The organism is Salipaludibacillus aurantiacus, assembly GCF_900111295.1.
In the GTDB taxonomy this organism is placed as follows: domain Bacteria; phylum Bacillota; class Bacilli; order Bacillales; family Salisediminibacteriaceae; genus Salipaludibacillus; species Salipaludibacillus aurantiacus.
Genome location: NZ_FOGT01000001.1, coordinates 171,907 through 387,526 on the forward strand (window position 1 = coordinate 171,907; position 215,620 = coordinate 387,526).

Annotated in this window: 228 protein-coding genes, 1 tRNA gene and 4 riboswitches (1 of these 233 cut by a window edge); of the genes, 39 read left to right on the forward strand and 190 right to left on the reverse strand. The window is 41.0% G+C overall.

Annotated features, from left to right (window positions below; all coding sequences use genetic code 11):
- From BMW59_RS00835 to der, 31 genes are all read right to left on the reverse strand, one after another.
- Window positions 1-841, reverse strand: the 5' portion of a protein-coding gene (locus BMW59_RS00835; protein ID WP_177174138.1) for a hypothetical protein. The gene continues 32 nt to the left of window position 1, outside the view; only the first 841 of its 873 coding nucleotides appear in the window; the start codon lies at window positions 839-841; its stop codon lies off the left edge, out of view.
- A 137-nt stretch (window positions 842-978) separates the two neighbouring features.
- Entirely contained in the window at window positions 979-2,271 is a 1,293-nt protein-coding gene (aroA, locus tag BMW59_RS00840) for a 3-phosphoshikimate 1-carboxyvinyltransferase (protein ID WP_093047118.1), read from the reverse strand.
- Window positions 2,272-2,283: 12 nt separating this feature from the next.
- On the reverse strand, window positions 2,284-3,387 hold the full coding sequence (locus BMW59_RS00845) for a prephenate dehydrogenase (RefSeq protein ID WP_093047119.1): 1,104 nt from the start codon (window positions 3,385-3,387) through the stop codon (window positions 2,284-2,286).
- A 10-nt stretch (window positions 3,388-3,397) separates the two neighbouring features.
- Entirely contained in the window at window positions 3,398-4,480 is a 1,083-nt protein-coding gene (gene hisC, locus BMW59_RS00850; RefSeq protein ID WP_093047120.1) for a histidinol-phosphate transaminase, read from the reverse strand.
- A 42-nt stretch (window positions 4,481-4,522) separates the two neighbouring features.
- The gene (trpA, locus tag BMW59_RS00855) at window positions 4,523-5,320 is read right to left on the reverse strand and encodes a tryptophan synthase subunit alpha (protein WP_093047121.1); all 798 of its coding nucleotides are present in this window, start codon (window positions 5,318-5,320) and stop codon (window positions 4,523-4,525) included.
- Window positions 5,317-7,146, reverse strand: a complete 1,830-nt coding sequence (gene trpB / locus BMW59_RS00860) for a tryptophan synthase subunit beta (protein ID WP_093047122.1) — start codon at window positions 7,144-7,146, stop codon at window positions 5,317-5,319. Before trpB ends, trpA begins: the two co-directional genes overlap by 4 nt.
- Before the next feature lie 3 nt (window positions 7,147-7,149).
- Complete coding sequence (gene trpC / locus BMW59_RS00865; RefSeq protein WP_093047123.1) at window positions 7,150-7,920, reverse strand: indole-3-glycerol phosphate synthase TrpC; 771 nt, start codon at window positions 7,918-7,920, stop codon at window positions 7,150-7,152.
- Complete coding sequence (trpD, locus tag BMW59_RS00870; protein WP_093047124.1) at window positions 7,917-8,933, reverse strand: anthranilate phosphoribosyltransferase; 1,017 nt, start codon at window positions 8,931-8,933, stop codon at window positions 7,917-7,919. The genes trpC and trpD overlap by 4 nt, the downstream gene beginning before the upstream one ends.
- On the reverse strand, window positions 8,930-10,441 hold the full coding sequence (trpE, locus tag BMW59_RS00875; protein WP_093047125.1) for an anthranilate synthase component I: 1,512 nt from the start codon (window positions 10,439-10,441) through the stop codon (window positions 8,930-8,932). Before trpE ends, trpD begins: the two co-directional genes overlap by 4 nt.
- Before the next feature lie 269 nt (window positions 10,442-10,710).
- Complete coding sequence (aroH, locus tag BMW59_RS00880) at window positions 10,711-11,094, reverse strand: chorismate mutase (RefSeq protein WP_093047126.1); 384 nt, start codon at window positions 11,092-11,094, stop codon at window positions 10,711-10,713.
- Window positions 11,091-12,185, reverse strand: a complete 1,095-nt coding sequence (gene aroB, locus BMW59_RS00885) for a 3-dehydroquinate synthase (RefSeq protein WP_093047127.1) — start codon at window positions 12,183-12,185, stop codon at window positions 11,091-11,093. Before aroB ends, aroH begins: the two co-directional genes overlap by 4 nt.
- Window positions 12,185-13,357, reverse strand: coding sequence for a chorismate synthase (gene aroC / locus BMW59_RS00890; protein WP_093047128.1), 1,173 nt, complete (start codon window positions 13,355-13,357; stop codon window positions 12,185-12,187). Before aroC ends, aroB begins: the two co-directional genes overlap by 1 nt.
- A gap of 128 nt (window positions 13,358-13,485) precedes the next feature.
- Window positions 13,486-14,265, reverse strand: a complete 780-nt coding sequence (locus BMW59_RS00895; RefSeq protein ID WP_093047129.1) for a CheR family methyltransferase — start codon at window positions 14,263-14,265, stop codon at window positions 13,486-13,488.
- A gap of 417 nt (window positions 14,266-14,682) precedes the next feature.
- Window positions 14,683-15,126: a nucleoside-diphosphate kinase gene (gene ndk / locus BMW59_RS00900; RefSeq protein WP_093047130.1), complete on the reverse strand. Its 444-nt coding sequence runs from the start codon at window positions 15,124-15,126 to the stop codon at window positions 14,683-14,685.
- Between the two features lie 218 nt (window positions 15,127-15,344).
- Window positions 15,345-16,316 (reverse strand): heptaprenyl diphosphate synthase component II, encoded by a 972-nt coding sequence (hepT, locus tag BMW59_RS00905; RefSeq protein ID WP_093047131.1) that lies wholly within the window; start codon window positions 16,314-16,316, stop codon window positions 15,345-15,347.
- A gap of 14 nt (window positions 16,317-16,330) precedes the next feature.
- Window positions 16,331-17,188, reverse strand: coding sequence for a menaquinone biosynthetic enzyme MqnA/MqnD family protein (locus BMW59_RS00910; protein ID WP_093047132.1), 858 nt, complete (start codon window positions 17,186-17,188; stop codon window positions 16,331-16,333).
- Window positions 17,185-17,796 carry a UbiX family flavin prenyltransferase gene (locus BMW59_RS00915; RefSeq protein WP_093047133.1) on the reverse strand — a complete coding sequence of 204 codons (612 nt, stop codon included), beginning with the start codon at window positions 17,794-17,796 and terminating at the stop codon, window positions 17,185-17,187. Before BMW59_RS00915 ends, BMW59_RS00910 begins: the two co-directional genes overlap by 4 nt.
- Window positions 17,793-18,653 (reverse strand): UbiA-like polyprenyltransferase, encoded by an 861-nt coding sequence (locus tag BMW59_RS00920; protein WP_093047134.1) that lies wholly within the window; start codon window positions 18,651-18,653, stop codon window positions 17,793-17,795. Before BMW59_RS00920 ends, BMW59_RS00915 begins: the two co-directional genes overlap by 4 nt.
- 68 nt (window positions 18,654-18,721) lie before the next feature.
- Window positions 18,722-19,423 (reverse strand): demethylmenaquinone methyltransferase, encoded by a 702-nt coding sequence (locus tag BMW59_RS00925; protein WP_093047135.1) that lies wholly within the window; start codon window positions 19,421-19,423, stop codon window positions 18,722-18,724.
- Window positions 19,424-19,427: 4 nt separating this feature from the next.
- The gene (locus tag BMW59_RS00930; RefSeq protein WP_177174139.1) at window positions 19,428-20,243 is read right to left on the reverse strand and encodes a heptaprenyl diphosphate synthase component 1; all 816 of its coding nucleotides are present in this window, start codon (window positions 20,241-20,243) and stop codon (window positions 19,428-19,430) included.
- 215 nt (window positions 20,244-20,458) lie between these two features.
- Window positions 20,459-20,677 (reverse strand): trp RNA-binding attenuation protein MtrB, encoded by a 219-nt coding sequence (gene mtrB / locus BMW59_RS00935; protein ID WP_093047137.1) that lies wholly within the window; start codon window positions 20,675-20,677, stop codon window positions 20,459-20,461.
- Window positions 20,678-20,840: 163 nt separating this feature from the next.
- Entirely contained in the window at window positions 20,841-21,407 is a 567-nt protein-coding gene (gene folE / locus BMW59_RS00940; protein ID WP_093047138.1) for a GTP cyclohydrolase I FolE, read from the reverse strand.
- Window positions 21,408-21,587: 180 nt separating this feature from the next.
- A complete protein-coding gene (locus tag BMW59_RS00945; RefSeq protein WP_093047139.1) occupies window positions 21,588-21,860 on the reverse strand; it encodes an HU family DNA-binding protein in 273 nt (90 codons plus the stop codon).
- Window positions 21,861-22,211: 351 nt separating this feature from the next.
- The gene (spoIVA, locus tag BMW59_RS00950; protein WP_093047140.1) at window positions 22,212-23,690 is read right to left on the reverse strand and encodes a stage IV sporulation protein A; all 1,479 of its coding nucleotides are present in this window, start codon (window positions 23,688-23,690) and stop codon (window positions 22,212-22,214) included.
- Window positions 23,691-24,081: 391 nt separating this feature from the next.
- Window positions 24,082-24,213: a hypothetical protein gene (locus tag BMW59_RS22145; RefSeq protein WP_281244187.1), complete on the reverse strand. Its 132-nt coding sequence runs from the start codon at window positions 24,211-24,213 to the stop codon at window positions 24,082-24,084.
- Window positions 24,210-24,938 carry a hypothetical protein gene (locus tag BMW59_RS00955; RefSeq protein WP_093047141.1) on the reverse strand — a complete coding sequence of 243 codons (729 nt, stop codon included), beginning with the start codon at window positions 24,936-24,938 and terminating at the stop codon, window positions 24,210-24,212. Before BMW59_RS00955 ends, BMW59_RS22145 begins: the two co-directional genes overlap by 4 nt.
- Before the next feature lie 29 nt (window positions 24,939-24,967).
- Window positions 24,968-25,171: a DUF2768 domain-containing protein gene (locus BMW59_RS00960; protein WP_093047142.1), complete on the reverse strand. Its 204-nt coding sequence runs from the start codon at window positions 25,169-25,171 to the stop codon at window positions 24,968-24,970.
- 239 nt (window positions 25,172-25,410) lie between these two features.
- A complete protein-coding gene (locus BMW59_RS00965) occupies window positions 25,411-25,677 on the reverse strand; it encodes a stage VI sporulation protein F (RefSeq protein ID WP_093047143.1) in 267 nt (88 codons plus the stop codon).
- Window positions 25,678-25,755: 78 nt separating this feature from the next.
- Window positions 25,756-26,805, reverse strand: a complete 1,050-nt coding sequence (locus BMW59_RS00970; RefSeq protein WP_093047144.1) for an NAD(P)H-dependent glycerol-3-phosphate dehydrogenase — start codon at window positions 26,803-26,805, stop codon at window positions 25,756-25,758.
- A 14-nt stretch (window positions 26,806-26,819) separates the two neighbouring features.
- Window positions 26,820-27,431: a glycerol-3-phosphate 1-O-acyltransferase PlsY gene (gene plsY, locus BMW59_RS00975; protein ID WP_093047145.1), complete on the reverse strand. Its 612-nt coding sequence runs from the start codon at window positions 27,429-27,431 to the stop codon at window positions 26,820-26,822.
- A 32-nt stretch (window positions 27,432-27,463) separates the two neighbouring features.
- Window positions 27,464-28,780, reverse strand: a complete 1,317-nt coding sequence (der, locus tag BMW59_RS00980) for a ribosome biogenesis GTPase Der (RefSeq protein ID WP_093047335.1) — start codon at window positions 28,778-28,780, stop codon at window positions 27,464-27,466.
- 99 nt (window positions 28,781-28,879) lie between these two features.
- Here der and BMW59_RS22150 point away from each other — a divergent pair, with 99 nt between their 5' ends.
- Window positions 28,880-29,002: a hypothetical protein gene (locus BMW59_RS22150; protein ID WP_281244188.1), complete on the forward strand. Its 123-nt coding sequence runs from the start codon at window positions 28,880-28,882 to the stop codon at window positions 29,000-29,002.
- Window positions 29,003-29,111: 109 nt separating this feature from the next.
- Here BMW59_RS22150 and BMW59_RS00985 read toward each other — a convergent pair whose 3' ends face one another.
- The 10 genes from BMW59_RS00985 to prsW form a co-directional block, all read right to left on the reverse strand.
- A complete protein-coding gene (locus BMW59_RS00985; RefSeq protein WP_093047146.1) occupies window positions 29,112-29,741 on the reverse strand; it encodes a YphA family membrane protein in 630 nt (209 codons plus the stop codon).
- Between the two features lie 328 nt (window positions 29,742-30,069).
- A complete protein-coding gene (gene fni / locus BMW59_RS00990) occupies window positions 30,070-31,125 on the reverse strand; it encodes a type 2 isopentenyl-diphosphate Delta-isomerase (protein WP_093047147.1) in 1,056 nt (351 codons plus the stop codon).
- A gap of 30 nt (window positions 31,126-31,155) precedes the next feature.
- Window positions 31,156-32,313: a 30S ribosomal protein S1 gene (gene rpsA / locus BMW59_RS00995; RefSeq protein WP_093047148.1), complete on the reverse strand. Its 1,158-nt coding sequence runs from the start codon at window positions 32,311-32,313 to the stop codon at window positions 31,156-31,158.
- An 87-nt stretch (window positions 32,314-32,400) separates the two neighbouring features.
- Window positions 32,401-32,973 (reverse strand): lysophospholipid acyltransferase family protein, encoded by a 573-nt coding sequence (locus BMW59_RS01000; protein WP_425441247.1) that lies wholly within the window; start codon window positions 32,971-32,973, stop codon window positions 32,401-32,403.
- Between the two features lie 22 nt (window positions 32,974-32,995).
- Window positions 32,996-33,679, reverse strand: coding sequence for a (d)CMP kinase (gene cmk, locus BMW59_RS01005; protein WP_093047150.1), 684 nt, complete (start codon window positions 33,677-33,679; stop codon window positions 32,996-32,998).
- A gap of 94 nt (window positions 33,680-33,773) precedes the next feature.
- A complete protein-coding gene (locus BMW59_RS01010; protein ID WP_093047151.1) occupies window positions 33,774-34,466 on the reverse strand; it encodes a flagellar brake protein in 693 nt (230 codons plus the stop codon).
- Between the two features lie 138 nt (window positions 34,467-34,604).
- Window positions 34,605-35,951 (reverse strand): germination protein YpeB, encoded by a 1,347-nt coding sequence (gene ypeB / locus BMW59_RS01015; protein ID WP_093047152.1) that lies wholly within the window; start codon window positions 35,949-35,951, stop codon window positions 34,605-34,607.
- A gap of 18 nt (window positions 35,952-35,969) precedes the next feature.
- Complete coding sequence (gene sleB / locus BMW59_RS01020) at window positions 35,970-36,959, reverse strand: spore cortex-lytic enzyme (protein ID WP_425441243.1); 990 nt, start codon at window positions 36,957-36,959, stop codon at window positions 35,970-35,972.
- A 157-nt stretch (window positions 36,960-37,116) separates the two neighbouring features.
- Window positions 37,117-37,284: a hypothetical protein gene (locus tag BMW59_RS21465; RefSeq protein ID WP_177174141.1), complete on the reverse strand. Its 168-nt coding sequence runs from the start codon at window positions 37,282-37,284 to the stop codon at window positions 37,117-37,119.
- Window positions 37,285-37,381: 97 nt separating this feature from the next.
- Window positions 37,382-38,053 (reverse strand): glutamic-type intramembrane protease PrsW, encoded by a 672-nt coding sequence (prsW, locus tag BMW59_RS01025; protein ID WP_093047153.1) that lies wholly within the window; start codon window positions 38,051-38,053, stop codon window positions 37,382-37,384.
- 96 nt (window positions 38,054-38,149) lie between these two features.
- Between prsW and BMW59_RS01030 the strand changes: the two genes are divergently transcribed.
- Window positions 38,150-39,118 (forward strand): asparaginase, encoded by a 969-nt coding sequence (locus BMW59_RS01030; protein ID WP_093047154.1) that lies wholly within the window; start codon window positions 38,150-38,152, stop codon window positions 39,116-39,118.
- Window positions 39,119-39,256: 138 nt separating this feature from the next.
- Here BMW59_RS01030 and BMW59_RS01035 read toward each other — a convergent pair whose 3' ends face one another.
- The 13 genes from BMW59_RS01035 to BMW59_RS22155 form a co-directional block, all read right to left on the reverse strand.
- A complete protein-coding gene (locus BMW59_RS01035) occupies window positions 39,257-40,234 on the reverse strand; it encodes a YpdA family putative bacillithiol disulfide reductase (RefSeq protein ID WP_093047155.1) in 978 nt (325 codons plus the stop codon).
- A gap of 90 nt (window positions 40,235-40,324) precedes the next feature.
- Window positions 40,325-41,608: a Glu/Leu/Phe/Val family dehydrogenase gene (locus BMW59_RS01040; protein ID WP_093047156.1), complete on the reverse strand. Its 1,284-nt coding sequence runs from the start codon at window positions 41,606-41,608 to the stop codon at window positions 40,325-40,327.
- 185 nt (window positions 41,609-41,793) lie between these two features.
- Window positions 41,794-42,378: an adaptor protein MecA gene (locus tag BMW59_RS01045; protein ID WP_177174142.1), complete on the reverse strand. Its 585-nt coding sequence runs from the start codon at window positions 42,376-42,378 to the stop codon at window positions 41,794-41,796.
- Between the two features lie 126 nt (window positions 42,379-42,504).
- Window positions 42,505-43,407, reverse strand: coding sequence for a MerR family transcriptional regulator (locus tag BMW59_RS01050; RefSeq protein ID WP_093047158.1), 903 nt, complete (start codon window positions 43,405-43,407; stop codon window positions 42,505-42,507).
- A gap of 246 nt (window positions 43,408-43,653) precedes the next feature.
- Complete coding sequence (locus tag BMW59_RS01055; RefSeq protein ID WP_093047159.1) at window positions 43,654-44,412, reverse strand: metallophosphoesterase; 759 nt, start codon at window positions 44,410-44,412, stop codon at window positions 43,654-43,656.
- A 616-nt stretch (window positions 44,413-45,028) separates the two neighbouring features.
- The gene (locus BMW59_RS01060; protein WP_093047160.1) at window positions 45,029-46,711 is read right to left on the reverse strand and encodes a formate--tetrahydrofolate ligase; all 1,683 of its coding nucleotides are present in this window, start codon (window positions 46,709-46,711) and stop codon (window positions 45,029-45,031) included.
- 64 nt (window positions 46,712-46,775) lie between these two features.
- Window positions 46,776-47,333, reverse strand: a complete 558-nt coding sequence (locus tag BMW59_RS01065; RefSeq protein ID WP_093047161.1) for a 2-oxoacid:ferredoxin oxidoreductase subunit gamma family protein — start codon at window positions 47,331-47,333, stop codon at window positions 46,776-46,778.
- On the reverse strand, window positions 47,333-48,091 hold the full coding sequence (locus tag BMW59_RS01070) for a thiamine pyrophosphate-dependent enzyme (RefSeq protein ID WP_093047162.1): 759 nt from the start codon (window positions 48,089-48,091) through the stop codon (window positions 47,333-47,335). Before BMW59_RS01070 ends, BMW59_RS01065 begins: the two co-directional genes overlap by 1 nt.
- Window positions 48,091-49,155, reverse strand: coding sequence for a 3-methyl-2-oxobutanoate dehydrogenase subunit VorB (locus BMW59_RS01075; RefSeq protein ID WP_093047163.1), 1,065 nt, complete (start codon window positions 49,153-49,155; stop codon window positions 48,091-48,093). The genes BMW59_RS01070 and BMW59_RS01075 overlap by 1 nt, the downstream gene beginning before the upstream one ends.
- Before the next feature lie 18 nt (window positions 49,156-49,173).
- Window positions 49,174-49,401, reverse strand: coding sequence for a 4Fe-4S dicluster domain-containing protein (locus BMW59_RS01080; RefSeq protein ID WP_093047164.1), 228 nt, complete (start codon window positions 49,399-49,401; stop codon window positions 49,174-49,176).
- Window positions 49,385-50,107 carry a hypothetical protein gene (locus tag BMW59_RS01085; RefSeq protein WP_093047165.1) on the reverse strand — a complete coding sequence of 241 codons (723 nt, stop codon included), beginning with the start codon at window positions 50,105-50,107 and terminating at the stop codon, window positions 49,385-49,387. The genes BMW59_RS01080 and BMW59_RS01085 overlap by 17 nt, the downstream gene beginning before the upstream one ends.
- A 169-nt stretch (window positions 50,108-50,276) precedes the next feature.
- On the reverse strand, window positions 50,277-50,561 hold the full coding sequence (locus BMW59_RS01090; RefSeq protein WP_245732891.1) for a hypothetical protein: 285 nt from the start codon (window positions 50,559-50,561) through the stop codon (window positions 50,277-50,279).
- 32 nt (window positions 50,562-50,593) lie between these two features.
- A complete protein-coding gene (locus BMW59_RS22155; protein WP_281244189.1) occupies window positions 50,594-50,728 on the reverse strand; it encodes a hypothetical protein in 135 nt (44 codons plus the stop codon).
- A gap of 53 nt (window positions 50,729-50,781) precedes the next feature.
- Here BMW59_RS22155 and BMW59_RS01095 point away from each other — a divergent pair, with 53 nt between their 5' ends.
- Window positions 50,782-51,090 (forward strand): hypothetical protein, encoded by a 309-nt coding sequence (locus BMW59_RS01095; protein ID WP_093047166.1) that lies wholly within the window; start codon window positions 50,782-50,784, stop codon window positions 51,088-51,090.
- Window positions 51,091-51,119: 29 nt separating this feature from the next.
- Here the strand turns inward: BMW59_RS01095 and BMW59_RS01100 are convergent, their stop codons facing one another.
- The 4 genes from BMW59_RS01100 to BMW59_RS01120 form a co-directional block, all read right to left on the reverse strand.
- Complete coding sequence (locus BMW59_RS01100) at window positions 51,120-51,560, reverse strand: DUF2663 family protein (RefSeq protein ID WP_177174143.1); 441 nt, start codon at window positions 51,558-51,560, stop codon at window positions 51,120-51,122.
- A 619-nt stretch (window positions 51,561-52,179) separates the two neighbouring features.
- Window positions 52,180-52,758 carry a CPBP family intramembrane glutamic endopeptidase gene (locus tag BMW59_RS01110; protein WP_093047169.1) on the reverse strand — a complete coding sequence of 193 codons (579 nt, stop codon included), beginning with the start codon at window positions 52,756-52,758 and terminating at the stop codon, window positions 52,180-52,182.
- Window positions 52,751-54,274: a RecQ family ATP-dependent DNA helicase gene (locus tag BMW59_RS01115; RefSeq protein ID WP_093047170.1), complete on the reverse strand. Its 1,524-nt coding sequence runs from the start codon at window positions 54,272-54,274 to the stop codon at window positions 52,751-52,753. The genes BMW59_RS01110 and BMW59_RS01115 overlap by 8 nt, the downstream gene beginning before the upstream one ends.
- Window positions 54,258-55,331: a YpbB family protein gene (locus tag BMW59_RS01120; RefSeq protein WP_093047171.1), complete on the reverse strand. Its 1,074-nt coding sequence runs from the start codon at window positions 55,329-55,331 to the stop codon at window positions 54,258-54,260. The genes BMW59_RS01115 and BMW59_RS01120 overlap by 17 nt, the downstream gene beginning before the upstream one ends.
- 249 nt (window positions 55,332-55,580) lie before the next feature.
- On the opposite strand from BMW59_RS01120, the gene BMW59_RS01125 reads away from it, so the two are divergent.
- Window positions 55,581-55,829: a ferredoxin gene (locus BMW59_RS01125; RefSeq protein ID WP_078576904.1), complete on the forward strand. Its 249-nt coding sequence runs from the start codon at window positions 55,581-55,583 to the stop codon at window positions 55,827-55,829.
- Window positions 55,830-55,876: 47 nt separating this feature from the next.
- On the opposite strand, the gene BMW59_RS01130 is transcribed toward BMW59_RS01125, so the two are convergent.
- Both BMW59_RS01130 and BMW59_RS01135 read right to left on the reverse strand, forming a co-directional pair.
- Complete coding sequence (locus BMW59_RS01130; protein WP_245732892.1) at window positions 55,877-56,443, reverse strand: Crp/Fnr family transcriptional regulator; 567 nt, start codon at window positions 56,441-56,443, stop codon at window positions 55,877-55,879.
- A gap of 116 nt (window positions 56,444-56,559) precedes the next feature.
- The gene (locus BMW59_RS01135) at window positions 56,560-57,261 is read right to left on the reverse strand and encodes a FadR/GntR family transcriptional regulator (RefSeq protein ID WP_281244191.1); all 702 of its coding nucleotides are present in this window, start codon (window positions 57,259-57,261) and stop codon (window positions 56,560-56,562) included.
- 262 nt (window positions 57,262-57,523) lie between these two features.
- On the opposite strand from BMW59_RS01135, the gene serA reads away from it, so the two are divergent.
- Window positions 57,524-59,137 (forward strand): phosphoglycerate dehydrogenase, encoded by a 1,614-nt coding sequence (gene serA, locus BMW59_RS01140; protein ID WP_425441244.1) that lies wholly within the window; start codon window positions 57,524-57,526, stop codon window positions 59,135-59,137.
- Between the two features lie 208 nt (window positions 59,138-59,345).
- Window positions 59,346-60,137, forward strand: a complete 792-nt coding sequence (locus BMW59_RS01145) for a SurA N-terminal domain-containing protein (protein ID WP_093047173.1) — start codon at window positions 59,346-59,348, stop codon at window positions 60,135-60,137.
- Between the two features lie 60 nt (window positions 60,138-60,197).
- Here the strand turns inward: BMW59_RS01145 and BMW59_RS01150 are convergent, their stop codons facing one another.
- Window positions 60,198-60,758 carry a cob(I)yrinic acid a,c-diamide adenosyltransferase gene (locus tag BMW59_RS01150; RefSeq protein ID WP_093047174.1) on the reverse strand — a complete coding sequence of 187 codons (561 nt, stop codon included), beginning with the start codon at window positions 60,756-60,758 and terminating at the stop codon, window positions 60,198-60,200.
- Between the two features lie 302 nt (window positions 60,759-61,060).
- Here BMW59_RS01150 and BMW59_RS01155 point away from each other — a divergent pair, with 302 nt between their 5' ends.
- Window positions 61,061-61,576, forward strand: a complete 516-nt coding sequence (locus tag BMW59_RS01155) for a MogA/MoaB family molybdenum cofactor biosynthesis protein (protein WP_093047175.1) — start codon at window positions 61,061-61,063, stop codon at window positions 61,574-61,576.
- Between the two features lie 179 nt (window positions 61,577-61,755).
- Here the strand turns inward: BMW59_RS01155 and BMW59_RS01160 are convergent, their stop codons facing one another.
- The 8 genes from BMW59_RS01160 to BMW59_RS01195 all read right to left on the reverse strand — a co-directional run bounded on the left by BMW59_RS01160 (window position 61,756) and on the right by BMW59_RS01195 (window position 70,934).
- The gene (locus BMW59_RS01160; protein WP_093047176.1) at window positions 61,756-63,546 is read right to left on the reverse strand and encodes an ATP-binding protein; all 1,791 of its coding nucleotides are present in this window, start codon (window positions 63,544-63,546) and stop codon (window positions 61,756-61,758) included.
- The gene (locus BMW59_RS01165) at window positions 63,546-64,262 is read right to left on the reverse strand and encodes a response regulator transcription factor (RefSeq protein ID WP_093047177.1); all 717 of its coding nucleotides are present in this window, start codon (window positions 64,260-64,262) and stop codon (window positions 63,546-63,548) included. Before BMW59_RS01165 ends, BMW59_RS01160 begins: the two co-directional genes overlap by 1 nt.
- A 192-nt stretch (window positions 64,263-64,454) precedes the next feature.
- Entirely contained in the window at window positions 64,455-65,639 is a 1,185-nt protein-coding gene (gene ccsB, locus BMW59_RS01170; protein WP_093047178.1) for a c-type cytochrome biogenesis protein CcsB, read from the reverse strand.
- A complete protein-coding gene (gene resB, locus BMW59_RS01175; RefSeq protein ID WP_093047179.1) occupies window positions 65,620-67,299 on the reverse strand; it encodes a cytochrome c biogenesis protein ResB in 1,680 nt (559 codons plus the stop codon). Before resB ends, ccsB begins: the two co-directional genes overlap by 20 nt.
- 401 nt (window positions 67,300-67,700) lie before the next feature.
- A complete protein-coding gene (locus BMW59_RS01180) occupies window positions 67,701-68,420 on the reverse strand; it encodes a pseudouridine synthase (RefSeq protein ID WP_093047180.1) in 720 nt (239 codons plus the stop codon).
- Window positions 68,421-68,666: 246 nt separating this feature from the next.
- Window positions 68,667-69,197 (reverse strand): spore maturation protein, encoded by a 531-nt coding sequence (locus BMW59_RS01185; RefSeq protein ID WP_093047181.1) that lies wholly within the window; start codon window positions 69,195-69,197, stop codon window positions 68,667-68,669.
- A complete protein-coding gene (locus tag BMW59_RS01190; RefSeq protein ID WP_093047182.1) occupies window positions 69,194-69,793 on the reverse strand; it encodes a nucleoside recognition domain-containing protein in 600 nt (199 codons plus the stop codon). The genes BMW59_RS01185 and BMW59_RS01190 overlap by 4 nt, the downstream gene beginning before the upstream one ends.
- Window positions 69,786-70,934, reverse strand: a complete 1,149-nt coding sequence (locus BMW59_RS01195; protein ID WP_093047183.1) for a D-alanyl-D-alanine carboxypeptidase family protein — start codon at window positions 70,932-70,934, stop codon at window positions 69,786-69,788. Before BMW59_RS01195 ends, BMW59_RS01190 begins: the two co-directional genes overlap by 8 nt.
- A 186-nt stretch (window positions 70,935-71,120) precedes the next feature.
- Between BMW59_RS01195 and BMW59_RS01200 the strand changes: the two genes are divergently transcribed.
- On the forward strand, window positions 71,121-71,834 hold the full coding sequence (locus BMW59_RS01200) for a DUF421 domain-containing protein (protein WP_342739409.1): 714 nt from the start codon (window positions 71,121-71,123) through the stop codon (window positions 71,832-71,834).
- On the opposite strand, the gene spoVAE is transcribed toward BMW59_RS01200, so the two are convergent.
- The 5 genes from spoVAE to BMW59_RS01225 all read right to left on the reverse strand — a co-directional run bounded on the left by spoVAE (window position 71,831) and on the right by BMW59_RS01225 (window position 74,981).
- Entirely contained in the window at window positions 71,831-72,181 is a 351-nt protein-coding gene (gene spoVAE, locus BMW59_RS01205; RefSeq protein WP_093047341.1) for a stage V sporulation protein AE, read from the reverse strand. The two genes, BMW59_RS01200 and spoVAE, sit on opposite strands and share 4 nt — an antisense overlap.
- A gap of 52 nt (window positions 72,182-72,233) precedes the next feature.
- Entirely contained in the window at window positions 72,234-72,698 is a 465-nt protein-coding gene (gene spoVAC, locus BMW59_RS01210; protein ID WP_093047184.1) for a stage V sporulation protein AC, read from the reverse strand.
- A 10-nt stretch (window positions 72,699-72,708) separates the two neighbouring features.
- Window positions 72,709-73,158 (reverse strand): YhcN/YlaJ family sporulation lipoprotein, encoded by a 450-nt coding sequence (locus tag BMW59_RS01215; RefSeq protein ID WP_177174144.1) that lies wholly within the window; start codon window positions 73,156-73,158, stop codon window positions 72,709-72,711.
- A 133-nt stretch (window positions 73,159-73,291) separates the two neighbouring features.
- Window positions 73,292-73,978 (reverse strand): formate dehydrogenase subunit gamma, encoded by a 687-nt coding sequence (locus tag BMW59_RS01220; RefSeq protein WP_093047186.1) that lies wholly within the window; start codon window positions 73,976-73,978, stop codon window positions 73,292-73,294.
- Window positions 73,971-74,981 (reverse strand): 4Fe-4S dicluster domain-containing protein, encoded by a 1,011-nt coding sequence (locus tag BMW59_RS01225; RefSeq protein WP_093047187.1) that lies wholly within the window; start codon window positions 74,979-74,981, stop codon window positions 73,971-73,973. Before BMW59_RS01225 ends, BMW59_RS01220 begins: the two co-directional genes overlap by 8 nt.
- A 128-nt stretch (window positions 74,982-75,109) precedes the next feature.
- On the opposite strand from BMW59_RS01225, the gene BMW59_RS01230 reads away from it, so the two are divergent.
- Together BMW59_RS01230 and BMW59_RS01235 are read left to right on the forward strand one after the other, a co-directional pair.
- Entirely contained in the window at window positions 75,110-75,613 is a 504-nt protein-coding gene (locus BMW59_RS01230) for a hypothetical protein (protein ID WP_093047188.1), read from the forward strand.
- 59 nt (window positions 75,614-75,672) lie between these two features.
- Window positions 75,673-76,383, forward strand: coding sequence for a DUF421 domain-containing protein (locus tag BMW59_RS01235; RefSeq protein WP_093047189.1), 711 nt, complete (start codon window positions 75,673-75,675; stop codon window positions 76,381-76,383).
- Window positions 76,384-76,452: 69 nt separating this feature from the next.
- On the opposite strand, the gene BMW59_RS01240 is transcribed toward BMW59_RS01235, so the two are convergent.
- The 3 genes from BMW59_RS01240 to BMW59_RS01250 are packed head-to-tail and all read right to left on the reverse strand — an operon-like array spanning window position 76,453 to window position 78,332.
- A complete protein-coding gene (locus BMW59_RS01240; protein WP_245732893.1) occupies window positions 76,453-77,010 on the reverse strand; it encodes a DUF3907 family protein in 558 nt (185 codons plus the stop codon).
- Window positions 76,985-77,575, reverse strand: coding sequence for an SMC-Scp complex subunit ScpB (scpB, locus tag BMW59_RS01245; protein ID WP_093047191.1), 591 nt, complete (start codon window positions 77,573-77,575; stop codon window positions 76,985-76,987). Before scpB ends, BMW59_RS01240 begins: the two co-directional genes overlap by 26 nt.
- The gene (locus BMW59_RS01250; protein WP_093047192.1) at window positions 77,568-78,332 is read right to left on the reverse strand and encodes a segregation/condensation protein A; all 765 of its coding nucleotides are present in this window, start codon (window positions 78,330-78,332) and stop codon (window positions 77,568-77,570) included. The genes scpB and BMW59_RS01250 overlap by 8 nt, the downstream gene beginning before the upstream one ends.
- A 128-nt stretch (window positions 78,333-78,460) precedes the next feature.
- On the opposite strand from BMW59_RS01250, the gene BMW59_RS01255 reads away from it, so the two are divergent.
- Window positions 78,461-78,988, forward strand: coding sequence for a DUF309 domain-containing protein (locus tag BMW59_RS01255; RefSeq protein ID WP_093047193.1), 528 nt, complete (start codon window positions 78,461-78,463; stop codon window positions 78,986-78,988).
- Here the strand turns inward: BMW59_RS01255 and BMW59_RS01260 are convergent.
- From BMW59_RS01260 to BMW59_RS01365, 22 genes are all read right to left on the reverse strand, one after another.
- Complete coding sequence (locus BMW59_RS01260; RefSeq protein ID WP_093047194.1) at window positions 78,985-79,359, reverse strand: GNAT family N-acetyltransferase; 375 nt, start codon at window positions 79,357-79,359, stop codon at window positions 78,985-78,987. The two genes, BMW59_RS01255 and BMW59_RS01260, sit on opposite strands and share 4 nt — an antisense overlap.
- 10 nt (window positions 79,360-79,369) lie before the next feature.
- A complete protein-coding gene (gene ribH / locus BMW59_RS01265; protein WP_093047195.1) occupies window positions 79,370-79,840 on the reverse strand; it encodes a 6,7-dimethyl-8-ribityllumazine synthase in 471 nt (156 codons plus the stop codon).
- A gap of 17 nt (window positions 79,841-79,857) precedes the next feature.
- A complete protein-coding gene (locus BMW59_RS01270; protein WP_093047196.1) occupies window positions 79,858-81,057 on the reverse strand; it encodes a bifunctional 3,4-dihydroxy-2-butanone-4-phosphate synthase/GTP cyclohydrolase II in 1,200 nt (399 codons plus the stop codon).
- A 16-nt stretch (window positions 81,058-81,073) separates the two neighbouring features.
- Window positions 81,074-81,730: a riboflavin synthase gene (gene ribE, locus BMW59_RS01275; RefSeq protein ID WP_093047197.1), complete on the reverse strand. Its 657-nt coding sequence runs from the start codon at window positions 81,728-81,730 to the stop codon at window positions 81,074-81,076.
- Entirely contained in the window at window positions 81,730-82,818 is a 1,089-nt protein-coding gene (ribD, locus tag BMW59_RS01280; protein WP_093047198.1) for a bifunctional diaminohydroxyphosphoribosylaminopyrimidine deaminase/5-amino-6-(5-phosphoribosylamino)uracil reductase RibD, read from the reverse strand. The genes ribE and ribD overlap by 1 nt, the downstream gene beginning before the upstream one ends.
- Before the next feature lie 233 nt (window positions 82,819-83,051).
- A riboswitch (FMN riboswitch) is annotated at window positions 83,052-83,196 on the reverse strand.
- Window positions 83,197-83,294: 98 nt separating this feature from the next.
- Window positions 83,295-83,729 (reverse strand): peptidylprolyl isomerase, encoded by a 435-nt coding sequence (locus tag BMW59_RS01285; protein ID WP_093047199.1) that lies wholly within the window; start codon window positions 83,727-83,729, stop codon window positions 83,295-83,297.
- 94 nt (window positions 83,730-83,823) lie between these two features.
- Entirely contained in the window at window positions 83,824-85,173 is a 1,350-nt protein-coding gene (lysA, locus tag BMW59_RS01290) for a diaminopimelate decarboxylase (RefSeq protein WP_093047200.1), read from the reverse strand.
- A gap of 143 nt (window positions 85,174-85,316) precedes the next feature.
- A riboswitch (Lysine riboswitch) is annotated at window positions 85,317-85,497 on the reverse strand.
- 68 nt (window positions 85,498-85,565) lie between these two features.
- Complete coding sequence (locus BMW59_RS01295; RefSeq protein ID WP_093047342.1) at window positions 85,566-86,984, reverse strand: spore germination protein; 1,419 nt, start codon at window positions 86,982-86,984, stop codon at window positions 85,566-85,568.
- Window positions 86,985-87,139: 155 nt separating this feature from the next.
- Window positions 87,140-87,895, reverse strand: a complete 756-nt coding sequence (sigF, locus tag BMW59_RS01300) for an RNA polymerase sporulation sigma factor SigF (RefSeq protein WP_093047201.1) — start codon at window positions 87,893-87,895, stop codon at window positions 87,140-87,142.
- A gap of 13 nt (window positions 87,896-87,908) precedes the next feature.
- Complete coding sequence (spoIIAB, locus tag BMW59_RS01305) at window positions 87,909-88,349, reverse strand: anti-sigma F factor (protein WP_093047202.1); 441 nt, start codon at window positions 88,347-88,349, stop codon at window positions 87,909-87,911.
- Window positions 88,346-88,699, reverse strand: coding sequence for an anti-sigma F factor antagonist (spoIIAA, locus tag BMW59_RS01310; protein WP_093047203.1), 354 nt, complete (start codon window positions 88,697-88,699; stop codon window positions 88,346-88,348). The genes spoIIAB and spoIIAA overlap by 4 nt, the downstream gene beginning before the upstream one ends.
- 158 nt (window positions 88,700-88,857) lie before the next feature.
- Window positions 88,858-90,021, reverse strand: a complete 1,164-nt coding sequence (locus BMW59_RS01315) for a D-alanyl-D-alanine carboxypeptidase family protein (RefSeq protein ID WP_425441245.1) — start codon at window positions 90,019-90,021, stop codon at window positions 88,858-88,860.
- 388 nt (window positions 90,022-90,409) lie between these two features.
- The gene (locus tag BMW59_RS01320) at window positions 90,410-91,711 is read right to left on the reverse strand and encodes a pyrimidine-nucleoside phosphorylase (RefSeq protein ID WP_093047204.1); all 1,302 of its coding nucleotides are present in this window, start codon (window positions 91,709-91,711) and stop codon (window positions 90,410-90,412) included.
- Between the two features lie 3 nt (window positions 91,712-91,714).
- Window positions 91,715-92,572 carry a purine-nucleoside phosphorylase gene (locus BMW59_RS01325; RefSeq protein ID WP_093047205.1) on the reverse strand — a complete coding sequence of 286 codons (858 nt, stop codon included), beginning with the start codon at window positions 92,570-92,572 and terminating at the stop codon, window positions 91,715-91,717.
- 12 nt (window positions 92,573-92,584) lie between these two features.
- Entirely contained in the window at window positions 92,585-93,391 is an 807-nt protein-coding gene (locus tag BMW59_RS01330) for a purine-nucleoside phosphorylase (protein ID WP_093047344.1), read from the reverse strand.
- Window positions 93,392-93,418: 27 nt separating this feature from the next.
- Window positions 93,419-94,606, reverse strand: coding sequence for a phosphopentomutase (deoB, locus tag BMW59_RS01335; RefSeq protein WP_093047206.1), 1,188 nt, complete (start codon window positions 94,604-94,606; stop codon window positions 93,419-93,421).
- Window positions 94,607-94,717: 111 nt separating this feature from the next.
- Window positions 94,718-95,608, reverse strand: a complete 891-nt coding sequence (xerD, locus tag BMW59_RS01340; RefSeq protein WP_093047207.1) for a site-specific tyrosine recombinase XerD — start codon at window positions 95,606-95,608, stop codon at window positions 94,718-94,720.
- A 24-nt stretch (window positions 95,609-95,632) separates the two neighbouring features.
- A complete protein-coding gene (locus BMW59_RS01345; protein ID WP_093047208.1) occupies window positions 95,633-95,869 on the reverse strand; it encodes a YqzK family protein in 237 nt (78 codons plus the stop codon).
- A 243-nt stretch (window positions 95,870-96,112) separates the two neighbouring features.
- Window positions 96,113-96,547 (reverse strand): ferric iron uptake transcriptional regulator, encoded by a 435-nt coding sequence (gene fur, locus BMW59_RS01350; RefSeq protein ID WP_093047209.1) that lies wholly within the window; start codon window positions 96,545-96,547, stop codon window positions 96,113-96,115.
- A 184-nt stretch (window positions 96,548-96,731) separates the two neighbouring features.
- Window positions 96,732-97,376, reverse strand: a complete 645-nt coding sequence (spoIIM, locus tag BMW59_RS01355) for a stage II sporulation protein M (RefSeq protein WP_093047210.1) — start codon at window positions 97,374-97,376, stop codon at window positions 96,732-96,734.
- An 85-nt stretch (window positions 97,377-97,461) separates the two neighbouring features.
- Window positions 97,462-98,643 carry an endonuclease Q family protein gene (locus BMW59_RS01360; protein WP_093047211.1) on the reverse strand — a complete coding sequence of 394 codons (1,182 nt, stop codon included), beginning with the start codon at window positions 98,641-98,643 and terminating at the stop codon, window positions 97,462-97,464.
- Window positions 98,644-98,647: 4 nt separating this feature from the next.
- Entirely contained in the window at window positions 98,648-99,208 is a 561-nt protein-coding gene (locus BMW59_RS01365) for an NUDIX domain-containing protein (protein WP_093047212.1), read from the reverse strand.
- Between the two features lie 202 nt (window positions 99,209-99,410).
- Here BMW59_RS01365 and BMW59_RS01370 point away from each other — a divergent pair, with 202 nt between their 5' ends.
- Window positions 99,411-100,322: an aldo/keto reductase gene (locus BMW59_RS01370; RefSeq protein WP_093047213.1), complete on the forward strand. Its 912-nt coding sequence runs from the start codon at window positions 99,411-99,413 to the stop codon at window positions 100,320-100,322.
- Window positions 100,323-100,401: 79 nt separating this feature from the next.
- Here the strand turns inward: BMW59_RS01370 and BMW59_RS01375 are convergent, their stop codons facing one another.
- Window positions 100,402-101,037 carry a TlpA disulfide reductase family protein gene (locus BMW59_RS01375; protein ID WP_177174145.1) on the reverse strand — a complete coding sequence of 212 codons (636 nt, stop codon included), beginning with the start codon at window positions 101,035-101,037 and terminating at the stop codon, window positions 100,402-100,404.
- A 411-nt stretch (window positions 101,038-101,448) separates the two neighbouring features.
- Between BMW59_RS01375 and uppP the strand changes: the two genes are divergently transcribed.
- From uppP to BMW59_RS01390, 3 genes are all read left to right on the forward strand, one after another.
- On the forward strand, window positions 101,449-102,285 hold the full coding sequence (gene uppP, locus BMW59_RS01380; RefSeq protein ID WP_093047215.1) for an undecaprenyl-diphosphatase UppP: 837 nt from the start codon (window positions 101,449-101,451) through the stop codon (window positions 102,283-102,285).
- Between the two features lie 183 nt (window positions 102,286-102,468).
- Window positions 102,469-103,521, forward strand: a complete 1,053-nt coding sequence (locus tag BMW59_RS01385) for a permease (protein WP_093047216.1) — start codon at window positions 102,469-102,471, stop codon at window positions 103,519-103,521.
- Window positions 103,522-103,539: 18 nt separating this feature from the next.
- On the forward strand, window positions 103,540-104,499 hold the full coding sequence (locus BMW59_RS01390) for a TIGR03943 family putative permease subunit (RefSeq protein ID WP_093047217.1): 960 nt from the start codon (window positions 103,540-103,542) through the stop codon (window positions 104,497-104,499).
- A gap of 101 nt (window positions 104,500-104,600) precedes the next feature.
- On the opposite strand, the gene BMW59_RS01395 is transcribed toward BMW59_RS01390, so the two are convergent.
- Window positions 104,601-105,131 (reverse strand): PTS sugar transporter subunit IIA, encoded by a 531-nt coding sequence (locus tag BMW59_RS01395; RefSeq protein ID WP_093047218.1) that lies wholly within the window; start codon window positions 105,129-105,131, stop codon window positions 104,601-104,603.
- A 219-nt stretch (window positions 105,132-105,350) separates the two neighbouring features.
- Window positions 105,351-105,452: riboswitch (purine riboswitch) on the forward strand.
- Between the two features lie 163 nt (window positions 105,453-105,615).
- Between BMW59_RS01395 and BMW59_RS01400 the strand changes: the two genes are divergently transcribed.
- Together BMW59_RS01400 and BMW59_RS01405 are read left to right on the forward strand one after the other, a co-directional pair.
- Window positions 105,616-106,209: a xanthine phosphoribosyltransferase gene (locus BMW59_RS01400; RefSeq protein ID WP_093047219.1), complete on the forward strand. Its 594-nt coding sequence runs from the start codon at window positions 105,616-105,618 to the stop codon at window positions 106,207-106,209.
- Window positions 106,210-106,238: 29 nt separating this feature from the next.
- Window positions 106,239-107,756, forward strand: a complete 1,518-nt coding sequence (locus BMW59_RS01405; protein WP_093047220.1) for a uracil permease — start codon at window positions 106,239-106,241, stop codon at window positions 107,754-107,756.
- A 252-nt stretch (window positions 107,757-108,008) separates the two neighbouring features.
- Here the strand turns inward: BMW59_RS01405 and BMW59_RS01410 are convergent, their stop codons facing one another.
- On the reverse strand, window positions 108,009-108,884 hold the full coding sequence (locus tag BMW59_RS01410) for a Cof-type HAD-IIB family hydrolase (RefSeq protein WP_245732896.1): 876 nt from the start codon (window positions 108,882-108,884) through the stop codon (window positions 108,009-108,011).
- A 61-nt stretch (window positions 108,885-108,945) separates the two neighbouring features.
- Complete coding sequence (locus BMW59_RS01415; RefSeq protein WP_093047221.1) at window positions 108,946-109,683, reverse strand: SDR family oxidoreductase; 738 nt, start codon at window positions 109,681-109,683, stop codon at window positions 108,946-108,948.
- Window positions 109,684-109,821: 138 nt separating this feature from the next.
- Here BMW59_RS01415 and BMW59_RS01420 point away from each other — a divergent pair, with 138 nt between their 5' ends.
- Genes BMW59_RS01420 through BMW59_RS01435 form a run of 4 tightly spaced genes read left to right on the forward strand, consistent with a single transcriptional unit; the run spans window position 109,822 to window position 113,910 of the window.
- Window positions 109,822-110,616: a carotenoid biosynthesis protein gene (locus tag BMW59_RS01420; RefSeq protein WP_093047222.1), complete on the forward strand. Its 795-nt coding sequence runs from the start codon at window positions 109,822-109,824 to the stop codon at window positions 110,614-110,616.
- A complete protein-coding gene (locus BMW59_RS01425; protein WP_093047223.1) occupies window positions 110,603-111,328 on the forward strand; it encodes a lysophospholipid acyltransferase family protein in 726 nt (241 codons plus the stop codon). Before BMW59_RS01420 ends, BMW59_RS01425 begins: the two co-directional genes overlap by 14 nt.
- The gene (locus tag BMW59_RS01430) at window positions 111,329-112,438 is read left to right on the forward strand and encodes a glycosyltransferase family 2 protein (RefSeq protein WP_093047224.1); all 1,110 of its coding nucleotides are present in this window, start codon (window positions 111,329-111,331) and stop codon (window positions 112,436-112,438) included.
- Window positions 112,435-113,910 (forward strand): phytoene desaturase family protein, encoded by a 1,476-nt coding sequence (locus BMW59_RS01435; RefSeq protein ID WP_093047225.1) that lies wholly within the window; start codon window positions 112,435-112,437, stop codon window positions 113,908-113,910. The genes BMW59_RS01430 and BMW59_RS01435 overlap by 4 nt, the downstream gene beginning before the upstream one ends.
- Before the next feature lie 258 nt (window positions 113,911-114,168).
- Here the strand turns inward: BMW59_RS01435 and BMW59_RS01440 are convergent, their stop codons facing one another.
- Genes BMW59_RS01440 through BMW59_RS01450 form a run of 3 tightly spaced genes read right to left on the reverse strand, consistent with a single transcriptional unit; the run spans window position 114,169 to window position 118,024 of the window.
- Window positions 114,169-115,005, reverse strand: coding sequence for a phytoene/squalene synthase family protein (locus BMW59_RS01440; RefSeq protein WP_093047226.1), 837 nt, complete (start codon window positions 115,003-115,005; stop codon window positions 114,169-114,171).
- Window positions 115,006-115,061: 56 nt separating this feature from the next.
- Window positions 115,062-116,525, reverse strand: a complete 1,464-nt coding sequence (locus tag BMW59_RS01445) for a phytoene desaturase family protein (RefSeq protein ID WP_093047227.1) — start codon at window positions 116,523-116,525, stop codon at window positions 115,062-115,064.
- Entirely contained in the window at window positions 116,522-118,024 is a 1,503-nt protein-coding gene (locus BMW59_RS01450) for a phytoene desaturase family protein (RefSeq protein ID WP_093047228.1), read from the reverse strand. Before BMW59_RS01450 ends, BMW59_RS01445 begins: the two co-directional genes overlap by 4 nt.
- A 177-nt stretch (window positions 118,025-118,201) precedes the next feature.
- Here BMW59_RS01450 and BMW59_RS01455 point away from each other — a divergent pair, with 177 nt between their 5' ends.
- Window positions 118,202-118,477 carry a ubiquitin-like small modifier protein 1 gene (locus tag BMW59_RS01455; protein WP_093047229.1) on the forward strand — a complete coding sequence of 92 codons (276 nt, stop codon included), beginning with the start codon at window positions 118,202-118,204 and terminating at the stop codon, window positions 118,475-118,477.
- A gap of 2 nt (window positions 118,478-118,479) precedes the next feature.
- On the forward strand, window positions 118,480-118,755 hold the full coding sequence (locus BMW59_RS01460) for a MoaD-like domain-containing protein (RefSeq protein ID WP_093047230.1): 276 nt from the start codon (window positions 118,480-118,482) through the stop codon (window positions 118,753-118,755).
- Window positions 118,756-118,966: 211 nt separating this feature from the next.
- On the opposite strand, the gene BMW59_RS01465 is transcribed toward BMW59_RS01460, so the two are convergent.
- The 6 genes from BMW59_RS01465 to BMW59_RS01490 all read right to left on the reverse strand — a co-directional run bounded on the left by BMW59_RS01465 (window position 118,967) and on the right by BMW59_RS01490 (window position 125,979).
- Entirely contained in the window at window positions 118,967-120,790 is a 1,824-nt protein-coding gene (locus BMW59_RS01465; RefSeq protein ID WP_093047231.1) for an aldehyde ferredoxin oxidoreductase family protein, read from the reverse strand.
- A 131-nt stretch (window positions 120,791-120,921) separates the two neighbouring features.
- Window positions 120,922-122,766: an asparagine synthase (glutamine-hydrolyzing) gene (gene asnB, locus BMW59_RS01470; protein WP_093047232.1), complete on the reverse strand. Its 1,845-nt coding sequence runs from the start codon at window positions 122,764-122,766 to the stop codon at window positions 120,922-120,924.
- Window positions 122,767-122,870: 104 nt separating this feature from the next.
- Window positions 122,871-123,860 (reverse strand): class I SAM-dependent methyltransferase, encoded by a 990-nt coding sequence (locus BMW59_RS01475; RefSeq protein ID WP_093047233.1) that lies wholly within the window; start codon window positions 123,858-123,860, stop codon window positions 122,871-122,873.
- A gap of 224 nt (window positions 123,861-124,084) precedes the next feature.
- Entirely contained in the window at window positions 124,085-124,555 is a 471-nt protein-coding gene (locus tag BMW59_RS01480; RefSeq protein WP_093047234.1) for a low molecular weight protein-tyrosine-phosphatase, read from the reverse strand.
- A gap of 71 nt (window positions 124,556-124,626) precedes the next feature.
- Window positions 124,627-124,941, reverse strand: coding sequence for a hypothetical protein (locus BMW59_RS01485; protein WP_093047235.1), 315 nt, complete (start codon window positions 124,939-124,941; stop codon window positions 124,627-124,629).
- A gap of 243 nt (window positions 124,942-125,184) precedes the next feature.
- Window positions 125,185-125,979: an SDR family NAD(P)-dependent oxidoreductase gene (locus tag BMW59_RS01490; RefSeq protein ID WP_093047236.1), complete on the reverse strand. Its 795-nt coding sequence runs from the start codon at window positions 125,977-125,979 to the stop codon at window positions 125,185-125,187.
- Window positions 125,980-126,144: 165 nt separating this feature from the next.
- On the opposite strand from BMW59_RS01490, the gene proC reads away from it, so the two are divergent.
- From proC to BMW59_RS01515, 5 genes are all read left to right on the forward strand, one after another.
- The gene (gene proC, locus BMW59_RS01495) at window positions 126,145-126,993 is read left to right on the forward strand and encodes a pyrroline-5-carboxylate reductase (RefSeq protein WP_093047237.1); all 849 of its coding nucleotides are present in this window, start codon (window positions 126,145-126,147) and stop codon (window positions 126,991-126,993) included.
- A 154-nt stretch (window positions 126,994-127,147) separates the two neighbouring features.
- The gene (locus BMW59_RS01500) at window positions 127,148-128,461 is read left to right on the forward strand and encodes a phytoene desaturase family protein (protein WP_093047238.1); all 1,314 of its coding nucleotides are present in this window, start codon (window positions 127,148-127,150) and stop codon (window positions 128,459-128,461) included.
- Window positions 128,462-128,601: 140 nt separating this feature from the next.
- Window positions 128,602-129,417 carry an ion transporter gene (locus BMW59_RS01505; RefSeq protein ID WP_093047239.1) on the forward strand — a complete coding sequence of 272 codons (816 nt, stop codon included), beginning with the start codon at window positions 128,602-128,604 and terminating at the stop codon, window positions 129,415-129,417.
- Window positions 129,418-129,515: 98 nt separating this feature from the next.
- A complete protein-coding gene (locus BMW59_RS01510) occupies window positions 129,516-129,821 on the forward strand; it encodes a MerR family transcriptional regulator (RefSeq protein WP_093047240.1) in 306 nt (101 codons plus the stop codon).
- A gap of 91 nt (window positions 129,822-129,912) precedes the next feature.
- Complete coding sequence (locus BMW59_RS01515) at window positions 129,913-130,719, forward strand: divergent polysaccharide deacetylase family protein (RefSeq protein WP_093047241.1); 807 nt, start codon at window positions 129,913-129,915, stop codon at window positions 130,717-130,719.
- A 277-nt stretch (window positions 130,720-130,996) separates the two neighbouring features.
- Here BMW59_RS01515 and BMW59_RS01520 read toward each other — a convergent pair whose 3' ends face one another.
- From BMW59_RS01520 to BMW59_RS01535, 4 genes are all read right to left on the reverse strand, one after another.
- Complete coding sequence (locus tag BMW59_RS01520) at window positions 130,997-131,428, reverse strand: OsmC family protein (RefSeq protein WP_093047242.1); 432 nt, start codon at window positions 131,426-131,428, stop codon at window positions 130,997-130,999.
- 63 nt (window positions 131,429-131,491) lie between these two features.
- The gene (locus BMW59_RS01525; protein WP_093047243.1) at window positions 131,492-132,493 is read right to left on the reverse strand and encodes an arsenic resistance protein; all 1,002 of its coding nucleotides are present in this window, start codon (window positions 132,491-132,493) and stop codon (window positions 131,492-131,494) included.
- 210 nt (window positions 132,494-132,703) lie between these two features.
- The gene (locus BMW59_RS01530) at window positions 132,704-134,323 is read right to left on the reverse strand and encodes a M20/M25/M40 family metallo-hydrolase (RefSeq protein WP_177174146.1); all 1,620 of its coding nucleotides are present in this window, start codon (window positions 134,321-134,323) and stop codon (window positions 132,704-132,706) included.
- Window positions 134,324-134,409: 86 nt separating this feature from the next.
- Window positions 134,410-134,655, reverse strand: coding sequence for a hypothetical protein (locus BMW59_RS01535; protein WP_093047245.1), 246 nt, complete (start codon window positions 134,653-134,655; stop codon window positions 134,410-134,412).
- Window positions 134,656-134,964: 309 nt separating this feature from the next.
- Between BMW59_RS01535 and cbpB the strand changes: the two genes are divergently transcribed.
- Complete coding sequence (cbpB, locus tag BMW59_RS01540) at window positions 134,965-135,420, forward strand: cyclic-di-AMP-binding protein CbpB (RefSeq protein WP_093047246.1); 456 nt, start codon at window positions 134,965-134,967, stop codon at window positions 135,418-135,420.
- 43 nt (window positions 135,421-135,463) lie between these two features.
- On the opposite strand, the gene BMW59_RS01545 is transcribed toward cbpB, so the two are convergent.
- Complete coding sequence (locus tag BMW59_RS01545) at window positions 135,464-135,841, reverse strand: DUF2512 family protein (RefSeq protein ID WP_177174147.1); 378 nt, start codon at window positions 135,839-135,841, stop codon at window positions 135,464-135,466.
- A 158-nt stretch (window positions 135,842-135,999) separates the two neighbouring features.
- On the opposite strand from BMW59_RS01545, the gene namA reads away from it, so the two are divergent.
- On the forward strand, window positions 136,000-137,013 hold the full coding sequence (gene namA / locus BMW59_RS01550; RefSeq protein WP_093047248.1) for an NADPH dehydrogenase NamA: 1,014 nt from the start codon (window positions 136,000-136,002) through the stop codon (window positions 137,011-137,013).
- A 36-nt stretch (window positions 137,014-137,049) separates the two neighbouring features.
- Here namA and BMW59_RS01555 read toward each other — a convergent pair whose 3' ends face one another.
- The gene (locus tag BMW59_RS01555) at window positions 137,050-137,487 is read right to left on the reverse strand and encodes an SRPBCC family protein (protein WP_093047249.1); all 438 of its coding nucleotides are present in this window, start codon (window positions 137,485-137,487) and stop codon (window positions 137,050-137,052) included.
- Window positions 137,488-137,574: 87 nt separating this feature from the next.
- Here BMW59_RS01555 and BMW59_RS01560 point away from each other — a divergent pair, with 87 nt between their 5' ends.
- The gene (locus tag BMW59_RS01560; RefSeq protein ID WP_093047250.1) at window positions 137,575-138,804 is read left to right on the forward strand and encodes a DUF4236 domain-containing protein; all 1,230 of its coding nucleotides are present in this window, start codon (window positions 137,575-137,577) and stop codon (window positions 138,802-138,804) included.
- A 64-nt stretch (window positions 138,805-138,868) separates the two neighbouring features.
- On the opposite strand, the gene BMW59_RS01565 is transcribed toward BMW59_RS01560, so the two are convergent.
- The 8 genes from BMW59_RS01565 to BMW59_RS01600 all read right to left on the reverse strand — a co-directional run bounded on the left by BMW59_RS01565 (window position 138,869) and on the right by BMW59_RS01600 (window position 147,894).
- Entirely contained in the window at window positions 138,869-139,846 is a 978-nt protein-coding gene (locus tag BMW59_RS01565; protein WP_093047251.1) for a LacI family DNA-binding transcriptional regulator, read from the reverse strand.
- An 83-nt stretch (window positions 139,847-139,929) separates the two neighbouring features.
- On the reverse strand, window positions 139,930-141,387 hold the full coding sequence (gene gtfA, locus BMW59_RS01570; RefSeq protein ID WP_093047252.1) for a sucrose phosphorylase: 1,458 nt from the start codon (window positions 141,385-141,387) through the stop codon (window positions 139,930-139,932).
- A 312-nt stretch (window positions 141,388-141,699) separates the two neighbouring features.
- Entirely contained in the window at window positions 141,700-142,140 is a 441-nt protein-coding gene (locus tag BMW59_RS01575; RefSeq protein ID WP_093047253.1) for a YaaR family protein, read from the reverse strand.
- A 219-nt stretch (window positions 142,141-142,359) separates the two neighbouring features.
- The gene (locus tag BMW59_RS01580; protein ID WP_093047254.1) at window positions 142,360-143,226 is read right to left on the reverse strand and encodes a flagellin N-terminal helical domain-containing protein; all 867 of its coding nucleotides are present in this window, start codon (window positions 143,224-143,226) and stop codon (window positions 142,360-142,362) included.
- A gap of 18 nt (window positions 143,227-143,244) precedes the next feature.
- Window positions 143,245-143,673, reverse strand: a complete 429-nt coding sequence (gene fliS, locus BMW59_RS01585; protein WP_093047255.1) for a flagellar export chaperone FliS — start codon at window positions 143,671-143,673, stop codon at window positions 143,245-143,247.
- 78 nt (window positions 143,674-143,751) lie between these two features.
- Window positions 143,752-144,051, reverse strand: coding sequence for an EscU/YscU/HrcU family type III secretion system export apparatus switch protein (locus BMW59_RS01590; RefSeq protein ID WP_093047256.1), 300 nt, complete (start codon window positions 144,049-144,051; stop codon window positions 143,752-143,754).
- The gene (locus BMW59_RS01595) at window positions 144,048-146,459 is read right to left on the reverse strand and encodes a hypothetical protein (protein ID WP_093047257.1); all 2,412 of its coding nucleotides are present in this window, start codon (window positions 146,457-146,459) and stop codon (window positions 144,048-144,050) included. Before BMW59_RS01595 ends, BMW59_RS01590 begins: the two co-directional genes overlap by 4 nt.
- A gap of 160 nt (window positions 146,460-146,619) precedes the next feature.
- On the reverse strand, window positions 146,620-147,894 hold the full coding sequence (locus tag BMW59_RS01600) for a DNA polymerase IV (RefSeq protein WP_093047258.1): 1,275 nt from the start codon (window positions 147,892-147,894) through the stop codon (window positions 146,620-146,622).
- Window positions 147,895-148,169: 275 nt separating this feature from the next.
- On the opposite strand from BMW59_RS01600, the gene BMW59_RS01605 reads away from it, so the two are divergent.
- Window positions 148,170-148,370, forward strand: coding sequence for a hypothetical protein (locus tag BMW59_RS01605; protein WP_093047259.1), 201 nt, complete (start codon window positions 148,170-148,172; stop codon window positions 148,368-148,370).
- On the opposite strand, the gene BMW59_RS01610 is transcribed toward BMW59_RS01605, so the two are convergent.
- The 6 genes from BMW59_RS01610 to BMW59_RS01635 all read right to left on the reverse strand — a co-directional run bounded on the left by BMW59_RS01610 (window position 148,364) and on the right by BMW59_RS01635 (window position 155,900).
- Window positions 148,364-149,842 carry an NAD(P)/FAD-dependent oxidoreductase gene (locus BMW59_RS01610; protein WP_177174148.1) on the reverse strand — a complete coding sequence of 493 codons (1,479 nt, stop codon included), beginning with the start codon at window positions 149,840-149,842 and terminating at the stop codon, window positions 148,364-148,366. The two genes, BMW59_RS01605 and BMW59_RS01610, sit on opposite strands and share 7 nt — an antisense overlap.
- Window positions 149,843-149,969: 127 nt before the next feature.
- The gene (locus BMW59_RS01615) at window positions 149,970-150,479 is read right to left on the reverse strand and encodes a MarR family winged helix-turn-helix transcriptional regulator (RefSeq protein WP_093047261.1); all 510 of its coding nucleotides are present in this window, start codon (window positions 150,477-150,479) and stop codon (window positions 149,970-149,972) included.
- Window positions 150,480-150,642: 163 nt separating this feature from the next.
- Window positions 150,643-151,758, reverse strand: coding sequence for a M20/M25/M40 family metallo-hydrolase (locus tag BMW59_RS01620; protein ID WP_093047346.1), 1,116 nt, complete (start codon window positions 151,756-151,758; stop codon window positions 150,643-150,645).
- A gap of 88 nt (window positions 151,759-151,846) precedes the next feature.
- Window positions 151,847-153,397 (reverse strand): acyl-CoA carboxylase subunit beta, encoded by a 1,551-nt coding sequence (locus BMW59_RS01625; protein WP_093047262.1) that lies wholly within the window; start codon window positions 153,395-153,397, stop codon window positions 151,847-151,849.
- Window positions 153,398-153,415: 18 nt separating this feature from the next.
- Window positions 153,416-154,243: a methylmalonyl-CoA epimerase gene (gene mce / locus BMW59_RS01630; protein ID WP_093047263.1), complete on the reverse strand. Its 828-nt coding sequence runs from the start codon at window positions 154,241-154,243 to the stop codon at window positions 153,416-153,418.
- Window positions 154,244-154,262: 19 nt separating this feature from the next.
- The gene (locus BMW59_RS01635; RefSeq protein ID WP_093047264.1) at window positions 154,263-155,900 is read right to left on the reverse strand and encodes an acyl-CoA mutase large subunit family protein; all 1,638 of its coding nucleotides are present in this window, start codon (window positions 155,898-155,900) and stop codon (window positions 154,263-154,265) included.
- Window positions 155,901-156,323: 423 nt separating this feature from the next.
- Between BMW59_RS01635 and prli42 the strand changes: the two genes are divergently transcribed.
- Window positions 156,324-156,413, forward strand: a complete 90-nt coding sequence (prli42, locus tag BMW59_RS21470) for a stressosome-associated protein Prli42 (RefSeq protein WP_177174149.1) — start codon at window positions 156,324-156,326, stop codon at window positions 156,411-156,413.
- 89 nt (window positions 156,414-156,502) lie between these two features.
- Here the strand turns inward: prli42 and BMW59_RS01640 are convergent, their stop codons facing one another.
- The 15 genes from BMW59_RS01640 to BMW59_RS01710 all read right to left on the reverse strand — a co-directional run bounded on the left by BMW59_RS01640 (window position 156,503) and on the right by BMW59_RS01710 (window position 171,653).
- Complete coding sequence (locus tag BMW59_RS01640; protein WP_093047265.1) at window positions 156,503-157,021, reverse strand: L,D-transpeptidase; 519 nt, start codon at window positions 157,019-157,021, stop codon at window positions 156,503-156,505.
- 53 nt (window positions 157,022-157,074) lie between these two features.
- Window positions 157,075-158,043: an aromatic acid exporter family protein gene (locus BMW59_RS01645; protein WP_093047266.1), complete on the reverse strand. Its 969-nt coding sequence runs from the start codon at window positions 158,041-158,043 to the stop codon at window positions 157,075-157,077.
- Window positions 158,044-158,231: 188 nt separating this feature from the next.
- Window positions 158,232-158,306 (reverse strand) — tRNA-Arg (locus BMW59_RS01650).
- 85 nt (window positions 158,307-158,391) lie between these two features.
- The gene (locus BMW59_RS01655; RefSeq protein WP_093047267.1) at window positions 158,392-158,742 is read right to left on the reverse strand and encodes a hypothetical protein; all 351 of its coding nucleotides are present in this window, start codon (window positions 158,740-158,742) and stop codon (window positions 158,392-158,394) included.
- Window positions 158,743-158,861: 119 nt separating this feature from the next.
- On the reverse strand, window positions 158,862-159,275 hold the full coding sequence (locus BMW59_RS01660; RefSeq protein WP_093047347.1) for a BrxA/BrxB family bacilliredoxin: 414 nt from the start codon (window positions 159,273-159,275) through the stop codon (window positions 158,862-158,864).
- A 215-nt stretch (window positions 159,276-159,490) separates the two neighbouring features.
- Window positions 159,491-160,654: a metal ABC transporter solute-binding protein, Zn/Mn family gene (locus tag BMW59_RS01665; RefSeq protein WP_093047268.1), complete on the reverse strand. Its 1,164-nt coding sequence runs from the start codon at window positions 160,652-160,654 to the stop codon at window positions 159,491-159,493.
- 104 nt (window positions 160,655-160,758) lie between these two features.
- Window positions 160,759-161,208 (reverse strand): hypothetical protein, encoded by a 450-nt coding sequence (locus tag BMW59_RS01670; RefSeq protein ID WP_093047269.1) that lies wholly within the window; start codon window positions 161,206-161,208, stop codon window positions 160,759-160,761.
- A 151-nt stretch (window positions 161,209-161,359) separates the two neighbouring features.
- Window positions 161,360-162,679, reverse strand: coding sequence for a dihydrolipoamide acetyltransferase family protein (locus BMW59_RS01675; RefSeq protein ID WP_093047270.1), 1,320 nt, complete (start codon window positions 162,677-162,679; stop codon window positions 161,360-161,362).
- Window positions 162,680-162,737: 58 nt separating this feature from the next.
- The gene (locus BMW59_RS01680) at window positions 162,738-163,721 is read right to left on the reverse strand and encodes an alpha-ketoacid dehydrogenase subunit beta (RefSeq protein ID WP_093047271.1); all 984 of its coding nucleotides are present in this window, start codon (window positions 163,719-163,721) and stop codon (window positions 162,738-162,740) included.
- A 4-nt stretch (window positions 163,722-163,725) separates the two neighbouring features.
- A complete protein-coding gene (locus tag BMW59_RS01685; RefSeq protein WP_093047272.1) occupies window positions 163,726-164,721 on the reverse strand; it encodes a thiamine pyrophosphate-dependent dehydrogenase E1 component subunit alpha in 996 nt (331 codons plus the stop codon).
- A gap of 51 nt (window positions 164,722-164,772) precedes the next feature.
- Complete coding sequence (lpdA, locus tag BMW59_RS01690; RefSeq protein ID WP_093047273.1) at window positions 164,773-166,200, reverse strand: dihydrolipoyl dehydrogenase; 1,428 nt, start codon at window positions 166,198-166,200, stop codon at window positions 164,773-164,775.
- A 37-nt stretch (window positions 166,201-166,237) separates the two neighbouring features.
- Window positions 166,238-167,323: a butyrate kinase gene (buk, locus tag BMW59_RS01695; protein WP_093047274.1), complete on the reverse strand. Its 1,086-nt coding sequence runs from the start codon at window positions 167,321-167,323 to the stop codon at window positions 166,238-166,240.
- A gap of 72 nt (window positions 167,324-167,395) precedes the next feature.
- On the reverse strand, window positions 167,396-168,493 hold the full coding sequence (bcd, locus tag BMW59_RS01700) for a branched-chain amino acid dehydrogenase (protein ID WP_093047275.1): 1,098 nt from the start codon (window positions 168,491-168,493) through the stop codon (window positions 167,396-167,398).
- A gap of 26 nt (window positions 168,494-168,519) precedes the next feature.
- Window positions 168,520-169,422 (reverse strand): bifunctional enoyl-CoA hydratase/phosphate acetyltransferase, encoded by a 903-nt coding sequence (locus BMW59_RS01705; RefSeq protein WP_093047276.1) that lies wholly within the window; start codon window positions 169,420-169,422, stop codon window positions 168,520-168,522.
- Window positions 169,423-169,592: 170 nt separating this feature from the next.
- The gene (locus BMW59_RS01710) at window positions 169,593-171,653 is read right to left on the reverse strand and encodes a sigma 54-interacting transcriptional regulator (protein ID WP_093047348.1); all 2,061 of its coding nucleotides are present in this window, start codon (window positions 171,651-171,653) and stop codon (window positions 169,593-169,595) included.
- 204 nt (window positions 171,654-171,857) lie between these two features.
- Here BMW59_RS01710 and BMW59_RS01715 point away from each other — a divergent pair, with 204 nt between their 5' ends.
- On the forward strand, window positions 171,858-172,106 hold the full coding sequence (locus tag BMW59_RS01715; protein ID WP_093047277.1) for a DUF2627 domain-containing protein: 249 nt from the start codon (window positions 171,858-171,860) through the stop codon (window positions 172,104-172,106).
- 51 nt (window positions 172,107-172,157) lie between these two features.
- Here the strand turns inward: BMW59_RS01715 and spo0A are convergent, their stop codons facing one another.
- From spo0A to BMW59_RS01860, 29 genes are all read right to left on the reverse strand, one after another.
- The gene (gene spo0A / locus BMW59_RS01720; protein ID WP_093047278.1) at window positions 172,158-172,952 is read right to left on the reverse strand and encodes a sporulation transcription factor Spo0A; all 795 of its coding nucleotides are present in this window, start codon (window positions 172,950-172,952) and stop codon (window positions 172,158-172,160) included.
- A 286-nt stretch (window positions 172,953-173,238) separates the two neighbouring features.
- A complete protein-coding gene (spoIVB, locus tag BMW59_RS01725) occupies window positions 173,239-174,519 on the reverse strand; it encodes a SpoIVB peptidase (RefSeq protein WP_093047279.1) in 1,281 nt (426 codons plus the stop codon).
- A gap of 139 nt (window positions 174,520-174,658) precedes the next feature.
- Window positions 174,659-176,389, reverse strand: a complete 1,731-nt coding sequence (gene recN, locus BMW59_RS01730; protein ID WP_093047280.1) for a DNA repair protein RecN — start codon at window positions 176,387-176,389, stop codon at window positions 174,659-174,661.
- A 41-nt stretch (window positions 176,390-176,430) separates the two neighbouring features.
- Window positions 176,431-176,880 carry a transcriptional regulator AhrC/ArgR gene (gene ahrC, locus BMW59_RS01735; protein WP_093047281.1) on the reverse strand — a complete coding sequence of 150 codons (450 nt, stop codon included), beginning with the start codon at window positions 176,878-176,880 and terminating at the stop codon, window positions 176,431-176,433.
- A gap of 214 nt (window positions 176,881-177,094) precedes the next feature.
- Complete coding sequence (locus tag BMW59_RS01740; RefSeq protein WP_093047282.1) at window positions 177,095-177,895, reverse strand: TlyA family RNA methyltransferase; 801 nt, start codon at window positions 177,893-177,895, stop codon at window positions 177,095-177,097.
- 4 nt (window positions 177,896-177,899) lie between these two features.
- Window positions 177,900-179,789 (reverse strand): 1-deoxy-D-xylulose-5-phosphate synthase, encoded by a 1,890-nt coding sequence (dxs, locus tag BMW59_RS01745; protein WP_093047283.1) that lies wholly within the window; start codon window positions 179,787-179,789, stop codon window positions 177,900-177,902.
- Window positions 179,790-179,808: 19 nt separating this feature from the next.
- A complete protein-coding gene (locus BMW59_RS01750; RefSeq protein WP_093047284.1) occupies window positions 179,809-180,414 on the reverse strand; it encodes a CNNM metal transporter family protein in 606 nt (201 codons plus the stop codon).
- Between the two features lie 766 nt (window positions 180,415-181,180).
- Window positions 181,181-182,053, reverse strand: a complete 873-nt coding sequence (locus BMW59_RS01755; RefSeq protein WP_093047349.1) for a polyprenyl synthetase family protein — start codon at window positions 182,051-182,053, stop codon at window positions 181,181-181,183.
- Between the two features lie 22 nt (window positions 182,054-182,075).
- Window positions 182,076-182,309, reverse strand: coding sequence for an exodeoxyribonuclease VII small subunit (gene xseB, locus BMW59_RS01760; protein WP_093047285.1), 234 nt, complete (start codon window positions 182,307-182,309; stop codon window positions 182,076-182,078).
- The gene (gene xseA, locus BMW59_RS01765) at window positions 182,302-183,675 is read right to left on the reverse strand and encodes an exodeoxyribonuclease VII large subunit (protein ID WP_093047286.1); all 1,374 of its coding nucleotides are present in this window, start codon (window positions 183,673-183,675) and stop codon (window positions 182,302-182,304) included. The genes xseB and xseA overlap by 8 nt, the downstream gene beginning before the upstream one ends.
- Before the next feature lie 12 nt (window positions 183,676-183,687).
- The gene (gene folD, locus BMW59_RS01770; RefSeq protein ID WP_093047287.1) at window positions 183,688-184,539 is read right to left on the reverse strand and encodes a bifunctional methylenetetrahydrofolate dehydrogenase/methenyltetrahydrofolate cyclohydrolase FolD; all 852 of its coding nucleotides are present in this window, start codon (window positions 184,537-184,539) and stop codon (window positions 183,688-183,690) included.
- An 84-nt stretch (window positions 184,540-184,623) separates the two neighbouring features.
- Window positions 184,624-185,031, reverse strand: a complete 408-nt coding sequence (gene nusB, locus BMW59_RS01775; RefSeq protein WP_093047288.1) for a transcription antitermination factor NusB — start codon at window positions 185,029-185,031, stop codon at window positions 184,624-184,626.
- 181 nt (window positions 185,032-185,212) lie between these two features.
- On the reverse strand, window positions 185,213-185,629 hold the full coding sequence (locus tag BMW59_RS01780; protein ID WP_093047289.1) for an Asp23/Gls24 family envelope stress response protein: 417 nt from the start codon (window positions 185,627-185,629) through the stop codon (window positions 185,213-185,215).
- Between the two features lie 20 nt (window positions 185,630-185,649).
- On the reverse strand, window positions 185,650-187,008 hold the full coding sequence (gene accC, locus BMW59_RS01785; RefSeq protein ID WP_093047290.1) for an acetyl-CoA carboxylase biotin carboxylase subunit: 1,359 nt from the start codon (window positions 187,006-187,008) through the stop codon (window positions 185,650-185,652).
- Between the two features lie 12 nt (window positions 187,009-187,020).
- Window positions 187,021-187,536, reverse strand: coding sequence for an acetyl-CoA carboxylase biotin carboxyl carrier protein (gene accB / locus BMW59_RS01790; RefSeq protein ID WP_093047291.1), 516 nt, complete (start codon window positions 187,534-187,536; stop codon window positions 187,021-187,023).
- A gap of 408 nt (window positions 187,537-187,944) precedes the next feature.
- Window positions 187,945-188,268, reverse strand: coding sequence for a hypothetical protein (locus BMW59_RS01795; RefSeq protein ID WP_093047292.1), 324 nt, complete (start codon window positions 188,266-188,268; stop codon window positions 187,945-187,947).
- A 344-nt stretch (window positions 188,269-188,612) separates the two neighbouring features.
- Window positions 188,613-189,224 (reverse strand): SpoIIIAH-like family protein, encoded by a 612-nt coding sequence (locus BMW59_RS01800; RefSeq protein ID WP_093047293.1) that lies wholly within the window; start codon window positions 189,222-189,224, stop codon window positions 188,613-188,615.
- Window positions 189,221-189,892, reverse strand: a complete 672-nt coding sequence (gene spoIIIAG, locus BMW59_RS01805; RefSeq protein ID WP_245732898.1) for a stage III sporulation protein AG — start codon at window positions 189,890-189,892, stop codon at window positions 189,221-189,223. Before spoIIIAG ends, BMW59_RS01800 begins: the two co-directional genes overlap by 4 nt.
- Window positions 189,889-190,536: a stage III sporulation protein AF gene (gene spoIIIAF, locus BMW59_RS01810; RefSeq protein ID WP_093047294.1), complete on the reverse strand. Its 648-nt coding sequence runs from the start codon at window positions 190,534-190,536 to the stop codon at window positions 189,889-189,891. Before spoIIIAF ends, spoIIIAG begins: the two co-directional genes overlap by 4 nt.
- Window positions 190,537-190,560: 24 nt before the next feature.
- A complete protein-coding gene (spoIIIAE, locus tag BMW59_RS01815; protein WP_093047295.1) occupies window positions 190,561-191,736 on the reverse strand; it encodes a stage III sporulation protein AE in 1,176 nt (391 codons plus the stop codon).
- Window positions 191,733-192,140: a stage III sporulation protein AD gene (gene spoIIIAD, locus BMW59_RS01820; RefSeq protein ID WP_093047296.1), complete on the reverse strand. Its 408-nt coding sequence runs from the start codon at window positions 192,138-192,140 to the stop codon at window positions 191,733-191,735. The genes spoIIIAE and spoIIIAD overlap by 4 nt, the downstream gene beginning before the upstream one ends.
- Window positions 192,141-192,154: 14 nt before the next feature.
- Entirely contained in the window at window positions 192,155-192,361 is a 207-nt protein-coding gene (gene spoIIIAC, locus BMW59_RS01825) for a stage III sporulation protein AC (protein WP_078577011.1), read from the reverse strand.
- 22 nt (window positions 192,362-192,383) lie between these two features.
- Window positions 192,384-192,896, reverse strand: coding sequence for a stage III sporulation protein SpoIIIAB (gene spoIIIAB, locus BMW59_RS01830; protein WP_093047297.1), 513 nt, complete (start codon window positions 192,894-192,896; stop codon window positions 192,384-192,386).
- Window positions 192,893-193,822 (reverse strand): stage III sporulation protein AA, encoded by a 930-nt coding sequence (spoIIIAA, locus tag BMW59_RS01835; protein ID WP_093047298.1) that lies wholly within the window; start codon window positions 193,820-193,822, stop codon window positions 192,893-192,895. Before spoIIIAA ends, spoIIIAB begins: the two co-directional genes overlap by 4 nt.
- A gap of 297 nt (window positions 193,823-194,119) precedes the next feature.
- The gene (locus tag BMW59_RS01840) at window positions 194,120-194,527 is read right to left on the reverse strand and encodes a hypothetical protein (RefSeq protein ID WP_093047299.1); all 408 of its coding nucleotides are present in this window, start codon (window positions 194,525-194,527) and stop codon (window positions 194,120-194,122) included.
- A gap of 422 nt (window positions 194,528-194,949) precedes the next feature.
- A complete protein-coding gene (gene efp, locus BMW59_RS01845) occupies window positions 194,950-195,507 on the reverse strand; it encodes an elongation factor P (protein ID WP_093047300.1) in 558 nt (185 codons plus the stop codon).
- A gap of 35 nt (window positions 195,508-195,542) precedes the next feature.
- Complete coding sequence (locus BMW59_RS01850; protein WP_093047301.1) at window positions 195,543-196,610, reverse strand: M24 family metallopeptidase; 1,068 nt, start codon at window positions 196,608-196,610, stop codon at window positions 195,543-195,545.
- Complete coding sequence (gene aroQ / locus BMW59_RS01855) at window positions 196,607-197,041, reverse strand: type II 3-dehydroquinate dehydratase (RefSeq protein ID WP_093047302.1); 435 nt, start codon at window positions 197,039-197,041, stop codon at window positions 196,607-196,609. The genes BMW59_RS01850 and aroQ overlap by 4 nt, the downstream gene beginning before the upstream one ends.
- Window positions 197,042-197,203: 162 nt before the next feature.
- On the reverse strand, window positions 197,204-197,701 hold the full coding sequence (locus BMW59_RS01860) for a YqhR family membrane protein (protein ID WP_093047303.1): 498 nt from the start codon (window positions 197,699-197,701) through the stop codon (window positions 197,204-197,206).
- Between the two features lie 263 nt (window positions 197,702-197,964).
- Between BMW59_RS01860 and BMW59_RS01865 the strand changes: the two genes are divergently transcribed.
- Both BMW59_RS01865 and BMW59_RS01870 read left to right on the forward strand, forming a co-directional pair.
- Entirely contained in the window at window positions 197,965-198,351 is a 387-nt protein-coding gene (locus tag BMW59_RS01865) for an SA1362 family protein (protein ID WP_093047304.1), read from the forward strand.
- A 68-nt stretch (window positions 198,352-198,419) separates the two neighbouring features.
- Window positions 198,420-199,229, forward strand: coding sequence for a hypothetical protein (locus BMW59_RS01870; RefSeq protein ID WP_093047305.1), 810 nt, complete (start codon window positions 198,420-198,422; stop codon window positions 199,227-199,229).
- 8 nt (window positions 199,230-199,237) lie between these two features.
- Here BMW59_RS01870 and BMW59_RS01875 read toward each other — a convergent pair whose 3' ends face one another.
- From BMW59_RS01875 to BMW59_RS01890, 4 genes are all read right to left on the reverse strand, one after another.
- Entirely contained in the window at window positions 199,238-200,128 is an 891-nt protein-coding gene (locus BMW59_RS01875; RefSeq protein WP_093047306.1) for a patatin-like phospholipase family protein, read from the reverse strand.
- 89 nt (window positions 200,129-200,217) lie between these two features.
- Complete coding sequence (gene mntR / locus BMW59_RS01880) at window positions 200,218-200,646, reverse strand: transcriptional regulator MntR (protein WP_093047307.1); 429 nt, start codon at window positions 200,644-200,646, stop codon at window positions 200,218-200,220.
- Window positions 200,647-201,015: 369 nt separating this feature from the next.
- Window positions 201,016-203,571 carry a vitamin B12-dependent ribonucleotide reductase gene (locus tag BMW59_RS01885; protein ID WP_425441248.1) on the reverse strand — a complete coding sequence of 852 codons (2,556 nt, stop codon included), beginning with the start codon at window positions 203,569-203,571 and terminating at the stop codon, window positions 201,016-201,018.
- 460 nt (window positions 203,572-204,031) lie between these two features.
- On the reverse strand, window positions 204,032-204,862 hold the full coding sequence (locus BMW59_RS01890) for a lipoate--protein ligase family protein (RefSeq protein ID WP_093047309.1): 831 nt from the start codon (window positions 204,860-204,862) through the stop codon (window positions 204,032-204,034).
- A 184-nt stretch (window positions 204,863-205,046) separates the two neighbouring features.
- Between BMW59_RS01890 and BMW59_RS01895 the strand changes: the two genes are divergently transcribed.
- On the forward strand, window positions 205,047-205,421 hold the full coding sequence (locus tag BMW59_RS01895) for a rhodanese-like domain-containing protein (RefSeq protein ID WP_093047310.1): 375 nt from the start codon (window positions 205,047-205,049) through the stop codon (window positions 205,419-205,421).
- A gap of 116 nt (window positions 205,422-205,537) precedes the next feature.
- Here BMW59_RS01895 and gcvPB read toward each other — a convergent pair whose 3' ends face one another.
- The 3 genes from gcvPB to gcvT are packed head-to-tail and all read right to left on the reverse strand — an operon-like array spanning window position 205,538 to window position 209,452.
- Window positions 205,538-207,001 (reverse strand): aminomethyl-transferring glycine dehydrogenase subunit GcvPB, encoded by a 1,464-nt coding sequence (gcvPB, locus tag BMW59_RS01900; protein WP_093047311.1) that lies wholly within the window; start codon window positions 206,999-207,001, stop codon window positions 205,538-205,540.
- Window positions 206,998-208,344 (reverse strand): aminomethyl-transferring glycine dehydrogenase subunit GcvPA, encoded by a 1,347-nt coding sequence (gene gcvPA, locus BMW59_RS01905; protein ID WP_093047312.1) that lies wholly within the window; start codon window positions 208,342-208,344, stop codon window positions 206,998-207,000. The genes gcvPB and gcvPA overlap by 4 nt, the downstream gene beginning before the upstream one ends.
- 13 nt (window positions 208,345-208,357) lie before the next feature.
- Window positions 208,358-209,452, reverse strand: coding sequence for a glycine cleavage system aminomethyltransferase GcvT (gene gcvT, locus BMW59_RS01910; RefSeq protein WP_093047313.1), 1,095 nt, complete (start codon window positions 209,450-209,452; stop codon window positions 208,358-208,360).
- Between the two features lie 240 nt (window positions 209,453-209,692).
- A riboswitch (glycine riboswitch) is annotated at window positions 209,693-209,802 on the reverse strand.
- Between the two features lie 279 nt (window positions 209,803-210,081).
- Between gcvT and BMW59_RS01915 the strand changes: the two genes are divergently transcribed.
- The gene (locus tag BMW59_RS01915; RefSeq protein ID WP_425441246.1) at window positions 210,082-211,758 is read left to right on the forward strand and encodes a DEAD/DEAH box helicase; all 1,677 of its coding nucleotides are present in this window, start codon (window positions 210,082-210,084) and stop codon (window positions 211,756-211,758) included.
- Entirely contained in the window at window positions 211,745-212,536 is a 792-nt protein-coding gene (locus BMW59_RS01920) for a YqhG family protein (RefSeq protein WP_093047314.1), read from the forward strand. The genes BMW59_RS01915 and BMW59_RS01920 overlap by 14 nt, the downstream gene beginning before the upstream one ends.
- Window positions 212,537-212,846: 310 nt before the next feature.
- On the opposite strand, the gene BMW59_RS01925 is transcribed toward BMW59_RS01920, so the two are convergent.
- From BMW59_RS01925 to comGC, 7 genes are read right to left on the reverse strand one after another with little or no spacing between them, the layout of a single operon-like run.
- A complete protein-coding gene (locus tag BMW59_RS01925) occupies window positions 212,847-213,029 on the reverse strand; it encodes a YqzE family protein (RefSeq protein WP_093047352.1) in 183 nt (60 codons plus the stop codon).
- 57 nt (window positions 213,030-213,086) lie between these two features.
- Entirely contained in the window at window positions 213,087-213,587 is a 501-nt protein-coding gene (locus BMW59_RS01930) for a shikimate kinase (protein WP_177174150.1), read from the reverse strand.
- A gap of 1 nt (window position 213,588) precedes the next feature.
- Window positions 213,589-213,972 carry a competence type IV pilus minor pilin ComGG gene (gene comGG, locus BMW59_RS01935; protein WP_093047316.1) on the reverse strand — a complete coding sequence of 128 codons (384 nt, stop codon included), beginning with the start codon at window positions 213,970-213,972 and terminating at the stop codon, window positions 213,589-213,591.
- Window positions 213,969-214,460 (reverse strand): competence type IV pilus minor pilin ComGF, encoded by a 492-nt coding sequence (locus BMW59_RS01940; protein ID WP_177174151.1) that lies wholly within the window; start codon window positions 214,458-214,460, stop codon window positions 213,969-213,971. Before BMW59_RS01940 ends, comGG begins: the two co-directional genes overlap by 4 nt.
- The gene (locus tag BMW59_RS21475) at window positions 214,423-214,761 is read right to left on the reverse strand and encodes a type II secretion system protein (protein ID WP_093047318.1); all 339 of its coding nucleotides are present in this window, start codon (window positions 214,759-214,761) and stop codon (window positions 214,423-214,425) included. The genes BMW59_RS01940 and BMW59_RS21475 overlap by 38 nt, the downstream gene beginning before the upstream one ends.
- Window positions 214,754-215,203 carry a competence type IV pilus minor pilin ComGD gene (comGD, locus tag BMW59_RS01950; protein ID WP_093047319.1) on the reverse strand — a complete coding sequence of 150 codons (450 nt, stop codon included), beginning with the start codon at window positions 215,201-215,203 and terminating at the stop codon, window positions 214,754-214,756. The genes BMW59_RS21475 and comGD overlap by 8 nt, the downstream gene beginning before the upstream one ends.
- A complete protein-coding gene (gene comGC, locus BMW59_RS01955; RefSeq protein ID WP_093047320.1) occupies window positions 215,200-215,517 on the reverse strand; it encodes a competence type IV pilus major pilin ComGC in 318 nt (105 codons plus the stop codon). The genes comGD and comGC overlap by 4 nt, the downstream gene beginning before the upstream one ends.
- Window positions 215,518-215,620 lie beyond the last annotated feature (103 nt).

Here is a 215,620-nt window from a genome sequence, read left to right on the forward strand (position 1 = left end):
GAAACTGTTCCGGAATAATTGAATTCAGTTCTCCACCTTCAGCTGCTTCTAAGAACCACCTGGTGCCGGCTTTAACGACTTTTCCTTTTAAAATAATGATTTCTGGAAGGAGTATGTGTTCTGCTTCTTTTTTTTCGTTAAAATATAAAAAATAATCTGCGTCACTCCCTGAATCAAAGCTTCCTTTCTTAGGATATAAACCAATTCTTTGCAATAAAAGCCTTGAAACCTCCTCTCCTGGTTCTGGCAGATAAAAAAAGCTGTTAATTCTTAAATTTTTGACTGTTTTTTCCCATTTACTCCGGGCATATTTTTCATCAGAATTTGATAGAGCAGAATGCTTACAGTCAAAAATGAACATCAGTCTTAAAGGAAAAGCAGCTTCCAGAAGCCTTTGCCATCTTGTTTTCTCTATTTCTTCCTTTGTTTCAACGTAAAAAAGTATAACCGGTACAGCCATCTTTTTCAGTTTTCTTACCCAGGAAGGAGTAAGCCGGCGGAGAGAAACCCGGGGCGCATAAATATAATTAACCGGGCAATCCTTCAGCTGAAATCTCGCTTTTTTAAAAACATCTTCAGTATCCGTTTCATATGTGATAGGAAGTATTCTTATAAATGTCGAAAAACCTGATAACAGCATTCTTTTAATATAGGAGGGGCCATAATTGTCATCAAACCACTCTGCTGCCTCCTTTTCAAAAGTGACATGGCCAGGCTTCACTTTAAAAGGCTTCGTAATCACCTGCATATCAGAAGATGAATGAGGTGCACAGTACTTAATTACTCCGTTCTCCACTTTAACCTGCCTGTTGGATTTCGCGTCGGGGTCCCATACCTCCATTACATATTTCATATGAAACCAACTCCGTTTCTTTATAGACAAGCTATGTGGAAAAAGAGACGGATATGCATCAGAACACAAAAAAGAACTGCCCCTTAGTTTAACTTTGGAGGTCAGCCCTTTTAAAAGTGAGTGATTTATTCACCTGATAAATAAGCCAGGTTATTAAAAAAAGATGGGTATGACACGGCGATCGCTTCAGTGTCCTTAACTGTAACAGGTGTACTGGAAATAAGACCGCATAAAGCCATAGCCATTCCAATACGATGGTCACCGTAACTCTCTACAGTTTCTCCGTGCAGCCCGGTTTTCCCGTGTATAATCATCCCGTCTTCAGTCGGTTCAATAGAAGCACCTAATTTTTTTAACTGGTAAACCACTGTGTCAATCCTGTTCGTTTCTTTTACTTTCAGCTCTTCAGCATTTTTAATAACTGTGGTTCCTTCTGCCTGTGTAGCTAAAACGGCTATAGCAGGAATTTCGTCAATAAGTCTCGGAATAAGGTCTCCGTCTATGGTGACCGAAGACAGGCTGCTGTAGCAGATAGTTAAGTCTGCTACTGGCTCGCCCCCTAAATGCCGTCTGTTGTTTACAGTGAGGTCAGCACCCATTTGTTCAAGGACATCAATTATACCGGTACGCGTAGGATTCATGCCAACGTTTTCCAGTATAATTTCACTCCCCGGCACTATCGCCCCCGCTACCAGCATAAACGCTGCAGAGGAAATGTCCCCGGGCACATGAATCTCCGTTCCTTTTAAGCTTTGGCCGCCAGTTACGGAAGCAGAGCGATCAGTTATACCGAGAGAAACCCCGAAAGTTTCAAGCATTCGTTCAGTATGGTCGCGCGATTTAAAGGGTTCTGTCACCTTGGTTTCCCCTCTGGCGTAAAGTCCTGCCAGCAGGATAGAGGATTTTACCTGGGCACTTGCCACCGGAGAAAGGTAGTCAATCGCCTTTAATGAGCCGCCTCGAATATGAAGCGGCGTATATGAACCGTATGCGCGCCCGTCTACTTTTGCATTCATCATTTTAAGGGGACCGGTTACTCTTCCCATTGGCCTTTTAGCGATTGAAGCGTCCCCCACCAGTACGGAAGAAAAATCCTGCCCTGCCAGAATGCCTGAGAGAAGCCGAATTGTCGTGCCAGAGTTGCCTGCATCCAAAACGTTTTCAGGTTCTCTTAGTCCATGTAGGCCTTTTCCCTCAACGTAGATGTAATCATGCTTTTCCTGTATATCAATACCTAAATCTTTCATGCAGGAAATCGTACTTAGACAATCTTCACCGTGTAAGAAACCGTATATCCTGGACTCTCCTTCTGCCAGAGAGGCAAACAATACAGCGCGGTGGCTGATTGATTTATCGCCGGGGATGCGCAAGCTCCCTTTAAGTGTGTGTTTAATAGGTTGTACAGTATTAATCACCAGGTATCTCCTCCTCTAAGGGGCTTCATATGTCTCATACATGTGCTCTGAAAGCTTTGCTTTTGCCAGGGTTAGATCTTCTTCAGACCTGAAACTTAACCTTAGTACCCCCATGATATCTTCACGGGCCTCTATAATTCTGATGTTAGTAATGCTTATCCCGGATTGGGCCAGAATGGCTGTGACATCAGAGATAACCCCCGGATGGTCCGGTACATCAACGAACAAATCATAAAAAGGAAGGAGAGCCCCTTTCTTTTTAGCCGGCAGGTCATCACGGACTGCTTTCGCTTCAGCGAAAAAAGAGTAAATCTGATCCTCGTCTCTTTCAACGAGCATTTTTTCCACTTCACTCATCATTTGCTTCCAGTCTGCAAGCATCGTCAGCAGTGTTTCTCTATTATGCAGTAAAATATCCCGCCACATGCCTGGAGAAGCAGAGGCAATTCGTGTCACATCTCTGAACCCTCCTGCTGCCAGCTGGGAAACAAGCGGTTCTTTTTCCCCGGTTTTTGCAACTTGATGAACAAGGCCCGAAGCGATAATATGGGGCAAATGACTGATAAGCCCTGCAAACCTGTCATGTGTCTCAGGATCTAATTCAATAAATTTAGCCCGGGTAGCCTTCAGGACGTTTTGAAGCTGGATCATTTTAGCAACAGGTATGTCTTCTGTAGGAGTCAGTATGTAAAAGGCATTTTCAAACAGCCTTTCCCTTGATGCTTCAACACCTGATTTATGGGAACCCGCCATTGGATGCCCACCGATAAAGAACACACCTTTCTCGTTTAAAAGGCTTCCTTTTTCTACGACAGTTTGTTTTGTGCTCCCTACATCAGTAATCAGGCTCCCTTTTTTTAAAGGCAGGTTTAATAACTCATTTATAACCTGTATAGTGCTTTCAACAGGGGTGGAAATAATGATGATATCGGCTTCCGGAGCTTCATCCTCGAGGGAAACCGCTGCATCATCAATTACCTGGAGGCTTTTAGCAAGTTTTCTTGCCTGCGGGTCTATATCGTACCCGGTGATGGTGGTGCCGGGATAACCCTTTTTTACTGCCAGGGCAAGAGAGCCTCCAATCAGCCCCAGCCCGATAATTAATATCCTTTTACTCACAATGAACCTCCTAAGCGAGCCAGTCTGTCAGTTCTGCAATTATTTTATCATTTTGTGCCGGTTTACCTAATGTAATTCTTACTGAGGAAGAATATCCTAACGCCTCGCCGTTTCTTGTAATAAACCCTTTATGGAGTAAGTATTCGAAAATTTCTCCTCCCGGTTTTTCCAGGTCCATTAGTATAAAGTTGGCTTGAGAGGGAAAGTATTTAAAATCATTTTCCTTGCAAAAGGTTTCGTATTTTTTCATTTCCCGTGCATTTTTCTCTTGGCAGTCCCGTATGAACTGCTGGTCATCCAGCGCCGCAGCGGCAGCCGCCTGAGCCATGGAATTAGTATTGAACGGTTCGCGTCCCGGGTCTACAGCCTTAATAAGATCAGAATGGGCCACCCCGTAGCCAACACGCAGAGAAGCTAAACCGTATGCTTTGGAAAACGTGCGTAAAATGACTAAATTAGGATAGTCTTGAAGTAACGGCAGTGTGTCAGGATAATCAGAAGCTGTGACGTATTCAATATAAGCTTCATCACTAACCACAATCACATCTTCCGGCACGTTTCTGATAAACCGTTTAAATTCCTCGTCATTTACATATGTGCCTGTCGGGTTATTTGGGTTACAGACAAAAACCATTTTAGTATTTTCGTCTATCGCACTGAGCATTGCCTCTAAATCGTGGACGCCGTTCTTAAGAGGGACTTCCTTCACCTCGGTCCCTTCTATTACCGCGTTATGCCGGTACTGGGGAAAAGTAGGAGCAGCCGTGACGATATTGTCCTCAGGCGTGAGAACAGATCTGCATAAAATTAAAATAACTTCATCTGATCCATTCCCAAAGATCAGCTGATCTTCCTCCACCTGGAGCATAGCCGCTGTTTTCTCTCTTAATACTCTCGCATACCCGTCTGGATAGACAGCTACATTTTTAAATGAATCCAAGATCGCTTTCTCAACGTCCGGTGAACAGCCATATGGATTCTCATTAGATGCAAGTTTAATTACTTCGTCAAGTCCCAGTTCTCTTTTTACTTCCTCTATTGGCTTTCCTGGCTGGTAAGGCACAAGATCAACCATCGACGGTTTCACCTTCATCTTTAACCCCTCCACTGCTAACATTCTTTACCCTCTATACTATTACGAAATGAGATCTTGTACAAACACTTTTATTTCCTGAAGCGCTTCCTTTTTCGTTTTTTTGTCTTTTAATTCTTGCTGGCGTTCCGAAATGAATTTGACAAGAGCGCTTCCGACAATAACCCCATCGGATATACCCTGAAAATAGCGGACATGCTCTCTCGTGGATATGCCAAAACCTGCCAGAACAGGGACTTGAGCCGTTTTTTTAAGTTCGCTGATATTAGAGGCTAATAAGTCAGAGAAACTCTCACGTGTGCCAGTTACTCCGAGTGAAGTAACGTAGTATAAAAACCCATCACCTAAACGGCTGATTTTTTCCATCCTATGGTTGGAGCTGGGAGCGATTAAAGAGATTAAAGAGATACCTTCCTCATTACAAAGCTTTCTAAGTTCATCACTCTCTTCAAAAGGCAGGTCAGGAATGAGCAGACCGTCAACGTCTGCTTTTTTCATCTCCGATATTAATTCATTGAAACCTAAAGATAAAACGGGATTAATATACGTAAATAGCACAACAGGTATTTCTAAACCTTTCTCCCGTGCCTCTTTTAATCCTTGAAGGGCTTTTCTCAGACAGCCCCCGCCTTTTCTTGACTGCTCGCCGGCTTCCTGGATTACCGGACCGTCGGCAAGCGGATCACTGAATGGAACCCCCCACTCTACAGCATCAACACCGGAGTCCTGTAATGTCAGAGCAATATCAATAGAGGACTCATAACTAGGATGGCCGCTCATAATATACGGCACGAATTTGCTTTTTTTACTTTGAAATTCAGTGTCATTTAATCTGTTCATTCTATTTCCTCCCCTAATGCGTCCTGAATCGTATGAACATCCTTATCGCCACGCCCGGATAAACAGACGAGAATAATGTCATCCTTAGACATGCCAGGGGCTTTCTTCTTCACATAGGCTAAAGCATGGGCTGTTTCAATGGCCGGCAGGATCCCTTCAAACCGGCATAAATCTTCCAATGCTTCTAATGCTTCTTTATCAGTGACTGCCTCATAATTAACCCGCCCTGTGTCACGCAAATGGGCATGTTCAGGACCTATCCCGGGGTAATCGAGCCCTGCAGAAATGGAATACGGTTCTGTAATATTTCCATCTTCATCCTGGAGAAGGTAAGACAGTGATCCGTGAAGCACCCCTTTTCTTCCTTTTGATAAGGTAGCCGCGTGCTCTGGTGTGTCAATCCCTTTTCCGGCTGCTTCCACTCCGGTTAGTTTTACTTCGTCTTCTATAAATGGATAAAAAATACCCATGGCATTACTTCCTCCGCCTACACAGGCAACTACTTCATCAGGAAGTTTACCTGTTCTTTCACTCAGCTGCCTTTTACTCTCCTCTCCTATAATGCTCTGAAAATCTCTTACCATCATAGGGTACGGGTGGGGACCCACTACACTTCCTATTAAATAAAATGTATCATGAACGTTAGCCACCCAATGCCGGATTGCCTCATTTGTTGCATCTTTGAGAGTTTTTCCGCCTGAATGAACTTCTATGACTTCAGCGCCGAGAAGCCTCATGCGAAATACGTTTAATTCCTGGCGCTTTATATCTTCTGCGCCCATAAAAACTTTGCACGTCAACCCAAATCTTGCAGCCACCGTCGCAGAAGCCACCCCATGCTGGCCTGCTCCTGTTTCAGCAATGATCTGGGTTTTTCCCATTCTTTTTGCGAGAAGAGCCTGGGCAAGAGCATTATTAATTTTATGAGCCCCTGTATGATTTAAATCTTCTCTTTTTAGAAAGATCTGCGCTCCTCCGTAATGGGCTGATAACTGCCCGGCGTAAGACAAGGCTGTAGGACGGCCTGAATACTCCTTCATTTCTTTATGAAGTTCCTTTGCAAATTCAGGGTCATTTTTTATTGAATCATAAGCTTCTTCCAGTTCTTCTAACGCATACATAAGCGTTTCAGGAACGTATTTTCCTCCAAAAGGTCCGAACCGGCCTAAATGGTCAGGAGCCTGATATGTTTTGCTCACTGCTTTTTTCATTTCTGACATCTTCCTTTCGTCCTTTTTCCCGTCTGTCTCAATTCCTGACGAGACATCAATTCCTGAAGGCTTATAAGCCAGCAACTTATAAATATTATCTGTATTCACACCGCCTGCGATTAAACAGGGAACACCTTGGCGTTCTGCTTCCCTCGTATAGGCGGGAACAGCTTCCCAGTCAAATTGCCGGCCGGTTCCCCCCCAGGCTCCGGAAGTTTTTGTATCAATGACATATCCATCAGCTGTACCCTCATACTTTGCCATCTCATTTACTGCTTCTTTATGATGATGCAGCGTTTTATAAACCTGCGCTCCACTTGCAGATTTTATTGCTTTAAGTTCCTCAGGCGGTTCAGTGCCGTGACACTGAACGATATGAAGCCCTGCTGTTTTAACTGTCTCTAATACTTGTTCTGCAGGGGCGTTAACAAACACACCTGTAAGTTTTTGGCCGGGATATGGCTGCTTATTCCTTTGCCATAACGCGACTTCTTCAGAGTTGACTTGCCGTTTACCCGAAGCAAAAATGAAGCCCAGCATATCTGCTCCCGATTCAACTCCTTTTAAATAATCCTGCTCACATCTCATTCCGCAAAATTTGAGAGCTGTTTTCATTTTTCATCCCTCCGTATTGAACAGGGAGCGTAAAAAGGCCTGTTTATTATCACTTTTCATAAATCCTTCTCCAACCAGAAGACCGTTCACGTTTTCGTTCAAAAGAAAGTCGACGTCTTTCTTACTATGGATTCCACTTTCACTGATTAACAAAGCATTCTCCGGAATAAGAGGACGCAGGCTGCTCGTAATTGAAAGATCTGTTTTAAAGGTAGATAAATCTCTGTTATTAATCCCTATTAACCGGGGTGTAACATGGGCCAGCACTTTTTCAAGCTCGGCTTCATTATGAACTTCCACTAATACTTCCATGCCGAGTGATTCAGCCTGAGCATGCAGCTCTGCAAGCTGGGAACCTTCTAAAATAGCTGCTATTAATAAGATAGCATCCGACCCGATCCTCTCAGAAAACGTAACTTGTTTTTCATCTATAATAAAATCTTTCCTTAAAATGGGAAGGCTCACTTCTTTTTTTATATTAGTCAGATAACTGGCATGCCCCTGGAAAAATTCCTCATCAGTTAAAACGGAGATCCCCGCTGCCCCAATTCTTTCATACTCTTTTGCAATCGTTACAGGTTGGAAATCACTAGTTAACAGCCCTTTTGACGGGCTTGCTTTTTTAACCTCAGCGATAATTCCTAATGGATGCCTCGAATGTTCAATTGATTGACAGAGAGACACGGGCGGTTTAGTTACAAGTCGTTCTCCTGGCACAGCCAGCGATTCTGTCTCTTTTTTCTTCTTTTCAACAATCCGGTCTAAGACGCTCATGAGGTAGCCGCCGCCCCCTTTTCTTTTTTCAAAGCCTCCAGGTGATTTAGCACCTGAGTGCCCATCGCTTTGTTACAAGTATGAATCCCTTCCGATATTGAAGACGCAGCACCTTGGACATATAGAGCTGCTCCCGCATTTAATAGAACAAGGTTGACAGCCGCCTCAGGAGCCCGCCCTTCAAACACCGACCTTATTAGTTGAGCACTTTCAGCGGAGGATGAAGCTTTGGCCCCTTCCAAAGTCTGTCTTTTTAAGCCGACTTCTTCAGGCGATATATTAAATTCTTTAATGGTCCCATCCCGTACTTCAATCAAATGGGTCTTTCCCTGAACAGTAATTTCATCCAAACCGTCTTCACCACTGACAAACAAAGCCCGTTCAACTCCCAAATGCCTGGAGGCTTCAGCCATTTTCTTTGCTGCCTCTCTGTCATATACACCGATTAAACGGTGAGACGCACCAGCCGGATTTGTTAATGGGCCGAGGAGATTAAAAATCGTCTTCATCCGGAGCTGTTTCCGTACCGGCGCCACATGTTTCATGGCAGAGTGATAGACAGGTGCAAACAGAAATGCCAAATGGTGGTTTTTAAGCATCTGTTCTGCATTTTTTTCATTGTCCTGAAAAGGAATACCTAGCTCTTCAAGGACGTCTGCACTGCCGCTTGTAGAGGATACACTCCTGTTTCCATGTTTTGCCACTTTCACTTTCATGGAACTTAATAAGATCGCAGCGGCTGTGGAAATGTTAAATGTACCGGCTCCGTCACCGCCTGTCCCACATGTATCCATCACTTTAAAGGGCAGAGTAAACTGTTTACTTTTTCTCTGCATCCCTTTGGCAAAGCCGACAATTTCTTCCACTGTCTCTCCTCTGAATTGAAGCACAGACAGGATTGCGGCCATTTCTTCCTGGCTGTGTTCCCCTGACATCATTTGTCCGACAAGCTGTTCTGCCTCTTTCTCGTTTAAAGATGTATTGGACATAATCTTTTCCAGTGCTCTGCTCATCTCTTTATTGCCTCCTCTTTTTCGAACCTCTGCTCAGCTAATTTAATTGCGTATATTAACGCTCTTGCCTTATTTTTAGTCTCTTCATATTCATTTTCCGGTACGGAATCCTGAACAATTCCTGCCCCGGCCTGCACATACGCTGTTTTATCTTTCAAAATGATTGTCCTGATAGCAATACAGGAATCAATAGCCTGGTTAAAACCGCAATACGCAATGGCGCCTGAATAAACCCCTCTTCTTGTTTGTTCCAGTTCCTGTATAATTTCAACTGCCCTTACTTTAGGCGCTCCGGAGACGGTCCCTGCCGGATGAGTAGAAAACAACGCATCGAAAGGATGGGAGTGAGTGTGGAGCCTGCCTGTCACCTTTGTAATTAAATGCATGACGTGAGAAAAGTAAGAGACCTGCATCATATCTTTAACGGTCACGGAACCATACTCGCTAACCCTGCCTAAATCGTTTCTCGCTAAATCGACCAGCATCAAATGTTCAGCACGTTCTTTCTCATCTGCGAGAAGTTCTTCCGCAAGTTCGGCATCCTCTTCAGGTGTCAGTCCCCTTTTTCGCGTTCCGGCAATTGGATGGATTTCCATCTCCTTATTCTCATCCACTTTTACAAGACGTTCAGGAGAACTTCCAATGATCTCCTGGCCATCCATCCGAATGTAATATAAATAAGGGGAAGGGTTTATTTTTCTTAAAACTCTGTAAAGCGAGAGCCCGTCAGATTGCACAGGGAGTTCGAAACGCTGCGATAATACAGCCTGGAAAATATCTCCCGCAGCAATATATTCCTTCACTTGCTCTACATGGTCAGTAAACTGGTCTTTAGTGTAATTTGATTGGACCCCATCAAAAATGTCTTCATTGCCCGGCTCCTCCATCGAAACAATGGATACAGGATCAGCGTCATCCCGTTCAATCTTTTCAAGGATAGTCTTCAGCTTTCGTTTGCCACCCTCATAGGCCTCTTTTTTATCGAGGGAAGAAGTATCTTGTAAGTGAACGACCGTCAGTTCCTCTTTTTCGTGCTGATAAGCAAGAATGGTTTCACAAAACATAAAGGAAACATCGTGCTCATTACCTGGTGAATTTCTCGAAAGCCGCGGCTCATAGCATCCATATGCCTCAAACCCTAAATAACCGACTGCTCCGCCTGGAAACGGTAAATCTGGCATTTCCGGAGATACATTGATATAGGCTAAAGCTCTCTCCCAGGCTTTCTGAAAATCTTTTTCTTTAAATAAAACTTCTCCCTCTTTATTTTTAAACAAAAAGAGATGGTTATCATCGTGAAGAAAATAGGCCGGGTTTAATCCAATAAATGAATAGTTTGCCCAGGGTGATAAAGGGTCTTTACTTTCCAGCAGGAAAGCTGCCTCTTCATTAAATAAATGGAATAACTGAATGGGGGTTTTTGTATCTGCAAAGACTTTCACTGAAACAGGAACCGTAGAATAAACGGCCGCGGATGTGTAAAACCGCTCTTGGGATAATGTTTCCATTTCAATCACCTCTCTCATTTGACAGGGATTGAAGTATGAGGGATGTGAGGTGCTGTTTAAAAGACAAATAATACCTGCCTTTTTACAGCATGGTTGAATAGATTACAACTCATAAAAGCTAAAACGCCTGCCCAAGGGGCAGACGTGTCCTTATATGGATACGCTCATCTCTGCTCTCCTCAACTCCAACTCTGCTCTTCTCTCTTCTATATTTCTATTAAAATCCTTAAATACTCTTCATCTCATCTAAACTTAGCTTATTGAGTATACTAACGCGATTCCTGTTTGTTTGTCAAGGCTAAATCAGGCCGCAGCTTGACTGCATCCTTTAAATACACATGGTGAATATCATCTGATCGTTTGGCTGTATTGACAGTCACCATTAATCTGATGCATTTTTTAAGTCCGTCAGGAACAGAAATTTCCTGTGCACACATCACCGGCACAAATTGGTATCCATCTAACTGCCTTAGAGCCCGTGCCGGAAATGTCGCATTTAAATCGTCAGTCATAGTAATCATAATATGAGAAATATCTTCAGGAACAACATTATTCTTATCCTGAATCTGTTTCATAACTTCCAATGTGGCTTCAATAATGGAGCCCGTGTTGTTTTCTTCCACAGTGGTTGCCCCGCGAATCCCCCTTATCATTTCAAATTCCCCTCCTTTTTAAGCAGTTCAGAAATGTCATTCTCCTTTACAGGAAGCAGTTCCGGATGCCCAAGTTCTTTTAGAAGGACAAAATTAATCTGCTTATATGACGCTTTTTTGTCCAGTTTCATTCTCTCAAGCAAGCGGTCTCTGTTGCATTCTGCAGGAATTTCCAGCCTATATCCCAGTGTATTCATGTATTTGCAGGTACTTTCGTATTCTAACGAATGTTTATATACTTTTTCACTCAGCTTAAGGGCAAAAAGCATGCCGACAGCTACGGCTTCTCCATGAGTCATCCTGCCGTACCCTAATTCCGCCTCTATACTGTGCGCAAGCGTGTGGCCAAAATTAAGGAACGCTCTGATCCCCTGTTCCTTTTCATCTTTTTCCACTATTTCTGCTTTAACTTTAATTGAACGTCTGAGAAGTTCATTTAAAACATCTGTTTTTATTGACTTAAAAGACTGAATGTTTTCTTCTACCCATTTTATAAAAGAAGGATCAGCTATAAAACCGTGTTTAATAACTTCAGCAAAGCCTGACCGCCATTCCTTTTCAGGCAGCGTGTTAAGCATTCCGGAATCATAAATGACTGCTGATGGAGGGTGAAACGCACCAATCAGATTTTTTCCCAATGGATGGTTAATACCTGTTTTACCTCCTACACTGCTGTCATGAGCCAGCAAAGTAGACGGCATCTGAACATAGCGGACGCCCCTCATATAAGAAGCCGCCACAAACCCGGCTAAATCTCCAGTTACTCCCCCACCAAGAGCAATAATTACCGCTTGTCTGTCGAGGCCGTTTTTTAAACATTCTGTGAGGAGACGTTCATACTGCTCAAAAGATTTAGAAGCTTCCCCGCTTGGCACTGTGGCAACATAAGGCTTGTTTTCCGCAGGAAAAGATTGAACGATTTCATCCAGGTACAGGCCGGCCACCGTGTCATCCGCAATGATTATAAAAGCACTCGCCTTTTTATCGAGAGATTTATTTATCAGCTCATACGTTTGATATCTCAGATCCGTATCAATATAAATGGGGTACTTGGTTGTCTCGCTGTTAACAAGTAAGCGGGGAGAGGTCATTAAAACCTCCTCGCTTCCTGTACATAATCTTCATAATGCTTTTTAATATCATCCATCGTATCTGAACCGAACTTATCAAGAAATGCATCGGCCAGCTCCCATGCTACCGCCGCTTCACAAACCACAGCAGCGGCGGGCACAGCACAGCTGTCCGAGCGTTCAATGCTGGCTGTAAACGGTTCTTTTGTGTCAATATCCACACTTTGAAGAGGTTTATACAACGTTGGGATTGGTTTCATGGCACCGTGAACAACAACAGGCATACCATTGGTCATTCCACCTTCGAATCCTCCCAGGCGGTTGGATTTTCTGTAGAATCCACGTCCTTCTTCATAAGCAATCTCATCGTGAACCTGGCTTCCTTTCATTCTGGCTGCTTCAAAACCGAGCCCGATCTCCACCCCTTTAAATGCATTAATGCTTAACACTGACTGAGCAATCTTCCCGTCAAGTTTCCGGTCATAATGGACAAAACTGCCCAGCCCGACAGGCACGTTTTCTGCTATAACTTCTACGATACCTCCAATTGAGTCCCCATTTTCTTTAGCTTCATCAATAGCCCTTTTCATTTTTTCTGAAGCGTCTTTATCCGCACATCGGACTTCAGAGGACTCAGTCACCTCTTTAAGTCCGCCAACTGATGTGAAATGAGGCTGGGCACTTACTACGTCCCCGATTTCAAGAACGTGGCCGCAAAGATTAATATTAAAAGCCTTTAGAAGTTTCTGGGCTACTGCACCTACTGCTACCCGGGCCGTTGTCTCCCTTGCGGAAGAGCGTTCGAGCACATTTCTCATATCCCTGTGCCTGTATTTAATCGCTCCGTTTAAGTCTGCATGTCCGGGCCGGGGCCGGGTAATTTTTCTTTTCACTTCCTGTTCTTCTTCTTCCGATAACGGTTCCACTCCCATAATTTTAGTCCAGTGTGTCCAGTCTTTATTTTCAATATGGAGAGTAATTGGGGCGCCGGTTGTTTTACCATGGCGGACGCCGCTTGTAATTCTCACTTTGTCTTTTTCAATTTGCATACGCCGGCCGCGGCCGTATCCTTTTTGCCTTCTTGCCAGATGCTCATTAATGTCTTCTTCTGTGAGCGGCAGCTGGCTTGGTACCCCCTCAATAATAGCGGTCAGTTCAGGACCGTGAGATTCTCCTGCTGTTAAAAATCGCATGCCTTATCTACCTCTACTTTCTTTATCGCTTTTATGTGTTAAAAAGTTATTATGTCTATTGTTGATGATTTTAACGTATTTTTCAAGGATTATATATGATTTTTTTGAATAAAGCGAATACATACAAATTAAATATCGCTTATTTTTTTATAAAAGAAAGTGTCTTCAGCCTCCAATCCGTAACGGTTGGCCTGAAAAATCTGTTCGGTGCTCCCCACAAAAAGAACACCTCCCGGTTTTAGTGCCCGGCTGAATTTTTTGTACAGCTCATCTTTTGCCTGTTCTGTAAAATAAATCATGACATTTCTGCATACAATCAAGTCGTAATTCCTGTCAAAAGAATCTGAAAGCAAATTATGCTTTTTAAAACTCACAGCCTGTTTTAATTCCTTGCCTACCCGGTAGCCTAAATCTTCTTTAGAAAAATATTTTTCTAACCTTTCACTCCCTACTTCTTTCAGTGCCCTTTCCGTATAAAAACCTGCTTTAGCACGGGCGAGTACAGCTTCATCCAAATCAGTTGCTAATAAGTTAATTTGCGGATATTTCCTGTAGTTATGTAAGAGCATCATTAAAGAATAGGGTTCCTCTCCTGTTGAACAGGCTGCACTCCAAACTTTAATTTTAGGGGACCTGGCCAGGAGGCGGGGGATTATTTTCTCTTCAAGCACTTTCCAACGCTGGGGATTTCGATAGAACTCTGACACATTTATAGTCATTCTTTGCAGAAATTCTTCAAATAAAAAGTGATCTTTAGCTACTGCCTGAAAATAGTTGTCAAAATTAGAAAAACCTCTTTTATCTCTTAATGATGTTAATCTTCTTTTCATTTGTCCTTCTTTATATAAAGACAGATCAATTCCAGTCTTCGATTTGATATTTTCTGTAAATTTATTATAATCGTCCATTATGACACTCCTTATCCTGTTGCTGAAACACCTCTCTCTACTTGTACCATAATTTATCTTTTGAGACTATAAGGCAAAATAATAAAGCTGCCGTTAAGGCAGCCAGATTGTCGAGGTACCCACATTTTATAAAAGTGCGAGATTCTTTTTTACTTATTTTAATGGAAAGTAAATTTGAACTGTGATTGAAGAATGAAAGGTGGCGACTCCTGCGGGAACCGCAATAGGTGAAGATCCCCGAGAGTGATTTTCTCTCGGGAGCTGAAGCAGTTCCTGCAGAAAGCGTACACCTGAAGTGATGAAATCACTCGTTATAAACTTAGCTATTAAAAAAGACTGTTGAGAAGAGTTTCTCAACAGTCTGGCTGCCTTACAGGCAGCTTTAAAGTGTGGATACACGTTGGGACATCCGCCCTTTTAAATCCATTTATTAAGTGTTTTTCCGTATGAAACTAATTCCTCGTCTTTGAAAAACAGGTTTATTTCTCTTTTCGCACTTTCTTCCGAATCAGACCCATGAATTATATTCATAGAGACCTGTACGCCGAAATCTCCGCGGATAGTGCCCGGGTCAGCCTCTTTCGGATTAGTTTTGCCCATCATCTTTCGTGCTTCGGCAATTACCCCGTCACCTTCCCATACCATTGCAAATACAGGGCCTGAAGTAATAAAGTCAACTAACTCCCCAAAAAAAGGCCGCTCTTTATGTTCCCCGTAATGTGTCTCAGCAAGGTCCTTGGATATTTGCATAATTTTAGCCCCTGTTAATGTAAACCCTTTCATTTCGAATCGTGAAACAACTTCCCCGATTAAATTGCGCTGCACGCCATCAGGCTTGACCATTAAAAAAGTACGTTCCATGTTTAAAACCCCCAAGTATGTAGTGTAATAACAAACCTTTTTGATTATAGCAAAATTTCCGAGAATACACAATTTTCTCCAGTTTAATTTATGGTTAGCGTTGCTATTTAAATTTCTGCTTTATCTGCCTTTCCTACCCGATGACAGGAGCAGGCAAAAAATATTTTAAGAAAGCATTAAAAAAATAAAAACGAGCTCTGTTATTAGAGCCCGTCTGTCTAAAATTTTCTGTCACCTATATATTTGGCTATTTGGGTTAAAGCTTCTTTTGCCTGGCTTTCCGGCAATGGTTCAAGAGCAGTTAGTGCTTTATTTAAATACATATCTGCTACTTTCTTAGAATAATGGATCGCGCCGGTTTGTTTTATCTGCTGAATAACCGATTTCATGTCAATAGCTTCCGTCCCGCTTTGCTGTAAAAAAGACACAATCTTATAATTAAGGCGCCTGTCTCTCTCCATTGCATAAAGGGCAGGCAATGTCACGTTACCCTGGGCAAGATCGCTCCCGGCCGGCTTTCCGAGTTCTTTTTCTGTGCCGACAAAATCAAGGATGTCATCGGTAATCTGAAAAGCCATCCCTACGTAATAGCCGTACCTTTTAAGCTGTCTTTGAACCTCGGGGGCAGCCCCTGCGACAAGAGCTCCAAGCTGACAGCTCACAGATATTAAAAGAGCCGTTTTTCTTCGGATACGACGCAAATATATCCTGAAATTCTGCTGCCAGTTAAACTGGTCTCGAATTTGTTCAACTTCCCCAATACACATCTCTACCATAGCATCTGCCAATATATGGTGCAGTTCGGGGTTGTCGCTGTATGTAGCAAGCTCAATCGCTTTTGCAAATATATAATCTCCGGTATACATAGCTACACGGTTATCCCATTTAGACTTAATCGTTTTTTTACCCCGCCTCAGTTCAGCGTCATCTATGACATCGTCATGGACGAGAGACCCCATATGAATAAGCTCTAAAGGAACCGCTACATGCTTAATAGTGTTCAGGTCATAATTTCCAAATTGAGCTGCAAGCAGGACAAATACAGGACGTATTCTCTTTCCTCCCGCTTTTAATAAATGGGAAGAAGCTTCCTCTAAAACTGGATGACGGGCATCAATATTATTTTCAATTTCTTTTTCTATTTTAATGATATCTGGTCGTAAATACCAATAGATGTCAGTTAGTTTCATTTTTGTCCACCTTGCTAAACAGAGTGAAAATTTCCGGCAGGGTTCCAGATAGAGATATTTTGCACCTTTTTCTTCAAAAGGTTTAATTCAAATGATAATTCATAAAAACGGTGTAATCCTTCCAGATGTTTTTCTGAAAGTTCATAATTTAAATTTGAAAAATAATCTTTCCAAAACCGGAAAGAACCGCCTAATTGAAATTGTATAGATTGAATCATTTCCTCAAAGCCGCTCTCGATACATTGCTGCTTACTGTTAAGGAATTCACGGTGTACGTCAGCGAGGAGAAGCGACTGGTTTTTCCAGGCTTCTTCCCGCACCGCAAAAACAGCATAAGTCATCGGCAAACCTGTAAAATGCTTCCATAATTCCCCGAGATCATAACAATATATATCTGGAGGCAAGGAAAATTTCGCCAGTATCGCATCGTCTCCGATCAGCAAACAGCCATCGTGCTCCGACATCATTTGGGAATATTCAGGGAAAGTTGTTTGATAACCAACATTCAGCTGATAGAATTTTTGAAGAATAATTTTCAATAAATTTACTGAGGTTGCGGAACTTGATGTTAATGCTATCGATTTACCATCTAATTTGTCTATAGGATGTTTGGAAAATAAGAAAATGGAACCTACTTCCCTAGTTGAAGAAACAGATAAATCAGGAAGAATTTTATATTCCTCGCTATGTTCACCATAGGAGAAGGAAGAAATCCCCCCTACATCCACAAGTCCTCTTTCCATATCTTTGTTCAGTTTAGAAGGGATGGCCGGCACAAATTCACACCCTGCCTGTTTAAGGCTTTCCCGGTCAGCATAATAAAACATGGGCCGTATATTCGTATAAGAGATTTCACCTATTATTAGGCTCATGATGTGCTCCCTCCCCATCTTTTAAACAAATCATGTGAGACTCCTATTTGATCAAGCACTTTTCCCACCATAAAAATGACCAGCTCGTCCATAGATTCAGGATTGTGGTAAAAACCCGGCATAGCTGGAACCACAATACCGCCAAGATCACTTATCCTTTTCATATTTTCAAGATGAATCGAACTGAGCGGTGTTTCCCTGGGCACAATGACGAGTTTTCTTCTTTCTTTTAAGACGACATCCGCCGCTCGTTCAAGCAAGTTGCTTGAAATCCCATGGGAAATTTTTGCAAGCGTCCCCATAGAACAAGGAATAATAATCATCCCGTCGCTTTTAGCTGATCCGCTGGCAATAGGGGCAGAAAAATCCTGCTGGGTATGGTAATGAAAATTCGAATGGTCTCCAAAAAGATCCGTTAAACATTTTTCTTTATCACTAATGTCCATGTTTAATTCATAGTAGAGAACCTGCCAAGCTGCACCAGTCAGCAAAAAATGAACAGTATGGCCCTCTTTTAATAAAGCCTGAACCAATTTAACTCCGTATATTGCCCCGCTTGCCCCAGTCATTGCTACTGTAAATACTTTTTTCTGATCCGATTTTGTCATATCATCAAATCTCCGATCGTAAAAGCAAGCATAACCATACTAATTATTCCGTTCATGGTAAAGAAAGCTACATTCACTTTTGAAAGATCGTCCGGAGACACCAGTGAATGCTCATAAACCATGATAGCACCGACAATAAGAATCCCCGAAAGAAAGATCCATCCGAGTGGTGTAATAAAAAACAATGAAAGCATCGCAGCGAAACTGATAATATGAAAGCCTTTAGCAAATAAGAGAGCATTGGCAATACCAAAATAACTTGGAATAGAATATAAATTTACCTCTTTATCATATGAGGCATCCTGAGTCGCATAGATTACATCAAATCCTGCAGTCCACAAAGCTACTGCAACGAAAAGCATGAAAGCTTCCCATGTTAAGGTACCGGTAGCGCCTACCCATCCGCCAAGAGGCGCAATGCCAATCGTTATTCCGAGAAATACATGGCATAACCACGTAAATCTTTTAGTATACGAGTAAAATACGAGGAAAAAGACTGCCACCGGCAGTAAATAAACAGCAAGCATATTTAACTGGAAAGCAGCAAAAAACAGTAAAGCGAATGAACCAGTAATAAAGGCTGCCGTTTCCATTTGTGATAATAAGCCTGCTGGTATTGCTCTGTCTTTTGTCCTTGGATTAGCTTTATCTATTTTTGCGTCAATCAGCCTGTTCAGTGACATGGCTGCGCTTCTCGCCCCCACCATTGCTAACGTAATCCATATCCACTCCGCTAAAGTGGGCCAGTTTCCCTCTATTAGCAAACTGCCTAATACTGCGCCAATAAATGCAAATGGCAAGGCGAAAACAGTATGTTCAAATTTTATCATTTCTAATATTATTTTTATCTTTTTCATTCTGGAACCCCTTTTTGTACATGCCGAAAAAATTATCATTAATTAAGTAAGTCTGGAAAGTAATTTTATTATTTTGTTGCAAAATGGGACGCAACAGCACCACCGGAATAAGATTTATATTTCACATGAGAAAATCCCGCTTCATAAAACAGCTGTTTTAATTCTTTCTTACCAGGAAAACTCTGACTGGATTCCTGAAGCCAAGAGTATTCTTTATAGCTTTTTGCAAAAATCTTCCCAAATACCGGCATGATGTATTTAAAATAGCCCCAATACACATGTTTAAACCCGGGCATCGTCGGCTGTGACGTTTCCAGGCATACAGCCATCCCGCCTGGCTTTAAAACTCTCCTCATTTCTTTAAGCACTTGTAAATAATCAGGGACATTCCTCAGGCCGAATCCGATTGTCACATAATCAAATTGGTTATCGGCAAAGGGAAGTTCCATTGCGTTCCCATGGATTAATTCAATTTGGGGAAGCTCTTTTTCTTTTACTTTCTCTTTCCCTACAGACAGCATATTTTCGCTGAAATCAAGCCCGATAATTCTGCTGTCAGCTCCTGAGGCCTCAGCCAGGTGAATTGTCCAATCTGCTGTTCCGCAGCAGACATCAAGCGCTGATGCGCCTTGAAATACCTTCATCTTTTTCATCGTGTCTTTTCTCCAGGCTACATGACGCTGAAAACTTATAATACTGTTCATCTTGTCATATTGTCCTGAAATAGATTCAAATACGTCGTGTACACGTTCTTCTTTTGTTCGAGCCATACTTTTACCCTTCCTCCACAGCACACTGTTCTTTAAGCCGGTATTTCTGTAATAATTCATCAAATCTTAATTGTATATAATCTGCTGAACCATTATTATGCCGTAATAATTTCTCCAGTTCAATCATTGAAGCTTCGATATAAATATTAAACTGGTCTATTATAAATTTTTCATTAAGACTATTGAGTTTAATTTCAGATGAGCCGTAGAAAAGATTTAAGGCTTTTCCGCAGTAGCCGTGATCGAGAAAAAGATCTCTTTCTGCAAGAAGTGATTTAAATAAAAAGAATTCTTCAATCAGTGCAACTCTGTCAGCCGAACCTGTGAATTCAGCAATGTTTTTAAGGAGCGATGTGTAAACGTTCTTAAGTTCACGAATACCAGGCTTGTATTTTTTCTTGTGCTGTTTATAAATGCTCATTTTAGATTCATTAATATCCTGAATCGATTTTGCCATAACTCTGATTAACGGCACATCTCCCAATTGTGACAGCACATAATAATATAAGCTGCTGTAATAATCTCCAGCAAGAACGGTAAGCTGGCGTTTTGTTTTTAATGTTTCCGTGCCCAGTCCGTGGACATTGACAGTTTCATGAGTGTCAAGTGCAGCCTGGACAAACAGGGCAGTTAAAATACAGTCATGTATGTACTGGCGCGAGTAACCTTTATCTTTAAGCATATAGAAAAGAACAGCGGCTTGATCTGTATCAACCACCGGGTCTTCTAAAAATTTTTTTATATAAGGATGGCTCACACGAGTATAAAAACTGTCGAACACCCTGTTTAATTCCTTGTTGTAATTATCGAATGCCCTCATCTGAAATCCCCCAGCGTCAAAGTCTGTCCAAAATATACGTTCGATTCCACACATGTCTAGTATATCACAATTGTTTCACACCGATAAGCAATCCTTTTATAAAAACTCAGGTTATGTATATGTGAATCAAGTAAGAAAAACAGCCCCCCTTTTCAGGCAAAAAGATCTGAAAAGAAAGCGCTGTCAAAAAATAAAAGCAGGAATACCCCCTGCTTTTATTCCCCGTTTCTCATTTCTCCGTGGGCTGTTTGAAGAGTTGCCTTGCCCCGGATTTTAATAGCGGACGTATGTTCAGTAAATTGAGCAATCATCATTTCATTTTTATCCAGTTTTTCTGAGTGATGAAAGCGTGTATCCGTTCCCCTCGTTAACCCAATAACGTTAACACCGTCTTCGTCTGCTTTAATTACAATATAATCATTTGAATCTGCCATAGTATACTTTCTCCTCCCCATTTTGACTAAATTAACAGTAAGTATGCAATATAAACAGCTGCCAGTACAACCCCGACAGGCAACAGCCAGCTCAGCAGTTCATTTTTTTCATTGTTCTTCATTCCGTTTCACCCCTTAACTATCGTGCTCCGGAACTTGTTATTTATTCTTTAATAAGGGAAAGCACTTCAGCCCGTGCTGCGTCACTTCGCTCGAACGCACCTCTTACAGCGGAAGTCACTGTCTTTGATCCCGGTTTTCTGACCCCCCTCATAGTCATGCACATATGTTCTGCTTCAATCACAACGATAACGCCTCTTGGTGTTAGCGTGTCTACAATTGAGTCAGCTATTGTTGAAGTAATTCTTTCCTGAAGCTGAGGCCTGCGTGTGACCGCTTCAACAGCGCGAGCCAGTTTACTGAGTCCTGTTACCTTACCTCCTTTTGGTATGTAACCAATGTGTACTTTACCGAAAAAAGGAACGAGATGATGTTCACACATTGAATAAAAAGGAATATCTTTTACAAGGACTAATTCTTCGTGATCTTCTCCAAAAACCGTCTTAAAATGTTCTTTAGGATCCTGGGATATCCCTTGAAAAACCTCTTCGTACATTCTTGCCACCCGTTTTGGAGTATCTAACAGACCTTCTCTGGATGGATCTTCACCAATAGCTTCCAGGATCATCGTTACGGCTTCTTCTATTTTAGCATGATTGACTTCACTCATTAAAACGGCCTCCGTTTCTTATTTTAGATGGACAGGTCGTTAAAATTCTAGCACATCAAATGAAATAAAAACAAGAAAACGGCCTGTTTCACTGGATGCTTAGAATTCGCAGAAACAAAAAGTGTTCCCGTCAGCTAACTGCGGGAACACTTTTCATAAACCTTTAAGCCCTATATGTAATTACTTAACTGCATCTTTAAGGGCTTTACCTGGCTTGAAAGCCGGTACGTTGCTTGCAGGAATTTCGATTTCTTCTCCAGTTTGCGGGTTACGGCCTTTTCTCGCCGCACGCTCACGCACTTCAAAGTTACCAAAGCCAATTAATTGAACTTTATCGCCTTCTTGAAGTGAACCAGTGATGACGTCAAAAACTGCATCAACTGCACTTGTAGCATCTTTCTTTGAAAGATCTGTTTTTTCAGCAACTGCATTGATAAGTTCTGTCTTATTCATACCATTCACCTCCTCCCAAACTTATAGTTGTGCTATTCCTTTTCTTTCACAATCATAAGCATTTTATACTTGTTTCCCTGCAATTCATGGGATAACAAGGCTTATGTTAAACGAAAAAGCTTAATAATTCAACATTTTTTGCGTATTTCTTGGTTTTTTTATTATTTTTTTACCTAAGATGGCAAGAAAAAGCAAAAAAACACCTAAAAATTGGATAATACTTATCGCCTCTACTCTCGCAACGCTTTCCAAGGCTGGAAATTTTAAAAATGGATTCTCTATAAAAATAACTTATAAATGCACATAAATTCAAGCTTAAAAATAAAAAAATAAGCCCTCCTTATAGGAGAGCTATAATATAATGGCAATCAATCCGCCTGATCCTTCGTTAATAATTCTTTCCAGCGTTTCTTTTAATTTATATCTTGCATTTTCAGGCATTAATGAAAGTTTGGCTGAAATCCCTTCTCTTACAATTGAATTCAGCGAACGGCCAAATATATCTGAATTCCAAATTGAGAGCGGGTTTTCTTCAAAGTCCTGCATTAAATAACGGACAAGTTCCTCACTTTGTTTTTCAGTTCCTATAATCGGCGCAAATTCGGACTCAACATCTACTTTAATCATATGAATGGATGGAGCGACCGCTTTAAGCCTGACACCAAACCTGGAGCCCTGTCGGATAATCTCAGGCTCATCGAGGCTCATATCATGAATAGTCGGAGCTGCAATGCCATATCCTGTCTGCCTGACCATTTTGAGTGCTTCTGCTACCTGATCGTATTCTGATTTAGCAAATGCTAAGTCCTGCATAAGTTCTAATAAATGGTCTTTTCCTCTGATTTCCACTCCCACGACTTCCATAAGAATCTGGTCATACAAATCTTCAGGTGCTTTCAAATCTATTTCAGCTACACCTTGCCCCATTTCAATACCGGCCAGTGTCGCTCTTTCAATAAAATCATACTCGAAAAATTGTCCGACTACACGGTCTACGTCTCTCAGCCGCTTAATATCTTTTACTGTTTCCCGAACGGAGTGTTCGTAGTTTTCCCTTAACCAGTGCTGTTCCTTTAAAACCATCACCCAGCTAGGAAGATTAACATTCACTTCATGAACAGGGAATTCAAAAAGAACTTCTCTCATTACCGTGTGAATATCCTGGTCGGTCATACCTTCAATATTCATTGCCAAGACCGGTACATCGTGCTTCTCCTCTAGTTCAGCTCTAAGCCCTTCTGTCTGAGGATGGGTCGGGTGGACGGAGTTTACAAGTACAATGAACGGTTTGCCTACTTCTTTAAGTTCGTCAATAACTCTTTCTTCTGACTCAATATAATCACTTCGGGGGATTTCACCTATAGAACCATCTGTGGTGACTACCACACCCAGAGTAGAATGCTCCTGGATCACTTTTCTTGTACCAATCTCAGCTGCTTCCTGAAATGGTATAGCGTCTTCGTACCATGGCGTGTGAATCATTCTCGGGCCGTCCTCATCTTCATAACCTTTGGCACCTGGTACGGCGTATCCTACACAGTCAACAACTCTGATATTTACGTCCAGCCCTTCGTCCACATGAATAGAAACCGCCTGATTTGGTACAAATTTAGGTTCTGTCGTCATTATTTGTTTACCTGCTGCACTCTGGGGAAGTTCATCCTGGGCTCTGGCACGGTCTGAGTCCGATTCAATGTTTGGTATAACAGCAAGCTCCATAAACTTTTTTATAAAAGTTGATTTTCCAGTTCTTACTGACCCTACCACCCCTAGATAAATGTCACCACCTGTTCGTTCTGCAATATCTTTAAAGATATCCACCTTTTCCACAAAATCGCCTCCTGCTCAGTTTCTAAGTAAACTCATTCATGCGGACATGATTGAATTCAAGTCTTTGTCTCTATTACTCTATGATGTTGTCCATCGTTTATGACTAGTGTGTTAAAAGATTTTAAACTTTCATTCTCGTCTACTTGAATACATATGCCTTACAAAGAAAGATTAGAACGGCAATCCTTTGCTGACTGAGCAGTGACTGTACTTACAGGCATTAGGAAAAACTGGTTTACTGCAGGCCGAAAATCCACTTTTCCGAAGCAGCCCTTCGGGAAAATGACATCAAAAAAACATCCAAACAATTCAGAAGGAATTGTCCGGATGTTTTAAAGCAATAGTCATTTGTCTCAACATCTAAAAGTCTAAGGTCTATAAAAGTATTTAATTATACGTCATCTCCTCGCTCGCCCTCACAGAGGAAAGCGCCCAGGGATAAGCCCCCGCTGCTAGTCTCTTCCTCTGCCAGCTCAATTGAAAAGCTGTATTCGCAGCAGCAGGAAACAGGTTGTCTGCTCACTCAGCTGTTTTGAATACAACTTCTCCATCTTCTGCTGTCTGAGGAATGGAGTAAGCAGGCACAAAAGGCGAATGTTCCACTAACAGCCACCGTAAATCATCGCCCTCTTCATAACTGTCTTCCCCATGCTCGTCCAAATAAAATTTAATATCCAGAGAGTAATCTATGACGATGCTGCCGTCTGTCTGCAGCAGCAAAGGGAGCCGGTGATCAGGATGAAAAGGACTTTCAACTACAGGTTCTTCATCGTAATTCAGCTTCTCATAATCCAGCTTGAGCAGTTCGTTCCCTGCCACTTCTTTGACGGGAGCATAACGATGCTCGCTGCGATACTGAAAAACCCTTCTTTCCAGCTCCTGAATAACACGCACGGTTCTTAAATCAATGAGTTTTACTTCGGGTGTTTCTTCAGGAGTCACCAGAACATACTGAAAGGTTCCGCCACTTTCAAAGGAATTTCCGGGAGGAGATTCGAGATAGGCAGGTACAAGCTGAGAGAAATTTATCGGATATTTACGGAAAACCGGTGTGTCTGCATCCCTGGTTTTAATTGGCAGCACTCCTGTATTTTCCTGATACCTCAAAACCGCACTCTGGACAGACTGGAGCTGTTCTTCATAGACAGGCTGATTTTGCCTGCGCTGTTCTTCAGGATAGAGGCAGCCTGCCAAAAAAATTAAAGCGCCTGCTAACAAGGTGAATTTCAAAATTTTATATTTAACCATAATATCCCAACCTTATGTTAAACTCTTTTTTAGTCCGGGACAGGGCCTGTAAAAACTACGAGGAAAATAATTAATCCCGCTATCATTATACTGATAAAAGAGATAGTCAGTAATATGTAACGTAGAATTCCTGAGAGTTTTTCTTTAGTAAAAATAGTAAGTATGACTGAAAAAAACATTAAGCCCATTCCTATAAATGACACCCACATTTTTGTCATTGGATCTTCAAACATTTTCTTTTCCTCCCGCATACTATTCGACATAATAAAACTATAACTAACATTATTAATTTAAAATCCTGAATTATTATAGCACAGCCTTTTAATTAAACAAAGAAAAAGAACCGGAGAAAAGGGGCCCTTTCTCCGGTTAATATGACTAAACACTGCCTGTAATGATATGACAGCCATGCATCTGTCTCTAGTATATTTATGCGGGCTTTTATGTCGATGACTCATAAAAAAGCCTAGAATCACTTAGATTTTTGAAACATTTTTGCTAACGTCCCGAAATCCATTGGAATCTGGTTTGAGGTGATCGCTTTTACCAGTTCATCTTCCTTTTGTTTAGAAACCGGCACATTAGCCATTTGTGCTACCTGGTGAATTAATTGTCTTACATTTTTTTCATTGCTAAGATCAGTTTGATTGACAGACTGGGCTAATTTAAATAAATCCTGGTGTTTAACATTTGTTTTCTTCTCCAGGTCATCAAAAAAAGAATTGTTTTTTCTTTCCACACGTCATCCCTCCTCATACTAATATGTGCTCATATAGTATGCATGAGTTAGGAATTAGTGAAGGATTGATAAAATATTTTACGGTTCAAAGTGGTTTAAAGGATCCTGGTCTCCAAGTTTTAAATCTTCCACTTCATGTTTTTTAACACGGCCCATCAGTTCAGTTACAGCCTCTTTTGCAGGCTTATTATCAAACAGAACGTGGTACAACTCCTCTGTGATAGGCATTTCAACTCCGGTCGCTTTTGCTACCTGGTATGCCGCTTTTGTTGTCCGGATACCTTCAACAACCATCCCCATTTCGGCTTCAACTTCATCTACAGATTTACCTTTTCCAAGCATGTTTCCCGCTCTCCAATTACGGCTATGTATACTTGTACATGTCACAATCAAATCTCCTAACCCGGATAGACCAGCAAATGTGAGTGGAGTAGCTCCGAGTTTTAATCCTAAACGTGCGATTTCAGCCAGCCCCCTGGTCATTAAAGCGGCTTTGGCGTTGTCTCCAAAACCAATACCATAAGTCATCCCTGTACCTATAGCAATAATATTCTTTAAGGCTCCCCCGATCTCCACTCCGATTAAGTCAGGATTGGTGTACACCCTGAAATGCTGGTTCATAAACAGATCCTGAACCTGCTCTGCATGCTTCATAATTAAAGAAGAGCTTGTGACTGTGGTAGGCTGGCGGCGGCAGACCTCTTCCGCGTGGCTTGGCCCGGACAGAGCAACGACCCCCGTCCGCAATGATTCCGGAATCTCTTCTTCAATGATCTCCGAGATACGCATATGGCTTTCCGGCTCAATTCCTTTACTGGCATGAACAAATAATAATGGCTTTTCAATATGCTCTCTTGCAGTTTTTAAAACTTCTCTCATCGCTTTTGTCGGAACAACAGCGAGTATAACATCAGCTTTATTAAGAGCATCGCCGATACGGGTGTAAGCTGTAATATTCTCCGGCAGCTCTATTTCAGGCAGGTACCGCGTATTGATTCTATCTTCATTTATGGCATTAACCTGGTTTTCCGACCTTCCCCACAGAGAGACCTCGTGTCCATTATCGGACAATACAATTGATAGAGCTGTCCCCCAGCTTCCTGATCCTAATACCGCTACTTTCGCCATCAGACTACCTCCTCTTAATTTGCAGGTGATTTTTCTCCTAATTTACTCTCTGTACCTTTAATTAATCTTTGTATATTTGTTCTATGTTTCCAAAACGATAATCCCGTAATAACAAGTAAAAAGTAAATGAAATAAACAGGATAACCGAAATGTTGAAAAAATACAGAGGTGGTAAGTGTGGTGCCGGCTACAAACAATAAAGAACCAAGCGATACAAAACGGGTAAATATAATAGCTAATATAGCAACAATACCTGAAATTAAAGCAGCAGTAAAAACTAAAGTAGCGAGAACCCCGATGGTTGTAGCTACCCCTTTACCACCTCTAAAGCCGTAATATACGGGCCAATTATGTCCAAGAATAGCTGCAAGGCCGCAGAAGGCTGCTATGAGGGGGTCTCCTCCGGACAGTAAATACCCTATCCAGACAGAAGCTATCCCCTTACCGCAGTCTAAAAGAAGGACGGTAATGGCAGGGGCGACTCCCATTACCCTTAAAGTATTTGTGGCACCGGCATTTCCGCTTCCATGCTCGCGTATATCAAGGTTTTTATAGCGTTTTCCGATAACATAGCTGAAACTCACTGCTCCAGTTAAATAAGATAAAATGATCGCAATGACTGACATGTGATCCCCCCTTCAATCAACCTTTCATTTATTTAATCGCTTTTTTTCCTTGCAATAATATGAATTGGAGTTCCTGCGAATCCAAACGCCGCTCTTATTTTATTCTCTAAATACCTTCTATAGGAAAAATGCAGTAAATCAGGATCATTGACAAACAGCACAAAGGTTGGCGGCCCGACTGATACTTGTGTAGCGTAATTGATTCGAAGCCTTCGTCCCCCATGATCAGTCGGGGTTGGGTTCATTGTTACAGCATCGACAATAACATCGTTCAGAACATGGGTTTTTACACGCATATTATGAGATTCGCTCACTTCTTTAACCGCCGGCAGCAAGTGCTGTATTCTTCTTTTTGTTTTGGCGGACAGAAAGATAACAGGCGCATAGTCGAGATACTGGAACTCATCTCTTATTTTCTCTTCAAACTCTTTCATGGTTTTATCATCTTTTTCAACGGCATCCCATTTGTTCACGACAATGACAATAGCTCTGCCAGCCTCATGAGCATACCCGGCAATTTTTTTATCCTGTTCAATTATTCCTTCTTCCGCATTAATAACAGCAAGTACCACATCTGACCGCTCGATAGCTTTCAATGCGCGGAGCACACTGTATTTTTCAGTTGATTCATAAACTTTCCCGCGTTTTCTCATCCCGGCGGTATCTATTACCACATAGTCCTGATCATCTTTCGTAAACGGCGTGTCTATCGCATCCCTCGTTGTACCCGGGATATCACTGACAATCACCCGCTCTTCGCCAAGGATAGCATTTACGAGGGATGATTTTCCTACGTTTGGTCTTCCGATGAGGCTCATACGAATAGTATCTTCATCGTAAGGATCTTCTTCATCTGCTGGAAAGTAAGATGCTACTTGGTCGAGTAGATCTCCAAGCCCGAGACCATGTGAACCTGAGACCGGAAACACATCTCCTATTCCGAGGCTGTAAAATTCATAAAGCTTTTCATGCATAGAAGGGTCGTCCATTTTGTTAACAGCGACAACGACAGGCTTTTTAGAGCGATGAAGAATTTGGACCACCTCTTCATCCGCCGCAGTTAATCCTTCTCTGCCATTAACTGCAAAGCAGATGACATCCGCTTCTTCAATAGCCAGTTCGGCCTGATAACGCATCTGTTCCAGTAATGGTTCATCGCCTATTTCTATTCCTCCTGTATCAATAATATAAAATTCATGCTGCAGCCACTCGCCCGAACTGTATATACGGTCACGTGTAACTCCCGGTTTATCTTCGACAATTGCAATTCTTTCTCCTACTATACGGTTAAAAATTGTTGATTTTCCTACATTTGGTCGACCAACAATGGCTAATACTGGTTTTGGCACAGTATTTTCCTCGCTTTCATCTGTAAATTCACACTTTACCATTATACGTTGAAGTCCATTGGAAAGAAACCTTGCATTAAGGAAATGCAGGTTTATCTAATGATTTTTTATCGCCTTTCTTATTTTCATATGCCGCATTATATTTTTATCGTTCTCCGGGGACAGGCGCAAACCCCTGAACATCAGGCATTAAGGCATCATCCACTCGTTCTGCTTGCATAAAATTTACTCCACCTATTCATATGTTCCAACGGAAAGAAGAGCTTATTTTTAAGAGGAAAGTGAGTGGTTTTTCTAAAATTAACCTTCCATAATTAATAGAGCCAAAATATTAAGCATTCATTTTGGATTTGAGAGTGACCGGTCTCCCTCTCGTTTTAACAGTTAATTCCGTGAGCTTCAATGAAATAAACTCAAGAAAAGACCAGACAAGAGTCAAGCCGGCGAGCAGGGAAATGACGTCTAAAATAAACATACTGTTAGTTCCTCCAACTGTCACAGTGCCAGACGAAAAAGCCATGGTCAGTTTTGAGAGCCCCATCCCTTGAAATATTCCTAAAATAAGACTGTACATTCTGCTGTAAATCCCTCGCAGGAAAATAAGCAATAAAGGCATGCTTGCTCCTACAATCATCCATTGAGGCGAATATAAAAGCCAGACAGGCTCTAAATAGGCTGCACGATGAATCATAAAAAAACAATTAGCAATTATAATACTGACTAAATAACCTTTAACAAGTTCTTTATTTGTCAGATTTCTCATTGTGTATAAACATAGAAGAATAAAACAAACCCATGCCAGATTCCATTCTATGAAATAAAAAGTCTGTTTAACAGAGGAGAAAATAATCGTTGTAAAGGTGAATACTAATAACAGAGTTCTATAGGAGGAAGCTCCCATAAAAAAATAAATACTGATTACAGACATCCAGGCTATCCAGTGAAAAAGAACACCTTCCATTTCTTCGATCCTTTCTTTATTAAAGGGACTGCCGTACAACCACACTTGTAAATAAGAGTAGCGCCCTTTTTATAAGCAGTTTCACCTTTTAGTTTACTATTCATACCTGAAGAACCTGAAAGATGCCTGAATATTTAATTTAATGAGGCCATAATAAAAGAGGCCGGAACAAAACTAAAAAAAAGTTTGTAAAAGACGACTGGACAAGCGTCCGCCTGGCTGACTGAAATGACTGCTTTTCTCAAAAAGAACATCCGAACAAAATTTTCAATTTTGTTCGGATCTCTTTATGATTACTATTCTTTTGTTTTGGCTTCTTTAAAAAAGCTTAAATATGACGGTTTGCGAATAACGCCGTATCAATGTGTCTCTCTGTTAACCAATTTTTTATTTCACCAGTCAATATGAAAGGAACTTTTTGAAGCTCTTTTATATTCCTGGCTCCAAGAGCAGCCATAATCATAGTGAGATCTTCCAAGAGATCATTTATTTGCTGGATGGTCTGCTCTTCCCCCTCTTCATTCAGCCATTTCAGAACTCTGCCCGCCATACCTGCTGCCTCTGCCCCGAGGGCTAACGCCTTTGAAATATCAAAAGCATTTTGGATTCCGCCCGTAGCTAACACATGAACAGGACCGGAAACTGCCTTTGCTTCGGCAATCGCAGCTGCTGTAGGGATCCCCCACTGGTCAAAAAATGCCATCCTTCTGGTTCTGCGTGCATTTTCAATTAGTGAAAAGTTTGTTCCTCCAAACCCTCCAATATCGACGAAGTTAACACCTATCTCTTTTAGCTGGTAAACCGTTTCACGGCTCATTCCAAACCCAACTTCTTTTACAATGACAGGAACTTCACTACTTTTTACAATTTGTTCGATCCTTGTCAGCGCCCCGGTAAAGTCCCGGTCTCCTTCAGGCATGACTAGCTCTTGAATAACATTCATATGAATTTGCAGCGCATCCGCTTCAAGCATATTCACGCAGAGTTTTGCCTGGTCCGTTGTTGCTTCACTTCCTACATTTGCAAAAACCAACCCTTTGGGATGGTACTGGCGGACAACTTTATAAGAATCCATTTCATTCTTATCTTTAAGAGCAGACATTTGGGATCCCACGGCCATCGGAATGTTAAAAGCATTTGAAATTTGAGCAAGCTGGCGGTTAATGACTTCCGTGTCTTTACCGCCGCCTCCTGTCATGGCATTGATAAAAATCGGCGAACTAAGATTAAGTCCGCCGATGTCAGTTGAAAGTGACACTTCTTCTACGCTTATATCAGGAAAGGTCCGGTGAATAAATTGAATGTCATCAAACCCTGATGCTCTTGATTGTCCTGTTTCTAATGCATGTTCAATATGATCTAACTTTCTTTTTGCACGGCTCAATTTATCACCTCTAAAACCCTTGTTTATAAATTAATTCTTATATTTCTTAAGTTGATCCCCGATCACATCACCTAAAGAAAAGCCGGCATGGTCATCTTCTTTTTGGTATTCCTGTTTAGCTTCGTTTTCAGCTTTAGTTTCTCTTTCCTCTTCCAGTGCGCGGATACTTAAAGAAATTCTTTTATCCTTCGTATTTACATCCAGTACTTTCACTGAGACGGTCTCTCCTTCTTTCAATACCTCGCCTGGAGTCCCAATATGCCTGTTAGCAATTTGGGAAATATGGACAAGGCCTTCAACCCCTGGGGCTACTTCTATAAAGGCTCCGAAAGAGACAAGCCTTCTTACCGTGCCCTGGATAACATCACCTGGCTTAACCTGTCCCTCCAGAAGTTCCCAAGGTCCAGGAAGTGTATCTTTTATAGAAAGGGAAATTCGCTCATTGTCAGGATCTACACCTAACACTTTAACCTTAACAGTATCTCCTTCACTCACAATATCGGAAGGCTTTTCAACATGATGGTGAGCCAATTGAGAGATATGTACGAGTCCGTCTACTCCTCCAATATCTACAAATACTCCAAAGCTTGTTAAGCGCTGGACTTGCCCTTCAATTACTTCTCCTTCTTTTACAGAAGATAAAGTTTCTTTCTTTTTCTCATTAACTTCCTCATCTAAAACAGCTCTTTGAGAAAGAATCAGTTTGTTTCGTTCACGGTCCATTTCAACAACTTTTAAGCGCAAGGTTTTTCCTTTGTAATCTGCAAAGTCTTCTACATAATGACGCTCAACTAATGAAGCGGGAATAAACCCTCTGACACCTACATCTACCACTAGTCCGCCTTTCACAACGTCTGCTACGGCCGCTTCAAAGGTTTCTTTTGAATCAAGCTTTTTCTCCATATCATTCCATGCCTGTTCAGCCACAACAGCTTTTTTTGATAAAACAAGCTCATCCTCGGTTAATTTAATAACCTTAAATTCATGTTCTTCTCCTTCTTTCAAAACATCATCAACTTTCTCAACATGAAGGCTGGACAGTTCACTTATAGGCAATACTCCATCCATTTTGTAGCCGACATTCACAAAAGCTTGTTTTTCCTCCACTTTAGAGACCGTACCTTTTGTCAGATCACCTACTGACAATGAATTAAATTCGGCCATTTCGTTATTCATTTCTTCTACCATCGACGTTACCTCCCTAAGTCCCGGTCTAATGCCAGGATACATGAATACTGATTATTTATATCATCTTTCAATTTGAAAGATATTCCCTTAATCCTGTTTCTCACGCTTGCTGTTTTCGTTTAGCAGCTGCTGTATGCCTTGCATAATCAGTTGTGTGGCCTCTTCAGGAGAAGCTTTACGTTCCCGCAAGGTTTCCATATCAACCGGAGGACCATACACCACTTTCAGGGTAGAAAACCATTTGTAGCTTCCTATAACGGCACAAGGAATAACAGCTGCGTTCGAGCGTAGAGCGAAAAAACCAACACCTGTAAGACCTTTTCCTAATTTTCCTGTTTTGCTTCTGGTGCCTTCTGGAAATAAACCTACTACTTCCGATTCTTTCAGCAACTTCAAACCTGTCCTCATCGCCTGCCGGTCGCTCATCCCTCTCCTTATTGGAAAAGCCCCTAACTTAGGCAGCAACTGTTTTAGAATGGGAGCTTGAAAGAGTTCAGCTTTAGCCATAAACCTCGTTTGACGCTTTAGAAAGGCCCCTACGAGGGGAGGATCAAGTAAATGGATATGATTACTGCAAAGGAGTACTCCGTTATTAGAAGGTATATTCTCTTTTCCTTCTATTTTCACACGGTAAAAGATCCGGAAATAAGTTCTGCAAATAAATTGTCCTAAGGAATATAACTTACTCAACTGCCCCATCCCTTTCAGCTGCAATAGAATAGATTCGGTCAACTACTTCGTGAATAGTCATCGACGTTGAATCTAACTCAATCGCGTCCTCAGCTTTTTTAAGCGGAGCAAACTCTCTTTCTGAGTCAATTTGATCCCTTTTGGCGATTTCTTCTTTTAATAAAGCTAAATCAGAAGGAAGGCCTTTTGATAAATGTTCTTCATGCCGCCTTTTAGCCCTTTCTTCCACAGATGCTGTCAGAAATACTTTTACTTCTGCAGCCGGCAGAACCGCTGTACCTATATCTCTGCCATCCATAACCACTCCGCCTTTTTGTGCGAGCTTTTGCTGTTTTCTTACCATTTCCTTTCTTATCTTTTCATGTTTAGCCACATAGGATACGTTATTTGTCACTTCTGAAGATCGAATGTCTTCACTAATATCCTTTTGATTCATTTTAATTTTAAGTGAACCGGATTCATTCACTAACTCTATATCACTTTCTTTAAGCAATTCATTTAAGATACCCTCGTTATTTACGTCTACGTTATTTTCAAGTGCGTACCAGGTTAAAGCACGGTACATGGCACCCGTATCAACGTAAACAAAGGATAATTTTTCTGCAAGCAATTTCGCGACGGTACTTTTCCCTGCACCGGCCGGCCCATCAATTGCAATATTCATTTCTGTTTTCATGCTGCAACCCTTTCTAAGAAAAAATCTGTAATTTTATTGCGTTTACACTCCATATATTATCATAATTATACATGAACGGTCTATTTTTTCAGAATCATTTGTAATTATTCAAATTGCACTGGCCTGCGCTATGATGCTTCTTTTCTTTTTTATTTATTATAAGCTGCCTTTCATAACAATAACGGACTATTTTCTGCCTGTCTGCATCTTCAATTTTCTTAAACTCTGCAGAACCTATGGCCCTTCCTGTTACGAATTTCGATCTGATAAATTCAGCAGCAGCCTCAATATAAACCGTCTCTCCGGACTGGAAGGGCAGCGCCAAATATACTTTGAAGCGTTCTCCGCCACCTAAAGAACAGTCATCCGGCAAGTGAAGAGACAGGCCTCCTCCGCTCAAATCAGAAGTTAGAGTTGTAAATGGAGCAAATTTTCCGCCCTCAGAGTACACAGCAACATCAGCCATAGTCTCAACTCTAACATATTGACGGCGCTGAATACGTATATAGTTATTATCTATAGGTCCTTTTAATACTAACATGGGGATTTGCCGATCAGCTATTCCCTTCACTTCAGACTCAAATAAATAAATAGCCTGATCCCCGCCTATAAACCAAATTTTAAATTGGGTGCCTTCTATAAAGAAACCAGGTTTGCGGTTCTGACCATCTACAGGAAAATCAATAAAAATATCACCTGACTCCATATCAAGGATTTTACTTCTGAATCTTCTAATATCTTTTTTATCTGTCATTTCCATATGAATCGTACTTCCTATTTTAATCAAAGGGCCCCTCCTTTAAATACACTACTCTCTACCTTAAGTGATTCTATGTAAGTAAAAAAACTCCTTCTTTTGACCCTGACTGTCTTCCTTTATTATGAAAAGAACGAAGAGCCCCGTCAAGGCTCTTCGTTCTTTCATTTACTGGTAAACCGGTTCCGGATTATCAAGCTTCTCGACCTGCTCTTCTCTTCCATTCTTGGCATTAATAAATATTCTGTAGGTGTCGTTATCTATTGTCCCATAGAATTCGTGGCACAGCACCTCTTCCTCTAATTGATTTTCTATCACCGCCACATGGTGTTCTTTCACATTAAGATTAGGATTTAAGCGTTCCTGGGCTTCTTCCTTTGATATTTCCAGCTCTGTTTCCCGGTCCTGTTTGTTGTTTGCTAAGTAAGCAAAACTTTCAAAACCTGCGATGTCCCCTTCATCCAAAGCGACATCTACGACAATTTCATCAGTGTAAATTCTTACATCATCATCCAGCTTCACAAATTGAAAAACGCCTATATTTTCGTATTGTTTACTTTCGACTAGCTGCATATTGTCATAGCCGTTTCTTTCAAGGAAATCTTCAGCTTTCTCAGATGCTTCATTTAAGCTTATTTTTTCCTGCTGGACTTCTCTTTCATTCAGCATCCATACAGGGTGACCACCCTTTTTAGTTATATCCATAGTAATATTTGTGCCATGCTCGCCGTCAGAGATCACAAGGCTGTATGCCTCATATGCAAGTCCTTTGCCTGTTTCAGTAATTTGCACATCTCCAAGCGAGTCCTGATTAAGAAACTCTCTTGCTTTATCTATCGCTTCATTTTCATTTATCTGATCTTCATTCTTTATATTTTTTTCAATATCTTCATCGTTTCCGGTCACTTTGTTAGTCTCGTTATCAAAATTAACTTCGGAAAAGCCCCCGACTTTTTCATCAATAATGTGAAAACCGTTGACTACAGCATTGTTCAGAGGCTCATCCTGAGCTGCTAAGTCAAGCTCTACATCTGTCCACCGCAAGTTCTCTCTAAGAACCATTGACTGGACTTTGCGCAATTCCTTCTGGATTTCTCCTGCTTGCGAATATAATTGTTTTAAGTCGTCATAATTTTCTTCAGTTAAAGGATCCTGATCAAGATCTCTAATAGCATGCCGGTAAGAGAAGTTTCCTACTTTATATAAAAACTCCTCAGTTTTAGTAAACGGCATTAAACCTAAAGGCAGTTGCCCTAACTCATTCTGCGCTTCAGAAGTAATCCGCCAGACATCAGCTAATGAAGGAGACAGCCGCTCTTTTGAATTCATCGCCAAGGTAGCACCAATTTCATCATGAAGCAGATCAATTTGATAAGTTAAATCATGAAAAGCGCGCTGATAATTATTTTCAGACTGCATCATCACTGTGTTTTTTTCTTCCTGTTCCCTAAAGCCCCACATGCCCGTTCCGATTAAGGCCACAGCAAGTACGCCTATTACTATATTTCTCATCATCCTGTTCACCTCCAAAGTTTATTCACAAAAAATATGTTTTCCAATTTGTTTAATTTGAGGTCTTGACCAAATCCACCCTGAGGTAGCAGTCTGAGGGTTAAAATAATATAAAGCATTTCCGGAAGGGTCCTGGCCGTTTATGGCATCGAGTACAGCCTTCCTGGCTTCTTCATCAGGGTCCATCCAGATCTGGCCATCAGCCACTGCTGTAAAGGCTCTTGGCTCAAAAATGACATCTGAAACGGTATTAGGGAAGATCGGGCTGTTTATACGATTTAAAATGACCGCCGCAACTGCTACCTGCCCTTCGTATGGTTCTCCTCTTGCTTCTCCGTAAACGGCCTGCGCCATTATCCTGATATCGTTATCTGAAAAGCCGTCTGGAACATTCATTGCTTTTTGAATATTTGGCTCATCGTCCTGAGGGGCTGGTTCCTCCTCCGCTGGAGCCGGGACTTCTTCTTCAGCAGGTCTTTCAGGTTCAGGTGCTGGTTCGGCTGCTGGTTCTCTTGCCGGTTCTTCGGCGCGAGGCTGTTCAGGCGGCGCTTGTTCTTTTCGGTCCCTTTCCGGGCCTCCAGTCCGCCCAGCCCCATCCCTGCTTCCTTTAGGGCCTTTCTGAATATGTTTGTCCACACCTCCGTAGTGCGTAAATTCTCTTCCTTCCCTAAGCATTCTGTGAACAAATTCTTTATCATATTCGGTAGCTCTGACTAACATATCTTTCATATCTTCTCCTACCAGTCCGTCAACCTCCAGGCCAAACTGCTCCTGAAATTCTCGGACAGACCAGTATGTCTGCCATCCAAATACCCCGTCAATGGGTCCGTCATAATAACCGTTGTATTGCATTCTTGCCTGCAGCTCTACAACATCATCACCGGTGGCACCTTTCTGAATAACCTGTTGTGTGAAAGCTTCCGCATCATCCGGAACAATAAGAATGCTGACACATATTAAGGTCATTAATATCGTAAACTGTCTAAAAAGCCTGAAATATTTCCCATTCATAGTAATCCTCCTTTTAACATGCTGTTCGTCATATGAGGTGCGAATAAGCATAGTTTTATCCATTGCTTTGAATTTATTCCATAAAGAAAAACAAGATAAAAAAAAGGTGCGGAATAGAATCCGCACCTTTTTCTTACCTTGTAAAATAATAAAGATATTATTCAGGTGACACGTCCATATCAAATTGTGCTTCATTGCCGCACACACAACGCTTAAAGCCTGTATCATACCCTCCTGTTTCTTTAGGGCGGCCACGCAGGATATATTTTTCCCCGCATTGCTGGCAGCGAATGATGACTTTGTATCTTTGTTTTATTTCAGACAAAAAGATCACTCCTTTTACCGGTTATGTTTAAGAAATTATACAACCATTTGCCATTACTATACAATGAACAATGGTACCTGTTCAACAAAAGCACTTCTTACCCTGTCTCCCGTTTAACTAAATGGACTGCCTGAAGCTGATTTGCTTTCTTTACTTTTTTTAAGGCGAACACCCATAGAAAAACCATAAAAGGAATTAAGACGTAGATCCACTGGTTCATCGATAAGAGGATCAAATTGTAGAGACTGTGAAGCAAATAAGGGATTAAAAAGGCCATAAATAAGTACCTGTATCTCTTTTGCTTTTGAAACTTAGCTTTTCCAAAATAGTACCCCATTACTACACCAAATAAGGCGTGGCTGGTTACTGGAAAAACTGCTCTAATAAAAGCTGTATCAAGCCCATGGGCTATAATATATAAAAGATTCTCCACTGATGCAAATCCTAAAGCCACAGCTGTCGCGTAAACAATGCCATCATACCGCTGACTAAAATGGACATGATAAAATACTGTAACCAGCACTATAAACCATTTAAAAAATTCTTCGGTGAGCGCTACCTGTAAAAAAGTTTCTATAAAAGGTGAAGTAAAACGGGTTTCGTTTTGTAAAACAAACTGAATAAACATGACAGGAAATACGAGCAGCGTTCCAAAAATAAAACAGCGTATGACCATTGTCAAGGGTTCTTGTTCAAATTCATCTTTTAAATAAAAAAAAATTAAAAGTGCTATGGCCGGAGTAAATGCCGCTGTTATAATTGGAACCATCAGACACCTTTCCTTTCTCACCGGATTTAAAGGTGTTACTTATATACTAAAAAATGTGAAACTTAATTGCAATTAAAAAATCAGGAGGATCCATTTGTGAAAAAAATACTTATTATACATACTGGCGGCACCATTGCAATGAGCGAAGATAAAAAAACAGGAGAAGTAAAACCTAATACTGAAAATCCTTTACATCTAACTTTAAACAGCCTGGAAGGCGTCCAATTTTATATTGAAGACTTTCTCAATATTCCTTCCCCGCATATGACAACAAACCATATGGTCGATTTAGCAAATACAATCGACAGGCGGGTATCTGAAAAAGCCCTTGATGGCGTTGTAATTACTCACGGCACAGACACACTGGAAGAGACAGCCTACCTATTAGATCTTATTCTGAAAAATACTTGTCCGGTAGTCGTTACAGGCGCCATGCGTTCAAGTAATGAACTTGGTTCAGACGGGCCGCCAAATTTATTATCCGCTATCAGAACTGCCATGAGTGACGGAGCTAAAAATAAAGGAGTTTTAGTCGTATTAAACGATGAAATCCATACAGCCAAAAACGCAACAAAGACACATACTAGTAATATAGCTACTTTTCAAAGTCCGCAGTACGGACCGATCGGAATAGTGACTAAAAGACGCGTGCATTTCCACCACGCCCCTACCGCAAGAGAAAAATTCAGAATTACTTCTCTTTCAAAAAAAGTTTTGCTTATAAAAGCTGTAGCAGGCATGGAAAAGGAAATATTGGACGCTGTGTGCAATATACAAATGGATGGACTTGTTATTGAAGCACTCGGCCAGGGAAATATGCCTCCTTCCACAGTGAAACCGATTAAAGAACTTGTAGCCAGAGGTATTCCTGTAGTACTGGTATCAAGGTGCTTTAACGGCATTGTCCAGGATATTTATGGATATGAAGGAGGGGGCAGACAACTCAAAAATTTTGGAGTTATTTTGACGAATGGATTAAACGGCCAAAAAGCGCGGATTAAATTAATGGTGGCATTAGAAAAAACAACAGATATGGACCAGCTTCAGCATATTTTCCAGCAGTAGCGAGGGAAAGCCAGCTGAATACAAGCCCTCGGGCAAGCGCCAGACTGGCGAGCTAAATCATTCCGATTAAAAAAGAACATCGGAACAACATAGAAACTGTTCCGGTGTTCTTTAAGATACTTTTTTTTGTTTCATCTTCTATTTCTCTGTAATATGTTTTGCAATCAAAGATCCGTGATGTCTCCCATTTTCAATAAATATCTCATTTGCATTATTCCCCGCAGCAATGACCCCTGCAATATAAATATTCTCCACATTGGTTTCCATTGTGTGAGGATTAAAGTATGGTCGTCCTGTTTCAGTTTCTATGGCCACACCCATTCCTTTTATAAATGTATGATCAGGGTGGTAACCGGTCATGGCAAAAACAAAGTCTGCCGGGTAAGATTTCCTTTCCCCATTCTTTTCAACTACAATCTCATCTTTTTTTATCTCACTGATTGCAGTTCCAAAATGCATTTGTATAACGCCGTTTCTAACTAATGCATCAAACTCCGGTAGAATCCACGGTTTTACACTTGAAGAATAAGTGTCGCCCCGATAAAAAACCGTAACATTAGCGCCGGCTTTTTCCAATTCCAGCGCTGCATCAACCGCTGAATTCTTCCCGCCTATAACAGCGACATTCTGATTAAAAAATGAGTGAGCTTCATGAAAATAATGAAACACATGAGACTGGTTTTCTCCTTCTATTCCCATGTAGTTAGGGGAATCATAGTATCCAGTAGCGATAATAATATTCTTTGCCTCATATGTGTGGCTTTCGCCTGTCTTACGCAGCGTTTCAAGATAAAACTTTCCTTCATTTACCGGATCTACTTTTAAAACTTCCTCAAAAGCATTAATTCTAATTTGTTTCTCTCTAACAACTTCCCGGTAATAAACCAGTGCTTCATTTCTTTTAGGTTTCCTTTCAGTACTGTAAAAAGGAACCCCGCCAATTGAAAGCTTTTGACTGGAACTGAAAAATTGCTGATGGGTTGGATAGTTATATAAAGAATGAACAATGTTCCCTTTTTCAATTACTAAAGGAGTATACCCTTCATTTTGCAACTCAATAGCAGCCGATAAGCCGCAAGGCCCAGCACCTACTATGATAACGTCTTCCTTTTGCATTCTTTCCACCTCGCTAGAAAAATCAAAAAGAACCCCTTTAAACGAGTAAAGGGATTCAGCTAATACATCTATCTTAACGAAAATTAATATTTAAATCCAGCCGCGGAACCTGCTCGCCTCTGCCATTTTTCGCACGCCCACCATGTATGCTGCGAGTCTCATGTCCACCTTCCGCGTAGAAGACACACGATAGACATTATCAAAAGCTGTCACCATCACTTTTTCTAGCCTCTTCTCAACTTCCTCCTCTTCCCAGTAAAACCCTTGATTATTCTGGACCCATTCAAAATAAGATACTGTTACGCCTCCCGCACTGGCGAGAACATCAGGCACGAGCAGCACGCCCCGCTCACTCAGCTGCTTTGTAGCCTCAATTGTCGTCGGGCCGTTCGCCGCTTCTACAATAATATTTGCTTTAATACGGTCTACATTCTGTTCGGTAATTTGATTCTCAATTGCCGCAGGAACGAGAATATCACAATCCAACTCCAGAAGTTCCTCATTGGAGATCGTATCTTTAAACAATTTAGATACCGTACCGAAACTGTCTCTTCTATCAAGCAAATAATCTATATCAAGCCCTTCTGGATCATGCAGACCTCCGTAAACATCAGAAATCCCTACTACTTTAGCCCCCGCGTCATACATAAATTTGGCAAGAAAGCTTCCTGCATTTCCAAACCCTTGAATAACAATTCTGGCCCCTTCTAAATTAATCCCTTTTTTCTTGGCTGCTTCACGGATACAAATAGTAACGCCCTTTGCTGTAGCTGACTCCCGGCCATGGGAACCTCCAAGCACAAGAGGTTTACCTGTTATAAAGCCTGGTGAATCAAATTCTTTCATGCGGCTGTATTCATCCATCATCCATGCCATAATTTGTGAGTTGGTGAATACATCCGGAGCCGGAATGTCTTTTGTAGGCCCTACAATTTGACTGATTGCACGTACATATCCCCGGCTTAATCGTTCAATTTCAGGAAAGGACATTTCTCTTGGATCACACACTATACCGCCTTTACCGCCGCCGTATGGCAAGTCCACAATTCCCGCTTTAAGGCTCATCCATATTGACAACGCTTTCACTTCCGTCTCTGAGACGTCAGGGTGAAAACGTACTCCCCCTTTTGTTGGACCAACTGCATCATTATGCTGGGCTCTGTAGCCTGTAAATATTTTAATAGACCCGTTATCCATTCTTACGGGAATACGAACGGTCATCATTCGCAAAGGCTCCTTCATTAACTCATATACTTCTTCAGGATAACCCAGTTTCCCTAACGCTTTATGAACAACCGTTTGAGTCGACTCAAGCACGTTTTGGCTGGACTTTTGATTATTTTCTTTTGTTTCCGCCTTTTCACTTTCTTTCATTGGTTTCACCCCTGAATTTATATATATAATTACAATAATAATAGTATCTCTTCTATCTATTACTATAAAGAAGTCAGCACTTTTTTTCCACTGTCTTTTTAGTTTTCCTGATTAATTTGTCACTTCTCTATCTTCATTTTCCAAAATCAATAAATAAAATTAAGAAGCCTTTGATGAAAAGGCTTCTAAGAAAAGTAATTATTAAGATTTTTGACCGCCATAGAGTTAAAAATAATTTTCCCGTATTCTTCCAGTACATAAGGCGAAATTTCAGATTTATTCGCATATTCCCGTATAACAGAAGTGAGGATTTTTCTGTACTCAGGAAGGAAGTCTTCTTTTTCAAATTTTAAGAAATACGAGCCTTTATAATGGTAAAGAGCTCCTTCGGAAATTTGCTGACAGTGAAGAACTTTCGAAAGCTGGATGACATGCTCTATATCACTGAATTCGAAGATCAAAGCTTCTTCAGGCTGATCTAATCCAATCTGCCATTCAATGACCGGTTCTTCAAAGTCATCCAATGATTCTTCTGTTTTGGTTACTATAATGACCAGCCCTTGGGCAGGTATAGAGAAGACTTCAACAACTACAGGGCCGTCGGGATCAAAATTAAGTTCCTCACTGGCTTCAGTAATCATGTCTTGAAACATTTCATCTATGACAGGCACTTCAGCCCACGTTTTATCTGTGGTTATACCGCGTTTTTCGAGATCTTCATATGTTAAAAATATTTTCATCTTATCATAAGCCAGTCTTTCGAGGCGCATATACGTTCCTCCCTCATTCATGCCAGCGTTAATGAAAGAGATTTTCTCTCTTTCCGGTGACAGTATTTAATGTAAAATATGACGGCTAACTTAAAAAGGTGCGCTATAAAGCCCAATTTCCACCTCTTATAATCGGTTTTTCAGCCATTTCATCCACTCTTCTTCATTCTCGCCAACTAAAAAAGACTCATAAAATTTTTTGCTAGATTGAGGGATGTTTTTTAATGCTTCTCCTCCGAGTCCGACCACCAAATCAGGAAAAAATTCTTTTAACCCGTCAGTAAGCTTTAATGTATCAGACAGATGTTCAGTCAGTGTGCAGGAAATAATGACCATTCTAGGATTTATTTCTCTCACTGCGTCAATTACATCGTCTCCAGGTATACCGGCCCCTAAATACACTGTTTCATAACCTCTTCTCCGTAAATAAAAGTTGAAAATTAATAAACCAATTTCATGCTGTTCATTAGGTCCGCAAACAGTCACAACTTTTGGAAGTAAGCCATTTACAGGCAAATGCTGAAAAACCATTCCTATTCGTGTCCGAAGGAAAGAGGTGGAAAAATGCTCATGAGCGATAGTAATTTCGTTTTTTTCCCATTTATCACCAACTTCAATAAGGATACTTCCCAGTATGTGGATAACTACTTTTTCAATAGAAAAAACATTAAATGCGTAATCGAGTAGTTCGTTTGCTTTTCTCTCTTCAAATTTTAGTAACGAATGAAGAATGTCCTCTTTAATATTATCCATTTGATTGTTGTTTACAGTTTCGTCATTAACCGTTTCAATCACATCTTGTTTATCAAGTAATTCCACAGCTTGTCCGATAGTAAACCCATGGTTAACTTTATTCACAATCCATTTTAATACGTTTAACTGATCATCTGTATAAAGGCGGTGTCCCGCATCATTTCTTATAGGCTCAATTAATTTATAACGTCGTTCCCACGCTCTAAGCGTGCCGGGATGAATACCAAGCATAGTTGAAATAGCTTTAATATTATATTTCCCCTGATGGTCAGCCATACGCTTCACCTACTTCTTCAATTTATACTTCTAAGCTTATTATAGTCTATTTAAGGCATTGTGCAACAATTGTTCAATATTTATAAAGCAATTATACATTCTAAAGAAGGGAAATGTATAAAAGCCTCCCGAGGCGAAACGGAGCCGGCAACAAATATTAAAGAAAGGACCTCAGGCAGTGAGCCATTGTAACTTAAAGAGTTTTGGCCGGCACATAGCTGTGGTAAAAGCCGCTTTCTTTTCTGTTTATTCATAAGATGGCCGCTTTTTAAGAGTAATTAGATGTATCTGTGGTTTGGCACCTAGCCGGAAAGGTATTCCTGTCGTTCCAAACCCGTTACTGATAAATACAGGAATATTGTTTTTCACTTTCCATCCGCCTTTTTCTCCCACTGCAAATGGTCCAAGCCTGATTTGTCCTCCATGTGTGTGGCCGGACAATACAGCTTCCACTTTCGGGTAAGAATTGAATAAAAGGTTTGCTGTATCAGGGTTATGACTAACCAGGATGATTGGTTCGTTGGCACCTTGAAGTGCACGGTTTATGTCTGCATGAAGTGTTCCTAAATCTTCAACTCCAGCCAGGGTCCATTCCGCCCCCGGGCGATCAATATAATAAGAGGAATTATTAAGCTCGTGAATATTATATTTATCCAATAAATGTCTTAACTTTTTTTCCCCGAATTCGTAATCATTATTCCCCCATACAAAAAAAGCTGTTCCTAAAGATGAGAGAAAGGATAAATTCCGGCTGATAATTTCTTCAGGAACTCCTTTTTCAACTGCATCGCCCCCAATAATAACAAAATCTACAGGCGGAAGTTTAGAAAACATGTCTTCTTTTATAAGCCGTTTATGTAAATCAGTAATAAAAAGCATTTTTTGTGTATGTTCTATTCCGGGAAGCATAATTTCCTCTTCCGTGATCACCAAACCTTTTGCTTGATAATAGGAATAAAAAAGAATCAAAATTAAACCTGTCATTAAAAAAACAACTATAAACATGAGCAGCTCCTTTTTTTTACTGCAAGTATGATCTTAACGAATTTGATTCAGTATATCTTAAAACGTTTTAAACGACAATCATTTGAAAAGCTTTATTCTGGTCGCTGGTGAAAGTTTAATTTTCCTGCCTGGCAGAATCAAACTGCAAGACAAAAAAAAAACGAGCCTGGGACAAAACTAAAACCAGGTTTGTAAAAGACAGCCAATAATTCTATCAGTGGGTTTAAAGCTGAAGATCCAATGCAACGAAGCTCCAGGCTGAGTTGAATTAAGTAAATCCTGTAGTAAAAATTTTTCCGATGAACGAAGGCGAGGACACCCAGAGGATTGGCGAAGTCTGAAAATCCACTTTCCCGAAGCAATCCTTCGGGAAAGTTAGTTGAAGACAAGCCCTCGGGTAAGCCTTCGCCAAGAGTGAACCAGCAGATTAAAAGGACAAGCCCCTGGGCAGGGCAAGCGTCCGTCCGCCTGGCGGACGGAAATCACTGCTTTTCTCAAAAAGAACATCCGAACAAAATTCGAAATTTTTGTCCGGATTTCTTTACGATTACTATTCTATTGTCCCAGCCTCTGATCAAAAAAGGTGCACCTATTTCTTTCCTGTTTAACAGCCCTGCTAAAATAAACCGAGAGCTTTTCCACTTTCATCTACATCCATTTTTACAGCTGCTGGTTCTTTTGGCAGCCCCGGCATTGTCATGACATTTCCAGTAAGAGCTACAATAAAGCCTGCTCCTACTGAAGGTTTTAATTCTCTGACGGATATAACAAAATCTTCAGGTCTCCCCAGTTTTTTAGGGTCATCAGATAATGAATACTGCGTTTTAGCCATACAGACAGGGTACTTCCCCCAACCGTTATCTTCATAAATTTTCATTTGTTTTCTAGCTTGCGGAGAAAATTCTACTCCCTTTGCTCCATATACTTTTTTAGCTATAGATTCGACTTTTTCTTCAATGGAAGTATTCAACTCATACATGTGGGTAAAGTTCTTTTCACCCTCATCAATTTCTTTCACCACACGTTCAGCCAGTGCTATTCCACCTTCTCCGCCTTTTGCCCATACATCAGCAAGTTCTACATTAATGCCTTGCTCCTCACACCATGACTTTAATGTATCAATTTCAGTATCTGTATCGTGGATGAAACGGTTTATAGCTACCACATGCGGCAAACCGAAAGACCGGATCGTTTCTACATGCTTCTTTAAATTAGCAAGGCCTTTTTTAAGTGCCTCCACATTTTCTTCTTTTAAATTGTCTTTAGGCACACCGCCGTGCATCTTCAATGCCCTGATAGTGGCTACTATTACTACAAGACTTGGATCAATATCTCCTGCTCTGGTTTTTATATCAAGAAACTTCTCTGCTCCTAAATCAGCTCCGAAACCTGCTTCAGTTACCACATAATCACCAAGTTTAGAGGCCATTTTTGTCGCTATAACACTGTTGCACCCATGGGCAATATTAGCAAAAGGTCCACCATGTATTAAAGCAGGGGTATTTTCCAACGTTTGAACCAGGTTAGGTTTCATAGCGTCTTTTAATAATAACGTTAACGCACCTTCAGCTTTTAAATCTTTTGCTGTAACCGGCTCATCTTTTTCAGTATAAGCGACTACAATTTTAGCCAGCCGTTCTTTCAGGTCCTTAAGGCTCGTAGCAAGGCATAAAATGGCCATAATTTCAGAAGCGACTGTAATATCGAACCCTGATTCCCTGGGTACACCTTGTAAAGGACCGCCCAGTCCTACGACTACCTGACGGAGCGCTCGGTCATTCATATCGAGAACCCGTTTCCATACCACTCTTCTGACATCGATGTTTAGTTCATTTCCCCTGTGTACATGATTATCAAGCATAGCAGCCAGAGCGTTATGTGCTGTAGTAATGGCATGAATATCTCCGGTAAAATGAAGGTTGATATCTTCCATAGGAACAACCTGGGAATAACCACCGCCGGCAGCGCCGCCTTTAATTCCCATAGTGGGGCCAAGAGATGGTTCCCTTAAAGCGATCATCGTTTTCTTGTTAATTTTATTTAAAGCCTGGCCTAATCCTACCGTAACTGTCGATTTCCCTTCCCCTGCCGGTGTCGGGTTAATTGCTGTTACGAGAATTACTTTTCCGTCAGGCTCATCCTTTAATCTGTCCATCACTGATAAGGAAAGTTTCGCCTTATAATGGCCGTAAGGTTCCCATTCATCCTCTTTTAAGCGAAGGTCACTTACCAGTTCTTTAACTTTTACCATGCTGCTTGCTTGTGCAATTTCAATATCAGATTTAACATCCTGACCCATGTCATCACTCCTCTATCTGCTTTTAAAGTACATTTAAGTACATGAGATATTTTAACATCTTTTATCAATTTATTGAAGAAAGCGCTTTCTTTATTATTTTTTCTCCTCTTACTATTGCTTGTCTGTTCACTGGAATTAAATGGTCTTTTTTCTTGCCAAGCAGATAAGTTAAAGCTGCCAAAAGACTTTCAGTTTTTAAAATTCCCGTTTTAGTTATAAAAGCACCTAGAATCACCATTCCTGCAGTTCTCTGTTCATTTAATTCATTCGCTACAGTCAAGGCTGGTATTAAGTGAACAGTTACATCTTTTCTTCCGCTTTGCACGGTTACAAGGTCTTCATTAATAAAAATATCTCCTCCTTCTTTTACTAAAGGCTCAAACTTTAGGAATGAAGGGTTATTAAGGGCAATCAGTGATGTCGGCCTGTCAATCACCGGGGAACCAAACTTACTGTCACTTATAACAACTGAAACATTTGCCGTTCCGCCCCTTTGTTCAGGTCCGTAGGAAGGGAGCCAGGAAACCTCTTTACCTTCTTTCATGGCAGCGTAGGCAAGCAGCTGCCCCATTGACATGACACCCTGCCCTCCAAAACCTGCGATAATTAATTCCTGTTTCATTATACCCCCTCCCTTTCCTTCCGGATATCTTTATAAATCCCTAATGGATAATATGGGATCATTTCATCCCGCACCCAATCTAAAGATTCTTCGGGGGTAAGCCCCCAATTAGTTGGACAAGTCGATAAAACTTCTATTAAAGAAAACCCTTGCTGTTTTTCCTGGGTTTCAAAAGCTTTTCGAATAGCTTTTTTTGCTTTAATGATATGAGGAACATTATGAGTAGAAACTCTTTCTATATAAGTGCTGCCATCCAGAGTAGCCAGCATTTCGGAGACCCTTATTGGAAGCCCCTGGGCACGAGGCGTTCTGCCACCAGGAGAAGTAGCTGTTTTTTGCCCTATTAATGAAGTAGGAGCCATTTGTCCCCCTGTCATTCCGTAAATAGCATTATTAACAAAAATTACAGTTATGTTCTCGCTTCGTGCGGCGCTGTGTACAATCTCTCCCATGCCTATAGAAGCTAGATCGCCATCTCCCTGATACGTAAAGACCAGCCGGTCATCCGGCAGGACCCTTTTTATCCCGGTAGCTACTGCTGGTGCCCGGCCGTGAGCGGCCTGAGTCATGTCACAATTAAAATAGTCATAAGCCAATACTGAACAGCCTACCGATGCGACTCCTACGGTTCTTTCCAATGCCCCGAGTTCCTCGAGTGTTTCAGCCACAAGCCTGTGAATGATTCCATGAGTACATCCGGGACAATAGTGGGTGTCATTGTCTTTTAGACCTGCTGTTCTTTTAAAGACAGTTTTCATCAGGCAGTCACTCCTTTTCCAAGCTTCATAATAGCTTCATAAATCTCTTCCACTGAAGGGATGACGCCTCCTGTCCTTCCGTAGAAGCTCACCGGGGTTTTTCCTTCCACTGCAAGCCTGACATCTTCTACCATCTGCCCAGCACTCATTTCCACAGCAAGAATCCCTTTAATGTCTTCACTTATTCGGGAAATTACTTCACTGGGAAAAGGCCATAAAGTAACCGGGCGGATGAGGCCGATTTTCATTCCTTCTTCCCTGGCTTTTTCAATAGCGCTTTGCACCATTCTGGCAACTGTTCCATAAGCTATTACGATGTATTCCGCGTCTTCTGTATATAATGAATCCACCTTAATTTCCTGCTTTTTTATCATACTGTATTTTTCCTGAAGCCGATTATTTCTCTCTTCAAGTTTTATATCACTTAAATCTAAAGAGGTAATAACTCTTGGAGGACCATCTCCTTCTGTACCGGAAGTCGCCCAGTCTTTTTCTTTAAATTCCTTTTCTTCTATGCCTCTGAATTCTACGGGTTCCATCATTTGCCCAAGCATGCCGTCACCGAGCAGAATAACCGGGGTTCTGTAGTCGTCTGCTATTCTGAATGCTTCAGACGTCAGTTCAATAATTTCCTGAAGCGTACTTGGCGCCAGCACAGGTGTGTAATAATCACCATGGCCGCCTCCTTTAGTCACCTGAAAGTAATCAGATTGAGCAGGCTGTATATTTCCAAGGCCAGGCCCGCCTCTACCTATATTTACAATGACTGCCGGCAATTCAGCACCTGCCAGGTAAGAAATTCCTTCCTGCTTTAAACTGAATCCTGGACTGGATGAAGACGTCATTACTCTGACACCTGCAGATGCCGCACCATAAACCATATTGATAGCAGCCACTTCACTCTCAGCCTGCAGGAAAAGGCCATTGACTTCAGGAAGCCTTTTTGCCATATATGCGACCAGTTCGCTTTGAGGCGTAATGGGATAGCCAAAAAAATAAATGCACCCGGCATGAATAGCTGCTTCACCAATCACTTCATTCCCTTTCATTAATACTTTCCCCATAAGATCCCCCTCTTTCGTCTATGATGCTTTTCTTTTTTTTCGTTCGGGACGTTTTATTGTAATTACCGCATCAGGACAAATAATCGCGCAGGCCGAGCAGCTGGTGCATGCTTCCTGGTCAACTACTTCAGCAGGCTGATACCCTCTCTTATTAACCTTTTCAGACAGCTTAATGATTTCCTGAGGGCAAACAGTGACACATAGCGAGCACCCTTTGCACCTTTCTTCCCTAAAAGTTACTTTCATTAAATGTCCCCTCCTTTTTGGACCACTGCTGCCAGGGCGGCACCAGCTTCCGTTTAAATACAAACACATTGTTAAATGATTCACATAACAAATTCTTTTTTAACGAGCAATAATCCTTTTTTTCGAGCATGTTGTAAACCAGCGGAATAGTCAATGCCTGACCGACTTCGTTACAAACATCGATCCCCCGCATATAGTCCTCCGCAGTTATTCTTTCGCCGCCTAAATGAGTATTATTTATTAAGCCTGTCACTTTAAGCCTTGAACTTCTTTCCACTCCCCTGATAGCTGACAGGATCCCTTCTACAGAGGACACATGAGGCCTGTTAAGGTTAACGACAAATAAAAAGTCATAACCCCTTTCCTGTAAAAGTGAAGAAAACTGCCCAAGTACGGCACCTCCGTCGGCATCACCGCCCACATCTAAAATAAGGTTAGCTGAATAGTCTTTAAGCCTTGCAGTCATTTCCCCCGTGACGATCGGCAAATCAGCTTTCATTAATTTGTTCTCTGGTGCCACCAGACTGATTCCTTTCTCAGCTAATATATTTTTATAATCCCTTGACCGGAAATATGGATTTATAATATCAAGATCACATAAAAACGTGCGATTCAGCCGGCTGCCTATTTCAATTGATTTCTCTATAGCAAATTCTGTTTTTCCGCTCCCGTAATGCCCTGTCACAATTAAACACTTCTTCCCCAAATAATCTCCCCCTCTCCTGCTCCCTTCATTATAATCGGATATTGAAAACGCTTTCAATATAGTTGAAGTTTTATTCATAAAAACGTTAAAAATATGTGAAAATTAATAAATTTTTTCAATAAAAAAGCACCTTTTATCAGGCGCTTAAGAAAATACTAATATTTTCGGACTAGTTGAACTTTTGTAGCATATTAAGCCACTTATCTACAGGGACATTGTTTAATTTTTTTAATAGATCGTTTACTTCTTTACTTTTCAAATCTCCTGCAAGTACAACCTCAACTGTCTGATTAACATCAAGAATTACTGCTCTTACTTTTAGAACTTTTGTAAACAAAGCTATTATGACTGCAATCTGCTGTGGTGTTAAGGCCTTAATCTCCTCGTTAATAAATGCATTTTTTTTGTAAGCTTGTTTTTTACCCGTATTCATCCCTTTCTCCCAGTTTGCCACTAGAACCACACCTTAAATAAATTAAACAATTTTTAAGAAAGTAAAAGAACGTCCTCTATGCCAGCCTCTTCAGCCCCGTTTCCAATCCCTAATATAAACGATATGATAATAACAAGCAGAACCACTGTCAATAAAGGGTCCAGTCTTGTTCCTTTAATATCTTCCACCACCATCACCTCTCATCTTCGTCTTCATATTATATGAAAGGGAGTCCTTTTCGTTGAAAAAACTTTACTGGGTTTATGAAAAAACCGTTGAAAATAATTACTCCATTCGATATAATAAACATATCAGAATATTCTGTCTTTTGGAGGTGGAGATACTGTTGAGTATTATCACATGTAAAAAACAGTTTCTTGTCACTGATGAAGATTTTTTGGAGTTAAAAAGATGGGGATTGCCGATTGAAGTTTTCTGTCCAGTCTTATGTAAAACTGTCGCGTTTGGCTTTTTGGAAAACTGGGATTTAAATCATGCTCGTGTAAACGGGAACCAATTTGCGAGAGAGGAAGTTATATTTTTTGGATAAGAATAAATCGAGGTCAAAATGACCTCGATTTATTTATGGTATAAGTTTATATTATGTTTTTGCTTTAAATCGCTGAAAAGTTCAGCCCGTTCTTCCCATGATTCGGGGGATGACCATATTTCGGATGCCCTGTCAATAATATCCTCTTTTAAAAGGTCATAATCTTTTTCAGCTTTTTCATATTTATATTTTTCATTTTGCAGAATGGCATAAGTCAGACCAATAATCAGCATAAACATTAAAACTATGGGATCGGCTATAAGATTCAATAAGAAAGCAGATTCCATTTGCGTCATCCGGGACCATTGATAAATCACATACATGACGAGAAAACCGGTACACAGTAAGACAGCAGTCCCTGCCCGAATAACTCTTTTTTCTGAAACTGTCTCCTTTTCCTTTGCTTTAATAACCGCTTCAATTAAATATTCATCAACTTTTTTAAAGGCCGCTCCTTTACTTTCATTCAACCTGTCCACCTCCTTCATTAAAAACATATGCAGTGAAGAAGAGATTTAGGTATGTAAAGTAGAAGGACGTGGAAGGATCACGTTTTTATTTTGCCATCCACAAAGGAGAGGTGGCCACGAATCCGACTAAAAAAAGAAAAAGGATAAGCCAAACCCTGACCAGTGGAAAGTTGAGCCTTTTTTGTTTTCTTTTTTTGTCTTTTCTTAATTTTAACTTTTGACGGTTATTATGTAGTTCTTTTCTGGGAGGAAACTCAGAAGGTTTACTATAGGGATGCTCTTCCGTTTTAATATCCCATTGCTCTTTCCCGGAAGCTTGATTTTTTAATTCGTAAGACAATGGAACCACCTTCCTCTGCGAATGATCATCGGTTAATTTATCTGTTTATGTATAATTTACCATTCTTTCATCCATTAGGGAAGAAGCATTAAATTCTTTCTAACCGTGTCAGCCCGTTCTTTGACTCTTTTTTTCAGCTGGTAAATGGTCAGCCGTCAAAAACATCTGTATAAGCTAATAGCGAATAATAAATATAATTAACAAGGTGCAGATAAAGAGCGGATACGTTTAATGCCAGGTGTTAAATTCCCTACTTGCTGTATTCCTTTTCAGAGGCTCCTATTGAGACTTGTCAGAGTTATAACGAAGCAGCAGACCTAGTAAAAAATCAATAACGACATGAGCTGTAATTACCGTCAGTAAGTTTTCAGTATAGAGAAATAATAAACCGAGTGAAAAACTTAAAAAGACTGTAAAACTGAATAAAAACACGTTTGATAAATAACGAAAATGGATGAGAGCAAATGTGACAGAAGCGATCCAGATACCGAATTGACTTTGAATAACTCCTCGAAACATAATCTCTTCACTTACAGCGACGATAATGGAAATAATTAATATATGCAGGGGATGACGGTTTGAGAAAACGCGTTTGTTTATTCCCCCGTCATCGAACCACTTTTCGGGTAATAGTTTATATAACACAATTTCAATGAAAACGATACTGAGTCCAAATCCTAAACCAATCAGCAAATGATCGTACCTGAACTCAATAAATTGGGTAAAGGCAAATACACTGCCGAACCACCACCAGCTAAGTAACAACGCAATGACTAAAAAGACGAGCTGAGTTACATAAAGATTTAACAACAATTCCCTGTCCGTTAATTTTTTTACAATCTCAGCCTGTTTATTCACGTTTTTCCCCTCCAGCACCCCTTAAGAGCATGTCTTTCAATTCTATTTTCCAATGTTCATGAACCATTTCTTTCTCAGGAGCGCTCTGCTTTTTAACCTTTTCAATAAACGATTCGAAAGACTGGCAATTGGAGCAGCAACAATCAGGTAATTCTTCTGTTTCTTCTTTAAAGTACTTGGAGATGCCTTTTCTCAGGCATGACTTCGAAGCAATCAGTTGATTCATTTTTTCCAGCTGAATAAACTTTTCTTTTTTTCTTTTTTCAAAATGGTTTTTGATTTCCTGAATGACTTTCTCAGGGTTCTGCAACATAGTAAAGCTTCCCTCTGCAATAATTTGTTCATTCTCTAAGTAATAGAGTAACATTTTCCATTGTTTTTCATCAGGTTGATAAATTCTCTCCATCTCTTCAACTTTTTTGCCGCTTAAATCATCCATTAAGAAGTTAGTAATCCACCAGTCTTGCGGAAATTCATTTTCTATAAGAGATAGAGGTAAAAACCTGTCTTCCTCGCTGCAAAGAAGTAAGGCCATACTCTGCTTATCATCCCTCCCTGCCCTTCCAATTTCCTGTACATACTGTTCGACTGACGAGGGGATGTGTAAATGGACCACTGATCTGACATTAGATTTGTTAATGCCCATACCAAACGCGTTCGTACAGCAAATAATATCCAGTTCGTCACGCAGAAACTGCTGCTGTACAAGGATTCTTTCTTCCTTGGATATTCCCCCATGATAAAAAGCGGTGTTGGGGAAACCGTGTTTTTGAAGCTGTAATGAGTAATTCACCGCACTGTTTCTAGTCCCTGTATAGACGATGGCAGGTTTCTCAATGCGGTTAATCCATTCAAAAAATTCTTTATTTTTCTGTGCAGTACTTTTCTGAATATCTGATGCAATAAATATATTACTTCTGTTTACCGGAAGACGGTATACCGCTTCATTTTTCATTTCTAAACGGAGACGGATATCTTTTTCCACTTCTGGAGTAGCCGTGGCAGTCAGCGCCAGACAAGGAGGACTTCCTAAATCGCGTCTTACTTCACTTAACCTTAAATAATCTGTTCTGAATTCATGTCCCCATTGGGAAATACAATGTGCTTCGTCTATTACAAACAGCTTAATATCCTGCTTTTTAAATCTTTCTCTAATAAAAGGCAGTGCAATCATCTCAGGAGAGACAAAAACAATTTGATACTCCTCTAAATTTTCCAGAAGGTGTGTCTTTTCCTCTCTGCTTAATAAACTGCTCAAGTGTGCCACTTTCTTATGTCCGGCTGCTTTCATTTGAGTCACTTGATCTTCCATCAGTGATACAAGAGGGGATATAACAAGAGTCAGCCCTCCTAAGATTATAGCAGGAAGGTGATAGCATAACGATTTCCCTCCTCCTGTAGGAAGAATCGCTATAACATCTCTTTCTTCAAGGACACTCTGAATAATTTCCTTTTGTCCTTTCCTGAATGCCGGATATCCGAATTGCTTATTTAAAATATCAGCGAGCTGCGTCATAATTACCTCCTTTTCTCAATGTTGAAAGAGCTAACCTGATTTGAAAATAAGTATACTTGTCCTGGAATAAATCTTTAATTGGTTTTAACCGGTTTGTATTTAGCCTTTCGGAAGCTTTAATGATATCTAACCTTTCCTGCTCCGGTAAAAACTCATGTATCTTAAAGAAAGGATCATAAATAGATATTTCTATTACATGGTCTTCGATCGTGCTTAACTTAAGTTTTCTTTTTTCAGCAATTTCTTCCAAAGAAAAACCTTTGTTCAGCAGGTCTTTAGTTTGCCTGGCTGTTTGTGTTACATATGGTCCGCCCTCAATTCGCGGGAGTAACTGTGATAAAACCGGGAATAAATCAGGGGTACTGGAAATTGAAGCAAGCATCTTATGAACGAGAGATTTACAATAAATAAAGGTATAAAAATGGTCATGGTTAAATAAACCGGAAAGTTGACTAATTGTTTTTCCAGTTTTTTTGTTTGAGGAAAATCTTTTAACAAGGAGAGCTGCGTCTTGTTCATCCCATGGTTCATATATCCTTTTTAATTCGGAATAAAGCTGCCTGCCCAGTTTACTTCTGTCAGGATGAGCTTTCAGGACAGATTTAACGTCCTGCTGAATCAACCGGTCATAAGAGACAGGAATAAATGACGGATTAGCATATACTAAATTGGACACAGACTGAACCGTTAAAACCAGCCTCCCCCAGAAATAATCGGCTTTCCCGTCCCACTCGTAATTAAAGCCGTGGAAAGCTGAAGGAAGCTCAAAATGATCTGCAGCTTCCTTCAGCCAGTCAGTTCCTTTCTTAGACAGAAGTGTTGTCTGGTTACTTTGAGATAAAAAACCTCCCCTGTATAAAGCCGTGACCATTTTATTGATATCCTCTTCCGGCCACTGTTTCAGTGAGGCTGCATAGGTTTCGAGACTGAACAAATGAATATCCTGAATCGTTTGTGCAGATCTCTTCCCTCTCAACAGATGGATGGCGCCGTTTACAGACCGTTCACCCTGCAGCTTATAAACTGTGTTTAAAAGGAGATAAGAAAGAGTGTTCATATTTTAAATCCTTTCGTTAAATACTACTAATAATTATAGGTTATTACCTTCATGTAATCCAGGTGGATCCCTTGGCTGATAAGCATTCTCAATTACTTTTTCTATTGAAATGTCTTGTGAGAACCTTTACAATAAGATTAGAAAGAACACACTTCTGCCTGAAGATGTTCTTGAAATTACGCCCTTTAAATATAAAGAGAGAAAGATAGAGGGTCGCTATAATTATATTTCAATGGGAGGTTTTTTGTTATGGCAAAGTACACAATCGTGGACAAAGACACTTGCATTGCTTGCGGTGCATGTGGAGCTGCTGCTCCAGACATTTACGACTACGACGATGACGGTATCGCGTGGGTAATTCTTGATGATAACCAAGGTACAAAAGAAGTTCCTGAGGAACTTCATGAAGATATGGAGGACGCCCTGGACGGCTGTCCGACAGACTCCATCAAAATTGCAGACGAGCCATTTGACGGGGATGCACTTAAATTTGAATAGCAACTTTAGAAACCACCGATTAACTCGGTGGTTTTCCCTTTTACTCCTTAATGCGGCTCGAAACCCTCTTTTATAATAATTCGGTCTTTTTTTACTTCAACCTTTCCTTCATGTTCCCATTTCTTTAACTGCCTGCTGACTGTTTCTCTGGAAGCACCGATAATGTTTCCAATTTCCTGATGAGTCAATTGTATAACTTGTCCCTGAATATCACTAAGGTAAGAAAACGCGGACTTTAAACGGGATTCAACATTAAGAGACAACACTTCATTTAATTTACGCTGAAGATAAACGATTTTTTCATTCATAACTTGAATAATTTTAAAAGCCAATTCCGGTTTCTCAAGAATAAACGATTCAAAGCCTTCAATAGGAATGGCTAAAACGGTCACCTCTCTTTTAGCTGTAGCGGTTCCCGGGTAAGGAGACTTGCGGAAAAAGCCTGTATGCGGGAAAAGTTCACCTTCCCCTAAAACATTTATTAAGCTTTCATCGCCCTTTTCGGTTAACTTACTGATTAAAACAGTCCCTTTTCCTAAAACATAAAAATAATTTCTTGGTTCGCCTTCCCAAAATAACCTGTCTTTGTCCTCCAATTTAATTTTTTTACTCATATTAATTATTGGCTTCAGTTCCTCTTCTGACAAACCTTCAAATAATGGAGATGTTTGTAAATGTTTAATCCAACTGTTAATAGCAGGCCCCTCCCTGATCCGGGTTAAACTCCGGCTTAATCGCTTTCCTTAAACAGCTCTTTTTCTACTCCAACTAAATGGTCGAGCATGGCCTGATAAGCCGCTTCTGAATCTTTGTTTTTTACTGCCTGGTAGATAAGCATATGTTCATCATACAGTTTATTCATTTTCTTCACATTAGAGTAAAGAAACAGCTGTCTCGCTTCTTTCATAGATTCTTTAACTGTATCTGATACAGTTTTCATGAGACGGTAAAGCATGTCATTCTGTGTAGCTTTAATTATCGTCATGTGAAATTCTATATCAGCTTTTTCACCAACATGGCCATTTCCTTCAGAATGCTTCATTTCTTGAAGAATGGCTGACAATTTATCCAGATCTTCGTTTGTTCTGTTACGTGCTGCCAAAGCAGCAGCACCGGTTTCATTGAGCTTTCTGATTTCAAAAAGCTGTTCCAGATCTTTTTTTAGCATCACCGTGGGAATCATTTTGTTTGTCAGATCAATATCTGTTTTTTTAACAAATGTCCCTTCCCCCTGCCGGATCTCAATCAGACCCATTGCTTTTAGAGCACTTAACGCTTCTCTTATAGCAGATCTTCCTACATTAAAGTCTTCTGCAAGTTTCTGGACAGAGGAAAGACGGTCCCCCGCTTCATATTCCCCGTTCTTAATCATTTCTGTCAGCTGTTCTGCTACTATTTCATAAATCTTTTTAGTCCTTACATGTTTTATCACAGTCGTTCTCTCCTTTCATCCCGTCCAGTCATGCCAGAAGCCCTCGAAATGATATCTGTCTGCCAAAAGGGGTATACCTATTATATAGCTAATTAAATTGTAATAGGAAAAAGATTATCTTTCAATATCTGTCAGTCAGCTGGCTTGGAATAGAACGGCAGACGATCACGACAGTTATTTAAAGGGCTGACTCAGTGGATTATTGACTGAATTTCATGTTAATATAGAATAATTAAAAAATTTATCAGGGAGGATACAATTTATGGTACAGGTACAGCAGCCGCTTGATACTGACAAAGAAATGTTTACAGTACTGGTATCAGATCAAATGGATAAAGAAGGACTTAAACCTGTCCTCGAAAGTTCATTAGTGAACGTAGTTTTTCAGCCCGTGCATGATACAAGCGTGCCTCTCGATCAGATAGACGCACTCCTCATCCGGAGCGCAACTACTGTAACTAAAGATTTACTTAACAGGATGCCGAGATTAAAAATAATCGGCCGTGCAGGAGTAGGCGTCGATAATGTCGATATGGACGCTGCTACGTCTAATGGCGTAGTAGTTATAAACGCTCCCGATGGAAATACCATTTCCACAGCTGAACATACTTTCGCTATGCTTGCTTCTTTAGTACGAAATATCCCCCAGGCTAACCAGTCAATGAAAAAAGGAAAATGGGACCGTAAAGCTTATCAGGGAGCGGAACTGTACGGAAAAACGCTTGGAGTTATCGGTTTCGGAAGAATCGGAGCAGAACTGGCAGCAAGAGCGAGAGGCTTTCGTATGAATGTTATTGCCTTCGATCCTTTTTTAACAAAGTCGCGTGCTGAGAAACACCGAGTAACACCTGTAGATCTTGAAGAAGTTCTCTCAAAAAGCGATTTTATTTCCGTACACACCCCTTTGACAAAAGAAACGAAGGGCCTTCTTAATAAAGAGACGCTGCAAAAGACGAAACAAGGCGTATATATTTTAAATTGCGCAAGAGGGGGTATTATTGACGAAAAAGCTTTATATGAGGCTATAGAAAGCAGACATGTTAAAGGGGCAGCAATAGATGTATTTGAAGAAGAACCTGCCATAAACCACCCTTTAACAACGCTTGATCAAGTCATTACTACTCCTCATATAGCTGCTTCTACATCTGAAGCCCAAAAAAATGTCGCTGAACAAGTTGCAATTGAAGTGCTTGATTATTTAAACGGGAAACCCGCCCCTCACGCTTTAAACCTGCCTTATCTGGATGGCGATGTATTTGAGAAATTTTCTCCTATCACTAAATTAACACGTACATTAGGAGAAATGTCTTCCCAGCTTTTTAGAGCGCCCGTTCAGGAGATAGAACTCAGTTATGCAGGCGAAATTTCCCATCAGGAGACAGGGCTTTTTAATAGAAGTTTTCTGGCCGGCTTTTTCCGGCATCGGATAGACGGGTATGTTAATGAAGTGAACGCTTCCTGGATTGCAAAAGAACGAGATGTTCAAGTTGCAGAAAAACATGAAAATGAATCTCAGGGATATTCGAACTTTGTGAAAGCTACTGTCATTGGAGAAAAAGATACTCTCGAAGTTTATGGGACATTCAGCAGGGAGATAGGCCCCCGGATTGTACAAATTAATGAGTTTTCTCTCGACTTCCAGCCGGCTAAACATACCCTCTATGTCCAGCACAATGACCAGCCTGGAGTTATCGGGAAAGTCGGCCAGCTTTTAGGCACCCATAACGTTAACATTGCGACGATGCAAGTCGGAAGAAAAAATGAAGGCGGTAAAGCGATAATGCTTCTGTCAACAGACAAAGAGTGTGACCAGTCAGTACTTGAAGCTTTTGCCCGAATTGACGAAATTGTGTCTGTTTCAAGTATTGAATTGTAAAAAAGAAAGCTCTTTTTTGCCAGCCTTTCAAGTACTGAAGGGCTGTTTTTTTCTGCAGAGGAAATAAGAAACCATCTTAAAATCACAGGTATTTTTAACCATACTTTTATAGATTTTTAAATTTGTATTCACTCCTTCTAGTGTGATAAAGTGGTAACTAATGCAATTCACATAATGAGTAAAGACACAGAAAGGTTGATGGGCAAAAATGAAAAGGTTCAGCAAAAAATCTCTCTTAGCTCTTCCGCTATCTGCAGCATTAGTGTTAGCTGCCTGCGGTGACGGGAATGAAGAGAATGGCAATAACGAAAACGGGGGAGCCAATGAAGCAGACCCGGCTGAAAATAATAACGAAGAAACGGCTGATGGGGGCCTGTTAGACGGTAACGAAAACAATGAAGAAGCCATGGACGAGGAAGCCGATATGGACGCTGATCCTGAAGCGACTGCAGCCGTAGTTAACGGAGAAGAAATCCAAATGGGCGATTTGCAGGAGCAAATGGCACAATACGAACAAATGTTTGCTCAGCAAGGAATTGACTTTGAAGACGAGGAAAACGCTGAGCTCTTAGTTCAAATCCAGCAAGGAATTCTTGATGAGCTTATTAATCAGACAGTTCTTCTGCAGGAAGCAGAGGAACAAGGGATTGAAGTTTCTGATGAGGAAGTAGAAGCTGAGCTTGAACAGATCAAAGGCCAATTCGAAGACGAAGATCAATATGAAGAAGCGCTTGCTTCACAAAATTATACAGAGGAAGAATTAACCGATGAAATCAGGGAATCTTTAAGAGTTCAGGAACTTCTTACTCTCAGTCATTTAGAAGACGATGAACTTGAAGTCTCCCAGGAAGAAGTCCAAGCCTATTACGATCAAATGGCTATGCAGAACCCTGAAATAGGAGATTTTGAAGACTTGGAAAGTGAATTAGAAGAAGAAGTTAAGCAACAGCAGTATGTTGCCCAGCTTAGAGATGACGCTGACATCGAGATTGCTCTTTAATTTAAAGTTCCCCCGGCTCATGCCGGGGGTTTTTGTTTGGCAGCTATCTTTCAATGCCTTTTATTTAAAAACATCTTTCCCCCGCTCGTACAATACGTCTTCTGTTCCATTTCTTGCATTAACTGCTCGGGCAGCAGCAAAGAAATAGTCTGACAAACGGTTTAAGTATTTTATAGCCGCAGGAGGCAGCTCGTCGCTTGCTTCCTGTATATTGACAACCAGCCGCTCTGCCCTTCTTGCGACTGTCCTGCATACATGAAGGTTAGCTGACGCCTTTCCTCCCCCAGGTAATATAAATGTACGTATAGGGGGCGCCTCATCCCAGTAATGATCTATTTTTGCCTCAAGAAACTCAACAGCTTTATTTGATAACGTCCATTTGTGTTTATCTGTGACATTTGCTAAATCCCCGCCCAGATCAAATAATTCATGTTGAATTTTAGTCAGATCCATTACAAGGTCCTCATGCTTCTCTTCCTGTAATAACACACTCGTTAATCCGACAAAACTGTTCAATTCATCAACTGTACCATAAGCTTCCACACGGGCATGAGTTTTCTTTACATTTTTTCCTATTAACTGGGTCATACCCTGATCGCCTTTTTTTGTATATATTTTCATTAGAATCCCTCCATAATGTTTGGCCCTGTTAAACCTTAATCATGAAATTCCCTGCCTCACCTAGCTTTCCTTTTCAGCGAACCCGGCCTCAATATATTAATTAAATCGTTTTTATTGAATGGTGCCCCTGAATCAAAGAATAACATTAAAATAGCAGAATTTAACAGACCCCATTGTTTAAATCATTGCAGCTATTTGAAAATCATTATACAGCTATTGACTGGTTTACGCATCCCCACGAATTTACTGTTTGTTTCACCAGCTCTGCCCTAGTAAAATAAGAGGATAAGGAGGGAGACACTATGAGCGTCCATGAACATAAAAAAGAAGCACCGGAGAATGTTAAATGTATGATTCTTACGGTGTCTGATACAAGAACTTACGAGTCCGATAAAAGCGGCCGTTTAATGAAACAGTTCCTTGAAGAAGCAGGCCACCCAATCATCCGTCATGAAATTGTTAAAGATGAGATGACGGCTATTCAGCAGTGGATCCGCTATGCAGACAGGAATAAGGAAATTGAAGCTTTGCTGATTAATGGGGGAACAGGCATTACATTCAGGGACACGACTTTTGAAGCTGTTAACAGTATGCTGGATAAAGAGCTTCCAGGCTTTGGGGAGCTGTTCAGATATTTAAGTTTTGAAAAGGATATCGGTTCTGCAGCGATTCTCAGCCGCGCAACTGCTGGTGTCAGAGGAACAACAGCCGTGTTCTCAACTCCGGGATCGACAGGGGCCGTAAAGCTCGCGATGAAAGAATTAATTATCCCTGAACTCGCTCATGTCATGCGGGAGATTTACAAAGATCAGAAGTAATACCAGTTTTGTAAAGGCGAAGCGCTATTTAAAGCAGCACTATTTAAAGCAGCACCTACTGTAAAAATGTAGGTGCTGCTTTGAATGGAGGTACTACTTTGTTAAATGCAGGTGGTGCTTTGAGATTACATTTGTTTAGTGTTTTGTTACGTATGAAACAAGATTATTCCCGGGCTTTCTTATTTTTCAGGCGAACCGTATGGTAAAAACACTGAAAATGTCGTTCCTTCACCCAGGATACTATGAGCGGAAACCTTCCCATTATGGGCATCGACAATATTTTTAACTATAGCAAGACCCAAACCTGTTCCCGACCGTCCTCTTGTTCTCGCTTTATCAGCTTTATAAAACCTTTCAAACACAAAGGGTAAATCCTCTTCCGGGATGCCGGCTCCTGTGTCCTCTACTTCAAGTTTCACCCCGTTATGGAAGGGTTCGGCCCTGAGGGTAACTGTTCCATTTTCCGGAGTATGCCGAATGGCATTATCAATTAAATTAGTTAAAATCTGTTCGACCCTGTCAGAATCCGCGTGTACCTGTTTTTCAATTTTATTAATATCTCCATTTAGTGTGACGGCATGATCTTTAGCCACCCCTTGAAATTTCCGGATCATTCTTTCAGAGAAATCTTCAAGGTCTAAAGGTTCGGTATTTAACTGAATATGGCCCGCTTCCATTCTTGCCAGATCCAGCAATTCATTGACCAGTCTGCCCATTCGCAGTGATTCATCATAAATAATCTGAGCGAGTTCTTTTTTCTCTTCTTCACTACCGGCGATATCATCTATAATCGCCTCACTGTATCCTTGCAGCATGGAAATCGGAGTCCTCAGCTCATGAGAAACGTTAGCAATAAAATCTTTTCTCAATTTATCATGAAGACGTTCTTCAGTCATATCCCTGAGAACTGCCACGGCTCCCCGTACATGCTCCTGATCGTACAGCGGCGTCATTAGCAGAACCCAGCTTCTCCCCTGGACGTCGACTTCCCCCATCTGTTCTCTTTCTTCGGTAACTACTTTTTCAAATAACACCTGAAGCTCTTCAGGTAACTGGCCTGACTCCTCAACTTCATACCCTTGTTCATATAGCCAGGCTCCAATAAATTCATTTGCAGGCGGATTGGTAACCATTACAGAGCCGTCCCGGTCCAAAGTAATAACACCATCAGCCATAGAACTCAAAATACGGGAGAGCTGTTCTTTCTCCTGATTCAGAGCATTTAAATTTGTATTCAGTGCCCGTGCCATTCTGTTAAAAGCAATCGCCAGCAAACCAATCTCATCATTAGTTAATATTGGAACTTTAGTGTCAAAATTGCCTTTAGCTACTTCTAAAGATGCTTTTCTCATCCGTCTTAATGGAGCTGTGATTCTCGTTGTCAGGAAAAATGCAAACACAGTAGTCAGGATGATAGCGATCCCTGCTGACAAATATATGATGTTTTTTGTTTGATTGGATGCTTCTTCTACCACATCAAGCGGCTGATATAAAAACAGCGCTCCTTCTTCCCCTGCTGCAAACTCCACTGGAAGTCCCACTATCATCATTTCCTGGCTGACCTGTTCCCCTCTGACAGGAAATGTATAATCAGATTCAGTAACAACAGTTTCTCCCTCTTCAATCACCCGGGATAACAGTTCGTCCTCATAAAAAATGTAAATTGGAAGATCATGGTCGCCGTTTTCAGATGAATACCAGAATTCGTCATCATTAAAGATAATCAGCGCCTCAGTGGAATAAGTTTCTGAGATCGTTCTGCTCATTGCTAATGCCGTTTCATCAGTTCCTTCTTCTTCAAGCAAAGAAACAATTAAATTTGCATGGTTCATTAACTCGCTCTCCGCTTGGTCCGTGTGGAACCTTTCAAAATATTGAAGCAGCAGAATAGTTAAAATGATCAAAACAACTGATACCAGTAGAAGAATCGTAAACCAGAGTTTGCCTACGACACTTCGCCAAAACATCATTATTCTTTCACTGCCTCAAACTTATAGCCGACGCCCCATACGGTTGATATCATATTGGCAGCTTCAGGGGACACTTTATTTAATTTTTCACGCAGCCGTTTAATATGTGTATCTACTGTTCGAAGATCACCAAAGAATTCATAATTCCAGACATCTTTTAACAATTGCTCCCTTGCAAAAACTTTATCAGGAGCCTGAGCTAAATAATGAAGCAGCTCGTATTCTTTAGGCGTCAAATTAATGTGCTTGCCATCCGCTGTTACTCTGTGAGCATCATTATCAATTGTCAGATGCGGAAATACGAGAACATCTTTAGTCGTCGTTTCTGTCTGTAAAAACTTCGTAGAAGAAGCCCTTCTTAAAAGCGCTTTTACTCTTAGTACCACTTCTCTTGGACTGAAAGGTTTTACAATATAATCGTCGGTTCCCGCCTCGAAACCTTGTACTCTGTTCGCTTCTTCACCTTTGGCAGTAAGCATAATAATCGGTGTAGCTTTATGCTTTCTAATTTCTTCACACACTTCTATTCCATCTATGCCTGGCATCATTAAATCGAGAACGATTAAATCATAATCCGCGTCCAATGCCATTTTCAATGCTTTCTCCCCATTTTCGGCATCATCAACGTCATATTCTTCCCGCTCAAGATACATTTTTAATAATCTTCTGATACGTTCTTCGTCATCTACAACTAAAATTTTTGCTTCTTCCGACATAGTCGTTTCCCCCTTAAGTGAGCTCACCTGCACAGGTGATTTTAAACGTCAGGTTTTAAAAAAGTTATTATTTTGTTCACAATTTATTGTAACATGTTGATGCCCTGCCGTGTATACTCTTTCACTATTACCCGTAAGTTTACTATACCAAAAGCCCACTCTACTTAAAAGAATGGGCTTCTAGAGGCGTTCTTATGCATAAGAATGCAATCCTGCGATAACAAGGTTAACAAATATCAAGTTAAACATAATAAGAGCAAAACCTATGACACAAAGCCAGGCACTTTTCTCGCCATGCCAGCCTCTCGAGAGACGTAAATGAAGATAGGCGGCATAAAATAGGAAGGTAATTAACGCCCACACTTCTTTCGGATCCCATCCCCAGAACCTTGTCCAGGCAATCTGAGCCCAGATCATCGCAAAAATGAGGCCTCCTAAAGTGAAGATCGGAAAACCTATGGCAATTGCTCTGTAGCTCATTTCATCTACTGTTTGCGGATTGACATTTTTAACGAATGGCTGAATTGCCCCTCCAACAGGTTTACGGAGCACCAGCCGGAGCAAGCCGTACAGGAGCAGGCCAGCAAGAACAGACCAAACGACCGTATTAAGATCGTTACTTCTTATAAAGGCTGGCACTTCTACAAGTGGAGACATCCCTTGTTCAGAAATTAATTCTCCTTCATTAGGCCCTATTAACGGCGGGAGGAAATAAGCGACTTCTGCTTCATTGCCCTGCTCATTAATGTAGGCAAAGTTTGCCTCATAATCAGCTGCTCCAAAACCGAAACTGAGCCCTATATAAGCTGCTGTTGCGACAAGTGTATAAATGATAAATTCGACACCTTTTACTTTTTTCGAAGTCTTTTTAAAATCAATCACCCGGATTAAATATAGCAAACCTGCTACAAATCCAATTGCTAAAATCCCCTGGCCGAGCACGGTAGTAATAACATGGATTGTCAGCCAATGAGACTGCAGGGCAGGGATCAGCGGCTGGACTTCCCTTGGAAACATAGATGCATAAGCAATAATAAGCATAACCACAGGCATTGTAAATAAACCTAAATAATTGTTGCGGTAGATAGGATGAATAATTACAAAAGCCAGGCCTAGAGCAATTCCTAAAGCTGCTGTATATTCAAACATATTACTTACCGGAGCATAACCGACTGCGATCCACCTTGTAACAAAATAAGTCAGCGAAGCGGCAAAAGCAAGGATTGCCGTGGTATAGCCGAATAAACCTGCCTTATTATTCTCTTCCCCTTTATGGTTTTTGAATTTACTTCCTGTAATCGAAACGGCAAACAGGACAGCAGATAAAATATACAAAAAGAAAGCTGCATATAGCATATTAGCGCTGAGTTGGATCATGGCTTTCGTTCACTCCTTCATTCTCTTCTTCAGAGGACTCCTCTGACTGGTCAACAGGCATCGGAATAGTCGTCTGGTCAGATAGATATTTAAAATCTTTTTTCAGCCCGTGCCAGTTTTTATTGGCATGGCCTGCCAATACGAGTCTCCCGTTACGATTTTGAATCCAAATACGTCTATGATGCCAGTAAGACCCTTGAACGAGACCAATCATAAAAATAAAACCGCCTACTGAAATAATTGGTAAAGTTCTGTCTTTTCTAATTGTCAGCCCGGTCACATTTACCATATCTACATCAGTCATGCGAATGGTGTAGTCATTTTCCCCATTCAATGGTTCATTCACCTGGATACCGACTAAACTCAGTTCTCCCTGCTCTTCTTCAGGATCAGCTTCCGGAGGAAACACTTCAAAAATGATTCGAGGGTTATCAGGGATCCGGTTAATCGTAGTCGGTTCGCGATTGTCATCTATCACAAAGTTCGGGAAATATTCGAGTATTTCAATCCGATAACCGTTATCAAACTCATATACATCCTCAGGATCGTTTAAATCTACTTCAAACTGAATGTCTGTTAAATCTGTGTTTTCTTCTTCGCTTTCAAGGGTAAATGTGAAAGAAGACAGCTCATTCAGCTTATAGTCTACCTGGTACAAAGAAAATCCTTCAAATGTAAGAGGGTCATTTACACGTATATCATGGTCTTTAACCTCTGCCAGCTCTGTTTCACTGCCAATTGTCCCTCCGGCCTCCCGGCGAAGTAAAGTGGCAGAAGTCTGATACGTTTTTACAACCGGACCGCCAGCCCTTTCCAACGCAGGCTGGTATTTTTCATCTTCTTCATCATAAAGTTCAATCATAAACTCATTATTTCTCAGAAAGTATTCACCATTTGTCCCGCCGATCACTTCCTGTTCACCTTCCCTGACCCATACATGTTCATCTAAATACATTTCAGGGAAAAAGCGGAGCATGCCGCCAATTAGGAATATGATCAACCCAATATGGTTAACGTAAGGGCCCCATCTGGAAAACCGCCCTTTTTCAGCTAGAATATTGCCATTTTCTTTACGGATCTTATAGCGTTTTTCTTTCAACAGACTCTCCGCTTTAATCATATCTTCATCAATATTTTCAGCATTGTCAGTCTGAGAAAATAAACGCTGCCGTTTCAGGAACGCTTCATGGCGGGTGACACGCTGGGTTTTAAGAGCCCTGTGTAACGGAACCACTCTGTCCAGACTGCAAATGACAAGAGAGATTCCAAGAGCTGCAATAATTAGCATGTACCACCAGGAGCTGTACAAATTATGGAAGCCCAGCTGATAATAAAGTTTTCCTAGCGTCCCATACTCCTGTTCATAATAAATAGTCGCATTTTCACCCGGCGGAATATACATTTCCTGAGGAAAAAGCGTCCCTAAAGATGAGGTAAGAAGCAATACCACTATAATCCAAATCCCTACTTTAACCGATGAAAAAAAGTTCCATATTTTATCCACGAATGTCCGCGTGTAAGTCTGGGAACGCCTTGCTACTCCTTCATAACGCATATTTGCAAGTTTACTTTTTTCTTCTATAAGCGGTTTTCCGCATGATTCACATAAATAAGTCCCGTATGGATTCACATGGCCGCATTCACATTTTACTTTCTCCATCATAATCCCCCACTAATTCCCTGGAATTAACTTATTTCAATAAGACAGCAGCCTCTTCTCCGGTTCCAGCCCTGTTAAGTGTGTCAATCCTTGTCCATTTTCATATTGAAATATATCCGGGAGAATGAAACACCATAAGTGTTGGTATAGTGAATATACAATTCAATGGACAACGATAAATCAAACCTTCCCTTCTTCTGAGGGTAGGAACGATCCACTAACCCTCTTCTGAAAAATAGCTGTAGAATGTCTATCCTACAGCAGGCTTTATAACCAGCAAATCAAATTTATAATTTTAAACCGGCCAGTTTTTATGCTGCTCCCTGATTATATCTTTTCTAATATAATATTAACACTATCAATGTAGTGTTAATAGCTTGTTTGTTTGTAAAATATGAACATTATGTGACAGCTAATTCTCTCAGCTGTTTCACTTCATGAGGTTTTAATTCTCTGCTCTCTCCCGCATTCAGACCGTGTAAACTAAGAAAACCATATGTTTCCCTTTTTAACTTTAATACAGGGTGGCCCACATGCTCAAACATCCGTCGGACTTGACGGTTTTTCCCTTCATGTATAGTTATTTCAACGACTGACGTATTTTTCTTTTTCTCTGTTTTTTTAACTTTCACTTTTGCCGGCGCCGTCTTGCCATCTTCTAATTTGACCCCTCTCTCAAGCTGTTTAACTGTTTCCCGAAGCGGCATCCCTTCTACTTTAGCAATATATGTTTTTTTAATTTTATATTTCGGGTGCATGAGCAGGTTGGCGAAATCCCCGTCATTAGTTAGAAGCAGAAGGCCTGAAGTATCAGAATCCAGTCTTCCGATTGGATAAACTCTCTGTTCAGAGTGAATGTAGTCAGTCACTACCTTACGGCCGTGCTCGTCCGATACACTTGAAATAACACCTGTCGGTTTGTATAGTAAAAAATAGACAGGCTCCTCTTTATCAATAGGCACACCGTTGACTGCCACTTCATCTTTTTCAGGGTCAACTTTTGTACCGAGCTCGGTAACCTTAACTCCATTAACCGACACTTTCCCTTCAGTAATTAATCCCTCAGCTTTCCTTCTTGAAGTCACACCTGCTTGTGCAATAACTTTTTGTAAACGCTCCATGTATTTCCCACCTTAGATTGTAATCATTTCATTAGTGTTGACTGTAAGTTCCTCGTTTCAAACTTTAATTTTATCTTTTTTCGGTTAAACTTACAAATAAAAAAACCCTTAAAGGTATCTCTTCAAGGGGAAATCATGGAACTCTGTCTTTTATTAAGAAAAAAGATAAAAAAGACTCCTAACTGTCTGCGGCCTGTACTCTTTGTGAGAAAACGGGCTGGCTTTAAGCAAGAACAACTCCCTCACTTATAAAAAGACAAGTCTTACAATAATGATGGAAGCCACTATACCAATGACGTCGGCAGAGAGACCCACTTTAAGTGCGTCGCCCATTTTTTTAATTCCAACAGCACCAAAATATACAGTCAAAACGTAAAAAGTCGTATCCGTGCTTCCTTGCATGGTGGATGCCAGTCTTCCAATAAACGAGTCTGGTCCATATGTTCCGATTAAATCACTGGTCATCCCTAACGCTCCTGTTCCGGATAATGGCCGGATCATGGCTAGAGGAAGAATTTCAGCCGGTATATAAAAGTAAGAAAAGAGAGGCTTAAATAAGTCTATAAAAAACCCCATAGCTCCTGACTCACGAAAAACTTTAATAGAGACTAGCATACCAACTAAATACGGAACTATGGAAAAAGACATGTTTACCCCTTCCTTTGCCCCGTCGACGAACGCTTCATAAGATGGAACTCTTTTCCACGTAGCCACTAATAAAATGGTTAATATCAGGGAAGGGATCAACCAGACGGATATGGTCGTTATCCAGCTCAATAGATACCACGTCCTTTATTCATTCTTTTATAGTAAAAATACCTGTCTATTAAAATAGCTCCTAAAGTCGAACAGGCAGTGGCTAAAATGGTTGTCATAACAATTTCTGTAGGGGCGGCAGAGTCATATTCGATTCTTAGAGCGATTACTGTCGTTGGGATCAGGGTTATGCTTGCTGTATTAACAGCCAGCAGAGTAATCATGGACCTGCTGGCTTCATCTTTATCGTTATTTAATTTTTTCAGTTCTTTCATTGCCTTTATTCCCATTGGAGTAGCAGCATTTCCTAGTCCGAACATATTAGCAGTCATATTGGAAACGATATAGCCTAATGCAGGGTGACCTTTTGGAATATCCGGAAAGAGTTTCGAGATAACCGGGTACATCAGGCGGCTGACCATATTCAATAATCCGGCGTTTTCAGCTATCTTCATTATACCCAGCCAAAAAGTCAACACGCTTATTAATCCTATACATATGACTACTGCTTCTTTTGCTCCTGAGAACACCGCTTCATTTACCGCTTCCATATTGCCAGTAATCGCAGCAAAAATAAACCCTGTTAAAAAAAGGAAGACCCAGATGATATTAACCATTTGGAACCATTCCGTTCACTCGAAACCAATGACCCAGCCATTTTTTAAATAAAGAAGGCTCTTCCGTTTTTTCATATACATACTTTAAGGGAACGATTCCGATAACTTTTCCCTTCAGTTCCACTTGAACAGTCCCAATGGGATAGGGATAACCTTCTTGTTCCCATCTTTCTTCATTTGGTTTAAGGAGTACTACTCTCTTTTTTAAATGTTTTAGATCTTCCTCTGTGAGCGGATATTGAAAACTGAACTCTGTCCTTAATTTGTTTTTATAAAAAGGATCGTCGACCTTTTTTACTGTTCCTTCCTTAACAAGAGTACTCATCTCATAGCTGTCAAAACCCCATTCAAATAAATTCATATGGTCATGCCAGTCGCTCGGTGCATTGATTGTTACAGCTATTAATTCCATGCCTTCTTTTTCAGCAGTGGAAACGAGAGTCCGCTTAGCCCGTTTTGTATATCCCGTTTTACCTCCTGTCGAATGTTTATATAATTGAGTAAGAAGTCTGTTTTTATTATTAAAAACCCTTATTCTGTCTTCAGCTGTTACAGATCTGTATGATTTAGAAGCAGAAATTTCCCTGTACTGAGGGCTCTTCATAGCGTATTGGGTTAGAAGCGCCATATCATAAGCGGTGGAATAATGGTCTTCATGATCATCGAGCCCATGAGGGTTTGCAAACAGAGTCTCTTCCATCCCGATTTCCCGGGCCTTCTCATTCATCATGTATACAAATCCTTCAACACTGCCTCCTACATGCTCGGCTATCGCAATTGCTGCGTCATTCCCAGAGCGGAGCATCAGCCCGTAAACAAGATCTTCCAAAGAGATTTTTTCGCCCTCAGTCAAATAGATAGACGACCCTTCTGTTCCGAAGGCTCGTGAGGATACTGTTACGGTTTCTTCCATCTTTCCAGATTCAATTGCTAACACAGCTGTCATTATTTTTGTAATGCTCGCAATCCGCATACGTGTATTGGATTCTTTTTCAAACAGGATTCTCCCGCTTTCCTGTTCCATGAGTATAGCTCCGTGAGCTGAGACGCCTTTATCAAAAAACTGTTCTGCTGACACCTCTGAGCCAAAAGGAAAGATAGCCAGAATAATACATATAGATAAAAGTGCAGGCAATTTCATGTGATTCCTCCAATCTGGTCCGGGATGCCCTGGTAAAAAGGACATCAATACTTCTTTATAAGCCAAGTCTATGCATAAAATAGACAAGTATGTCTGAAGAGTTTGTCTCCCTCCGGAATATAATTAAGTTCTTTGTTAAAACTACTTCTATTAGTTTCCTTTTATTGAGAAAGGTGAGTCACTGACATGATGGAAGAAATTATAAGGATTATTCTTCGGGTTTTGACTATTCTGCCCCTGCTTTTAATTGTCACTATGTATATGGGAAAACGGGCTATCGGACAGCTTCCTTTATTTGATTTTCTGATTATCATTACATTGGCTTCTGTCACGGGAGCAGATATTGCTGACCCTGACATCGAACATTTACATACAATAGTTGCTATTCTCGTCATCGCTTTATTGCAGAGAATTGTTAGTTATTTCATCATAAAAAAACGCTGGTTCGGTCATTTTATGACTTTCGAACCAACGGTAGTTATAGAAAACGGCGTACTTATTCTAAAGAACATTGAGCAAATACGTTACTCTATAGACAATATTCTGCAAATGCTCAGGGAAAAAGATGTCTTTGACATGTCTACGGTAAAGCTGGGAATTGTGGAAGCAAACGGAAAACTTACGGTTTATAGAAATCCTGAGAACTCTCTGGTTACTCTAGAAGATATTTATACACCTAAACGTGCCTCCAACCTCGCATACCCGGTCATGATGGAAGGAAAAGTTTATACAAACATTTTAAAAGGTCTCGGCCTGAATACAGCATGGCTGCATAATGAGTTGAAGAAAAAAGGGATTTCCCAGCCTGAGGAAGTGGTTTTTGCAAGCGTCAATGAAGACAAAGAACTGCATGTGTCCTTAAAAAATACAGATTTAAAAGGTCCGCCACTACAGCATTAACCTTTTGGCCTGAAAATCAGAGCGGCGAGAAAACTGAAAATAATCGCTGCAGACACACCTGCACTCGTTACTTGAAATATTCCTGTTAAAATACCTATTAAACCGCTTTGCTGCGCTTCTGTGACTGCCCCGTGCACTAACGCGTTCCCGAAGCTTGTGATTGGAACTGAAGCTCCTGCTCCTGCAAAATCTATAAGAGGTTCATAAAGGTCCAGCCCGTCCAGCACTGCTCCTGCTACCACTAATGTACTTAACGTGTGAGCAGGGGTTAATTTCCCTACATCCAGGAGAAGCTGCCCTATAAGACATATTATCCCTCCAACTACAAATGCATTTACAAAAATCATCATCATATATCTCCCCAGTCCTTATTAACGTATTTACTCTATTTCCATCATATTACAAACCAAAAAATAAATATTTTACTAATACAATGACAAAAGCGGCAAAAACCCCATAAACAATTACTGAACCGGCCAGCTTGAACATATTTCCGCCTACACCGAGCACATAACCTTCTGTTCTGTGTTCTATAGCAGCGGAAGCCATAGCATTGGCAAAGCCTGTAACCGGTACTGCCGAGCCCGCTCCTGCAAATTGACCAAAACGGTCGTATATTCCTAAACCGGTTAATAAAGAGGCAATAAATACAAGCGTCGCTACGGTCGGGTCACCTGCTGTTTTTTCAGTGAAATCAAAGTAGGCAACATAGCCGTTCTGTATCATTTGGCCAAATGTACACACCAGTCCCCCTATGATAAAAGCCTTTACGCAGTTCTTTAAAACCGGTCGTTTTATCTCGTGTTTTCCTGCAAGTTTTTTATACCCTTGTTGAGAAGGGGTTAACTTTGACTCTTTATCCATATGGCTACACCTACGCTTTCATATCTTCTTCAATTTTTTTTATTTCTTCTTCCAGCTTCTTTTTAGTAATCTGATGATCCTTCAGCCGTTCTTTAAGCTCTGTAATTTCCATTTCAATTTTCTTATCCGTCGAAACCTGAACCTTGCTGCCTTTTACGGCATCTTCTACTTCTTTCTTGGTCTGACTGCGAATTTCTTTAAGGAAGAAACGGTCAAACCCTTCTACATTCAGATGGATATAAATATCTTTCTCTAAGGACACTGCTTGAGCCTTATCGACTCTCTCCACCCGTTCAGCCGCTTTCTCAGCCGTTTCAGCATTCATCTGAGAAATAATTGTATGTTTACTTACCGATTGACCTTGTATGTTCTCACTGTCTTCGTTTGTTTGACAAGCAGTTGTACTAAGTATAATTAAGAAGCTTAAAATAGAGGCCATCATTCTCATTTCTATCTTCACCCTTTCTGTCTTCGTAGTTATAGTATCGTAAGCGATAAATTATTTATGTTGGAAAAATTTGTGAGACAAAAAAGCACATGCATAAAGAAGGTCTTTATGCATGTGCCTTATTTCCGTTATTGTATTTTTCTACTTATGAGACAGACTTATTCTTTTTATTTTTCTGTGCCTTAAGTTCCTTATACCATAAGCTGTGACGGTGTTTAACATAATCTTTGTTTACTTTGCCTGTAAACATTCCGGGAAGCATCTTTCTGTTTTCTTTAAACAAAAAAGCTGCCATATGACCAATAAAAGCAAAAATAATTAATACCGTACCAAGATTGTGACCTTGGGTTACAATGACCATCATCGTATTGGATATATTTACTCCGCTTAAATTCTGATATACTTTTATACCGCCTGTAACTATCAGCACAGCTATTGCTACAGCAAACAGCATATACGCCAAACGCTGTTCAGGGAGATATTTCTCACTGGGAGGTTCCTGTTTCTTTAATATCATAGCTTTTATCAGCTTCCATGAAGCCTTCACGTCTCCTTTTTTTGGTAATATCGCGTATTCTTTGCGAATGATATGGAAGACAATATGGTAAATGACTGTAAAAATTAAAATAGAGGCGAAAACATAGTGCACCCATAAAGTTATATCATAACTTGTCAGCCAGCCGGTTCCAAAAGGCTGCCACAGTAAGTAACGGCCATATAGAGGGAGCTGCCCTAACCCCGTAATGATGAGAATTAAAATGGAAATGGCACTTGCCCAGTGAACAAACCGATTAGACTTTGACTGCCTGATAATTTTATCTGATTTACTCATCGGCCTGTTCCCCCTTTTCTCCTTTAAGCGTCTTATAAGCAGTAATTCCCGCAGCCGCTGCTCCCGCGACAGGGGCAACCATCATTGCTAACGTAAACCCATGCGCCGTATCCAGAAGGTTTTCTACGTCCGGTTTCATATGAGGGCGCCCCGGCCGCTTGTCCTGAAGCGATTCTTTGTCAGCCATAATAGCTTCATTAATTTTATCAAACGGTACTTCTGACACATAAAAGGTATGTGTGCCGCCATTTTCTTCATCACCGTAAACATAACCGCCAACCTCATCAGCAAGCCTTCGAGCTTCTTGTCTCATTTCGTTTAAAGGTCCAAATGTGATCGCATCCCTTGGACAAGCTGTCTCACAAGCCGGCTTCTTGCCTGCCTCCAGTAAATCAGTGCACATATCACATTTGTACATTACTCCTCCTCCTGCCAAATCTGGAGCGAGATTCATATATAGGCCGACGCCTGCCTGCCGTTGAGGGATGTCCCACGGACATGCCGACCGGCATTTTGCTCCGCCCATACAAAAGTCTTCATCGATGGTTACAGCGCCATGCTCGCTTTTATGAATAACTCCAAACGGACACAATTTCTGGCATGTGGCATCATCACAATGCATGCAACGCCGCGGTACAGACACTTTCCTCATTTCTCCGTTATGCTCGACCTCCACTTGCTCCACGAACGTCCAATTATAGGGTGTCAGCCGGTTGGTTAGGTCCTGTTCATCCGACCAGTCTTCATGATGTTTTCGGGGCCAATAGTCTTTAATCGGTTTCTCCGGCTGCGGAAACCTGTCGGCATTTTTTGTTTTACAGGCTTTAACACAGAGCGGCGTCCCCTCATATTCACATCCATCGCATTTAGTTAAATCAATAATTGACCCGATTTGCTTTGATTCTTCTGCTCCCGATGCCAACACCCATTTTTGCTTAGCCGTCACCATGGATGCCGCTGCTGCAGCTGCGGTAGCTCTTTTAATAAACGATCTTCTATCCATTCCTTCCCCTCCTAAATAAATACTTATACCCCTATAAGTATTTAAGCATAAAGGAAGGCTGTGTGAAACATTTATATATGTCATTTCTGTGACGGTTTTGTTACTATATAACCGAATGGAGGGCGTGTATGAACACTGTTATAATTCTGTTACTGACATTTATTTTTATAAGTCAGCTTATTATTATTTATCTCTTAATTAAAAAACGCGTGTATGTTAAAAAGTCTTTTTCACCTGAAGCTGAAGAAAATTCCCGGAACATATACGAACTGGATGACGAGAGAAAGCGTACAATCGAACTCCAGCTTTTAAGAATAAGGAATGCTGTTCAGAAACAAACGGAAGACATACATAATAAGGAAATTGAATTAGCTCCTAAGTCACTCATTTTCGATACCAACACTCTAAAAGAACTCTATCCCCCTGATCAGCAAGCGCTGATCCACTCGTTTATGAACTCATTTAATAATTATTTGGACCGGTACTGGTATACTGATAAAGGAAAATTAAAAACCGTTTTCCGGGGAGCTGCTCATAAGACAGATACAGAAGCGGGCAAACTCGTTTTGGCATCACGGGAACTTTGCCACGATATGGACCAATGGCTTAAGAAACTGAATACATTCTCATAAAACATCCAAAAGTGCGAACCCTATTTAATATCTTCCAATAAAAGGGGGGAAGGGTTCCTTTGAACACTACATTTTCTTCGCTGACTGTTGAATTGCTTGTAGGATTTATGGCTCTTTTAGTCTTAACTAAAGTCTTGGGAAAGACCCAAATTACCCAATTAACTCCTTTTGATTTTATTTCTGCACTCGTATTAGGGGAGCTTGTCGGTAATGCTATTTATGATAAAGAAATAGCTGTACATTATGTTCTTTATGCTGTGGCTCTCTGGGGAGCTTTGATTATGACAATTGAGAAAATTACCCAGAAGTGGAAAGGGAGCAGGAGCCTGCTGGAAGGCAAACCTTCAATTGTCATTCACAGCGGGAAAATCATACGTGAAGAACTGAGAAAAAATAACCTGGACTTGAACCAACTCCAGAATCTCCTGCGTAATAAAGATGTTTTTTCATTCTCAGAAGTAGAATATGCCATACTTGAATCAAACGGGAATTTAAATGTTTTAAAGAAAAGTCCTTTTCAGGCAGCAACCCAGGCAGACCTTTCCAAACCATCTTCTTCTGTCACCCTCCCGATGACGATTATAAGCGACGGTGAATGGGTTGACGATAATATTTTTCAGACCCCCTATTCAAAAGATTGGTTTATAAACCTTTTCAATAAGAACGCTCTGACTGTGAATCATATTATAATAGCCGAATGGTCCGAAGGTGCCCCTCTTTATATTCAGCTTAACCGGGCTCCATTTATTAAATATATAAATGTCCCCTGAAATTGGCGTTTGAATATCCAGCAAAAAACAGCCTGATAAATGTGATATCAGGCTGTTTTTTGATTCTATTCAGTTACTTTCTCTTTGCTTTACTTTCGTACGGTAATCTGTTTCATAGTATTCTAATTCTTCCCGGATTTCCTGCAGAGGACCTTCAATAGCTTTAACCATATCTTTAAGTGGTGCAGGGACTTCAGTCCTGAAACGGATAGCATTCTTTCCGGTGTATGCCGCCCGGCTGTCTTCAAACCACACGTCATAATGCGGCTGGAAGAATTCTTCTACACACTGATGGAAAATCCAAAATAAGGTTTTTTCAGCAGCACTCTTTCTGAACCGTTCACTTCGTAACAATACGGTTCCTGCCTCTCTGCCTTCGTCAAAGAAAACAAGCAGCCTTCTAAATTGATCAAGGATAAGCTGAAAATCGTCTTTCGATGTCCGTGTTTCGCTTTTATTCAGTTCACTCAGCGTGGCTTCGTTTAAATAAGTCCTCAATTTCCCGGTCACTTCCTCCATTTTATCCATGGTAAATTGAAGTTGCTGCTTTACTAAATCATTTCCCATCTTGTCTCTTCTCTCCTCTTGTTTCTTTATTTTGTTATTCAGGGGACGAAAATTGTTCATTAAATTTAGAAAAGAATAAATCTGCCTCTTCCTCTGCATGATCTTCCGTCATTTGTTCAGGAAGCTGGGGAAGTTCCTCTGTTGATTTTAAACCAAATTGTTCCAAAAATATTTTTGTAGTCCCGTATAAAATGGCTCTTCCTGTCCCTTCTGCACGGCCAACTTCCTTTATCAATCCTTTTCCAATTAATGTCCGGATCGGCCTTTCGGATTTAACACCTCGGATATCTTCCATTTCAACTCTTGAAATAGGCTGCTTATAAGCTATAATAGCCAGGGTCTCAAGTGCTGCCTGTGAAAGAGTAGCCGATGACGGTGATTGGACGAGTCTTTTAAAATAAGGTGCATGTTTTTGTTTCGTTGTAAGCTGGTAACCGCCTGCTATTTCTACAAGCTGTATTCCTCTGTGCTCCTGCCGGTACATCTCTTTCAATTCTTTTAAATAAAAGCTCAACGTTTTTTTATCTATTTGCAGAACGTCCATAATCTGTTTTTCGTCCAGACCTTCTTCGCCGGAGACAAACAAAAGTCCTTCTATCACAGCTTTAATTTCTTCACTAGTCAAACGGATGGACCTCCTTTTTATAAATTATTATTTCGTCAAAATTACTGTTCTGCTCGCATAATATAGAATTGGATTTCATGAGTTCCAATAATGCAAGAAAAGTAACAACGAGATGCGGATTTTCTTCTTCGTAAAAAAGCTCAGAAAACCGGCTTTTTCCGCCTTTATTATGCAATTCCCCCAACAGCTGGGACATTCGTTGTTCAATAGGAATTTCTTCCCGGTGAATTTTAGAATACACCGGTCTTTGTTTCTTCTTCCTTTTTTTCATTTTCTCGAAGGCTTGAAGCATATCATAAATGGTAACATTAACCGCAGATTGATTATTTTCACCTTCTGATTCATCCAGTAAAGGTGTTAAATCGGTCATTGGTTTAGAGAATAAATTGCTTCTCTCAAGCTCTCTTTCTTTTAATTCATCAGCCGCTTCTTTGAATTTTTTATATTCAATCAGTCTTTGCATTAAATCTTCTTTAGGATCTTCTTCTGTTTCTGCAAGCATATTTTCCTCATATAATTCTTCTTCTGCGGGAAGCAAAAGCTGGCTTTTCATATGCAGCAGGGTCGAAGCCATGACTAAATATTCACTGGCTATATCTAAATGCAGTACTTGCATAGCCTTTATATACGCCATGTACTGCTCAGTGATTTCTTTGACTGGAATATCATTTAAATCCAGGTCATTTTTTTGTATCAAGTGAAGCAACAAATCAAGAGGACCTTCAAAGGAGTGGAGTTTTACACTATATTGCATCATTTATCAAACCTTTCTTACTCAATGAATTATATCATATTATAATTTTATAATTGAGTACTGGTTTTCTTCACATCAAAGAAATATTAGTTTATGATAGTGTTAATAACTGAGAGGTGCAGGAGGGAAAAATGAAGAAATATCCAACGGCTTATATCGAATACCTTGCCCATTTTCACGGTTCCAGGGATTTTTTCGAATGCCATGAAATAATGGAAGAATTCTGGCTTCAAAATAAAAGGGAAGTCAAGTGGCTCGCCTTAATTCAGATTGCTGTGGCAGTCTATCATGAGCGGCAAAAGAACTTCCCGGGAAGCCTGAGATTGTACCGGAAAGTCCTTCACCATTTAAGAAGCAATAAGAACCTGTTTGAAGGCCTTGATATTCACCATGGGGATCTTGAATACCTTATTAAATCACGTATTAAGAATATCCTTCATGACGGAGAGTATACTCCTATGAACCTTCCTCTTGTAAGTGAGGAACTAATTGAAAAAAGTATGAAGTTTACAGAAGAACAAGGATGGGAATGGCTGTCTGACGACTCACAAAGTAAAAATATCCTGGTATTTAAGCATAAATTACGGGACCGGTCTGATGTGATCAAGGCCAGGGAGCACTCCCTGCTAAAAAAGAAAAAGGAAAGGGAAGAGCATTAGCTCTCCCCTTTTTTTTCATGTTTATCTTTTTCCTTACAATGTTCCAGAAAATAATGAGTGGTCGTGGTACCGGTAAGTTCAGTCTTCCAAAGAACTTCTGTATCTTTAACCATCTTATTAGCAATCCCTTCATTTCTATAGGAAGGATCCACTGTCAGATCTCTCAAATACACACAGTCATCACTTTCTTCCACTCCTACTACACCTACAAACCGCCCGTCTTCATTACGCCACAAATATAAATGCCAAGTGTTGGACGCACGGTAGTGGTCTATTGTCTGCTGAATTTTTTGGACTTTTTTTTCTCCCGGCATAAAAGAAAGCAAGCCCATAGCAATTTTTTCATATTCTTTTTTGTAAGGTATAAGCATAATCAACCCTCTAGTATGAAAAAGTTTTTGATAAGTTAGCCATCTCAATTGCTCCGGCTGCTGCTTCCCATCCTTTATTCCCGGCTTTTGTGCCTGCTCTTTCGACAGCCTGCTCGATGGTATCAGTTGTTAACACTCCAAAAATAACCGGAATACCTGATGTCAGAGCTGTAGAAGCCACCCCTTTTGACACTTCCCCGCATACATAGTCAAAATGCGGTGTCGAGCCGCGAATCACAGTCCCAAGAGTAATTACAGCATCATACTTGCCGGACTCAGCCATTCTTTTTGCAATTAAAGGTATTTCAAACGCACCAGGCACCCAGGCAATATCAATATCGTCTTCAGATACACCGTGCCTTTTTAACGCGTCTTCTGCTCCTCCTAAAAGCTTGCTCGTAATAAATTCATTAAATCTTCCTACTACAATCCCTACTTTTAATCCTGTCCCAACTAAATGTCCTTCATACACTTGTCCCATTATAACTCCTCCTGTAATTAAAAATGTAATAGATGTCCGAGTTTATCTTTTTTTACTTTAAGGTAGTTTTCATTTGTCTTGGAATGAGGCAATTGGAGAGCTACCCTGTCCACTACTTCTAAATCATATCCTTTAAGTCCTGTAATTTTACGCGGATTGTTAGTTAATAATTTCATTTTCCTTACTCCCAAATCTCTCAGGATTTGAGCTCCGATGCCATAATCTCTTAAATCAGGGCCAAAACCGAGTTTTTCGTTTGCTTCTACGGTGTCGTATCCTTCCTCCTGAAGCTTGTATGCTCTCATTTTATTCAAAAGGCCTATTCCCCGGCCTTCCTGACGCATATACAGGACAACGCCTGAACCTGCTTCTTCAATTTGCGCAAGAGCAGCGTGAAGCTGAGGGCCGCAGTCACAGCGTTGTGACCCGAAAACATCTCCAGTCAGACATTCTGAGTGGACTCTTACCAGAGTAGGCTTTTCTCCTCCGATTTCCCCTTTAATAATGGCCACGTGTTCTTTCCCGTCCACTACATTTGAGTAGCCGACAGCTGTGAAGTCGCCATATTCTGTTGGTAATTTAATTTCCACTTCTTTTTGTACAAGTTTATCTTTCCTGTTGCGGTATTGAATGAGGTCTTTAATAGTGATCATTTTTAAGTTGTGCTCATCAGCAATCTTCCTTAAATCCGGTACTCTCGCCATTGTGCCATCTTCTTTAATTACTTCGCAAATGACGCCTGCTGGCTCAGAACCGCACATTCTTGCCAGGTCAACAGCCGCTTCTGTATGACCTGCCCGTCTGAGCACTCCGCCGTCTTTGGCGATTAAGGGGAAGATATGGCCCGGCCGCTGAAAATCAGCAGGTTTGGTTTCTTTATCAATAATTGCTTTCACTGTCATCGCACGCTCCGGGGCGGAGATACCGGTTGTGGTGTGTTTATGGTCAATACTCACTGTAAAAGCAGTGCCGTGAGGATCAGAATTTCTGTCTACCATCGGAACGAGATCCAGCTTCTCAGCTCTTTCCCTTGTGATTGGGGTGCAAACAAGTCCTCTTCCGTGAGTGATCATAAAATTAATCACTTCAGGGGTCGTTTTTTCAGCAAGAGCGACAAAGTCACCTTCATTTTCACGATCTTCATCATCACACACAATTACAACATCCCCCTGGGCAAGGGCATAAATCGCCTCTTCAATTGGATCGAATGTGTTCATTTTTCTGCCTCCTCCATTATTTAAAACCATGCTCCTTTAAAAAGCTGCCAGTAATTTTTTCCGACGAATGATCGTCTGAAGCGAAACGGTTTGTAATCAATTCTTCAAGATATTTAGCAAGCATGTCACATTCAATATTAACAATATCCCCGGCCCCTTTCTCTCCGATAATAGTTTCCTGAATGGTGTGGGGAATAATCGATATGGTAAAGGTATCAGAAGTTAAACCGAAAATAGTTAAACTCGTGCCGTCAACCGAAACGCTGCCTTTCATCATCATATATTTTCTAAGCTCTTTAGGGATTTCAATATCATAATAAACCGCATTATGCTCTGGGCGTTTCGCTTTAATAGTACCTATACCGTCTACATGTCCAGAAACAAAATGACCGCCAAAACGCCCTTCCGCTGACATCGCACGTTCCAGATTAACTTGAGAATTCACATTTAAGTCCCTCAGGCTTGTATTCCTTACCGTTTCCGGCATTAGATCCACAGAAAAGGTTTGACTGTTAAACGTGGTTACAGTCAGACATACGCCGTTAACAGCGATACTATCTCCTAAATGAATGTCTGAAAGGATACGGTCAGCCTGAATAGCCATTACAATCGCATCACCGTTTTTTTGAATTTTACGGATCGTTCCTTTCTCTTCAATAATTCCTGTAAACATTAGTTATCCTCCCTTTTATAGAAAACAAACTTTGTATCGCTTCCTATAGGCTCCATAGAGTGAAGCTTAAGATGAGGTGTGTCTTTCAACAGAGGAATCCCTTCACCGGAAAAAGACGACTTAGACTTTTCGCCTCCGATAATGAGAGGAGCCATATACTTGACCACCCTTTGAAACTGGCCTGTACGTAAAAAACTGTCATTAACTTTGCCTCCTCCTTCTACGAGGAGTGAAGTAATTTGCTTATCACCAAGTACACTAAGAAGCTGATCGATCGAAATATGGCTGCTTTCCAACTGTAAAACATACACTCCGTGTTTTTCCAATTCATTTATCTTTTCTTTTTCTGCAAGACTAGTGGTTATTATCCATGTTTCTGCGAGTTTATCCGTTATTAAGTTTGAATCTAACGGCATCCTCAGTCTCGTATCCAAAACAATTCTGACAGGATTATTTCCCCCATCCTCCAGCCTTGCCGTAAGTGAAGGGTTATCTTCTATAACCGTCCCTACCCCGCAAAGAATCGCATCATGTTCATGGCGGAGCCGGTACCCGTCCTTTCTTGCTTCTTCTCCTGTTATCCATTTACTTTCACCTGTCGACGTAGCAATTTTTCCGTCTATACTGCATGCAGTTTTTAAAGTGACAAAAGGCTTACCTGTGCTGATAAAGTGGAAAAACTCCCGGTTAATCTCATCAGCTTCCTCTTTCATTAAACCTGTATCAACTTCAATACCTGCTTTTTCAAGTTTTTCAATTCCTTTTCCTGCCACTTGCGGATTGGGATCCGTAGAGGCAATAAAAACCTTTGAAATTCCCGCTTCAATGACAGCATCCGCACAAGGAGGTGTGCGGCCATAATGGGAACATGGTTCAAGAGTAACAAACATTGTGGCACCGGACGCTTTCTCTTTAGCCATTTCAAGCGCCTGCCTTTCAGCATGTGCTTCTCCTGCTTTGAGATGGGCCCCCACACCGGTAATCTGGTTATTTTTCACAATGACACAGCCCACTGACGGGTTCGGGGAGGTTTGCCCTTTAGTGTTTTTAGCCATGTCAATAGCAAGTTTCATATAGTGATGTTCCATCGAACCCTCCTTAATTCCATTCCTTCATCTGCAACAGTCATGCAGCACAAAAAAACTGAAGGAATATTTCCTTCAGGAGACAGACGTACAGAATATGAATAGCCACAAAAAGGGTATTAAAGGCAGGCCTACTGCCAGAAAATAAATGGTAACGTTTTCCTGAGTGATCACTAAAAATTGGTTACCAAAAAGGGCAGACTTCACCCTTATTATTAGTCCCTTTTTTTAACCGCCATATCCTTCTCCCATCCAGACTCTCACTGTCGGCTTTGGAGTTTCACCAAATCCACCGCTGCCTGAAAAAGCAGCGGGTCACGGACTAAGAGGCCAGGCCTCATCACCGCCGGTAGGGAATTTCACCCTGCCCCGAAGGAATCGGTTTATTCGTTTTGTTTATTATATCACAAGAGTCGACATATGCGCTTAAATTTGCAAAAAAACGGCCAAAGAATTTAATCTTCAGCCGCTTGTCAGTTTTATTCTTCGTAAACTTTCACTTCCTGCATGATATCTCCCTGGCGAATGCGGTCGACAGAATCAATTCCTTCGACAACCTTTCCAAACACGGTGTGAACGCCGTCCAAATGCGGCTGAGGTTCAAAAACGATAAAGAATTGGCTGCCGCCCGTATCTTTGCCTGCATGGGCCATAGACAGACTGCCTTTCTCGTGTTTATGCGGATTGCCTTCTGTTTCACATTTAATAGTGTAGCCAGGACCTCCTGTTCCATTTCCGTTCGGACATCCGCCTTGAGCAACAAAGCCTGGGATGACACGGTGGAATGATAAGCCATTATAAAAACCTTCATTTGCTAATTTCTCAAAGTTAGCTACTGTGCCTGGTGCTTCTTCAGGAAAAAATTGCAGAACAACTTTTTCACCTGTTTCAAAAGTGATTTCACCTTTTTTCATGTCGTAAACCTCCTATAATTGTTAAAGTCAAGCAGACTTCTTTATTTTACATCAGTTGGATAAAGAATGAAACAACAGGAATCCAGCTTGTGTTTTAAATCTGCTTGACCGACCCGGAGGCTTTTTCGGGACTTCCGCTGTTCCGGTATGACCGTTCATGGCGGACGAGATCTTTAAAAGTCTCTCTCTCGATGACACAACGGTGTTCTCCATCTTCTACAAAAACCACAGCGGGACGTAAAATACGGTTATAGTTATTAGCCATTGAGTAACCGTAAGCGCCGGTCGAGGAAACCGCGAGGAGATCACCCTGTACAGCAGGCGGAAGGCTTAAATCCCAAATAAGCATATCTCCGCTTTCACAGCACTTTCCGGCAATAGATACAAGTTCAGTTTTTTCTTCAGCTGCTTTATTAGCTACAATAGCTTCGTACTCAGCCTGATACAGTGCAGGCCGGATATTATCTGTCATCCCGCCATCCACTGAAAGGTAAGTTCTAAGATCCGGGATATCTTTTCGTGACCCGATACGATAAAGCGTTGTGCCAGCCTCACCGACTAAAGCACGCCCTGGTTCAATCCACATTTCAGGCAACGGCATATTCAGTTTCGCTGACTCCTTTTCAGCAGCCTCAACCATACGGTCAATATATTCGTGCAGAGGAAGAGGAGCATCATTTTCGCCGTATCTTATTCCAAATCCTCCTCCTACATTAAGAACTTCAGGATAGTACCCGAGCTCCTGCTGCCACTGGGCAAGGGATAAATAAATCTCCTTTACCGCTTCCTCAAACCCTTCGGCTCTGAAAATCTGGGAACCGATATGGGAATGAACTCCTTGAAGACGGAGATACGAATGACCCATAATCATCTTAATTGCCTTTTTAGCCTGGCCGCTGTTTAAGTCGAATCCGAATTTTGAGTCTTCCTGGCCCGTAGAAATATACTCATGAGTATGAGCCTCTACACCGGGAGTGATGCGGATCAGGACATTCATTTCCGTTTTCATAGATTCAGTCATTGCCATAAGCCAGGATAATTCTGTGAAATTATCAACAACAATACAGCCGATCTTTTCTTTTAACGCCATTTCCAGTTCGTCGGGTGTCTTATTGTTGCCGTGGAAATGGACGCGCTCCATAGGAAATCCTGCCTGGAGAGCGGTGTAAAGTTCCCCTCCGGAACAGACATCCAGACTTAATCCCAGTTCGTCTGCCAGTTCGATCATAGCAATACAGCTGAAAGCTTTACTGGCGTAAGCCACTTGATAATTTACTTTTTTATTTTCAAAAGCCTGTTTAAACTCTTCAGCCCGGTTTCTAATATCTTTCACATCATATATATAGAGAGGGGTCCCATACTTATCTGCTAAAGTGGTAACGTCTACCCCTCCAATAGATAAATGCCCTTCACGGTTTATACAACTTGTTCCGTATAAGCCCATACACTTTCACTCCTTAATTGCTCATCACTACTATACTTATTAACAAAAATGAAGTTGTCGACGTTATACTTTTAATTTAAAGCATAAAAGGGAAATGAATGCGAACCACATTCATTTCCCTATTGGACAACTATCAGCAGTTTCCGCCAGGTTAGTGCTCCACTACACAACGCAGTGACAGTGAACAGCATTTTCAACTGCACCCCAGCATATAAAACGGAAGGAACCGTTTTAACTGCTTCGGCAAACCGGCCTTTCCATTGTCTTCCACGCCTCCTGTTGCTCCAACAATGTACTGATCCTTATTGCGCCTCTACCTGTTATATGACCAATGAACCCTTTCATTAATCATTTTTTTACACAATATCATATTAAAAGCCTTCCTGCAACTATTAGGAGCTTCCCTGTTTAACGGAATCCTGCGGGTTGACTATACTAGGCCTTCTGCGTTTAACCGGGACAGCCTGACGAACGAGTATATCCATCAAGGCTTTCAAGTCAAAAGGAAGAAACGGCCATAAATAAGGTACATTAAGCGCTTTTATCCTTACAAGCAAAATAAATACGATCGCTATTGACACGACAAACCCAGGAACATGGAACAGGACCACGCCAACCAGGAATATTAATCTTAACATTTTTAAAGCAATCGCCATTTCATAGCTTGGTGTGGCAAACATCCCTATCGCCGCTACTGCCACATAGAGTATAACTTCAGATACAAATAAGCCCACCTCTACAGCAATCTCGCCTATTAATAAGGCAGCCACCAGCCCTAAAGCAGTGGCGAGCGGTGAAGGTGTATGAATGGCTGCCATCCTTAAAAGTTCGATTCCCAGTTCTGCTAAAACAATCTGAGCAAATATCGGCACGTTCGAGTCTTCTTCAGGTCCGATAAAATCTAAATTATCCGGCAGCAGACTGGGGTCTAACACAAATAACAGCCACAGCGGCAGGATAAATAAAGAGAACAGCATCCCTGAAAACCGGACCCATCTGAAAAATGAACCGACTATGGGTGCCTGTCTGAATTCTTCTGCATGCTGTACATGATGAAAAAAAGTTGTCGGAAAGATAATTATACTGGGAGAGGCGTCAACAAATAAAATAATGTGGCCTTCCAGCAAATGCGTTGCAGCTACATCCGGCCTTTCGGTATAACGGACCATCGGAAAAGGGTTGGATCCTTGTTTCACCACAAATTCCTCAACCACTTTATCTGCCATCGTGAGCCCGTCAATATCAATTTCTTTCAGCTCTTTTTTTATAATTTCAACCATTTTAGGGTCTGCGATCCCTTTAATGTAAGATAAGCTGATATCCGTTTTCGACCTTCTGCCAACCTGCATAATTTCATTCCGTAAACGTTCGTCCCTGATTCTCCGTCGTGTTAAAGCTGTATTTTCAATAATATTTTCAGTGAAACCATCACGGCTGCCGCGCACTACTCTTTCTGTATCAGGTTCTTCCGGGCCTCTTCCAGGATAACTTCTTACATCAACAACTATTGCCTCAGTTTCACCTTCGATGAGTATAAAAATTAATCCGGAAAGCATTTGCGTAATTGCCTCGTCTATGGTTTCCACATGTTCAACCTGAACATGTGCCAGACGATTTTCAACTTGCTCTCTTACTTTTGTCCGTTTTCTTTCTATGGCATCAAGAAACATTAATTCTCTTAACAATTCAATAATATATTGAATATCGCATAATCCATTAACAAAATAAAACTGGATTTCTTTGTCCAGCACATGTATTTTACGGACGCCCACATCAAAGCTTTTTCCTATCCCTACCCGTTCTTTAATCATCTTCTCATTCTCATGTATATCGTCAGAAATAGGATGATCGATTTTTGTTTCATCAAGCTGTTTCTTGTCCACTCATACCGCTCCTTTCAAAATTGCCGCTAACACACTTAGTATGAGTGAAAGAGAAAAAAACCATACAAAAAAACAACTCAACCTTATTCGTTGAGTTGTTCCTTTAACTGAATAAGTATTTTCTTTTCCAGACGTGAAACTTGTACTTGAGAAATCCCAAGCCTTTCTGCTACTTGTGACTGGGTCTGATCTTTATAGTAACGGAGATAAATAATCAGCTTTTCTCTTTCTGAAAGTCTCTCAATTTCATCTCTCAAGGCTATCCTATCAAACCATTTCCCATCATCCTGGTCTGAAATCTGGTCCATGATAGTTATAGGATCACCATCGTTTTCATAGACTGTCTCATGAATAGATGCCAATTGACGGCTCGCTTCCTGTGCAAATACCACTTCTTCCGGTGATATATCCAATTTATCGGCAACTTCCTGAATTGTGGGCACTCTGCCTAACACTTTTGAAAGTTCATCCTTCATTTTCCGGATATGATTGGCTGTCTCTTTTATAGACCGGCTCACTTTCACTGTACCGTCATCTCTTAAAAAACGCTGAATTTCACCAATAATCATAGGCACTGCATACGTAGAAAACTTAACATCAAAACTTAAGTCAAATTTGTCTACAGATTTTATAAGCCCGATGCAGCCAATTTGAAACAAATCTTCCTGATCATAACCCCGGTTTAAAAAGCGTTGGACAACCGACCAGACAAGTCTGGTGTTATGGTGGACGATTTTATCTCTTGCATCCTGGTCCCCATCTTGTGCAAGCTTTATAAGCTCTTTGACTTCTTCATCTTTTAAATGTTTCTTCTTATTATTCTTAAACTCAACATTCATATTGACCGGCCTCTCAATTGCATAGGGCATTTTGCTTTGAGAGTCTTTTAACGAGGGTAACCGTCGTGCCTTCCATTAACTGAGAATCTACTTCTACATGATCCATAAAGTTTTCCATGATGGTAAAGCCCATCCCGCTTCTTTCCAGTTCAGGCTTAGAGGTATAGAGAGGCTGCCTCGCTTCATCCAGATCACTGATTCCTTTCCCCTCATCACGGATGACCAGGTGAACGGTCCCATCGACCAGCTCGGCATCAATATAAACTTTTCCTTCTTCATTTTCACTGTAGCCGTGAATAATTGCATTCGTAACTGCTTCACTCACGACAGTTTTTATTTCTGTTAATTCATCCATCGTAGGGTCTAACTGTGCCACAAAAGCCCCAACAGTGACACGGGCAAAAGATTCATTTGCACTGATGGCTGAGAAAGAGAGTTCCATGCGGTTCTTCATGAAGCCACCCCCAGACTCATTAATGCTTCCCTTTCATTAGAAGTAAACGTCACAATTTTAAATAAGCCTGAAAGCTCGAACAACCGTTTAACTTGCGGGGATATGCAGCAAATGACTAATTCGCCTCCAACAGACTGCACTTTCTTATAACGGCCTAAAACAACCCCCAGCCCGGAACTGTCCATAAATGTCAGTTTCTCTAAGTTTAATAACACGTGTGTAAGGTGGTATTCAGACAGAGCCGAATCGACACGCTCACGCAGTTTAACTGCATTATGATGATCTAATTCACCCACCAGTCTGACACATAGAACTTCTTCTTTTCTTTCCAAATCAATTAACAAGCTCAAGACGTCTCACTCCTTCACATGAGTTCTTTATCCTCCCGTTTTCCTCTCCCGGGAAATCGATGGATAGTACGTGTAATTCACGTTCTTAGTATGGTTTTCCTTCATAGAAACAAAACTAGTGGGCATTCGCCAAAACTTCTTACAATTCGCCTGCGTACTTAAGAGGCATCCCCGAATAAGACAGAGCGCGTCCGTCTCATAAGCTGCCATAGGGTCGCTTCTTCTACATTTTCGGAAGCAACCAGCGGCTGAGTTAAAATTGTCTTACCGTCTTTTTCAATAACTAAAGATCCGAGCTCCTGCCCTTCAAAAACGGGGGCTTTAACCTTGTTATTTAATGTGATTTTTTCTTCTGCACCTTCAATGGATTCACCTTTTTTCATAAGCACAGAAACGGGTTTCTCAGGAACGATTTGTACTAGGGATTTAGCACCTTTATCAATTTTTATTTCACCCAGCACATCTGTAGGCTGGTAACGCGTGTGAAGCTGATATTGGCTGTATGCATAATCAAACATCTCAGTAATTTGCCTGTTTCGTTCTTGCGGTGTGGGAGCTCCCATTACGACAGATATCATTCTCATACCATCTTTATTAGCGCTTGCTGTCAGGCAATATTTCGCTTCTCTAGTAAAACCTGTTTTCAAACCGTCTACACCCGGGTAGAACTTCACCAGTTTATTTGTATTTACAAGCCAGAACGGATCATCTGAATCCTTTCTCAAATAGTCTTCATACAAACTTGTAAATTCAGTAATTGCTTCATGTCGAAGAAGTTCTTTACCAATGACAGCCAAATCATAAGCTGATGAGTAATGATTTTCAGCCGGCAGTCCGTTAGAATTTACAAAATGTGTATTTTCCAATCCCAGGCTTTTCGCTTTTTCGTTCATTTTGGCCGCAAATTCATTTTCAGATCCAGCTAAATGTTCAGCCATAGCAACTGATGCATCATTACCTGACGCGATAGCGATTCCTTTCATCATTTCCTTGACCGTCATTTCTTCTCCTGGTTCAAGGAAAATCTGTGAACCACCCATGGATGCAGCCCGTTCACTTGTCCGCACTTTGTCATCCCATGTGAGTCTGCCGTCTTCGATCGCTTCCATAATTAAAAGCATCGTCATTACTTTTGTCATACTAGCAGGCGGCAGTTGTTCATGACTGTTTTTCTCAAATAGGACAGTGCCGGTATCTCTCTCCATTAAAATAGCTGAAGTCGCTTGATCAGCAAATTCTTTGTCACCTTCCATTGCATCTGTAAAAGGCACGTGGTTAAAGAAAAAAATAGCAGTTAAACACACTATTACAGCTGTCTTCACACAAATCCCTCCGATTTAATCATTCTATGTCCCCACTATTCTGCCCACTTAAGGTAACAACTATTCTTTGTAAAAAAACAAAAATGACGTTTGGAATCAGCGCTCGTTTAAAAACAAAAAACCGGTTTCAATCAACCTTTAAGATGATTAAAACCGGTATGTTTAAGTGTACAAAGATTTGTAATCTGTTTTGACGGCCCCCCAGGGGATTTCCCAGAGATTGGACTGATCTTTCCGCGGCCGTTCTTTTCGTGTGACGAGTAAGCGGAGCGGGGCAGGAAACAAGCGATATATTTGTACAATTAACCGTTATACGCAGAAAACCCTCACCTTATATGATGAGGGTTTTATTTACTGAGTTATATTCCAGTCTCAAAGCCGCTTATAATCAAGTAATTACATCATACACAAGAGGCGGGGATTCTAATTCTGTTGAAGAGATTTTATAAGAAGAGAGTACTTTCTGTTTGGAAGCTTCTATATCTTCACTATTTGAGTACACTGTTACGAGCGGCTCCCCTTTTTTAACAGGGTCGCCTATTTTCTTTCTTAACTCAATTCCAACAGCTAAATCTATTTCAGACGTTTTAGTCGCTCTTCCAGCACCGAGAAGCATCGCTGCCGTCCCAATCTGATCAGCTACGATTCCTGCCACATATCCATCTTCTTCAGATAGAACATCGACTTTAAATTCAGCCTGCGGGAGTTTATCGGGGTTGTCCACTACTGATGGATCTCCATTTTGAGATTCAATAAACACTTTAAATTGCTCTAATGCTTTTCCTGAAGCGATGGCCTCTTGCAGCATCTCTCTGGCACCGTCAAGCGTGTCAGCTTTCTTGGCAAGTACCGCCATATGGCTTCCAAGAGTCAGGCAAAGATCTGTCAGGTCATCTGGTCCTTGCCCTTTAAGTGTATCAATGGCCTCTTTTACCTCAAGAGCGTTACCTACCATAAAACCAAGAGGCTGACTCATATCGGAAATAACTGCAGAAGTTTTGCGTCCGAGATTATTACCTATTTTGACCATTGCTTCTGCCAGTTCTTTTGAATCTGACAGTTCCTTCATGAAAGCCCCTGCCCCGGTTTTTACGTCCAGAACAATGCCATCGGCTCCTGAAGCTATTTTTTTACTCATGATAGAACTGGCAATAAGGGGAATAGAATTCACCGTAGCTGTTACATCCCTTAAACCGTATAATTTTTTATCAGCTGGCGTCAGGTTCTGAGTCTGACCAATAACTGCAGCTTTATTTTTATTTACGAGGTCAATAAACTGATCATTACTTATTTCCACACTGAAACCAGGGATTGCTTCAAGTTTATCAATAGTTCCGCCAGTGTGGCCTAGGCCTCTTCCGCTCATTTTTGCTACCGGCACACCGATGCTCGCAACAAGGGGAGCTAATACAAGTGTCGTCGTATCCCCTACGCCGCCTGTGGAATGTTTGTCCACTTTAACACCGTCTATTGCAGAAAGGTCTATTACGTCACCTGAATTAACCATGGCTTCAGTGAGAAAAGCGCGTTCCTCATGTGTCATGTCCTGAAAGAATACAGCCATCGCCCAGGCACTTATTTGATAATCGGGAATTGAGTCATCTGTGTAGCCGTTTATTATAAAATCAATTTCTTCTTTAGTATGGCTTCCGCCATTTCGTTTCTTTTCAATTAAATCGACCATTCTCATTATTTATTCCCCCTCAGTAATCCGCCACAGCCCGTCTTGTCCATTTTTTAATAAGCTGCGAACGAAGGATTTGAATCTCGGTTTGGTTTTTTCCGCGACTTCCATTACTTCTTCATGGGTAATGCCTTCTATCGTTTCACCAATAGCCATATCTGTTATACAGGATATACCCAATACATTCATGCCCATATGCCTAGCTGTAACTGCTTCAGGAACCGTTGACATGCCTACAACATCTGCTCCCAGTCTTCTTAGCATAATTAATTCTGCCGCTGACATGTAAACCGGCCCGCTAACCGCTGCATAAACTCCCCGCTGCAGGTTATAGTATAACTCATCCGCTGTTTTAAGGGCCAAATCTTTCAACTCAGGTGTATATGCTCTGCTCATATCTGGAAACCTCGGTCCATACTTGTCCAGGTTTTCTCCAATTAATGGGTTCGAGCCTGTAAAATTAATGTGGTCGTCTATCAGCATCAAATCTCCGGGTTTAAAATTCTCATTCATTCCGCCGCACGCGTTTGTGACAATAAGAGTTTCGCAGCCAAGCTCCCGCATTACTCTGACTGGAAAAGTCACTTGCTGCATAGTATATCCTTCATAATAATGAAATCTTCCCTGCATGGCTATCACACTGACTCCCTCAAGAGTACCAATGACCAGCTGGCCTTTATGGCCTGCCACTGTAGAGGAAGGAAAGTAAGGAATATCCTTATAGGGAATCCGGACAGCATTTTCAATCTCATCTGCCAGCTCCCCTAATCCAGAACCTAGTATCATTCCAACTTGGAGTTTCTTAAGCGTATGATGATGACTTTTTATCCACTCAGCAGACTTAATGATTTTATCTGCAGTGATCATTTAAACCCCCTCCTACTGCATCTTAGCTACAATGGCTTTAACAAATTGCAGGAAATCAGCTCTCACCTTATCAGTCGTTTCGATTACTTCGTCATGTGTAAGGGGCTGGTCAAGGATACCGGCAGCCATGTTTGATATGCAGGAAATCCCCAATACTTTCATATTACTGTGCCTCGCAACAATTACTTCTGGTACTGTAGACATTCCTACAGCATCGCCGCCCAGAGTTCTCAGCATTCTCACCTCAGCCGGTGTTTCATAAACAGGCCCAGTGTTTCCGACATAAACCCCTTTTGTAACTTCTAAATTTAATTTCTGTGCAGCTTCTTCTGCTAAACTGATAAGTTCTTCTGTGTAAGCCTGGGACATATCCGGAAAACGTACACCAAGACTCTCATCATTTGGACCTATTAAAGGATTAGTTCCAAACATATTTATATGATCTTTAATAATCATCAAATTGCCAGGCTCGAAACTTTCATTAATGCCGCCTGCCGCATTCGTAACTATTAACTGATCAACCCCCATTTCTTTCATTACCCGTACAGGGAGGGTCACAAGTTCCATAGGATAGCCTTCATAAAAATGAAAGCGGCCCTGCATAGCTGCTACTGTCGTACCTTCCAGTTCCCCTATCACAAACTGCCCTTTATGGCCGGCAACTGTTGAAGATGGGAAACCGGGAATATCTTTGTAAGGAATCACAACAGGATTTTCGATTTCGTCTGCCAGCACCCCCAGACCAGATCCGAGTATCAGACCAACAGAAGGTTTAGAAGACAATTTTCTTTCAATGTACTCTTTTGCATGGACAATCATTTCATTACTTGACAATTTACTCATCTCCTACTTTATGATGTCATTTAAAAAACTCGTACCAAACTCAGGCAGCTTAACACCAAAATTATCAGCAATTGTGGCGCCTATATCAGCAAAGGTTTTCCTTGTCCCTAAAGACTTCCCTTCACTCATACGCTTTGAATACGCTAATAAGGGCACATATTCCCGTGTATGATCCGTCCCGTGATGGACCGGGTCGTTTCCATGATCAGCTGTAATGATCAGCAAATCATCTTCTTTTAATTCATTAAGCACTTCCGGTAAACGGGCATCATATTCTTCAAGAGCATTAGCATAACCGTGCGGGTCCCGGCGGTGGCCGAATTTAGCATCGAAGTCTACAAGATTAAGAAAACTCAACCCTGTAAAATCTTTAGTAAGAGTCTGATTCATTTTATCCATGCCATCCATATTGGAAGAAGTCCGTAAAGACTCTGTAATGCCTTCTCCGTCGTAAATATCAGATATTTTACCAATTGCAATGGAATCAAATCCCTGGTCTTTGAGTTCATTCATAACCGTCCTGCCAAATGGCTTTAAGGCATAGTCGTGACGATTAGCCGTACGCTCCCACTTTCCAGGGGTACCTATAAATGGTCTGGCAATGACACGGCCTACCATATATTTTTCATCCAGAGTCAGTTCCCGGGCCATTTCACAAATTTCCCATAATTCTTCAGGCGGAATAATTTCTTCATGGGCAGCGATCTGAAGAACAGAATCAGCAGATGTGTAAATAATCAGGTCCCCTGTTTTCACATGCTCTTCACCAAGTTCCTCGAGAATTTCTGTGCCGGATGCCGGTTTGTTCCCCAGTACTTTACGTCCAGTCTTTTCTTCAATCGTATCTATCAGTTCAGGTGGAAACCCATCGGGGAAGGTTCTGAAAGGCTGATCAATATTCAGGCCCATAATCTCCCAGTGACCAGTCATCGTGTCCTTACCAACTGAAGCCTCCTCCATTTTTCCATAACAGGCTTTAGGAGAGGCCACCTCAGTTCCTCCTTTATACTGTTTAATTTTAGTCAGGCCGAGCTTGTCCATATTAGGCATAGCCAGTGCACCGTACGCCTCGGCTATATGGCCCAGAGTGTCTGCACCTTCATCATTAAACTCTTTAGCATCCGGCGCTTCTCCAATCCCAACAGAATCCATTACAATTAAAAAAACACGTTTGTAATTCTCTTGTCTCATTGTCTTCCTCCTTCAAAAAATGAATATCCTTGTTTTACTATACCCGCACAGTGAAACAGCAATCATTATCGTTGTCTGAGGTCAGACATCTAAAGTTAAAACAACTGCTTATCACGCTCTTGGATGATATTTGGAATACACATCCTTCATTCTTACTTTAGTGACATGCGTATAGATTTGGGTAGTTGAAATATCCGCATGACCAAGCATCTCCTGGACAGCTCTCAAATCTGCCCCGTTTTCTAACAGATGAGTGGCGAAAGAATGTCTTAACGTATGCGGTGTCAGTTCTTTTTCTATTCTGGCAGCCCCGGAAAGCTGTTTTAAAACTTTCCAGAATCCTTGGCGGCTTAACGGCCTTCCATGATGATTAACAAAAAGTAAATCATGGGACAGCTTTTTGGTCAGTACAGGCCTGCTGTCGTTCAAATATTTTTCAAGGGCTTCACTGGCCATCTGTCCTAAAGGAATAATTCGTTCTTTATTCCCTTTCCCCAGACAACGGATAAATCCCATGTGCAAATGAATATCCCCCAGTTTCAGGCTGCAAAGTTCAGTTACCCGTACACCGGTGGCATAGAGTATTTCCAGCATGGCCCTGTTTCTTATGCCTAGCGGGGTTGATGAGTCTGGCGCTTCCAGCAACGCTTCGACTTCAGCAGTAGATAGTATTTTGGGAAGTGTTTTATCCGGTCTGGGCATTTCCACATGAACGGAAGGATCCTGGTCACTCAGCCGTTCTCTTATTAGAAACTGATGAAAGGACCGTATTGACGACAAAGCCCGGGAGATTGTCGTCCCTGCCCTGCCTAAATCATTTAAATGATATAAAAAATGAAGAATATTTGACTTTTTCACATCATTTAAAGCCTTGATTCCTTCTACTTTCTCCAAGTATAGAAGATAAGACTGCAAATCCCTCTCATAAGCAGCTGTCGAATTCCCGGCAAGCCCCTTTTCCACAGTGAGGTAATGAATAAACGCTTTCAAATCACTAGTCATTAAGCATGTCCACCTTTCTCTCAGCTACTCTCCCTCCGATAAAAAAAGAAGAAAACGGTCAAAAAGGTCAACATTCTCTCCTGGATTTTCTCTTAAAGAGGGCTGAAAGACTTTCACCGCTTTACCTTGTGGCTCATCATAGCGATGGTACTCTTTATATTCGTCACTCACCCATAGAATACCATAATAAAATAATAGCGTGCACCCCATGAATAAGAAAAATATCCAGATTGTTTGAACAAAACGGCTTAGATTGTACATAGTTTACCTCTCCTGATTACCAGTGTTAATAAAGGATATGACAACCAGGACAGAAAGTATACTCACTAATTACTATTAAATACTTATTAAATGGCTTTATAACTGCTCTCCAAAGCGGCCAGCACATTCAATAGCCCCGGGTTAATTCACGGCTCGCAGCAACAAAAAAACCCGGCCATACACTATGCGCCAGGTTTCATGATGTCATTTTTTGAGGTAAAGACGTGTTTAACAAGCTTATTACTATTTGCAGCGGTGGCAAATGCCATGAAAAGTAAGCCTGTGATCTTTAATGGCAAAATTCCAGCGGTCTTCCACTACTCTTTCAACATCTTCCAGTAAATCTTCCTGTATTTCGTCTACAGACCCGCATTCAATACATACAAGATGATGATGAAAGTGGGCTGCTCCTTCCTGCCGGAGATCGTATCTGGAGACACCATCCCCAAAATTGATTTTATCAACGACTTTCAGTTCAGTTAAAAGTTCCAATGTCCGGTAAACAGTAGCAAGCCCGATTTCCGGGTATTTTTCTTTTACAAGCATATAGACATCTTCTGCACTTAAGTGATCATCTTCATGTTCAAGAAGGACCCGAACCGTTGCTTCTCGCTGCGGTGTTAATTTATAACTTTGAGAATGAAGTTGTTTTTTTATTCGTTCGATTCGCTGCTCCATTTTCTTCCCCCTAACTTCCTTTTCCTTAATTTAACTCCCGCTGTAAAAGGAAAAGTGAACATGATATCCATGTTCAAAATTAAGTTATTTATTCTCAGTCTATTATACTCCTTGAGAAAAAAGGGTGTCAAATGAGAATTAATATTAAATATACATCAGAATAATTGTTATTTAATAATAATTATCAGAAAATGAAATTTCTAATAACAAATTGCATTACTGAAGGGGAAATAAATGCCTCAAAAGCGGAAATAAGCACTAAAACAGCCCCAATTATAAAAATAAAGAATGTGTAAGACACAAAGTGCTGAAAGATCGGTTCATGGCCCCTTCTAATAATTTGTCTCCAGATACGGATGGAAAAAGCTGTAGCTGTGGATGCCACCAGAATAAATACCGGGATTAGGAATATATTTTGCGGAAATACCGATGTAAAAGCAAATAAAAACCCTTCAAAACCCATCTGGTCTACAAGGAATCCTACCGTAAAACCTACCATTAACCCCTTTATAAACAGAAGTATAAATACGATAGGGAGCCCTATCACCGAAAGCCCTAACACCCATATAAACCCCAGCATTTTACTGTAATAAGCAAAACTCTGAGTGAAAATAGCCGCCGGGTTGGCAAACTCCCCCTTTTCTACTTCATTAAAAAAAAGAGTTAAGTAAGCATATAAATCATTTTTCTGGGAAAAGTTCATACTGTTTACAATGATTGCACCGAAAATAACTCCCATAAGAAGCAAGACGGTAGTAAAGATATATGCAGCTCTGTTATTGTCCAGATATTCTGTCAGCTTATTTCTCCTTACATAGAGCTTCCCCATCTATATACCCTCATTTCTATTATCTGATTATGTGTCTATCAGAGTCTATGAAATGAGGAATCAAACTATGATAAAGAAAATAGATTTAAATTTTTACTTTGCCGTATTTTCCGCCTCCGCCAGGCTGTATTTGTAAACTCCCCTCACGCATGCGTTTCATAAAATCAGCTTGGTTTTCAGTCAATGTTTTAAAAAGGTCTACAAACGGTACTTCATGAAGCACAGCCATTTCAGAACCAAATAAGCTGATTAGATGATCCACTGCTTTCGGGCCGATACCCGGGATAAATTCAAGCGGAATATGGTGCAGATAAGATGCCCGTTCCAACGCTTTCATATTCCCTCTTTTCCCCTGTTCCTGCTGCATGGCCAGTTCCCTTGTCCGCTCCTTTACCCCTTTAATGACAGGAGCTGAAGGATGCTTTGGGCAGACGTTTTTATCTGCCGGCAGCAAGCATTGCCCGCATACCGTTTGATAGTACTTGCCAAGCTCCGGATGAAGGCCTGTATTTCTTACTACCTTTCTGCCTGCCTTTTGTTTTATGGCCTTCTCTACTTCTGCAAAAGTCGGGGAAGACACATAAATGACCTGATGTTCCCTCGCTATTTTTTTAACCGAATGAGCATCTGAGTTTGTCAGAAACGGCATAGCATCCAATTCAGGCAGAGTTTCAGCCATAGACCGGTCAGCGCTTAATCCAAGCTCAACAGCGTCTACCCAGTCGAGATTAAATAGTTCGGCCATATATACATCAGCGCCCTTACCATACACACTTTTAAAAGGAGTGAACACGTGCGCGGGGATAAACCATCCCTCTCCTTCTTTAACTCTGTTCTGTAAATCACTGGTGTTTGCGTAGATCCGCTGAGTACTTAAATGGATATTTTTGATATAAGGTCGGCACCAGGCCGAAAAATTCTGTATTTGTTTAAAATCAGGAAAATAACATAATACATGGACTGGTCCACGGCACCTCTCATCATAAATCTCTAACTCTGCACCCGGCAGAATCGTCAGTATTCCTTTATAACGGAATCCCCCTTCGGTTAATTCCGTTAGGATCCCTTCTTTTAATAAATCTTCAATTTCTTTAAGGACAGCAGGAGAAAGACAGTCCACAAGCCCTATGATGTCCATCCCTTTGCGGCTCACCGCTTCGTCGATCACCGCCTGGAGAGTCATCTTATTTGAAGCAGTAATTTTTACCGGATTGCCGTAAATGTCCCGTCCCAGATGAATATGCAAATCCATGTATTGTTTTTGCATGCTTTTATTTTTGCTCCTCAGAGGCTTTCAAATTTTCCAGCTTCCAATACTGAATGGCATATATTGTTTTTGCATCATGAATCTCTCCTGAAGCGATCATTTCTTCTGCTTCCTCCATTGTCACATCTATTCTTTCAACAAATTCATCCTCATCGGTGCTTTCTATTCCATGAGACAATCCTTCCGCTAAATAAATATATACAATTTCATTAGCAAAGCCCGGACTTGTATAAAAAGAATGAAGTTTTGACCAGCTGCCGGCTACCACACCTGTCTCTTCTTCAAGTTCTCTTTTCGCACATTCCAGTGGATCTTCGCCTTTTTCAAGTTTCCCGGCAGGTATTTCTGCAATAGCCTTCTCAAGCGCTTTACGATATTGCTTAACCAGTATCAGTTTTCCATCCGAAGTAAAGGCAATGACGGCTACAGCCCCGGGATGGTGTACAATTTCCCTTTTGCTTTCCTTGCCATCCGGTAATCTGACATCCTGAATTTCCACATCTATTATTCTTCCTTTGAAAATGGATTTAGTTCCTAAAGTTGTTTCTTTTAAATAGTCAGACACAGTGTACTCCTCCTGTTTATTTATTCTTGTACGTTTTCAGCATATCAAAAACACTCCCGTTTTTCATTAGCGGTTTCCCAGCGGGGGACCTTACACTGATAGACTGTTTGATATCCTGATTTTTTTATGTTGAAATATTTACGAAAGAAAAAGGGGATATATTTAAAGCGAGAACGGGTAGGAGATTAACGGAGGTGTTAAAATGAAGAAAAATCAATTAGGAACGTCGGATTTATATGTGTCTGAATTAGGATTCGGGTGCATGTCGCTATCAGACGACCATCTTTCAAACAGCGAACTTATTGATGAAGCCGTCGCCCATGGGATTAATTTCTTTGATACTGCGGATTTATATCAATTTGGATTTAATGAAGAAAGTGTAGGAAAAGCGGTTAAAGGACACCGGGATAAAATCATTCTTGCTTCCAAAGGGGGAAATGAATGGGGCGAAGGAATAGACGGCTGGCGCTGGAATCCGGATAAAAACTACATAAAGCATGCTCTAAAACAATCTTTACAAAGGTTGAATGTGGACTATTTGGACCTTTATCAATTACACGGAGGAACAATTGATGACCCGATTGATGAAGTGATAGAAGCATTCGAAGATTTATCACAAGAAGGAACGATCCGTTATTATGGCATCTCCTCTATAAGACCGAACGTTATAAAACAATTTGCTGAGAAATCAAATATTGTAAGTGTGATGATGCAGTACAGCCTTCTCGATCGAAGACCGGAAGAATGGTTTCCTTTATTTGATAAACACGGAATTTCAATTATAGCCCGCGGTCCTGTAGCTAAAGGCTTACTTACTGATAACTTTGAAAGGAAGCTTACGGATGATGGGTATTTAACCTATTTTGAAAACGAGCTAAAGGAGTTGTTGCCGGAGTTGAGAAATTTAGCAGCACATGAAAGAATGTCCTTGCAGCAGACGGCTCTCAGGTATATTATGGATCAGCCTGCTGTGGGCACTGCACTCACAGGTGCAAGCCAGGTTTCCCAATTAAAAGAAAATATTAAAAGCACAAATACACCGGCCTTATCTGAAGAATTAACCAGCAAGCTCAAGAAGATGACTAAATTAGCACAATATGATAAACACCGTTAAAAAAAGAGGCGTCTTCCCGTTACTAACCCCCAGTGACTGTCTTACTGGGGGCTGTAAAACGGTAAGTACGTCTCTTTATTTATGCTTCTTTCTCATAACTCTGCCTGATATCCATATAATAATCTTCAAGCATTTCGTAGTTTATAAATCCAGGCCGTCTCATGGCCACCTTGCCATCCGGGTCAATAATAAGAGTGGTTGGCATGTGTCTCACTTCATAACCATCCAGAATTTCACCATCTTCATCAAGGACTGTGTAAAACGGAATATTAAAATCTTCGACAAACTGTTCAACTGCTTCGTTATTCCTCTCCTGGGTCGTCATATTAATTCCCACCACTTCTACTCCGTCATCCTTGTACTTTTCGTAGAAATTAATAAAATCCGGCATTTCATCCCGGCAAGGAGGACACCAGGACGCCCACATGTTTAAAACGACATAGTTCCCTTCCAGTTCTGATAACGTTAACTGTTCATCACCATAAACTTGCGGGAGCTCAAAATCGAGAGCCTTATCACCCACTTGCAGCCCAGAAGAAGGGCCGGACTCTTCTCCCCGGTCGTTCCTTTCAATCCCTTCATTTGCAAGATACTCATCTAACAAACGCTGGTTTTCATCATCATTCTGTTCAGCCTGATTGTCGTATATTACATAACTCCCCAGCCCCACAGCAGTTAAAAATATAATTAAAGTTACCAATCTTCTTATTTTCATCAAAAACCTCCACTTTGAAAACATGTTCATAGAAGTAGCGCATATGTTTAAATATATTTTAAAAAATAAAGCCGGAATAATTTTCGAAAAAGTTAGTTGAGGACACACCCATATAAACAAAATAAAAAAAGATTCCCGTTTCGATATTTTTATTATATGATATTTCAGTAGTGCTTTTAAAGGAACCTGTATTCATAATCTTATTTTTAATTCATGAACTCCCCTTAACGGAGAATTTATTTAAAATCAATAATTCTGCCTGCGGACGAGCCGCAGGTCCGTGGTTGTCACCAGAGATTAACTAGAAGTCCGGCTGCACGGGAAAGAAAATTCGCTTTATTTAAATAAATTAAACAGGGCCTGATAAAAAGTCTGTTAACCTTTATATATTATATCCAAGCAGAAAGGAAGATGAAAGTGACGTTATTTGAAGCGATTGTATTTGGAATTATTCAGGGAATCACTGAGTTTCTGCCGGTTTCAAGCACTGCTCATATAGTGATTACCCAATTAGTGTTCGGTTACACCTTCCCGGGCCTGGCATTTGAAATTTACTTACATATGGCCTCCGTCCTTGCAGTAATTATGTATTTCTGGAAAGATCTTTGGAGCGTCATCCAGGGATTCTTTAAGTTTATTATTTACCGGTCCAAAGAGGACAAGGTACCGTTTTTTTTCGGAGTTTATATTTTAATAGCTACATTTATCACCGGTGTGTTAGGAATGCTCCTATCTGATTTTATTGCTGATGCGATGAAAACACCTGCTTTGATCGCCGCGTCGCTAACGGTTACTGGATTGGCTCTGATTTTTATAGAAAGGTTTCACCGGCTGGGACACAGAGATGAATCGTCAATGAATGGGCTGGACGCCGTAATTGTCGGGTTAGGACAAACTATTGCAGTTATTCCGGGTATTTCCCGCTCTGGGGCCACTCTTGTTGCCTCCTTATTGATGGGATTAAACAGGGATACTGCAGTCCGCTATTCTTTTTTGCTGGCTATTCCGGTTATATTAGGCTCCAGTATCCTCGCTCTGGACGAATTTTCAGCAGGAATGCTAAATTATATCGGTCCGTTTAATCTTTTCATATCATTTATCGTATGTTTCTTTTTTTCACTTTTAGGGATTATCTGGCTGATAAATTTCCTGAAGAAAAGTAAATTAATATATTTTGCAATTTATTGTTTTATCGTCGCCATTCTCGTATACACCCTCATTGACCCATCAACGGTGATGGATGTTTAACAGCTGATTGATTAACCTTAATTAAAAAAGATATCTCTTAATCTCAGATTCAGATAAGTGATATCTTTTTTTATTGCATTCCTATTACAAATTCTTATTTAAATTTACTGTCCCAGAGTCCTTTGCTAAACTATTGAAGGAATCAACATAGAAGCAGTCACTTTTTTAAGACAGGAGTAGCTTATGAGTACCTCAAAAGGAAAAATATTTGGAAAAGATTTACTGGGTCTTGGTCTGCTCTTTTTATTTCTTATCTTATTTTTATTCAGTGACCAGGTCAGTACAAGCGAACGTATGGAATCTATTCCTAATGCGTGGATAAATGTAAATACCATTTTTCTGAGTATTGTTATTGAAGCAATCCCTTTTATTTTATTAGGAGTATTTGTCTCTGCACTTATTCAGATATATGTCTCAGAAGATACTATCCAGAGGTTTTTGCCAAAAAACGCCTATGCAGCTTTGTTTCCAGCAGCCCTTCTCGGCGCCATCCTTCCTTTATGTGAATGTGCCATCGTTCCTGTGGTCAGACGGTTAATAAAGAAAGGGATGCCTTTGCACACAGGAATAGTTTTTCTGGTTGCAGCGCCAATTCTCAACCCGGTTGTATTTGCATCAACTTACTTTGCATTCAGGAACAATCCCACCATTCTTTACTCTCGAATGGGCTTGGCGTTTGTTTTATCTATTATTATAGGAGCTATTCTTTACAGTATTTTCAGAAAGCAGCCGGATCAGCTTAGAAATAAAGCTAATGTCTCTTTAGCAAGCCACCATGTGCATATTGAAGAAGACCAGTCTCAAAAGAGATCCGGAAAGCCAGGCTTTTTAGCGAGGGTTCGTGATACGGTGTACCATGCATCTGATGAATTTTTTATGATGGGAAAATATCTGATACTTGGTGCTTTTATTGCTGCATTGTTTCAAACTTTTTTAGACCGGAGCCTTCTTGAAACAATTGGAACTAACACATATACTTCAACATTTGTGATGATGGTATTTGCATATTTGCTCTCACTCTGTTCAGAAGCTGACGCATTTGTAGCTGCATCTTTCGGTTCCCAGTTTACAGATGCATCACTTACCGGATTTCTGGTCTACGGACCGATGCTGGATTTAAAAAACACATTTATGCTCTTCGCATTTTTTAAAGCACGTTTTGTTATTGCTTTTATGATTACTGTTACCTTTATCGTTTACTTCTCCGTCATTATTTTGTATGGTTTAATTTTGTAGCGCCTGGGAGGGATTAAATTGAAGAACTATGACTACTCATTTCATGCTTTTATACAGGGGATCATCCTCATAGGGTTTGCCATGTTAATTCTCAGTCTGGTTTTAACCGGCAATATTGTGTATTACATCGCACCATCGATGATGCCGTTTATTTATTTTGCTTTAGTTACTTTTTTCATTTTAGGTATTGTACAGGTTTTTAGAAGTACGAAAAATGATGAAGAGGATTCTTCCTGCGGATGTGAACATGAGCATCAAATAAGTGGCCCGTCCTGGCTGAAATTGATTATTTACGGTATTTTCATTCTCCCTGTTTTATTCGGTTTTACACTTCCTGACCGTTCTCTGGACAGTTCTGTAGCCGCAAATCGAGGTATACAATTTGGAGGGGGATCAAATCCTCAGGCTGCAGAAGGAAATGTAAATTCAGCTACTGAAGCTGAAAATGGAAATACTGCCAGGGCTGAAGCTTATTTAGATGATCCGGAAGGATATCTCGATTCTATCGGAGCTTCTTCCGAGGAGGAAGAAGAACATTACACAATGGAAGAAGTATATGATGAAGAATGGTTTGATGACTATTACCAGGAATTAGCAGAAGAGATGTTAGAGAAAGACACAGTGTTAGTTACAGATGAAAATTACCTTGATATGATGACTGTTCTGGATCTTTACCTCGATGAATTTATTGGAAATGGAATAGAAATTACAGGATTTGCTTACCGGGAACCCGGCTTTGATCCTGACCAGATTGTTGCTGCCCGTTTTGCAATGACATGCTGTACTGCAGATGCTTCAGTTTACGGCACGATGATAGAGGCTGCAGAGTCTGGAAATGTGGAAGATGACACATGGATTGTAGCATGGGGTACAATTGAAAAAGGCCATTATAAGGACCAGCAGATTCCTGTAGTGACAGATGCTCACATTGAGGAAATAGATGAGCCGGAAAGCCCGTATGTCTATCCGAACTTTTAAAAGAAAGACCGTAAAATAAGTTTAATAAAAGTAAAGAAAATAAAGAATGGCTCTCACTTTGTGAGGGCCATTCTTATTACCGGGTTTTATACCGGTTCTTTTTATTTGCTGTGGACTGTCATTACAATGGTTTCTCCGCCAGTCGCCTGTACGTTTTCCTGCTTTTCCAGGCTGTCTACGGCATCCCCGTTTGTAATAATGATAGGGGTAATCGTACTTTCAGCTTTTTCATTTACAAGGTTCATATCAAACTCGACTAATTTATCACCTTTAGCTACTTTGTCTCCTTCACTTACAAAGGCTTTAAATCCATCACCTTGCATATTGACTGTTTCAATACCGATATGAATAAGCACTTCAATTCCATTAACTGTTTTAATACCAACAGCGTGCTTAGTAGGGAAAAGTTGAACAATTTCCCCGTGTACAGGAGAAACAATCAAACCTTCGGAAGGCTTAACCGCGACGCCGTCCCCCATCATCTTTTCTGCGAATGTAGGGTCAGGCACTTCTGAAAGCGGAACAACTTCTCCATTTGCAGGGCTTGCTAATAAATCTTTTCCGTCTGCTTCCGGCATTTCTACTTCTTTTGATTCTTCTTTTTTGTCTAGTCCAAATAGTTTTTTTAACATATTTATCCACCCTTCCTTTTTAGCTCTGTTGTATGTACATGTTCCACAACAAGCAATAGTTTAAACAAAATTCAACTGGATGTAAACAGATCAGAGTATTATGTTAAGAAGCTGTCAAACATCCCCGACTTCAACGGTGAATTCCGTACAAAACTTCGACAAAATCATATTATGTTCGGGAAATCCCTTGCACAGATACCCAAATATGATATAATCAATCCATCTGAAAACACAATAACTCGTATAACTGTGGGAATAAGGCTCACGAGTCTCTACCAGACGACCGTAAATCGTTTGACTACGAGTGTCAAAATATCATTGAGTTGGCTAGCATTAGTGTGTGCCATTTGACTTACGCTATGTATGTTAGTTTTCCCTGTCATCTTAAAGCTAAACTCGGTATTTTGTTCACTCTGTATTTGTGAGGCGTGAACAGGAATACCGGGTTTTTTTGTGGATTGATTACTACTTTGGAGGAATTATTATGGACTTTTTACAAAAAAAGATTATTAACCATGGCACAGTGATCAATGACCATGTATTAAAAGTTGACACTTTCCTTAATCACGGCATTGATCCTGAACTAATGAAAGAAATTGGCAAGGAGTTTGCCTCTCGCTACCAGCATGAGAAAGTAACGAAAATACTGACTTTGGAATCTTCAGGAATTGCTCCATCGCTTATGACTGCCCTGGCCCTGGATTGTGAACTGGTTTTCGCAAGAAAGAGAAAGTCATTAACTATGGTAGATTCCCTTCTTACTTCTTCGGTCCATTCTTATACGAAAAATCAGACGAACGACATTTCAGTAAGTAAAGACCTCTTAAATTCACAGGACAGGATCCTTATAATAGATGACTTTCTGGCCAATGGTCAAGCTGCAATGGGCCTTATTGATCTCGTTCAGCAGGCAGGGGCTGAAGTAGCAGGCATCGGTATCGTAATCGAAAAATCTTTTCAGCCAGGAAGAAAGCTTCTTGAAGAAAAAGGTTTTCGTATAGATTCCTTAGCAAGAATATCAAGTTTATCAAATGGCAAGGTTCATTTTTTACAAGAAGAACCTATAGTTCAAAAATAAATTAATAACTATATTAAGGAGAGTTCTTTATGCGTGAAAATACGGCACGATACCCGTGGTTTAAGAAAGAAGACATCGATGCGTTCTTTGCTTTGTTTCAGAATAACTTAGCTAACTTTGTCATTATTGCTGTAACTATGCTTGGACTCGGCTTCCCCGCTGATCTCGTTTTTGGAAAGGTCATTCCAGGTGCAGCTGTAGCTGTCATCTTTGGAAATGTTTATTACGCTTATATGGCAAACCGGCTTGCAAAAAAAGAAAAGAGAAATAATGTCACTGCTTTGTCTTATGGAATTAGCACACCGGTGATGTTTATATTCTTATTCGGTGTCCTTGTTCCTGCCAACACATTGACAGGCGACCCAGAGCTTGCCTGGAAAATCGCCCTGGCTGCTGCATTTATCAGCGGTTTAATTGAATTTTTAGCAAGCTTTACAGGAAAATGGTTTCAGAAAAATATACCAAGAGCAGCGATGCTTGGTGCTCTTGCAGGTGTAGCCCTGACTTTTATTGCAGGTGAAATGCTCTTTACGTCTTTTGAAATGCCTGTAGTCGGTCTGTTTGTTCTTGCAGTTATCCTTCTAGGAATTGTAGGAAGGGTCACCCTGCCGTTTCGTATTCCAGCTTCTTTATTTGCAATGATCATTGGTACAGGTTTAGCATTTGGCCTTGGTTATGCCGATACTGCCGGTATTCAAGAAGGCCTTTCACATTTAGGTATCTATCCCATTCTTCCTTCCCTGGCCGTATTTGATGGCTTCCAGTATTTATTCGGGGCCATGATTGCCCTGTTAGCAGTCATTCTGCCAATAACTATTTATAATGCAGTTGAGACAATGAATAACGTAGAAGCCATGAAAGCTGAAGGGGACGATTATGATGTAAGGGAATGCCAGGCTGTTGACGGGGCAGGGACTATGCTCGGAGCCGTGTTCGGCGGTTTATTTCCTACTACCGTTTATATCGCAACAGTAGGAGCTAAAAAAATGGAAGCTGGACGCGGGTACAGTCTGTTAAATGCCGGGGTTTTTGCATTAGCAGCCACCTTTGGTATTATTGCAGCATTAAGTGCCATTATTCCTGTAGCTGTAGTAGCGCCTATATTAGTTTTTGTAGGTATTTCAATGGTATCTTCCGCGTTCAGTTCGAACAGTCAAAAATATTATCCTGCCGTCGCAATAGCTATGCTTCCTTACTTTGCTAACTATTTAATGACGCGGTTCGACAACGCGGCTCCTGATGCTGTAGCAGACTTATCAGCAGGTATTGTCCCGCTCGGCCAAGGCGCCATGTTTACCGCTATTATATTAGGTTCTGTTACAGTATTTATTATTGACCAGCAATTCCATAAAGCAGCGACCTTTGCTTTCATTGGTGCACTGCTGAGCTGGGTCGGTCTGATGCATGCACCTGGCATGGCTTTCGGTGCCTCTGTCGATTTTGCTGTCGGCTACTTGCTGGTAGGTATTTTCCTCGGCACCTATTATTTAAAAGATATAAAGCTAAAGCAGAAACAGAAACAGGAAAAAAGTGCAGAAGCAGCCTGACAATTCCAGAATGAAAAGCAGCTAAGTAATAACGAGTGATTTCATCACTTCAGGTGGACACTTTCCGAGGGCAACGCTTCAGCTCCCGAGAGAAGATCACTCTGGAATCTTCGCTGGAGTCGCCACCTTTCGTTCTTCAATCACCGTTCCCATTCACTTTTTTATTAAAGTAAGCAAAAAAGAAACCCGCATTTTTTATATAATGCGGGTTCCTCGACAATCTGAAGCAGCTAAGGCTGCTTTTTTTATTGATTACTTCTGATAGTTTGGAATAATAGAACGGACAGCATGAGCCACCCCATGCTCAGTGTTATTTTTAGTTACATGATCACAAATACTTTTAATCTCGCTTTCTGCATTCCCCATAGCTACTGCATAACCTGCTGTCTTCATCATAGGGACATCATTAAAATTATCACCTATCACCATTGTCTCATCCAGTCCGACATTAAAATAATCAGACATAATTTCAATCCCTTTTCCCTTAGTCGCATCAAGATGTGTGATCTCCAGATTATCTTTGGCAGATGCACTCACACTTACGTCCATCCCTGACATTAATCGTTTTTTAGCCCTTTCCCGCTTCTCAGTATCTTTTGAAAATGCGAGCAGTTTAAATAAGCTTGTTTCAGGCTGATTAATCACTTCCCGATAGTCTTTCGTTCGGTTAACCGCTCCTTCTTCGAACCTTTTTTCTGCCAGTTCCATTGCTTGACTATAGGAAGAAAACTCTCCTGTTGTCAGCAAAAGGTCCACGACCAGATCCAATCCTTTTTTCTCATTATTAGTATAAGCACCTTTGGAAGTATAAATTTCAAAATAAATATCTTCTTCAGTTAATATATTGTTCATTAATTCAAACTGGTCATAGCCAAGAGTTTTCTGATGAATAATGTTACCATCTTCCATACGTAAATCAGCACCGTTTACACAGATTAAAGGAAGACGCAGTCCCGCTTCTTTTAGTGGAAGCACCGCCTCCGTATAATCCCTGCCTGTAGCCACAGCAACTGTTATACCTGCAGCCTGGGCCTCCCTTATGGCCTGCACGTTTTCTTTAGAAACTGAACGGCCGTCATTTAATAACGTGCCATCCATATCTGTTGCAATCAGTTGAATATTCCTCATTTGATATTATCTCCTTATTGATCATTGTAATCTACTATCATACGTGATTCTTATTGGTATCTCAATCCCTGTAAATCATTTTCCTGGTCATCCCGCCATCTGCAACGATATTTTCACCGGTAATAAAGTCATTGGATTCATCCGCTAAGAAAAGGCAGGTTCTTGCTATATCATCAGGCCTTCCAACACGGCCTGACCAATGCTGCCTGTGGTCATCTTCTCTTAACTGCTCATAGTTCTCAGTCTGTATCCATCCAGGGCTGACCGCATTTACCCTGATTCCTGAAGACGCCAGACTGGAGGCTAAAGCATGGGTTAAAGATAACAGGGCCCCTTTTGAAGCAGCATAAGCTTCACTGCCCGGTTCCGACATCACCGCTCGGGTTGAGGCGATATTTATTATTGAACTACCCGGTTCCATTACTTTCGAACCTCCTTGTGAAAACAGCAATGCACTTCGTACATTTGTATTCATCACGAGTTCCCATTCCTCCAAAGTAAGGTCATCAAGAGGCAGAAACCTTGAAACTCCGGCATTATTTATAAGTGTGTTTATTGTGAGCCCCAACTTTTTAACTCTGTCAAAAAAACGCTCAATCTCGTTGGGCTCTTTTACATCTACAGCTGCAAATGTTACTTTCAGTCCTTCTTTTAAAAATATCTCTTCTGTCTGTTTACCTGTCTGCTCATTTATGTCAATTAACCAGACGTGATTCCCCTGCTGAGCAAACCTTTCTGCAATGCTCTTGCCAATTCCTTGTGCCGCTCCTGTTACAACCACTTGTTTTTGTTTAGTCATTTTCTCTCCTCCTGTTCAGCTATACCATAGCAGGTTGTTGTACAATTTTTCCACTGTCCGATATAATTTGACATAGAACATCCGCCTTAACCACTCTATTCATAAAGCTAATTACAGAAAAATAAAGGGGAACTGTTTATGCCTAAGTTTGATTATTACATATTCCGTTTTTTTGTTATATGGTATATTATCGGAGTTTTTTTATTATCTTTTGACCTTGTACCTCCCTGGCTTGAATGGGCTAATGTTGTCTTTCTCATCACTTCAGGCTTTCTGGCAATGATATATTTTTATCGGAGCGGCTCAAAAGTGTATGGGTTAATTGCCATAGCGATTGTCTTTTTTCTTTCAATAGCTATAGAAAGTTTCGGGGTTCATACTGGACTTTTTTTTGGAGAGTACACGTATGAATCAGACTTTGGGCCAAAATTAATCGGTGTACCTGTGACGATCGGATTTGCCTGGGTAATGGTAATAGGTACATCCCATGTGCTGGCCGCCCCTCTGGCAAAAGCTGTGCCCCGATTGAAAGGGCTCAGTTACGCCCTTTATGGAGCTCTGGTAGCTACTTCGCTTGATCTGATTATTGATCCTGTCGCCTATGATGTTAAACAATACTGGGTATGGGATGAAGGGGGTCTTTATTATGACATACCCTTCTCAAATTTTTACGGATGGTTTATTTTATCTTTTGTCCTGCATTTACTTATTTACGGCCTCTATCACCGATCGGACGGCTGGATAAACCGTCGATCGGAATACTGGTCAGCCCGGATGAGGCTGCTTTACGGCATGATGGCCCTGATGTTTATAATCGTTGCTTTAGTTAATCAGCTTTGGTTGGCTCCCGCGCTCTCTGCCGCTACTGCAATGTGTTACTACTTTGTGTATTATATTTTAAAGAAAAGGACCTCCGCCCATGATAAAAGCTGAAAGAAAAAAAGCCTTTGAGCACATTTTTCACCAGTATAACCGCTTGTTAATTAAAAAATCTTTTAATAAAGTTTTTATTACAAAAAATTCTTATATGCCATCATCTGCTTCGGGGGGCCTTTATCTTATAAACCACAGTTCATGGTGGGATGGCTTATTCCTGTTTTATCTGAATCAGCGCCTTCTTAAACTGGACGGAATAGCGATGATGGGAGAAGACGGCCTGAAACGCTTCCCTTTTTTCAGAAAGCTCGGCGCCTTTTCGGTAAATCCTTCGTCAAAGAGATCTTTAATGGAATCATTAACCTATGCGTCAGATGAGCTGAACCGGGGTAAACACCTGTTTCTGTTCCCCCAGGGGGAGGAAACACACCTTGAAAAAAGGCCCCTTTCATTTTTCTCTGGTGCAGCCTATTTGCACGACAAAAATTCGGATATTCCTGTGATTCCTGTAACGTTTTATCATGGCCTTTTTCATCATCAGCTTCCGGACTGGTATATTCATATCGGCAAACCTTTAAATATGGAAAGGGATATGAATAGACATAAAAAGACAAAGCTGTTTGAAGACGCCGTAACCTTTCAGCTGGGTGAATTAAAACAAACCGTGGTGAACGGGCAATTTAAATCATTTAATGTTCTTTTAAGAGGAAAACAGGGAATCGGCCAGAGATGGGAATATCTGAAGACATGGTTTAAAGGGGGGAAATAAATGCTGCTATACCTTTACCTGGCTGCATTAGCCGCTATGGGCGTATGGGTATTAACTAACGCCATATGTCTGCCAAGGCTGAAGGATGACCGCGCCTCCTCTGCGGGGCTCAGTCCGCGCGTATCCGTTCTTATTCCTGTAAGAAATGAAGAGCGCAATATAGAAGGCCTGGTGCAGTCTTTAAAGAGCCTTTCTTATAAAAATTCCGAATTTATTATTCTGGATGACAGCTCGACAGATGCAACAAGGCGACTGCTGGAAAAGACCATTGGCAATGATCAGCGGTTTACAATTATTGAAGGAAAACCTCTGCCTGATGGCTGGGTAGGAAAGGTGCATGCCTGCCATCAGCTCGCATTCAGATCATCTGCAGGCTATTTGTTATTTATCGATGCCGATGTGCGGCTGCACCCGCAAACAATCGAGCGGTCTTTAAATGCAGTTAAATCTGATACAGGTCTCGTGACCGGTTTCCCCCGGTACCCGGTTAAAAGCTTCTTAGGTCACCTTCTCGTTCCTATGCAGCATTTTGTGGTGCTCCTTCACTTGCCGGTATTACTCGCAAATCTAACCAGATGGCCTGCAGCCACAGCTGCTCACGGCTCTTTTATGCTGTTCCGCCGGGACGCCTACACTTCTATGGGAGGGCATGAAAAAGTAAAAAATTCGTTAGTAGAAGATGTGCATATCGCACGTGAAATTAAAAAAAACGGTTATAAGGTAAGACTGGTGAATAATACAAACAGCGTCTTGTGTTATATGTACGAGACGAGCAGGGAAGTATGGGAAGGCTTCTCGAAAAATCTGTTTCCCGGACTCGGAAGAAATCCTTTCATAGTCATTGGACTTATCTTTTTTTATTTTGTATTTTTTATTTTACCTTTGCCTATCGCTGCAGCGGGGCTGATTCAGAATAATCTTATATTGCTCTTTCCACTTTTGTTAACCATGCTGATAAAGTTAACAGTCGACCTTTTTACAGGACAGAAATGGTGGCTATTCAGCCTGACTCCCTTTGCTCTTCTGTCGATGATATTATTAATGATTTACTCGTCATACTTGGGGTTATCCCAACGTGGATTTGAGTGGAAAGGACGGACCTATCAATGAATAAGCAAAAGCGCGCCGTCGTGATCGGTGGAGGCCTGGCTGGTTTATCTGCGGCCATTAAACTCCAATCGGAAGGATTTCAAACTACCTTGTTTGAAAAAAATGATTATTCAGGAGGGAAACTTAAAGAAGTGGTCCTCGGCACCCACCACTTCGATTTCGGCCCTAACACTATTACTATGCCCCATGTTTTCAGGAATGTTTTAATTGAAGCCGGAGAAAACCCGGATGATTATTTTCAGTTTATTAAATTAACCACCCATACTAAAAACGAATTTCCAGATGGTTCCCATCTCTTTTTTTCTTCTGACAAAGAAGAAATGACAGAAGAGTTAAACAGGCTGGATAGTTACTCTGCTGCCAAATACAATGATTATTTAAATGAAGTAAAAAAACTCTATCAGCTGGCGGAGAATCATTTTTTAAACAGGACATTCTCTTCGTGGAAAGATTATTTATCCCTGCCTCTCGCTAAAGCCATGTCATCTTCCAGACCTCTAGAAAGCCTTGATCGCTTTCATAGACGTTATTTTAAAGATGAGAGAATTATAAAGGCATTTAACCGTTATGCCACATATATTGGCTCCTCCCCTTTTAACGCTCCGGCTACCTTCGCTTTAATCGGCCATTTGGAAATGGGCGACGGCGTATATTTTACGAAAGGCGGGAACCATCAGATTGCTCTTGGCTTTGAGAAAGCAGCTCAAAAACTTGGCGTAGACATTTGTAAAGGTGAAGAAGTCGTCAAATGCATAGCTAAAGACGGAAAAATAAAGGCGGTTGAAACAGCAGAAGGCAAGGTGCTTGAAGCAGAGGCGTTTGTATTAAACGGGGACCTGCTCACACAATACCCGAGGCTGGTTGAAGAAAAAGAGAGACCTTCACTGCCAGACGGCAAATTTAATCAATATGAACCTTCTATTTCTGCCTTTGTCATCTTAGCCGCTCTCTCAGAAAGATACAATGTTCACCATCATCACGTTTATTTCGGCGACCGGACCAGGGAAGAATTTGAAACTATTTTTCAGGATGGCCAGTATGGAATTGACCCTACTATTTATATTTGTACGTCATCTAAAACTGATCCTTCCCTCTCACCTGTTGGAGATAACATGTTTATTCTTGTCAACGCTCCACCCCTTGCAAACAAGGGAAGCGCCCCAGAGAGCTCAATGCTTGAAGAAAAAATTTATAAACTGCTCAGCAACAGAGGACTTCCAATCAAAGACTCGCTTATTCAGTCGGAAACGGTCTCTCCCCGCGATATAGCTAAACGCTTCTATGCCTACCGGGGAGCCCTTTACGGAATTGCATCCAACAGAAAAAAGGACACATTTTTGCGTCCTTACAATCGGTCACAGGACCTTTCTAATTTGTTTTTTGCAGGGGGCAGTACACACCCCGGGGGCGGATCTCCTATGGTTGTTTTAAGCGGCCGGAATGCAGCCAGGCTGATTATTGAAGAATTTTAACATTTTTTTGCCGGTGAACGGAATAAGAAGAGGCTGGACAAAAGCAAGTGAATAAGAATGGCCCTCACTTATGTGAGAGCCATTTGTTTATCTAAAATCATTAATGTGGGTTGCTTGTTCAAAAATATACACGCTTGCCTCGGGCAAGGCTTCAGCTAATCGGGTCACCCCGATGGATCTTCAGACGACGCTTAATTCCTCTGGCGTCACCGCCTTCTGTCCTCCAATTAAAATTTAATCTCGTCCCAGCTACTTAAATTATTCAGCGATCGTACTTAATATCTGTTTTTTTTCCTCACTTGTTACAAAAGCTCTTTGCCCGAATACATCATACCCGTTTGAACGTACAGAATTCAGAATCTCACGGTAGAAGTGGGCAGCTGCTTTTACTGGCATCCTGGAAGCAGCCGGATATAAATGAATGGACTCAAGGCTTAGCTCATAATAGTTTTCTGCAAGACACGCCATCTCTTCCCACAGAGCTTTAAATGGCAGGTTAATATCATTTTCTTCCAGCATAGACAAAGTATAACCGTGCTTTACCATCAGTTCCTCAGGAATATAAACTCTGCCTCTGCCTAAATCTTCTCCTATATCCCTTAATATATTAGTCAGTTGCATAGCATATCCTAAATAGATGGCACTCTCTGTAAGCTTATCCTTATTTCGAGGAGCGAGAATAGGAAGAAGCATGAGCCCTACCGTGCTGGCAACATGATAGGAATAATCAAGAACGTCATCGAGCGACGTATACCTCTTTCTCTTTAAATCCATTTCCTGTCCTGCAATCATCTCATAGAAAGGAGCTAAGTCAAAGTCGAAACGTTGAAAGGTATCCTTTAAAGCAATCCACAGCGGAGAAGGCTCAGGCAGCTGACCGGCTGAAAATAAATCGAGCTGCCTTTTAAATTCCTGTATGTCTTTTTCGGGAGTGAGGCCTTCATCTACAATATCATCAGCTGTACGGCAAAACGCATAAACTGCCCAAACTGCCCGGCGTTTTTTTAAGGGTAAGTGCTGAAAAGCTTTAGCAAAAGTTTTTGAGTGATAGTCTATTATTTTTTTACAAGATTGGTAGGCTTCATTTACGTGCATAAGCCACTCCTCCTCTGCTGAATGTTCATCCAAAAGGTTACCGTTTGCCGTTTACTTTAACCCTGGTTGTATTCCTGATCACTGCCCCTTTGTTCTTCATCTATAAACTGTGACAGTATTTTAGCTCCCTGCATCACGATAGGAACACCGCCGCCCGGATGAACAGACGCTCCGACAGCATAAATGTTCTCATACTCGAAAGGTTTGAGCTGCGGACGGAATACCCCTGACTGAAATAACGTCGGAGCAATTCCGAAACTGCCCCCGTCAAATAACCCGTCTCTTTTCGCTTCGATTGGAGTCCTGACTTCCTTCCAGATTATTTTTTCTTTTAGGCCCGTATCCAGCCTTTTACTTAACTGATCGATAATTCTATCAGCATAAGTGAGATATTCTTCTCTCGTAATTTCTCCGGAAGCCGGGACCGGAATAAGCAGATAGGCGGCACTTTTACCCGGCGGGGCTAGTGACGCGTCTATTAAGGATGGGTTAAACAAGTAAAAGGAAGGGTCTGAAGGCAGTGCCTTTTTAACAAAAATCTCTTTCATTTGGCTGTCCAGCTCTTCTCCCATAAAAAATTGATGCACATGGCTGGTAGTTAGCATTCCTTCGATACCAAGATAGATAAGAAGAGTACCCACCGAAGGGGTATACGCTCTGCCGGATTTCTTTTGCAGCAGCTTTTCGGCAACAGGGAAGTCTCCATTTAAAATAAAACGGTCAAACGTAAAATTCTTTCCATTAACTGACAGAGAGGTGGCCCGGTTTTCAGCAGTTTCGATTCGTTCGACTTCTGTCTTGTATTCAATATTAATGCCGCGGTTTGCCAGCTCTTCCTCCAGCAGCTCTGCTAAATACGCGTAGCCGCCTTTAATATACCAGATTCCGTGTTCATGCTCGCTGAAAGGCACCAGTGAATAAATAGCGGGCGTTTGTTCAGGAGATCCGCCAATATACAATGTTTGCAGTGAGAAAGCTTCCTGGAGTTGTTTAGACTTAAAAAACTTTTTAGTCTGACTTCTTACAGTCTGATAGGCTTTGAGTTTCATCAGAGTCTTAATATTATTTTTAGTCCAGAACGAGCGCCGGTTAACAAACGGCCGGTCAAGAAAAGCTTCTTTTCCCTTTTCAAAACGCTCTCTCATGCTATCCATATATTCGTGGAAATGATCGCTTTCACCTGGAAACAGCCTTTCAATTTCTTCAGCCTGCTTATGTTTATCACTCCATTTAAGAAGTTTTTTTCCATCCTTAAAATGAAGCGGATAAATAGGATCAATTTTGACCATTTCCAGTTTAGAAAGGTCAATGCTTAATTCTTTTAAAATATCTTTAATCATGTGAGGAAGAAGGACAATAGTCGGGCCTTCGTCTATCCGGTAACCATCTCTTTCCATAAAAGCAAGACGGCCTCCTAGTTTATTGTGTCTCTCATAAACCGTTACGTTCTCGCCTTTCTGCTGTAAATACAGAGCGGAAACCATTCCCCCGATGCCTCCCCCAATAATCGCTGTCTTCATGCTTTCTCCTCCTTCACTCCGTAGGTTCGTGCAATTAGATCAGCTGTGATTTTCGCAGATTCAAATATGGTAGGCAATCCGCTTCCGGGATGGGTTCCCCCGCCAACAAGCCATAACCTGTTCATCTCACGCAGCTTGTTATGAGGACGGAAATACATCATCTGACCAAGGTTATGAGCGAGGTTAAAAGTAGCCCCTTTATAAACATGTTTGTCAAATTCCCATTCGTAAGGTGTAAGGATTTCTTCAACTTCCATATTTTTTCTAATATCGGTCAAACCTGCTCTTTTCTCTACTTGATCCAGTACTAAATCACGGAAGTCTGTTTTTTCCTTATGCCAGTCTATTCCGCTGAAGTTATTGGGCACCGGCGCCAGAATATAAAGAGAAGATTTACCTTCAGGAGCCAGAGAAGGATCTGTAATGGACGCATTCTGCACATAGACAGACGGGTCATCAGACATAATTTTCGACTTCGTTATTTCTTCTACATTTCTTTTATAATCCTCGGAAAACAGAATGGTATGATGATCAAGGTCCACCGGCTTGTTAACACCTGCGTAAATCATAAAAGTGGAGCAGGAATATTTTTTCTTCTGCAACTTAATATTTTTATATTTTCGCCGTTTTTCATCATCCACCAGCTGGCTCATTCCCTGTGCAAAATCCGCATTCATAACGACATCATCGACATCGATTGTCTCGCCGTTATCTAATTCAAGACCGCTTATGTCCCTCGTACCATTAAGTATGAATTTTTTCACTCCCGTGCCTGTATGGATTTCTCCTCCGTGCTCCCTAACAACTTCAGCCATTGCTTTAGCTAACTGGTTTAAACCTCCTGCAGGATGGAAGACCCCATATTCGTGTTCCATAAAAGAGAGAATACTGAAAGCGCCGGGGCAGTCCCAAGGCGACATACCTAAATATTTTGACTGGAATGTAAAAGATAATTTCAGCCGTTCGTCATCAAAGTATTTTGACAAGACGTCGTGAAGCGACTTCCCAATCTCCAGCTGGGGTATAGCTTTTAGACTCCTGAGCCGTAAATAATCAAAAAGGGACGCGTGTTTATTTTGCAGAACAGGCAGCAGGGCATTCATTTTCTTTCTCGTATCATTCATAAACCTGTCATAGTTTTTCCCGTACCCTGGAAAATGTTTCTCGATATTCTGTCTCATTTTTTCAGGGTCAGAACTCGCTTTTATTGTTAAATCATCAAAAGATAATGTATACATAGGGTCAAGTTTTTTTAACGTGACGTAATCTTCTAATCTGCGATTTGAAGATTCAAATATCTCTTCCAGAATAAACGGCATACTAAAGAAAGTAGGACCTAGGTCGAAAGTATATCCCTGCTTAGTAAAAGAGGAGGTGCGGCCTCCCACGTAATCTTGTTTTTCAAAAATCTGGACCTGAAAACCTTTGGCAGAAAGCATCATTGCTGCTGCCAGTCCTCCAGGGCCGGCTCCGATAATTGCTATTTTTCTTTGCGGCATTTCTCCCACCTCTTTATACCGGTGTATTTTAAAAACTATTCCCTGATTGTATAACCCCTAAACAAAAGTTATACAAATTGTATATCCATTTTATTATTTTTGCAATTAATTAATCCTGAAACAGGATTGTAAATTATTTCATTTCACTCCATAATAAGAGAAAGAGGTGATGTGCCGGTGATAATAAAAGTTTTTGCCACTTTCAGAGAGATTTGCGGCGGGAAAACCATTCAAGTGGATTATGAAGATAACAGTCGTATCGGTGATCTGCTGGATGAGGTCATCAGCCAGTTTCCAGCTATGGAGGAAGAAATTTTTACAACTGACAGGCAAGTAAAACAGCATGTCCATGTTTTTATTAATGGACGTAATATTATTCATTTACAAGGATTAGAGACGATTGTAAAACCCGATGACCAGCTCGCTCTTTTCCCTCCAGTAGCAGGTGGATAAGCATGACTGTTACAGAAACACTAGAAAACCGGGGTATACCCCAGAAGGAACTGATTTCCTATCTGACTCAGTTAGGCGGTATAGCCAGCAAGGTTGAGAACGGCAGAGCAGTCGTCAGGCATAAGAACTGGTTATGTGTATTAATTAGTAAACCGCCTGTTATGTTTATGCATTCAGAAATTCCGGTCGTCATTGTGAAATTTGAAGCTGAAAAAGAACAGGAACTGGAAAAAATATTAAAAAAATTCCGCCTTAAAACATTTAGGGCAGGCGGATAACTGCTGTATGGCATTTTTAAGGGCAGGCCAAGCGTATTACGGGACTAATGAAGGACGTATTCCCTCTTAGTGTGCCTTTTAAACCGTGAAGATGGATTCAGTAAATTTAAATAATAAGAGGGCGCCCCAATAATTTTGCTTTTGAGACGCCCCCGTGCTATTTAGCTCCTGTTAATTTTTCGAAAAACAGAGCTGGTCATTTTTTATTACTTTAAGCTCCTACATTCGTTTTAATGTTAAGTTCTTTAAGTTTTTCCGGTGTGACTATGCCTTCCTTCCAGCCGCGTGCTTCATAATATTCGTTGAGCATTTGCGGGAGGTGGGAAACAGAGCCTTCTGAGTTTCCGCCTGCTTTTTCGTTCAGGAAGCGCTTCGGAAGAGTATCCTCTTTCCCTCCAAATCCTGCCTTATTATTAAAATATCTTTCAATGTTATATACTCTTTCTCCTATTTTCATAATATCGTCGCCTGTTAATTCAATACCAACTACAGCAGAATATTGTTCGGCATATAAATCAGCACCCTCAGAGAAAGCCGAAAATTTGCAAAGGTCGAGGGAGTCTGAGAAAGCATGCAGGTCTTGAAATACTTTTAAAAGTTTTCCTTTTCCTTCTACTGTCAGCCTGTCGACCGGTTCAGGAAGCCCGGCTATTTCTGCAGATACTGTATACCCTCTTAAATGGCAGGCTCCCCGGTTACTTGTCGCATACCCCAGCCCGATCCCTTGAATTCCGCGAGGATCATAAGCTGGAATTGCCTGATCTTTAACTACCATCGCCAAGTCTGCGTTTCCAAAACTTTTTGCCGCACGAGACGGCCCTTCCGCCAGTATATCTCCGACTCCTTCGCGGTGGACAATCTTATTAATCCATTCGATCATCCCGTCTTCGTCTCCCCAATTAAGGCCTTCTTTAATAAGCCCTTTCTCATATGCTTCCATGACCACGGAGAAGACGTGGCCGAGTTCAATAGTATCTATTCCGTATTCATTACATCGGTCTATCATATAAGCGACAGCTTCCTTATTTCCGGTTCCGCAGTTTGGCCCCAACGCCCAGGCGGATTCAAATTCAAAGCTTTCCACTTTCACTTTATACTTCCCTACCGTTACTTCAACCTCTTTTTTACAGGCTACCGGACAGGCATGGCAAGTCGGTTCGCTGACCAGAATTTCTTCTCTTACTGTCTCACCGCTAACAGCTTCCGCATGCTCGGATACGGTAGTCTGGGAGTTATTTGTCGGCAATGCGCCCGACTCATTAATAATATTCATAAGGACGTTCGTCCCGTAGACTGAAAGCCCGCCTTTATTCGGCGCTGTAAGAGCTCCCTCATTAATCGCTTTCAAGCCTGATTTCACTGCTGTCTTATACTCGTCCGGACGGGCAGGTTCAGGCATATTCCCCCGCTGGGATGCTTTAATGACAATTGCTTTTAAATTTTTTGAACCTGCTACTGCCCCTGTTCCTCCCCTTCCTGCAGCGCGGTCATCTTCATTCATCCAGCCTGCAAAGCGAATGAGGTTTTCACCGCCTTGCCCGATGGTCATAATACTGGTGTCTTTAGCGCCATAAAGGTCTTCGAGAGCTTTTACAGTTGACCTTACGCCCTTTCCCCATAAAGAAGAGGCATCTTTCAATTCTGCTTTTCCGTCTTCTACATATAAGTACACTGGCTTATCGCTTTTTCCTGTAAAAATCAAATTGTCAAACCCCGCCCATTTTAATCGGGCTGCCGTCCATCCGCCCATATGAGAATCTGTCACTGTGCCGGTCAAAGGCGACCGTGTCACCGTGCATAATCGCCCGCTCATATGAATCCTGGTGCCTGTCAGCGGACCTGTCATGACCGCAAGAATATTGTCAGGTGAAAAAGCATCAACATTATAAACTCCCTGATCTACCAGGTATTTTACCCCCAGTCCCCTCGCACCGACATAATTTTTAAGGTCTTCTTCGTTTAACTTCCGATACTGAATTGTACCTTCCGACAAATTTACCCAGGCTTCGTGATTTTTATAGCCTCCGAGCTCCATGAAGATACCTCCCCAATTAGATTTAACTACAATAGAATACATTCTCTGCATGACTGGAAAATTCCTCTTTTTAAGGGAGTAATTTGACCTGTAGTTACAGAAATAAAATAAGAAGACTGGCAATTAACTGATTACACTTTTTTGATATTGTATTCTCTCATCCACATGTCCACTTGGAGTAAATGAGCGATCAGCTGCGGCCCAGTCATAAGCTGGCCGAAGTAAGGGTTTTGAAAAGAATGACCTTCTGTCTCGGCAAGATCTTTCAAACTTTCATAATTAAAGAAATCGAAAAGCGGGGAATCTTTCTCCTTGACAATTTTTTTCATTGAATTTGAGACTAATTTTTTATACACCGGATGATGGGTTTTTGGATAAGGGCTTTTCTTTCTATAGAGGACATCATCAGGGAGCATTCCTTCTAAAGCCTTTCTTAATATGCCTTTTTCTCTGCCATCGAGCATTTTCATCTTCCATGGAATATTCCATACATATTCAATTAACTCATGGTCTGCAAATGGGACTCTCACTTCCAGGCTTTCCGCCATGCTCATCCTGTCTTTACGGTCAAGCAGCGTTGACATAAACCAGTTGATATTCAGGTAAAACATTCTTCGGCGTGCCGCTTCTGTATTATTCTCTCCGTTTAATAACGGAGTCTCTCTAACAGTTTCTTCATAACGTAAATCGACGTACTCTTTTAAGTTAAGTTTTTTTCTCCATTCCGGCCTCAACAGCTGTTCCCGTTCATTAATAGAGGTCATCCAGGGGAAGCTGTTTCCAGAAAGAAACTTTTTATCATGAAACCACGGGTAACCGCCAAATATTTCATCTGCGCATTCTCCGGACAGAGCGACTGTTGCTTTTTTTCGAACTTCTCCGCAAAACCACAAGAGAGAAGAATCGATATCAGCCATTCCAGGCAAATCCCTCGCCGTCACTGCTTTTTTTAAATAATTAAAAAGATCAGTTTGTGTAATAATCGCCTGATAATGAGCTGTATTGAAAGCTTGAGACACTTTCTTTATCCAAGGTGCATCTTCATTAGGCTGGAATTTATTTGCCTTGAAATAAAGATCGTTTTCTTCATAATCAATTGAAAAGGTTTTAAGTTTAGGTAAATTATTAATTTCTGAATAATTTGCTGCAAATGCCGTAATAGCACTGGAATCAAGTCCGCCCGATAAGAAGGTGCATACAGGCACATCAGCAGCCATCTGTCTTTCCACTGTCCTTTTTAATAAAAGGCGTATCTGTTCTGCCGTTTCATCAATCGTTCCACGATGGACAATACTTTTTACCTGCCAATACCTGTGTGACGTTATTCCGCTTTCATTCATTATGAGCCAATGAGCAGGCTTCAGCTCCTTTACGTTCCTGAAAACGCCATGTCCAGGTGTCCTGGAAGGGCTTAGACCAAATATTTCTCTCCACCCCCCGTCATCTACCTCTGATTTAACTGCAGGATGGGCAAGGAGTGATTTAATTTCCGAGCCGAACAAAAGGCCACCGTCGAGAATATAGTAAAATAAAGGTTTGACTCCTAACCTGTCCCTGGCTAAATACAGGCAGTTCCTTTCAGAATCCCATACTGCAAAAGCGAATATGCCATTCAGTTTTTCAACACATTTTTCGCGCCAGTGTATATAGGCAGTTAACAGCACTTCTGTGTCAGAGTACGATTGAAAGGTGTAGCCATAAGATAAAAGTTCTTTTCTAATATCTTCAGTGTTATATAATTCACCGTTATAACAAACCGTAAATAAGTGTCCATCTTTATAACGTGTCATCGGCTGGCCGCCTCCGGAAGGATCAACTACAATAAGTCTCGTATGACCAAAAACCACGTGGTTCATTGTCCACGTGGTACTGGTGTCAGGGCCGCGGCTGGAGAGTGTGCCGGCCATTCTTTTTACTTTTTCTTCTTCTTGAGCCAACGTTCGTTTAAAATCAACCCAGCCAGTAATACCACACATAGAATATCCCTCTCCTCTTAATTGAAACTAAAGTCAGTTGTACAATAAAGATATTCAGAGAGGGATGTCCTTTATACACTTTTTTAAAAAGGGAGACCTGCTGTTTACTTTGTCTTTCTCAAAGTAACCAGATACCAGCCGCCTTCCTTAATAAGCGGGGTCACTTCTTTCACTTTAAGTTTCGCTTTTTTGCTGTCCCGTTTAATCTCATCCAGCGTGGGTAATGGATATAAATTATCGTGGACAGTCATAAATGTATTAAAAGCTGTGGTAAAGGTCTGGCCATATTTTGCTCCCATAACAGGAGTAATAAATGTAACTGATCCGCCTTTATTTAAAATTCGTGATATTTTCGTGTAAAGTCCTTCTCTTTCTTCCTTCGGAAAATAATAAAGCAGATTATGCGCCATGACCAAATCAACTTTATTATTAAATGACTCGATAAACTCTACCATATCTCCATTGTAGACCGGTACTGCTCCACCTAATGCAGCCTCAGCTTTCTCGCAAACCTGCTTGTTAATTTCTACACCTTGCAATTGAATATCAGGAAAACGGTCATGAATATTTTTTAAATAGCCTCCATACCCGCAGCCCATATCCACAATAGAATTTGGCTGTTCTTTTTTTATCCATTTTAATACAGGCCCCACTGCCGCTTTTTCTAACAGTGTCGAAGTCTCAGCTACCACTTCCGCAAATTTGTCTTCTAAGTAAGTAATTCGCTCACCCGATTTCATCAACTCCGGATACTCGAGTAATGCGGGAATATGTAATTCCATCATTTCTCTCAATAATATTCCGACAGACTCAGAACTTTGAGCTGAGGCGTACTTCACCATTTTCTTTTTTGCTTTAATTTTACCTCTTACACTTTTTTTCAAATGGCCTACTTCCAAGCCTACTTCAACCCATCTATTTAACAGCGGCAAGTCAATACTGCAATGATCTGCAACCTGGCTGACAGAGGTGTTTTCAGCGAAGTGGTGAAATAAATCTAATTTGTATCCTACATGTGCATGCCAGGTCGTTAAAAAATTCTCGTTACTTTTCATCCAGTGTCTGGCATGTATAAACCGGTTCAGTTCACTCACCAGGTTCCACTCCTCTCCTTTTTCAATCGTTGTAAAGAATATTTCCCTTACGGTAAGATTGTTAAACCAGATGCATTAGGAATCATTATTCATTTATTTAAAAATAAATACAAACCTTGATAAATTTTTTAAAAGAAGCCTGAATCCAGCCTCTGAGCCATATAAATTCATGCATTTAAAGGGCTATGCTCAAAAGACAGTCTTTTGAACATAGCCCCTTCCAGCTAAATGTTTTCATTCTTCCTAATATATGTCAGCAAGTTGGCGCATCCCTTTTCTACCATTTCGTAGACCTCATTGAAATTGCCGGTAAAATACGGGTCGGGGACATCTTCTGTAATGGCCTCCGGTACAAAATCAAGTAACCGGAAAATCTCCCCTGACTTATTACTGCCTTTTAAGCGATTCAGATTTCCTAAGTTAGACGCATCCATAGCAATAATATAATCAAAATCCGTTAAATCCTTTTCTCCAACTTGCCGGGCGGTGATCTTTGTATGATCGACCTGATTTTTATCAAGTATTTCCAGCGTTCCTTCATGAGGCCGCTTTCCAATATGCCAGTTTCCTGTGCCTGCCGAGTCAGTATAAATCAGGTGATCGAGCCCCGCTTCTTTAACTTCATTACGAAAAACGGCTTCAGCCATAGGAGAACGGCAAATATTCCCTAAGCACACAAACAATACATTTACCAATAGGTTTCTCTCCTTTTTTTGTACTCTGTTTTAATTATAGACTAGAAAATGACAAAGAAAAACCTCTTGGATTAACCAAGAGGTACCAGGACGTCATCTTTTTTTAAATAATCTCTGTAATTTGTATAAATATCTTTAATGATCGCGTCGACTGAACTGAATACTACACCAACCTGGTATGTTTTTACACTCTTTAATGAGTCTGCAGATTCGGGATTTCCAAGCAGGATTTGAACCATTTCTTCGGGGTCACACTCAATTTCTTCCAAGTTACGGCCGTCACACTGGCAATCTACATTCTCAAAGCGTTCATACACTACAAACACATTTTCATTTGTCTCGTCAGTTAAAAGTTCTCTCGTCTCCACTAAATCTTTTACGATCAACTTAGACTTCCTCTCTTTTTTTCCGTTAAATGTTTGTGAAATCAATCACGGAATTTATTAATTACATGCTTTACTATACACTATTCAGGAGAATATTTTGTGAACTTTTTGTGAACTTTAAGTTACATTTTTAAGGATAAAATGAATAAGAATTCAGTTTCAGCAAAGGTTATCACGGAGTCTGGCATCGGCAGGAACAACCATTCCCGTTTACAAGCCATATATATTATGGTAAGTCTCCTGTTATTTCCGGTTTAATCTTTTACCTGCAAGTTTCTCTACTACTCCCGGAAACAGCTGATATAATTTAGCGCCTGTTCCCATCCAGCCAGGAAGATTTATCTCTCTCTTAGGTTTAACCACAAGTTTAACGATCTTTGAAGAAACATAGTCGGGCTCCAGCATCATTTTTTCAACATTTTTCTCGTAGTCCCCTGTGGAGTCTGCAGTCTGGAAAAAATTCGTTCTTACAGGACCTGGATTCACTACGCTTACGTGTACCGGCGTCTCCTTCATTTCCATTCTCAGAGCATTAGCAAACCCTAAAACAGCGTGTTTTGTTGCCGAATAGACACTCGCCTTAGGAGTCGCCATTTTACCCGCCAGAGAAGCGATAAAAATCACTTGCCCATAATTATTTTCTTTCATATAAGGAATAGCTGCCTGTGTACAGGCAATCGTTCCGAAAACATTAACCCGGAACATGTCTTCAATATCCTTTTCAGTTGCGTTTTCCGCATAATCAAAAATAGCAAACCCAGCGTTATTAATAAGTGTTGTTGGTTTGGCAGCTTCTTTAAAAATATGATTAAAAGTAGATTTGATAGCTGTAGAACTTGTGACATCCAGCTTATAATAAGGGGCTTTAACACCTGTATTTTCGTATATATGCCGGGAAAGGTGTTCGAGCTTGTCAACGGACCGGGCTAAAAGGACCGGCTCCCCTCCTCTCGCCGCAACTTCTATAGCCATTTCTTTTCCTATTCCGCTGGAAGCTCCAGTGATTATGACCCGTTCATTATGTAAACTTTTTTTCATAAAGTATCCCTCTCTTTCAAACGTCTGTACTCATTATAACGGCATATGAGTTCGAGGTAAAAAACGTCTTGATTTTCTGGTTGACTTTTCAGCCATTGAGATTCATAATGGGAGAAATTTTAAATATTCTAAATTAAAAGATAATGGATAAGGTGGGAGTTAATAATGGTAAACATATCAATTTTAGGCGGAGGGTCTATGGCTGAAGCTCTTACAGCTGGCTGGGTGAGAAGCGGAAAAGTACCTTCCGGAAATATACTGGCCTCGAACCGTTCCAATGATTTGCGCCTTAAGGAGCTTGAAGAGACTTACGGAATAAAAACCTCCAGATCTCCGGAAAAGATTTACGACCATGGAGATATATTCATTCTTGCCTGTAAACCGAAAGACTGGCAAAAGGCACTCGCACCTTTTAAAAACTTTCTAAACCCGGACACTCCTTTAGTGTCAGTTATGGCGGGTGTAACAATTAATTCAATGGAAGATTTTTTTCCTGAAACCCAGGTTCCTGTTATGCGGACAATCCCTAACACTTCTGCCGTTGTAAATGCCTCTATGACGCCTTATGCAGCAGGGAAGTGGGTGACCGCAGACCAAAAAACCTCCATAAACCATTTGTTTCAGCTGGTAGGCGATACAGCCGAAGTCCCTGAACAATCAATGGATGCGATGACTGCCTTAACAGGCACAGGGCCCGCATACATCTATTATTTAATGGAATCAATGGAATTGGCAGCAGAAGAAATAGGAATAGATAAAAAGCTGGCACGCCACCTTGTTTCACAAACATTACTTGGAGCGGGACTTCGTGTGCAGGAGAATGACCTTTCCCCCTCCATTCTGTATCAGCAGATTATGAGCCCCGGCGGAACCACAGAAGCAGGATTTAAAGTGTTAAAAGAACAGGGTATGCAAGACATCATGATAAACTGTATTCACAGAGCATTTGAGAGGTCAAAAGAATTAGGTGGATCAGAAACGAATGCACTGGCCTTTAATAAAAATCATTTATAGTGCCAGTATTTCCCGGCCCTTTCCTTAAAGGGACCGGGAATTATTTTATTTCCTTTAAAAGCCCTCTTTAGTAAGATATAATAATTACAGCACTTAAACAGTAATTACACAAACAGATTAAGATATATTCTCACTATTATTGGGAGGTAACAAAATGAGAAAGAGCCAGTACGATGCCGTTATCGTAGGAGGCGGGCTCGCCGGTTTATCCTCAGCCGCTTACCTCGCCTATCACGGCAAAAAAGTGGCGCTATTAGAGCGGGGAAAACTTGGCGGAAGAGCCATGACTATAAAACTTAAAGGCTACCAGTTTAATTTTGGAGCTCACGCAATATATGCAAGAGACACTTCCTACCTGACTAAAATGGAAAAGGAACTCGGATTAAACATACATTGGGAAGATTATACCCAATTGAAAGCAAAGTATGATATGGGTGATGATACTTCCGTTATTCCTTCCAATATAGGAGGAATGCTGCAGACAAAACTTTTAAAAGGAATGGATAAATTCCGCTTTGCTTATCATATGCTTTTTACCACACTTGGCATTGAAAAAGGCGACCCTAATTTATCTATACAGGAATGGATAGAACTTAGAAAGATCAGTCCGGCAGTCAAGGAAATGATGCTTAACCTGGCTACTACCAACTTTTTTTCAGGAGATCCTGACAGCATCCCGTCTGATGTATTTTTTGATTATTACAGGCGTTTGTTTAAAACAAGTATTCCTGTGAGCTTCATCCAAGGCGGATGGATCGTGCTTATCAATGAGTTCAAAAGAATTATTAAAGAAAATGGCGGAGAGATACTTGAAAAAACAAAAATATCAAGCCTTGTTACAGAGGGCGAACATGTATCTGAAGTACAGACTAAAAAGCATTCCTTTTCCGCTGATCATTTTATTTTCGCCATTCCTCCTGAAGAACTTCAAAAATTATTCAGGGAGTCGCCGATCAAATCCGATTTGGAAAAATACACTGATTATGAACCGACTTACGTAATGTTTTATGACATCGGGCTTAAAAAGCGTATTGAGTCTGATTACACTTATATCTTTGATAAGAACAGACAGATTTTTATTACGGATATCTCTTATTATGATATGGAAGCAGCCCCGCCTGGAGGCCAGATTCTACAGGCTGTGGGGTACTTAAAACAAAATGAAATTAATGATCCTGAAGCACACGATCAAATGAGAGAAAGAATGGAAGAATTTTATGATAAACACTTTGAAGGGTGGCGTAAACATTTAGCCATTCCCCGTGCCTCCAAAAAACCGGTTTTGCAGGCCATTAGATGGGCTATGAACCAGCGCGGCCTCCCTACTCACTTCACCAGCCTTCCGAATGTCTATTTTGCCGGTGACTGGTGCCAAGGGTATGGCCAGCTGTCAGAACTGTCCTTTTCGAGCGCCTATGAAGTCAGCCGTAAAATTTTAAATAATAATACAGCTACAAAAGGTGCTTAAAAACGTCCTCCAATGATAAATCATTGGAGGTTTCTTCTGACTTATGTTTTTAGTAGAATAGTATAGAATTTATATAAAGCCGTATTATTTGCGAGTTTAACAGATTGGATTTCTAAAAGTATGCTGAAGGGGTTTTAAGTATGGGAAAAAAGACGCTGCCGCCTGAATGGAAATCAAAGCTGCATTCAATTGTTGAGCATAAATGGTTTACAGGTATTATTATAACCCTCATTCTGATAAATGCTGTCGTAGTTGGCCTGGAAACTTATCCAGCTTTATATTCAGAATACAGTTCCTTTTTTTGGACAGCTGACAAAATTCTGTTATGGATTTTTACAATCGAAATAGCTTTAAGACTCTTGGCCGCACGAACGATTAAGCACTTTTTTAAAAACAGCTGGAACTGGTTTGATTTTCTTATTGTTGCTGCCGGCCATTTGTTTGTAGGGGCCTATTTTGTGACTGTTCTGCGGATTTTACGCGTATTACGGGTTTTCAGAGCTGTTTCAGTTATCCCCTCTCTAAGAAAACTCGTTGATGCATTATTAATGACTATTCCTGCTCTCGGAAACATTATGTTTCTGATGAGTATTATTTTCTATATTTTCGCAGTTATAGGTACAATGCTTTTCCAGTCTACAGCACCTGAATATTTCGGAAGTCTGCAGTTGTCCCTTCTGACACTTTTCCAGGTTGTTACTCTGGAGTCCTGGGCCAGTGATGTGATGAGGCCCATTTTTGCGGAACTACCATGGGCGTGGCTCTATTTCGTAGCATTTGTACTCGTTGGTACATTTGTTATTTTCAACCTTTTTATAGGTGTAATTGTTAACAACGTTGAAAAAGCTGAAAACGGCGAAAAAGAAGCTGAAAATACGCATGAGGAAGTCAAAGAGCTGAGAAAAGAAGTTAAGGAGCTAAAAGAATTGCTTGAACGCCAGGCAATAAACAAGTAACTTTTTGATCTATGTAAGATTATCTTACAAAAATTCAATATCCTTTCTTAATCCATGATATATTATAAAAAAGTTTATTTTTGTGGAGAAAGAAGGGGATGGCTTTGTCATTAAGTTATAAAGACAAAAAGGTTATCAGCATCGGTATAACTAGTGAGTTAACAGGCTTATCCGAGCGGCAGATCCGTTATTATGAAGAAAGGAAACTCGTTTTCCCTGACCGCAGTAAAGGGGGCACGAGAAAATATTCTTTTGCTGACGTGGAGAGGCTGGTTGATGTAGCTAATAAAATGGAAGATGGAATGCAGACTTTTGAAATTAGAAAAGAAGAAATGAAAAAGTCTGATATAAGAGATAAAATGCTGCGCGGGCAACTAAATGCTGCTTTTAAAATACGCAAATAAAAAACCTCCGGATTTGGAGGTTTTTTATTTATTTATTTTATCCATCCGTTACATACTAAAATGACAGCAAAAATTTTCGGGAGGACTTAAAATGACACCCAACCCTTTAAAAGTATTTCTTGTCTGCGTCTTATTTTTTCTTTTTCTTGCTGACAATTTAGTTGAGGCTGGTGACGACTGGCCAGTTGGAAAAGCAGCTATAATTATTGATGATTTCGGTGGAACAGGCAAAGGGACAGAAGAATTTCTAGCTGGTAATATTCCTGTCACCGTAGCAATCATGCCTTTCATGGAACACTCCACTGAAATTGCTGAACGGGCAAATGAACTGGGTTTTGAAATAATGATCCACTTGCCTATGGAACCAAAGAAAGGAAAAGTTTCCTGGCTTGGCCCAAAACCTATTCTTTCGAATTTAACTGCAGAAGAAGTGCGGGAACTGGTAAAAGCGGCTATTAAAGATGTGCCCCATGCTAAAGGGATTAACCAGCACATGGGATCCAAAATTGTTGAGAACAGAGAAATCATTAACGAAATTCTTGCTGTCACAAAGGCGCACGGCTTGTACGTGATTGACAGTGGAACTAATCCTGAATCCTGTCTCCCTGCAGTTTCCGAAAAATACGGTTTGCTGTTTGACGAGAGAGACATTTTTTTAGACAACACACGTTCTTCTTCAAGCCATGTTTATAAAATGGCTAAAAAGCTGGCAGACCTAGCAGAAGCAAACGGAGAAGCGATCGGAATAGGCCATGTGGGATTAAAAGGAAAAGACACTTATATGGGAATTCAAAAGGCTGTACCATATTTTGAAAAAAACCACGTGACTATTGTTCCTGTCTCTTCATTGCTTGAAACTGAAATAGACGAGGATTTCGACGGCTTCTGGCAAGATTAGAAAGCTTTCCCCAAAGGCTTGGGGTCAGCAGTTTCTTTGAGAAAAAAAGAACCATAATCCCTGAAAAGAGACTATGTCGATTGGTCCCCGTGAATTATATCAGGAGAAAAGTCCACGCTGACTTCCCGAAGTAACCCTTCGGAAAAGTCAGTTAAAGACAGGCCGCTGGGCAAGCACCACCTGGCGGCCTAAAATCACTTTTTCTTCAAGTATAAAAGCGAAAGTCTGAAGAAATGTCCTGTACTTACTTTCTTTTGCTCCAGCCTCGCATCACTATTTATTCCGTTTTTTCCCAAGTATCAATCATGTCAATGTCAGCTGCTTTCATCATAGTGTAGACTGGGCAGCGGGTTTCTACCTTTTCCTGTAATTCTTTTAGCCGTGTTTCTGATTCAGTTGTCTCCACTACAGCCTTTACTTCTACTCTCTTAAAATAAGGCCGGACACCGGGCTCTCCCATGAAACCTTTAGGGTTGAATTCACCGGTGATATTAAACTCAATATTTTTTAAATCAAAATTCATTTCTTTAGCTGCCATGTTTGCCGTTACGTTTTCACATGAAGCTAAGGCTGCAAGTGAGGCTTGCAGCGGATTAGGTCCTTGATCAGTTCCACCCATTTGGCTTCCCTCGTCTAACACAAGAGTATGTTTACCCGCGGTGGCGTTAAGCTTTAAACCTTCAGATGTTCCATTTACTTTAAATTTCATCAATTTTAATCACCTTTCTTAATTAAGAAGTTTATTTATTGAGTAATTAAACCACTCTAATAATCAATTTTGAACCTGGACGGATGCCGGCTTTACGTTATTTGATCTGATTTCCTTAAACCAGCGTTTTCCTGCAATCCTCGCATAATAAGTAATACTTTGATACTGAAGCATAAACGCTATTGTTACAAGCAAGGCTGCTTCCCCGCCAAAAGCTGTTGCAGCAAGCCCTACCGCAATTGACAAATTCCTTAGCACTGTTCCATTTACAAGAGCAATGCCATCATTTCTTTTGAAAAATTTTAAGGCAATAACTGTGACAATCATATAATTGAGCAAATAAAAAAGTATTAAAGCTATTAACGCAGTAAGTATTAATTGAAGGTTTGCCACGATCATTTCAGCGCGGGCGCTGGTACTTACAAAAACGACGTAAAGCAGCCCCCAGATGCTTAGAGGAGCCATATTAGGCTTTATTTTCTTTTGAAAATGTTCCTTTGAATATTTTTTTAATAACAGCTTTGTTGTTATCTGCCCTAAAACTAAAGGGATAAATATAACCATTAGAATAGTATGAACTGTCATCATGACATTAATATTCACGTATTGACCAACCATGGCTAATAAATACCACGGCGTCAGCAATGAACCTGCAATAAGGCCGAATACGGTAAGCTTTACCGCTCCAGGTACATTCCCTTTCTGGATACCAGTCCACGAAATAGTCATTCCGCTTGTCGGAAGCAGAGCTACCAGGGCCAGGCCGGCAAACATAAGCGGCTCATTTGAAAAGAAAATCGTTCCAATAAAAAACGCTATTAACGGAATCATAATAAAATTAATTAAAAATGAGACTCCGATCATTTTTGATTCATTTTTCAGTTTTGTAAGTTCCTGAATTCTTAATCCAACCATTGTCGCAAAAATCATGAGGATTGTAGCGATTAAAATGGTAGGCCTCAAAAACGACGTATCAACATACAGGCCTGCTATAAAGCTGAAAATTAACGTTAGCGGGACGACGATTAATAAGTGTTTTTGAGGAAAATGGTATAATTTCATCATCTCTCCTTTTCATCCTCTCTTTTTGTTAATACCTCAATGGGTATATTGATACTATACGGGGTATTTATTTGTGTGTCAACAATTAATTAAATTAATTCTATATACTGCATTAAATTAACTTCGTTCGGTTTTATTCGAATTAAGGCACTTATAATCCTCCCTTATTAAAAACAGCGTTCGCTTTTTGCGCAAACGCTGTTTTTTAACTAATTATTTGAACGCTTCTTCAAGCCCCTTCTTCATTATTTCAGGGAACTTGCCAAACGACTGGGTAATATTCAAACGTTCAGTCCAACTGTGTGGATCTTTTCCTGCAGGCCCAAAATTAATCACCGGCATATTCAGTTTTTCCATCGCTTCTAAAGGTAAATCATACCCCTGCCCCCATACTGGCATATTTTCAATTAATGTGTTCAGTTTTGAGGCAGGCTCTTCCAAAGATGTATAGCTTAAATCTGATAGACCGGGAAAATATTGAACGGTATCCAGGTTAACACTCCCCTCCTGCTGGGCAATATGGGTTAATTTACGGGTCAGCTTTTCTACAAATGTGTTTTTTTTCGAACTCACAGGCGGGTAATATGGAGGGGCGTAAAACAGCACAATCATAGGTGTTAATTCCTTACATAAAGCTGCAATATGGTTGACGATCTGAATTGTTCGTTCTCTCTCATCTGCCAAAGTGTCTGTTGAGTGCACTAAAGAAATTAGTCTTTCTACATCTTCCTTGCCTTTAATTCTAAGCGCCTGGTTCCACAGCTCTTTATAAGTCATTACATTTATTTTCCTGTGTTCCGGTTTATAATCCAGGTTGTTGGAGAAAGTTTTTTCTCTATCTTCATATATAGTCAGCATTTTTTTTGCTGCTGATCTTGCAACCTTTAATAAATCATTTGTGACTTCGTCTACTGACTTTTCCATCGTTAATAAATTATAAACGGACACAGCATTCAGAGGGATCTGAACGGAATAATCTGTTTTTAAATCTTTTTGCATCAGCGTGCTTGGGGGTGGCGTCCGTTCATTTCCTGCCTGCTCTGTCAAATGAGGATTCAGTTCTATTACACTTGTCAGAACAGAAGCCATAAAGTTTCCGTTTAAGCCGGAAAAAGGTTCAGCCACATGAGCTTCCTTTCCGTAACAGTAGAACCCTGGAAGCATTTTTCCTATAGATCCTTGGTAGATATAATAACTATTATCACCTGGGTATTTTGAAAAACCAGGTTCTGTGTTCCAGCAAAGTATATACTTCAAATTGTATCTTTTTTCATATTCAACAAGTACAGGGGTAGCAGAGCGCATACCCGCTGAATCTACTTCCTCATCCGGGACGCCGACAAATAAAAGATTGCCTTCGAAATGCCCCTCAGCGGCAAGTTCTATCATTGACAGGCACAAGGCCACTCCGCCTTTCATATCCATCGTCCCGCGCCCAAATAGCCATTCATCCGCTTTTAAATCTTCCTGCACGGTTTTTGGCAGCTGATATGCCTGCTCCAGCATTTGTTTGGTCAGTTCACGGGGCCTGAAAGCTAAATGCTTCCATTCTCCGTAGCCTTCTATATCCACCACATCTAAATGCCCCATTAAAATAATGGTTTTAGCAGTCGGCTTTTTGCTTTTCACGAGAGCCGTAACAAATTTTCTCCCATCCTCAGTATAATGAGTATGTAAATGATCCGGATGATTTTTAAAATAACCAAGTTTAGAGAGCTCATATTCTACAAACTCCATTATACCGATTTCTTCTTCCGAACCGGTTACACTGGCGTACTCAACTAAAGAAATGGTCAGTTCTGTTAATTGTTCTTTATTCTGCCATTTAGTCATCATTTGCCCCCTCAGCGTTTAGTAAAAAGCCTTTAAATCTACCATACTTATTGGTTCGTTTAACGAGGACAAAATCCCTCTTTATATCAGGCTTTCACTTTTCTAAATGGAAGTATAGCAGCAGGAGATTTATGGCAGGCCACCGTCTGGCATTTATAACCTTCCTTTTTCCTTAACATAAATGTCTGTTTAGTTACAGGGCGTTTTCTTCCCCATTGTAAGGAGCCTGGTTCATTCCATGATTTGCAGGTGATAATTTCCTGTTTATAATAATAGCAGTTACCGGAAGGGTATTTTTCACAAAAGTATCGGACTGTCTGTTTGCTATGCATAAATTTACCTCCTTTTTTTACAGTATGGCTTGAAGATTAAACCTTTAAACAACTACGGCGCGTTGGACAATAAGTATAACAGAGGTGTTAGCCCTGACTGGCTTTAACGACAAAGGAAAAAGACACACACCTTCCCTCCTGCAATCATATTTTATAGTTGAAAGCGTTTACATTATATTTGACAATTTACTGTCCTCCGTCTAACATTAATATGGGAAGCAAAAAATGGTTTCTTAAAATGGTTTCAATTTTAACATTTTGTGGAATAAGATCAATTGTAAAATCTTAACAAAGAAAGTGTGCATGATAATGCCTGAACTAAAAGAAACAGATGTATTAAACCGTTCTATTTCCTCCTTTTTGATTTCTGCTGACCAGGTCGCTCATGTTCAGCCAGATAATAACCTTGAACACGCTCTACTCGTATTAGTTAAGTCCGGCTATACAGCAATCCCTGTTTTAGATACGAATTTTAAACTTCAGGGACTAATCAGTAAAGCACAAATCCTTGATTCTATACTAGGAATTGAGCGGATTGAACATGAAAAACTTGGCGAATGGAAAGTAAAAGAGGTTATGACAGGTAATATTGCTTGTGTGAATGATGATCAGCCGTTTGAAAAAGTTTTGTCTTTGTCTATTAATCACCCGTTTGTATGTGTAGAAAATACTCAAGGAGCTTTTCTTGGTATTATTCCCCGGAGCAAAATCTTAGCTTATATTAATGGCTACTTTCACGAGCAAAGAAAAAACACGCGCGAATAACACAAACGTTTAACAGGTGCCAGACTATCCCGGCACCTGTTTTTTATTCGTATCCTGCATGACGGTCTCCACTTCCTCCCCGCCGGACGGGATAGATGACATACCGGTGTATAAACCACTCTCCCGAAATAACTAAGCTGCTGTAAAGAAGTAAAGCAGCGAAAATACCGAAATCGAGCCCTGTAGTGAGGGAGAGCCAAATCAGCATAGATAGAAAGACGATTATTCCATCCACGATCGCTGCCGGTAAGTTTCCTATAAAAGAGAAGGCGACATAATCGCTAATACCTAAAGTAATGAGAGACATGATTAATCCGAAGACTACTAAAAAAAACAGCGAGAAGCCATAAAAAGTAAATACCAGCCATAGAACCGATATTTGAAACACCCATTTGATTAATACTGCGTACAACACTTTCACTAAAATTCATCCTTCCGCTAAACCAGGTTTTTAAAATTAGTGTGCATCAGTTAAGGTCTCTCTATGCCGTTTCGTCTGACAAAACAAACAGGGGTATGGTAAAGTTGAGGCATTATTGTTCTATAAGAACCAAATAAAAATATTAAGGAGCCAAATAAATGAAAGCTAAACTTTTTACTCCGATGACCTTTAAAGATGTAAAAATAAAAAACCGTATTACGATGTCTCCTATGTGTATGTATTCAGCAAATGAAGACGGAAAAGTGAATGACTGGCACATGACACATTATATCAGCAGGGCTGTCGGCCAGGTCGGCCTTATTATGGTAGAAGCAACAACTGTTACAAGACAGGGACAGATTTCTCCGCGTGATCTTGGGATTTGGAGTGACGGACAGGTGCCAGGCTTAAAAAAACTCGTTGAGGGAATAAAAGCCCATGGCTCTAAAACTGCCATTCAACTTGGACATGCCGGAAGAAAAGCGGTTTACAACGGAGAAATTCTTGCCCCCTCTGCTCTTCCTTTTGATGATCAAGGTAAAATTCCGCTTGAAATGACAGACAAAGATATTGAAAAGACTGTCCACGCTTTTAAAGCCGGGACAAGGCGGGCAAGAGAGGCTGGTTTTGATATTATCGAGGTTCACGCTGCTCACGGCTATTTAATCAGCCAGTTTTTATCACCATTAGCTAACAAACGGAAAGATAAGTACGGGGGAGCCAGAGAAAATCGTTTTCAATTTTTAAAAGAAGTCCTTGAAGCAGTAAAGACGGAATGGGAAGGACCTATATTTGTAAGAATTTCTGCAGATGAGTATCACTCTGAGGGAAACCAGGCTGAAGATTTTATTTATTACGCAGAAGAAATGAAAAAACTCGGTGTGGATCTAATCGATTGCAGTACGGGCGGAATTGTGAGAACACCGATTAATGTCTATCCGGGTTATCAGATTCGCCATGCTGAGATGATTAAACGTAAAGCATTTATTCCTACCGGGGCGGTAGGCATGATTACTTCAGGCCTTCAGGCAGAAGAAATTCTCCAAAATGACAGGGCTGATTTGATATTCCTTGCCAGAGAACTGTTAAGAAACCCATACTGGGCGCGCACTGCCGCTGAAGAATTAGGAGAAGAAATTAATGGACCAGAGCAGTACAAGCCCGCATGGTAATGGAATTCATTAGAAAAAGCGGCAAATGCCGGCTTGCTAGAATGAACCAAACATCTTTTTCAGCTGCCTTTTACGGTCTGCAAACATCCCTTTGAGCATGAGGTTCACTATAAAGGGCGGCAGGAACGAGGTATATTCCACACGGTCAATCATTCTTGTTCCATTACCCTCTAATCTTTTAAAGGCGTGCACATGGCGCCATGATTTAAAAGGAAATGGGATCTTTAACCCTTCGTCTATAAAGTATTTTCTGTCTGCTGTCTCTGTAATTTCTCCTTTCCAATTAAGTTTAACTATAAAGAAATTCAGCTGGAGATGAACAGCCGACCCTTTAAATACTTCTTTGTCTCCTAAAACTTTAATTTTAGGAAAGCCTGTTATAGCAGCGAGATTTTCATTAGTTTGGAAAAACGGCCAAATTGTTTCAAGCGGCTGTAGAATATCAGTTTTGTAATAAAAAGTATGTTTGAACACAGGACCACCCTTTCTGTCTCATTTATCCTATTTTAAGTCTGGAGTCACAAACATACAACATAATGAGCTTTTTCAAGGAGGTTTTTTATGAGTTTCCGCTTTCAAAAGAGAGTCAGAGTAGCTCCTGGAGTCCGTTTGAATTTCAGCAAAAGAGGGATCAGCACGTCTGTGGGCCGCCGCGGAGCGTCAGTCACTATGGGCAGAAAAGGTTTATATGGGAACGCCGGCCTTCCGGGGACAGGGATATCATACAGAACGAAATTAGACAAAAACGGGAAGAGACGAGTCACACAGTCAAATACTAACCGCGGCTCCCACACCCAGCCTGTTGAACTTATATGGGATGAAGAACTGCAGGATGTCCGTTTTGAAAAAAGTGACGGTAAACCGTTAACTGAGCAGGAAGAAAGAAAGGTAAGACGGGAGTATAAAAATTATCTGTTAGATATTTACAAGGAAAAAGAAACAGAAATAAACAGTCACACTGAACGTCTGTTGGATCTCCACCATAATCTCTTTCAACCTATTGAGTCATTAGAGGAAGCTGCTCGTATATCTCCTGATCCGCTTTTAAATAAGCCTGATGAAGATGACATTTACCAAAAACTGCACGATGCTGAAAAAAGCGAGCTGACCTTCTTCCAAAAATTAATATTATTCTTCCCTGCTAAGAGGAAAGCGTTTAAAGAAAAGATCCGAAAGCTGGCGGAAAATGACTTTGAAGAAGCTTTACGTGAATATAATGAGGAAATAGCATCCATTCAACAAGAAACAGACTTTAGACTCGGCTTAGCGAAGAAGGTTAAGGAAGGTCTGCCTGAAGCGATGGAAGAATGGGTCAGTCTGTTCCTCGACGAACTGGACTTTCCTCTTGAAACAGATGTGGACTTTAAGATCTCCTCTTCCACCTGCGCTCTGGCGGATATAAATTTACCGAAGTTAGAAGAGGTGCCATTACAGGAGGCCAGAGTTCTGAAGTCAGGAAAACTGAAAGTTGAAAATAAAACACACCGGGATCACCGTGAACATTATGCTCTGATGGCAGGGGGAAGCGCGTTTTACTTAGCAAGCTTCTTTTTTGCTTATCTGCCTCCTTTACAGACGATAACTATCTCCGGCTATAATCAAATTGTAGATCCTGCTACAGGGCACGAAGAGGACCAGTATATTTACAGCCTGAAAATAGACAGAGAAACGTTATATTCTCTTAAAATGAAAAAAGTCCATCCTATTATGGCTTTCGACAATTTCGAGAAACGGCTTAATGCGACTAAAACGTATATTTTTAAAGAAATAAAACCTTTCACTTCTGTATAATTCCGTTTTACAGCCGGATAGGCATACCTTTTTCTTATCCGGCTTTACTTTCTCCCCCGGGAAGTTATGTAGTTTCTCTTTCAATAAGCTGAACCGGCAGTACAGTTTCCACTGTGACCCTCTCTTTTCTAATCTGGCTGATAATCAGATCCACTGCTTTTTCTCCTATCTCTTTGATCGGCTGGCCGATCGTCGTAAGCGGAGGGCTTATAATTCGACTGAGCTGCACATTATCATATCCAATGACCTTTACATCTTGAGGCACACCCCTGTTAAGCCGTCTTGCCTCTTTGAGGATGGCTGCTGCAATAATGTCACTGCTTGCAAATATACCATCTATCTCCGGGCATTCCCTGAATATACCGGCTGCCAGCTCTTCGTATTCTTCATAGTTAAAACCATTAATATTAGTCTGGAAAAAATGGAGTTTACATTTGGAATGGTCAATTTCTTTTTTAAAGCCCTCATACCGTTTCTTAGCAAGAAGATCAAGTTCCACATTACCGCCGATGTATGCGATTTGCTTGCATCCTTTCTTTATAAGCTTTTCAGCAGCTAAAACACCTCCCTCAAAATTATCCGAACTAACATAAGGAATGCGGCTGGAAATCCGGCGGTCAATTGTGACAAGCGGCTGGGCAATGTGTAAGTACTCCTCAGTATCTATTGTATGGCTGCCCATAATTATGCCATCTACCTGGCTTGCCTTGAGCATACTCAAGTAATCTTTTTCCTTTAGGGGATCAAGCTGCGAGTTACACAAAAGCAGTTTATAATTCCTGCTGAAGGCGTAAGATTCAATCGCACGGGTTAATTCACCAAAGAAAGGATGGGAGACATCCGGTAAAATAAGCCCTATAATCCGGGATTCCTTCTTTTGCAGCGACCGGGCTACTTCATTAGGCTGATAATGTAACTCTTCCATTGCCTGATGCACTTTATTAATTAATTCTTCGCTTAAATACCCCCTTCTGTTAAGCACTCTAGAAACACTTGTGACAGAAACTCCTGCCTTTATGGCAATATCCTTTATAGTAGCCATCTTTACCCCCTGGTAATTACTGGGGGGTCTGTCCCCCCATTTATTAGGAAAACGCACCCTGGATGAAGGTGCGTAAAAATAGATTATTTTATTCCTTCTAAATTCTTTATTTCTCCAAGACCCGGGTCATAATACGTCACCTCATAGTCGTACGTGGCAAGATCCGCTTTTAACACTGCCCGGTGCTCTCCTGCTGTCCTGATAATTTCTATTAATGAAGTTCCTTCTTGTTCAATTACCTCAATATCACCCTCAAAAGCAGGATAGGAATTTCTAAATTTCATTAAATTAATGAGATGGGACATCACAGGACGGTTCATCGTCTCATCAATTTCTGCTTTTGTATAATAATGGCGGTTAATATTTCTGCCCACTTTTGTTTCTTCTAGAAGTGCAATATCATTTTCTCCAGCGAGCAGCCCTACATAATAAACTTGAGGGATACCTGGGGCAAAAAATTGTATAGCACGCGCAAGAACGTATGCATCATCTTTGTTTCCCAAAGCTGAATAATAAGTACAGTTTAACTGGTAAATATCAAGGTTGTTGTATTCCATTGTATTATAGACCCGCTTAACATTAGCTCCTTTTGTAAACAAGTCATCTCTTGTTTCTTCAATTTCTTCACTAGTAAGCAAGTCGGCCACGTCCACCACCCCGATGCCGTCATGCGTATCGAGCGTGGTGAATTGCTTTTTCGGGCACATTCTCAGCCAATTGGCAAGACGGTCAGTACGTCCGCTGTACAAGCCGTGCAGAACAAGCATCGGTAAAGCAAAATCATATACCCAGTAGCCTCTTTCAGCGAGTTTAAGCTGTATGGAATAATGTTCATGTATTTCAGGAAGAATTTCTACACCGCATGGATCAAGAATCGCTTTAATCTCATCCAGCATCTCCCACGTGTCAGGCTCAATAAAGAAACAATTTGTCCCCGGCTGTTTAGTTGCATACGCGAATGCGTCAAGCCGGATAATAGAAGCTCCTTTCTCAGCTAAATAGTGCAAATTCTCTTTAATAAACTGTTTAGTCCGCTCATGATAGACATTCAAATCAATTTGTTCCTCATCAAATGTGCACCATATTTTTTCCGTAGACCCGTCATTAAACGTCACATCAATATACGGGGCACGCGGTTTCCGCTTATAAATTTTATCTACATCTTCCTGAGTCGGCTCACCGTTTGGCCAGAAGTTTTTGTATTGAATAAATAAATCAGCATAGTCAGAGTCATCTTTTTTATTAATAAAATCCTGAAAATATTCAGAACTTCTCGAAATATGATTAACCATGAAATCAAACATCAAATAGAAATTATCTGATAAAGCTTTTACATCTTCCCAAGTGCCAAATGGTTTATCAACCTCTTTATAAGTCATTGGAGCAAACCCTCTGTCAGCAGAAGATGGATAAAAGGGTAACAGATGCACTCCACCTACTGAATCCTGAAAATATTTCGTGAGGACCTCATTCAGTTCATTTAAATCTTTCCCCATACTGTCAGCATATGTAATTAGCATCACTTCATTTTTAATCCCCATTCTTTTTTCTCCTCTCAATCTGAAAGTATTAAATATGGTAACGTTTTCATAACTATTAATTAAATTATAATGAGAAGGGGTTTCTATGTCAATCGTTTAACATATACTTTTTAGAAAGTTCACACAGCTATGTTTAATTCGTTTTGTGACAATCGTGCCTGGTGTCGCCCCCGCTGACAAGACATCATTGTTCGTCCGATAAACCATCGAAGCTAAGCGGAGTGAGAAAAAACTATATATTTCCTTAGATCAACAGGGCAGTTTAACAGATAATGAAAAAACCTTACTGGCTGCAATAGCCTGTAAGGTTTTCTAAGCATAAATATTAATGAGTAATCCTTTAATTTCTCCCACCATATCAAGGATATCGAGACCTTTTTTCTGTTCTTTAATAACTGCATCGGTTAAATCAAGGAGTTTCCGGTCTACTTCCCTGACGATTTTATAAACTTTAGTTCTTCCGCGGCGGTTAAATCCTTTCCGCTCTTCCAGACTAAGCCCCAGCTTTACTGCATCATCAATAAACTCCTTAACAAGAGCTTTATACTTTCGAAGCTCTTCAACAGTCCTTGACTCAGAAAGTGTCTTCCCCTGGTCATCAATTTTCTGCAGCAGATGACTGAGCCGTTCGTACTGGCTTGAGTCACGTCCATGCTGCATAATTTCCTGAAAAGATACTTTTGCCTCGGTCCCGGTGTTTTTTTTGTTAGTCACTTTACTTACTCCGGTTCGCCCGACTTTTTGTATGTCCACACTACTCTTCCTTTCGTCACTGCTTACACTTAATTATAGTGAACCCTTCTTTGGAAATAAAGGAATGATTTACAAACCGAAAGAGGTACGTCAAAACAAGGACATTCACACGCTCAATTCAATCGAAAACCTCTAAACTTTTTGTACAATTCAGCTAACAGATGTCTTTACTTAGCTAAAAAGAAAAGCTGCAAATGCAGCCTTTCTTAACGCTTATTGCTATTGAAGGAGCTGAAGCACTCCCTGAGGCAGCTGGTTTGCCTGGGCAAGCATGGCAGTTGCTGACTGATTTAAAATATTGTTTCTCGTAAACTCTGTCATTTCAAGTGCCATGTCAGCATCTCTAATACGGGATTCGGCACTTGTTAAGTTTTCATGGGTGACCTGCAGGTTGTTTATCGTGTGTTCCATTCGGTTTTGCATGGCTCCCAGCTGCGAACGTGCGTTAGAAACTTTTTCGATGGCTTCATTAATTTTTAATATAGCCTCGTCTGCACTATCTTTTACATCAATAGAAATTGAATTTTCCCCATTACCATCTCTAAGTTCCAGGGCTTCTGCATGCATTGGTTTAATTTGAACTTTTACATTCTGTCCTTCATTTGCTCCTATTTGAAAGATAAAAGTGAGACCTTCTTCACCTGCAGCTGCAAAACTTCCATTTTCATCCAGATTGGCAAGTAATGTTTTTGTATTAAATTCTGTCTTTTGACCAATACTGTCTATTTCTTCAACAAGCTCATTAATTTCATTTTGAATCTGCTCCCGGTCTTCATCAGTATAAGTATCGTTAGCTGCCTGTACTGCGAGTTCCCGCATACGCTGCAACATTGAGTGTACTTCAGTTAATGCTCCTTCAGCTGTCTGGATAAGGGAGATACCGTCCATGGCATTACGTTCTGCCTGCTTTAAACCGCGGATCTGTGAACGCATTTTTTCAGAGATCGCTAGTCCTGCTGCATCATCAGCCGCACGGTTAATACGAAGACCTGAAGAAAGTTTTTCAAGGTTTTTAGAGGTTTGAAACTGGTTTTGATTTAAATTCCTGTAAGCATTGAGAGCTTGGATATTATTATTAATTTTCATAAGCTACAACTCCCTGTTTTATTCAAAGGCAGAGTTTTTTTCATAGGCTACCTTTTGCAACTTTACAATTTTCAGTTCATGAGACTCTTCTTTGGTTTTTTTTAATAGTTCATTCCATGCCTTATATATTTTTTCTATATGCCGGATAACTTCCTCAACGATTAAAATGTCTTTCTTGTAATTAGCCTGTATAAGCCTGTCGCTTAAATAGTTATATAAGTGATCAAGCTGGTCGGCTAAAATGCCTGCCTCATAATTAAGCCCTCCGCCCAGCCGGAAAAGAATGTCATTTGATTTTTGCATTTTAACATTTGCTATTAAATAATCTTTATCTTTTAATGCGCTTACTGCCATCTCCAAATTTTCCAGCAGAGCTTCGTATAATAAAGAGGTAATTTCCTGAGAAGTTTTTTCATGCAGAGCTTTATTTGAAATTATTTTTCTCACCTCCGTAAAATCAGTACTTCTGTTTATTGAGTCCGCCCCGTAGATCTATTATTTTTATCGGTAGCCAACCGGTGTTTATTAATAACTTCTTTCCATTTCTTCTATTAATAATAGGATTTCTGCTATAACAGCGTATAGCTGAGGCGGCACGTTTTCGCCAAGGTCCATATCGAGTAAGTTTTCGAGAAGCAGTGTGTCTTCTTCAATATGTATGTTATTGTCTTTAGCCAGTTCAATAATTTTTTGAGCGACATACCCTTTTCCCTGCGCAATCACTGCAGGTTCTTCTCCTGAATCTTCATCGTAACGGATAACAGCTGCAGAAGGGCCATTTACTTTTCTTCTGTTCACTTGATTAATGTGTCTGGAAACCCTCATATTTTATAATCAAACCCTTCTTTTGTGAGGACTGGAATAGTTACGTCATCCGCTTTCTTTTCACTTTGAGCTGCCCCATTAGCGGCTGTGCTCATTGGACCGGAATTAATTCTATTCACGTTAAAGCCCACTTCTTTCAAGTTCTCTATATATTTTTGTGCCAGCGGTTCCACTATTTTTGAAAAATTCGCTGAATCATTTTTAAGAGAGATGCTGAGAGATCGATCCACTACATTCAGACCAATCCCGAGCGGCCCAAGTTTTTTCGTATCAATATGAAAATACAGTTGACAGTTTTCCCAGTCGATATGCTCGCCTTCGTTACGGGATTTCACATATATTTGGAGGTTTTCTGCCTCCCCTTTTAACATCAAGGGAATTTGAAGCTGAACCATCTGATTATTCTGCTGACTCTCTGTTCGGCTCATCAACTGCTGTCCAGTCAGGTTATGCAAAGCCTGTTGGGCCTGTTGCTGTCTGCTTCCTTCCTCCTCCCCTCCACGTGCAATTTGCATAAGCAGGGATTTCATATTCTGCTGCTGCTCCCGCTGACTTAAGTCCCTGCCTGAAGCAAGCATTTGAGCCAGCTCGGTCTCTCTGTTGAAACCCATGCTTCGCACTCCTTCAAATAATTGCCGTGAAGAGCCTTCATGGCCTGTAAACCCTCTCGCAGTCTGGTCAAAGTGCTGTGCCAGGCGATGAGCCGGCGTCTTTTGTTCACGCCATCCCTGTTCTTGGGTTAGAAAATGCTGCACCCGTTGATTAGAAGGCTTAAAATTGATCTGCTGCATACTTTTTTGTACTTCTCTTACAATGAGACGGGCTTCCTGGTAATTTCCTTTTGCAAGTAATTTTTTTGCTTCAGCCAGCCGGCTGGTCGCTCCAAGCATTTTACGTTCTGTCTTCATATCTGCAAAAAGCATCCAGTCGCTTTTCATAATGGCTCTGTCAATTTGTTTTATTACATTTTCAAGCATAGGGCGGGTTTGTTTAACCGCCTGTTGTCTGAACTGCTGAACCATAACTTCTATTCTCGCAAGTTGTTTGGTTACATCTTTCTGAAAATCTTTAAATTGGTCGGTGGTTTTGGCGATTCTTTCCGTCACCTCAGTAATTAGAACACTTTTAGCTGAGAGTCCGGATGTTTGCAAAATGTCATTTTTAACATATTGCTGGATGTCTGAGTCAGCTCCTGATTCCAACCGGGCGGCCTGTTCAGGAGGAAGCACTGATCTAATCTGCTCAATTGAATTAAATATCAGCTGCCTTGCTTTTAACTCTCTGCCTGAGTTAAGACTTTCCTGAGCTTCTTCTATCAATCGGTTGACAGGTCCCATTTGATCAGCAGGTATATTTAAAAAAGGAAGTTCTTCACGAATAGTCTCAACAACGCGGCTTATGTCTGCTGCGTTTTGTAACAGGGCTGCCCAGTTACCAGTCACTGTCTGACCAGCACTCTCGATTCCATTGCTCGAAACTGCATTATAGCTTGCTGTCACAGGCTGCTTTCCATGCTCTGTATTTAAATTGCTGCCTGTTAACATGCGGGCGAGCTCCTGCATCCTTTTTGCTGCCGCAGCGCGGCCTTGAACGGCCTGAAGCTGAATCATCTCCCTAAGGGTCTGGTTGACGAGCTGACGAACCGCTTCATTTCCGTTTCGCCCTGTTAACTGCTGGAGATGTTCTATCGCTTCACGAACATTTCTGCCTTCCCTTAAGCTGTATTGAACCTGTTCGACCGCTCTTATAACCTCTCCGCTCCTGGTCAGTGTCCGGTTAACTTCTGTTCCGGCTGGTCCTTTACCGTTCATCTGTGTTTTTACTTCTTTGGCTATTTCTTTTAACTGTTCAGAGGAGGTGCGGCCATGCAGGGAAGCATGAATCGCCTGAAGCTGGTTTCGCGTTGGTTCAAGTCGTTTTGAAGCCATCATATCAACCGTCTGTCTGCGCTGTTGTTCTGTTCCCCTCCCTGATTCAATATAGCTTTTTAAATCATTGACAGTTTTTCTCGTCAGCGGTACGCCCCGGTCCATCATCCGTTGAACAGCTTCTTGCAGCACTTTTCCAGATTCATGGTGCCCATGCTCGCGAAGCACCCTTTCTGCCGATTGACTGTTTCCTGAAAGATGTTCATTGTGCCGGTTATTACCCTGTTGGTATTCCCCGGTTATTTCTCGTACTCTCACTCCTTCCCCTGTTCTCTCCCGAACCTGAATATTAATAATATCTTTTTCAGGAACTTTTCCTTCAAATTGTGCATGGACCAGCTGCCCACGAACAGATATGAGCGCTTCTCTGTCAGAGATCCGCGATTCTACATTCGCTCTGTATATATCGCCTGTTTTTAATTGAACAAGGCGGCCAGTGGTGTTTGACTGTATGTTTACTTGCTGGTTTTGTATTTCCACTCGACACCTCTCCTCCCACTTTAATACTCTTAAACTTATATCGGGTCATCTGCCTCAAAAGTTGAGAGAGTCTGAACTATAAAACCTGAATATTTCTCTAGCAGGATACAGTAAGGATCCTTATTCTACATTTATAAAAATAAAAAAGAGCAGCTTTCAGCTACTCCTCCTCCGTATCAAAAAGTCTGTCTCTGAGAAAGTCTTTCTCAAGGCTTGTTCCTCTTCTTTTTTTATCGCGAAGAGCATCACTTCTGTCTTTGTTGGTTACTTGTGTGCCTTTTAATAAAGCTTCTTCTCCAAATTTATTTCGTAACTCGTCTATTATTCCACTTAACCGTTCACCTTTCTCATTTTCTTCAGTGGAAAAGAGATCCAGCTGTTTATAAGCCTGTCCCTTCTCTACCAAATCCATCCCCGTCACACCAAGCAGGCGAATGGGTTCCCCGTTCCAGAATTCTTCCCATAAATTCCATGCTGCTGCAAAGATATCCTCGTGAGTAAAAACTGGATAAGGTAATTTGCTCGACCGTGTGATCGTTTTTCTGTCATGGTAGCGGATTGTCAACTGGATATTTCCTGCGTAAACATTTTTTCTTCTCAGTCGCCTTCCTACTGAATCACTTAAGTTCATTAAAACTTTTTTCACATGAACCCCGCTCGTTGTATCTTCAGGAAGAGTGGTGGAATTGCCAATGCTTTTAAATTCATTTACAGCATCGGGATCGACCATTCGGTTATCAATTCCATTAGCCTTTTCATATATCCTCAGTCCTGAGACTCCTAAATGGCGTTGAAGCATATACTTGTCTGCCTTAGCGATATCACCAATCGTATATATTCCTAACTTTTCAAGTTTTTCTGCTGTTTTACTCCCCACACCATGCATTTCTACAGCTTTTAAAGGCCATAGTTTATCGGCCAGTTCCCTTTTTCTCAAAACTGTAATCCCCATTGGCTTTTTCATGTCGCTGGCCATTTTTGCCAGAAACTTATTCGGGGCCACTCCTATACTGCACGGCAGATTTAATTCTTTGTTTATCCGTATTTGGATGTGGCTAGCGAGATCCAAAGCAGATTGTGAAGTATGAGCAGTGGTCACATCCATATAGCCTTCATCGATCGATACGGGTTCAACGAGAGGTGTATATTCATATAACAGCTGAAACATACGGGAAGAGGCCTGTCTGTACTTGTCAAAGTTTGGCTCCCGCACAATTAGTTCGGGACACTCCCTTAACGCTTCCCAAAGAGGCATAGGCGGTTTAACTCCTCTGGCTCTTGCTTCATAACTGGCTGTAACGACAATCCCCCTGCGAGCCTTAGCGTTACCAGCAATGGCAAGCGGTTTCCCTTTAAGCCCAGGGTCATAAGCTGCTTCCACAGAAGCATAAAAACTGTTCATATCCACATGGAAAATAATTCGGCCTTTCCCCATAATCCTACACCCTTTTCTACATCTCTTCTCTAACTACTATAATGCCTTTTACAATAAGAAAAATCAACGAACGTCTGTTCCAAAAAAAATAGACTAATCCTGTAATAAAGACCATTGTGGCCTTATTAAGAAAAAAACTCAATAAATATAACAAAAAACCTCTGGCAATCAGAGGTTTTTAACTATTTTTACACATTTTGTCACTTGCTGTTGATACATTTACCTTAATGTTATGTTAAAATGGAAGGTATTAAAGATGAGAGGTGGTCTTGTATATGATGCAATTCATTGTCCGTGATCAGCCTGCCTATAATGTCATCTTATTATTAGTGACTCAAGTAGTAGCCACCCATGAAAGAAATGACTGGCCTCCACCGACGATTAAGGAACTTTCATATAGTACCGGTTATTCAGAAGAGTCCATTCTTGAATCTCTGGAATTTGGAAACACCGAGCCTGTTTCCTTGCTTCAATAAGCAGGGAAAGGCTCTTTTTTAGGTGTGGAAGGGGCTTGCTTGCGCCGCTTCAGTATCGACCTTGCAATATGGACGCCGTTCGCACCCGCCTGGGCTAATCCTCTTGTCACTCCTCCGCCGTCTCCCCCAGCATACAATCCGCTTATTTCTGTTTCAAACTCTGAAGTTAAAACTGGTCTGGAAGAATAAAATTTAGCTTCTACACCGTAAAATAAAGTATGCTCTGAAGCAATTCCAGGAGTAACATGATCTAACGCTTCTACCATTTCGACTAAACTTTTCATTGTATTATAAGGGAGAACAAGGCCAAGATCTCCCGGTACTGCTTCCTTCAAAGTTGGTTCGAGAAATCCTTCGTTAATTCGTTTGCGGGTAGATCGTCTGCCTTTCATAATATCGCCGAATTTCTGCACAATAACCGAACCGTCAGAGAGATCGTTCGCCCTTTCGGAGATTTCCTGGGCATAAGAATTAGGCTTATCAAAAGGTTCCGTGAAAGTATGCGAGACTAACAGAGCAAAATTCGTATTTTCACTTCCAAGTTCCGGATCCTTATAAGCATGGCCATTGGCTGTCATGATCCCGCTATGGTTCTCTACAACAACGTGGCCGGAAGGGTTGGAACAAAACGTACGTACTCTCGTTCCTACTGATGTATTAAACACAAACTTAGCTTCATATAGATGCCTGTTTATTTCCTCCATTATTACATCAGAGGTTTCTACCCGGACACCTATGTCAACCTGATTGTTTACCATTCGGTAGCCGCGTTTTCTAAGCAGGCGTCCCAGCCACTCAGATCCGTCCCTTCCTGGCACTATAACGACTTGATCTGCGGTTATTTCCTGTTCTTTTTTCTTAAGCCTCACTCCTGTAACCCGGCAGCCTGCTTCCGTTTCTTCGGTCAGAATATCTTCAACTTCAGAGCGGTGCATAAAATCGCATCGTTCTGTCAGCGTTTCATAAATGCTGGTTAAAATCTGCAAATTGACTTCTGTTCCGAGATGGCGAACAGATGCCCTCAGCAATTTCAGGCCGGCGCCCATCCCGCGACGTTCAATGTCCCGCACAGCATCTGTAGTCGGATCTGTAGATTCTTCGGGCGCTCCGTGTGCCAAATTAATCTGGTCCACATATTTAATTAACTCCATGACTTCGGAAGGCGATAAATACTCCTGCATCCATCCTCCAAAAGCAGTGGTAATATTAAATTTTCCATCTGAATACGCTCCTGCGCCTCCAAAACCGCTTGTTATCGAGCACGCAGGCAGACAGCCGGTAAAGTCTTTCCTGCCTGCTGGCGGAGGGCATTTTTCAATTTTCTTTTCATTAATAGGGCAGCGCCGCTGATGGATTGCATGGCCTTTATCAATAAACAGGACATTCAAATCAGGCTGCTGATTGGTAAGCTCATAGACGGTAAATATACCGGCAGGCCCCATCCCTACTACAATTACATCATAATGCTTCATCAAGGATCTCTCCCTTTTGGTTTACTTTGACCATGTATATCTTACCAAAAGGACATTGAGTTAAGCAAGGTAAAATACGAATATTTACCGCTTTAAAAAATAAAATCATACGTATTAAAGCTTTAATTTATGTATGTTTTCCTTTTTCCAGGGATAAAAACGATTCATTAGACGAACTTTCTACCCACTCAACAAAATCCCTTCCGTGAAATTGAAGGTTGGCCTCTCTGTGAAAGTGGATTAACTCCTCTATAAACCCTTCGTTCTCTTCTGAATAAGCTTTTATAAATTCGAACAGTTTAAAGTCTTTCTTCTCAGATTCGTCCCGTTTCTTTTTACCTTCCTCCGTAAGAGACACATAAGTGAGCCTTAAATCTTTTTTATCTTTGGATAAATGAATTAAGTTTTTCTTCGAGAGCCTTTTAATCATCTGCATAACTGTTGAACGGTCCCACAGACCGATTCTGGCAATCTCTGATACTGATATTTTACCTTTTGTATGGACTATCCACATGACGTGCTGCTCAGCGGACGTAATACCTATAGTATGTGCGTTTACTTGCCATTCTTCTTCAAGAACTTTTCCGATTCCTCTAATATAATTTAATAATAAATGATCCTCATGACTTACTTTCATCACGACAATCCCTCCTTTTCACACTGTTCGCCATGTATATCTTACCATATTCATCCAAATGGTGTTTGATATATAACCTAAGAGAAAGATCCGAACAAATAACTTTGTTCGGATCTTTTAATGGTTACTATTCTATTGTCCTGTCTTTACGGACCGCATTTCTTTACTGGGCAGTTTTTTTAATAATGGCCAGAACCAGTTCAGCGGCCTTGACCAGCTCTTTGACTGGTATTTTTTCATTGGTTGTATGAATCTCTTCGTAACCGATTCCTAAGTTAACAGTGGGAATGCCATGTCCTGCGATAATATTTGCGTCACTCCCGCCTCCGCTTTGTTTTAAAGACGGTGAACGCCCTATTGAACTGACAGCTTCCTTAGCCACAGCTACAAGATGGTCTTCTTCCCCGTGTTTAAACCCGGGATAAGCAACCTTAATTTCTACATCTGCTCGCCCGCCCATCTCTTCGGCAGCTGTCTCGAACGCTTCTTTCATTGCAGCTGTTTGTGTCTCCATTTTTTCTTTTATAAGAGAGCGTGCTTCTGCAAGTATATCAACCCGGTCACAAACGATGTTAGTCTGGCTGCCGCCTTCAAATCGTCCGATATTGGCGGTTGTTTCTTCATCAATTCGTCCTAACGGCATATTGGCAATTGCCTTGGAAGCTATTGTAATTGCAGAGACTCCTTTTTCAGGTGCCACTCCCGCATGAGCTGTCTTTCCGTGAATAACAGCTCTGACTTTTGACTGGTTAGGCGCTGCCACAATGATATTCCCTACTTCCCCATCACTGTCCAGAGCATATCCATATTTCGCTTTTATATCATCCGGGTTTAAGGCTTTAGCCCCTACAAGCCCAGACTCTTCTCCTGCCGTAATAACAAACTGGATGGTGCCGTGCTCGATTCCATTTTCTTTAAGCACACGCACAGTCTCAAACATAGCAGCAATACCGGCTTTATCGTCCGCTCCGAGAATTGTTGTACCATCCGATTTTATATAGCCGTTTTCAATAACCGGGCTTACACCTTTACCAGGAACAACCGTATCCATATGCGAAGTGAAATAAATCGGATCCGCGTGAGCTGAACCTTCCAATGTACAAATCAGGTTTCCAGCGCCGTGTCTTGTCACAGCAGCTGAATTATCTTCCTTAACAGTTACTCCAAGTTCTTCAAACTTTTTCGTCAGAACGTCCGCTATTTTTCTTTCATAGCGTGTTTCAGAATCAATTTTAACAAGTTCGATAAATTCATCAATAAGCCTTTGTTCATTTACCATATCAATTTGTTCCTCCATTGCTATTTAATCCTACCAGGCTATTGTAGCAAATAAATCTGGATAGTCCCAGCTTATCCTTGTTTATCCGCTATAATGGAATATTTCCATGCTTTTTAGCAGGACGCTGTTCCTCTTTTTTGGCTAACATTGATAAACTTTTGATTAACCTTATTCTTGTTTCGCGGGGGTCAATCACATCATCCACCATACCATTTGCTGCTGCAATATAAGGATTGGCGAATTTATCACGGTACACTTCAATTTTCTCCTGACGGACTTTTTCAGGATTATCACTCTCTTTAATTTCCCTCGCAAAAATAACATTGGCGGCCCCTTGTGGCCCCATGACGGCAATTTCTGCGTTCGGCCAGGCGAATACGAGATCAGCACCAATTGCTTTACTATTAAGTGCCACATAGGCGCCTCCATATGCTTTCCTCGTAATGACTGTTATTTTTGGAACAGTAGCTTCAGAATAAGCATACAAAATTTTAGCTCCGTGCCGGATAATCCCGCCATGCTCCTGCTGAACCCCCGGGAGGAATCCTGTTACATCTTCGAAAGTGATTAAAGGAATATTAAAACTGTCGCAAAAGCGGATAAATCGGGATATTTTATCTGACGAGTCAATATCAAGCCCTCCGGCCATCACTTTTGGCTGGTTTGCAATCAGTCCGACAGAGATGCCTCCCAGTCTGGCAAAACCCACAACGGCATTTTTTGCAAACTGCCGGTGCACCTCCATGAAGCTTCCTGCATCAACGACTTGGTTGATAACTTTTCGGACATCATAAGGTCTTGAGGGATCTACAGGAATATGGTCAAGCAAATCGTACAGAAAGTCATCAGCGTCTTTTTCCACAGATTTAGCAGGAGGGTTTTCTTCCTGATGCTGCGGTAAATAGCTGAGCAATTCACGCACTTGAGCCAGAGCCTCTTCTTCTGACTGACAGGAAAAATGGGCGTTGCCGCTTTTTGTACTGTGGACAGAGGCTCCTCCTAATTGCTCTGATGAAATCGTTTCTCCGGTAACTGATTCAATTACTTTCGGGCCGGTTATAAACATTTGACTGGTTTTTTCTACCATAAAGACAAAATCGGTAATGGCAGGTGAATAAACAGCACCGCCTGCGCAAGGCCCCATAATAACCGATATTTGAGGAATAACCCCTGAATATATTGAGTTACGGTAGAAGATATGGCCATATCCGTCCAGCGACAGAACACCTTCCTGAATTCTCGCCCCTCCGGAGTCATTCAGCCCGATAAAAGGAGCCTTATTTTTAACGGCTAAATCCATCGCGTAGGCAATCTTCTTGGCATGCATTTCGCCAAGTGCGCCTCCGTAAACTGTAAAATCCTGTGCAAAGAGGAATATAATCCGCCCGTTCACTTCTCCATAACCGGTTACCACACCTTCTCCGGGAGCTGATCCTTTCTCCATCCCCGGTTCATCAAACCGGTGCTCCATAAAGGCATTCAGTTCTACGAAGGTCCCTTCGTCTACCAGCAGGTCAATCCGTTCCCTTGCGGTCAATTTCCCTTTCTGATGCTGTTTCTCTATCCTCTTATCGCCTCCGCCCATTTCAATCTTCCTGCGTTTATCGTAAAGTTCATTGATTTTTTCATACATATCCATTCGTTGTCAGCCTCCTTTCTACTCCTCTGTTTCTATAAGTTCAATTAAAGAGCCATGAGCTGTTTTGGGATGTAAAAATGCAATAGGATGACCCGATGCGCCTGTTTTAGGCTCTTCATCAATTAGTTTAAGTCCCTCTTTTTTTAACTGGTCCAGCCGCTGCTGAATATTATCCACAGCAAATGCTACGTGATGAAGTCCTTCTCCCCGTTTGTCGAGAAAAGCCTGTATCGGACTGTCGCTGTTTAACGGCTCCAGAAGTTCCAATTTGCAGTTTCCTAAAGGCAGAAAACCTACTTTTACACCTTGCTCTGGAACTTCTGCCACTTTATCAACTGCTAGATGAAAATGATTGGAATAAAAGGATGCCGCTTCTTCGACCGAATGGACGGCAATACCAATATGATCAACTTTTTTCGGTGGTTCCAGAACGTGAGATTCCTTCTCACCTCTATGCTCCGCTACGGCCGTTTCAATATATGTAGCGACGACTTTTGTCGAGGTGCCTGGCGTAAATATTTTCAAAATACCTTGAGCCTCAAGAGATTTAACATCTTCGAGAGGAATAACACCGCCTCCAAATACAAGAATATCTTCTGCTTCTTTGTTTCTTAATTCCTTCAGCACTTCAGGAAAAAGAACATTATGGGCCCCTGATAAACTGGATAATCCAATTACATCAACGTCTTCCTGAATAGCAGCGCGGACTATCTGCTTAGGAGACTGCCGAAGCCCGGTATAAATAACTTCCATCCCTGCATCTCTTAAAGCCTGTGAAATAACTAAAGCTCCCCTGTCATGCCCATCTAGACCGGGCTTGGCAATTAGTACTCGTATTTTATCCATAATGGCTACCTCCAGCTCTCTAATATTCTCCAAATACATCCCGTAAACTGTGGCAAATCTCACCGACTGTGGCATACGCTTTTACTGCCTCTATGATCGGATACATAAGATTCCCATTGTCTTGTGCTGTGTGCTTTAACTTTTCCAGGACAGTGTGTACATAATCTTCATCTCTTTCAGAACGTATTTGTTTCAGCCGGTCTTTTTGCGCCTCTACGAATGCTTCATCCACTTTTAACAAATCCGGAGCTTGTTCTTCCCCCACCTGAAATTTATTTACGCCCACTACGATGTCTTCTTCGTTTTCAAGCCTTTTTTGGGAATCGTAAGCTGCTCGCCTGATCTCCCGCTGCATATATTGTTTTTCAACCGCAGATACCGCTCCGCCCATCTCATCAATTTGAGACATATACTTCTGAGCCTGCTCTTCAAGCTGATCTGTCAGTGACTCTACATAATAAGAGCCTCCGAGCGGATCGACTGTATCAGCAACACCAGTTTCGTGCGCGATAATCTGCTGGGTTCTTAAAGCAATTCGCGCTGAATCTTCGGTTGGCAGCGATAACGCTTCATCTTTTGCATTCGTATGAAGACTCTGTGTGCCACCCATTACAGCAGCTAATGCTTGCAGAGCGACTCTTACGACATTGTTTTCGGGCTGCTGGGCTGTCAGTGTTGAACCGGCTACTTGTGTGTGGAAACGAAGCTGCCAGCTTTTCGGATTGTTTGCCTTAAAACGCTCTTTCATTATTTTTGCCCACATACGTCTTGCTGCACGGAATTTTGCCACTTCTTCAAAAAATTCATTATGTCCATTAAAGAAGAAGGCAAGCCTCGGTGCGAACCGGTCTACATCCAGACCGGCTTCAAGCGCAGCTTCTACATAGGCGACTGCGTTCGATAACGTGAAAGCCAGCTCCTGAACGGCTGTAGAGCCTGCTTCTCTAATGTGATACCCGCTGATACTGATCGTATTAAAAGAAGGGGCGTGTTCCGAGCAATAGGCAAATATATCTGTTATTATCCGCATGGAAGGTTTAGGCGGGAAAATATATGTCCCTCTCGCAATATATTCTTTTAATATATCGTTTTGAATCGTTCCCCTGATTTGCTCTTGAGGCACTCCCTGTTTTTCGGCTACAGCAATGTACATGGCAAGTAAAACAGCAGCAGGGGCATTAATCGTCATAGAGGTGCTTACTTTATCCAGAGAAATGCCGTCAAAAAGAATTTCCATATCTTCGAGCGTATCTATAGCTACTCCTACTTTGCCGACTTCCCCTAAAGCCATTGCGTCATCTGAGTCGTAACCGATCTGTGTCGGCAAATCAAAAGCAACTGATAAACCCGTTTGCCCCTGTTCAAGCAGGTATCTGAACCTTTCGTTTGTTTCCTTTGCTGAACCGAACCCGGCATACTGCCTCATTGTCCAGTGTTTACCCCTGTACATGGTGCTTCTGATGCCTCGCGTATAAGGGTATTCTCCGGGAAAACCTGATGATTTTATGTAAGCGTTGTCAATTTTCTCTGGAAAATAAGCCCTTTCGACAGGGATTGACGAAGACGTTTTAAAGCTTTCTTTTCTTTCCGGACGTTTACTTAATTCTCCCTCTACTTTTTTCTTCCATTTGTCATAAGCTTGGTCATTTTCGTTCATACCGTCATCTCCTCCCGCTTTATCTTCATTAATTAACTAGTATGAATTTGGTTAAATTACAAAATGATCTGAATATAATATACCATACCATATCTTTCTTACCCATAGAAGGAATTCCTTTTTTTCTCCAGTTCTTAAAAACTGTCTATTTTTCTTCCATTCAGGAAGACTCTGTTACTACAGTCCGCTGCTTATATAAATGAGATCCACAGTGTTACAGAAACTCCTATGGTAAAGCGCTTCAGGCGGGTCATCTGATGGAGAGTACTTCCGAAAAAGACTCGCAAAATTGTTCTTAGCGAGGCACGTTAGAGGATGAAGGGATATCTGCATAAAAGTTTACAAGCACTTTTTAAAAGAGTTGAAAAGCATGCAAAAACACTTTAAAATAGAGTTAGAGAATTGCAGGAGGAGGGAAAAAACATGCCCCGTAAATTTCGTAAAGCCATCGTTTATATGATGATCGTTATTATGTTTTTAGGAACAGTCTTAACAGGAGTCGCATATTTTTAATAGCTTCTCTCCCTAAACTTTTATTACTCACAAATTTTATTTATAGAGCGTGTCAAAGGGCAGCCCAAATCGGGCTGCCCTTTAAGCTTCTAATTATCGTTATTTGCAATTGCTCCGTATTTTCTTCCGAGTTCGTCAAATGACTCCCCGGTGGAGGTAACGAGAATTTTGGTCCCCAGTGGTATTTCGTCATACAATACTTCTACATCAGAATTCTTAAGCCTGATACATCCTTCTGTAATATTATAACCGATCGATTCAGGCCTGTTTGTTCCATGCATGCCATATATCCGGCCGTCAGTATCAGCTGCATCAAAACCCATCCATCTTGTGCCAAGGGGGTTTTCTTTATCTCCGCCTTTGATATCCAACTTACGGTAATATGGATTAATTGCTTTGACAATGATATTATACTCGCCTTCAGGTGTCTCCTCCCCGTTTTTCCCTGTGGCTATCTTAAAAGTCTGTTTTACTTCTCCTTCATTAATATAGGCCATCTCATTCACAGAAGTATTCACAATGACATAAGGATCACCCGGCAAAGGGTTGTCTCCGAGAGGCCATACAGGAGATACTATCGAAAGTATTGAGAGAAATAATGCGATCATCCCCGACCACCCCGTTCTTTTTCTTTAGAGTGTGTTTATAAGGGGGAGCTTATTCAGCGAAACACTTTATATTCTTTTTTCGGTTTAAATTGGTGTTTTATCGCAAGATACTGCTCAAGTTCACGGACTAGATGAGCAAGGGCGGACCTGGCTTCAAACTCCTCACGTGTAGCCGGCAATGGCATATTTTTATAAGAATCCTTTAACTTATCAAGTTTATTGATATATATATGTGCTGTGTTACTGGAATGGACACCTTCTCCCAGTTCCTCCAGAAAATCCGCAAGCATGTCAGCCTGCTCCACATGATGTTCAATGGAGGTAAGGAGGGGCATCATCCTTTCGATAATATCCAGCTGTTTTTCACGCATCTTAAAGTAATGGTAATAAACATCTTCATATCGTAAAATGTGGTTTTCCAGATTTAATAAAGCCTGGTTTTTGGACTTTACGAGTAAAGAAGCTGCCTTCGTAATTTCTTTCCCGTCCCAATTATTGTCACCTTTACGGATATAGCCGGCAAATTCCTTAAATATAATTGAAAAATAACTTTCAAGTTCTGCCTGCATATGCTCGAGCTGGTCCTCTTTGCTCGGCATATACATGTTTACTATTAAAGCTATACCAATTCCTATAATAATTAAAGCGAGTTCATTAATAATAAGGGCCAGGCTCAAATCAGCAACAGTGTAAATATGGAAATTGATAACTGAGCTGGTGACTATCCCTCCCTGTATATTTAACGCAAGCGTAGTAGGAATAAATAAAAGGAGTAAAACGATAATAGACAGAGGGTGATAACCGATAAACTCAAAAACCAGTACCGCGTAAACCATTCCAATTATGCAGGCTAAAAAGCGCGCCCAGGAATCCTGGACCGATTTTCTCTTTGTCTTCTGGACACAAAGAATGGCAATAATTCCTGCAGAAGCAAAGAAATCAAGTTCAAGCGCTTGTGCAATAAAGGTTGCAATAGCAGCTCCTATAGCTGTTTTTAATGTTCTGTACCCAATTTTGAACATAAAAGTTCACCTGTTTCCAACAATAGTATGTTTCTTATCGTACCATAATTCTGTGAAATAATGATCAATTCGCTTCAGTAACATTTAGCAGCAGCTACTGAAATGAAACTTTCCATCACCAATTAAACAACAGAGCCTTAAAACAAAAAAATCTTCAGCAGTAAGCTGAAGATTACTATGTATAATTATGGCGCGCCTGCCAGGATTCGAACCCGGAACGCGAGAGCCGAAATCTCGTATGATATCCATTTCACCACAGGCGCAAAGAAAAGGCGGAACGTTTCATCCGCACTATAGGAGTATAACAATCCCCGAACAAAAAATCAATACTTATATTAAAAATCTTTTTTATTCTGTTTCATCTTCAAACATTTTTTCAAAACGTTCGTTCATCTGGTCTTTATTATATCCCATTTCAGCCAGTCGGGCAGCAAAATTCTGAGCCCATAAAGTAAGTCTTTGTGCCATTCTGGAATATTTTTTCGCTTTATTTCCTTTTTCCTCTTTTGAACGCCCTTCTGCGTTAGACATAACGTTCTCAGAAATAAATAAAGCTTTCCATACATCTTCTTCTTCAAACTGGTCTGCCTGTTCGTTAAAATATTTTAATACCTTTTTGTAATATTTTTCAAATTCATCAAAAGGAATTTCTTCGTCCATATTTAAATAAACATGAATTTGTTTATAAAGTTCGTTCACAACTCTTTCCCCCTATTATATTTATAGTAAAACTTATGTACATAAATAATGACAAACTGCATTATAGCATAAAGAAGAGGAGGCTTCCACCGCCTCCCCCCTTAATTTATTAACTCTTTTTATTTGAAGTGCGTATCGAAACCTTCTTCAAGTCTTTTAACCACTTCAATTGGCTCATGTCCTTCAATTTCGTGGCGTTCAAGCATCATTTTAATTTCGCCGTCCTTTAATAAGGCAAATGAAGGAGACGATGGCGCATAACCGGTAAAGTAAGAACGCGCTTTTTCAGTCGCTTCTTTATCCTGGCCTGCAAAGACAGTGACGTATTGGTCAGCCTGGACTTCATAGTTTTTCATATAAGCTGCAGAAGGCCTTGCTATTCCACCAGCGCACCCGCAGACTGAATTCACGAGCACGAGAGCTGTTCCCGGCTTGTTGAAAACTTCCTCTACTTCTTCAGGGGTAGTCAGCTGTTGATAACCAGCTTCAACCATATCGTTACGCGCAGCTTGCACTACATCATTCATAAACATTTGGAATTCCACAAAAAGACACCCTTTCTGATTAGACTGTAATTCTATTTTACAACTTATACAGCTTGTTTACCAATATAAACTATTAGGAAAACCTGGCTTACCGTAAAGTTTTGGCCGTGTCATTGAAATTATATCTTCTTTAAACCCCGTCTTTATGTATAAAAAAAGGCGGTCAAAAAGGCAAATCGCCTTTTTAACCGCCTGAGCACCTCTTAATGCAGCGCAGTTTCAAGAACCTCTATATTTTGCCTCATGAGACTGAAATAATCTTCCTCATTCTCAATATCCTCTTCTGTTAAAGCCTCCAGGTTATGAAGCCATAAATCTTCGGCATCTGCTTCTTCTCGCACTGTCTCAGCAATGTTAGTAGGGATATTCTGCTCAAACATCACATAATTAATATCGTTCTCTTCCATAAGAGCGATCACTTCCTGAATTTGCTGAATGGATGGCTCATTTGTAGGTGAAATACCTGCAATTCCGAGTTGGTTAATGCCATACCGATCTTCCCAGTACCCGTATCCTGCATGGGATACAATAATAGTATCTTTTGTTTTATTATCTGCCATTTCCATGAATTCTTCATCCAATGTTTCTAATTCTGCTTTTAAATCTTCAAAATTTGCGGTAAATTCTTCTTCTCCATCCGGGCGCGCCTCAATAAGCGCGTTCTTTATGTTTTCCGCTAATTCGATTGACCGAATTGGATCGAGCCAAACGTGAGGGTCCTCATCTCCGTAATCATGATCGTGATCATGACCGTGATCATCATTATGGTCATGGTTGTCGTCATTATCTTCATGACCGTGATCATCATTATGGTCATGGTTATGGTCATTGGCTTCATGACCGTGATCATCGTTATGGTCATGGTTATGGTCATTGGCTTCATGACCGTGATCATCGTTATGGTCATGGTTGTCGTCATTGGCTTCATGACCGTGATCATGGTGATAATCAATCAGATCAATTCCATCTGTTGCTTTAACTATTTCCACATCATGTGATTCTACAGTGTCTTTAATACTCTCCGCGAAACCTTCGAACCCCGCGCCGTTATAAATAAATAATTCTGCTTCTGCTACTTCAATCATCTGATTTGCAGTCGGTTCAAAAGTATGGACATCTGCCCCTACAGGAACCATATTGTCTACTTCTACTAATTCCCCGCCAATTCGATTAACAAAGTCTTCGATTGGATAAAGAGTGGTCATAATATGAACGGGTTCAATATCCTCCGCTTCAGTCTCAGCATTATTGTTGCCGTCAGATTCATTTCCCAGATTAACTTCTTCGTTGGTATTCTCGCCGCAAGCAGCTAAAAATGTACTTCCAGCCAGCATTAATGAAAAAGTAATTGATAACTTTTTAAACATAGCTATCTCCTTTCGTAACAATTACGTTTTATAAGTACAAAAGGGATTATAGCTTAATTTTTTTGTTTTGTAAACCAAAATCATTTCGATTAAGGTGAAAATCCTTAAGATTTTTTTAACGCTTCTTTCATCTCTTCGTTCCAGGTTTTTTTTACAGCAAGTAAATGATATAAGCTAATTTTTATTTTAGACGTTTCTCTTTCTTTAACGGACTGAAGAAACCGTTCCTGTGCAAGCTGATGATGTTCATACCACTCATCTGGAATGCTGTCGCATAAGTTGGTCCGTTTTTCTTTATTAAATTCTTTAAGCTTTTTAGTGAGTGCTTCCCTCTCTCTTCCCACTTCTTTCCACTCTTCCATTAAATCCGGTCTGTGTTTTTCAAATAGAAGTTCATAATAATAATTAAAGTGAGGCTTTAACGTAGACGTTTCATACATCACTTCACCGGTGAGGGCATTACTATTCTCATTATAATCTGTGTAGTCCGAATCGCCGCACGGAAATCCCGATGCTGTTTGGACCGCTAATAAAAATACGAGCAGTATAGACATTAGTTATATACCTCCTTTAATAGTTATTATGAACACCTTTTCTAAAAACATGAAAAAAACCGGCCCACAATACAGGGCCGGAAAATTAAAACTAATGTCATGCTGCAATCCAGGCAGCTGACTTCATGATTTTATTTATAGACTGTCTGACTTAGTATATGGATACCGTCTTATCATTCATGTTTTCCAATGAGTGTTTAATATGATTCATAAACTTGCCGCAAATAAGGCCGTCCAGCACTCTGTGGTCGAGTGACATACACAGATTTACCATATGTCTTACCGCAATCGCATCGTTTTCAAGAACAACCGGGCGCTTAACAATCGATTCAACAGATAAAATGGCCGCCTGAGGCGTGTTAATAATCGGCTGGGACTGTATAGACCCAAAAGACCCGGTGTTATTGAGTGTAAAGGTCCCTCCCTGCATATCTTCCTGCTTTAAAGAGTTTGATCTGACTTTACGGGAAATATCATTTAATTCCCTGGCGAGGCCTTTAATGTTTTTCTCATCCGCATGCTTTATGACCGGTACAAACAATTCTTCCTCTGAGGCCACGGCCATCGATAAATGGACATCTTTATACCGTATAATTTTATCCCCGTCCCATTTAGCGTTCACTTGCGGGTACTTTTTTAGTGCATCGATTGCAGCTTTCATAAAGAAAGGCAGGAAAGTCAATTTAATACCCTCGTTATTCTGAAATTCATTTTTCACCTTTTCCCGGAAACGGACGAGGTCAGTGACATCTACTTCAATCATCATCCAGGCGTGCGGAGCTTCATGCTTGGATTTAACCATATTCTGTGCAATGGCTTTTCTTACACCGCTTACCGGGACTTCCTCTGCTCTTCCGCTCGTTGTGCCCCCGGCAGGTTTGCTTACGTCTGTTACCTCCTGATCCCGGCCGTTTAACGGCATGTCCGCAGGTTTCGCTTCCTTAACTGCATCAGGCGCTTTTTGAGAAGCAGAACCGGTATCTTTGCCAGGCACATCGCCGCTTTCAATAATTGCCATTAGATCTTTACGGGTAATGCGTCCACCCCGCCCTGAGCCTTCCACCTGGTTAAGATCGATATTATTTTCCTGCGCAAGCCGGAGCACAGCCGGTGAATAACGTTTTTTTGCGGAAGCATCTGAAGATGAGCTTTCCGGCTGCCCGCTGTCAGTTGATTCAGCTTGCTGAGCAGCAGGAGAGCCAGTCTCCTCTTTACTCTCCACAGCCTCACCGCCTTCTATGTTCATCGTACAAATGACTTCTCCCACTTCTATTGTCTGGTCTTCTTCAGCAATCAATTCATTAATTGTTCCTGTATATGAAGATGGGACTTCGGCATTTACTTTATCCGTCATTACTTCTGCAATAGGATCGTACTTATTAACCTGGTCTCCAGGAGCAACAAGCCATTTTGTAATCGTTCCTTCAGTAACACTTTCGCCTAATTGAGGCATCGTAATTTCTGTAGCCATCCAATTATCCTCCTTCAGTGTATAGTCCGGGCTTTGTATAAATCACTTGAAAAACAGTTTAAAATTCTGCGATGTTCCGCATTGCTTCCTCTACTTTATCTGCATTTACCATAAACCGTTTTTCCATTGGCGGAGCATAAGGCATAGCTGGAACATCCGGACCTGCAAGCCTTTGAACCGGCGAATCCAGATCAAATAAACAATGTTCGGCAATGATAGCCGCTACTTCACTCATGATACTTCCTTCTTTGTTATCCTCTGTAACAAGAAGAACTTTCCCAGTTTTCTTAGCAGCATCGATAATCGCTTCTTTATCAAGAGGATAGACTGTCCTTAAGTCAAGAATATGGGCGTTATACCCTTCTTTTTCAAGGTTCTCAGCAGCTTGCAGGGCAAAGTGGACACAAAGGCCGTATGTGATCACAGTGATGTCTTCTCCTTCACGTTTCACTTCGGCTTTTCCAATAGGAAGAGTATAATCCTCTTCAGGGACCTCGCCTTTAATCAGACGGTAGGCACGTTTATGTTCAAAAAATAACACGGGATCATTTGACCTGATTGCTGCTTTAAGAAGCCCTTTAGCATCGTACGGCGTAGAAGGCATGACAATTTTTAATCCCGGTATATTGGCGAAGAGGGCTTCCACAGACTGGGAATGGTATAAAGCCCCATGGACGCCTCCTCCGTAAGGAGCACGGATGGTAATAGGACATATCCAGTCGTTGTTTGAACGGTAACGTATTTTAGCTGCTTCAGAGACAATCTGATTAACTGCAGGCATAATAAAATCAGCAAACTGCATTTCTGCCACAGGACGCATACCATACATGGCAGCTCCAATACCGACACCGGCAATAGCGGATTCTGCTAATGGAGTATCAATGACACGTTCTTCCCCGAACTGTTCGTATAGTCCGTCAGTGGCACGGAAAACGCCCCCACGTTTCCCTACATCTTCTCCAAGTACAAATACATCTTCATCACGTTCCATTTCTTCTCTCATTGCACGAGTAATGGATTCAATATATGACATAACAGGCATACGATCACTCCTCTCCGTAAACATAATCCATTAAGGATTCTGCTTCTGCGTATGGTGCTTTTTCTGCGTAATCTGTTGCTTCATCAATTTCCCGACGGAGTCTTGCCCGGATTTCTTCCTCTTTCTCATCCGATAAAACACCTGTTTCCTTTAAATAAGAACCAAACGTATGAATGGAATCTATCTTTTTGGCTGCTTCAACTTCTTCTTTAGCCCGGTAAACACTGTCATCATCGTCACTTGAATGCGGAGTCAGACGGTAGGATACTGTTTCAATTAATGAAGGGCCTTCTCCATTTAACGCTCTCTCTCTAGCTTTGGAAATTGCTTCATATACAGCAAGAGGGTCATTTCCATCAACAGACTCGCCGTGAATTCCATAACCGGCCGCTCTGTCTGATACGTTCTCAATATTTAATTGTTTATCAAGAGGCACAGAAATCGCGTATTTGTTATTTTCACACATAAAAATTACAGGCAGGTCATGTACACTTGCAAAGTTAATTCCTTCATGGAAGTCTCCCTGGTTGGAAGAACCTTCACCGAAAGTAGTAAAAGCGACAAAGTCTTCTTTTTTCATTTTCGCTGCAAGTCCAAAACCTACTGCGTGAGGGACTTGGGTAGTAACTGGTGATGAGCCGGTCACAATTCTGTTTTTTCTTTGTCCAAAATGGCCTGGCATTTGGCGCCCTCCGGAATTAGGATCTTCTTTTTTGGCGAATCCTGAAAGCATCAAATCTTTAGGTGTCATTCCAAATTGGAGGACTACTCCCATATCCCTGTAATAAGGAAGGACATAATCTTTTTCATTGTTAAGAGCCATAGCAGCCCCAACTTGAGCAGCTTCCTGCCCCTGGCAGGAAATAACAAACGCTATTTTGCCCGCCCGGTTCAGCAGCCACATTCTTTCATCAATCATTCGTGCTAAAAGCATTGTTTCATACATTTTCAGCACATCATCATCTGTGAGACCTATCGTATGATGACGAAGTTCACTCATAGTAATACCTCCTTATTAACCTATCATTATTCTTAATTCAGGATAATCAGCTTACCCGCCGTGTATCTCTTTTCCATCTACCGCTAAAGCAGCTTCGCCTATTGCTTCTGACAAGCTCGGGTGCGGGTGGATGGTCTGGCCTACCTCCCAATGGGCAGCATCAAGGACTCTTGCCAGAGCTGCCTCGGAGATCATATCGGTCACATGCGGTCCAATCATATGAACTCCCAATAGATCGTCTGTATCTGCATCAGAAACAAATTTCACAAAACCGCTTGTATCACCGTAAACTAACGCTTTTCCAATAGCTTTGAATGAAAACTTGCCTGTTTTTACACGATACCCTTTCTCTTTGGCAGCTTTTTCAGTCAAGCCTACACTTGCCGCTTCAGGAGATGAGTAAGTACATTTTGAAACCATTTCCTCCTCAACTGGATGTGCTTCTACCCCTGCCATATGCTCGACTGCAGCGATTCCTTCATGAGAAGCAACATGAGCCAGCTGAAGGCCTCCGATCACATCTCCAATAGCATAAATATGGGATTCTTTAGTCTGGTAATTTTTGTTGACAGTTATGACATCATTTTTCACTTGAATGTCAGTATTTTCCAGTCCAATATCGGTAATGTTTGCTGCTCTTCCGACTGATACAAGGGCCTTTTCTGAACTGGCCTGGACTGATTCCCCTTTATGTTCAAAGGTTACTTGAACCTGATTGCCTTCTTTTTTAACCTGGTCGGAAAGCACTTTGGCACCAGTGATAACTTTAACACCTTTTTTCTTCATTGCACGCTGCATTTCTTTTGAGACTTCCTCATCTTCAAGAGGCAGAATACGATCCAGATATTCCAGAACGGTTACTTTAACTCCAAAATCTGCAAACATGGAGGCCCATTCTATTCCAATGACTCCTCCACCGATGATTGTGATAGATTCAGGGAGCTTTTCCAGCCTCAATGCCCCGTCTGAGGAAAGGATGTGATCTTCATCTATTTCCAGGCCAGGGAGAGATTTAGGTCTGCTGCCTGTAGCAATTAAAACGTTTTTAGGTACTAACATATCATTTTCCGTACCGTCGCTCCGTTCTACCGATATAGTACCCGAGGTCGGTGAAAAAATTGATGGGCCCAATATACGGCCAAATCCCTCATACACATCGATTTTCCCTTTCTTCATAAGGTGCTGAACACCTTTATAAAGCTGATCAACTATTCTGGATTTTCTTTCCTGAACTTTTTCAAAGTTCAAAGCGGTTTTCTCCGCGGTGACACCAAATTCTTCTGCCTGTTTGACAGTTTTATACACTTCAGCACTTCTGAGTAAAGCTTTACTCGGAATACATCCCTGATGTAAACACGTGCCTCCAAGTTTTCCTTTCTCGACTACAGCCACACTTAAGCCAAGTTGGGAAGCCCTGATAGCAGCCACATAACCACCTGTACCAGCTCCTAATATGACCAGATCATATTCTTTAGCCATAAGAAATCCCTCCTGCCGTAAAGCTTGATTTTCTACCTTAGTTTACTTTATAAATTTTTGCTTCCTCTTCACCGTGCAAAACTCTTAATGCTCCCTCTGCGAGTGCCTGCATTTCGTTTTCTCCCGGCTTAATAATGACGTTTGACATCCATTTTACACGAGAGACGATTTTCTGGACAAATTCTTTTCCATAAGCTAAACCGCCTGTTAAAATAATCGCATCTATTTCTCCGCCCAGAACAGCCCCGTGACTGCCTATTTCTTTAGCAACCTGATAGGCCATGGCTTCATAAACCAATTCAGCTTTTTCATCCCCTTTGGCAATCCGGTTTTCCACTTCCACAGCATCATTGGTTCCAAGATGCCCGACAAGTCCGCCTTGGCCAACCATCTTTTTCATAACCTCATCTGCATAATACTCTCCGGAAAAACAGAGCGACACAAGGTCTCCCGCAGGGACAGTTCCAGCTCTTTCAGGAGAGAAAGGTCCTTCGCCATGCAGCCCGTTATTTACGTCAATCACTCTCCCCGCTTTGTGAGAGCCGACCGTAATTCCTCCCCCCATATGTACGACAATTAAATTCAGTTGCTCATAGGGTTTTCCAAGCTCAGAGGCTACTTTCCGCGCAACTGCTTTCTGGTTTAGAGCATGAAAAATACTTTTTCTTTCAAAATCAGCAAAACCCGACACTTTGGCTACCGGATCCATTTCATCCACGACCACAGGGTCTACTATATAGGCTTCAATATTTAACTGGTCAGCAATTTCATAGGCGATGATGCCTCCCAGGTTTGAAGCATGCTGCCCTGAATAACCGGCGCGCAGATCTTCAAGCATGGCATCATTCACACGATAAGTCCCGCCGGCGATAGGCCGAAGTAATCCCCCCCGGCCTACCACTGCTGAAAGTTTTGACAGATTAATTCCGCTCTGGTCCAAGGTTTCCAGAATCATTTCTTTTCGAAACATATACTGAGCAATAATAGAATCGAAAGCGCCTAATGTTTCCCGGTCATGCCTGATCGTTTCAATCATGACTTCTTTATCGTTATCAAAAACTCCTATTTTTGTAGAAGTGGATCCGGGATTTATGGATAATATTCTAAACTCCTGATGTTCCACTCTGCTTCCCTCCAAATTCAATAAAACCGTTGCTTAACCTGCTCCTGTTTTAAAAAAGAGGGTTAAGGCCTATTATCTTCCACGGCTTAAAATACTCATTTCGTTAGTTAAAAATTGTCTGCGCGATTTTCTCATAGTTTCAATTCTTTCTTCTGCCATACGATTGGCTGCAAGATAAGATGGAATATTATCGCGCTTGGAAATATCAAAAATTTTCGTAATGCTGTCATAAATAGTCTCTACCTTTTTCATTGCGCGATCCCTGTTATAACCGATAAGTTCGTCAGCTACATTAATGACTCCTCCTGAATTGATGACATAATCAGGCGCATAGATTATACCTTTTTCCTGCACTATATCTCCATGGCGGCTTTCTTTCAACTGATTATTTGCTGCTCCTGCAATAACCTTTGCTTTTAACTGTGGAATTGTTTCATCATTAATTGTCGCTCCTAAAGCACATGGGGAATAAATATCACAGTCTGTACTGTAGATATCATTAATATCGACAGCCTCTGCCCCGAATTCTTCAACTGCGCTCTGAACAGCTTCTCTATTAATATCTGTTACAATTAACTTGGCTCCTTCTTCATGCAAATGGCGGCATAAGTTATAAGCGACATTGCCGACTCCTTGGACTGCGACAGTTTTCCCTTCAAGAGAGTCATCTCCAAAGGCTTCTTTTGCAGCGGCTTTCATTCCTACATATACCCCATAAGCGGTAACAGGGGAAGGATTTCCAGAGGAGCCAAAGGCAGGTGAGATCCCGGTAACATAATCAGTTTCGGAATAAACTAAATCCATATCTTCCACTGTTGTCCCAACATCTTCTGCTGTGATGTAACGGCCGTTTAACCCTTGAATAAAACGTCCGAATGCCCTGAACATTGCTTCGTTTTTATCTTTTCGGGGATCACCGATAATAACCGTCTTTCCCCCGCCCAGGTTTAGTCCGGCCGCCGCATTTTTGTATGTCATGCCTTTAGCAAGTCTTAATGCATCTTCAAATGCTTCCTCTTCATTGTTGTACGTCCACATCCGGGTGCCCCCGAGTGCCGGCCCCAAAGTTGTATCATGGATTGCAATAATAGCCTTTAACCCGGATTCTTTATCCTGGCATACTACTGTCTGCTCGTAATCATATTTCTCCATATACTTAAATAATTCCATGATTTTTTCCCCCTAAAAAATTTAAATTATTTTGTAGTACTTAAAGCCATTGCCATTGAAAATAATTTACTGTCTGCAGAATCTGAGCGCGATGTTAATACAATAGGCGCTTTTGCCCCTACAATCATTCCTCCTACCACTGCTTGCCCAAAATAAGTCAAAGACTTATAAAGAACATTTCCTGTTTCTATCCCGGGCACAAGAAGGATATCTGCATTCCCGGCAACTTCTGACGTAATCCCTTTCTGGCTGGATGCAGTCCTTGAAACAGCGTTATCGAAACCTAACGGGCCATCCACCTCACAGCCCTTTATTTGGTTTCTGCGGTTCATCTGTGTCAATGCCGCTCCATCCACTGTAGCCTGCATCGCAGGATTAACTGTTTCTACAGCGGCAATGACAGCGACTTTCGGTTTATCTACTCCCATTTTGTTCACTGCATAAACTGCATTGTCAATAATCTGAACTTTCTCCTTTAAATCGGGTGTAATATTCATGGCGGCATCGGTAATAAACAAAAGTCTGTCTCTGCCGGGCAATGAAAAGCCCGCCAGATGAGAGAGTATTTTTCCGGTTCTTAAGCCATTTTCTTTGTTTAGGACAGCCTTTAAAAGTATTGAGGTTGAAACCATCCCTTTCATTAGCACGCGCGCTTTATCCTGTTTTACAATTTCCACTGCTGTTAGGGCTGATTCTTTATCACTGTCAGTGTTAACGAATGATACACGGGTATCATCCCTAAACGTAAAGGAAGCTTCGTTAAGCGCCTTTTCCATTTCACTTTCCGGCCCGGTAAAAATAAAGGAGGCCAGGTTTTTTTCCAGTGCCTTTTCTGCGGATTCAAACACAGTAGGGTCTGTTGCATGGGCAACTGCTATCGTTTGTGGTTCCTGGTTTTTTATTTTATGGAATAATGTGTTTAGATCCATGATGCTCCACCTTTCTTAATTTCCAATGGCTCCGCTCTATAATTAATGCAAGAAAGATGCCAAGTTAAAAAAATAAAGTTAACGCTTTCATGCCGGCATTCCCCCTCCGCATAACCTTGCACATCTTTGCACACTTTGCATTATTTTGCATGCAAAACCATTCGCGGTTGTTAAATATTGTATCTTTCAAGTTTGTAGTACAAGCTGCGTATAGAAACACCCAGCATTTTAGCAGTTTTTGTTTTATTGCCATTATTTATATCTAACGCCTCCAGTAAAAAATGCTTTTCCTGCTCATCCATAAGTTCCTGTAACGTTTTCTCTCCATTTAACTGCACACTGGACTCCCTGTATGGTTCTTCCTCGTGAGCTGGCTTATTTAAAACAGGAAGGTGGCCAACTTTGATTTCCTTTTCTGTATAAGGCATATGAATCATCGCCATCCCGAGGATATTTTCTAATTCCCTGACGTTCCCCGGCCAAGGATAATTTTCAAGTTCTTTTAATGCAGCATCAGAAACCTTTATTACATTTCGGCCATAATCCTGATTTAATTTTGAAATAATGTGGAGAGATAATGCCGGCAGATCGCCTTTCCTTTCTCTTAAAGGCGGAATATAAATCGGCATACGGTTTAATCGGTAATACAGGTCAGACCGAAATTCTTTTTCTTCTATTTTTTTCTCTATATCTACGTTAGTAGCAGCAATGACCCTCACATCTACAGGGATAGCTGCAGTTCCTCCTACCCGGACAATTTCATGTTCCTGAAGAACCCTTAACAATTTAGCCTGCATTTGCGGTGATAATTCACCAATCTCATCCAGAAAAATACTTCCTTTGTCCGCTTCTTCAAAAAGGCCTTTTTTACCCCCACGCTTAGCTCCTGAAAAAGCGCCTTCTTCATACCCAAACAATTCGCTCTCAAGCAGAGATTCAGAAACTGCTGCACAGTTTACCCGGATAAATTTATTGTACTTTCGGTTACTCTCATTATGTATGGCGTGGGCAAACAGTTCTTTACCTGTGCCTGATTCACCCCTTAAAAGAATAGTAGCCGGAGTAACGGCCGCTACTTTCGCCTGTTCAATCGCAAACGTTAATTCTTCTGAAGCGCCTAAAATATCTTCAAACCGGTACTTTGCTTCCAATGTACGGATAATCTGTTTAGCTTTTTCAAGTTCATTAGTCAGTGCCTCCATTTCAGACATATCATGAACGACTCCGACACTCCCTTTCAAATGCCCATCAACTATAACTGGTGCTACATTGACAATGACATCTTTACGATAGGGTCCCACTTTCATTTTGACCCCGCGGACTGGTGTTTTTGTTTCCAAAACCTGCAAGTGCATACTTTCCCCTTCAGAAATATCGGTAGTAGCCGGCTTTCCGATAACCTCTTCTTTTTTAAGACCTGTAAGCCTCGTATATGCGGGGTTTATTAACAAACCTTTTCCCGTTTCATCCACCACAGATATGGCATCATCTGACGAATTAATAATTGCTTCAAGCATAGTCTGTATACTTTTTAAATTAGTTACTTCTTCAGCCATATTTACTATTTCCGTAATGTCTTTAAAAATAGCCAAAGCTCCTATAACTTCATTTTCTCCCATCATAGGTACCCGTGTAGTAATAATTTTATGCTGGTTCGATATGACCTGCCGGCGGTTTCGTTCCACTTTTTTCGTCCTTAAAACTCTTGGAAGACGACTTGTAGGCATCACGTCCGTTATTTTCTTACCCATGACGTCTTTATAATTCAGGCCAGTCATTTCTTCAGCACGCTTATTAATTAAAGTAATCTTTTCCTCTTTATCAATAGCAATCATTCCATCATGAGTAGAATTAACAATATTATCGAGCTTTTTGTTGTGATTTTTAACTTCATCAATCAAGAGCTCTTTCTCTTCCATTAAAAAGAACATAATGGACGCTACAGAACTTGGAATTACAGTGACAGGTTCGTTTAAAAAAAAGCCCTTTATTTCTTCATACAGCTTTTCATCTCCAGTCACTTCTATAATGACATCGATTGAATGTAATTCAGAAACAGCTGTCTGCCAATCATTAAATACTGGGATGCCCTTTTCTTTTCCTCTAATAATACCTTTGCTGCCAGGATTCTTGTCCACCACACCGGTCACTGCGAGCTGGTCAGTAGCTGATAAAACTTCCAGTAACGAGGCCCCACCTTCTCCAGCGCCAATGATCAATACTTTTTTCATCATTCATGCCCGCCTTTTTATGGATATATATCATTACCCTGCAATAATTTTCATACCTGCCTTTAACTATACACTTTTTTAAAATAAATTAAAGGAAACAGTGAGGTTTTTTCACATCACATTATGCACGTACCAATTCTGCTCGACTGAAAAAGCAATATAGTATAGAATAAAGGAGAGTTTCACTAAGAAAGGAATGGACCTATGACTGTTCAGCGTTTTATAGCCCTTGTCATTTTACTTATTCCGGTTTTCGTAGCCGGTTACGGCATCAAGCTTATGAGAGACACTCTATTTCAAATATTAAACAGTCCCTACCCTTCATACTATTTGCAATTTTTAGCAGGGATAATCTCTTTGGTGATCGGCGTATGGTTTATTGGAGGGTTTATTTTACACAGAGACCGGAAAAATAATAAAGTAGCCCCTAAATTCCAGAAAAATCCAAAATAAAAAAGAGCTGTCTTTTGTCAGATATACTGACAAAAGGCAGCTTTATTATTTTCAGCTTACTTTATGTTCAATCCTTAACTTATCGGCAACCATCGCGATAAATTCAGAATTGGTCGGTTTTGCTTTAGATACATTCACTGTATAACCGAACATCTTGGAGATTGACTCTATGTTGCCTCTGCTCCATGCTACTTCGATCGCATGACGAATAGCACGCTCCACACGGCTTGCAGTGGTATTAAACTTCTTTGCAATATCAGGGTAAAGCACTTTTGTAATGGATCCGAGCAGTTCTATATCATTATAAACCATCGTAATAGCTTCTCTTAAGTACATATATCCTTTAATATGCGCCGGCACACCGATTTCATGGATAATGCTCGTAATACTCGCATCCAGGTTCATCGGTTTATTTTCACGCCTCATATCCGCCGCTGAAGCTGCAGGGCGCTGAATATAGGAATTGCTCTGGTTTCCTGAAACTTCTCTTATTTTATTCATTAAAGTATCCATATCAAAAGGTTTTAAAATGTAATAAGACGCACCCAGATCTACAGCTTTCTTAGTCACATCTTCCTGTCCGAAAGCGGTCAGCATGATGATATTAGGCCGTTTATTTAATTGCATACCATTGAGTTTTTCCAAAACTGCCAGCCCGTCTAAATGAGGCATAATAATATCAAGAATTAAAACGTCAGGCTCTGTGTCCTCTATTAAATTTAAACATTCCTGGCCATTATAAGCCCTTCCTGCGACTTCCATATCCTCTTGAGAAAGAATATAATCCTCAAGTAAATTGACTAATTCACGGTTGTCGTCGGCCACACAAACTTTAACTTTTTTCACACTAAGTTCCTCCCCGAAATTATGGTTTAAATAACTTTATATTCCTTATTCGACAACACCTCATGAAATCCTTTTAATTATTTGAATTTTTCAAGTTAATCTTTAGTTTACTCTTATTTATTCACATATACTCCTAAATTCGAGTCTAATCGCTATTAAATACGTTTAATGCTGCTGATTTGTCGAAAATTATTTGGTTGTATTATACCATAATTTATCTGCAAAGACGTCTAAATATTATAAAAAAAGCACCACCTCTCTGGTGATGCTTTTTTAACCACTATATTTAACCTGCTTTTTTCTGTTCGCTTTTTTCTAAATCAATTCCTGCATCTTTTAACATCCATTCTATATGGCAGCCGTAACCGGATGTCGGGTCGTTAACAAAAACATGTGTCACAGCTCCTACTATACGCCCATTTTGAATAATGGGACTTCCGCTCATACCCTGGACAATTCCTCCTGTTTTGTCCAGAAGTTCTTCGTCGGTTACTTTTATGACGAGCCCTTTAGTCGCAGGTGACTGCTGAGGGGTACTGCTTATAATTTCAATATCAAAACGTTGCACTTCCTCACCGTCAACTACGGTGTAAATTTCTGCAGGTCCTTCTTCTATCTGGTGAGCCAATCCTATTTCCACTGGATCCATCCACTCTTCGTTACGTGCTTCGTCATGCATCTTTCCAAAAATACCAAAGCTAGTATTTTTAGAAATATTACCTAACACTTTTCTGTCATTAGAAAACCTTGCTAATTTCTCGCCTGGCTCTCCAGTTAATCCTTTTTCAATTGAAGTCACATCCGATCGGATTATTTCTCCATTCCCTACTTCGATCGGTTCTTTTGTTTCCATATCGGATATGACGTGTCCTAAGGCTCCGTAATTTCCTGACTCCGGTTCGTAGAAAGTCAGTGTCCCCACTCCAGCAGCGGAATCTCTTATAAATAACCCAAGATGGAACCGAGGGTCTCCTTTACCTTTTACGGGAGTTAGCTCTTTTTTCATTATTTTGCCATCTCTTTTTATTTTAAAAGAAATCGGCTTATTCTGTTCGCCCGCTTCTTGAACTAATGGCTGTATATCATTCATACTGCTAATATTAATTCCATTCATTTCTATAATGCTGTCTCCTACACGAATATCTGAAGCTTCTCCAGGAGATACTTTACCTGCATCAGTATCCATTAAATGATGGCCTACTACTAATACTCCATCCGTTTTCACTCTTACTCCAATTGACTGACCGCCGGGAATAACTTTCAATTCAGGGTAAACTGACACATCCATTGCTTTTAATGGCAGCCCTTTTATTCCCATGCTGACGGTGCTTTCTGATGAACTTAACGCTTCCATCACAGAGTTGTCTTCTTTATTTGATATAGCAACAGAAGAATCATCATAATTCAAAACGGATACCGCATTTGGGATATCGTATGTCTGCCCTTCAAAAATTGCAATGTTATGCGGGATCTGGAGATAATTTTGTAAAGGCGGATAGAATGCAGCAGAGAACAAAATCGCAAGGAGAAGTATTCCTGTCGTTTTTCGTACCCATCCAAAGTTCAAACTTATTCACTCTCCTCGTCTCTAACCTTCACCTCCACCATGGCTGTAATACTAATTTTGCCTTTAAACCGATCATTTATAACTTTAAGCAAAGAAAAAAACTAACCTCTTTTGGTTAGTTTTTTCATGGAAAGTCCAATTATTTTTTTGACCTTTCTGCCTGTTTAAGTAATTCTGTTGCGTGCTGCCTGGTCAAATCAGTAATTTCAACACCTGAAATCATCCGGCTGATTTCTTCTGTTTGTTCTTCCAGAGTTAACGGACGCACACTTGTACTCGTTCTTCCTTTATTCTCACTTTTTGAAATAAAAAGGTGAGTATCTGCCATAGCTGCCACTTGTGGAAGATGAGTAATACACAAAACTTGCGATCCGATCGATACATGGTGTATTTTTTCAGCAATGGCCTGTGCCACTCTGCCGCTTACTCCGGTATCAACTTCGTCAAAAATAATTGAAGTAACCCCTTCATGGCGGGCGAGAATCGATTTCAAAGCCAAAATCATTCTGGAAATTTCACCGCCTGAAGCAACTTTTGCCAAAGGTTTTAAAGGTTCACCTTTATTTGTGGCGACCATAAAGGAAATAGTGTCCATTCCTGACCGGCTAAAAGGGAAAGATTTCAATAAGTGCTGACCATCTGAAATAACACCAGTATTTGGATTTTTAAAATCAATTTCAAAAACAGTATCCTTCATGTACAAGTCCTTGAGCTGTTTTTGTATCGCTTTTTTTAATTTACCGGCATGGTCTTTCCGCAATTTTGTTAAATGCTCTGCTTCTACCACTAAATCTTTTGCAATTGATACAAGTTCATTTTCCCATTCTGCAAGCCGCTGTTCCCGGTTTGTCAAAGTATCAATTTCTTCTTCCAGCGAAGAGGCATACTCCAGGATGTCATTTACCGACTCACCGTATTTTCTTTTTAATTGGCTCAATTCACTCAACCTGGATTCAATAATATTTAAACGGTCAGGATCAAACTCAATATTTTCGTAGTAGTCCCTTAAAGAGAAGGACGTTTCTTCAAGGAGATAATAACAGTTTGTGACCGTTTCTTTAAGTGTATGTAAATTCTCATCCAGCGCTGCTGCTTCTTCAATCTGATTCATTGCAGCCATTATCCACTCCAGACCCTTGCCGTCTCCGTATAAAGACTCATAGGTCCCATGGACAGTTCTGTATAGCTCTTCACTATTATCCAGCCGTTTTTTTTCTTCTTCCAACGCTTCGTCTTCATTAGCCTGTAAAGCAGCTTTTTCAATTTCATTGTACTGGTACTGAATCAGGTCCAGCCGCTGAGCCATTTGCTGTTCATTTTCTGTAATTTGAAGAAGCTGTTCCCGCTTTTTTAAAAATTGCTGATAAAGCCTTTCATACTCTTTCTTAGGCTTATCAATAGACGATTCGGCATAACGGTCCAAAAAGGAAAGGTGCTTATCCGCCTGAAGTAATTTCTGGTGCTCGTGCTGACCGTGAATATCAACGAGCATCTGTCCAACTTCCCTTAATACCGCTAAAGTAATAAGCTTCCCGTTAACCCGGCAGATGCTTTTGCCCTGGGTAGTAATTTCACGGCGCAGTACCACTGTTTCTTCCTCCTCAGGCCTGATCCCCAATTCAGCCAGCAAGTCAGATAATTCACTGGACACAGACGACTCAACTGAAAATAAACCTTCTATTTCTGCCCGTTTACTTCCATGACGGACGAAATCAACTGATCCTCTGCCGCCGATCAGTAGTCCTATCGCGTCAATAATAATCGATTTTCCAGCACCTGTTTCACCCGTTAAGACAGTCAGTCCTTGATCAAATGAGACAGACACTTCATCTATAATTGCAAAATTCCGAATTGATAATTCCATCAACATTCTATTCACCTTCTTAAACTGGGTTGTCGATGCTGAGTCATTTATAGCATTTGTAAGAATTTCTCACTGATTGGTTCAGTATCCTTTTCATCACGGCAGATAATCAGGATAGTATCATCTCCGCTTATATTTCCCATTATTTCTTCCCAGTCTAAATTATCAATTAACGCTCCTACAGCATTCGCATTCCCGGGCAGCGTTTTTAATATAATCATGTTATTCGTATGGTCAATAGACACAAACGAATCCATGAGAGCCCTCTTTAATTTTTGAAGAGGATTAAACCTTTGATCTGACGGTAAGCTGTATTTATACCTTCCATCAATCATAGGAACTTTTACAAGATGCAGTTCTTTAATATCTCTGCTCACAGTCGCCTGAGTGACGTTATAACCGGCAGACCTTAACTGATCAACGAGATGATCCTGGGTTTCTACATCCTGATTGGCAATAATTTCTCTGATTTTAATATGTCTTTGTCCTTTATTCATAAATGATTTCCTCCACTAATTGTTGTTGTTTCCTAATTGTCATTATAAAGGATGCCTTATAAATATACAATTCATGTATAAAACAAATTAGTGAACATGGTAACAGATGCCGCTTACATAGTTGTTTTCCTTTAACTTCCTTTACTAAACATCCTGTTGTTTTTGTCCATAAAAAAGAGGCAGTCCGATAAAGCCTTCTGCCTCAAAATCCTGGCTATTGGTGCGCTCGGGAAACAACCTCTTTAATTTCCTCTTCAGGAAAAATCTCACCTGGTTCATTAGTGCCGCACAAATAAATCAGAAATTCAATGTTCCCTTCTCCTCCGCGGATGGGGGAGGAAGTCAGTCCTTTAACTGTATAATTTAATTGTTCACAGTAACGGACCATTTCTTCTACAACTTTCAGATGAATCTTTTTGTCTCTAATAATTCCTTTTTTGCCGACCTCATCCCGCCCAGCTTCGAATTGGGGTTTGATCAAAGCGGCAATTTGGCCGTCTTCTGCCAAAATTTTTTTTAACACTGGGAGAATTAATTTTAATGAGATAAAGGACACATCTATAGTTGCAAAGTCAGGCGCGCCTTTAATAAAATGTTCAGGCTCGGCATACCTGAAATTCGTTCTTTCCATTACTACTACGCGTTCGTCCTGTCTTAATTTCCAGGCAAGCTGGTTATACCCCACATCAAGAGCATAAACGAGACGTGCCCCTTCCTGAAGGGCACAGTCCGTAAATCCTCCTGTAGAAGCGCCGATATCAAGCATAACTTTATCCGTTAAGTCGAGTCCGAATGCCTCAATGGCCCGCTTGAGTTTTAAGCCTCCCCGGCCCACATAAGGCAAAGCCTCGCCTTTTAACCTGAGCTCTGTATCAGGACTGACTTTTGTACCCGGCTTGTCTATTCTTTCACCGTCCGCCAGCACTAATCCAGCCATTATTGTCCGTTTTGCCTTTTCACGCGTTTCAATTAAGCCTTTTTCCACCAGTAATACATCTATACGCTCTTTTTTCATAAGATTATGCCCGCTGCCTCTTTCTAGGAAGCATCTGTTCAACGGCAGATGCGACATTCTGGGAAGTTAAGCCGATTTCCTCAAGCAATTGCGGCACACTGCCGTGCTCAATATACCGGTCCGGGATGCCCATGCGTTCTACTACCATCGAATGGAAATGGTTTTCATGGAAATACTCAAGTACCGCACTGCCAAACCCGCCCAGTAATGCCGTTTCTTCCAAAGTCAGCACAGGGCGTTCCTGTTTGGCCAGTTCCGTCAGTTTGGCATCATCCAATGGTTTAATTGACCGGGCATTTACTATTTCAACATTAATGCCTTTTTTCTCAAGCTGTTCAGCAGCTTCCATAGCTACAGGGATCATCGTACCAAAAGTAAGAATAGACAAGTCGCTTCCTTCTTTTAGAACTTCCCATTCTCCTAAAGGAATTTGTTTCAGCTCTTCATCCATTTTCACACCAAAACCGCCCCCTCTCGGGTAACGGACAGCAATAGGTCCATCATCGTGCATGACACCAGTATAAATCATGTGCTGCAGTTCATTTTCATCTTTAGGATTAAGGATTTTCATATTTGGAAGGTGCCGTAAATATGAAATATCAAATACTCCCTGATGCGTTTCACCGTCTGCTCCAACAAGACCGGCTCTGTCAACAGCAAAGAATACATTCAGGTTCTGGCGGCAGACATCGTGTACCAGCTGGTCATACCCCCGCTGCAAGAATGTTGAATAAACTGCAAACACAGGTTTCATTCCCTGAGTTGCCAACCCTGCAGACATTGTAGTGGCATGCTGTTCAGCTATCCCTACATCGTACATACGATCGGGAAACTCAGCAGCGAATGTATCAAGTTTTGTGCCCCCGGGCATTGCCGCTGTAATCGCTACGACCCGTTTATCATCTTTAGCAATTCGTTTAAGTGTATTAGCAAATACGCCGCTGTAGCTTGGAGGCCCTGGTTTTTTCACAACTTCCCCTGATTCAATTTTGTATGGACCAAGGCCGTGCCATGTCCCTTTCGCATCATTTTCTGCAGGGGCGTAGCCTTTACCCTTTTTCGTAATAACGTGGACAAGCACAGGACCTTTCGTTTTGTTTGCGTAAGTAATATTACTCTTTAAATCCTCAAGATCGTGACCGTCAACAGGTCCTAAATAAGTAAAACCAAGTTCTTCGAAAAACATTCCTGAAACAAGTAAATATTTTAAGCTGTCTTTAACCCGCTCTGCCGTTGCAGCAAGCCTGCCTCCAAAAGCAGGGATTTTCTTAATAAGCATTTCCAGATCATCTTTTGCCCTCTGGTACTTACCTGCTGTCCTCATGCGGCCGAGCATTGTATTAATAGCCCCTACGTTTGGAGCGATCGACATTTCATTATCATTTAATATGACAACCATGTCAGTTTGTTCATGTCCAATATGGTTAAGCGCTTCCAACGCCATACCTCCGGTTAAAGCACCGTCGCCAATCACAGGTATAACACTCTCATCAGTACCCTTTAAGTCTCTGGCAAGAGCCATACCCATTGCTGCGGACAATGAGGTTGAACTGTGACCCGTTTCCCAAACGTCATGTATGCTTTCAGAGCGTTTTGGGAAGCCGCACAGGCCTTGATATTGGCGAAGCTTGTCGAACTGGCCTGCTCTGCCTGTCAAAATTTTATGAACGTAAGCCTGGTGGCCCACATCCCAAATAAACTTGTCTTTCGGACTTTCAAATAATTGGTGAAGAACAAGCGTCAGTTCAACCACTCCGAGGTTTGGCCCCAGATGTCCTCCTGTAGAAGAAAGGTTTTTAATTAGAAAACTTCTGATCTCTTCAGCAAGGTCTTCCAGATCTTTGTTGCTGCATTCTTTTAAAAAGGTAGGTTCTTTTATGCTAAGCAAATCCAAGAAAAACCCTCACTTTCTGTTATTTTTTGATATTTTTCTTCTTTTTTCGTTTATTTCCTTTAAAAATAGTTATTCTCAATTTTACCTCTAAAAAGTAAAATAATCTACCCACATAGGAAATGATCTCTGTAGAATATTGTATGGCCAAGGTTTTACCGACAGATTTCCCGCCGACAGTGAGGGCTGCTACTACACTGGTAAACAGTACAGAGATAACAAACTGCACTGTGGATCCTTCTCCGTAACCCATTTGCAAAGCAAGGTGAAGAACGACATAAGCTGAAGCTGTACCACTGATTATACCCGCAATATCCCCAATAACATCATTTGTAAAATTGGAAAAACGATCTGCATTTCTCGTAATTAACATAGCTTGTTTTGCACCTTGAACCTTTTCAGAGGCCATAGCGTGAAACGGCTTCTCATCTGCTGCAGTGGCCGCTACTCCTATCGTGTCGGAAACGACCCCTGTCAATACGATAACAAAGACTATCAGCATGCCTGCCCCCCATGCAACACCGCTCAGCAGGGCAGTGGAGACAATTGAAAAAATAGCCGCCAGCACAAAGGTGATAACGGCTATAATTAAACTCCAGTGCAATGATTTCTTCATTGAATTTCTCATCTATAATCAACGTCTTTCTGCTTATAAAGATTAACATGCGGCCTTTGTTTGAAAATTCTGAACCAAATTGCTCTCTTCCATGTAAATTATACCCTGTTTCCCAATATGTAAACGGCGAGTGGTCATTCAAAGAGTAAAAACTGCGTCTTAGGTCCAGTAGGTTTTCCCAAGCGGGTACTCCCGCGTCGCCGCAGGAGCGGTTTCCCTTTAAACCCGCCTTGACGCTGTCGCCAGACGCCAGACTGGATTACCACTTAGAACGCACTATAATCCCCTTTAAATGTCCTGTGGAACAGTCTAGGAGTTTTCCCCGGCAGTTCTTATACATTCTCTATCCTCTTTTGCAGAAATGATTTCATATGGATGATTGCTCTACAACCTAGCATCCATAATCCCCTCACTTTCCACTCAAGGCAGGCTACGCTGCTCACAAGTTCCCATACTTGCGAATGCAGGTTCATACCCTTACACATAGTCGCCGCCGGGTGCGGGACCACATGGAAGGGCCTCCGCGGCTGCAGGGTCATCGCCCACATGCCATTGTGGATCGCCCTACAGCCTTTACTCCCAGTCAGGACCCAAGGCTGGGCGCCTCAAGCCAAGACTAGGAACTTCATCGATGTGCCCTTTAGCGGATTTTTAGGCCCGCTTTCGAGAATGGAGAACCGACTAGAATACTGCACCACTCACCTAAATAATTATACCATGTTTGCACAGGTCAGACAACTTACAGACCTTTGTCAGTTGAGCCATTAATTCTCAAATTTTAATTGCTTCTCGTCCCTATATAATCGGCAAGATCTTTAAGGATTGTTTTGTCCATATTGACCTGTTCGAGGTGGAATTTGGCTTCATCCAAATGGTAAGCTAACTTTTCTTTTGCTTGATTCAAGCCTAGTATTTTCGGGTACGTATTTTTATCGTTCGTTTCATCGCTTCCTGTCGGCTTTCCTATCTTTTCCTCATCACCCTCTACATCGAGAAGGTCATCTTTAATTTGAAAAGCTAAACCGAGATGTTTTCCAAACAACTTAAGCTCCTCGACTTCTTTGTCGGTGGCTTTTGAAAGTATCGCGCCGCATTCAAGAGAAAGTGCCAAAAGGTCTCCAGTTTTTCTGTGGTGTATCTGCTGCAGCTGCTCTAATTCCAGCTCTTCTCCTTCAGCTTCCATATCTTCCACCTGGCCACCAACCATCCCTGAAGGTCCTGCTGCCTCAGAAATGATACTTACGAGCTTTATTTTTTCTTTATGATCCACATCTTTTAAGTCTGCCACCACTTTAAAGCTGTGAGTTAATAATCCATCCCCGGCGAGAATTGCAAGAGCTTCCCCGAAAATTTTATGGTTTGTCGGCTTTCCTCTCCGCAAATCGTCATCATCCATAGCAGGCAAATCATCATGAATAAGTGAGTATGTATGGATCATTTCAATTGCACATGCTACATGATAGCCGGATTCGGTGATGTTTCCAAACCCGCGCATAGTAGCAAGAAGCAGGACAGGCCGAATTCTTTTCCCTCCAGCTTCCAATGAATAGATCATTGCTTCTTTTAAAGAAGCAGGAGCATTCAGCTGCTCAATAAAAGATATTAACCTTTTGTCTATTTCCTGTTTTTCATTTTGGATGAATTGATGCATAGATAATGGCCTTTTCACAGGTTTACGACTCCTCTTCCACTTGAAAAGTACTAATTTCTCCATCTTCTGAAAGTACTTCGGTCATCTGCTTTTCGACCTTCTGCAGCCGGTCATGGCACTCCTTGGACAGCTTCATTCCTTCCTGGAACATCGAGATAGCTTCCTCTAAAGGGACATCACCTTTTTCCAGTTTTTCGACGAGTCCTTCCAGGCTTTTCATTGATTCTTCAAAAGTTAAAGGTTCTTTCTCATTCATTTACAATTCCTCCATCATTCAAATTCTTACCCGGTGATTGGCTTTTAACTTCACACTGGAGTTTTCCATCCGCCAGTTGAACGGACAAGCGGGAATGTACAGGAGCCTGATTAATATGCTTAACAAGCTGATTTTCTTCATTATATACGAGACTGTATCCTCGCTCCATGATCTTTAAGGGACTGAGAACGTCCAGTTTGGATATCTGGAGAGAGAGACGATGTTTCTGTTCTTTTATTTGTTCCGAGACACCTCTCTTTAAAGCCTCTTCCAACTGGCTGAGCTGCTTTGCCTCCTGTCTGACTCTGTCTTGAGGGTGTAAAGAAATTAAGCGCTGGTTCAGCCTGTCCAGCTGATCTTTTTTCTTATCCAGCAGTCTCCCCGACTCCCTTACAAGCGCTTCATGGACTCTGTCCAGGTCCTGTTCTTTCTGTTCGAGTAATTGTTTTGGATAACGAAAAGCATAAGAGCGTGTTAAAAATGACAGGCGTTCTTTTTGCTGATTCATGAGTGTTTTCATCGCCCGGGTCAACCGGACTTTTCGCTCGTATACATGGGTCAGCAGTTCTTTTATATCAGGCACAGCAAGTTCAGCCGCTGCTGTTGGAGTCGGAGCACGTAAATCTGCCACAAAATCACTTATTGTAATATCAGTTTCATGTCCAACAGCTGATATAATTGGAAGTTCGGACCGGAAAATAGCTTCAGCAACGACTTCTTCATTAAACGCCCATAACTCTTCAAGGGAGCCGCCTCCTCTTCCGGAAATAATTACATCGAACCGTCCGGCTTCGTTTGCTTGCCTGATCGCCCGTGCAATTGATCCAGGGGCATCAGGCCCCTGAACCAGGACTGGCAATAAAGTGACTTTAGCAAGCGGGTAACGGCGTTTCAAAGTGGTAATAATGTCTCTTACAGCAGCTCCTGTCGGAGAGGTAATAACAGCGATTGAGTTTGGTACAGCAGGAACCTGCTTTTTTTTCTCCTTGGCAAAATACCCGGCCATTTCCAGCTTTTTCTTCAGCTTTTCAAATGCGAGGTAAAGATTTCCTATGCCATCCGGCTGCATTTCTTTAACATAGAACTGATATTGCCCATAGGGCTCATAGACAGATATATCCCCGCGAACAAGCACACGCATTCCGTCTTCAGGCAGAAACTTCAGAAAGCGGTTATTCCCTGCGAACATTACAGACTGCACTCTCGATTTTTGGTCTTTTAATGTAAAATACATATGCCCGCGGCTATGGCGCTTAAAATTGGAGATCTCAGCCCGGATCCATACGTTCTGGATGCCCGGTTCTCTATCAAGCAGATGCTTTATTTTCTGGGTTAAATCACTTACGGTCAGAAAGTTATGATTCATTAAAGAGGCCCCTTATTCCACAGTTCTTTTTGCTGATAATATCGTATTATGTAACAGCATGGTAATTGTCATTGGTCCAACCCCGCCCGGCACAGGCGTTATATAGGAAGCTACTTCTTTGGCATGGTTATAGTCAACATCACCAATCAGTTTACCTTCGTCATTTCTGTTAACGCCAACATCAATAACGACAGCTCCCTCTTTAATATCATCTGCAGTGATAAAGTGGGCCTTGCCTACAGCAACGACGAGAATGTCAGCCGATCGTGTGATCTCTCTCATATTTTTAGTGCGGGAATGACAATAAGTGACAGTGGCGTTTTCATTTAATAAAAGCTGGCCAACCGGTTTTCCTACAATATTACTGCGCCCTACTATTACTACATGTTTGCCTTCTATATCTATTTGTTTGGATTTAATCATTTCAACTATTCCAAATGGCGTACAAGGCAAAAATGCTTCCTGCCCGATCATCATTCGTCCAATATTAATAGGATGAAAACCATCGACGTCTTTTTGAGGATCAATGGCTTCTATGACTTTCTTTTCAGATATATGATCCGGAAGCGGCAGCTGGACAAGGATACCATGAATATGATCAGCGTTGTTTAACTGGTCAATTTTTTTAAGCAATTCCGATTCGGAAATAGTGTTCGGTACTTCGTCCAGTTCTGAATGGATCCCTGTTTCTTTACACGCCCGCTGCTTTGCACGTACATAGGATTGGGATGCCGGATCTTCACCTGCAAGGATGACGGCAAGGCCAGGTGTCACTCCTTTTTCTTTAAGAAGATCTGTTTCCTTTTTCATTTCCATTCTCTTTTCCTGTGCAAGTTCTTTACCTGAAATGACTATTGCAGACATAAAGACTCCCCCTTGACATTTTTTATAAAAACTGAATTCACCCGGTTCCCCGCTGTAAAAGCAGGCACTTAAGCACGTGTGTCTTCAGCTTTCAAGCATTTTTGCTACCTTTGACAGCACACCATTTGCAAATTTACCTGGTTCTTCTTCTCCTGTAAATCCTTTTGCTAAGTCGATTGCTTCGTTAATACTTACATTGACAGGTATGTCATTTTCATATTTCATTTCATATACAGCCATTCGTAAAATAGCCCGGTCCACTCTGGAAATTCTGGAAAGTGTCCAATGTTCCAAAGCTCCCTGTATCAATCTGTCTATTTCTTCCAAATGGGTAGTTGTACCTTTTACCAGGGATTCGAAAAAAGGGTTATTCCTGTAATCCTCTTCATCTTCTTCCAACACAGATGCCATCGCCTCAGTCGGTGAGACCTCTGTCATTTCGATCTGGTATAAAGCCTGTACAGTTCTGATTCTTGCTAATCTGCGGTTCATTCAAATTTCTCCTTTTATTGCACCAAATGTGTAAAATGGTACGATCTTACTTATCATTATTACTTGTTTATAGTATGCCCTCTTAGATGATAGCATATCTTTTATGTCGAATACAGATTATCCAAATATATGCCGGGAGAAAAAAAGCGCCTCAAAAGTTTATCACTTTTGAGGCATCCTTTTATATTCCTTGTTCTTTCTTTGGAGCTTCTGATTCATTTTTATCTTCAAAGTGCACTCCCACCACGTGAACATCAACAGATAAAACGTTTATAGCTGTCATATTTTTTAAAGTCTGCACAATGTTTTCCTGGACTTTATGGCACACGTCCGGAATAGAAACCCCGTAATTTGTAATGAGAAAGACTTCAATATTTACACCGTCATCCCCCAGGTCAACTTTCACGCCTTTTCCATGTGAGCTTTTCCTGCCTAATCTTTCTGCTACACCGGAAGCAAAGTTACCCCGCAGCATGGCAACGCCATCAAGCTCTGAAGCTGCAATTCCTGCGATTATTTCTATTACCTCAGGAGAAATCTCAACTTTTCCTAAATCGCTTTTATCTTCCGACATATGAATTAAATGATTTTCCGACATATTGATCCCCCTTCTATCCGTTAATTGTCTTCCTCTTTTAACGAATAAGTTTCTAAAAATTTTGTATTAAAATCGCCCCCGACAAACACTTCATGATTAAAAAGGCGTAAATGAAACGGAATGGTTGTATCAACCCCGTCTATTACAAATTCTTCGAGGGCTCTTTTCATTTTGGCCATAGCCTCTTTCCGGTCTTTCCCGTAAGTAATGACTTTAGCTATCATTGAATCATAGTAAGGAGTAATTGTATACCCAGGGAAAGCGGCGCTGTCAACCCTTACTCCCAAGCCGCCAGGAGGCAGATACATCGTAATCTTTCCTGGCGAAGGGATAAAGTTTTTATCAGGGTTCTCAGCATTAATACGGCATTCAATAGCCCACCCGTTAAAGGTGACCTCATCTTGAGTATAGGAAAGCTTTTCTCCTGAAGCAACTAAAAGCTGTTCTTTAATGATGTCTATTCCAGTAACCATTTCAGTTACAGGATGTTCAACTTGAATCCTTGTATTCATTTCCATAAAGTAAAATTTCTTTTCTCTATGGTCGTATATAAACTCAATTGTTCCTGCTCCTGTATACTCTACAGCCTGAGCAGCACGGACAGCAGCCTGTCCCATTTCCTCCCGGATATTCTGATCCAGAGCAGGGGAAGGTGTTTCCTCTACCAGCTTTTGCAATCTCCGCTGAATCGTACAGTCCCGTTCACCCAAATGGATGACGTTCCCATGGGAATCTGCCAGCACCTGAATTTCTACATGACGAAAATCTTCAATGTATTTTTCAAGATAGACACCTGGATTTCCGAAGTTAGCCTGTGCTTCTTTCTGGGTCACGGAAATACCTTTACGAAGCTCACTCTCATTATGAGCAACTCGTATTCCTTTTCCTCCGCCCCCCGCAGTTGCTTTAATAATTACGGGGTAACCAATTTCTTCAGCTATTTTCACCCCGTCATCAGGGGTTTCAATAATCCCTTTTGAGCCTGGGACAACCGGAACTCCTGCTTTCTTCATCACCGTTCTTGCGACATCTTTAGTTCCCATCTGGCTGATCGCCCACGGGCTCGGACCGATAAAAGTGATGTTGCATGCGGCGCATATTTCTGCAAAGTCAGCATTTTCTGCTAAAAAACCATAGCCAGGGTGGATTCCATCTACTTCCGTTAAAGTTGCTACACTCATAATGTTAGTAAAATTAAGGTAGCTGGACGCCGCAGATACAGGTCCAATACAATACGCTTCATCTGCCAATCTGACATGAAGCGCATCATGATCTGCTTCTGAATAAACAGCTACTGTTTCGATATCCAACTCTTTACAAGCACGTATAATTCGGACTGCTATTTCTCCCCTATTTGCAACAAGAACTTTTTTTAACATGGACGTCATCTCCTACTCCGGCTTCACTAGGAACAGTTCCTGGCCGTATTCTACTAATTGCCCATTCTCTACAAGGATATCGACAATCTCGCCCTTTACTTCAGATTCTATTTCGTTCATAAGCTTCATTGCTTCAACTATACAAACGACACTGTCCTGGTTCACCTTGTCTCCTTTTTTCACATAAGCAGAAGAATCAGGGGAAGGTGCTTCATAAAAAGTCCCTACCATCGGCGATGTAATCGTATGTAAATTTTCATCAGGCTCTGCCGTTTTCTCGTCATTCTTTGCAGCTGGTTCAGAAGCGGCTGGTTTTTCTGCCGGTTCCTGCTTTACTGGCGATTCAGCCTCGGGGACTTCAGCCGGTATGGACTTTGCTGGCTCTTGCAGGGAAACGCTCTGACTGAGTGGCTGTTCAGAATATTTTTTCATTGTTACTTTAGAGCCGTTCTGCTCAAATTTAAATTCGTCAATACTTGATTCATCAATTAGCTTAATTAATTCACGGATTTCCTGAATTTTCATCATACTCCACACTCCATTCATAATTTTTAAGTTCTGTTAAGAACATGTTGTTTTTTAATATACGCTTGCACTCTGAACCAGCAGGGAGCTTCATTTGCCGGTGCACTCTTATCTAGGCTTACCCAGGACTTGCTAAGCCTTCGCTCACTTTTCAGCTGGAAGCGAAAAAGCTGTATACATTTAGTTAAATCAACATGCAAGTAAACACACACTTAATTTTTAAATAATGATTATAAAAGTTGGAAAATTCCATCTACTTAAGGCATGTCTTATGACGTAGTCCTAAAAAATATGCTACCGCAAATCTTAGTAAATGGGAACCTTTTTTTCTCTGGTTCCGGTCTGCCCTCGGCATATCAGGAAAGTCCTTTCTTGTCAGGCAGCTTGTACGGAAGAGCTCCTTTCAAAAAGTTATTCTTCCGGAATTTTATACTCTCTGAATACAGGAAAGTCAGAAAGGTTCTCAGGAATTTTCCCATTCTCCAGAAGGATAATTTTAACAGTATTTTTATTTCTTGCCATATGATACTTTTCATTATACTCGTTTTCAGCAGTAAATTTCTTTAAACTTTGATAATCTTCCTCTTGAATTGAGACAGGCTCTCCATCTCCTGCTTCTTCTTCCGATTGTTTATAGCCGACATCAAATTCTACAATCTGAATTTTGTCATTTTTTATATTTCTCGTTTGTTCTAAAACAGCTTTTGCACCTTCAGTAAGTTCTGACCATTCCATTTAAATCTCTCCTTAATAAATCAATATACTTAAAAATCTTTATCCAATTGGGTATTATACCACCTGCTGAAACAAAAATCATTTATTCCTCTAACTAACATATACTTTCACTCTTCCCTTGCCAACCCCCCGTTAATCAGTACAATGAAAAATTGACTTGTTGTCTGCCTCCCGGAAAGTACAGGTTTTAACCGGTATACTTTATTATAGCGCCTTTAAACTTCGAGAAGTAGATATTATTTTATTAATAACCGGCTGACTCTCCCTTAAAATATAAAAAGATGCCCTAGACGGGAACGATTACCGTCTAGGCATCTCTCTTAATTTATTTTTAAAAGTGTTTTTTACTCATTCCCAGGGTGAAAGCCGACTCTGACAGTTTCTATACCTAAATGTTCATAGGCGAGCTGATTGATCTCCACCACCTGCTCTGTTGTCAAATCACTCGCTTTTACGTAGATGTTTACTTGATCATTGTCAGCCATCACAAGAGCGTCTTCATACCCTTTGGAACGTATAATAGTTTCGATCATTTCTTCCTGCTGTGACATCGCTTGGAGAGCTTCTATTTTTTCAAGTGCTTCCACCTGGATTTCCGGGTCTGTTTCTGTATTTATAATCACATTAGTATATTCTTCATTTAATTTGCCGCGTGAATCCTGTCTTTGCAGACGTATTGAGTCAAACATCTCATCCGGGTTCATTTGCGGCGCTAATGCCCCTTCACCAAGTACCTCTTCTGCATCTTCAATTTCAACGAAGGAAATGTCCTCTCCTTCCACCCATTCGAACCCCAGATCACCTTCAAGGCTGTTTAGGCTGTCCTGGTCTTCTTCCATATCGGTCATTGCTGTTTGCGGATCCTGAATCTGATCCATTGAAATGTAATATACAGATAAAACAATAATTAAACTTAGCATTGTAAGCAACCAGACTGTCTGTCTTTTTAAAATCATGAGACGTCCTCCTTTTGTTTTCTTGGCATGACAGAGACTCTGTGGGACGGGATATCAAGAACTCTGCTGACAGCCTCAACTACCCAGGTCTTAACTTGTATATTGTCAACTCCATTTGCAACTATAAGCACTCCGCTTATTTCAGGTTTTTTCTGCTGGATAATCAGCGGTTCTTCCTTATCTCCGCTTCTGACAATGACAACTTGTTCATCTTTGGAAGTATCTGTTACTTCTCTTGTTCCGCCTTCCCGATCTGTTTCCTCAGTGTGCTGTTCCTTTGTTTGCTCATTTTTTTCATAAATATTTTTACTGGAGCCCGCGGTATTCACCATGACAGTTACATTTGAAACCCCCACCACTTCTTCTAAAGCCTGCTTCAATTGTTTTTCATAATAAGCTTCAAACTCATCTTTCAGGCCTTTGTCTTCTGCCTTATTTTCAGATTTAAAAACCGCCGTCTCTTTTTCCTCCTCTCCGTTACTTTCCGCCTCCAGTGCAGTTATCACGGGTTCTGACGCTTCTTCCTTTTGTAAAAAACTTCCAATCAACATCATAAAAACCCCGATAAGAATCAACACAATAAAATAGCTTAAGCGGACCTTTTTCCCTTTTTTATTATTTAATGAAAAGGAGTGGAACAATGACTTTTCTGATGAGTTCTTTTTCACCTGTTATCCCCTCCTTTTTCTTGAACCAGAATAAGCTCTGCTGGTACTTCCCATATTTCTGCTAAGCGCATCTCCATAAGTTTCTTCCCCTCCGTATCCTCCTTTTTCTCTGATGAAGCTCCCTCACTCTTTATCTCTATGGGCTCAATAAATATGCCTGTCTCTTCTTCACTTTCACTTTCTTCATTCTCAGCCGGATCGGGAGACTGAACAGTGACAGAAATGCCAGTTAAATTGTCCAGGTCCGGCTGGCTGTGCAGCGAGTTAAAAGAAATTTCAATGTCGGTTATTTCTTTATTGAATTCCTTAAGAATGGGGGAATAGGCTTCTCCCTTCAGTTGGACAGCCACTTGTTCAGAAATATATGCAAGAGACACTGTTTCTATTTCTGTTTTTTCAAGTTCGTCCAAATCCCCTTTTTCAAGATTGACTTCCTGCCCCCATTTATCAATTTGCTTCACTATATTTTCTGCATCTTTGTTGAAAATTGCTAATACAGGCTGGAGCATCACAACGAGGATCATCAGCCCGACAACCAGCTTGACATACCGGTGCGTAGAAGAGCTGGGAAGCATAAGTTCAAGTATCGTAGCAAATAAAACAAGCATGATTATATTGCTGATCCAGCTGGTGACAACTCCCATGCTCTCCCCTCCCGTTTTAGGCTGTTATCTGAGCATGACAGATAAATTGCCTGATATTATCATGATTGTGACAGATAAAAAGAACATTAAAGAAACTGCTGCTAAGGCTGCAAAAATGAATAAAACATTCTTTCCAATGATTGAGAGGCAATCAATGATCGGGCCGCCCCCGAGAGGCTGAAGGACAGCCGCTGAAAATGAATAAATGACAGCTATCGCCAGCACTTTTAACGCTGGGAAAATGCATATAATAAGTAAAACAAGAAGCCCAAGGACGCCTATAGTGTTTTTTAACAGTAAAGAAGCACCCATGACGGTTTCCGCTGCGTCAGTAAACATTCGCCCTACAACCGGAATAAAGTTCCCGGTGATGAATTTGGCTGTTTTCACCGCGATGCCATCTGTTACTGCGGCCGTGGCTCCTTGCACAGAGAGGACCCCAAGGAAAACAGTTAAAAAGATTCCCAGTCCTCCCACCGCTATATTTCTAAGTAAATTTGCAAGTTTTGATACTTTATAATGGTCAGTCATCGTACTTACAATGGCTAATAAAGTAGACAATAATAAAAGAGGAAGAATGAAATACTGGATAAACAGCCCGCTACTATGGACAATAAACATGACGATCGGGTGAAAGAGCGCGACAGAAGTGACACTTCCCACTGTTGCCATCAATACCAGTATTAAAGGGATTAAAGAAACCATAAAATGGCTCATTGTTTCTATGGTTGATTCTGCCAGCCCCATGGCGACATAAAAACTGTTTAAAGCGATAATGAGAAGCACCATATATGTCATCGCGTAAGCGACTTTACTGATTTTATATTTTTCAAAAGCCTGCTGAAGATTCATTAATACCATGCTGAACACTGTGAGCAGTATTAATGTTCCAAGCAGTTTACCATGAGCGAGTATTTCATGAAAAAAGAATTTCACAAAACCCAGCGTCCATTCTTTTATTGAGAAACCTTCGTTTCTGTTAAAAAGGTCAGTGAAACTCTCCTTTTGTATTTCCGGCAGAAACCCGTCATATTCTATTCTTACCTCATCCCAAAAGTCGCTGATTTCTTCTAAATTAAGCTCGGACATTTGCTTTTCCATCAGGTCTTTTTCACTTAAATGATCCTGCTCCTCTGCTGAGCTTGTCCCTCCGGGGATAAAGAAAAAAGCCAAAAGAAAAACAATAAAAAGTTTATTCATGACAGGTCCCCCATAGCTGCCGGTATCAGCGTTAATATAGTTTCAATGATTACCGAGATGATAGGGATGGCCATAATCATTATCAATACCTTTCCTGCAAGTTCAATTTTAGTCGCTATAGCTCCCTGTCCGGCATCCCGTGCAATTTGTGCACCAAACTCGGCAATATAGGCTATGCCGATTATTTTAAAGATGGTCTGCACATATACGAGATTTATATTTGCATTAGCAGCGAGCTCCTCTATCATCTGAATCATTACGGCTATTTTATCTATTAAAAATAAAAAGATAATGATACCGGTAAATACAGTGAGAAGAAATGCAAACACCGGTTTATGCTCTTTCACAACTAAAGCAAGGAAGGTGGTAATCATTCCTAAACCTACTATTTGAATGATTTCCATATGTTCGTCCTCCCTCAGCTCTGGAATAGAAATACACTTCTGATTTTTTGAAACAGATCATCGATGACGGTTGCCACCATATACAAGACAACCACAAAAGCAATTAAAGTGACCCAGTTTGCAATTTCTTCTTTTCCCATTTGCTTTAAGACGGTATGAATCATAGCCACTACAATTCCTACCCCTGCAATCTGAAAGATCAAGCCCACATCATAATTCATGGATTTCCCCCTTACTCTTACATTAGAGCAGCATAATAACGAGCAATAATCCTCCCAGAATACCTAAGCTCCTGTACATTGACTGATATTTACGCTGCGCTTCCCACGCCATGGTTTCCATATTGTTTAAATAAGATTGTGCCAGCTGAATTTGCTTTCTTTGACCCTGGATGTCCTGTTGTCCCAGTGACTGGCCAAACTGTCTCAGAATCTCTATATCTTTTTCATCGAGATCAACACGGGATTTCCATAAATCCAATTCCTGTTCCCATGCTTCAGCTGCCGGTTCCCGCTTTGTATCCAAACGTTCAGCCACCTGCAAAAAGAAATCTTTTGCCGGAGAAGGAAGCTGTCTGGCAACCTGATTTAAAGCCTGGGATAAAGGAATCATTGCAAAAGCGACTTCAGTATCAAGTGTTTCCAGAGCTACTTTTATATGCCTTAACAATTTAGTTCTTCGTTCAAGCCTGCCGGAAAGCTCCCATCCGGCACATGCTGAAGCGAGAATTATGAGCGTGGCTCCTGCCCACATCATTGGGTAATCACCACGTTTGCTGACAGTCTCTCGCCGTTTAGCTTTCTGATGGTCCCTTTTCTTCCAATTCCCGTCAGTTCTATCAGGGAGTCGAAAGCATGCTGCTCTATTAGCGTTTTAATTGCAGGTCTTCTTTTTACATCGCTGACAGAATGCCCATGTACTGTGGAAATGACTGTTACACCGGCGTGTACAGCTTCCATTACTGCTTTGACATCTTCTTCCCGCCCAATTTCGTCCACGATGATCACTTCCGGGCTCATGGATCGTATCATCATCATCATGCCTTCCGCTTTAGGACAAGCATCAAGAACATCTACTTTCGTCCCGAAATGGTGCTGGGGGACTCCTCTCACACATCCGGCTATTTCGGAACGCTCATCGATTATAGCTACTGTTTTTGGCGGGATACTTTTTTGCGACATGCCTGTGCTTATCTGTCTAGCCAAGTCTCTAAGGAGAGTCGTCTTACCAGTTTTGGGCGAACCGACTATGAGTGTGTTCATCCATCGGCCTTTTTGATACATGTGCTGAATGTAAGGGGAACAGACGCCAAGCTTTTCTTTTGCAATTCGGATATTAAAGGAACTGATTTCCCGAAGACCTTTAACCTCCCCTTTTTCAACCACGACCCGTCCGGCAATCCCGACCCGGTGACCGCCGGAAATGGTAATGTATCCCCTTCTCAGTTCTTCCTCAAGACGGTATAACGAATGCTGGCTTAATAAGGACATCATCAATGCGGATTCCTTTTCAGAAAACACCGGCGGGGGACCGTTATAGCCAGACACGGGTTTTGTACTGACAACTTCTACAGGCTTTCCGATCCGTAATCTTATTTCTTCTATCCACATCCAGTCTTCCTGAGTACCAATGTTTAAGTATTTTTTAATCGTCTCAGGCACGATTCTTAAGATTTCATCCATTTTCCCAACCTCTTTTCAGACAAGTCATTTGTTCCATAATGGTTGTCTAAGAAAAATATATGTACTCCTGTCCTATTTATGACACTTTCAACAGAGAGCCCATTTTTATTGGTTGTAAGCAGCTGAGACAGCGGTTATATAATTGCCTTTTCCAGCGGAAGCCTGACTTTAAATAGAAAATTTGGATTGCATAGCCTCTGATCCAAAAGTGATAAATCTTTCATTATCTCTAAGCACAAAAAAAGACCCGAAAGGCCGGTTAAATTAGGCCTTACGGATCTTCATTTACAGGTATTTTTACCGTTGAAGCTGGGATCTGACGACTTCAGAAAGATGCTGGTCATCTTCCATCCATTCTTCAAAAGAGGCTCTGTCAGCGCAAAATGATCCAATTTCTTTCCCTTTTTCATACACCTCTACACAATAAAAGTCTTCCCAGTGCTGATGATATTTAATTTCCATACCTCCATTTAGCACATGTGAACGGTCCGGCTGATAAGTTTGAGCATTTTCTACTTGATGTACGTGATTTTTAACCAGTTCAGCCACTTCTTCTTCATCCCATTCTTCAAATTGACTAATGTCAGAACAAAAAGACCCTAAAGACTTTCCTTGTTTTGTGACTTCTACACAAATAACATACTCGGAAAAATAGTAATAGCCTGCTGTCACGTCATCAGAAATAGTTAAATATTTCTTTTCCACTCAAACCACCCTTTCCTTTTATAAGATAACTTTACATGATTTCGGAAAATTCTAAAAGTATTTTGCTCTTTTTTCTGCCAAAACATAGAGGCTGAATTACAGGTCCTTTATAAGTTCTGTACCACAACTTGTAAAACAATATTCCTCCGGTGAACGAAAGCGGGGACACCCGGTGGATATGCGCAGTCTGAAAATCCACTTCCCGTAGGAGTCCTTCGGGGAAGTTAGTTGAAGACAAGCCCTCCCTTCGCCGGGAGTAAAACGGCGATTAAAAGTACAAGCCCCTGGGCAAGCGTCCGCCCCTTGGATAAAAATCACTGCCTTTATACTTAGTCACAGTAATCTTTGTTAATTACAAAAGGAAAAAGCCGAAGAAATATCGTTAGATACAGCTTCGGCTTTTCTCTATGGCTATCATTGTATTAGCCTCTTGAAACGTATTTACCCTCTCTCGTGTCAATTACAAGGACATCTCCTTCATTTACAAAGAAAGGCACTTGCACTGTTAACCCCGTTTCCACTGTCGCAGGTTTAGTTCCTCCGGAAGCGGTGTCACCTTTAATTCCAGGCTCAGTCTCCGTAACAGTAAGGTGAACAGTTACTGGGACTTCTACTCCAAGTATTTCATCCTGATATTGAAGCACCTGCACTTCCATATTTTCTTTTAAGTACTTCAGCTGTTCACGGATCTGGTCACTCGTAAGTTCAATTTGCTCGTAACTGCTTGTATCCATAAATGCATGAGTCTCTCCACTGGAATATAAATATTGCATTTTATTGTTTTCCAAATGAGCTTTAGCCACTTTTTCACCAGCTCTGAAAGTTTTTTCCTGAATGCTTCCGTTTCTCATGCTTCTAAGTTTAGTACGGACAAAAGCTGCCCCTTTACCAGGCTTAACATGCTGGAATTCTATAACCTGCCAAATATCGCCGTCAACCTCAACTGTTAATCCAGTTTTAAAATCGTTTACTGAAATCATCTGATGTCCTCCTAAAAGATAAGTTAATTAGTTATTTATTCTCCGAGTATGAGTAATTCTTTTGTAGATTTAGAAAGAATATTATTTCCGTTTTCAGTAATTACAATATCATCTTCTATTCTTGTACCGCCTTTACCGGCAACATAAACACCTGGTTCAACCGTGACCACCATGCCCGGCTCTAATACTTTATCCGATCTGAAGGAAAGCCCCGGTCCTTCATGCACTTCAAGACCCATTCCATGACCGGTTGAATGGCCAAAGTATTCACCGTAGCCTTGCTGTTTAATATAATCCCGGGTAAGGGCGTCAGCTTCTTTACCTGTGATTCCCGCTTTAATTCCATTTACGCCTTTTAGCTGCGCTTCCAGTACAATATTGTATATTTTTCTTAATTCTTCGCCAGGTTCACCGACTGCCACCGTTCTCGTAATATCTGAACAGTACCCTTTATAGTAAGCTCCGAAATCCAGAGTGACCAGTTCCCCTTTTTCAATAACCTTTTCACTTGCTACGCCATGAGGGAGCGCCGACCGGTATCCGGAAGCGACAATAATATCAAATGAAGATGAAACCGCGCCCTGTTTTCTCATAAAGAATTCCAGTTCATTGGAGACATCTATTTCTTTAACGCCTGGACGGATAAAAGATTGGATATGAGTAAAAGCAGCGTCCGCTATATCGACCGCTTCCTGGATGACCTCTAATTCCTGAGAGGATTTAATAAGTCTCATATTTTCCACAAGACCGCTCACAGGGACAAACTCAGCTTTTAAAGTATTTTGATAGACATCATATTGACTGTATGTAAGATAATCTTTTTCAAATCCGAGATGGGCTATTCCCATTTTTTCCGCTTGCCTGGCCACTTCTTCATGAATAGGAGATGTATGCTCTACAATTTCAAATCCTTCTGTCTGGGCTTCAGCCTGCTCCACATAACGAAAATCAGTAATAAATTTAGCTTCTTTCTCTGATACTAAGGCTACTCCTGCAGTTCCTGTAAAACTTGTTAAATACCTGCGGTTATATTGGCTTGTTACAACCATACCGTCAATTTTATTTTTCTCAAACTGCTGGCGTAAATCGTTTAAGCGTGTCATACATTTTTCCTCCTCACCAAATAATCAATTGCCATTTCATAGCCTGCAGGTCCGAATCCGCTGATTTGCCCTCCAGAAACAGGGGCTATGACAGAGTTCTTTCTAAAATCTTCTCTGGCATGGATATTAGAAATGTGGACTTCTATTACCGGTACGTCAATACTTGCTACAGCATCCCTGATAGCATAACTGTAATGGGTAAAGGCCCCAGGGTTAATAATAATCCCGTCCATTTTTTCAGCAGCTTCATGAATCCAGTCGATCAGCTGCCCTTCCCAGTTAGATTGTTTGCATGTTACTGTAATTCCTTTTTTGCTGCCGTAATCTGCTGTTCTTTTCTCTATGTCTTTTAATGTTACTGTTCCGTAAATATCCGGTTCTCTTTTCCCCAGACGGTTCAGGTTTGGACCGTTTAATATGAGGATATCCATGTCACTTTCCTCCGATCATACTCTTTTAGCTGCAGTTCTGTTACTGTGAAAGATTTTTAAAACCTAAGAAATTCCGCCAGTACATGACAAAAGCCTTAAGTTTTAATTTTCTTAAAAGAATAAAAAAGAAGAATGTTCCAAAGAACATTCTATCACACGTCCTTACTCTTGAACAGTTGCCTCGTTTTGCCTGGACCTCTCATAATAGTCAAAGGATATAGAGTAACCGATAAAAAGCCCGTAAATAAGATAGAGCGAAAACGAGGTTACTAAAGTGTTAAAGTCCAGTACAGGTATAAAGTTTATTCCTTTAAATAAGGGATTCATTATGAAAAAAACCAGGAGCCACAAGGCGCCTCCAAATAAAAGACCCGGCCAGAATTTGTTTATTTTTGCAAATAACAAACGATACAAAAATGCCAAGCCGATTGATAAAACACCTATAATAACAACCCCTATCCATTGGCCTAACGGGCCTGTTTTCCATTCTCCCAAGGCCCATGGCATCAGTACGATTGCAGGTCCAAAAGAGATAAAATTAAAAAAATAGGCAATGTAGCCGATAACGCTCCATATTATTCCCCCAGCAAACCCTGTCACGGCAACTGAAGAGTTGAATGACGGGTTTTCATTTAAATGATTATCAGTTTTTTTTTCCATTTAATCTCACCTCATATACATTATCTCCAGAAAGTACAAATTTATTAAGGGTTTTTAAATCAGGTGTAAACCATTAAAGATAGGGGAATAGTAATATAACGGGTTTATTTAAATAGAGGGATTGAATCTTTTCATGTAGAATAGTATTAAGTAGTAAGGGTCACAGATGTTTATAATTTTACTCATGTTTTTATATAAAAAAACTGATAAAGCACATACTGTATCAAAAAGTGAGTCATATTAACGAATGGAGGTGTGTGGATATGTTTCGCAACTCTTACCACCCTGTGATTTTAACCATCATGGGTCTGGCAGTGATCGGGATCGGGTTCAGGCTTTTTACTAATCCGGGGGCATTTGTCACACAGATTCTTGTCACTGTCGGAATAGTCGCTTTAATTCTTCTGTTGTTTAAAAGTTTTATAATGCCCAGACTGATGCGACGCCAAGCATCGTTTGCCAATCAGCAGGGAATGCATGCTTATCAGGGACAGCCGAAGAAAAAGAAACCCATCTCCTTTTCAAACAAAAAGAAAGAGAAGAAGAAGTCTATCAACCGGCCCCTTGTTAAACGCCAATCAGATGTTAAACTTACGGTAATTGAGGGTAAAAAGAACAAACAGAAGAAAAAGAGCCGAGCATTGTTTTAAAACGCTTGGTTTTTTTCTTTCCTTCTGCCGTATAAAATACCGTAATTGTGAACGAAAGGAGTGAGTGTATGCTGAGCGATATGGCAAGCCCCTATTTAACACAAGGGGTATGGTCGGAGTGGCTTTTACTGAGTTTTATGATCATTACAGGGGTTATTTACTGGACACTCAGTAAGCGCTTAGGCTTTCAAGTACTTTATTTAACCGTTCTCTCACTTTCTTTCGGGTTTATTATTACTATGTATTTTCCTTACTTATATACTGAAGAGCAGCTTTTGCCTTTAACTCACCCGCATATACAGGCTTCCATGACTCTTTTTTCTTTTTTCATTCCATTAGTTAAAAGACGGGTAGAAGTGATGCTTTGCCTTTTCCCGCCCCTTGTAATCAGTGTGAGTTATCTGTTTATCCAGAATACGCCGGTTTTTTCGATTGTTGGAGGTATACTGATTGGCGGATTTATAAGTTATATGTATTACCGGAGCCTTGACTGGATGGGTGCTATGCCGGAACCTTATTTATTTGCTTTTTCAATTATTCTTCCATTATTCCTTGGTGGATTAATCTATCCTGAAACAGGTTTTCTCCTGCTCCCTGGAATCCTTTTAGGAGCAGGGACAGGAGTCACTTTAGAGCAGTTTAAAGTTCGTGCCAAAATCAGGCCGGGGAATATGACGGCTAAACTGCTTTCCTTATTATTAGGCGGATCCGGCCTTGTAATGGGATATTTAATTTATTCATTCGGGCCTTTCAATTTTCCGTTTATGACTTTGGCCGCCGGCATATCTGCAGGCCTTTGGCTGACCTTTTTCGTACCTCTGCTCCTGCTGGTAACTAAAGTTTATGAACAGCAGGGGAAAAGCCGAGAAATCTTTTAACTGCGTGGCTAATAACTCCATTTAGAGAGAAAGCTCATTGCTGACTTTTTGCCAAGGTTAATTAAGTCTTTTCTTTCTTGCTCAGTCATTTGAAATTGAGTGGTTGAAATTCCTTTTACCGGGATAAAAATGATATTTTTGGCATGGACTTTAGCGATGTGCCGCTGGTCATGGGCGGTTCTCATTGTATCAAACATGGATTGAAGCAAAGAGAGGCTGTTCGTTATTTTATTATGAGGTGTCTCTTCATATTCAGGTGAAAGCCGGAGGCCTAATACAGGCCTTTTTCTTTTTATTTCTCCTTTTCTTATAAACAGCCAGATTGGAAAATTACTGAGGACGCCGCCGTCCACTATAACAGCTTCATTTCCTTTCTGGTTTTTTATTTTTACCGGCTCGAAGAAAAAAGGAAGGCTCGAGCTCATTCTGACTGCTTTCGCTACAGAAAAATTATTGCTGTCAATCCCATAATTCGGCAAGTCGTCCGGGAGAATAATAAACCGGCCATTGGTGATGTCCGAAGCTACCATTTTTAAACAGCCTTCAGGCAAATCTCCAAACGTTCTGACTCCTTTATTAGCGAAGGCCTCCTGCAGCCACTCTTCGAATGCTTCCCCTTTATAAAGGCCCATTTGACTGTATAAACGAAGCCACCTTAAAAAAGGAAAAACAGTCCCGACAGGGCCCGGATCGAGGAACTGTTTAATATCTATTTCATTAAATAAATTGTAAATTTCATCTGCTTTATAGCCTGATTTAATAAAAGCGGCAGTAATAGCACCTGCGCTCGTCCCGGCTGCCCTTTCTATGGAAATGCCTTTTGACGACATGGCTTCCATTGCCCCGGTAAAAGCCAAAGCTTTAACCCCGCCCCCCGCAAACACAGCGTCCACTTTCATCAAACCCCTCCTTCTCTTATTCATGTGTATTTATTTTTAACAAAAAAATACCGGCCACACTGAATCGGTCTGATTCAATGCGGCCGGTTTTATTCATTCAGCTCATCATTTTGTTTTTGGACAAGCCTGAGATCTTCAACTCTTTTCGGGTTTTCTTCAAAATACTGAACTAAATCCCCGATACGGTCAATCGCATCCCAGCTTAAATGATGTTCAATTCCCTCAACATCTTCATAAATACCTTCCTCATTTACTCCTATAATCTTCATGAATTCTTCCAGTAATTCATGCCTGTAAACGAGTCTTTTACCAATTTTCTTCCCTTTAGCAGTTAGAACAAGTCCACGATACTTTTCATATATCAAATACTCTTTTGCATCGAGTTTCTGAACCATTTTAGTAACAGAGGACGGATGCACTTCAAGGGCATCAGCTATATCGGAAACCCTGGCGTATCCTTTTTCTTCAATTAACATATAAATACGTTCTAAATAGTCTTCCATACTAGGTGTAGGCATGAGAGTCCCCTCCAGAAAATCTATTCGGCATATAGTGATTAATAGTGTACAGTGCAGTTAGAATTATACTATAAAAAACCTTTCCTCTCTACCAGGGCAGGAAAAACAATAGAATAATCTTCCTTAAGCAGGCCGGAAAGTGGCTGTGCAAAAAGTATCTACAGATGAAGAGTGACCTTATTAGCTTAGGCTGAGTTTATTTGTTATCTTCCGGTACACTCCGCGTGTAGTAAAAGCACCTCCTGATTTTAGAACCTGTCTAAAATTGGAGGTGCTTTGTACTGCTCTTATTCGTTTGTCTGACTTTTATAAATCGAATTGGTCCTTATGAATGACCCATTCAATTAAAAATCCTTAGAATAGACTCATTTATAACCCGCATTTTAACTGGGCGTTACAATTAGTGCAAGTGTTACATCCGCCAATATCTTCAACTGTCCCTTTACGGCAGACAGGACACGTATCACCGACTTCACTTCCGTAAGTCACAGAAGTAGATCTGAGGTCTGCAATTGTGTCAACAAGGACCACTTTACTTTTCTGCTCATCCTTTGCTTCTCCACCCGTAAGGTCAACTGCATACTCATCGTTTTCTTCAGCTTTCAGCGTCAATACCTGCGAATCACGGCTTCCATCAACGTAAACAGTGCCGCCTTTTGCCCCGCCTTTATAAAGGCGTTCATAGACACTCTTAACCTGGTCAACCGTATACCCTTTAGGGGCGTTTACTGTTTTGCTTAAGGAGCTGTCTACCCACCTCTGAATAACGCACTGGACATCAGCGTGGGCTTCAGGAGTCAGATCCATGCTTGAAATAAACCATTCAGGCAGGTTATTCGGATCTGTTTCCGGATGCTTGTTCAAGTAATCCTGGAGAATTTCCGCTTTCACTTCGATAAACTTGCCTAACCTGCCGCTTCTGAAGTAAGAGAAAGAAAAGTATGGTTCCAGCCCTGTTGAGACGCCTACCATTGTTCCTGTCGAGCCTGTTGGCGCAACTGTAAGAAGGTGAGAGTTTCTAATTCCGTTCTCTTTTATCCCTTCAAGAATATCTTCAGGCATTTTTTCCATATATCCTGTTTGTGTGAATTTTTCTCTCAGATGATTAGTTTCGTTTTCATTTGAACCTGTAAGAAAAGGGAAGCTTCCCTTTTCTTTAGCCAGTTCAATGCTTGTCCTGTAAGCAGTCGTAGCAATGGTTTCAAAGACTTTATCTACAAGTTCATTTCCCTCATCGGAACCATAAACGGTTTCAGTGTGGATAAGGAGGTCATGAAGACCCATTACCCCAAGGCCGACACGTCGTTCCCCGAGAGCCTGATCGGTGTTCTCTTTTAAGAAATAAGGAGTGGCATCAATGACATTGTCCTGCATCCTTACACCGGTAGCTACTGTCTGCTCCAGCTTTTGGAAGTCAACTTTTTTATTTTCTTTATCTGCCATTTCAGCGAGATTTACAGCTGCTAAATTACAGACAGAATACGGAGCCAAAGGCTGTTCACCACAAGGGTTAGTGGCGACAACTTTTTGTCCGTAAGCAGAAGCATTTGTCATTTCATTGGCGTTATCAATAAAGAAAATGCCTGGTTCTGCCGAATAAGTCGCACATATATTAATTAAATTCCAAAGTTCTTCAGCTTTAATCTTCCTGTATGTTCTGACGCCGAAACCCATTTCTTCCCATTCACGTACATCTCCGTACTGCTGCCATTCCCGATTATATGCTTCCATCTCTTCAGCCGTATAATTTTCAACATCAGGAAAACGGAGTTCATAGTATGACTGGTTTTCAACAGCTTCCATAAATTCTTTCGTAATACAGACCGAAATATTGGCGCCTGTTAAGAAATCGGGATTATTTACAGAATAAGTGCCGCCTGTACGCAGTTTATCTTCAGCTTCTGCAATGACTTTAGGATCAAAGCCGCCTTGGCCCTCGATACTTTTATAATTTACAATGCTTTGATACATTGCTTCTTCCAGTTCGCTTAAAGGAGTAAACTTTAATTTTTCCTGAATCAGCCGTTTAATTTGTGTATCTTCTGTGTTTTCAGAAAGGTAACGGAGAATACGCGGATTCTGCATTTTGGAAATAATAAATTCCAATACATCCGGGTGCCAGTCCGCAAGCATAATCATCTGAGCTCCCCTTCTGGATCCCCCTTGCTCAACAAGGTGGGTAAGCTTCGCGATGTCATCCAGCCAGGAAACAGAGCCGGAAGACTTTCCGTTTACACCTCTGGCAAGCGTGTTTCTCGGGCGCAGTGTAGACCCATTAGTTCCCACACCGCCGCCGCGGCTCATGATTTCCATGACTTGTTTACGGTGTTCTGAAATACCTTCTCTCGAATCTTCCACGAATGGCATAACATAACAGTTAAAATACGTCACATCTGTGTCTGCCCCGGCTCCATACAGCACCCTGCCGGCTGGAACGAAATTCATATTAACTAATTCATAGTAAAACTTTTCAAATGATTCTTCCCGCTTTTCAGGGTCAGTCTCCACTTCTGCCAGACCTCTGGCATTTCTCTTTGCTATTTGTTCATAGTAAACTTCAAGCGGTTTATCAATCGTGTCCAGCGTACGCTCAACTATTCCAGTTTTTTTCTCCTCCGGATCGTCAAGGACTGCAAGAAATTCTTCTTCTACTTGAATTTTGGCCTTGCCTTCATCCCAGTCAAGGTCTGTAACAAAACCATAGCCTCTTGCCGGGAATTTAGGGTCTGCTTTAACTGTCAGTACAACAAAGTCCCCTTTTTTAAGCGTCTTTTTTTCAGTGTCTTTAAACGTGTAACGATCCAGCATAACTAGACGGGACACGCCGCTTTGCTTGCGACTCATGTCTGGTGTGACGGGAAAAACTTGAGGGAACTCTTCAATATCACGGTTGAGCTGCTCAATATTGATTCCCTTTTCTGACATAAAGGTGGTCACTGGCTTCCGCTCCTTTGTATAAAATTCATTGAATGCTATACATCTTGTTGTTTATTTTGATTCAAAAGACGAAGCTTTATTTCTATGAATAAAGCTTCGTCTATGCTTGTTTCAATATATCATAGCAATCTCCAACATTCAATATATAGTGTTCATGAAAATGTTTTACATACTATATATTGATTATTGGACAAAAAAATATGAAATTGTCAACTTTAAAAATTGCTGTAAAAGACAGTATAGTTAAGAATAACCTTTATTTCGCTATTAAAAACATACAAATCAGCGAATTTTGTCAGTTGCAGGTCTCATGGAATATAAAGACCTTTATAGAGGCATTTGCTGGCCAATAAGAAATATCGACAACTTTTGCAGTCTTTTTAAGTTACTCTGCACAAGAAAATATATTACCAGTTTTTTTACCCGGCAACAATATTTAAATCGACGTTTACCACTTAAAATTCCATGCCTCGCTGTCATATTTCTTTTCCATCAGGGCTTTTACCTGCTCCTTCTGGCCGGCTTCAAGAGCAAACTCTTTCAAATGGATATTTAGCCCTTTCTCAAACCCTTTCCGGAACGCCTGTTTTATATCATTCATTGATACAGGGGCCTCAGTTAATTCATTAATAGCTGCTGCTTTTTTATGAAACCCTTTTTGCATCCGTTCCCTCGCCCTGTCACTCTTGTAAAGAAACAAATCAAATAATTTATCAACATCTACTGACCTGATAATCGAGCCGTGTTGTAAAATGACCCCTTTTTGTCTTGTCTGTGCACTTCCTGCGACTTTCCTGCCTTCTACTATCATTTCATACCAAGATGGGGCGTCAAAGCAGACAGCAGAACGAGGGCGCTTTAGTCTGTCTTTCTCTTCCTTTGATCTGGGAATCGAGAATTCAGCCTGAAGGTTCAAGTTTCTGAAACCCTCAAGAAGACCCTGGGAAATAACACGGTAAGCTTCTGTTACTGTGTCAGGCATAGCATTGTGGGATTCAGAAACAATCACACTGTATGTCAGTTCATCATCATGAAGAACACCTCTGCCTCCTGTAGGCCGTCTGACAAAACCGAGACCATGGCCTTTAACTGCCTCCATATTTATTTCTTTCTCTATATGCTGAAAATAGCCAACTGATAATGTCGGCGGATTCCAGCCGTAGAACCTGACCACCGGAGGAATAATCCCTTCTCTGTGCCAGTCCATCAGCTTCTCATCCAGTGCCATATTATAGGCGGGCGACTGGTCTTTTGAATCAATAAAATACCAGGTTTCCATTCTATCTCTCCTGTCCGTATTATATTTTCCATTTGTATATCATAACGAATTCATCGTTCAAACTCAAAACAATAAATATCAACCGTTGCCAACTTAACCTTTTCAGTTTATCATTTATATGGGACAGAAAAGCTCCGGCTTTGCAGCCGGGTTTTTAAATGCAGATGTTTAAAGGAGGGGCCGTATGAGTACATGGTTATTAATCATTTTAACTGCAGCACTTGTTGTCGTTCTTGTGCTCCGGATGAAAAAGCCGAAATATTTAACCACTCTCACACAGGAAGAGTTTAAACAGAATTACCGCAAAGCTCAGCTGATTGATGTGAGGGAAGAAAAGGAGTTTAAGACTGGCCATATCCTTGGCGCCAGAAACATTCCTTTATCTCAGTTAAGACAGCGTGCGACCGAAATCAGGCCGGATAAGCCTGTTTATCTCTATTGCCAGAATGGCACGAGAACGGTACAGGCAGCAAGGATTCTAAAGAAGAAACGAAACGCCGAAGATTTAAACCAGCTTAAAGGCGGATTTCGTAAATGGACAGGAAAAATAAAAAAGTAAACACCGTGAAGTTCAGGCGAAAGCCTTAAATTTATTTAACAGGGTTATTTTCAAAATAAAAGAGGCCTTATCTGCAATTTTTTTTGCAGACAAGGCCTTTTTTGTTTCAATCTTCCCTATGCTTCTTTTTTATAGCGGAGAACAGGCTTACGGGCTGCTGTTGTCTCATCCAGACGGTCAATGACTGTATGATGAGGCGCCTCCTGAACCACTTCAGGAGATTCTTCAGCTTCTTTAGCAATTTGAATCATAGCATCACAAAACTCATCGAGCGTTTCTTTTGATTCCGTTTCAGTCGGTTCCACCATTAAACATTCTTCCACGTTAATTGGGAAGTAAATAGTCGGCGGGTGATATCCAAAATCAAGCAGTCTCTTCGCCATATCGAGTGTCCGCACTCCCAGTTTCTTCTGTCTCTTGCCGGACAAAACAAACTCATGCTTACAATGCTGTGTGTAAGGGGCATCAAAATACGGTTCAAGGCGACGGAGCATATAGTTGGCATTCAGCACCGCATACTCAGAAACTTTACGCAGCCCTGCAGGTCCCATTGTTCTGATGTAAGTGTACGCTCTTACATTAATGCCGAAATTTCCGTAAAACGGTTTAACGCGGCCGATCGACTCAGGAATGTGATAATCAAATCGGTACTTATCCTTGTCCTGAATGATTAATGGAGCCGGCAGGTATGGCACAAGATCCTGTTTGACCCCGACCGGACCGGACCCCGGTCCACCTCCCCCGTGAGGCGTTGTGAAGGTTTTATGAAGATTAAGATGGACGACATCAAAGCCCATGTCTCCTGGTCTGGTTATACCCAGAATCGCGTTTGAATTAGCTCCATCATAATAAAGCTTGCCTCCGGCCTCATGTATAATTTCTGCCATCTCTACTATTTGCTCTTCAAATAACCCCAGGGTATTCGGATTAGTCAGCATAAGGGCCGCTGTATCCTCTCCCGCTATTTCCCGAAGGTGATCCAGGTCCACCAGCCCGCGCTCATTCGATTTTACAGTAACCGATTCAAACCCAGCTACCACAGCAGAAGCTGGATTGGTTCCATGAGCAGAGTCAGGAACTATTACTTTTGTACGCTGATGGTCGCCGTTCGCCTCATGGTAAGCCCTTATAAGCATCAGACCAGTCCATTCACCATGAGCTCCAGCAGCAGGCTGGAGTGTCACCTGGTCCATCCCGGTTATTTCTTCAAGGGACCGCTGGAGTTTATACATAAGCTCAAGAGCCCCTTGTATTGAAGACTCTTCCTGGTATGGATGCAAATGAGCAAATCCAGACAGACGCGCCATATCTTCATTTATTTTAGGATTGTATTTCATCGTACATGAACCGAGCGGGTAAAATCCTGAATCCACACCGTGGTTCCGCCTTGAAAGCGCGGTGTAGTGGCGGACAATTTGCAGCTCAGATACTTCAGGAAGCTCTGGTTCTTCTTTTCTCCTGTGCTGTGAAGGAATTAATTCATCCATATCCATTTCTTCAATATCCAGCTCAGGCAGACTGTGCCCGGTACGCCCTTCTTTACTCAGTTCAAAAATTAAGGCCTGGTTTTTTTCATTCATTGAACTCCCCCCAATACTGAAGCAAATTGATCGATTTCTTCTTTAGTTCTTAATTCAGTCACTGCTATGAGCATGTCATTCTCTTTATTTTCGTAAAACCTTGAAAGGTCAAATCCACCAATAATTCCTTCGGCCATAAGCTTCTCGTTTACTTCTTTTACAGGTTTAGGAAGCCGGACAACAAATTCATTGAAGAAAGGTTTCTCAGTGACCACTTTTACTCCGTTCTTTTCCAGTTGTTTTCTGGCATAATGAGCTTTTTGAACGTTTTGCTCAGCCATCTCGCGCAGGCCATTCTTCCCGAGTGCGCTCATTGCAATTGAAGCGCCAAGTGCATTCAATGCCTGGTTAGAGCATATATTACTCGTCGCTTTATCCCTGCGGATATGCTGCTCTCTTGCCTGAAGCGTCAGGACAAATCCCCGCTGGCCATGATCGTCTGTCGTCTGTCCGACCAGCCTGCCCGGCACCTTGCGCATCAGTTTTTTCGTCACAGCAAAATAGCCGCAGTGAGGCCCGCCAAGCTGGGTTGGAATTCCAAACGGCTGAGCATCCCCTACCACAACATCTGCCCCGTACTCTCCAGGTGGTTGAAGAACTCCAAGGCTTACTGGATTGGAAGAAACAATAAACAATGATTTCCCTTGATGAGCTATTTTTTCAGCTGCTTCAAGGTCTTCAATTTGTCCAAAGAAATTAGGATATTGCAAGATGACACTGGCTGTATCCTCGTTATACTCTGACTTGAGGTGATCTAAGTCGGTCACACCGTCTTTTTCATCAATTTCTATTACCGTCAGGTTCTGCCCTTTGGCACTTGTCTTTAATACTTGCCTTGCCTCAGGATGTACAGTTTTGGAAACAAGAATGGTTTTCTTTTTAGTCTGGCCTGCACTCATCATAGCTGCTTCTGCAAGAGCCGTAGGGCCATCGTACATTGAGGAGTTGGCAATCTCCATACCTGTCAGCTCACAGATCATAGTCTGAAATTCAAAAATTCCCTGCAACTCACCTTGTGAGATTTCAGGCTGATAAGGGGTATAGGCAGTATAAAACTCAGACCTTAAAAGCATATGGTTCACCACAGACGGAATATAATGCTCATATACACCTGCCCCTAAAAAAGATGGATACTCTTTCAAGTGGCGGTTCTTTTCTGCAAGTCTTGTCATTTCCTTTACGAGACTTGTTTCGTCCAGTGCTTTTTCAATATTGAGGTCTCCTTGAAAACGGATCTCATTAGGAATATCTTCAAATAGCTCTTCTAAATGGCTGACCCCAATGGTTTCCAGCATCTCATGCTGGTCTTTTTCAGTCATTGGCAAATAACGAAATTTATCCATATCTCTTTCCCCCTTAGCCTCTTTTATAGAAAGGTGTTTTAACAACTTCAGCTTTTAAACGCCGTTTCCTGACTTGCACCTCTACAATTGTCCCAAGTTCTGTATGCGCTGAATCAATCAGAGCTAATCCTACGTTCTTTTTTAAAGTTGGTGATTGGGTCCCCGTCGTTACAAAACCTATTTTTTCACCATTTTTGAATACTTCATAATCTGTACGCGGAATTCCTTTATCAATCATTTCCAAACCTGCAAGTTTCCGTGGGGCTCCCTCTTCTTTCTGTTTTTTAAGGACTTCTTTTCCGATAAAATCTTCTTCTTTATCTGTTTTTACTGCAAACCCGATACCAGCTTCTATCGGGGAAATATCTTTAGAAAGTTCCTGGCCGTATAAAGCTAGTTTAGCTTCAAACCTGAGGGTATCCCTTGCTCCCAATCCGCATGGCAACAGCCCGTCTGTTTCTCCTTCTTTCAGAATGCTGCGCCATAAATGAACCGCATCTTCAGGCTTGCAGTAAATTTCAAACCCGTCTTCTCCCGTATAGCCTGTTCGTGAAATGAGGACATCTTTTCCCGCGAACGACACTCCTTCTCTAAATTTAAAAAAGGTAATCGCTGAGAGGTCTTCATTAGTCAGCCTCTGGGAAATTTTTTCAGCTTTCGGCCCCTGAACAGCTAATTGAGCATACGCACCAGAGACGTTAACCACCTCTACATCTTCAGTGGCGTTCTCTTTTAACCATTGAAAGTCTTTTTCAATATTGGAGGCATTCACGACAAGAAGAACATTATCATCTGCACGTTTGTAGAGTACAAGATCGTCTATAGTTCCGCCGTCTTCATAACACATTGCTGTATATTGACATGCACCGTTTTTAGCTTTAAGAACATTATTAGTTAGAACCTTTTGAAGAAAAGGAAGAGTGCCTTTACCTTTAACTTCAATTTCTCCCATATGGGAAACATCAAATAAACCTGCTTTCGTTCTTACTGCTTCATGCTCTTGTTTAATTCCAGAGAACTGGACTGGAAGATCCCATCCCCCAAAATCAATTGTCTTGCCATTTGACTCTGAGTAAACCTCGTATAATGGTGTCTGTTTACCTGCCAATGACTCCACCTCCACATTATTATGTACTTCATTAGAACAGACAGAAAGATGCTTTTTATACACTGTTATCCAACACCTTAACCAAAAAAAGACAGGGATATGCCTTTAAACTGGCATATCCCTGTCTTGAGTACCTGAGAGTTTCCCTTTACATGCCGGGCAGGCCGCAAAAAATTAAAAGCCCTGCAGTGCAGGTGTCCCCATGGGTGTTCTGCTAAAAGCAGATCCTTTCCAGAGCCGCGTCCAATAAGAGTCTTTTTGCCTGAGAGATTCACGTCGTGCGCTTGCTCCTTCGGCGACGTTCCGTTTGAGACATCATCAAATGAAACGTTCTCTCCCCTTATTATCATTCGCACAGATAAATATTTTCAGATATATAGTAAATCTTAAAAAAGTGCACATACTACCCTAAAGCATCTTTGACTACTCTTATGTTACCATCTTTCTTTTTTTCAAAGCAATAACCAAGTTTTCACTTTTGTCACTTTACTGAAAATTCATTTACTCAGACAATTTTTTTTACTAGTAAGCTCTATTAATAGTGATGGATGATTTTAAATTGACGTAAAACGTTATAAAGGCAAGGACAGTCCGGTAATATTTAAGTCTACAAAGAAAGGAAGATTGCTTTGCAGCCTCCTATTTTAACCGATAATAAGTGGATTGAAGAATTTACAGAGGCACTTAACCTTCAAAAACCTTTGTCCAGCTGGAAACAGTATAATATGGCTTTTGAAACGGCGCAGAAAAATATGATTTCAGATTTTCAAACGCTGGAAGCCCCTAAACAGCTTCCTCAATTAACTCTCCATGATTACCAGTACGATGCAGCCCGTAAAGCAATAAATGAAATGAACGGCAGAGCTATTTTAGCTGATGAAGTAGGGCTGGGTAAAACAATCGAAGCGGGTTTAATTTTAAAAGAATACATGATTCGGGGCCTTGTCAAAAAAGTTTTAATATTAGCCCCTGCTTCCCTCGTAACTCAGTGGTGTGCTGAACTTAATTCCAAATTTTATATCCCGGCCGTGGAACAGCGAAAAAAGCCCCAGTGGGAAACGGTTGATATTATGGTTACTTCAATCGATACAGCTAAACGTGGGAATCACGCTGAAATAATTAAAAACATCGACTATGATATGGTCATTATTGATGAAGCTCATAAATTAAAAAATAAAAAAACAAGAAACTACCAATTCGTCCGGGAAGTTAAGAAGAAATTCTGTCTTCTGTTAACAGCTACACCTGTGCAAAACAAATTATCGGAGCTGTTTCATTTAATTTCTTTACTGAAACCCGGCTATCTGGGAGACGAAGAAGCTTTTAATGACTATTTTCAGCGCGGGGAGCATTACGGGGAGCTTCAGGAACTCATTCAAAAAGTGATGATCAGAAACAGACGTGATGAAACAGATATGGATTGGCCAAAGAGGATCGTCCAGACAGTTCCTGTACGTTTCTCATCTGACTATCACACTGTATATGAGCAAATCTGCCGGTTAAAGCAGAAAATGAAAGAAGAGTACCATTCTCCACAATCAGGTTTTCTTGTATTGACCTTGCAAAGAGAATTTTGCTCGAGCAGAGAAGCTGTATTTATGACTTTAAAAAATGCGGTTGAAAAAAGAGAAATGCCATCTGAACAGATGAACCAGGAATTTCTTAATATGATGACATCGTTAAATCACCTCCCTTCCCATCCTAAAGCCGATAAGGTTCTGGAACTGATAAATTCCTGGGAAAAAGATGAGAAAGTGGTCATCTTTACAGAGTACCGGGCTACCCAGCTCTACCTGCAATGGTTTTTAGGACAGCACGGTATTCGGTCAGTGCCTTTCAGAGGAGGATTTAAAAGAAGTAAAAAAGACTGGATGAGACAGCTTTTTCAAAATCAGGCACAGGTTCTTATAGCGACAGAAGCAGGCGGGGAAGGAATAAACCTGCAATTCTGCCATCGTATTATAAATTATGACTTACCTTGGAATCCAATGAGGATTGAGCAGCGGATTGGCCGGCTTCACCGTCTTGGGCAGGAGAAAGACGTCAACATTTATCATCTTGCAGTAGAAAATACGATAGAGGACCACATTCTTAAACTCCTTTATAAAAAAATTGGTTTGTTTGAAGGGGTGATTGGTGAACTTGACCATATTTTAGAAAAGTTCGGTTCAAACCATATTCAGAGCCATTTATCATCAATATTTTCCCAGTCTGAGTCTGAAGGGGAAATGCGAATAAAACTTGATCACCTGAGTTCAATCGTATTAGAAGAAGAAAAAGAGGAGGCCACCCATGCAACAAACTGAAATCTGCACGTTCCTTAAAACGTTTTTCTCTGAAAACGGCTGTGCAATCACTGAGAATTCTCCATATTCGATGCAGGTCCAGCTGACAGAAGAACTTGATAAAGCACTTATGAACCGGCCTTTCTACTGGCATTATATAGAAAAAATGGGAGGTCAGCCGAACCTCGCCACATTGAGCTTAAAAACCGATCCAAAAGAAGAGGAGGGAGAATTAATCCATTTCGGATCCCCCCGGCTTCATAAAATTTTTTCCTATGTTATTGAAAAAGGCAGGTTTGGCCAATTTTTCGAGCCGGTTCCTCCCGAAGGAAAGACAGTGCCTCTGAAACCCTGGCTATGTCTGAATGGAAAAATCGTTTATCATTGCCATCAGAAAAAAGAAGAATTTTTTTCAATTGGTCTTAGTCTGATAACCGGGGAGATGTTAAAAGAATTTCACTCTCTTGTTAAAAGCAGCTCTTTAAAAGTATCTATTCCGGATTTCTGTTTTACTTTAACTCCGCTCATAAAACCGGGATCCGGTATTGATCGCATCCACCAGTATCTGTTTCATACGATCGAGAAAGAGAACCATCAATGGGCTGAAGAAGCAATGTGTAAAATGGATAAAGAACTTGCACTCCTGGAAAGGTTTTATGCAGGGACCACCGAGAAACCCCCTTCGTATGAGAAAGAAAAAGCATCAATTACAGGGCTTTATGCTCCTTCAATCCAGTTGGATATTATTAATGGCGGAATTTTTTATTTGCACAATCATCCGTTAACAGGTTTTTCCTAAGAGGAATAAGAAGAGGATGGCCTCAACTGATTACTTTAAGGACAGCCCTCTAAATTTTATATCGTGACATATGATTAGAAGCGTTATCATCGCCCTCCCTCTCACAGGACAAACGTCATGAAACGGTCAGAACTATATGGCATCACCCTCCCCCGCTGTCAAATTTTCAAACACTCTATACCTAACACAAAAAAATCACCTTATCCTTTAGCAAACTAAGGAGGTGATTTTCTGCATGCCATTTTCTATCTTTTTTTAAGCTCTCATTGCTAAATTATAAGTATTATCAGGTCGTACCTTTGCTGGAAAGTCAGTTACTTTTTTTGTTGAAGAACAATTCAACCGCAAATGGTATCATCCCAAATAACCTGTACGAAACCGGAGGTCTGTATTGTTTCTTTTTCTCTCTTCTTGCCTTTCTCTCTTCTGCCGGCTGATCTACATACGAAACAAACTGCTCTGTCATGAATTTTACGTAATCATTTGTTTTCACTCTTATCACCTGCGCTAAACGTTGTTTAACAAATAGTATAGCCATAAACGGGACAAACTAACCATCGTATCGCCTGCATATCATCTCAACAATTTCGTCTACCCGCAGATTTTCAGTATGTACTGTATATTCAGCCTGTTCATATAGCGGAAGACGGCGGTTGAACCGTTCGGACAAAACGGCTGCCCCCTGGGCTGTCAAAGGCCTGTTAGTGTCTTCCTTAATTCTGTCATAAAGCGTCTTAAACGGGGATTCAAGATAAACTGTAAAGCCTTTTTCTTTCATCAATGAAACCGACTCTTCATCTTCAACAATTCCTCCTCCGGTAGCAATAATACAGCCTGAGTCCGTCAATTCAGCAAGCGACACCTTTTCCAACCTGCGAAACTCTTCTTCTCCATGTTTTTCAAAAATAGCCGGAATGGTTTCTCTGGTCTTTTCAACAATATACTCGTCCAAGTCTATAAATACGTAGCCTGTCTTTTCTGCCAGTTCTTTTCCTACCGTCGTTTTTCCAGCTCCCATAAATCCAATTAAATAAATATTTTTCCCAGCCATATTATCCTCCCAATTCAGTCCACTGTTCAAATGTCTTTGATTCTGTATTATAAATGAAAGTAACAGACTTTGCATAGGCATTATGAGTTTGGGCTCTTAAAGAAACAGAAACCAGTTCAGGTGACGGTTGTTCTATTTCATAGAACACCGTCCCCTCATAATAAACAGAGCTCCCGGACAGGCGGCTGCCGAAAGAATTCTTTTCAACGACGTCAGTGACTTCAAGTTTTCCGTTAAATATTAGCTGTTCAAGCTTATATTGTTCAAATTCAAGGGCTGAAAACTGCTTCTCAAATTTGTATAATCCTACAAGATGAATAATGAACATGGAAAAAAACAGAAGGATTAATAATACAATAAATAAAGTAAACCCCTGCTGATTCACTGTCTCTCCTCCTCAGTTCCGCCATTTCTGCCTATAGAGAAAGAGGGATGGATCAGGGACTTCTCCCAAGTTTGTTTATTGCTTGATACTACAATATCAATTCCATAAGGCTTTTCATATACCTGAAATGTCTCTACTCTTTGAAGAAAAACTTCATGCCCTCTTCCCCCTACTTGACGCCTGACTTTATCATTATAGTGCTCATAGTGAACAATTGACTGATCTTCCGGCTTCAGGAGATAGAGCTTTTGCTTATCAGTCCAATAAAGCTCTGTTCCATTAAATTCCATTTGCAAATGGTTTACAAAAAGTAATAATTCTTCATAAGAAAAATCATTGTATTTACCGCCTGCTACTGTCCAGTAATGAAACATAAATGAAAAGACCGATGTCATATAAAGGAAGATAACGATGCCAATCATTAGTTCAAGAAGAGTGACCCCTTGCTCATTACGGCAGATATAACGAGAGACAGTATGTTTGAGCACGGGAATTCCTCCCTTCCCAGTTAAGGCAATATTCCTGCACATGCGCCCCTTTGTTCTTTACTGTTAGAGAATATATTTGCTCCTCTCCTTCCAGCTTTTCAGGAAAACCAGACTGAGGGGCTTCATACTGCTTAAGCATCTCCTTCCGGACAAGCGTAACAGCTTCTCTCTGCTCCCTTATCATCATCCTTTCAGTTTGAACCTGCATAATAACTGGAAACATGGCAGTCATAATAATTGATAAAATAAGTAACGATAATACAGTTTCATAAAGGAAGAAGCCTTTTTCTGATTTAGTCAAAATAGAACCGCCCCCTTAAAAAGTGAAAAACAAGCCAGCATCGTTCCTCTCCTCGCGAAATTCTGATAGTGCCGGATTTCTGTACACCTCCGGACGGAAGAAACCTTAACTCGTTTAAAGCCAATGTACCGGGAACAAACTCAACTCCTTGAGGGCCTTCTCTTTCATGAATCACCTTAACACCTTCCAAAACAACATAAGAAGGCTTGCTGGTTGAAAAGATTACTCTTACACTTCTGCCGTGAGAGATCGCATACATCTGATAATAGTAAAGATCCTGTTCCAAATCCTTCAGAAAATGCCTGTATTCCATTTTTTCTGCCGAGGCCTGAAAGGAAGGAATGCTTATCAAAAGAACAATTGATAAAACAAGCAAAGTAATCATTAATTCAATATATGAATAACCTTTAGAATACCTTTCAGCCGCTTCATGAGCACTCACGGCGTTACCCTGAGAACTTTATCACCTGACAGACGCAATTCGGACCCATCTGGACATACAGTGGATTCTACATATTCACCTTTCAAATCATCTATGGTAGCAGGCAGTTTATTATGCTCTACCTGATATGCGATAACTTGAGTCTTTATCATTTCAATAGTAGCTTCACAACCTTTATCTGAAGCTACTTCCTGATTTTTAGTTAAGTTAGGCACTACGATTAACAGCAGTATCGATATAATGACGAGTACGATCATCATCTCAATTAGTGTGAACCCGGATTTTCCCTTTAATAGCTTTTTAAATTTATTCATATTTTTATCCTCCTCGTATATTATATTTAAGCCCATAATTGAGCTTATAAATTTCTTTACACCCAAGGCTTTTTGATTGGGCGTCTCAAGATATTTCTAGATA

Excerpts from the sequence above, each read along its gene's own strand:
- BMW59_RS01160 (WP_093047176.1), bottom strand. The coding sequence starts at position 63,546 with ATGATGTTTTGGCGAAGTGTCGTAGGCAAACTCTGGTTTACGATTCTT.
- BMW59_RS01250 (WP_093047192.1), bottom strand. The coding sequence starts at position 78,332 with ATGATGCAATATAGTGTAAAACTCCACTCCTTTGAAGGTCCTCTTGAT.
- BMW59_RS01565 (WP_093047251.1), bottom strand. The coding sequence starts at position 139,846 with ATGGCTACTATAAAGGATATTGCCATAAAGGCAGGAGTTTCTGTCACA.
- nusB (WP_093047288.1), bottom strand. The coding sequence starts at position 185,031 with ATGAACCGCAGATTAGCAAGAATCAGAACTGTACAGGCTTTATACCAG.
- xerD (WP_093047207.1), bottom strand. The coding sequence starts at position 95,608 with ATGACTAGTGATTTGAAAGCGTTTATTCATTACCTCACTGTGGAAAAG.
- BMW59_RS01220 (WP_093047186.1), bottom strand. The coding sequence starts at position 73,978 with ATGAGTAAATCAGATAAAATTATCAGGCAGTCAAAGTCTAATCGGTTT.
- BMW59_RS01635 (WP_093047264.1), bottom strand. The coding sequence starts at position 155,900 with ATGAACGAAAATGACCAAGCTTATGACAAATGGAAGAAAAAAGTAGAG.
- BMW59_RS01230 (WP_093047188.1), top strand. The coding sequence starts at position 75,110 with ATGAACACTGTTATAATTCTGTTACTGACATTTATTTTTATAAGTCAG.
- BMW59_RS01410 (WP_245732896.1), bottom strand. The coding sequence starts at position 108,884 with ATGAGGAATATTCAACTGATTGCAACAGATATGGATGGCACGTTATTA.
- BMW59_RS01420 (WP_093047222.1), top strand. The coding sequence starts at position 109,822 with ATGCCTAAGTTTGATTATTACATATTCCGTTTTTTTGTTATATGGTAT.
- aroH (WP_093047126.1), bottom strand. The coding sequence starts at position 11,094 with ATGATAAGGGGGATTCGCGGGGCAACCACTGTGGAAGAAAACAACACG.
- trpD (WP_093047124.1), bottom strand. The coding sequence starts at position 8,933 with ATGAGCAGAGCACTGGAAAAGATTATGTCCAATACATCTTTAAACGAG.
- BMW59_RS01320 (WP_093047204.1), bottom strand. The coding sequence starts at position 91,711 with ATGAGAATGGTCGATTTAATTGAAAAGAAACGAAATGGCGGAAGCCAT.
- xseA (WP_093047286.1), bottom strand. The coding sequence starts at position 183,675 with ATGAATCATAACTTTCTGACCGTAAGTGATTTAACCCAGAAAATAAAG.
- sigF (WP_093047201.1), bottom strand. The coding sequence starts at position 87,895 with ATGAATGTTGAGTTTAAGAATAATAAGAAGAAACATTTAAAAGATGAA.
- BMW59_RS01600 (WP_093047258.1), bottom strand. The coding sequence starts at position 147,894 with ATGGGGAAAGGCCGAATTATTTTCCATGTGGATATGAACAGTTTTTAT.
- xseB (WP_093047285.1), bottom strand. The coding sequence starts at position 182,309 with ATGAATGAGAAAGAACCTTTAACTTTTGAAGAATCAATGAAAAGCCTG.
- BMW59_RS01255 (WP_093047193.1), top strand. The coding sequence starts at position 78,461 with ATGAAGAAATATCCAACGGCTTATATCGAATACCTTGCCCATTTTCAC.
- BMW59_RS00945 (WP_093047139.1), bottom strand. The coding sequence starts at position 21,860 with ATGAATAAGACAGAACTTATCAATGCAGTTGCTGAAAAAACAGATCTT.
- BMW59_RS00970 (WP_093047144.1), bottom strand. The coding sequence starts at position 26,805 with ATGGCGAAAGTAGCGGTATTAGGATCAGGAAGCTGGGGGACAGCTCTA.
- BMW59_RS01445 (WP_093047227.1), bottom strand. The coding sequence starts at position 116,525 with ATGAAGACAGCGATTATTGGGGGAGGCATCGGGGGAATGGTTTCCGCT.
- BMW59_RS01675 (WP_093047270.1), bottom strand. The coding sequence starts at position 162,679 with ATGGCTACAGAAATTACGATGCCTCAATTAGGCGAAAGTGTTACTGAA.
- BMW59_RS01370 (WP_093047213.1), top strand. The coding sequence starts at position 99,411 with ATGAAGAAAAATCAATTAGGAACGTCGGATTTATATGTGTCTGAATTA.
- BMW59_RS01450 (WP_093047228.1), bottom strand. The coding sequence starts at position 118,024 with ATGCCGCAAAGAAAAATAGCAATTATCGGAGCCGGCCCTGGAGGACTG.
- asnB (WP_093047232.1), bottom strand. The coding sequence starts at position 122,766 with ATGTGTGGTATTACTGGCTGGGTTGATTTTAAACGAACGTTGGCTCAA.
- prsW (WP_093047153.1), bottom strand. The coding sequence starts at position 38,053 with ATGGTTCCAATTATAACAGCGGCATTTACTCCGGCCATAGCACTTTTA.
- BMW59_RS00955 (WP_093047141.1), bottom strand. The coding sequence starts at position 24,938 with ATGGTTAAATATAAAATTTTGAAATTCACCTTGTTAGCAGGCGCTTTA.
- BMW59_RS01065 (WP_093047161.1), bottom strand. The coding sequence starts at position 47,333 with ATGAAACAGGAATTAATTATCGCAGGTTTTGGAGGGCAGGGTGTCATG.
- spoVAE (WP_093047341.1), bottom strand. The coding sequence starts at position 72,181 with ATGATTTTTGTAAATGCATTTGTAGTTGGAGGGATAATATGTCTTATA.
- gtfA (WP_093047252.1), bottom strand. The coding sequence starts at position 141,387 with ATGGGGATTAAAAATGAAGTGATGCTAATTACATATGCTGACAGTATG.
- BMW59_RS22150 (WP_281244188.1), top strand. The coding sequence starts at position 28,880 with ATGATTTTTTATCGCCTTTCTTATTTTCATATGCCGCATTATATTTTT.
- BMW59_RS01625 (WP_093047262.1), bottom strand. The coding sequence starts at position 153,397 with ATGGATATGTATGAAAAAATCAATGAACTTTACGATAAACGCAGGAAG.
- gcvPB (WP_093047311.1), bottom strand. The coding sequence starts at position 207,001 with ATGAATGAAAAAAACCAGGCCTTAATTTTTGAACTGAGTAAAGAAGGG.
- BMW59_RS01080 (WP_093047164.1), bottom strand. The coding sequence starts at position 49,401 with ATGAAAGTAACTTTTAGGGAAGAAAGGTGCAAAGGGTGCTCGCTATGT.
- aroC (WP_093047128.1), bottom strand. The coding sequence starts at position 13,357 with ATGCGATTTTTAACAGCAGGAGAATCTCACGGTCCTGAACTGACCGCT.
- BMW59_RS00985 (WP_093047146.1), bottom strand. The coding sequence starts at position 29,741 with ATGGAAGGTGTTCTTTTTCACTGGATAGCCTGGATGTCTGTAATCAGT.
- BMW59_RS01590 (WP_093047256.1), bottom strand. The coding sequence starts at position 144,051 with ATGAGGGTTTCCAGACACATTAATCAAGTGAACAGAAGAAAAGTAAAT.
- lysA (WP_093047200.1), bottom strand. The coding sequence starts at position 85,173 with ATGGGCTTATACGGAACAAGTTGTATAAACCGTGAAGGGCATTTATCT.
- BMW59_RS01155 (WP_093047175.1), top strand. The coding sequence starts at position 61,061 with ATGAGCGTCCATGAACATAAAAAAGAAGCACCGGAGAATGTTAAATGT.
- BMW59_RS01670 (WP_093047269.1), bottom strand. The coding sequence starts at position 161,208 with ATGTCTATACTGCTCGTATTTTTATTAGCGGTCCAAACAGCATCGGGA.
- BMW59_RS01120 (WP_093047171.1), bottom strand. The coding sequence starts at position 55,331 with ATGAACACTCTTTCTTATCTCCTTTTAAACACAGTTTATAAGCTGCAG.
- BMW59_RS01620 (WP_093047346.1), bottom strand. The coding sequence starts at position 151,758 with ATGGTAAATGAACAAAGGCTTATTGATGAATTTATCGAACTTGTTAAA.
- BMW59_RS01360 (WP_093047211.1), bottom strand. The coding sequence starts at position 98,643 with ATGCAAAAACAATACATGGATTTGCATATTCATCTGGGACGGGACATT.
- BMW59_RS01035 (WP_093047155.1), bottom strand. The coding sequence starts at position 40,234 with ATGCAAAAGGAAGACGTTATCATAGTAGGTGCTGGGCCTTGCGGCTTA.
- BMW59_RS01515 (WP_093047241.1), top strand. The coding sequence starts at position 129,913 with ATGACACCCAACCCTTTAAAAGTATTTCTTGTCTGCGTCTTATTTTTT.
- trpB (WP_093047122.1), bottom strand. The coding sequence starts at position 7,146 with ATGAAAACAGCTCTCAAATTTTGCGGAATGAGATGTGAGCAGGATTAT.
- spoIIIAE (WP_093047295.1), bottom strand. The coding sequence starts at position 191,736 with ATGAATAAACTTTTTATTGTTTTTCTTTTGGCTTTTTTCTTTATCCCC.
- BMW59_RS01465 (WP_093047231.1), bottom strand. The coding sequence starts at position 120,790 with ATGGAGCTCGGAGGCTATAAAAATCACGAAGCCTGGGTAAATTTGTCG.
- BMW59_RS01500 (WP_093047238.1), top strand. The coding sequence starts at position 127,148 with ATGAGAAAGAGCCAGTACGATGCCGTTATCGTAGGAGGCGGGCTCGCC.
- trpE (WP_093047125.1), bottom strand. The coding sequence starts at position 10,441 with ATGGAAACATTATCCCAAGAGCGGTTTTACACATCCGCGGCCGTTTAT.
- BMW59_RS01125 (WP_078576904.1), top strand. The coding sequence starts at position 55,581 with ATGGCAAAGTACACAATCGTGGACAAAGACACTTGCATTGCTTGCGGT.
- BMW59_RS01510 (WP_093047240.1), top strand. The coding sequence starts at position 129,516 with ATGGCTTTGTCATTAAGTTATAAAGACAAAAAGGTTATCAGCATCGGT.
- aroB (WP_093047127.1), bottom strand. The coding sequence starts at position 12,185 with ATGACCTCTCCCCGCTTACTTGTTAACAGCGAGACAACCAAGTACCCC.
- folD (WP_093047287.1), bottom strand. The coding sequence starts at position 184,539 with ATGTCTGCAATAGTCATTTCAGGTAAAGAACTTGCACAGGAAAAGAGA.
- BMW59_RS01870 (WP_093047305.1), top strand. The coding sequence starts at position 198,420 with ATGCTGAGCGATATGGCAAGCCCCTATTTAACACAAGGGGTATGGTCG.
- BMW59_RS01865 (WP_093047304.1), top strand. The coding sequence starts at position 197,965 with ATGTTTCGCAACTCTTACCACCCTGTGATTTTAACCATCATGGGTCTG.
- BMW59_RS01750 (WP_093047284.1), bottom strand. The coding sequence starts at position 180,414 with ATGAGAAATTCAATGAAGAAATCATTGCACTGGAGTTTAATTATAGCC.
- ypeB (WP_093047152.1), bottom strand. The coding sequence starts at position 35,951 with ATGATGAGAAATATAGTAATAGGCGTACTTGCTGTGGCCTTAATCGGA.
- BMW59_RS01200 (WP_342739409.1), top strand. The coding sequence starts at position 71,121 with ATGATGGAAGAAATTATAAGGATTATTCTTCGGGTTTTGACTATTCTG.
- BMW59_RS01520 (WP_093047242.1), bottom strand. The coding sequence starts at position 131,428 with ATGAAATTTAAAGTAAATGGAACATCTGAAGGTTTAAAGCTTAACGCC.
- spoIIIAD (WP_093047296.1), bottom strand. The coding sequence starts at position 192,140 with ATGGAAATCATTCAAATAGTAGGTTTAGGAATGATTACCACCTTCCTT.
- BMW59_RS01115 (WP_093047170.1), bottom strand. The coding sequence starts at position 54,274 with ATGACGCAGCTCGCTGATATTTTAAATAAGCAATTCGGATATCCGGCA.
- BMW59_RS01270 (WP_093047196.1), bottom strand. The coding sequence starts at position 81,057 with ATGAACACATTCGATCCAATTGAAGAGGCGATTTATGCCCTTGCCCAG.
- BMW59_RS01415 (WP_093047221.1), bottom strand. The coding sequence starts at position 109,683 with ATGACTAAACAAAAACAAGTGGTTGTAACAGGAGCGGCACAAGGAATT.
- BMW59_RS01860 (WP_093047303.1), bottom strand. The coding sequence starts at position 197,701 with ATGGAAAAAAAAACTGATAATCATTTAAATGAAAACCCGTCATTCAAC.
- BMW59_RS01330 (WP_093047344.1), bottom strand. The coding sequence starts at position 93,391 with ATGATTGTCCATGCAAAAGAGTACATTGAAAGAAAATTGTCTTCTAAA.
- BMW59_RS01705 (WP_093047276.1), bottom strand. The coding sequence starts at position 169,422 with ATGGATCTAAACACATTATTCCATAAAATAAAAAACCAGGAACCACAA.
- BMW59_RS01145 (WP_093047173.1), top strand. The coding sequence starts at position 59,346 with ATGAAAAGGTTCAGCAAAAAATCTCTCTTAGCTCTTCCGCTATCTGCA.
- BMW59_RS01070 (WP_093047162.1), bottom strand. The coding sequence starts at position 48,091 with ATGAAAACTGTCTTTAAAAGAACAGCAGGTCTAAAAGACAATGACACC.
- uppP (WP_093047215.1), top strand. The coding sequence starts at position 101,449 with ATGAAAGTGACGTTATTTGAAGCGATTGTATTTGGAATTATTCAGGGA.
- efp (WP_093047300.1), bottom strand. The coding sequence starts at position 195,507 with ATGATTTCAGTAAACGATTTTAAAACTGGATTAACAGTTGAGGTTGAC.
- trpC (WP_093047123.1), bottom strand. The coding sequence starts at position 7,920 with ATGAGCGTCTTAGACCGGATTGTTGAAAAGAAGAAAAAAGAGACAGAA.
- BMW59_RS01040 (WP_093047156.1), bottom strand. The coding sequence starts at position 41,608 with ATGAAAGAAAGTGAAAAGGCGGAAACAAAAGAAAATAATCAAAAGTCC.
- BMW59_RS01920 (WP_093047314.1), top strand. The coding sequence starts at position 211,745 with ATGCAACAAACTGAAATCTGCACGTTCCTTAAAACGTTTTTCTCTGAA.
- namA (WP_093047248.1), top strand. The coding sequence starts at position 136,000 with ATGAAAGCTAAACTTTTTACTCCGATGACCTTTAAAGATGTAAAAATA.
- BMW59_RS01195 (WP_093047183.1), bottom strand. The coding sequence starts at position 70,934 with ATGAAATTGCCTGCACTTTTATCTATATGTATTATTCTGGCTATCTTT.
- sleB (WP_425441243.1), bottom strand. The coding sequence starts at position 36,959 with ATGAATGGGAAATATTTCAGGCTTTTTAGACAGTTTACGATATTAATG.
- lpdA (WP_093047273.1), bottom strand. The coding sequence starts at position 166,200 with ATGGCTAAAGAATATGATCTGGTCATATTAGGAGCTGGTACAGGTGGT.
- BMW59_RS01680 (WP_093047271.1), bottom strand. The coding sequence starts at position 163,721 with ATGCCTGTTATGTCATATATTGAATCCATTACTCGTGCAATGAGAGAA.
- BMW59_RS01755 (WP_093047349.1), bottom strand. The coding sequence starts at position 182,053 with ATGCATCAATTCATCCAAAATGAAAAACAGGAAATAGACAAAAGGTTA.
- spoIIM (WP_093047210.1), bottom strand. The coding sequence starts at position 97,376 with ATGGGGAAGCTCTATGTAAGGAGAAATAAGCTGACAGAATATCTGGAC.
- gcvPA (WP_093047312.1), bottom strand. The coding sequence starts at position 208,344 with ATGGATAAATTTCGTTATTTGCCAATGACTGAAAAAGACCAGCATGAG.
- BMW59_RS01285 (WP_093047199.1), bottom strand. The coding sequence starts at position 83,729 with ATGAAAAAAGGTGAAATCACTTTTGAAACAGGTGAAAAAGTTGTTCTG.
- BMW59_RS01660 (WP_093047347.1), bottom strand. The coding sequence starts at position 159,275 with ATGTTTATGAATGATGTAGTGCAAGCTGCGCGTAACGATATGGTTGAA.
- BMW59_RS00915 (WP_093047133.1), bottom strand. The coding sequence starts at position 17,796 with ATGACAAAATCGGATCAGAAAAAAGTATTTACAGTAGCAATGACTGGG.
- BMW59_RS01530 (WP_177174146.1), bottom strand. The coding sequence starts at position 134,323 with ATGACTAAATGGCAGAATAAAGAACAATTAACAGAACTGACCATTTCT.
- BMW59_RS01710 (WP_093047348.1), bottom strand. The coding sequence starts at position 171,653 with ATGAAAAAAGTATTGATCATTGGCGCTGGAGAAGGTGGGGCCTCGTTA.
- BMW59_RS01740 (WP_093047282.1), bottom strand. The coding sequence starts at position 177,895 with ATGAAAAAAGAGCGTATAGATGTATTACTGGTGGAAAAAGGCTTAATT.
- BMW59_RS01240 (WP_245732893.1), bottom strand. The coding sequence starts at position 77,010 with ATGAACAATTTTCGTCCCCTGAATAACAAAATAAAGAAACAAGAGGAG.
- ribH (WP_093047195.1), bottom strand. The coding sequence starts at position 79,840 with ATGGGACAAGTGTATGAAGGACATTTAGTTGGGACAGGATTAAAAGTA.
- spoIIIAF (WP_093047294.1), bottom strand. The coding sequence starts at position 190,536 with ATGGGAGTTGTCACCAGCTGGATCAGCAATATAATCATGCTTGTTTTA.
- BMW59_RS01150 (WP_093047174.1), bottom strand. The coding sequence starts at position 60,758 with ATGAAAATATATACAAAAAAAGGCGATCAGGGTATGACCCAGTTAATA.
- BMW59_RS01345 (WP_093047208.1), bottom strand. The coding sequence starts at position 95,869 with ATGTACAATCTAAGCCGTTTTGTTCAAACAATCTGGATATTTTTCTTA.
- BMW59_RS00920 (WP_093047134.1), bottom strand. The coding sequence starts at position 18,653 with ATGAAAAAGATAAAAATAATATTAGAAATGATAAAATTTGAACATACT.
- BMW59_RS01645 (WP_093047266.1), bottom strand. The coding sequence starts at position 158,043 with ATGTTCAAAATTGGGTACAGAACATTAAAAACAGCTATAGGAGCTGCT.
- BMW59_RS01605 (WP_093047259.1), top strand. The coding sequence starts at position 148,170 with ATGATGCAATTCATTGTCCGTGATCAGCCTGCCTATAATGTCATCTTA.
- BMW59_RS01075 (WP_093047163.1), bottom strand. The coding sequence starts at position 49,155 with ATGGGGAAAGTATTAATGAAAGGGAATGAAGTGATTGGTGAAGCAGCT.
- BMW59_RS01685 (WP_093047272.1), bottom strand. The coding sequence starts at position 164,721 with ATGAGTGAACTTCGTCATCATACGATAGGTCTCACAGATGATGATGTG.
- BMW59_RS01715 (WP_093047277.1), top strand. The coding sequence starts at position 171,858 with ATGACTGTTCAGCGTTTTATAGCCCTTGTCATTTTACTTATTCCGGTT.
- plsY (WP_093047145.1), bottom strand. The coding sequence starts at position 27,431 with ATGTCAGTCATTGCGATCATTTTATCTTATTTAACTGGAGCAGTGAGT.
- serA (WP_425441244.1), top strand. The coding sequence starts at position 57,524 with ATGGTACAGGTACAGCAGCCGCTTGATACTGACAAAGAAATGTTTACA.
- BMW59_RS01405 (WP_093047220.1), top strand. The coding sequence starts at position 106,239 with ATGCGTGAAAATACGGCACGATACCCGTGGTTTAAGAAAGAAGACATC.
- ccsB (WP_093047178.1), bottom strand. The coding sequence starts at position 65,639 with ATGATCCAACTCAGCGCTAATATGCTATATGCAGCTTTCTTTTTGTAT.
- BMW59_RS01425 (WP_093047223.1), top strand. The coding sequence starts at position 110,603 with ATGATAAAAGCTGAAAGAAAAAAAGCCTTTGAGCACATTTTTCACCAG.
- BMW59_RS01895 (WP_093047310.1), top strand. The coding sequence starts at position 205,047 with ATGAGTACATGGTTATTAATCATTTTAACTGCAGCACTTGTTGTCGTT.
- BMW59_RS01130 (WP_245732892.1), bottom strand. The coding sequence starts at position 56,443 with ATGAGTAAAAAAATTAAATTGGAGGACAAAGACAGGTTATTTTGGGAA.
- BMW59_RS01190 (WP_093047182.1), bottom strand. The coding sequence starts at position 69,793 with ATGGTTAATATCATCTGGGTCTTCCTTTTTTTAACAGGGTTTATTTTT.
- deoB (WP_093047206.1), bottom strand. The coding sequence starts at position 94,606 with ATGAGACAAGAGAATTACAAACGTGTTTTTTTAATTGTAATGGATTCT.
- bcd (WP_093047275.1), bottom strand. The coding sequence starts at position 168,493 with ATGGAATTATTTAAGTATATGGAGAAATATGATTACGAGCAGACAGTA.
- mntR (WP_093047307.1), bottom strand. The coding sequence starts at position 200,646 with ATGCCTACACCTAGTATGGAAGACTATTTAGAACGTATTTATATGTTA.
- ndk (WP_093047130.1), bottom strand. The coding sequence starts at position 15,126 with ATGGAACGTACTTTTTTAATGGTCAAGCCTGATGGCGTGCAGCGCAAT.
- BMW59_RS01165 (WP_093047177.1), bottom strand. The coding sequence starts at position 64,262 with ATGTCGGAAGAAGCAAAAATTTTAGTTGTAGATGACGAAGAACGTATC.
- BMW59_RS01580 (WP_093047254.1), bottom strand. The coding sequence starts at position 143,226 with ATGAAAATTAATAATAATATCCAAGCTCTCAATGCTTACAGGAATTTA.
- resB (WP_093047179.1), bottom strand. The coding sequence starts at position 67,299 with ATGGAGAAAGTAAAATGTGAATGCGGCCATGTGAATCCATACGGGACT.
- BMW59_RS01055 (WP_093047159.1), bottom strand. The coding sequence starts at position 44,412 with ATGTTTATAGTTGTTTTTTTAATGACAGGTTTAATTTTGATTCTTTTT.
- BMW59_RS01325 (WP_093047205.1), bottom strand. The coding sequence starts at position 92,572 with ATGATCACTGCAGATAAAATCATTAAGTCTGCTGAGTGGATAAAAAGT.
- spoIIIAA (WP_093047298.1), bottom strand. The coding sequence starts at position 193,822 with ATGGATGAAATCTTAAGAATCGTGCCTGAGACGATTAAAAAATACTTA.
- ahrC (WP_093047281.1), bottom strand. The coding sequence starts at position 176,880 with ATGAATAAAGGACAAAGACATATTAAAATCAGAGAAATTATTGCCAAT.
- spoIIAB (WP_093047202.1), bottom strand. The coding sequence starts at position 88,349 with ATGAAGAACCGCATGGAACTCTCTTTCTCAGCCATCAGTGCAAATGAA.
- BMW59_RS01180 (WP_093047180.1), bottom strand. The coding sequence starts at position 68,420 with ATGGAGCGTTTACAAAAAGTTATTGCACAAGCAGGTGTGACTTCAAGA.
- BMW59_RS01875 (WP_093047306.1), bottom strand. The coding sequence starts at position 200,128 with ATGAAAGTGGACGCTGTGTTTGCGGGGGGCGGGGTTAAAGCTTTGGCT.
- BMW59_RS01045 (WP_177174142.1), bottom strand. The coding sequence starts at position 42,378 with ATGCGCCTCGAAAGACTGGCTTATGATAAGATGAAAATATTTTTAACA.
- BMW59_RS01440 (WP_093047226.1), bottom strand. The coding sequence starts at position 115,005 with ATGCACGTAAATGAAGCCTACCAATCTTGTAAAAAAATAATAGACTAT.
- BMW59_RS01490 (WP_093047236.1), bottom strand. The coding sequence starts at position 125,979 with ATGAAAAAAAGTTTACATAATGAACGGGTCATAATCACTGGAGCTTCC.
- BMW59_RS01610 (WP_177174148.1), bottom strand. The coding sequence starts at position 149,842 with ATGAAGCATTATGATGTAATTGTAGTAGGGATGGGGCCTGCCGGTATA.
- BMW59_RS01050 (WP_093047158.1), bottom strand. The coding sequence starts at position 43,407 with ATGGCTGACCATCAGGGGAAATATAATATTAAAGCTATTTCAACTATG.
- spoIIIAB (WP_093047297.1), bottom strand. The coding sequence starts at position 192,896 with ATGATGTGGGCAGGAGCCACGCTCATAATTCTCGCTTCAGCATGTGCC.
- spoIIIAC (WP_078577011.1), bottom strand. The coding sequence starts at position 192,361 with ATGAATTATGATGTGGGCTTGATCTTTCAGATTGCAGGGGTAGGAATT.
- BMW59_RS01385 (WP_093047216.1), top strand. The coding sequence starts at position 102,469 with ATGAGTACCTCAAAAGGAAAAATATTTGGAAAAGATTTACTGGGTCTT.
- BMW59_RS00895 (WP_093047129.1), bottom strand. The coding sequence starts at position 14,265 with ATGGACGATTATAATAAATTTACAGAAAATATCAAATCGAAGACTGGA.
- trpA (WP_093047121.1), bottom strand. The coding sequence starts at position 5,320 with ATGAACAGATTAAATGACACTGAATTTCAAAGTAAAAAAAGCAAATTC.
- BMW59_RS01400 (WP_093047219.1), top strand. The coding sequence starts at position 105,616 with ATGGACTTTTTACAAAAAAAGATTATTAACCATGGCACAGTGATCAAT.
- BMW59_RS01060 (WP_093047160.1), bottom strand. The coding sequence starts at position 46,711 with ATGGGTCAGGATGTTAAATCTGATATTGAAATTGCACAAGCAAGCAGC.
- hisC (WP_093047120.1), bottom strand. The coding sequence starts at position 4,480 with ATGAAGGTGAAACCGTCGATGGTTGATCTTGTGCCTTACCAGCCAGGA.
- BMW59_RS01850 (WP_093047301.1), bottom strand. The coding sequence starts at position 196,610 with ATGACACGCTTAAACGATTTACGCCAGCAGTTTGAGAAAAATAAAATT.
- accC (WP_093047290.1), bottom strand. The coding sequence starts at position 187,008 with ATGTTAAAAAAAGTTCTTGTTGCAAATAGGGGAGAAATAGCAGTCCGA.
- folE (WP_093047138.1), bottom strand. The coding sequence starts at position 21,407 with ATGAGTGAAGTCAATCATGCTAAAATAGAAGAAGCCGTAACGATGATC.
- BMW59_RS01640 (WP_093047265.1), bottom strand. The coding sequence starts at position 157,021 with ATGATCGCATTATTTCTCTCAATACTTTCGATAGTATCTCCTGTATGG.
- ribD (WP_093047198.1), bottom strand. The coding sequence starts at position 82,818 with ATGGAACATCACTATATGAAACTTGCTATTGACATGGCTAAAAACACT.
- rpsA (WP_093047148.1), bottom strand. The coding sequence starts at position 32,313 with ATGGTAGAAGAAATGAATAACGAAATGGCCGAATTTAATTCATTGTCA.
- BMW59_RS00925 (WP_093047135.1), bottom strand. The coding sequence starts at position 19,423 with ATGGCTCGAACAAAAGAAGAACGTGTACACGACGTATTTGAATCTATT.
- proC (WP_093047237.1), top strand. The coding sequence starts at position 126,145 with ATGGTAAACATATCAATTTTAGGCGGAGGGTCTATGGCTGAAGCTCTT.
- BMW59_RS00960 (WP_093047142.1), bottom strand. The coding sequence starts at position 25,171 with ATGTTTGAAGATCCAATGACAAAAATGTGGGTGTCATTTATAGGAATG.
- BMW59_RS01535 (WP_093047245.1), bottom strand. The coding sequence starts at position 134,655 with ATGCATAGCAAACAGACAGTCCGATACTTTTGTGAAAAATACCCTTCC.
- recN (WP_093047280.1), bottom strand. The coding sequence starts at position 176,389 with ATGTTGATGGAATTATCAATTCGGAATTTTGCAATTATAGATGAAGTG.
- BMW59_RS01525 (WP_093047243.1), bottom strand. The coding sequence starts at position 132,493 with ATGATGAAATTATACCATTTTCCTCAAAAACACTTATTAATCGTCGTC.
- BMW59_RS01460 (WP_093047230.1), top strand. The coding sequence starts at position 118,480 with ATGACTGTTACAGAAACACTAGAAAACCGGGGTATACCCCAGAAGGAA.
- BMW59_RS01885 (WP_425441248.1), bottom strand. The coding sequence starts at position 203,571 with ATGTCAGAAAAGGGAATCAATATTGAGCAGCTCAACCGTGATATTGAA.
- BMW59_RS01930 (WP_177174150.1), bottom strand. The coding sequence starts at position 213,587 with ATGGCTGGGAAAAATATTTATTTAATTGGATTTATGGGAGCTGGAAAA.
- BMW59_RS01395 (WP_093047218.1), bottom strand. The coding sequence starts at position 105,131 with ATGTTAAAAAAACTATTTGGACTAGACAAAAAAGAAGAATCAAAAGAA.
- aroQ (WP_093047302.1), bottom strand. The coding sequence starts at position 197,041 with ATGGATATCCTCATATTAAACGGTCCAAACCTGAACCGTCTGGGGAAA.
- BMW59_RS01295 (WP_093047342.1), bottom strand. The coding sequence starts at position 86,984 with ATGATTAAAGAACGGGTAGGGATAGGAAAAAGCTTTGATGTGGGCGTC.
- spoVAC (WP_093047184.1), bottom strand. The coding sequence starts at position 72,698 with ATGGATAAAGAGTCAAAGTTAACCCCTTCTCAACAAGGGTATAAAAAA.
- cmk (WP_093047150.1), bottom strand. The coding sequence starts at position 33,679 with ATGAAAACAGAAATGAATATTGCAATTGATGGGCCGGCCGGTGCAGGG.
- prli42 (WP_177174149.1), top strand. The coding sequence starts at position 156,324 with ATGCCCCGTAAATTTCGTAAAGCCATCGTTTATATGATGATCGTTATT.
- BMW59_RS01505 (WP_093047239.1), top strand. The coding sequence starts at position 128,602 with ATGGGAAAAAAGACGCTGCCGCCTGAATGGAAATCAAAGCTGCATTCA.
- BMW59_RS01665 (WP_093047268.1), bottom strand. The coding sequence starts at position 160,654 with ATGTTTAAAAAGTTATCAATTACTTTTTCATTAATGCTGGCTGGAAGT.
- BMW59_RS01560 (WP_093047250.1), top strand. The coding sequence starts at position 137,575 with ATGAGTTTCCGCTTTCAAAAGAGAGTCAGAGTAGCTCCTGGAGTCCGT.
- accB (WP_093047291.1), bottom strand. The coding sequence starts at position 187,536 with ATGATGAAAATTCAGGAAATCCGTGAATTAATTAAGCTAATTGATGAA.
- BMW59_RS01615 (WP_093047261.1), bottom strand. The coding sequence starts at position 150,479 with ATGAAAGTAAGTCATGAGGATCATTTATTATTAAATTATATTAGAGGA.
- BMW59_RS01225 (WP_093047187.1), bottom strand. The coding sequence starts at position 74,981 with ATGGATAGAAGATCGTTTATTAAAAGAGCTACCGCAGCTGCAGCAGCG.
- BMW59_RS01890 (WP_093047309.1), bottom strand. The coding sequence starts at position 204,862 with ATGGAAACCTGGTATTTTATTGATTCAAAAGACCAGTCGCCCGCCTAT.
- BMW59_RS00930 (WP_177174139.1), bottom strand. The coding sequence starts at position 20,243 with ATGAGGGCATTCGATAATTACAACAAGGAATTAAACAGGGTGTTCGAC.
- ribE (WP_093047197.1), bottom strand. The coding sequence starts at position 81,730 with ATGTTTACAGGAATTATTGAAGAGAAAGGAACGATCCGTAAAATTCAA.
- BMW59_RS01780 (WP_093047289.1), bottom strand. The coding sequence starts at position 185,629 with ATGTCGGAAAATCATTTAATTCATATGTCGGAAGATAAAAGCGATTTA.
- BMW59_RS01430 (WP_093047224.1), top strand. The coding sequence starts at position 111,329 with ATGCTGCTATACCTTTACCTGGCTGCATTAGCCGCTATGGGCGTATGG.
- comGC (WP_093047320.1), bottom strand. The coding sequence starts at position 215,517 with ATGAATAAATTTAAAAAGCTATTAAAGGGAAAATCCGGGTTCACACTA.
- hepT (WP_093047131.1), bottom strand. The coding sequence starts at position 16,316 with ATGAAACTAACTGACATCTATTGGTATTTACGACCAGATATCATTAAA.
- BMW59_RS01795 (WP_093047292.1), bottom strand. The coding sequence starts at position 188,268 with ATGGAATGGTCAGAACTTACTGAAGGTGCAAAAGCTGTTTTAGAACAA.
- cbpB (WP_093047246.1), top strand. The coding sequence starts at position 134,965 with ATGCCTGAACTAAAAGAAACAGATGTATTAAACCGTTCTATTTCCTCC.
- BMW59_RS01435 (WP_093047225.1), top strand. The coding sequence starts at position 112,435 with ATGAATAAGCAAAAGCGCGCCGTCGTGATCGGTGGAGGCCTGGCTGGT.
- BMW59_RS00910 (WP_093047132.1), bottom strand. The coding sequence starts at position 17,188 with ATGAGCCTAATAATAGGTGAAATCTCTTATACGAATATACGGCCCATG.
- mtrB (WP_093047137.1), bottom strand. The coding sequence starts at position 20,677 with ATGGCAGATTCAAATGATTATATTGTAATTAAAGCAGACGAAGACGGT.
- BMW59_RS01260 (WP_093047194.1), bottom strand. The coding sequence starts at position 79,359 with ATGCTTATACCTTACAAAAAAGAATATGAAAAAATTGCTATGGGCTTG.
- fur (WP_093047209.1), bottom strand. The coding sequence starts at position 96,547 with ATGGAGCAGCGAATCGAACGAATAAAAAAACAACTTCATTCTCAAAGT.
- mce (WP_093047263.1), bottom strand. The coding sequence starts at position 154,243 with ATGGATAAAATACGAGTACTAATTGCCAAGCCCGGTCTAGATGGGCAT.
- BMW59_RS01375 (WP_177174145.1), bottom strand. The coding sequence starts at position 101,037 with ATGAAAATAAGAAGATTGGTAACTTTAATTATATTTTTAACTGCTGTG.
- BMW59_RS01800 (WP_093047293.1), bottom strand. The coding sequence starts at position 189,224 with ATGATTTTAAAAAGACAGACAGTCTGGTTGCTTACAATGCTAAGTTTA.